Origin of the sequence: Aeromonas sp. s8 (assembly GCF_040907785.1) — a bacterium.
Classification (GTDB): Bacteria; Pseudomonadota; Gammaproteobacteria; order Enterobacterales; family Aeromonadaceae; genus Aeromonas; species Aeromonas veronii.
The window spans coordinates 1-230,686 of sequence record NZ_JBFOCL010000015.1 but is presented as its reverse complement, the minus strand read 5'-3'; the positions used below and the strand labels follow the sequence as shown (position 1 = coordinate 230,686).

General features: G+C 58.1%; 196 protein-coding genes, 1 tRNA gene and 4 pseudogenes (1 of these 201 cut by a window edge). 99 read left to right on the top strand and 102 right to left on the bottom strand.

Annotated features, from left to right (window positions below):
* Both AB5Y86_RS04975 and gloB read right to left on the bottom strand, forming a co-directional pair.
* Positions 1-69 carry the 5' end (the start) of a LysM peptidoglycan-binding domain-containing protein gene (locus AB5Y86_RS04975; protein ID WP_144715138.1) on the bottom strand. Its footprint begins 1,485 nt before the window's first position, so only the first 69 of its 1,554 coding nucleotides appear in the window; it begins with the start codon at positions 67-69; its stop codon lies off the left edge, out of view.
* 70 nt (positions 70-139) lie between these two features.
* Entirely contained in the window at positions 140-904 is a 765-nt protein-coding gene (gene gloB, locus AB5Y86_RS04970; RefSeq protein WP_005337817.1) for a hydroxyacylglutathione hydrolase, read from the bottom strand.
* A 72-nt stretch (positions 905-976) separates the two neighbouring features.
* On the opposite strand from gloB, the gene AB5Y86_RS04965 reads away from it, so the two are divergent.
* Positions 977-1,699, top strand: coding sequence for a methyltransferase domain-containing protein (locus AB5Y86_RS04965; RefSeq protein WP_005361718.1), 723 nt, complete (start codon positions 977-979; stop codon positions 1,697-1,699).
* Here AB5Y86_RS04965 and rnhA read toward each other — a convergent pair.
* A complete protein-coding gene (gene rnhA / locus AB5Y86_RS04960; protein ID WP_005353268.1) occupies positions 1,687-2,151 on the bottom strand; it encodes a ribonuclease HI in 465 nt (154 codons plus the stop codon). The two genes, AB5Y86_RS04965 and rnhA, sit on opposite strands and share 13 nt — an antisense overlap.
* Positions 2,152-2,230: 79 nt before the next feature.
* On the opposite strand from rnhA, the gene dnaQ reads away from it, so the two are divergent.
* Entirely contained in the window at positions 2,231-2,965 is a 735-nt protein-coding gene (gene dnaQ / locus AB5Y86_RS04955) for a DNA polymerase III subunit epsilon (protein WP_368192291.1), read from the top strand.
* Positions 2,962-4,227 carry a TIGR03503 family protein gene (locus tag AB5Y86_RS04950; RefSeq protein ID WP_368192340.1) on the top strand — a complete coding sequence of 422 codons (1,266 nt, stop codon included), beginning with the start codon at positions 2,962-2,964 and terminating at the stop codon, positions 4,225-4,227. The genes dnaQ and AB5Y86_RS04950 overlap by 4 nt, the downstream gene beginning before the upstream one ends.
* A gap of 93 nt (positions 4,228-4,320) precedes the next feature.
* Here the strand turns inward: AB5Y86_RS04950 and AB5Y86_RS04945 are convergent, their stop codons facing one another.
* Positions 4,321-5,838, bottom strand: coding sequence for an HD domain-containing phosphohydrolase (locus AB5Y86_RS04945; RefSeq protein WP_042055501.1), 1,518 nt, complete (start codon positions 5,836-5,838; stop codon positions 4,321-4,323).
* Between the two features lie 324 nt (positions 5,839-6,162).
* Here AB5Y86_RS04945 and AB5Y86_RS04940 point away from each other — a divergent pair, with 324 nt between their 5' ends.
* From AB5Y86_RS04940 to AB5Y86_RS04920, 5 genes are all read left to right on the top strand, one after another.
* Positions 6,163-6,966, top strand: a complete 804-nt coding sequence (locus tag AB5Y86_RS04940) for a siderophore-interacting protein (protein WP_368192290.1) — start codon at positions 6,163-6,165, stop codon at positions 6,964-6,966.
* Positions 6,967-7,141: 175 nt separating this feature from the next.
* Positions 7,142-8,158 carry a FecCD family ABC transporter permease gene (locus AB5Y86_RS04935; RefSeq protein WP_368192289.1) on the top strand — a complete coding sequence of 339 codons (1,017 nt, stop codon included), beginning with the start codon at positions 7,142-7,144 and terminating at the stop codon, positions 8,156-8,158.
* Positions 8,159-8,165: 7 nt separating this feature from the next.
* Positions 8,166-9,203 (top strand): iron chelate uptake ABC transporter family permease subunit, encoded by a 1,038-nt coding sequence (locus tag AB5Y86_RS04930; protein ID WP_236362036.1) that lies wholly within the window; start codon positions 8,166-8,168, stop codon positions 9,201-9,203.
* Entirely contained in the window at positions 9,203-10,006 is an 804-nt protein-coding gene (locus AB5Y86_RS04925; RefSeq protein ID WP_368192288.1) for an ABC transporter ATP-binding protein, read from the top strand. The genes AB5Y86_RS04930 and AB5Y86_RS04925 overlap by 1 nt, the downstream gene beginning before the upstream one ends.
* Positions 10,007-10,089: 83 nt before the next feature.
* On the top strand, positions 10,090-11,007 hold the full coding sequence (locus AB5Y86_RS04920; protein ID WP_368192339.1) for an ABC transporter substrate-binding protein: 918 nt from the start codon (positions 10,090-10,092) through the stop codon (positions 11,005-11,007).
* A gap of 118 nt (positions 11,008-11,125) precedes the next feature.
* Here AB5Y86_RS04920 and AB5Y86_RS04915 read toward each other — a convergent pair whose 3' ends face one another.
* The 11 genes from AB5Y86_RS04915 to AB5Y86_RS04865 all read right to left on the bottom strand — a co-directional run bounded on the left by AB5Y86_RS04915 (position 11,126) and on the right by AB5Y86_RS04865 (position 27,524).
* Positions 11,126-11,479, bottom strand: coding sequence for a copper-binding protein (locus tag AB5Y86_RS04915; protein ID WP_368192287.1), 354 nt, complete (start codon positions 11,477-11,479; stop codon positions 11,126-11,128).
* 44 nt (positions 11,480-11,523) lie between these two features.
* Positions 11,524-14,652, bottom strand: a complete 3,129-nt coding sequence (locus AB5Y86_RS04910; RefSeq protein WP_368192286.1) for an efflux RND transporter permease subunit — start codon at positions 14,650-14,652, stop codon at positions 11,524-11,526.
* Complete coding sequence (locus AB5Y86_RS04905) at positions 14,649-16,157, bottom strand: efflux RND transporter periplasmic adaptor subunit (RefSeq protein WP_368192285.1); 1,509 nt, start codon at positions 16,155-16,157, stop codon at positions 14,649-14,651. The genes AB5Y86_RS04910 and AB5Y86_RS04905 overlap by 4 nt, the downstream gene beginning before the upstream one ends.
* A 296-nt stretch (positions 16,158-16,453) precedes the next feature.
* Positions 16,454-16,954, bottom strand: coding sequence for a hypothetical protein (locus AB5Y86_RS04900; protein ID WP_088869352.1), 501 nt, complete (start codon positions 16,952-16,954; stop codon positions 16,454-16,456).
* Positions 16,955-17,012: 58 nt separating this feature from the next.
* Complete coding sequence (locus AB5Y86_RS04895; RefSeq protein ID WP_368192284.1) at positions 17,013-17,765, bottom strand: substrate-binding periplasmic protein; 753 nt, start codon at positions 17,763-17,765, stop codon at positions 17,013-17,015.
* A 116-nt stretch (positions 17,766-17,881) separates the two neighbouring features.
* The gene (locus AB5Y86_RS04890) at positions 17,882-20,992 is read right to left on the bottom strand and encodes an efflux RND transporter permease subunit (RefSeq protein WP_368192283.1); all 3,111 of its coding nucleotides are present in this window, start codon (positions 20,990-20,992) and stop codon (positions 17,882-17,884) included.
* A 9-nt stretch (positions 20,993-21,001) separates the two neighbouring features.
* Positions 21,002-22,201 carry an efflux RND transporter periplasmic adaptor subunit gene (locus tag AB5Y86_RS04885; protein WP_031227697.1) on the bottom strand — a complete coding sequence of 400 codons (1,200 nt, stop codon included), beginning with the start codon at positions 22,199-22,201 and terminating at the stop codon, positions 21,002-21,004.
* A 398-nt stretch (positions 22,202-22,599) separates the two neighbouring features.
* Positions 22,600-23,406 (bottom strand): exodeoxyribonuclease III, encoded by an 807-nt coding sequence (gene xthA, locus AB5Y86_RS04880; protein WP_368192282.1) that lies wholly within the window; start codon positions 23,404-23,406, stop codon positions 22,600-22,602.
* 236 nt (positions 23,407-23,642) lie between these two features.
* The gene (locus AB5Y86_RS04875; protein WP_005353221.1) at positions 23,643-24,605 is read right to left on the bottom strand and encodes an ion channel; all 963 of its coding nucleotides are present in this window, start codon (positions 24,603-24,605) and stop codon (positions 23,643-23,645) included.
* Positions 24,606-24,671: 66 nt separating this feature from the next.
* The gene (locus tag AB5Y86_RS04870; protein WP_005361691.1) at positions 24,672-26,318 is read right to left on the bottom strand and encodes a tetratricopeptide repeat-containing response regulator; all 1,647 of its coding nucleotides are present in this window, start codon (positions 26,316-26,318) and stop codon (positions 24,672-24,674) included.
* 159 nt (positions 26,319-26,477) lie between these two features.
* A complete protein-coding gene (locus tag AB5Y86_RS04865) occupies positions 26,478-27,524 on the bottom strand; it encodes an FAD:protein FMN transferase (RefSeq protein WP_368192281.1) in 1,047 nt (348 codons plus the stop codon).
* 335 nt (positions 27,525-27,859) lie between these two features.
* Here AB5Y86_RS04865 and azu point away from each other — a divergent pair, with 335 nt between their 5' ends.
* Positions 27,860-28,300, top strand: coding sequence for an azurin (gene azu, locus AB5Y86_RS04860; RefSeq protein ID WP_005337768.1), 441 nt, complete (start codon positions 27,860-27,862; stop codon positions 28,298-28,300).
* Positions 28,301-28,416: 116 nt separating this feature from the next.
* Here the strand turns inward: azu and AB5Y86_RS04855 are convergent, their stop codons facing one another.
* The 14 genes from AB5Y86_RS04855 to AB5Y86_RS04790 all read right to left on the bottom strand — a co-directional run bounded on the left by AB5Y86_RS04855 (position 28,417) and on the right by AB5Y86_RS04790 (position 42,635).
* Positions 28,417-28,974, bottom strand: coding sequence for a HutD family protein (locus tag AB5Y86_RS04855; protein ID WP_368192280.1), 558 nt, complete (start codon positions 28,972-28,974; stop codon positions 28,417-28,419).
* A gap of 85 nt (positions 28,975-29,059) precedes the next feature.
* On the bottom strand, positions 29,060-29,719 hold the full coding sequence (locus AB5Y86_RS04850; protein WP_368192279.1) for a YceH family protein: 660 nt from the start codon (positions 29,717-29,719) through the stop codon (positions 29,060-29,062).
* A 139-nt stretch (positions 29,720-29,858) separates the two neighbouring features.
* The gene (locus AB5Y86_RS04845) at positions 29,859-31,997 is read right to left on the bottom strand and encodes a diguanylate cyclase (protein WP_368192278.1); all 2,139 of its coding nucleotides are present in this window, start codon (positions 31,995-31,997) and stop codon (positions 29,859-29,861) included.
* On the bottom strand, positions 31,994-33,187 hold the full coding sequence (locus AB5Y86_RS04840) for an extracellular solute-binding protein (RefSeq protein WP_368192277.1): 1,194 nt from the start codon (positions 33,185-33,187) through the stop codon (positions 31,994-31,996). Before AB5Y86_RS04840 ends, AB5Y86_RS04845 begins: the two co-directional genes overlap by 4 nt.
* 162 nt (positions 33,188-33,349) lie before the next feature.
* Positions 33,350-33,565 carry a YdcH family protein gene (locus tag AB5Y86_RS04835; RefSeq protein ID WP_005337763.1) on the bottom strand — a complete coding sequence of 72 codons (216 nt, stop codon included), beginning with the start codon at positions 33,563-33,565 and terminating at the stop codon, positions 33,350-33,352.
* Positions 33,566-33,841: 276 nt separating this feature from the next.
* Entirely contained in the window at positions 33,842-34,453 is a 612-nt protein-coding gene (locus AB5Y86_RS04830) for a hypothetical protein (protein ID WP_005337761.1), read from the bottom strand.
* The gene (locus AB5Y86_RS04825) at positions 34,450-35,811 is read right to left on the bottom strand and encodes an MATE family efflux transporter (protein WP_005361670.1); all 1,362 of its coding nucleotides are present in this window, start codon (positions 35,809-35,811) and stop codon (positions 34,450-34,452) included. Before AB5Y86_RS04825 ends, AB5Y86_RS04830 begins: the two co-directional genes overlap by 4 nt.
* A 108-nt stretch (positions 35,812-35,919) precedes the next feature.
* Positions 35,920-37,743: a SulP family inorganic anion transporter gene (locus tag AB5Y86_RS04820; RefSeq protein ID WP_021230679.1), complete on the bottom strand. Its 1,824-nt coding sequence runs from the start codon at positions 37,741-37,743 to the stop codon at positions 35,920-35,922.
* 71 nt (positions 37,744-37,814) lie between these two features.
* Positions 37,815-38,405, bottom strand: a complete 591-nt coding sequence (locus AB5Y86_RS04815) for a nucleotidyltransferase family protein (RefSeq protein WP_257686631.1) — start codon at positions 38,403-38,405, stop codon at positions 37,815-37,817.
* The gene (locus tag AB5Y86_RS04810) at positions 38,392-38,652 is read right to left on the bottom strand and encodes a GNAT family N-acetyltransferase (RefSeq protein WP_005337747.1); all 261 of its coding nucleotides are present in this window, start codon (positions 38,650-38,652) and stop codon (positions 38,392-38,394) included. Before AB5Y86_RS04810 ends, AB5Y86_RS04815 begins: the two co-directional genes overlap by 14 nt.
* Before the next feature lie 203 nt (positions 38,653-38,855).
* Complete coding sequence (locus AB5Y86_RS04805; protein WP_368192276.1) at positions 38,856-40,040, bottom strand: iron-containing alcohol dehydrogenase; 1,185 nt, start codon at positions 40,038-40,040, stop codon at positions 38,856-38,858.
* Positions 40,041-40,058: 18 nt separating this feature from the next.
* On the bottom strand, positions 40,059-40,577 hold the full coding sequence (locus AB5Y86_RS04800; RefSeq protein WP_040094758.1) for a hypothetical protein: 519 nt from the start codon (positions 40,575-40,577) through the stop codon (positions 40,059-40,061).
* Entirely contained in the window at positions 40,558-41,178 is a 621-nt protein-coding gene (locus tag AB5Y86_RS04795) for a TetR/AcrR family transcriptional regulator (protein ID WP_204419260.1), read from the bottom strand. The genes AB5Y86_RS04800 and AB5Y86_RS04795 overlap by 20 nt, the downstream gene beginning before the upstream one ends.
* 11 nt (positions 41,179-41,189) lie before the next feature.
* Complete coding sequence (locus AB5Y86_RS04790; RefSeq protein WP_368192275.1) at positions 41,190-42,635, bottom strand: coniferyl aldehyde dehydrogenase; 1,446 nt, start codon at positions 42,633-42,635, stop codon at positions 41,190-41,192.
* A 212-nt stretch (positions 42,636-42,847) separates the two neighbouring features.
* Here AB5Y86_RS04790 and AB5Y86_RS04785 point away from each other — a divergent pair, with 212 nt between their 5' ends.
* The 3 genes from AB5Y86_RS04785 (at position 42,848) to AB5Y86_RS04775 (ending at position 44,772) form a co-directional block, all read left to right on the top strand.
* Complete coding sequence (locus AB5Y86_RS04785) at positions 42,848-43,141, top strand: hypothetical protein (protein ID WP_005353197.1); 294 nt, start codon at positions 42,848-42,850, stop codon at positions 43,139-43,141.
* A gap of 220 nt (positions 43,142-43,361) precedes the next feature.
* On the top strand, positions 43,362-44,330 hold the full coding sequence (locus AB5Y86_RS04780; protein WP_368192274.1) for a nucleoside hydrolase: 969 nt from the start codon (positions 43,362-43,364) through the stop codon (positions 44,328-44,330).
* A gap of 106 nt (positions 44,331-44,436) precedes the next feature.
* Entirely contained in the window at positions 44,437-44,772 is a 336-nt protein-coding gene (locus AB5Y86_RS04775; protein WP_005353195.1) for a DUF3634 family protein, read from the top strand.
* Positions 44,773-44,859: 87 nt separating this feature from the next.
* On the opposite strand, the gene AB5Y86_RS04770 is transcribed toward AB5Y86_RS04775, so the two are convergent.
* Both AB5Y86_RS04770 and AB5Y86_RS04765 read right to left on the bottom strand, forming a co-directional pair.
* Positions 44,860-46,065 (bottom strand): cytochrome c, encoded by a 1,206-nt coding sequence (locus tag AB5Y86_RS04770; protein WP_368192273.1) that lies wholly within the window; start codon positions 46,063-46,065, stop codon positions 44,860-44,862.
* Positions 46,062-47,987 (bottom strand): NAD(P)-binding protein, encoded by a 1,926-nt coding sequence (locus tag AB5Y86_RS04765; RefSeq protein ID WP_368192272.1) that lies wholly within the window; start codon positions 47,985-47,987, stop codon positions 46,062-46,064. Before AB5Y86_RS04765 ends, AB5Y86_RS04770 begins: the two co-directional genes overlap by 4 nt.
* Before the next feature lie 366 nt (positions 47,988-48,353).
* Here AB5Y86_RS04765 and AB5Y86_RS04760 point away from each other — a divergent pair, with 366 nt between their 5' ends.
* The gene (locus AB5Y86_RS04760; RefSeq protein WP_005337730.1) at positions 48,354-48,728 is read left to right on the top strand and encodes a DUF805 domain-containing protein; all 375 of its coding nucleotides are present in this window, start codon (positions 48,354-48,356) and stop codon (positions 48,726-48,728) included.
* An 82-nt stretch (positions 48,729-48,810) separates the two neighbouring features.
* Here AB5Y86_RS04760 and AB5Y86_RS04755 read toward each other — a convergent pair whose 3' ends face one another.
* The 10 genes from AB5Y86_RS04755 to manA all read right to left on the bottom strand — a co-directional run bounded on the left by AB5Y86_RS04755 (position 48,811) and on the right by manA (position 68,601).
* Complete coding sequence (locus AB5Y86_RS04755) at positions 48,811-49,914, bottom strand: ElyC/SanA/YdcF family protein (RefSeq protein ID WP_368192271.1); 1,104 nt, start codon at positions 49,912-49,914, stop codon at positions 48,811-48,813.
* Positions 49,915-50,214: 300 nt separating this feature from the next.
* Positions 50,215-50,967, bottom strand: coding sequence for a DNA/RNA non-specific endonuclease (locus tag AB5Y86_RS04750; protein ID WP_219264129.1), 753 nt, complete (start codon positions 50,965-50,967; stop codon positions 50,215-50,217).
* Between the two features lie 220 nt (positions 50,968-51,187).
* Positions 51,188-52,033, bottom strand: a complete 846-nt coding sequence (locus AB5Y86_RS04745) for a universal stress protein (protein ID WP_368192270.1) — start codon at positions 52,031-52,033, stop codon at positions 51,188-51,190.
* 19 nt (positions 52,034-52,052) lie between these two features.
* Positions 52,053-53,543, bottom strand: a complete 1,491-nt coding sequence (locus AB5Y86_RS04740) for a SulP family inorganic anion transporter (protein WP_368192269.1) — start codon at positions 53,541-53,543, stop codon at positions 52,053-52,055.
* A gap of 407 nt (positions 53,544-53,950) precedes the next feature.
* Positions 53,951-55,843 carry a PTS fructose transporter subunit EIIC gene (locus AB5Y86_RS04735; protein WP_368192268.1) on the bottom strand — a complete coding sequence of 631 codons (1,893 nt, stop codon included), beginning with the start codon at positions 55,841-55,843 and terminating at the stop codon, positions 53,951-53,953.
* Between the two features lie 442 nt (positions 55,844-56,285).
* The gene (locus AB5Y86_RS04730) at positions 56,286-58,724 is read right to left on the bottom strand and encodes a GH92 family glycosyl hydrolase (protein ID WP_368192267.1); all 2,439 of its coding nucleotides are present in this window, start codon (positions 58,722-58,724) and stop codon (positions 56,286-56,288) included.
* 306 nt (positions 58,725-59,030) lie between these two features.
* Entirely contained in the window at positions 59,031-61,553 is a 2,523-nt protein-coding gene (locus tag AB5Y86_RS04725) for a GH92 family glycosyl hydrolase (protein WP_368192266.1), read from the bottom strand.
* A gap of 62 nt (positions 61,554-61,615) precedes the next feature.
* Complete coding sequence (locus AB5Y86_RS04720; RefSeq protein ID WP_368192265.1) at positions 61,616-64,018, bottom strand: GH92 family glycosyl hydrolase; 2,403 nt, start codon at positions 64,016-64,018, stop codon at positions 61,616-61,618.
* Between the two features lie 55 nt (positions 64,019-64,073).
* Positions 64,074-66,770, bottom strand: a complete 2,697-nt coding sequence (locus AB5Y86_RS04715; protein ID WP_368192264.1) for a GH92 family glycosyl hydrolase — start codon at positions 66,768-66,770, stop codon at positions 64,074-64,076.
* A 640-nt stretch (positions 66,771-67,410) separates the two neighbouring features.
* The gene (gene manA, locus AB5Y86_RS04710) at positions 67,411-68,601 is read right to left on the bottom strand and encodes a mannose-6-phosphate isomerase, class I (RefSeq protein ID WP_368192263.1); all 1,191 of its coding nucleotides are present in this window, start codon (positions 68,599-68,601) and stop codon (positions 67,411-67,413) included.
* Between the two features lie 116 nt (positions 68,602-68,717).
* On the opposite strand from manA, the gene AB5Y86_RS04705 reads away from it, so the two are divergent.
* Positions 68,718-69,593 (top strand): helix-turn-helix transcriptional regulator, encoded by an 876-nt coding sequence (locus tag AB5Y86_RS04705; protein WP_368192262.1) that lies wholly within the window; start codon positions 68,718-68,720, stop codon positions 69,591-69,593.
* Positions 69,594-69,749: 156 nt separating this feature from the next.
* On the top strand, positions 69,750-71,003 hold the full coding sequence (gene icd / locus AB5Y86_RS04700) for an NADP-dependent isocitrate dehydrogenase (RefSeq protein ID WP_368192261.1): 1,254 nt from the start codon (positions 69,750-69,752) through the stop codon (positions 71,001-71,003).
* 72 nt (positions 71,004-71,075) lie between these two features.
* Here icd and AB5Y86_RS04695 read toward each other — a convergent pair whose 3' ends face one another.
* The 3 genes from AB5Y86_RS04695 to dsdX form a co-directional block, all read right to left on the bottom strand.
* Positions 71,076-71,252, bottom strand: a complete 177-nt coding sequence (locus AB5Y86_RS04695) for a hypothetical protein (protein ID WP_005337712.1) — start codon at positions 71,250-71,252, stop codon at positions 71,076-71,078.
* A 308-nt stretch (positions 71,253-71,560) separates the two neighbouring features.
* The gene (locus tag AB5Y86_RS04690; protein ID WP_368192260.1) at positions 71,561-72,892 is read right to left on the bottom strand and encodes a D-serine ammonia-lyase; all 1,332 of its coding nucleotides are present in this window, start codon (positions 72,890-72,892) and stop codon (positions 71,561-71,563) included.
* A gap of 16 nt (positions 72,893-72,908) precedes the next feature.
* Entirely contained in the window at positions 72,909-74,246 is a 1,338-nt protein-coding gene (gene dsdX, locus AB5Y86_RS04685) for a D-serine transporter DsdX (protein WP_368192259.1), read from the bottom strand.
* Between the two features lie 224 nt (positions 74,247-74,470).
* On the opposite strand from dsdX, the gene dsdC reads away from it, so the two are divergent.
* Positions 74,471-75,415 (top strand): DNA-binding transcriptional regulator DsdC, encoded by a 945-nt coding sequence (gene dsdC / locus AB5Y86_RS04680; protein WP_005353168.1) that lies wholly within the window; start codon positions 74,471-74,473, stop codon positions 75,413-75,415.
* A 168-nt stretch (positions 75,416-75,583) separates the two neighbouring features.
* Here the strand turns inward: dsdC and AB5Y86_RS04675 are convergent, their stop codons facing one another.
* From AB5Y86_RS04675 to AB5Y86_RS04665, 3 genes are all read right to left on the bottom strand, one after another.
* Positions 75,584-75,760: a hypothetical protein gene (locus tag AB5Y86_RS04675; protein ID WP_005337704.1), complete on the bottom strand. Its 177-nt coding sequence runs from the start codon at positions 75,758-75,760 to the stop codon at positions 75,584-75,586.
* 311 nt (positions 75,761-76,071) lie between these two features.
* The gene (locus AB5Y86_RS04670; RefSeq protein WP_005337703.1) at positions 76,072-76,521 is read right to left on the bottom strand and encodes a C40 family peptidase; all 450 of its coding nucleotides are present in this window, start codon (positions 76,519-76,521) and stop codon (positions 76,072-76,074) included.
* A 194-nt stretch (positions 76,522-76,715) separates the two neighbouring features.
* Positions 76,716-77,624, bottom strand: coding sequence for a hydrogen peroxide-inducible genes activator (locus AB5Y86_RS04665; RefSeq protein ID WP_005337702.1), 909 nt, complete (start codon positions 77,622-77,624; stop codon positions 76,716-76,718).
* A gap of 146 nt (positions 77,625-77,770) precedes the next feature.
* Here AB5Y86_RS04665 and AB5Y86_RS04660 point away from each other — a divergent pair, with 146 nt between their 5' ends.
* Positions 77,771-78,373 carry a peroxiredoxin C gene (locus tag AB5Y86_RS04660; RefSeq protein ID WP_005337701.1) on the top strand — a complete coding sequence of 201 codons (603 nt, stop codon included), beginning with the start codon at positions 77,771-77,773 and terminating at the stop codon, positions 78,371-78,373.
* 247 nt (positions 78,374-78,620) lie between these two features.
* Here AB5Y86_RS04660 and AB5Y86_RS04655 read toward each other — a convergent pair whose 3' ends face one another.
* The 6 genes from AB5Y86_RS04655 to AB5Y86_RS04630 all read right to left on the bottom strand — a co-directional run bounded on the left by AB5Y86_RS04655 (position 78,621) and on the right by AB5Y86_RS04630 (position 84,817).
* On the bottom strand, positions 78,621-79,586 hold the full coding sequence (locus AB5Y86_RS04655) for an alpha-L-glutamate ligase-like protein (protein WP_005337700.1): 966 nt from the start codon (positions 79,584-79,586) through the stop codon (positions 78,621-78,623).
* A 3-nt stretch (positions 79,587-79,589) separates the two neighbouring features.
* The gene (locus AB5Y86_RS04650) at positions 79,590-81,128 is read right to left on the bottom strand and encodes an inactive transglutaminase family protein (RefSeq protein WP_005337699.1); all 1,539 of its coding nucleotides are present in this window, start codon (positions 81,126-81,128) and stop codon (positions 79,590-79,592) included.
* 3 nt (positions 81,129-81,131) lie between these two features.
* Positions 81,132-81,920: an ATP-dependent zinc protease gene (locus AB5Y86_RS04645; protein ID WP_368192258.1), complete on the bottom strand. Its 789-nt coding sequence runs from the start codon at positions 81,918-81,920 to the stop codon at positions 81,132-81,134.
* A gap of 52 nt (positions 81,921-81,972) precedes the next feature.
* Positions 81,973-82,950 (bottom strand): tRNA 5-methoxyuridine(34)/uridine 5-oxyacetic acid(34) synthase CmoB, encoded by a 978-nt coding sequence (gene cmoB / locus AB5Y86_RS04640; protein WP_013723597.1) that lies wholly within the window; start codon positions 82,948-82,950, stop codon positions 81,973-81,975.
* Positions 82,947-83,693, bottom strand: coding sequence for a carboxy-S-adenosyl-L-methionine synthase CmoA (gene cmoA / locus AB5Y86_RS04635; protein WP_005353159.1), 747 nt, complete (start codon positions 83,691-83,693; stop codon positions 82,947-82,949). The genes cmoB and cmoA overlap by 4 nt, the downstream gene beginning before the upstream one ends.
* Positions 83,694-83,968: 275 nt before the next feature.
* Positions 83,969-84,817 (bottom strand): DUF72 domain-containing protein, encoded by an 849-nt coding sequence (locus tag AB5Y86_RS04630; protein WP_368192257.1) that lies wholly within the window; start codon positions 84,815-84,817, stop codon positions 83,969-83,971.
* A 162-nt stretch (positions 84,818-84,979) separates the two neighbouring features.
* On the opposite strand from AB5Y86_RS04630, the gene AB5Y86_RS04625 reads away from it, so the two are divergent.
* The 3 genes from AB5Y86_RS04625 (at position 84,980) to AB5Y86_RS04615 (ending at position 87,873) form a co-directional block, all read left to right on the top strand.
* Positions 84,980-85,231, top strand: a complete 252-nt coding sequence (locus tag AB5Y86_RS04625; protein ID WP_005337686.1) for an FmdB family zinc ribbon protein — start codon at positions 84,980-84,982, stop codon at positions 85,229-85,231.
* Between the two features lie 32 nt (positions 85,232-85,263).
* Positions 85,264-87,030 carry an aspartate--tRNA ligase gene (gene aspS / locus AB5Y86_RS04620; protein ID WP_005337684.1) on the top strand — a complete coding sequence of 589 codons (1,767 nt, stop codon included), beginning with the start codon at positions 85,264-85,266 and terminating at the stop codon, positions 87,028-87,030.
* 102 nt (positions 87,031-87,132) lie between these two features.
* Positions 87,133-87,873, top strand: a complete 741-nt coding sequence (locus tag AB5Y86_RS04615) for a YebC/PmpR family DNA-binding transcriptional regulator (RefSeq protein WP_040094613.1) — start codon at positions 87,133-87,135, stop codon at positions 87,871-87,873.
* 513 nt (positions 87,874-88,386) lie between these two features.
* On the opposite strand, the gene adhE is transcribed toward AB5Y86_RS04615, so the two are convergent.
* On the bottom strand, positions 88,387-91,053 hold the full coding sequence (adhE, locus tag AB5Y86_RS04610; RefSeq protein ID WP_019446648.1) for a bifunctional acetaldehyde-CoA/alcohol dehydrogenase: 2,667 nt from the start codon (positions 91,051-91,053) through the stop codon (positions 88,387-88,389).
* 840 nt (positions 91,054-91,893) lie between these two features.
* On the opposite strand from adhE, the gene AB5Y86_RS04605 reads away from it, so the two are divergent.
* From AB5Y86_RS04605 to AB5Y86_RS04575, 7 genes are all read left to right on the top strand, one after another.
* Positions 91,894-92,529, top strand: a complete 636-nt coding sequence (locus AB5Y86_RS04605; protein ID WP_005337678.1) for a YchE family NAAT transporter — start codon at positions 91,894-91,896, stop codon at positions 92,527-92,529.
* Between the two features lie 279 nt (positions 92,530-92,808).
* The gene (locus tag AB5Y86_RS04600; RefSeq protein WP_139434502.1) at positions 92,809-94,428 is read left to right on the top strand and encodes an ABC transporter substrate-binding protein; all 1,620 of its coding nucleotides are present in this window, start codon (positions 92,809-92,811) and stop codon (positions 94,426-94,428) included.
* A gap of 98 nt (positions 94,429-94,526) precedes the next feature.
* Positions 94,527-95,447 (top strand): oligopeptide ABC transporter permease OppB, encoded by a 921-nt coding sequence (gene oppB / locus AB5Y86_RS04595; protein WP_005337672.1) that lies wholly within the window; start codon positions 94,527-94,529, stop codon positions 95,445-95,447.
* 14 nt (positions 95,448-95,461) lie between these two features.
* Entirely contained in the window at positions 95,462-96,373 is a 912-nt protein-coding gene (oppC, locus tag AB5Y86_RS04590; RefSeq protein ID WP_005337670.1) for an oligopeptide ABC transporter permease OppC, read from the top strand.
* Between the two features lie 54 nt (positions 96,374-96,427).
* Positions 96,428-97,408, top strand: coding sequence for an ABC transporter ATP-binding protein (locus AB5Y86_RS04585; protein WP_005337668.1), 981 nt, complete (start codon positions 96,428-96,430; stop codon positions 97,406-97,408).
* Positions 97,409-98,404: a murein tripeptide/oligopeptide ABC transporter ATP binding protein OppF gene (gene oppF / locus AB5Y86_RS04580; RefSeq protein WP_005337666.1), complete on the top strand. Its 996-nt coding sequence runs from the start codon at positions 97,409-97,411 to the stop codon at positions 98,402-98,404.
* 302 nt (positions 98,405-98,706) lie between these two features.
* Positions 98,707-99,651, top strand: a complete 945-nt coding sequence (locus tag AB5Y86_RS04575; protein WP_368192256.1) for a TerC family protein — start codon at positions 98,707-98,709, stop codon at positions 99,649-99,651.
* A 64-nt stretch (positions 99,652-99,715) separates the two neighbouring features.
* On the opposite strand, the gene alr is transcribed toward AB5Y86_RS04575, so the two are convergent.
* A complete protein-coding gene (alr, locus tag AB5Y86_RS04570; protein WP_368192255.1) occupies positions 99,716-100,942 on the bottom strand; it encodes an alanine racemase in 1,227 nt (408 codons plus the stop codon).
* A gap of 173 nt (positions 100,943-101,115) precedes the next feature.
* Here alr and AB5Y86_RS04565 point away from each other — a divergent pair, with 173 nt between their 5' ends.
* A complete protein-coding gene (locus tag AB5Y86_RS04565) occupies positions 101,116-101,565 on the top strand; it encodes an isoprenylcysteine carboxylmethyltransferase family protein (protein WP_005361602.1) in 450 nt (149 codons plus the stop codon).
* A 93-nt stretch (positions 101,566-101,658) separates the two neighbouring features.
* On the opposite strand, the gene tapW is transcribed toward AB5Y86_RS04565, so the two are convergent.
* Complete coding sequence (tapW, locus tag AB5Y86_RS04560) at positions 101,659-102,798, bottom strand: type IVa pilus ATPase TapW (RefSeq protein ID WP_368192254.1); 1,140 nt, start codon at positions 102,796-102,798, stop codon at positions 101,659-101,661.
* A gap of 58 nt (positions 102,799-102,856) precedes the next feature.
* Positions 102,857-103,213: a DMT family protein gene (locus AB5Y86_RS04555; protein WP_005353120.1), complete on the bottom strand. Its 357-nt coding sequence runs from the start codon at positions 103,211-103,213 to the stop codon at positions 102,857-102,859.
* A 112-nt stretch (positions 103,214-103,325) separates the two neighbouring features.
* Between AB5Y86_RS04555 and AB5Y86_RS04550 the strand changes: the two genes are divergently transcribed.
* The 3 genes from AB5Y86_RS04550 (at position 103,326) to AB5Y86_RS04540 (ending at position 106,025) form a co-directional block, all read left to right on the top strand.
* Positions 103,326-104,057: an ABC transporter substrate-binding protein gene (locus AB5Y86_RS04550; RefSeq protein ID WP_043825634.1), complete on the top strand. Its 732-nt coding sequence runs from the start codon at positions 103,326-103,328 to the stop codon at positions 104,055-104,057.
* A 97-nt stretch (positions 104,058-104,154) separates the two neighbouring features.
* Complete coding sequence (gene btuC / locus AB5Y86_RS04545) at positions 104,155-105,162, top strand: vitamin B12 ABC transporter permease BtuC (protein ID WP_005353116.1); 1,008 nt, start codon at positions 104,155-104,157, stop codon at positions 105,160-105,162.
* 65 nt (positions 105,163-105,227) lie between these two features.
* Positions 105,228-106,025, top strand: a complete 798-nt coding sequence (locus AB5Y86_RS04540; RefSeq protein ID WP_368192338.1) for an ATP-binding cassette domain-containing protein — start codon at positions 105,228-105,230, stop codon at positions 106,023-106,025.
* An 85-nt stretch (positions 106,026-106,110) separates the two neighbouring features.
* Here AB5Y86_RS04540 and AB5Y86_RS04535 read toward each other — a convergent pair whose 3' ends face one another.
* Positions 106,111-107,175 (bottom strand): 3-deoxy-7-phosphoheptulonate synthase, encoded by a 1,065-nt coding sequence (locus AB5Y86_RS04535; protein ID WP_265775790.1) that lies wholly within the window; start codon positions 107,173-107,175, stop codon positions 106,111-106,113.
* A gap of 144 nt (positions 107,176-107,319) precedes the next feature.
* On the opposite strand from AB5Y86_RS04535, the gene AB5Y86_RS04530 reads away from it, so the two are divergent.
* Entirely contained in the window at positions 107,320-107,700 is a 381-nt protein-coding gene (locus tag AB5Y86_RS04530) for a diacylglycerol kinase (protein WP_005337641.1), read from the top strand.
* Positions 107,701-107,781: 81 nt separating this feature from the next.
* On the opposite strand, the gene serA is transcribed toward AB5Y86_RS04530, so the two are convergent.
* From serA to AB5Y86_RS04505, 5 genes are all read right to left on the bottom strand, one after another.
* Positions 107,782-109,014: a phosphoglycerate dehydrogenase gene (serA, locus tag AB5Y86_RS04525; RefSeq protein WP_005337639.1), complete on the bottom strand. Its 1,233-nt coding sequence runs from the start codon at positions 109,012-109,014 to the stop codon at positions 107,782-107,784.
* A gap of 325 nt (positions 109,015-109,339) precedes the next feature.
* Positions 109,340-109,993, bottom strand: coding sequence for a ribose-5-phosphate isomerase RpiA (rpiA, locus tag AB5Y86_RS04520; RefSeq protein ID WP_005353106.1), 654 nt, complete (start codon positions 109,991-109,993; stop codon positions 109,340-109,342).
* 161 nt (positions 109,994-110,154) lie between these two features.
* On the bottom strand, positions 110,155-110,751 hold the full coding sequence (locus AB5Y86_RS04515; RefSeq protein WP_005337635.1) for a 5-formyltetrahydrofolate cyclo-ligase: 597 nt from the start codon (positions 110,749-110,751) through the stop codon (positions 110,155-110,157).
* Between the two features lie 213 nt (positions 110,752-110,964).
* Entirely contained in the window at positions 110,965-112,299 is a 1,335-nt protein-coding gene (locus AB5Y86_RS04510; RefSeq protein WP_106844006.1) for a Na+/H+ antiporter NhaC family protein, read from the bottom strand.
* A 439-nt stretch (positions 112,300-112,738) separates the two neighbouring features.
* A complete protein-coding gene (locus AB5Y86_RS04505; RefSeq protein ID WP_368192253.1) occupies positions 112,739-113,719 on the bottom strand; it encodes an alpha/beta hydrolase in 981 nt (326 codons plus the stop codon).
* A gap of 273 nt (positions 113,720-113,992) precedes the next feature.
* Between AB5Y86_RS04505 and dapB the strand changes: the two genes are divergently transcribed.
* From dapB to AB5Y86_RS04485, 4 genes are all read left to right on the top strand, one after another.
* Entirely contained in the window at positions 113,993-114,805 is an 813-nt protein-coding gene (gene dapB, locus AB5Y86_RS04500; RefSeq protein WP_005347132.1) for a 4-hydroxy-tetrahydrodipicolinate reductase, read from the top strand.
* A 670-nt stretch (positions 114,806-115,475) separates the two neighbouring features.
* The gene (gene carA, locus AB5Y86_RS04495) at positions 115,476-116,612 is read left to right on the top strand and encodes a glutamine-hydrolyzing carbamoyl-phosphate synthase small subunit (protein WP_005337628.1); all 1,137 of its coding nucleotides are present in this window, start codon (positions 115,476-115,478) and stop codon (positions 116,610-116,612) included.
* Positions 116,613-116,632: 20 nt separating this feature from the next.
* On the top strand, positions 116,633-119,857 hold the full coding sequence (gene carB, locus AB5Y86_RS04490) for a carbamoyl-phosphate synthase large subunit (RefSeq protein WP_005337626.1): 3,225 nt from the start codon (positions 116,633-116,635) through the stop codon (positions 119,855-119,857).
* Between the two features lie 301 nt (positions 119,858-120,158).
* A complete protein-coding gene (locus AB5Y86_RS04485; protein WP_368192252.1) occupies positions 120,159-121,310 on the top strand; it encodes a DUF1615 domain-containing protein in 1,152 nt (383 codons plus the stop codon).
* Positions 121,311-121,470: 160 nt separating this feature from the next.
* On the opposite strand, the gene tyrA is transcribed toward AB5Y86_RS04485, so the two are convergent.
* The 12 genes from tyrA to hinT all read right to left on the bottom strand — a co-directional run bounded on the left by tyrA (position 121,471) and on the right by hinT (position 133,919).
* Entirely contained in the window at positions 121,471-122,598 is a 1,128-nt protein-coding gene (gene tyrA / locus AB5Y86_RS04480) for a bifunctional chorismate mutase/prephenate dehydrogenase (protein WP_158112322.1), read from the bottom strand.
* A gap of 136 nt (positions 122,599-122,734) precedes the next feature.
* The gene (locus AB5Y86_RS04475; RefSeq protein WP_368192251.1) at positions 122,735-123,808 is read right to left on the bottom strand and encodes a 3-deoxy-7-phosphoheptulonate synthase; all 1,074 of its coding nucleotides are present in this window, start codon (positions 123,806-123,808) and stop codon (positions 122,735-122,737) included.
* Positions 123,809-124,216: 408 nt separating this feature from the next.
* Positions 124,217-125,518 (bottom strand): glucose-1-phosphate adenylyltransferase, encoded by a 1,302-nt coding sequence (gene glgC, locus AB5Y86_RS04470; RefSeq protein ID WP_005334047.1) that lies wholly within the window; start codon positions 125,516-125,518, stop codon positions 124,217-124,219.
* A 280-nt stretch (positions 125,519-125,798) separates the two neighbouring features.
* Positions 125,799-126,716 carry a protein translocase subunit SecF gene (gene secF, locus AB5Y86_RS04465; RefSeq protein ID WP_216948376.1) on the bottom strand — a complete coding sequence of 306 codons (918 nt, stop codon included), beginning with the start codon at positions 126,714-126,716 and terminating at the stop codon, positions 125,799-125,801.
* 150 nt (positions 126,717-126,866) lie between these two features.
* Positions 126,867-128,669 carry a protein translocase subunit SecD gene (gene secD / locus AB5Y86_RS04460; RefSeq protein ID WP_368192250.1) on the bottom strand — a complete coding sequence of 601 codons (1,803 nt, stop codon included), beginning with the start codon at positions 128,667-128,669 and terminating at the stop codon, positions 126,867-126,869.
* Between the two features lie 158 nt (positions 128,670-128,827).
* Entirely contained in the window at positions 128,828-129,262 is a 435-nt protein-coding gene (locus AB5Y86_RS04455) for a hypothetical protein (protein ID WP_005334044.1), read from the bottom strand.
* Between the two features lie 96 nt (positions 129,263-129,358).
* Complete coding sequence (locus tag AB5Y86_RS04450; protein WP_005361577.1) at positions 129,359-130,216, bottom strand: DUF6279 family lipoprotein; 858 nt, start codon at positions 130,214-130,216, stop codon at positions 129,359-129,361.
* A 3-nt stretch (positions 130,217-130,219) separates the two neighbouring features.
* Entirely contained in the window at positions 130,220-131,065 is an 846-nt protein-coding gene (locus tag AB5Y86_RS04445; RefSeq protein ID WP_368192249.1) for a phosphotransferase, read from the bottom strand.
* Positions 131,055-131,651 (bottom strand): penicillin-binding protein activator LpoB, encoded by a 597-nt coding sequence (gene lpoB, locus AB5Y86_RS04440; RefSeq protein WP_005334041.1) that lies wholly within the window; start codon positions 131,649-131,651, stop codon positions 131,055-131,057. The genes AB5Y86_RS04445 and lpoB overlap by 11 nt, the downstream gene beginning before the upstream one ends.
* Positions 131,651-132,049: a YcfL family protein gene (locus tag AB5Y86_RS04435; protein ID WP_005334038.1), complete on the bottom strand. Its 399-nt coding sequence runs from the start codon at positions 132,047-132,049 to the stop codon at positions 131,651-131,653. Before AB5Y86_RS04435 ends, lpoB begins: the two co-directional genes overlap by 1 nt.
* 83 nt (positions 132,050-132,132) lie before the next feature.
* Entirely contained in the window at positions 132,133-133,569 is a 1,437-nt protein-coding gene (locus AB5Y86_RS04430; RefSeq protein ID WP_368192248.1) for a COG3014 family protein, read from the bottom strand.
* Positions 133,569-133,919: a purine nucleoside phosphoramidase gene (gene hinT, locus AB5Y86_RS04425; RefSeq protein ID WP_021231009.1), complete on the bottom strand. Its 351-nt coding sequence runs from the start codon at positions 133,917-133,919 to the stop codon at positions 133,569-133,571. Before hinT ends, AB5Y86_RS04430 begins: the two co-directional genes overlap by 1 nt.
* Positions 133,920-134,171: 252 nt before the next feature.
* On the opposite strand from hinT, the gene AB5Y86_RS04420 reads away from it, so the two are divergent.
* Complete coding sequence (locus tag AB5Y86_RS04420; protein ID WP_368192247.1) at positions 134,172-136,184, top strand: methyl-accepting chemotaxis protein; 2,013 nt, start codon at positions 134,172-134,174, stop codon at positions 136,182-136,184.
* A gap of 71 nt (positions 136,185-136,255) precedes the next feature.
* Here the strand turns inward: AB5Y86_RS04420 and AB5Y86_RS04415 are convergent, their stop codons facing one another.
* Complete coding sequence (locus tag AB5Y86_RS04415) at positions 136,256-137,131, bottom strand: 6-carboxytetrahydropterin synthase (protein ID WP_043819396.1); 876 nt, start codon at positions 137,129-137,131, stop codon at positions 136,256-136,258.
* 80 nt (positions 137,132-137,211) lie between these two features.
* Here AB5Y86_RS04415 and AB5Y86_RS04410 point away from each other — a divergent pair, with 80 nt between their 5' ends.
* The 5 genes from AB5Y86_RS04410 (at position 137,212) to AB5Y86_RS04390 (ending at position 142,580) form a co-directional block, all read left to right on the top strand.
* On the top strand, positions 137,212-138,555 hold the full coding sequence (locus AB5Y86_RS04410; protein ID WP_005353068.1) for a dihydroorotase: 1,344 nt from the start codon (positions 137,212-137,214) through the stop codon (positions 138,553-138,555).
* Between the two features lie 112 nt (positions 138,556-138,667).
* A tRNA-Pro gene (locus AB5Y86_RS04405) sits at positions 138,668-138,744 on the top strand.
* Positions 138,745-138,960: 216 nt separating this feature from the next.
* Positions 138,961-139,392, top strand: a complete 432-nt coding sequence (locus AB5Y86_RS04400; RefSeq protein ID WP_076492150.1) for a hypothetical protein — start codon at positions 138,961-138,963, stop codon at positions 139,390-139,392.
* Positions 139,393-139,596: 204 nt separating this feature from the next.
* A complete protein-coding gene (locus AB5Y86_RS04395; protein WP_005334018.1) occupies positions 139,597-140,856 on the top strand; it encodes a dicarboxylate/amino acid:cation symporter in 1,260 nt (419 codons plus the stop codon).
* A 104-nt stretch (positions 140,857-140,960) separates the two neighbouring features.
* Positions 140,961-142,580 (top strand): methyl-accepting chemotaxis protein, encoded by a 1,620-nt coding sequence (locus AB5Y86_RS04390; protein WP_368192246.1) that lies wholly within the window; start codon positions 140,961-140,963, stop codon positions 142,578-142,580.
* 63 nt (positions 142,581-142,643) lie between these two features.
* Here AB5Y86_RS04390 and AB5Y86_RS04385 read toward each other — a convergent pair whose 3' ends face one another.
* Positions 142,644-143,246, bottom strand: coding sequence for a DUF924 family protein (locus AB5Y86_RS04385; protein ID WP_368192245.1), 603 nt, complete (start codon positions 143,244-143,246; stop codon positions 142,644-142,646).
* A 251-nt stretch (positions 143,247-143,497) separates the two neighbouring features.
* Between AB5Y86_RS04385 and AB5Y86_RS04380 the strand changes: the two genes are divergently transcribed.
* The gene (locus tag AB5Y86_RS04380; RefSeq protein ID WP_368192244.1) at positions 143,498-144,325 is read left to right on the top strand and encodes a DUF808 domain-containing protein; all 828 of its coding nucleotides are present in this window, start codon (positions 143,498-143,500) and stop codon (positions 144,323-144,325) included.
* Between the two features lie 123 nt (positions 144,326-144,448).
* On the top strand, positions 144,449-146,245 hold the full coding sequence (locus AB5Y86_RS04375) for a M3 family oligoendopeptidase (RefSeq protein WP_368192243.1): 1,797 nt from the start codon (positions 144,449-144,451) through the stop codon (positions 146,243-146,245).
* A 62-nt stretch (positions 146,246-146,307) separates the two neighbouring features.
* On the opposite strand, the gene AB5Y86_RS04370 is transcribed toward AB5Y86_RS04375, so the two are convergent.
* A complete protein-coding gene (locus AB5Y86_RS04370) occupies positions 146,308-147,714 on the bottom strand; it encodes a nucleobase:cation symporter-2 family protein (RefSeq protein WP_005353050.1) in 1,407 nt (468 codons plus the stop codon).
* A 505-nt stretch (positions 147,715-148,219) separates the two neighbouring features.
* On the opposite strand from AB5Y86_RS04370, the gene ycfP reads away from it, so the two are divergent.
* A complete protein-coding gene (gene ycfP / locus AB5Y86_RS04365; protein ID WP_005334000.1) occupies positions 148,220-148,759 on the top strand; it encodes an alpha/beta hydrolase YcfP in 540 nt (179 codons plus the stop codon).
* Between the two features lie 74 nt (positions 148,760-148,833).
* On the top strand, positions 148,834-150,126 hold the full coding sequence (locus AB5Y86_RS04360; RefSeq protein WP_005333998.1) for an NAD(P)/FAD-dependent oxidoreductase: 1,293 nt from the start codon (positions 148,834-148,836) through the stop codon (positions 150,124-150,126).
* An 84-nt stretch (positions 150,127-150,210) separates the two neighbouring features.
* Here the strand turns inward: AB5Y86_RS04360 and AB5Y86_RS04355 are convergent, their stop codons facing one another.
* From AB5Y86_RS04355 to AB5Y86_RS04345, 3 genes are all read right to left on the bottom strand, one after another.
* On the bottom strand, positions 150,211-150,852 hold the full coding sequence (locus AB5Y86_RS04355) for an energy-coupling factor ABC transporter permease (protein ID WP_158112310.1): 642 nt from the start codon (positions 150,850-150,852) through the stop codon (positions 150,211-150,213).
* 87 nt (positions 150,853-150,939) lie between these two features.
* Positions 150,940-151,737: a pyruvate formate lyase 1-activating protein gene (gene pflA, locus AB5Y86_RS04350; RefSeq protein WP_368192242.1), complete on the bottom strand. Its 798-nt coding sequence runs from the start codon at positions 151,735-151,737 to the stop codon at positions 150,940-150,942.
* Positions 151,738-151,802: 65 nt separating this feature from the next.
* Positions 151,803-154,739: an EAL domain-containing protein gene (locus AB5Y86_RS04345; protein ID WP_100653432.1), complete on the bottom strand. Its 2,937-nt coding sequence runs from the start codon at positions 154,737-154,739 to the stop codon at positions 151,803-151,805.
* Positions 154,740-154,874: 135 nt separating this feature from the next.
* Between AB5Y86_RS04345 and AB5Y86_RS04340 the strand changes: the two genes are divergently transcribed.
* The 5 genes from AB5Y86_RS04340 (at position 154,875) to AB5Y86_RS04320 (ending at position 165,254) form a co-directional block, all read left to right on the top strand.
* Positions 154,875-156,563, top strand: a complete 1,689-nt coding sequence (locus AB5Y86_RS04340) for an FAD-dependent oxidoreductase (protein ID WP_368192241.1) — start codon at positions 154,875-154,877, stop codon at positions 156,561-156,563.
* A gap of 214 nt (positions 156,564-156,777) precedes the next feature.
* The gene (locus AB5Y86_RS04335; protein WP_106843121.1) at positions 156,778-157,437 is read left to right on the top strand and encodes a DedA family protein; all 660 of its coding nucleotides are present in this window, start codon (positions 156,778-156,780) and stop codon (positions 157,435-157,437) included.
* A 164-nt stretch (positions 157,438-157,601) separates the two neighbouring features.
* The gene (locus AB5Y86_RS04330) at positions 157,602-162,485 is read left to right on the top strand and encodes an alpha-2-macroglobulin (RefSeq protein WP_368192240.1); all 4,884 of its coding nucleotides are present in this window, start codon (positions 157,602-157,604) and stop codon (positions 162,483-162,485) included.
* Positions 162,451-164,883, top strand: coding sequence for a penicillin-binding protein 1C (gene pbpC, locus AB5Y86_RS04325; RefSeq protein WP_368192239.1), 2,433 nt, complete (start codon positions 162,451-162,453; stop codon positions 164,881-164,883). Before AB5Y86_RS04330 ends, pbpC begins: the two co-directional genes overlap by 35 nt.
* A 122-nt stretch (positions 164,884-165,005) precedes the next feature.
* On the top strand, positions 165,006-165,254 hold the full coding sequence (locus AB5Y86_RS04320) for a hypothetical protein (RefSeq protein ID WP_368192238.1): 249 nt from the start codon (positions 165,006-165,008) through the stop codon (positions 165,252-165,254).
* Between the two features lie 55 nt (positions 165,255-165,309).
* Here the strand turns inward: AB5Y86_RS04320 and AB5Y86_RS04315 are convergent, their stop codons facing one another.
* Positions 165,310-166,275, bottom strand: a complete 966-nt coding sequence (locus AB5Y86_RS04315; RefSeq protein ID WP_368192237.1) for a hypothetical protein — start codon at positions 166,273-166,275, stop codon at positions 165,310-165,312.
* Positions 166,276-166,452: 177 nt separating this feature from the next.
* Between AB5Y86_RS04315 and thiI the strand changes: the two genes are divergently transcribed.
* The gene (gene thiI / locus AB5Y86_RS04310; protein ID WP_139411363.1) at positions 166,453-167,901 is read left to right on the top strand and encodes a tRNA uracil 4-sulfurtransferase ThiI; all 1,449 of its coding nucleotides are present in this window, start codon (positions 166,453-166,455) and stop codon (positions 167,899-167,901) included.
* Between the two features lie 145 nt (positions 167,902-168,046).
* Here the strand turns inward: thiI and AB5Y86_RS04305 are convergent.
* Positions 168,047-168,756 (bottom strand): annotated as a pseudogene (locus AB5Y86_RS04305) (transposase).
* 63 nt (positions 168,757-168,819) lie between these two features.
* The gene (locus AB5Y86_RS04300) at positions 168,820-170,400 is read right to left on the bottom strand and encodes an alpha/beta hydrolase (RefSeq protein ID WP_368192236.1); all 1,581 of its coding nucleotides are present in this window, start codon (positions 170,398-170,400) and stop codon (positions 168,820-168,822) included.
* A gap of 345 nt (positions 170,401-170,745) precedes the next feature.
* Between AB5Y86_RS04300 and AB5Y86_RS04295 the strand changes: the two genes are divergently transcribed.
* Positions 170,746-170,868 carry a hypothetical protein gene (locus tag AB5Y86_RS04295; RefSeq protein ID WP_005350832.1) on the top strand — a complete coding sequence of 41 codons (123 nt, stop codon included), beginning with the start codon at positions 170,746-170,748 and terminating at the stop codon, positions 170,866-170,868.
* Entirely contained in the window at positions 170,858-171,874 is a 1,017-nt protein-coding gene (rluF, locus tag AB5Y86_RS04290; protein ID WP_368192235.1) for a 23S rRNA pseudouridine(2604) synthase RluF, read from the top strand. The genes AB5Y86_RS04295 and rluF overlap by 11 nt, the downstream gene beginning before the upstream one ends.
* A 67-nt stretch (positions 171,875-171,941) precedes the next feature.
* Here rluF and AB5Y86_RS04285 read toward each other — a convergent pair whose 3' ends face one another.
* Positions 171,942-173,204 (bottom strand): MFS transporter, encoded by a 1,263-nt coding sequence (locus AB5Y86_RS04285; RefSeq protein WP_368192234.1) that lies wholly within the window; start codon positions 173,202-173,204, stop codon positions 171,942-171,944.
* A gap of 176 nt (positions 173,205-173,380) precedes the next feature.
* Between AB5Y86_RS04285 and AB5Y86_RS04280 the strand changes: the two genes are divergently transcribed.
* Positions 173,381-174,223, top strand: a complete 843-nt coding sequence (locus AB5Y86_RS04280) for a LysR family transcriptional regulator (protein ID WP_368192233.1) — start codon at positions 173,381-173,383, stop codon at positions 174,221-174,223.
* Between the two features lie 21 nt (positions 174,224-174,244).
* Here the strand turns inward: AB5Y86_RS04280 and AB5Y86_RS04275 are convergent, their stop codons facing one another.
* The 3 genes from AB5Y86_RS04275 to AB5Y86_RS04265 form a co-directional block, all read right to left on the bottom strand.
* Positions 174,245-175,444 carry an MFS transporter gene (locus tag AB5Y86_RS04275; protein WP_368192232.1) on the bottom strand — a complete coding sequence of 400 codons (1,200 nt, stop codon included), beginning with the start codon at positions 175,442-175,444 and terminating at the stop codon, positions 174,245-174,247.
* Positions 175,445-175,502: 58 nt separating this feature from the next.
* Positions 175,503-175,685: a pleiotropic regulatory protein RsmS gene (gene rsmS / locus AB5Y86_RS04270; protein WP_368192231.1), complete on the bottom strand. Its 183-nt coding sequence runs from the start codon at positions 175,683-175,685 to the stop codon at positions 175,503-175,505.
* Between the two features lie 94 nt (positions 175,686-175,779).
* Positions 175,780-176,247: an acyl-CoA thioesterase gene (locus AB5Y86_RS04265; protein WP_041208541.1), complete on the bottom strand. Its 468-nt coding sequence runs from the start codon at positions 176,245-176,247 to the stop codon at positions 175,780-175,782.
* A 138-nt stretch (positions 176,248-176,385) separates the two neighbouring features.
* On the opposite strand from AB5Y86_RS04265, the gene AB5Y86_RS04260 reads away from it, so the two are divergent.
* Together AB5Y86_RS04260 and AB5Y86_RS04255 are read left to right on the top strand one after the other, a co-directional pair.
* Positions 176,386-177,024: a tellurite resistance TerB family protein gene (locus tag AB5Y86_RS04260; protein ID WP_042656069.1), complete on the top strand. Its 639-nt coding sequence runs from the start codon at positions 176,386-176,388 to the stop codon at positions 177,022-177,024.
* A gap of 154 nt (positions 177,025-177,178) precedes the next feature.
* Complete coding sequence (locus AB5Y86_RS04255) at positions 177,179-177,637, top strand: N-acetyltransferase family protein (RefSeq protein WP_368192230.1); 459 nt, start codon at positions 177,179-177,181, stop codon at positions 177,635-177,637.
* A gap of 93 nt (positions 177,638-177,730) precedes the next feature.
* Here the strand turns inward: AB5Y86_RS04255 and AB5Y86_RS04250 are convergent, their stop codons facing one another.
* Entirely contained in the window at positions 177,731-179,146 is a 1,416-nt protein-coding gene (locus tag AB5Y86_RS04250; RefSeq protein WP_368192229.1) for a PLP-dependent aminotransferase family protein, read from the bottom strand.
* A gap of 122 nt (positions 179,147-179,268) precedes the next feature.
* Here AB5Y86_RS04250 and AB5Y86_RS04245 point away from each other — a divergent pair, with 122 nt between their 5' ends.
* From AB5Y86_RS04245 to AB5Y86_RS04210, 8 genes are all read left to right on the top strand, one after another.
* The gene (locus AB5Y86_RS04245) at positions 179,269-180,840 is read left to right on the top strand and encodes a cytochrome ubiquinol oxidase subunit I (RefSeq protein WP_368192228.1); all 1,572 of its coding nucleotides are present in this window, start codon (positions 179,269-179,271) and stop codon (positions 180,838-180,840) included.
* Positions 180,840-181,979, top strand: coding sequence for a cytochrome d ubiquinol oxidase subunit II (cydB, locus tag AB5Y86_RS04240; protein ID WP_106843987.1), 1,140 nt, complete (start codon positions 180,840-180,842; stop codon positions 181,977-181,979). The genes AB5Y86_RS04245 and cydB overlap by 1 nt, the downstream gene beginning before the upstream one ends.
* Positions 181,980-181,995: 16 nt before the next feature.
* Positions 181,996-182,106, top strand: coding sequence for a cytochrome bd-I oxidase subunit CydX (cydX, locus tag AB5Y86_RS04235; protein WP_005337572.1), 111 nt, complete (start codon positions 181,996-181,998; stop codon positions 182,104-182,106).
* A 121-nt stretch (positions 182,107-182,227) separates the two neighbouring features.
* The gene (locus AB5Y86_RS04230) at positions 182,228-183,187 is read left to right on the top strand and encodes an MBL fold metallo-hydrolase (protein WP_368192227.1); all 960 of its coding nucleotides are present in this window, start codon (positions 182,228-182,230) and stop codon (positions 183,185-183,187) included.
* Positions 183,180-183,509 carry a hypothetical protein gene (locus tag AB5Y86_RS04225; RefSeq protein ID WP_005359650.1) on the top strand — a complete coding sequence of 110 codons (330 nt, stop codon included), beginning with the start codon at positions 183,180-183,182 and terminating at the stop codon, positions 183,507-183,509. The genes AB5Y86_RS04230 and AB5Y86_RS04225 overlap by 8 nt, the downstream gene beginning before the upstream one ends.
* On the top strand, positions 183,497-184,354 hold the full coding sequence (locus tag AB5Y86_RS04220; protein WP_368192226.1) for a DUF692 domain-containing protein: 858 nt from the start codon (positions 183,497-183,499) through the stop codon (positions 184,352-184,354). Before AB5Y86_RS04225 ends, AB5Y86_RS04220 begins: the two co-directional genes overlap by 13 nt.
* Positions 184,347-185,141: a putative DNA-binding domain-containing protein gene (locus AB5Y86_RS04215; RefSeq protein WP_368192225.1), complete on the top strand. Its 795-nt coding sequence runs from the start codon at positions 184,347-184,349 to the stop codon at positions 185,139-185,141. Before AB5Y86_RS04220 ends, AB5Y86_RS04215 begins: the two co-directional genes overlap by 8 nt.
* Positions 185,138-185,746 carry a DoxX family protein gene (locus tag AB5Y86_RS04210; RefSeq protein WP_088869289.1) on the top strand — a complete coding sequence of 203 codons (609 nt, stop codon included), beginning with the start codon at positions 185,138-185,140 and terminating at the stop codon, positions 185,744-185,746. Before AB5Y86_RS04215 ends, AB5Y86_RS04210 begins: the two co-directional genes overlap by 4 nt.
* A gap of 98 nt (positions 185,747-185,844) precedes the next feature.
* On the opposite strand, the gene AB5Y86_RS04205 is transcribed toward AB5Y86_RS04210, so the two are convergent.
* Positions 185,845-186,516 carry an NAD(P)H-dependent oxidoreductase gene (locus AB5Y86_RS04205; protein WP_368192224.1) on the bottom strand — a complete coding sequence of 224 codons (672 nt, stop codon included), beginning with the start codon at positions 186,514-186,516 and terminating at the stop codon, positions 185,845-185,847.
* Between the two features lie 154 nt (positions 186,517-186,670).
* On the bottom strand, positions 186,671-187,849 hold the full coding sequence (locus AB5Y86_RS04200) for an MFS transporter (protein WP_368192223.1): 1,179 nt from the start codon (positions 187,847-187,849) through the stop codon (positions 186,671-186,673).
* 340 nt (positions 187,850-188,189) lie between these two features.
* On the opposite strand from AB5Y86_RS04200, the gene AB5Y86_RS04195 reads away from it, so the two are divergent.
* Positions 188,190-189,200 (top strand): HAD family hydrolase, encoded by a 1,011-nt coding sequence (locus tag AB5Y86_RS04195; protein ID WP_368192222.1) that lies wholly within the window; start codon positions 188,190-188,192, stop codon positions 189,198-189,200.
* A gap of 162 nt (positions 189,201-189,362) precedes the next feature.
* Here AB5Y86_RS04195 and dkgB read toward each other — a convergent pair whose 3' ends face one another.
* From dkgB to AB5Y86_RS04180, 3 genes and pseudogenes are all read right to left on the bottom strand, one after another.
* Positions 189,363-190,166 (bottom strand): 2,5-didehydrogluconate reductase DkgB, encoded by an 804-nt coding sequence (gene dkgB, locus AB5Y86_RS04190; RefSeq protein ID WP_368192221.1) that lies wholly within the window; start codon positions 190,164-190,166, stop codon positions 189,363-189,365.
* Positions 190,167-190,231: 65 nt separating this feature from the next.
* Positions 190,232-190,528: a putative quinol monooxygenase gene (locus AB5Y86_RS04185; protein WP_019446774.1), complete on the bottom strand. Its 297-nt coding sequence runs from the start codon at positions 190,526-190,528 to the stop codon at positions 190,232-190,234.
* A gap of 229 nt (positions 190,529-190,757) precedes the next feature.
* Positions 190,758-190,955: pseudogene (locus tag AB5Y86_RS04180) on the bottom strand (DUF6404 family protein); the annotation flags it as partial.
* A 23-nt stretch (positions 190,956-190,978) separates the two neighbouring features.
* Between AB5Y86_RS04180 and AB5Y86_RS04175 the strand changes: the two are divergent.
* A pseudogene (locus tag AB5Y86_RS04175) lies at positions 190,979-191,192 on the top strand (IS4 family transposase); the annotation flags it as partial.
* 70 nt (positions 191,193-191,262) lie between these two features.
* Here the strand turns inward: AB5Y86_RS04175 and AB5Y86_RS04170 are convergent.
* Together AB5Y86_RS04170 and AB5Y86_RS04165 are read right to left on the bottom strand one after the other, a co-directional pair.
* Positions 191,263-191,655: a hypothetical protein gene (locus tag AB5Y86_RS04170; protein ID WP_144715513.1), complete on the bottom strand. Its 393-nt coding sequence runs from the start codon at positions 191,653-191,655 to the stop codon at positions 191,263-191,265.
* Positions 191,656-191,755: 100 nt separating this feature from the next.
* The gene (locus AB5Y86_RS04165; protein WP_005333975.1) at positions 191,756-192,388 is read right to left on the bottom strand and encodes a trimeric intracellular cation channel family protein; all 633 of its coding nucleotides are present in this window, start codon (positions 192,386-192,388) and stop codon (positions 191,756-191,758) included.
* 383 nt (positions 192,389-192,771) lie between these two features.
* Between AB5Y86_RS04165 and flaA the strand changes: the two genes are divergently transcribed.
* The 12 genes from flaA (at position 192,772) to AB5Y86_RS04105 (ending at position 204,361) form a co-directional block, all read left to right on the top strand.
* Positions 192,772-193,680: a flagellin gene (flaA, locus tag AB5Y86_RS04160; protein ID WP_236561956.1), complete on the top strand. Its 909-nt coding sequence runs from the start codon at positions 192,772-192,774 to the stop codon at positions 193,678-193,680.
* A 585-nt stretch (positions 193,681-194,265) separates the two neighbouring features.
* Complete coding sequence (flaB, locus tag AB5Y86_RS04155; RefSeq protein WP_236561955.1) at positions 194,266-195,171, top strand: flagellin; 906 nt, start codon at positions 194,266-194,268, stop codon at positions 195,169-195,171.
* Positions 195,172-195,204: 33 nt separating this feature from the next.
* Positions 195,205-195,645: a flagellar protein FlaG gene (locus tag AB5Y86_RS04150; protein ID WP_069556070.1), complete on the top strand. Its 441-nt coding sequence runs from the start codon at positions 195,205-195,207 to the stop codon at positions 195,643-195,645.
* 27 nt (positions 195,646-195,672) lie between these two features.
* On the top strand, positions 195,673-197,082 hold the full coding sequence (gene fliD / locus AB5Y86_RS04145; RefSeq protein WP_236561954.1) for a flagellar filament capping protein FliD: 1,410 nt from the start codon (positions 195,673-195,675) through the stop codon (positions 197,080-197,082).
* A gap of 25 nt (positions 197,083-197,107) precedes the next feature.
* Positions 197,108-197,530, top strand: a complete 423-nt coding sequence (gene fliS, locus AB5Y86_RS04140) for a flagellar export chaperone FliS (protein ID WP_236561953.1) — start codon at positions 197,108-197,110, stop codon at positions 197,528-197,530.
* A complete protein-coding gene (locus tag AB5Y86_RS04135) occupies positions 197,527-197,826 on the top strand; it encodes a hypothetical protein (protein ID WP_255912112.1) in 300 nt (99 codons plus the stop codon). Before fliS ends, AB5Y86_RS04135 begins: the two co-directional genes overlap by 4 nt.
* A 6-nt stretch (positions 197,827-197,832) precedes the next feature.
* Positions 197,833-199,917 (top strand): 6-hydroxymethylpterin diphosphokinase MptE-like protein, encoded by a 2,085-nt coding sequence (locus AB5Y86_RS04130; protein WP_368192220.1) that lies wholly within the window; start codon positions 197,833-197,835, stop codon positions 199,915-199,917.
* A gap of 87 nt (positions 199,918-200,004) precedes the next feature.
* The gene (locus AB5Y86_RS04125; RefSeq protein WP_368192219.1) at positions 200,005-201,624 is read left to right on the top strand and encodes an HAD-IIIC family phosphatase; all 1,620 of its coding nucleotides are present in this window, start codon (positions 200,005-200,007) and stop codon (positions 201,622-201,624) included.
* The gene (locus AB5Y86_RS04120) at positions 201,617-201,850 is read left to right on the top strand and encodes an acyl carrier protein (RefSeq protein WP_005346684.1); all 234 of its coding nucleotides are present in this window, start codon (positions 201,617-201,619) and stop codon (positions 201,848-201,850) included. Before AB5Y86_RS04125 ends, AB5Y86_RS04120 begins: the two co-directional genes overlap by 8 nt.
* A gap of 56 nt (positions 201,851-201,906) precedes the next feature.
* A complete protein-coding gene (locus tag AB5Y86_RS04115) occupies positions 201,907-202,602 on the top strand; it encodes an AAC(3) family N-acetyltransferase (protein ID WP_216978516.1) in 696 nt (231 codons plus the stop codon).
* The gene (locus AB5Y86_RS04110) at positions 202,599-203,003 is read left to right on the top strand and encodes a VOC family protein (protein ID WP_368192218.1); all 405 of its coding nucleotides are present in this window, start codon (positions 202,599-202,601) and stop codon (positions 203,001-203,003) included. Before AB5Y86_RS04115 ends, AB5Y86_RS04110 begins: the two co-directional genes overlap by 4 nt.
* The gene (locus AB5Y86_RS04105) at positions 203,000-204,361 is read left to right on the top strand and encodes a DUF4910 domain-containing protein (RefSeq protein ID WP_368192217.1); all 1,362 of its coding nucleotides are present in this window, start codon (positions 203,000-203,002) and stop codon (positions 204,359-204,361) included. The genes AB5Y86_RS04110 and AB5Y86_RS04105 overlap by 4 nt, the downstream gene beginning before the upstream one ends.
* Here AB5Y86_RS04105 and AB5Y86_RS04100 read toward each other — a convergent pair.
* Genes AB5Y86_RS04100 through pseF form a run of 6 tightly spaced genes read right to left on the bottom strand, consistent with a single transcriptional unit; the run spans position 204,343 to position 209,628 of the window.
* Positions 204,343-205,089, bottom strand: coding sequence for a class I SAM-dependent methyltransferase (locus tag AB5Y86_RS04100; protein ID WP_368192216.1), 747 nt, complete (start codon positions 205,087-205,089; stop codon positions 204,343-204,345). The two genes, AB5Y86_RS04105 and AB5Y86_RS04100, sit on opposite strands and share 19 nt — an antisense overlap.
* The gene (locus tag AB5Y86_RS04095; protein ID WP_368192215.1) at positions 205,089-205,349 is read right to left on the bottom strand and encodes a hypothetical protein; all 261 of its coding nucleotides are present in this window, start codon (positions 205,347-205,349) and stop codon (positions 205,089-205,091) included. Before AB5Y86_RS04095 ends, AB5Y86_RS04100 begins: the two co-directional genes overlap by 1 nt.
* Positions 205,346-206,641, bottom strand: coding sequence for a motility associated factor glycosyltransferase family protein (locus AB5Y86_RS04090; RefSeq protein ID WP_368192214.1), 1,296 nt, complete (start codon positions 206,639-206,641; stop codon positions 205,346-205,348). The genes AB5Y86_RS04095 and AB5Y86_RS04090 overlap by 4 nt, the downstream gene beginning before the upstream one ends.
* Positions 206,634-207,680 carry a pseudaminic acid synthase gene (gene pseI, locus AB5Y86_RS04085; RefSeq protein ID WP_368192213.1) on the bottom strand — a complete coding sequence of 349 codons (1,047 nt, stop codon included), beginning with the start codon at positions 207,678-207,680 and terminating at the stop codon, positions 206,634-206,636. Before pseI ends, AB5Y86_RS04090 begins: the two co-directional genes overlap by 8 nt.
* 6 nt (positions 207,681-207,686) lie before the next feature.
* Entirely contained in the window at positions 207,687-208,943 is a 1,257-nt protein-coding gene (gene pseG / locus AB5Y86_RS04080; RefSeq protein ID WP_368192212.1) for a UDP-2,4-diacetamido-2,4,6-trideoxy-beta-L-altropyranose hydrolase, read from the bottom strand.
* Entirely contained in the window at positions 208,933-209,628 is a 696-nt protein-coding gene (gene pseF / locus AB5Y86_RS04075; protein ID WP_368192211.1) for a pseudaminic acid cytidylyltransferase, read from the bottom strand. Before pseF ends, pseG begins: the two co-directional genes overlap by 11 nt.
* A 173-nt stretch (positions 209,629-209,801) precedes the next feature.
* Between pseF and AB5Y86_RS04070 the strand changes: the two genes are divergently transcribed.
* From AB5Y86_RS04070 to AB5Y86_RS03975, 20 genes and pseudogenes are all read left to right on the top strand, one after another.
* Positions 209,802-210,338: a GNAT family N-acetyltransferase gene (locus AB5Y86_RS04070; protein ID WP_368192210.1), complete on the top strand. Its 537-nt coding sequence runs from the start codon at positions 209,802-209,804 to the stop codon at positions 210,336-210,338.
* Positions 210,335-210,568, top strand: a complete 234-nt coding sequence (locus AB5Y86_RS04065) for an acyl carrier protein (RefSeq protein WP_368192209.1) — start codon at positions 210,335-210,337, stop codon at positions 210,566-210,568. Before AB5Y86_RS04070 ends, AB5Y86_RS04065 begins: the two co-directional genes overlap by 4 nt.
* Positions 210,568-211,317 (top strand): SDR family NAD(P)-dependent oxidoreductase, encoded by a 750-nt coding sequence (locus AB5Y86_RS04060; RefSeq protein ID WP_368192208.1) that lies wholly within the window; start codon positions 210,568-210,570, stop codon positions 211,315-211,317. Before AB5Y86_RS04065 ends, AB5Y86_RS04060 begins: the two co-directional genes overlap by 1 nt.
* Positions 211,314-212,672 (top strand): AMP-binding protein, encoded by a 1,359-nt coding sequence (locus AB5Y86_RS04055; protein WP_368192207.1) that lies wholly within the window; start codon positions 211,314-211,316, stop codon positions 212,670-212,672. Before AB5Y86_RS04060 ends, AB5Y86_RS04055 begins: the two co-directional genes overlap by 4 nt.
* A complete protein-coding gene (locus tag AB5Y86_RS04050; protein WP_368192206.1) occupies positions 212,669-213,724 on the top strand; it encodes an acyl-protein synthetase in 1,056 nt (351 codons plus the stop codon). Before AB5Y86_RS04055 ends, AB5Y86_RS04050 begins: the two co-directional genes overlap by 4 nt.
* Positions 213,703-214,908, top strand: a complete 1,206-nt coding sequence (locus AB5Y86_RS04045; RefSeq protein WP_368192205.1) for an acyl-CoA reductase — start codon at positions 213,703-213,705, stop codon at positions 214,906-214,908. Before AB5Y86_RS04050 ends, AB5Y86_RS04045 begins: the two co-directional genes overlap by 22 nt.
* Before the next feature lie 168 nt (positions 214,909-215,076).
* Entirely contained in the window at positions 215,077-216,048 is a 972-nt protein-coding gene (locus AB5Y86_RS04040) for a glycosyltransferase family 2 protein (RefSeq protein ID WP_368192204.1), read from the top strand.
* Positions 216,045-217,205, top strand: a complete 1,161-nt coding sequence (gene glf, locus AB5Y86_RS04035; RefSeq protein WP_368192203.1) for a UDP-galactopyranose mutase — start codon at positions 216,045-216,047, stop codon at positions 217,203-217,205. The genes AB5Y86_RS04040 and glf overlap by 4 nt, the downstream gene beginning before the upstream one ends.
* A complete protein-coding gene (locus tag AB5Y86_RS04030; protein ID WP_368192202.1) occupies positions 217,202-219,547 on the top strand; it encodes an HAD family hydrolase in 2,346 nt (781 codons plus the stop codon). The genes glf and AB5Y86_RS04030 overlap by 4 nt, the downstream gene beginning before the upstream one ends.
* A gap of 14 nt (positions 219,548-219,561) precedes the next feature.
* Complete coding sequence (locus tag AB5Y86_RS04025) at positions 219,562-220,767, top strand: glycosyltransferase family 2 protein (RefSeq protein WP_368192201.1); 1,206 nt, start codon at positions 219,562-219,564, stop codon at positions 220,765-220,767.
* A gap of 87 nt (positions 220,768-220,854) precedes the next feature.
* The gene (locus AB5Y86_RS04020; protein ID WP_368192200.1) at positions 220,855-222,048 is read left to right on the top strand and encodes an ATP-grasp domain-containing protein; all 1,194 of its coding nucleotides are present in this window, start codon (positions 220,855-220,857) and stop codon (positions 222,046-222,048) included.
* A gap of 5 nt (positions 222,049-222,053) precedes the next feature.
* Positions 222,054-222,728: a class I SAM-dependent methyltransferase gene (locus AB5Y86_RS04015; protein WP_368192199.1), complete on the top strand. Its 675-nt coding sequence runs from the start codon at positions 222,054-222,056 to the stop codon at positions 222,726-222,728.
* Positions 222,716-223,357: a hypothetical protein gene (locus AB5Y86_RS04010; RefSeq protein WP_236561930.1), complete on the top strand. Its 642-nt coding sequence runs from the start codon at positions 222,716-222,718 to the stop codon at positions 223,355-223,357. The genes AB5Y86_RS04015 and AB5Y86_RS04010 overlap by 13 nt, the downstream gene beginning before the upstream one ends.
* Positions 223,350-224,492 carry a dTDP-4-amino-4,6-dideoxygalactose transaminase gene (gene rffA, locus AB5Y86_RS04005; protein ID WP_368192198.1) on the top strand — a complete coding sequence of 381 codons (1,143 nt, stop codon included), beginning with the start codon at positions 223,350-223,352 and terminating at the stop codon, positions 224,490-224,492. Before AB5Y86_RS04010 ends, rffA begins: the two co-directional genes overlap by 8 nt.
* Position 224,493: 1 nt before the next feature.
* A complete protein-coding gene (locus AB5Y86_RS04000; protein WP_368192197.1) occupies positions 224,494-225,519 on the top strand; it encodes a TDP-N-acetylfucosamine:lipid II N-acetylfucosaminyltransferase in 1,026 nt (341 codons plus the stop codon).
* 51 nt (positions 225,520-225,570) lie between these two features.
* Positions 225,571-227,187, top strand: coding sequence for an aldolase catalytic domain-containing protein (locus tag AB5Y86_RS03995; RefSeq protein WP_368192196.1), 1,617 nt, complete (start codon positions 225,571-225,573; stop codon positions 227,185-227,187).
* Between the two features lie 8 nt (positions 227,188-227,195).
* Positions 227,196-227,948, top strand: a complete 753-nt coding sequence (locus AB5Y86_RS03990) for an HpcH/HpaI aldolase/citrate lyase family protein (protein WP_368192195.1) — start codon at positions 227,196-227,198, stop codon at positions 227,946-227,948.
* On the top strand, positions 227,941-228,636 hold the full coding sequence (locus AB5Y86_RS03985) for a hypothetical protein (RefSeq protein WP_368192194.1): 696 nt from the start codon (positions 227,941-227,943) through the stop codon (positions 228,634-228,636). The genes AB5Y86_RS03990 and AB5Y86_RS03985 overlap by 8 nt, the downstream gene beginning before the upstream one ends.
* 27 nt (positions 228,637-228,663) lie before the next feature.
* The gene (locus tag AB5Y86_RS03980) at positions 228,664-229,935 is read left to right on the top strand and encodes a sulfotransferase (RefSeq protein WP_368192193.1); all 1,272 of its coding nucleotides are present in this window, start codon (positions 228,664-228,666) and stop codon (positions 229,933-229,935) included.
* A 183-nt stretch (positions 229,936-230,118) separates the two neighbouring features.
* Positions 230,119-230,686 (top strand): annotated as a pseudogene (locus AB5Y86_RS03975) (transposase); the annotation flags it as partial.

Sequence of the window (230,686 nt, the reverse complement as noted above, 5' to 3'; positions counted from 1 at the left end):
ATCCTGATGGCTCAGGTTTTGGCAGCCGCTGAGCAACAGCGCTGCCAATAAGGCCGTTCGTACCTTCATCTCGTTCCGGTCATTTTTAGGAAAAACAGCTCGCATCATAAGGGGCAATGGCCCCCTGATCAAGGTTTGTTCAAAAAACGTCCTTCCACTGACGCAGGATGGTGAAGGTATCTACCGGATTTTCCACGCATTTTAGTCCATGTTTTTCAGCAGAAAATTTCACTGAATCCTGTTCGCAGCGCAGAAAAATGTTGAAAGTGCGTTCGTCACCCAGCCGGGTTGGCAGGCTTGGCAGTCCTTGTTGCCGCAGTTTGCTGATCAGCCCGATCTGGCGGCGGATCGCCGGGTTGTCCGGCTCGACCGCATAGGCAAAACGCAGGTTGGAGAGGGTGTACTCGTGGGCACAATAAATGAGTGTCTCATCAGGCAGGGCGGCAAGTCGTTGCAGCGAGTGGTACATCTGCTCCGGCGTCCCTTCAAACAGGCGGCCACAACCGGCCGAGAAGAGGGTATCGCCACAAAACAGCATGCCGTTACCGTGGTAGGCGATGTGGCCGCGAGTGTGCCCAGGCACATGGATCACCTCGAGGGCGAGGCCGTGCCAGTTGATCTGATCGCCATCTTCCAGCCACTGACCGTGGTGATCCGGCATCGGGTCAAGTTTGGGGCCATAGAGCCGGGCGTGGGGGAAGTGGGCAAGCAGGTCGGTGACGCCCCCGACATGGTCGTGATGGTGATGGGTCAGCAGGATGGCATCGAGCACCAGCCCCAATGCCTCGAGCCGCTCCAGCACGGGTGCCGCATCGCCCGGATCGACCACCAGACAGTGATTTTCGTGGCGGATCAACCAGATGTAGTTGTCATTAAAGGCTGGAACTGTGATCACTGGATACATGAGTCTGCTTCTCTTTAGGGAGGGTATCTTATATAACAGGATGGCGTTCGAAACCCCGAGTTGAGCCCTATTATGCAGGTGGCACGTACCGAACAACAAATCGAGATCCCGACCAGCTGGTCTGCATTGCCTATGGGGGACTGGGTGGCGGCCGAGATCCAGGATCGGCTCGACAACTGGTGCCCCAATCTGTTTGGGTATCATCTGCTGAAAATTGGCGCCCTGAGCGCTGAACTCTCCTGCAAACGCTCCTCCATTCGTCACCAGATCGGGGTCGCCCCCGGCGGGCGGCTGCTCGACATGTATGGCGATCCTCTCGATCTGCCGGTGCGGACCGGCAGCGTCGATGCCTGCCTGCTGGCCCACTGCCTCGATTTCTCTGCCGATCCTCATCAGGTGTTGCGCGAAGCCGAAAGGGTGCTGACCGACGATGGCTGGCTGATCATCAGTGGTTATAACCCCATGAGTCTGGTCGGGATCGGTCACTGTGTGCCGTTCTTGCGGCGCAGAATGCCCTGGTCGGCACGGATGTTCACCCCAGGGCGGGTGACGGACTGGTTGCATCTGCTGGGATGCGAGGTGATGTTCGACGAGCGTTTCGGTTACTCGTTTATGGGGAAACAGAGCTGGCACAGTTGGTGGCGGGAGAGTATCGGGCGGGATTATTGCAGGGCATTTGCATCGGTATACGTGATTGCGGCCCGTAAACGGCGCTTTCCACTGATCCCGGTGCGGCGGCGCTGGCAACTGCCAAAGTCCCTCGCTACACCGGGAATGGCCCGTCAGGGCTGGTAGCCGGTATCCTCGGCCAGATCCTTGCCGCAGGCGGCCTCTCTGGCCAGCTCGTCGCACCGTTCGTTCTCCGGGTGGCCGGAGTGACCCTTCACCCAGAGCCACTCAATCTGGTGGCGACCCACTTCCGCATCCAGCTCCTTCCAGAGATCGACGTTTTTGACCGGTTGCCGGTTGGCGGTCATCCACCCTTTCTTCTTCCAGCCGATGATCCACTGGGTGATCCCCTGGCGGACATACTGGCTGTCGGTAGTGAGGCGCACCTTGCACGGTTCGTTGAGGGTACGCAGCCCCATGATGGCGGCCATCAGCTCCATCCGGTTATTGGTGGTCAACTTGAATCCGGCGGAAATCTCTTTGCGGTGCTTGCCGTAGACCATCACGGCCCCGTAACCACCCGGGCCCGGATTGCCGAGGCAGGAGCCGTCGGTATAGACATCAATCTGTTTTAACATGAGCAATCAATCTGTTTTAACATGAGGCTTGGGGTAAACTAGCGAGTAAGTAAAGCCGAAGTTTGACATAGATTGGATCATGAACACACCCCAACTGAATCGCCAGATCATTCTGGATACTGAAACCACAGGTATGAATACGGCGGGCGGCCCTGTCTATCTGGGGCACCGCATTATCGAAATCGGCTGTGTGGAGGTGATCAACCGCAAGCTGACCGGTAACCACTATCACGTCTATATCAAGCCTGATCGTCTGGTCGACCCGGAAGCGATCCAGGTGCACGGTATTACCGACGAGTTCCTGCGTGACAAACCGTCGTTCAGCCAGATTGCCGACGAATTCCTCGACTTCATCCGCGGCGCCGAATTGATCGCTCACAACGCACCGTTTGACGTGAGCTTCATGGACTACGAGTTCAGCAAGCTCGGACTCAACTTCAAGACTGCGGATATCTGCACCATCACAGATACCCTGGCGATGGCGCGGGATCTCTTCCCCGGCAAGCGCAACAACCTGGATGTGCTGTGCGATCGTTACGGTATCGACAACTCCCACCGTACCCTGCACGGGGCTCTGCTCGATGCGGAGATCCTGGCGGACGTCTACCTGCTGATGACCGGCGGCCAGACCAAACTCAATCTGGCCACCGAAAGCAACGAAAACGAAAGCAATCAGGACACCAGTATTCGCCGGTTAGAGAGCAACCGACCCGCCCTCAAGGTGGTGCGTGCCAGCGCCGAGGTTCAGGCCCTGCACGAGGCGAGACTGGATCTGGTAAATAAGAAAGGAGGAAGTTGTCTGTGGCGGCAATGAGCAAGTGGTGTGCCGGTCTGCTGTTGTTGCTCTCGCTAGGGGCGACGGCGACCGAGGTATTTGCCCCTTCCGATATTCCGCTGCTGGATAACCGCTTTCGCATCGATTACGGCGTGAAGGAGATCACCTTCATCATCAAGCGCAAGCCGGGCACCCCATCCGTGATCCTGGTTCGCCCCGATGGCAGCAAGCTTTACGTGGGCAAGGTCAAACCTGCCGATGTGGGTTGGCTGGCGCTGCCGGAGCATGATCTCATTACCCTGCGCAATCCCATGCCGGGCCCCTGGCAGGCGATTGGCGAGGTGGATCCCGACAACCGGGTGCGCATTCTCTCCGATATCCGGCTCGATATCGCCGCCCTGCCGATGCAGCTCTATCAGGGGGAGGTGGTCAAGCTCAAGGCGTGGTTGCTGATCAATGGTCAGCCACCGAAAGATAAATACTATCTCTCTGATCTTGGCATGACCGTCAAGCTGCAATCGTTCAGCGATGCCGATAAGAAAGAGGTCGTGCTGGATCAAGTACTTGGCCACTATCGCGATGATGGCAAGGGGCTCGACGAAGTGCCGGGCGATGGCATCATGACGGCGGAAGTGACGCTGCAGGATATTCCCGGTGGCAAGTACCGCGCCATGTTCAGCACGGGCAATCAGGTGTTTGTCCGTGCCCGTTATCAGGATGTGCTGCTTTACCCCTATCCGTTCAGTTATAACCTGGCACCGCCTTCGGATGAGCTGGGTGCCAAGCTCTCACTGCTAATCGACCGTGATGAGCTGGATCCCGCCTCCGTTGTGGTCAAGGGGAGTGTGACCAGCAATGTGGGCGGCCTCTACGAGTTCAGCGAGACCGCCAGCGACCCCAAGCTTGATATCGATCTTTCCAACATCAAGGAGGTCGGTCAGCATGAGGTGAAAGCAACCCTCTATGGCACCACTCGTCTCGGCCGTGAGCTGAAAATCGAGTTGCCGGTGAAAACCTTCAATGTCTTCCCGCCACCGCCGCCTCCTGTAGAGGTGGTGTCGGCCGCCGCACCGGCCTCCAGTGCCGAGGCGACCCATGAAGCCCCGGCAGAGGAGGAAATGGGCTGGCTGGTCTGGGCATTGGCGGGTGGTGGTGTGCTGCTGGCGGTATTGGGTGGGGTCGGGTTTGTGGTGATACAAAAACGGCGTGCCCTGAAGCGTGCTCTGGCCGCTGCGCAGGCCGAGAATCAGCAAGCCGGACAACCTGCCGCCAAGCTGGATCTCAATCTGCCAGAGCAGTAACCCTCGAACTGAAGTGGCGTGATGCCAGAGATAAAAAACCGCCCTGATAAGCAGGGCGGTTTTTTTTAGTTCATAAACAGAACAAGCTGGCTATCAGTGTTCGCCGATATAGACATCCTTGTTCTGCTCGCGGATCTCGAGGAACTTGTCCAGATTGGCCATCATCAGCTCGACCAGCTGGGGGTCGAAATGCTGCCCCTTCTCCTCTTCAATCAGGGCCAGCACCTTGTCCAGCGGCCACGCCTTCTTGTAGCAGCGATCCGAACCCAGGGCATCGAACACGTCAGCCAGCGCCACAATCCGCCCCTCCAGCGGAATATCGGCCCCCTTCAAACCGCGGGGATAGCCACTGCCATTCCATTTCTCATGGTGATTGCCAGCGATGGTGGCACCAATCTGAAACAGCGCCAGATCGCTGCCGGAGAGCATATCCTGCCCGAGCTGGGCGTGGGTTTTCATGATCTCCCACTCCTCCGGCGTCAGCTTGCCCGGCTTGTGCAAGATGGCATCGGGAATTCCCACCTTGCCAATATCATGGAGCGGCGAGGCACGTTTCACCAGCTCGCTCTGCTCTTCGCTCATGCCCATCAGGTGGCAGAACTGTTCGGTATAGAGCGCGACCCGTTTGACGTGCAGCCCTGACTCTTTTGAACGGGTTTCGACCAGTTCGCCGATGCGATAGATGATCTCCCGCTGGTTGTCGGCGATCACCTCATTGAGCCGGATATTCTCCAGCGCCACTATGATGTTTTCGGTAAACAGGGTCAGCAGACTGGTATCGATCTGGCTGAGCTGGCGGGTGGTCTCGATGTGGAACAGCAGGTGGTGGCGCGGATTCTGGCAGTAGAGCACCATCTGGGTGGCGTTATAGACGTTGCTGCGCTTGCTCATAGCCTGGCGCAGGATCTCCGGCGCTTCTGTAAGGAGCATGGCGGGATGGCCGGGGAGCAGGGGCTCCAATACTTGATCCTTCACCTCATAGGCGTATTGCTTGACGTCGTATATCTGGGTTTCCCCCAGATGGAGCAAGGCGCTGAGCTGCTCCTGGGCGCCTTCGACAAACTGGCGCAGGGCTCGTTTCTCAAAGATCCCCTTGGAGGCTTCGATGACTTTTTCCAGCCCCTGACGGTTGCTTTCCAGAGTGCGGATATCTCTATATGAACGCAGACTCGCACGCAGCAGGGTACGCAGCTTCTGGGAGGTGAGCTCGGTTTTATCCTTGTAGTCGTTGATGTCGTAGTTGGTGACCACGTCATCTTCCGGCGCCTGGCCGGGTTGGCCGGTACGCAGCACGATGCGTACCATCTTGTTTTGCAGATCTTCACGGACGTATTTGACGACATCGAGGCCGGCGTGGTCGACCTCCATCACCACGTCCAGCAGCAACAGGGCAACGTCCGGGGTGGTGGCCAGCAACTCTTTGGCCTGCGCCGCGGAATAGGCATGCAGAAAATCGATGGGGCGATTGTCAAACTCGAATTTGTTCAAGGTGATTTTGGTGATGCGATGCACTTCAGGCTCATCGTCAACAATCATCACCTTCCAGCCCGCTTGCTGTGCGTCGGGGAGGGAGAGATCGTCATCATCAATAATCAGGATCTGGTCATCCATCATACAATCCTGTTTGGCATCCTGTGCTTACATTAACTGCTTCACTAAGGATAGGAAACTTATTGGGAAATAAAATTTGATCTCGAAAAACTATGGTCGAAATAAGCAAATGGAACCCTTTGTAACTGTGGCGTTGTCCGGCTGCTTTCTTTGCCCAATCATGGAGCTAGCGTGCATAAAGCCTATTTTTGGATTGGGGTGTGTACGCCAGTAGTTGGGGATGTTTGAATCCAGTTTGTAGCTATTAGACGAGAAATAATCTTATTTGATAGTAATTCCTATTTGCGTGTAGCATGGGCGACACACTCAACGAGGAGCCCCATCGTGTCCCCATCTCTGCCTCCCAATCGTCCCCGTCTGCTGACTGTCAAAGCCATTACCCAGATCACCCCCCATTTGCGTCGTATCACCTTTGGTGGCAGCGAACTGGCTGACTATCCCTTTACCTGCGGTGGGGCCCATATCAAGGTGATGCTGGCCCAGCCCCATCAGGTAGAGCCGGTGCTGCCTTCAATGACCCCGAGCGGCCCGCGCTGGAGTGACCCGGCGGACAAGCCGGTGATCCGCACCTACACCATCCGCGCGTTTCGCCGTGATGAGCAGGAAATTGATATCGACTTCGTGCTGCACGGTGAAGGCGGGCCCGCCAGCGCCTTTGCTACCCATGCCAAGCCGGGAGAGAAGGTGATCCTCTCCGGGCCGGGTGGCCCCAACCCCATGCTGCAATCGGCCGAGCATTACTGCCTGGTAGGGGATCTCACCGCCTTGCCCGCCATCATGGCGATGTGTGAGGTGATGCCTGCCGAGGCCAGAGGGGAAATTGCGATTCTGGTGCCGGATCAGGCCGATGCTCAGCCGTTGACACTACCGGTCGGGGTGCGCTGTCACTGGTTTGTCGGCGAGCCCGAGTCCAGCGGCCTGCTGGAGCATGTGATTGCTCTGCCGCTGGTGCGCGATGGTGGCTTCTTCTGGCTGGGTGGGGAAGAGGCGCTGGTGCTGCCGCTGCGCCGCCATTTTCGTTCCGTGCTCGAGGTGGATCGCCAGTCGCTCTACGCCGTGCCGTACTGGCGCCGGGGCAAGAGTGAAGAGGCCTATCACCAGACCCGTCACGATGTGATGGATAATTAAGCGGATGCGAAAGAATACCTGATTCATCCTTGCAAATAAAAATGATTTGCATTTAGTATTGCGCCGTCTGGGTATTCGTCCGGGCGGCGTTTTTATTTCCGTTGACACAAGAGTGCCCTGTTTTCACGTCGGTTTGGCTGCATGTTGTCAGACCCAACGCAAGGAGTCGTAAAGGGTGGTTAAGTACCAGACCCCTCTGTTCTGGCTGGCATTGTTCCTTCTCTGCACGCTGTTTTGCCTCTCGCTCGCCACCGGTGCGGGTGTTTATGGTGCCCGCGAGGTGTTCGGCTACCTTATGGATTACACGCCTTGGGCGAGTGACGAGAAGCTCGCCATGGTGCTCAATACCTTGCGACTGCCGCGCACCCTCTGCGCCATGGTGGTCGGCGCCTCTTTATCTCTAGCGGCCTCCTTGTTGCAGAGCGCGACCCGCAACCCGCTGGCGGAACCCGGTCTGCTCGGGGTCAACGCCGGGGCCGTCTTTGCGCTGGTGGTGGGGCTTACCTGGTTCGGGGTGGAGTCCGCCTATGGCTATCTGCTCTGGGCCGGACTCGGTGCGCTGCTCGGCAACGTGATTGTGCTGGGGCTCGGCATGATGATTGGCCGCTCCAACCCCCTCAAGCTCATTCTGGTCGGGGTGGCGCTCTCCGCAACCTTCGGCGGTCTCTCCAGCTTTTTGCTGCTCTCCAACAAGATGGTGCTGGAGCAGTACCGCTTCTGGAACCTCGGCTCCCTGTCGGCGGCCAATCTCGATGCCATCATAGCCGTACTGCCCTTCGTGCTGGCGGCGTTTGTCATCACCTTGCTGCTCTGTCGCCAGCTGACCCTGATGCAGATGGGGGACAGTCAGGCCCAGGCGCTGGGGATCCGTCCAAACCGGGTGCGAATTGGCGTGCTGCTGGCCGCCACCCTGTTTACCGCCAGTGCCATCGCCATCGCCGGCCCCATCGGTTTTGTCGGCTTTCTGGCCGCCTACTGTGGCCGACTGGTGGAACCGGTAAAGCTGTCGGTGCAGGTCTGTTTCTCCGCCCTGTTCGGCATGCTGTTTCTGCTGTTGGCCGACATTCTGGCGCGCTGGCTGATCCAGCCGTTCGAGTTGCCAAACGGGGTCATTCTGGCCCTGATCGGTGCACCTGTGCTGATCGCTATTGTCCACCGCGGGGGCTTTCGTACCCTGCTGACCCTCAAGTGAGGGGCTGATGCGTACACCTACCGATATGCTCTGCCTGCGGGCCGGCAACCGCTCTGTGCTGATCCATCTGCCCAGCTGGCGCTGGCTGGCTCTGCTGGCCATGGCGTTGCTGGCGCTGGCTCTGCTGGCCCTGAGCGTTGGCGGCGGCAAGCTTGGCTTGGCCGGGGTGGTCAACACCCTGCTGGGGGAGGGGACCCGGCTTGAGCAGCTCACCCTGTTCAAGATCCGGCTGCCGCGCATCCTTGGGGTGGTGGTGGCGGGGGCGGCCATGGGGCTCTCCGGCTGTCTGGTGCAGACGTTGGTGCGCAACCGGCTGGCCACACCCGACATGGTGGGGGTCAACAACGGGGCCTCTCTGGCCATCATCGTCTTCTCCCTCTACCTGACCGTGGGCAGCTGGCCCTGGTGGGCGGCACCCATCGGCGCCATCTTCGCGGCGCTGGTGCTCTATGCCCTCTGCCGCAAACCGGGTGAGCAGGGCTATCTGTTCGTGGTGATCGGTATCGGCCTCTCCGAGCTGTTCGAGGCGCTCGGCCAGTTTGTGATGTCCACCCAGGCCCTGCTGCACCTGAGCTCTCTCTATCTGTGGAATATGGGCAGCTTTATCGCCGTGGGCTACAGCACCATCACCCCGATTGCCATCCTGTTGCTGCTGCTCTGCCCGTGGATCGTCTATCTCTCCCGCTCGCTGGCGGTGCTGCGCTTTGGCCCCGAGATGGCCAGAGGACTTGGCGTCAACGGCGATCGGGTGCAACTGGGCATTCTGGCCCAGGCCATTCTGGTGGCGGCGCTCGGCACCGCCATCGGCGGGCCCGTGGTCTTTATCGCCATGGCGGCCCCCATTCTTGCCTCCTGGCTGGTGAAAGACCGGGTGGTGCCGCTCTGGCTGGCTGCACTCAGCGGCGCCCTGTTGCTGCTTGCAAGCGATACCCTGGTTCGGGTGCTGGCCAGCCCCCACGAGGTGGCGACCGGCATCATGACCCGCATTCTCGGCGGCCTTTTGCTGCTGTTTCTTCTCGTTAACGATCGCCAGAGGGCTGACTGATGACGCTCACCGTAAATCGCCTCCATTTCGCCTATCAGCAGACCCCCATTTTGCGGGACATCTCTTTCAGCGTGCCGAGAGGCAAGCTGGTGGGGATCGTCGGCCCCAACGGCTGCGGCAAATCGACCCTGCTCAAGCTGCTATCCGGCCAGACGAAAGCCCAACGCGGCGAGATCCTGCTCAAAGGCAAGCCGCTTGCCAGCTACCCCATGAAGGGGTTGGCGCGGGAGCTCGCCTACCTGCCCCAGCGGCCAACCCTGCCTGCCGGCATTCTGGTGGAGCAGTTGGTGCAGTATGGCCGCCACCCCCATCAGGGCTGGTTCAATCAGTGGGGCGAGGAGGATGCCCGCATGGTGCGTAGCGCCTGCGAGCGGATGCAGCTTGAAAGCATCTGGCAGCAGAGCGCAGCGTCTCTCTCCGGCGGGCAGGCGCAGCGGGCGTGGCTTGCGATGATCCTGGCCCAGGACAGCGACATGGTGCTGCTCGACGAGCCCACCAGCGCCCTCGATATTGGTCACCAGACTGAGGTGATGGAGGCAATTCACCGCATCACCGCCGAGGGCAAAACCGTGCTGCTGGTGATCCACGATCTGGCGATGGCGGCCCGCTACTGTGACGAGCTGATCGCCATCGGCGAGGGGACCATTGCCGCCATGGGCCCGGCCCGGGAGGTGGTGACCAAGGATCTAATCGACCGGCTCTACCAGACCAGTGTTGACATTCTGCATGCCCCCGGCGACGGGGCGCCCATTATCGTGCCCCGTCGCCACGAACATGGCCGCACCCTGCGTTCGGTGAGTTGAGTCATATGGGCCTGTTCTGTGGGCCCACCGAGTGTATTCACGCGGCCGATTATCCGGGCCGTGCAACGAGAAGGAGTGAGATGATGAAGCGTTTTGCCGCCCTGGCAGCAGCCATCCTGATGCTGGCCGCGCCGCTGGTTCAGGCGCAAGAGATGCGTGAAGTGACCGATGCGTTTGGCCAGAAGGTGCAGGTGCCAGCCCAGCCAACGCGGGTGGTGGTGCTGAGCGAGCTCGAACTCGACAGCACCCTGACTCTGGGGCTGACCCCCATCGGCGCCGTCAATGGCCGTGGTCAACCCACCTTGCCCCGCTATTTGCTGAACAAGGCGGGCATGGGGATCCAGGTGATCGGCGATCTCGACAGCCCCAATCTGGAGTCGCTGATTGCGCTGGAGCCCGACCTTATCCTGACCGGCCAGACCCGTCCCGAGCTGCTGACCTTGCTGGGGGAGATCGCGCCGACCGTGGTGACCAGCAAGTGGGGTGAGCCGTGGCAGGATAGCTTCCGCCGCACCGCCCACACCCTCAACCGCGACCAGCAAGGGGATACTTTCTTGCTGCAGTATGCCGAGCGGCTGATTCAGGCCCGCAGCAAGCTGGCCAAGCATCAGGGGGAGAGCATCAGCATAGTGCGCTGGAACCCCAAGGGGCCGAGCTTTATGTATCAGGGCACCTTTGCCAGCAGCGTAGTGGAGTCGATGGGGTTGGTGCGCCCAAGCAAGCAGCAGGGTACCGGCGCGCCCCACTCACCGGCGCTGAGTCTGGAGTCCCTCAACCTGCTGGATGCCGACTGGCTGGTGGTCGGCACTCTGAGCGCCAGCGGTGATGCGGTGGATGCCATGCGTCAGGCGGAGCAGACCCCGGCGTTCCAGCAGCTGCCGGTGATCAAGGCCAAGCGCTTTGGCGCCGTGGACGGGTCGCTCTGGACCTCCAGCGGTGGCCCGCAGGCGGCCCTCAAGGTGATCGAGGATGTGGAGCAGTTGCTGGCAACCCGCAGCTGAGTGCCATGGGCACCAGAGGTTGATCCAACGAACAGGTTGAGCAAAATAAGAGGGAGGCTGATGCCTCCCTCTTGCGTTGTCACTGTCTATCGTGACCTCTTCGGCGAGCCAGAGCCGTTTATTGTGGTTGGATGGCTGTCACTGTGAGCTTGCCGCTCTGGCTTTCGGCATGAAAGTGGATGGCATCCCCCACCTTGAGCCCCTTGAGCTGGGCCGGATCGGCTACTCGAAAGACCATGGTCATGGCGGGCATCTTGAGATTCTCGATCGCCTCGTGCTTGATGCTGACTTTGCCGCTCCCCTCATCGAGGCGGGTAATGGCCCCCTTGGTCATCACCATTGCGTCCTGTTCGCTCATCTCACCCGTCTGACTCATCTCGTGCCCTTCATGGTGCATCATCTCTTCGGCTTGAAGGTTGGTCTGGGTGGCAAGGCCAAGCAGCAGAGTCAGGGTCAGCGTTTTGTAGTTCATGATGGTTTCCTTATCGTTCAGTCAATATGGATCGTGAAATCGGGTTATTCGGATTGTGGGTTCGCGCTCTTGCCAAGGCTGCGACTGCGCCACAGGTAATAGGCCGCTGGCAGCACCAGCAGGGTCAGTACCAGCGCGCTCACCATGCCGCCGATCATGGGGGCGGCGATGCGCTGCATCACCTCGGATCCGGTGCCGTGGCTCCACATGATGGGTAAGAGGCCGGCGATGATGGTGACCACCGTCATCATCTTGGGGCGCAGGCGCAGGGCGGCGCCGTGGATCACTGCCCGGTGCAGCCCCGCCTTGTCCGGCTTGCCACTGGCCACGAGGTCATCCCAGGCATGGTTGAGGTAGACCAGCATCAAGACGCCGGTCTCTACCGCCACCCCCGCCAGGGCGATAAAGCCCACCCCGACCGCCACCGAGAGGTTGAAGTCGAGCAGCCAGAGGGTCCAGATCCCCCCCACCACCGCCAGCGGCAAGGTGGTGAGAATGAGCAGCACCTCCTGAACGCTGCGAAAAGCCAGATAGAGCAGCAGCACGATAATGGCGACGGTTAATGGCACCACGTAGGCGAGGCGCGCCTTGGCCCGCTCCATGTACTCGTATTGGCCAGACCAGGTGAGGGCGTAGCCCGCCGGCAGCACCAGCTGCTTGCCCACCTCGGCTTTGGCCTCATCGACGAAGGAGCCGATATCGCGGCCGCGAATATCGACGTAGACCCAGCCGTTGAGGCGCGCGTTTTCACTGCGCAGCATGGGGGCTTCATCGCTGATGTAGACCCGCGCCACATCCGCCAGGGCGATGCGTGCCCCGCTCGGGGTCACCACCGGCAACAGCTCGAGGCTCGCCACCGAATCGCGATAGCTCTGGGGGTAGCGCAGGTTGATGGGGTAACGCTCGCGCCCCTCGATGGTCTGGCCCACCTCCATGCCGCCCACCGCGGTGGCGAGCACCGCCTGTACGTCGGCAATGTTGAGGCCATAGCGGGCCGCTTTCAGCCGGTCGATATCCACCTTCACATAGCGGCCACCGGCTACCCGCTCGGCGTAGACCGATGAGGCGCCCTCCACCTTGCCGACGATCTGCTCAAGCTGTTGGCCGAGCTGCTGGATCACCTTGAGATCCGGCCCCGCTATCTTGATGCCCACCGGGGTTTTGATGCCGGTAGCCAGCATGTCGATGCGGGTCTTGATGGGGGGTACCCAGGCGTTGGTGAGGCCGGGGAAGCGGATGAGGGAGTCGAGCTCCTCTTTGAGCTTCTCCGGGGTCATACCGGGGCGCCACTGATCCCGGGGCTTGAGCTGGATGCTGGTCTCCATCATCACCAGGTCGGCGGGGTCGGTAGCGGTTTCGGCGCGCCCCGCCTTGCCGAACACGTTCTGCACCTCGGGCACGGTACGAATGAGTTTATCGGTCTGCTGCAAGATCTCCCGCGCCTTGCCCACCGAGATATTGGCCGCTGTGGTGGGCATATACATGATGTCCCCCTCATCGAGCGGCGGAATGAACTCGGAGCCGAGGTACTTGAGCGGCCAGAAGCCCGCCACCGTCACTACGGCGGCGACAGCCAGAGTGGTTTTCGGACGGGCCAGTACGGCTTTGAGCAGCGGCACATAGCCCTGGCTCAGCCAGCGGTTCAGCGGGTTTGCCTGCTCCGCCAGCACCTTACCACGGATGAAGTAACCCATGATCACCGGCACCAGCGTGATGGCGAGCGCGGCAGCCGCCGCCATGGCATAGGTCTTGGTGTAGGCGAGGGGATGGAACATCCGCCCCTCCTGCGCCTCCAGCGCGAACACCGGCAGGAAGCTGATGGTGATGATCAGCAGGGAGAAGAAGATGGCAGGCCCCACTTCGATGCTCGCCTCGGTGATGATGAGCCAGCGGTTCTTGTCGGTGAGCGCCTCCCGCTCCATGTGTTTGTGGACGTTCTCGATCATCACGATGGCGCCATCCACCATGGCGCCGATGGCGATGGCGATGCCCCCCAGCGACATGATATTGGCGTTGATCCCCTGCAGGTGCATCACGATAAAGGCCACCAGAATGGCGATGGGCAGGGTAATGACCACCACCAGTGACGAGCGCAGGTGGAACAGGAAGGCCAGACAGACCAGCACCACCACGGCGAACTCCTCCACCAGCTTGCCGGAGAGGTTGTCGATGGCGCGCTGGATAAGGTCGGAGCGATCATAGACGGTGACGATCTCTACTCCTTCCGGCAGGCTGCTTTTCAGCTCCGCCAGCCGCGCCTTGACCCCGTCTATGGTGTGCTGGGCATTCTCGCCATAGCGCATGACGATGATGCCGCCCACCACTTCCCCTTCGCCGTTGAGCTCGGCAATGCCGCGCCGCATCTGGGGACCGGTGACCACATCTGCTACATCCCCCAGCAGCAGCGGGGCGCCGCGCACAGTGGTGCCGAGCGGGATCTGCTTCAGATCCTTGACGCTTTTCAGATAGCCGTTGGAGCGCACCATGTACTCCGCTTCCGCCATCTCGATGACGGAAGCGCCTGTCTCCTGATTGCCCTGTTTGATGGCGGTCTCGATAAGGGAGAGCGGGATGCCGTAGGCGCGCAGCTTGTCCGGATCGACCCGCACCTGATACTGGCGCACCATGCCACCCACGGTGGCGACCTCGGAGACCCCCTCCACCGTCTGCAACTCGTACTTGAGGAACCAGTTTTGCAGCGAGGTGAGCTGGCTGAGGTCATGCTTGCCGGTTTTGTCTACCAGCGCGTACTGGTAGACCCAGCCCACCCCGGTGGCATCGGGGCCGAGCTGGGGGCGGGCGGAGGCGGGCAGATTGGGCGCAACCTGGCTCAAATACTCCAGCACCCGGGCGCGGGCCCAGTAGAGGTCGGTGTTGTCGTCAAACAGCACATATACGAAGGAGTCGCCGAAGAAGGAGTAGCCGCGCACCGTGGTGGCCCCCGGTACCGCCAGCATGGCGGTGGTGAGCGGGTAGGTGACCTGATCCTCCACCACCTGGGGCGCTTGGCCCGGGTAGGAGGTCTTGATGATCACCTGCACGTCGGAGAGATCCGGCAGGGCATCCACCGGGGTTTGCTTGACCGACCAGAGCCCCCAGGCGGTGAGCATGAGGGTCAACAACAGCACCAGAAAGCGGTTGCCCACCGACCAGCGAATAATCGAGGGGATCATGGCTTGGCTCCCATATCGTGCTGGCTATGGTCCATGCCTTCCATCTCATCCGCTGCGGGTTTGGCTGAGTCGCCGATAGCGGGCGCTTGCTCCTGATGGATGGTAGTGATGCGGTACTCATCCCCCTCCTGCATTACCTGCAGGTGCAGGGTCTGCCCCTCGACCAGCTTGCTGATGTCGACCCCGTCGGCGACGGTGAACTCCATCTCCATGGCGGGCCACTGCCACTCGGGGATGGGCTGGTGGGAGACCATCAGGGTACGGTTGGCCAGATCGATGCTTTCAACCTCGCCCTGGGTCCACACCTGTGCAGGGCGCACTGCCGTCATACGCTGGAAGTCCGAATCGATGGCCGACTCGGAGTCGAGCAGGAACTGGGCTGAGCTGACTATGCTGTCACCCGCTTCCACCCCCGCCTTGATGGCGACCTTGTCGCCAAACTGGGGGCCGAGGGTGACGGCGACCGACTTGAAGTTGCCATCCCCCAGCGCCAGCACCAGCCGATCCTGACTGCCGGTGCGGATCACCGCTTCGCTCGGCACCACCAATTGCGGCTCTCCCTGCCCGGTGCGAATGCTCACCTTGGCAAACATATTGGGTTTCAAAAACTCGTCCGGGTTGTCAAAGCGCAGTCGCACCTTGAGGGTGCGGGTAGCTGCATCCAGTGTCGGGTAGAGGTAATCCACCTTACCTTGCCAACTGCGACCGGGGGCATAGTCGAGGGTCATGGTGACCGGATCCCCCACTTTCAGCTGGGCCGCCTGGCGCTCGAACACCTCGGCACTGACCCACACCTGCTTGAGGGTGCTGATGTTAAAGAGCGCCGCAGCGGGCTCCACATACTGGCCCTCGCGCACCTTGAGCTCGGAGACATAACCGTTGCTGGGGGCGTAAATGCTGATGGTTTCGCGCACCTGACGGGTGCGCTTGAGGGCTGAGATTTGATCTGCCGGTACCTGCAGGGACTTGAGCTTGCCCTCGGCAGCGCGCAGCAGCAGTGGGTTGGCCGTGTTGAGTGCCAGCAGGTATTCGTGCTGGGCGTTGACCAGATCCGGGGCGTAAAGCTCGTAAATAAGGCTCCCCTTGCTCACCTGCTGCCCCTCGCTTTTGATGGCGAGGGTGCGGATCCAGCCCGCCATGCGGGCGTTGATCGCCTCCAGCCTGTCCTCGTCATACCCGACATAGCCCACCGTCTCGATCTGCTGGTGGATAGGCAGCTTCTCCACTTTAGCCAGCCGCACCCCCAGGTTTTGCTGGATCTCGGGGCTGATGGTGACTGTGCCAGGTGAGCCGTTTTTTTGTTCCTCATAGACGGGGATAAAGTCCATCCCCATGTTGTCTTTGGCCGGGCCGTCGCGCTTGTCGCGGGGATCCATGGGGTTGACCCAGTAAAGGGGCGTCTTCTCTTTGGCACTTGCGCCATCGGAGGTCTGTTTGGCGGCCCAGTAGCCGCCACCAGCTCCAAGGGCAAGTAGCAGGGCCGACATCAGGACGGTCTTGTTCATGACTGGCCTCCGGCGCGGATCTGCATGCAGAAAGTGCAGGAGGATAAGGCGTCCGCGCAGGCAGCAACCTTGGACTGTGAAAAGTGGGCTGGTGACATAATACGTCTTCTCTTTTGCAGGCCGCCGGTCGGGTGAGGTGCAAGGCATCACCAAAGGGGCTGGCGGCAAACGGGGCGCAACTGTATCAGTGCGCACGGCTCCCTGTGAGCGGACCGGTTTGGCCGGGGCACAGGGTCAGGCAAGGCGGCAGAGAACGGGCAAGTTGAAGCTTGCCTGTGCCGCAAGAGAAGGACTTTCTAGTGGCGTAACACCGACAGCATCAGATGTCGGCGCGGCCAGGAGGGAGGGTGAGTACCGCGCGATCGCAGGAAGGGATCCCGCAACCAGTTATCAAGCAGTGACGCTGCGACGTTGTTGCCAAGTAGCAAGGGAAAGAGCAGCAGAGCGACCAGTACACCCAGCAGAGTCATCGCGCCGAAGGAGGGGGCATTGATGCCTGTCTGCATCTGGCACTCATCGCCCATGGCTGACCCCTCGTCTCCCTGATGGCAAGAGAGGGGCATGACATCGCCCGGGTGATCCATAGCAGGCATTGCATGAGAGATATCGCCATCCGCCATCGCCATGGATGAATCGAACATCACCATCGACTGGGCGCTGCTTGGGGTCGGCTCGGAGGAGAGGGGAGAACCATGCCAGCTGATGCAGAGAGTCAGATTGCAGACGAGCAGCAGCGCCAGCAATAGCCGGGCCAGAGCAACAGAGGGCAATCTTGCAGCAAGCTGGGTGAGTGACAATCCGAGCATCCTTAGGGGGGCAAGTTGCCAAACTCTAAACCTTGCTCGCACGAGAAGGTCAAGGCTTCTGCTGGCGCTGCTGCTGCAGGTAGAGGTCACTGTATTTTTCCAGCAATTGGTCTATCCATTGACTCATGCCGGGCGCTTGCAACATGGGCTCCAGTTGTTCGAGGGTGTCAAGATGGGGGGATTGCAGTGAAACAGAAATATAGAGCTCACCGCGCTGCAGTGGCCACTGCAGATCAGCCAGCCCGCTGTCCGGATAATTGTCGCTCAGAAACAGGCGACCGGAAGAGCGACCATAAGGAACGAAGTCGACCCGGTCACTGGCCAGCAGGCCAAATACCTGCTTGAGGGAGTTGACCCTGTAGATGCGGGTATTCTTTTGCAAAAAACCATCCATCTCGCTGCCAAGGCTGACGCCTATCATCATGGCGCCCCGCAGTCCGGTCAGATCCTCCCTTCGTTGCAGCAAGCGGCTGCCGGGTTGGCGCACGAATACCGCCATGTCATTGATGGCCATGGGGGTTCGGGTAAAGCGGGAGTAGTGCGCTCTCTCTTCGTTGCGCAGCGCACAGATATTGATGTCGACCTCTCCTTTCGCCACTTTCTGCTGACAGCGGGCCCAGGGGCCCACATAGGAGAGATCCACATTGAAACCCAACCGTTGATAGAGGGTACTGACGACTTCGGCACAAACGCCGATGATCTTGCCATCGCTCAGCCAGTTCCAGGGGGGATAATCGTGATGACCACAGGCGGAGAGGGTAGTGGTCGTCAAGGTCGTCGCGAGCCAGAGCTGAGCCAGCATATCCGGATCCTGTGCAAAAAAGTCTCGATGTGTGTCATTGAAGCACACCGCAGACAAAAAAATACCCCCGCACGGGCGGGGGTAGTTTGTTATCGGTGGAACGCCTGGGGAGAGCCTTACGGCTTGGCGCGCTTTTCCGATCCTCTCATGATGAGGCGGAAGAAAAGCGGGATAAAGAAGATGGCGATAAAGGTAGCCGCCAGCATGCCGCCGATGACCGGCCAGCCGAGGGCGTGACGGCTTGCCGCACCGGCCCCGCTGGAAGTGACCAACGGCACACAGCCGAGGATGAAGGCGAGCGAGGTCATCACGATGGGACGGAAACGCAGGCGCGCCGCCTCCAGTGCCGACTCGATGAGGCTCATCCCCTCTTCGTGCTTCATCACCGCGAACTCCACGATCAGGATGGCGTTCTTGGCGGCAAGGCCGACCAGGGTCACCAGCCCGATCTGGAAGTAGACGTTGTTGGTCAGCCCCACCAGCCAGGTGGCGAGCAGGGCACCGAACAGGGCGAACGGTACGGCGGTGATCACCGCAAACGGCAGGCTCCAGCGTTCATACTGGGCGGCCAGAATGAGGAAGATCATCACGATACCGAAACCAAAGGCCATACCAGCGCTGCCTGCGGCCGCTTTCTCCTGATAGGCTGAGCCGGTCCACTCCAGCTTGGCGTCGTTGCCAAGAGCCTCATTGGCGACCTCTTCCAGCGCGGCGATGGCTTGACCCGAGCTGTAGCCGGGGGCGGGCTGGGCCATGATCTTGGCGGCCTGGAAGATGTTGAAGCGTTCGACCAGTTCGGGGCCGGTGGCATCACGCACCGTCACCAGACTGCTGAGCGGGATCATCTCCCCCTTGTCGGAGCGGACATAGACGTTGCGGATGTCACTCTTCTTGGCGCGATAGTCTGCCTCGGACTGCAACTGCACCCGGTAGGTACGGCCGAACTGGTTGAAGTCGTTGACATAGACCTGGCCGAAGGTGGCCTGCATGGTGTCGAACACCGCGTTGATCGGCAGCCCAAGCGCTTTGGCCTTTTCGCGATCCAGGTCGAGATAGACCTGCGGCACGTTGGCGCGGTAGGTGCTGGTGACGCTGGCAAACTCCGGGCGCGCCTTGGCTGCTTCGAGGAAGCGCTGTACTTCGCCGGAGAAGGCCTGGGCGTTGCCGGTGCCACGGTTTTGCAGATAGGCCTCAAGGCCACCTGTGGTGGACATCCCCTGAATGGGAGGCGGGTTGAAGGAGGCTACAAAGCCATCCGCCAGCCCCATCAGGCTCAAGCCCTGGAAGGTCTTGGCCAGCGAGAAGGAGTCCTGCCCGGCCCCCTGACGCTCGCTCCAGTCCTTCAGGGTAATGAAGGTCATGCCGCTGTTGCTGATGATGGCATTGGAGAGAATGTCAAAGCCCGAGAAGGTGATCACATCCTTCACATGGGGGTTGGCCATGGCGATCTTGTCGAACTGATCCGCTACCGCCTGGGTCCGGCTCATCGCGGCGGCATCCGGCAGCATGACGGCGGAGATGAGGTAGCCCTGATCTTCGTTCGGTACCAGTTCGCCCGGCACTTTCAGGAAGAGGCCGTAGATGGAGAGGATCAGCACGGCGATGATGGCAAAGGCGACCCCCACCCGACGGTTCAGGAAGGCCACACCCCGTACATAGCCGCGGGTCAGCTGGTCAAATTTTTCGTTGAACCAGACGAAGAAGCGGGCGGGTTTGTGGTGTCCCTCTTTGAGCAACACGGCACAGAGGGCCGGGGAGAGAGTCAGTGCCACCAGACCGGAGATGGCGACCGAGACCGCGACCGTGATGGCAAACTGCTTGTACATCACCCCTGTCATGCCGCCCATAAAGGCGACCGGCAGGAACACGGCGCAGAGCACCAGCACGATGGCGACCACCGGACCGGAGACCTCCTGCATGGCGAGGATGGCAGCCTCTTTGGCAGAGCACTTCTTCTCGCTCATGATCCGCTCGACGTTTTCGAGCACCACGATGGCGTCATCCACCACGATACCGATGGCAAGCACCATGCCGAACAGGGTCAGCAGGTTGATGGAGAAACCGAGCACCAGCATGCCGGCGAAGGTCCCGATGAGCGACACCGGCACCGCGATACAGGGGATCAGGGTGGCGCGGAAGTTCTGCAGGAACAGATAGACCACCACGAACACCAGCACGATCGCCTCGAACAGGGTGTGTACCACCTCTTCGATGGAGATCTTCACGAACTCGGTGGTGTCGTAGGGGATCTGGTACTCGATATCCTGCGGGAAGCGCTCCTTGAGTCGCTCCATGGTGGCGTGTACCGCATCGGCGACCGCGACGGCGTTGGCGCCCGGCTGCAGATAGGTGGCGATACCGATGGCCGGTTTGCCGTTGGCGCGGGCGACCAGATCATAATCCTTGCCCCCCAGCTCGACCCGGGCGACATCGCGGACCCGGATCTTGGAACCATCGGGCATGGAGCGGACGATGATGTTCTGGAACTCCTTCACATCTTCAAGGCGCCCTTTGGTCTGCACCGTGTAGGTGAAGTCGATGGGGGCCGTGGTGGGCTGGGCACCGATCTTGCCTGCCGCGAACTGGGTGTTCTGCTCGCGAATGGCGCCAATCACGTCGCTCGGGGTGAGCTCGAGCTGGGCCAGTCGATCCGGCCGCAGCCAGATACGCATCGCATAGTCGGTACCGCCAAACAAGGTGGTATCACCGATGCCGGGAATCCGCTTGAGCTCGTCGATGATGTTGAGCAGGGCGTAGTTCGACAGATAGGTGGTATCAAACGAGCCGTTCGGTGACTGGAGGGTGACCACCTGCAGGATGGAGGTCGATTTCTTCTTGACCGTCACCCCCTGCTTTTTCACCTCTTCCGGCAGCTGGGCCATGGCGGCTGAGACCCGGTTGTTGACGTTGATGGTGGCCTGATCCGGATCGGTGCCGATCTCGAAGTAGACGTTGAGGTTCATCTGGCCGTTGGAGGCCGACCCCGACTGCATGTAGATCATCCGCTCGACGCCGTTGATCTGCTGCTCCAGCGGCGCTGCCACGGTCTGGGAGATCACCTCCGGGGTTGCGCCCGGATAAAACGCCGTGACCGAGACCACCGGCGGGGTGATCTGGGGATATTGCTCGATGGGGAGCGCCCGCATCGCCGCCAACCCGCCCAGCACGATAATGATCGAAATCACGCTGGCGAAGATGGGGCGTTCTATGAAGAACTTGGAAAACATACGGGCTCCTTACTTGGCCGCAGACTGGCTGACCACCTTGCCGGTGATCGCCTTCATCTCGTCGGCAGAGACAGGTTTTACCACGGCACCGGGGCGGGCCTTCATCAAGCCTTCGACGATATAGCGCTCACCTGCCTGCAGGCCGCTCTCGATCAGCACGCCGGAGTCGACTGCCGCGCCCAGGGTCACCGGACGGGGCACTACCTTGTTGTCGGCATCGACCACCATCACCATGCGGTCAGCCTGGGACTGGACGATGGCGCGCGGCGGCACCACGATGGCATTTTTGCGGGTGCCCAGATCGATGGTCATGCGGACAAACTGGCCGGGCAGCAGTACTCCGTCCTTGTTGTCGAAGATGGCGCGGGCACGGATGGTGCCGGTTTGGGGATCGACCCGGTTGTCGGAGAAGTTGAGCTTGCCCGCCTCCGGATAGAGGGAGCCATCGGCCAGACGGATATGGGTGCGCCAGGTGGTGGCATCCTTCGCCTCAATCACCCCTTTCTTTACCGAGTTTTCGAAGTTGAGGCGATCCTGCTCCGAGTAGGAGAAGTTGACGTAGAGCGGATCAAATTGGGTGATGGTAGTGAGCAGGCCGTTGTCGCCGCTGGTGGAGATAAGGCTCCCCTCGGATTGGGAGCTCTTGCTCGCCATGCCGTTGATGGGGGCGGTCACCTGGGTGTAGCTGAGGTTGAGCTCCGCCTCTTTCACCTTGGCCTGAGCGGCCTGATGGCTGGCGATGGCCGCTTCGTAGTTGGCGATGGTGTCGTCATAGTCCTTGCGACTCACCACCTGACGCTTGAAGAGGGGAATGATGCGATCCCGATCGGCACGGGCCTTGTTGAGACGGGCCTGCTCCTGAGCCAAGGTCCCTTTGGCCTGCTCCAGCGCCACCTTGTAGGGCTCCGGGTCAATCAGAAACAGCTCCTGACCGGCGGTAACCGGCTGGCCTTCCACATAAGTGCGCTTGAGCAGGATGCCACTGACCCGGGAGCGCACATCGATCTCGCGAAAACCGGCGGTCTCTCCCACCATCTCGGTGGTGAGCGGCACATCGGTCAGCTTGACCTCGGCGACCACCACAGGGACGGCGGGCATGGTCTGTGCCGTCTGGGTCGTCTCGCCGCCACAGGCACTCAGACCGCTGATCAGCGCCAGGGTCAGCAAGCTGCGTTTGTAAACCTCTCTTCCGGCATTGGACACCTTCATCATCACACTCCTGTTGGATCGATTTCGGCTGCTGCGTTCAGCATGTTTCTCCATACACATCATTAACTTCATGATTAAAAAAACAACTTCTTTATGATTGGAATGGGAGATGATAGGGCGGCAACCTTGAACACAACCTTCTCAAAGTGGCAATTAGGGTTGCCGATTGACGAAAAAAGTCTGACTTTTCCGATATGGGTGGGGGGCTTCGGGGATGTTCATCCCGGGCCAGGGCTCTTCGCAACCGTATCACGCCAGCCACTCCTTGCTGCAAAAAAATAAGGTGCCATAAGGCACCTTGTCTGGATGGGTTTTTTACGCCCTTTTATCGCCGGTAACCGCGAGCCGCTTCACAGTTTACGAATTCGTCGCGGCTCATCGGTTAATCTTGCGCCGCATCAGGCAAAGCAGGCCCAGATGGGGGCGTGGTCGGAGGGTTTCTCGATGCCGCGCAGCTCGTAGTCGATACCGGTCTCGGTCACCTTGTCCTTGAGGGCGTCGGAGGCCATGATGAGGTCGATGCGCAGGCCGCGGTTCTCGTCAAAGCCCTTGGAGCGGTAGTCAAACCAGGAGAAACGCTCGCACTCGGTGGGATTGGCGGCGCGGAAGGTGTCGGTCAGGCCGAACCCTTTCAGTCGCTCCATCCATTCGCGCTCGATGGGCAGGAAGGAGCATTTGCCATCCCGCAGCCAGCGTTTGCGGTTCGCCTCGCCGATGCCAATGTCGAGATCGGTGGGGGAGATATTCATATCCCCGATCAGCACCAGCTGGTCGTCCGGGGTGTGGTAGGTCTCGAGGTAGCGCAGCAGATCCTCGTAGAACTTCTGCTTGGCCGGGAACTTGGTCTCGTGATCCTGACTTTCACCCTGCGGGAAGTAGCCGTTCATCACCTTGATGAGGGAGCCATCTTCGCGCTCGAAGGTGGCCATGATCATCCGGCGCTGGGCCTCTTCGTCATCGGTGGGGAAGCCTTTCTCCACCTTGACCGGCTTCTGCTTGCTCATGATGGCGACCCCGTAGTGGGCCTTCTGGCCGTGAAACTCCACGTGATAGCCCATGGCCTCCACATCGGCCAGCGGGAATGCTTCATCGTGCACCTTGATCTCCTGCAGGCCGATCACATCGGGTTGGTGCTTGTCGATGATGGCTTGCAGCTGGTGCAGACGGGCGCGCAGGCCGTTGATATTGAAAGAGATGATCTTCATGTCCGGGATGCTCATGTCATTTTTATAAGTGGCTATTGGACTAGGAATCGGCGGTGGATGCAAGTTCGGGGGCTGTGACTGGTGCAGCTGCTTGGTAACCTGTTCACGATCCGTCGCGAGAGGTTGTCAGCAAGGTGAAGCGCAGCGCAGGAACCGGATTGTATATGTATACATGAGGATTCCGAGCAGCACATGAGCCTTGATCACAGCCTCGCAGTAGGATCGTGGACAGGTTTTTAGCGGGTCATCTTCTTGACGAAAACCACCACAAACAGCGCCAGCGTGAAGCTGCCGGTAAAGGCTTCAAAGGCGGCGAAGATCCTGGAGAGCCCGACTGGAGTGAAGTCGCCGTACCCCAACGTGGTGAAGGTGACCACGCTGTAGTAGAGGCATTCGAGCAGGAAGATGGCATTTTGCTCGAGCGGGGCACCGGGTTGGTAGATCAGGTGCTCGCCCTGAAAATGCAGTCCGCAGAAGAAGTAAAAAATGCTGCAGATAAAGATGAGCAGCAACGAGAAGAGCACCACCCGCATCGGGGCCTCGCCATAGCCGCAGAAGAGATCGACCACCCAGGAGGTAAAACGCTGGGTCGACCAGAACGGCAGTTGCAGGCGGCGCATGGTGAGCTCCTGCTGGATATAGTTGCCGGACATGGTGAAGATCCCCTGTGCCTCGGAGGCTTTGCGCAGATCCCGGTAGGTCTCTTCCGCCTCCTTGAACCAGATGCGAGCCTGTTTGGGATCCCGTTCGCGGCGCCCCTTGCGATCCTGCATCACCCGTTTGCCGGTCTGCATGTTGTCGAGCCGGGTGTTGTGCCAGCGGATGCCGAGCAGGTTGACGTCATCGAGGGTGGCGCACTGGAGGTTGGCATCACTGAGATCGGCCTTCATCAGGCTACCGCCCTTCATGCGCAGGCCGTAGAGGTGACCACCGCGCAGGTTGGCGCGATAGAGGTTGCACTGCTCCAGCAAAAATCCCTGATCGGACTCCTTGTTGACCAGATTGAGGCCCGCCAGATTGGCCCGTGACAGCTGCAGGCCGTGGCAGAGTCCGCCTGCGCGAACGTACTGTTCAAGCGCCTCGGCGGTGTGGGCTTCCTGATGGGTATGGTGGGGATCATGCCAGTGGCAGAGATCGTGCTCGCCAGCCTCTTCACTGCAGTGGCGGCCATCGGCCACCAGATAACGACACATCGCCATCTTCGTTTCCCTCGCATTGCCGAACTGGTTTCAGCATAGGCGGGGAAAGGGGGGCGCGGCGGGGTCTTAGCTGAACTGGTTGAACTCCTGACGCAGCTTGCGAAAACGCTCCTGCTGGGCCGGGTTGAGGGGGATGCCGTCGAGCACGTCCAGGGTGTCTTTGCACTCGGCACCAAATTCCGGACTCTTGCGGTTTTTCTGCATCAGTTGCAGCAGCACCTGGATCTTGTTGAGAGCCGCACCGGTATTGGCGGGAGCGCGGCGCAGGGCCTCGCGAAAATGGCCGAGGGCCTGCTCCAGCTCGCCGCTCTGATAGGCCTTGATCCCCAGATCGTTGAGCTGCTGGTAGCGCTGACGCCGCTCCAGCACCGTCTTGTCATCCCGGGTTGCCTGAATGCAGGTGGTGAGCAGCCGATCTTCGTCCTCCGCCAGCAGCCCTTGCAGGCTTTCGGCATATTCAAACTCGCCGAGCTGGTAGAGGGCGAGGATGGTCTCGCCAAGCAGGGCGGGGGGCATGGTGGCCGGTTCATCGAGCCAGTTCTGATTGGCGCGATAGAGCATCTTCTTGCCCTTGAGCAGCTCCCCCAGCGCAATTTGCACCCGGGCCTGACAGATCTGCTCGAACACCGGGTAGTTGAACTCCGACATCATCAACGAATCGCGGATGCGCGACAGGGCAGAATTGACCTGCTTTTGCAGGTTGGCGATGTGGTAGCTGTCGTTACTGTTGAGGGCGTAGAGGGTCAGGGTCTGGATATAGGCCCCCAGATAATGGGGCGTGCGGTGGATCGAGTTGCGCGACAGGTCGATCAGCGACATCAGCACATCCTTGGCCTGGGCGTAGTCGTGGCGCTGCAGGCACACCTCCGCCAGCCGACGGGAGAGTTGCACCGACTGGGGAGAGATATCCACCGCCCGTCTGAGCTCCTGCTGCGCCTGCTCGTCATTGCCAAGGGCCAGCAGGGATTCTGCCAGCCAGAGGTGAGCCTCCACCATCAGCGGGGTATTTTTGAGGGTCGCCTGCAGATGGCTGACCGCCTCTTCGTGGAGCCCCAGGGTGTTGCAGGCCTTGCCCAGTGTCAGGCGGGCCCAGCTGTTCTCCTGCCCGGCCAGTAGCTGGCGCATCAGGGCGCGTGCCTCCTGCGCCTGACCCAGCTTGAGGTGGGTATCGGCCTGCAGGCAGCGGCAATAGTTGGCAAAACGGGGTACCGCATCGGCCCGCTCGGCACAGGCGGTAATGAGGGCTGCCAGATTGTCATCGGCCAGCGCGGTAAAGACGCTGGCCAGCGCATTGCGCCGGGCGAGGGCACGCTTCAAGCGAAACGAGAACTGCTCCTGAGAGAAGGGCTTCATCAGGTATTCGTCGGGCTCGGCTTCCAGCGCGCTCAGTACCATGGCGCGGGAGCTGTCGCCACTCACCATGATCACCACGCTCTGGGGCGGGATCAGGTCTTTGTCGCGCAGGCTTTCGAGCAACTGGCGGCCATTCTCGCCAACCCCCAGATCGTAATCGATGAGATAGATGTCGAAACTGCCCTTCTGGCAGCGGCGCCGCGCATCCTCGGCGGTATTGGAGTAGGTGATGTTGCTGATACCCAGATTGAGCAGCATCGCCTTCATCATCACCTGAAACGAGCGCTGCTCATTGACCATCAGAATGCGTTGTGGCTTGGCTGGGCTCTTTTTTTCTGGCTCTTGTTCAGGTGTCTGCATCTGTCTGGGTCGAGGCGCTACGGGCTGATGGGAGAAAGTGTGCCACCAAAGCGCCCGAAGAGGCAATTGGCCAAGTTGTCGATTGCGAACCATCTCCGTTTGTCCGCCTTTTGCCCGCGCTGAGTGAAAGAAAAAGGCCCTGTTGCCAGGGCCTTGAACTCACCGTTTTTTCTCTGCCAGATAGGGAGCAAATTGCGGTGTGTACTCGGCCTTGAACCCCTGTTCGGTCTTGATGATGAGATAGACCGCCAGCTGGTGCTGCTTGGCAAATGTCATCCCCGCTTCAGGCCCCATCACCATCAGCGCGGTATCGAGGGCATCGGCCTCCAGCGCCGTCGGGGTGATGACGCTGGCGGAAACCAGCTTGTGGGTGACCGGCTGGCCGGTGGCGGGGTCGATGATATGGGAGTAACGCTGGCCATCGAGCTCGTAGTAGTTGCGATAGCTGCCTGCAGTGCTGAGTGCCATGCCGTTGGGGATGACGATATCGGAAAACGCTCCCGGCTGTTCGGAGGGTTCGACGATGGCCACTTTCCATGGCGAGCCCTTGCTGTTGTTGCCCTTGCTGCGCACCGCACCGGCCACTTCGATCAGGTAGTTGTGTACCCCCTTGCCCTCGAGCAGGGCGGCGATTTCATCCGATGCCGCCCCTTCGCCGAGAGTGGAGAGGTCGAGATAGAGGTCCGGGATCGTTTTTTTGAGCAGGAAGTGATCACCCTGCGAGGTCAGGGTCAGCTTGTCGATCCCCACCTTGTGGCGGGCGGCGGCGATGGCCGCCTCATCGGGCCGCTTGACCGGCCGTTTGTCCGGACCAAAGCCCCACAGATTGACCAGTGGCCCCACGGTCACATCCAGCTTGCCGTCGGTCAGCTTACCGGCATCCATCCCCTGCTGGACTATGATGGCCATGGCGGGTGGGATGGCAAACGGGGTGTTGGCGGGCCCCTGATTGAAACGGGATATGAGCGAGCCCGGATCGTAGGTGGAGATCTCCTTGTTCATCCGGGCCAGCAGGCTCTCCACGTCGCTTTTGAGGGCGGGCTCCCCACCGGGGTAGCTATCGCTCAGGGTCACCACATAGTAGGTGCCCATGGTCTTGCCCTGAATACGGGTCTGGGCAGGCGGGGTGGGCTGGCAGCCGGCCAGCGCCAGCAGCAGGGTTAGCAGCAGGCCGCGCAGGGCCGCCACGGGGGTTATCGCAATCATCCGGCGCTCTCATCTGGAGAAGGTTCATATCGGGGCGCTAGCTTAGCCAAGGGGCGCCCTTCGGGCGAGCCCTGATAGGGGCAATCGGAGGGAAAAGGGCAGAAAAAATTAAACAGTTTTGAACCTGTGGCGGGAGCGGGTCGTATCGTCCATCCGTGAGGGAGATAGTGGCGAGTAGAGCACCGTCTGGTGACCTGGCCCGCAGCTTTGGCCAAAAGCCATAGCCGATTGAAGACAATTGAGTAAAATGAAGGTCGATTTAGACGGCATCTTTGCGAAGCGTTAACCGCATCCGCCAAGTCGTTGCCATCCATTGCCAATCAAAGGAGAAGATGATGAAAAAGGCGATTACCCTGCTGTTTCTGAGTACCCTGGCTGCCCCCGTGCTGGCGGATGAGTGTGCACTGGTCATCGAAGGCAATGATGCCATGCAGTACAACCTCAAAGAGATGAGCGTGCCGGCCACCTGCAAGGAGGTGACGGTCACCCTGAACCACACCGGCAAGCTGCCCGTGACCGCCATGGGTCACAACTGGGTGCTGGCCAGCACCGCCGACTATCAGACCGTGGCGACTGCCGGGATGAGCGCCGGGGCCGAGAACGGCTATCTGCCCAAGGATGATCCCCGTGTGCTGGCTCATACCAAGCTGATCGGCGGCGGCGAGAGCAGCAGCGTCACTTTCAAGACCGACGGTCTGGCGGGCAAGGATCTCACCTTCTTCTGCTCCTTCCCCGGCCACTTCGCCATGATGAAGGGCTCCTTCAAGGTCAACTAAGGTGCTGACTGGCACAAGCCGGTTGCCTCAATAGCAAAAGCCGGGATTGCCCGGCTTTTTCATCTCTGCTGTTTGTGTGTATGGCGTGGCATGACTGCACACCGCCGACTTTTGCGCTATTTGGCCTGCAGGGTAAAGAAGGCGATGGCGGTCTTCTTCTGGCATTCGAAGTGAATGCTCTCTTCCCCGGTCACCACCAGCGTCTCGTTGATAGCCACCTCTTTGCCCTGCACGGCCAGCTGGCCGCTCAGCAGGTGACAGAGGTAGGTCTTCTCTGGCTCGAGGGTAAGGGTCAGCGGGAAGGGGAGGTTCAGTACCCGCACGTTGGCGCTGATGCGATCCGGATGGTAGATAAGCCCCAGATCGGTCACCTCTTTTTTCAGCAACTCGCAGTGGGTCTCCTCATCGCCGCTAAAGTGCGCCGCCTCGAAGGTGGCGTAGGGGTGACCGTTGAGCACAAAGCCAGCCCCGCTCACCGGCAGCAAAATGCGCTGATAGCCGGGAAAGGGGGAGAAGGGACCTGCGCTCTTGATGGGGGCCAAGCTCAGTCGATAGTCAAAGTCGAGTTTGGCAAGGCTGCTCCCCTTGGGGGAGATGAGGATCTGGCTGGTGGTGCCCTGCTGGTTTTTCCAGGGCATCTTCTGGTGGGCAGACTCTTTAATCAGGGTGATCACGGGCACTTCCTCACGATAAAAAAACGCAGGGAGCCGGGGACATCAGCCCCGGCTCCCTGATAGAGATTGGCGATGGTAAAGGCGATCAGCCCTGACAATCCAGTGCTGCCAGCCGCGCTTCCATGGCGGCGAGACGGCTCTTGAGCTCGTTTACCTCCTGCTCCAGCTCGCTCAGACGGTCGGCGGCAGGGGAGGCATAGGCCGCGGCGGGAGCGGCATCTATCATCGCCTGAATATCCACTTCGCCGCTAAACAGGTGGGCGTAGCGGGATTCGCGCTTGCCCGGCTCGCGCGGCAGCTTGACCACGTAGGGGCCACGCTCGATGAGTTGGGTCAGTACCGCATCTACCTCGGTGACATCATCGAAGCTGCAGAGTCGGTTGGTGCGCGAGCGCAGCTCCCCCGGGGTTTGCGGGCCGCGCAGCAGCAGTTCGCAGACGATGCCAAGCTCCTGGGCACTGAATTTCAGCTCGCCAAATTCGGTGTTGCAGAATCTGTGCTGATAGCGGGGCACCCGGGCGTTGAAGCCTGCAGTGTTGACCACCAGCCGCTTGCGGATCAGCTCGTCCACCACGGCGCGGATATCGAGCTCGGAGAGCTCCAGCACCGGCTCGCGGTTGCTCTTCTGGTTGCAAGCGTTGACCAGTGCATTAAGGGAGAGGGGATATTGATCCGGGGTGCAGATCTCTTTTTCAATCAGACAGCCGATGACGCGGGCTTCCAGCGGGCCAAGTACTAACTCCATTTCCTACTCCCTTCCAAATCGAGACATCAAGAGCCCCTATCTTAGTCATGGTCCGCGCCGCGTCTAGCGTTGCGCGCCATTTTTGCGAGCTGATCAGGGCGTTGGCGAAAGGCTCGCCAACGCCACAGACCTCTGCTTTTTATCGCTGCCCCTGATAGAAGCGCGCCTTATTGGCATACATGGCGTCGTCAGCCACCCGGCTCAGCTCCGCCAGCGGGGTCTGGTCGCTGCTGCTCCAGCCGATGGCAAAACGCAGCGGGAAGCTGTGCTCCCCATGCTGCACGATGGCGTGCTGCTGGCTTGCCTCCAACCTGCCTGCCAGCTGCTGGCTGGCGAGGTGATCCGCCTCCGCCAGCAGTACGAACTCGTCGCCGCCGATGCGGAAAATCTTCTCATCCTGACGGCAGAGGGTGCGTAGCTGGCGAGCCATCTGGATTAGCAGGGCGTCACCAGCCTCGTGCCCATACTGGTCGTTGGTACGCTTGAGGCCGTTGAGATCGAGCATGAAGAGGGCGAGGTGACGCTCCGGATGGCGCGCCAGCACTGCTTGATAGTGGTGGAAAGCCTCTTCGAACGCCTGCCGGTTGGGCAGCCCGGTGAGGTTGTCGGTGCGGGCGACCCGCGCCAGCTCGTCGGTGAAGAGGCGCCCCTCGATGCCCACCGCCAACTGCTTGGCAAACAGCCGCAAGATGGCCCTGTCTTCGGACTCCAACCCTTCTGCGCTCACCATCAGATAGCCAAACAGCACGCCGCTTTGGCTGCCGGGCAGGGTCATGATCTTCCAGAGTGCGTTATCCCACTGGCATTCGGAGTGTTTGACCTCCTCATCCATCAGTTGAGCCAGTTTCTCCTGCAGGGCATCCCGCAAGGGGGCATCGACCCCCTGGGTCAGGGAGTAGTGAGGCTGGCCATCGCGGCGGATCACCAGCCCCCAGCGGTGGCCGGGATAGAGCTGCGAGAGTTGCAGCAGGGCGGAGCTGGCCAGCTCGGCAATATCGATATCCAGCTGCTGGTGCAGACCGAACTGCAACCAGGATTGCAGGATATGGCGGCTGCGCTCCTCCCGGCTCAGGGCCGAGCGCAGGGCGGTCGTTTGCGAGGCGACCTCTTGCTCCAGTTCGTCGTTGAAGCCGAGCAGCCGCTGGTTGAAGGCCTCTTTCTCGCTATTGGCCTGCTGCAGCTGTTCATTTTGCTGATAGAGCGCCCGCACCTGATCCGAGATGGTGCTGGCCATCTCCTGCAGCAACTGGCGCACCTCGTCGTACTCCACAAAGCGCAGCGGTGCCTGCCGTTGCTGGTAATTGCCCTTGCCATAGCTGCGCACCAGCGCGGCCAGCGAGCGCAGCGGTCGGGTGAGCCAGCGGGTGAGCCAGACGCAGCCGATGGCCACCAGCAGCAACATGACAGCGATGCTGACGGTCAGCAACTGCTGGGATTTATTGAGCTCGCTGACCCTGTCATTGCTGTAGCTGTAGAGGGTGATGGTGGGGGTGATCTCCTGCTCCAGCTGGGGCCAGCCAATGGCCAGGGGCTGCTCCATCTTGCTTGGTTCCCTGTCATCCATGGTGTTGGCGCTCTGGTGAGCCCCTTCGTAAAGACGGTTCTCGCCCTGGGAGATCACCAGATATTCGCTTCCCTTGAGATAGGGTTCCAGCAACTGGGCCATCTGCCGCCAGGGGAGAATGGCCATCACGAAGCCGGAAGGGGTCTGCATCACCCCTGCTCGCTGGTGATTGCGATAGATGGGGGCCACCAGCGCCAGCCCGCCGCTGCGGTTTTGCTCCATGTCGTCGACCAGTACGGGATCATTGACGGGGAGCAGCAGATGCTTGCCCTGTTTCGCCTCGCGGGTCTTGCCCCAGGCCATCAGCTGCGGCATCAGGTCGCTCGACTCGAGGTGGGAGGCCTGGCCATTGATGTACTCCACCACCAACCCCTTGTCATCGATGAGGTAGGCCGAGGTGAGCAGGCTGTTGGATTTGACAAAGGAGGCCAGCGCCAGCCGGGCATGGCTGGAGAAGAGAAAGTTGTCGAGGGCCTGATGGAGCACCCGATCCTGGCTGAGCTGATTGAGCTGGGTGCCGATCAGCTCGCTGCGAAAGCGGGCCTCGCGGGTCATGCTGGTGAGGGCCCGCTCCAGCTGTGACTGCTCGCTCTGGGCGATGATCTGGTGCTGGCGGATCAGCAGCACAGTGCTGGCCAGCAGCGCCGGCAGCAGGGCGACGGTGAACAGGATGATGATGAGGGTCGGGCCGAGCCGAAAGGTGCGATGTTTCATGGTGCTTTGACCTGCCGGTACTGCTGATCGGCCAGCTGCTGCATATAGCGGGCGGTGTCGGCGGCACTGATCCCCTCTTTAAAGCGCTCGAACCCTTTCTCCATCGCTTGCCAGGCGATGGACATGGCGCTGTCGGAGGGCATGGGGGTACTGAGGGTGAACTGCTCCAGCAGCACTTTTTCCTGAGGCGTGGGACGGCGGCTGATGGCGGTAAAAGCCTGCTGATTGACCGGCAGCAGCGCCCCCTGATGATAGATGAACTGCTGAATATCCTGACGCTGGATAAAGGCCATCAGTGCCTTGATGACGGGCTGGCGATCCTCATCGTCCATCGCCCAGCGGGAGGCTCCCAACACGTAGGCGCCGCTCATGGAGTGCATGGGATGGCTTTGCCAGCGGGGCAGCAGGGCGACGCCCAGCTTATCCCCCATGTTCTTCACCAGATCATTGAACGCCCAGTCCCCATTGATGAGGTAGGCGCTCTTGCCCTCATTGAAGCGGGCGAGGGCGGTGTCATAGTCGCACTCGGGATCGACCCACTGTTCGCTGACGACGGTGCGGTAGGCCTCCAGTGCCTGCACCATGGCCGGGCTGTCGAGGGTGATGCGCCCTTCGGTCACCGGCGAGCCGCCAAAGGTGTGTAAAAAGGCGGCGAAGTAGTACATGTCGTGATAGGGCCAGCTGACGGGGTAGACCCCCTTGGCCTTGAGTGCCGGGGTGATAGCTGTCAGTTGCTGCCATTGGGTCACCGGAGTCGAGACCAGCGCCTTGTTGTAAAACAGCATCAGATGGTTGCCCTGCATCATGGGCATGCCCCAGCGTTGCCGATCCAGGGTGACATAACGCAAGGCGCTGGCCATCAGCGCGGGGGAAAACCACTCGGCCGGGAGCGGGGCGAGGGTCATCTGGCGATAGAGGCCGATAAAATCGGAGGGGATTAGCATCAGATCGGGCAGCCCCCTGGCCTGAGCTGCCAGCAGGAGATCCGCCTTGATCTTGCCCGGCTCAATCTGGGTGACCCGTACTCTGTGGTTCCCCTCCTGATTGAAGCGGGCGATCACATCGTCGATCACGTAACCAGCCTGCTGGGAGTGCCACAGCTCCAGTTCAGGCTCCTGAGCCTGCAGGGGGTGGCTCAATGCGAACAGGCAAAGCAGCAAGAGATGATAAAAAGATCGTTTTCTGCTCATGTTATCATCACCGTTATTCCCTGAATTCCAAGGGAAAAATGTAACAAACTACCGGCAAGAACGGTAGGCTCGGGTGTCAACTAATTGACTGAAACAACAAAAAGCCCGGCGCGTGGGCCGGGCTGGGGGATAAATTGCTTATCCGCATATTCTTCGAGGCATCTATTGTGGATGTTGTTTGAGGATGTCGTATATCTCCTCTTTCAGTTTGAGTTTCTGTTTTTTCAGATCTCTCACCTCGGCGCTATAGTCGCTGGCGTGATGCTTTTCCAACTTTCTAATCTCCGCATCCAGGTCGTTGTGCAAGTCAAACTTCTTCTGGAAATGGACATCACTGCTCTTCAGTTTCGAGATGAGTTCTCTGTACTCTGGGAACATGTAATGGAGCCTCCTTGGTTTCGTTTGATTGTGCCTGTAAGACCAAAGCTACCCCTTAGTGCCGGGGATAAATGTGATCCTGATCGGATTTGGGGGCAATGATTTGGAGTATTCGGCGGGATATTTATAACTTGTTGAATCAAAACAAGATAAGTGATTTGTCAATCTGAATGGTGAGCCAAACTGTGTGACAAGTCACAACAGGGGCAGTGTTGGCGTGAGGGTGCAGGATCAAAAAAGGGGCCGAGTGGCCCCTTTTTATGGATGCAGGCAACGTTACTCTTTCTCTTCGTCCGCCTGCTCTTTTTTCTTTTTCTTCTCGGGCAGCGGCTTGCCGTCGCGGTGGATCACCTTGCCCGCTTCAAAGCCAATCTGGGCGGCCAGTTCCTCCAGGTCCGCCGACTTGGCCTGATCCCCGATGGCGTAGCGATAGTTGGCGATGGAGAGTTTGTCAGCCACCGGCGTGCCCGGGACGATAGGCTCGCGCCAGCCCTGGCCTATGTGGGCCACAAGGGTGCCGTTCATCAACAGCTCGCCGACGATCTCCTGGGTCGGATTGCCCTTGCCGTAGGTGAGACCCTGCGGGTGCTTCTTGCCGACCAGCGGCTCGTTGCTGGCGGGGATCAGCTTGGTGCGGATCAGCCACTTGGGCTTTTTGGTGTTGCCCACCGCCTTGCCGGTCTGGTACTCGTTGATCTTGATGGTCTTGATCATCTGGGCCATGAAGTCCTTGGTCAGCGCCTTCTGGGCGTCGCTGGTTTCATCGATGGCGATGGGGGCCACATACCAGGTCTGGGTGGCTTGAGCCTTGGGAGCGGCAGGGGCAGTTTGCGCCATGGCCAGGGGGCTGAGCAGGATGGCAGCCAGCAAGAGTCCTATCTTCTTCATTGTGATTCCGCTTTTGTTTCAACAAGAATTTTGTTTTGCCAGCGACGACTGCGCCAGCGCCAGAACATGGCCAGACCGCGCACCCACTCGTCGCAGGCCAGCGCCAGCCAGATACCGACCAGTCCATAACCCTGCATGATACCGAGGAAATAGGAGAGTGGCACGGCAATTCCCCACATGGAGAGCAACGCCATGTAGAGGGGGAAACGGGCATCCCCGGTGGCCCGCAGGGCGTTGATCACCACCAGATTGAAGGTGCGCCCGGGTTCGAGGATAAGGCTGATAAGAAACAGTTGCGCCACCTGAGTGATGATGTCGGCATCATCGGTAAAGAGGCTGATGATGGTGCGGCCATTGAGGGCCGCCGCCACGGCGATGACGCAGGTGACTGCCAGCCCCAGTTTGAGACTCTTGAGCAGCTGTTGATAGGCGCGATCGAACTGTCTTGCTCCCGCCAGATGGCCGATGATGATCTCGTTGCCAAGGCCGATAGAGAGGCCAAACAGCAGGATAAACAGGCAGATCTGGAAGAAGTAGGATTGGGTCGCCAGCGCCTTGTCACCCAGCAGTCCGACAAAGGCTGTCACCACCATAAACTGCAGCATCCAGGAGAGGTTCTCCCCTGCCGCCGGCAGGCCGATATGGAGCACCTTGCCCAGCATCTCCCGGCTGGGGTGGACGATATCGCGCACCACCAGTCGAATGCCGGTCTTGCGGGCCACCAGCCACACCAGCAGCACCACGCCGACCAGTCGGCCCGCGACCGTGCTGATGGCGACACCGGCGACCCCCAGCTGGGGCAAGCCGAACCAGCCGTAGAGCAGCAGCAGGTTGCCGACGAAGGTGATGAGGTTAACGATCAGGGTCACATACATCGCCTGGCGGGTGTGGCCGTGAGCGCGCAGGGTGGCTGCCAGACAGAGGGCTGCCGCTTCCGGTAACAGGCAGAGACCGATGATCTGCAAGTAAAGCGTCCCGTCGCTCATCAGGTTGGCAGGCAGGTTCATCAGCGCCAGCATGGTGCTGGCCCCCGCCATCACGCCAATGGCGGCCACCAAACCGATCAGCAGGTTGAAGCCGATGGCGGTGTGGATCACCACCCGACTCTTCTCCCGATCGCCGGCCCCCAGATACTGGGTGATCACCACGCTGGTACCGATACTGACGAAGCTGAACAATGTGATGGCGAGATCGAACACCTGATTGCCGACCGCCAGTGCCGCGACCCCCTGATAGGAGACATGACCCACCATGAAGGTATTGAGGGCACCCGTCAGAAAGTGCAGGGCGAGATCGATAAAGAGCGGCCAGGTCAGCGCAAATAGCGTGCCCGGGCCTGCGTGGGATTGAGATTGCATGGCATGTCCAACAGCTGGGAGGGCACGGGGGAGAGCCCTCTGGGGGCGCATTTAACACCAAGGCCAAGGCCGGTGCAATCCTTGTGCAGGATTGCACCGGCCAGGGGATCAGGCAGGCGTGGCGCCCGCCTCCTGTTCGCTTGGCAGGGTGAGGCGAGCCGAGTCGGGCAGGGCATCATCCTGCGGCCAATTCGAGCGGATGGCATCTGTGGTGCTCTCCACCACCGCATCATCCTTGAACACCGGCTCGCGATAGCAGCGGGTCAGGCGCAGCGCCTGATACATGTCGGGGCAGAGGATGATCCCCTCATCGCCTACCCGCACGCCAGCCTGCTTTAACCAGTGAGTCATCTGGCCGTGGCGACCCGCCATCACCATATGGATGCCGCGCCGTTTCAGCTCTTTGTGCAGCTCTCCCACCATGCTCATCACGCTGATGTCCTGATGGGTGAAGCAGGCGACCGCATCGATCACCAGACACTTGGGGGCTCGGGGATCCTGTACCAGCAGGGCCAGCACCCGCCGCTTGAAATAGGGGGCATTGAAGTAGGTGAGCGGCGAGTTGAAGCGATAGACCAGAATACCCGGGATCGCCTTGGCCTGTTCATTGTCCCCCAGGGTGCGCACCACCCCCTCGTCATCCATGCCGAGCAGCTGGTCGGTGGGGCGCATCACATTGCGCAGGAACTGGAACAGCCCCAGCAACACGGCGAGTGTGATCCCGGGGATCACTCCCATGGTGAGCACGCTGATAAAGGTGACCAGCGCCAGCCAGAAGGCGGATCGATCGGAGTGGCGCAGGGCCCAGAGACCGCGAAAATCGGTGAGCGACAGGGAGGCCATCACCAGCACCACCCCGAGGGCGGCGGTGGGAATATATTTGAGCGGCGCCGTCAGATAGAAGGTGATGAGGGCGATCACCGCCGCAGCGATGATGGAGACCAGCTGGCTCTTGCCGCCGTTGGCGTCGTTGACCGCGGTGCGTGAATCCGCGCCGCTGATGGCGAAACCCTGGGAGACCGCGGAGGCGAGGTTAGCCATACCGAGGGCCCGAAACTCCTTGTCCGCGTCGATTTCGTAACCGTTTTTGGCTGCAAAGCTGCGGGCGGTCAGCATCATGGAGACGAAGCTTACCATGGCGAGGTTAAGGGCTGGCAGCACCAGCTCCCGCATCAGGCCGGGGGGAAATTCCGGCATCTGGAAGGCGGGCAGGCCGGAGCCCACCGTCCCCAGGGTGGCGATATCAAACTGGCCGAGATTAAAGCCCCACACCAGCGCAGCGGTCACCACCATGGCCACCATGGAGGAGGGCCATGCCGGTTTGTAGCGCTTGGCCAGCAGCAGGGTGAGCAGGGCCACCAGACTCATGGCCAGGGTCGGCAGATGGGTCTGGGTAATATAGGTAGCCCCGCTGGCGATCCGCTCGATGAGGTAACGTTCGCTGAAAGTGAAGCCGAAGATCTTGGAGAGCTGGCCCACCATGATGGTGATGGCCACACCATTGAGCAGCCCCATCAGGATGGGGCGGGAGAGAAAGTCCGCCAGCACTCCCAGCTTGAAGCGGCTGGCAATCAGGCACCAGAAGCCGGTCATGGCGGTCATGGTCATCACCAGTTGCCAGTGACGGGTTGGGTCGCCTGCGGCCAGCGGCGTCACCACGGCGGCGATGACCGCACAGGTGGCGGCATCAGGGCCGACGATCAGCTGGCGGGAGGTGCCGAACAGGGCGTAGACCAGCATGGGCAGGATACAGGAGTAGAGACCGACGATAGCACCCACTCCGGCGAGTTCTGCATAGGCGATGGCGACGGGCAGCGCCACGGCCGCCACCGAGAGTCCGGCGCGAAGATCTGGCATCAACCAGGCGCGCTGGTAATGCAGCAGGGCGGCGAGGCCCGGTAGCCAGCGTTCGAGAGAGAAGAAGTCGCGCATTATTTAACCCATTGAGTTACAACCAGCTTTTCCCCTAGTGTGCCCAAGGTTATCGAAAGATTGCAATCAGGTTATGGCCAGTTTACCTGAAGGTCAGGCCAGATAGCCTGCCAGCGTTTCTCCTTGATGCGCTGGGTAAAAATCTGTTTGTCCTGGCGACATTTGGGGTTGGCACTCACTTGCAGCGACCAGTTGATGGTAAAGCCGTAGGGGGCAAGCCACTCGAACTCGCCATCCTGGGTGAGGCGTACGCCGATGCAGGTGGGCACCTCGACCCAGTGGCTGAGCGCCTCAAGGCTGCTGGCAAACGGCGCTAACAGCTGGCGAGTGTGCATGCGGGCCTGATTGCGCACCTCCCACTGCTGGCCGGGCAGGCGTTTGGCGAGCCAAGCTTCGTGCTCCGCTTCGGCCAGCCCTTGCGGATCGGCTTTATCGAGATAGATAAGGTCGATATCGTTGAGCGGGGTGGGCGCCGCCTTGTGGTGAAGGTGATCCCAGATGAGGTTGCGGATAAAACCGGCTCCCAGCGCCCAGTCGGGCAGATTGAGCTCGGCCGCGGCTTGCAGGCAGGCCATCCGCTGCGGATCGGCCCGCAGCAGGGCTTCTGTTTTGGCTTGGAATTGCTGTTCGAGGACGGTGTTCAGAGGTTCAGTTGTTGGCATTGCGGCGTAACCAGACATCAATGTAGCGGCAGCTCGGCACTATAGTGAGTCCCTCCGCCTGAGTCCAGTTGAAGAAGGCACGCGCCAGCTGATCGGCAATCCCCTGCACCCGCAGCTCGGGCGGTACGAAGGTGCTGTAGGCGTCGATGGTCTTGGCATCGAGCCGCCGGTAGCGCAGTCTCGACTCTTTCCCCTCCACCATACAGATGAACTGCTGCTGGTTGGCCTGATGGATGATGTCGCTCATGGTGGGCACCTCTGGCATAAAGTTGGGTCTCTCGGCACAACATAACTGTTAGCCAAGGTATAGAACAGATAATGAGAGCCCGTGGTCAATATCATCCCCCTTTGACAGAGGGCGCATCGATATCGCGATGCAGATCAAGGTGCCCGATGGTGAGTCGGGCACCGCGTTAGTGTCAACACAAGAGTGTTGGCAAAGGGGCGGGATCAGGCCCAGGCTCGCTCCAACAGAGTGAGTAACTGCTCACGGTCGGCGTCCTTGCGATTGAACAGAAGGGCGCCGTCGTTGATCGCCAGATCGCGGATCTCGGTCAGTAGCGAGCGATCGCTTACCCCAGCCTCGCTCATGGTGCGCGGCAGCTTGACCGCTTGCCACAAGGTGTCGCGCAGGGAGCGAATGGCTGTGATGGTCGCCTCCGCCCGCTGATGGGCCGGGGTGGCAGCAAAGCGCTCAGCTCCCACCAGCGGCAACAGCAGCCGGGCCAACTCGCTATCCACCTCGGGGCGGTTGTAGTCGAGCACGGTCGGCAAAAAGAGGTTCATGCACAGACCGTGGGGCAGATGGCAGCGGGCTCCCAGACTGTGGCCGAGGGCGTGCACCAGCCCCACCATGGAGTTGGAAAAAGCCATGCCAGCCAGCGTGGAGCCTTCCGCCAGTTGCAGCCGCAGCTGTTTGTTTTGCGGGTCGTGGATGATTTGCGGCAGGGCGCTGGCGATCTTCTCCACTGCCATCAGGGCCAGCGTATCGCTCACCGGGTTCTTGGCGGTACCGATAAAGGCCTCGATGGCGTGGGTCATGGCGTCCATGGCAGTGGCGGCGGTGATATTGAGGGGCAGCCCCTGGGTCATGCGCGGGTCTAACACCGCCAGCTGGGGCAGCAGGAAGGGTGAGGTGAAGGGCACCTTGCGCCCGCTTGCCTCATCCTTGATCACTGCAACCAATGTCACTTCTGATCCTGTGCCCGCCGTGGTGGGCACCACCGCCAGCGGCTTGAGGGGACGGGTCAGGCAACCGGCGCCCGAGTAGTCGAGCAGATGATCCCCCCCCATGGAAGTGAGAATGTTGACTGCCTTGGCGGTGTCGATGACCGAGCCGCCCCCCAGCGCCACCAGACTGTCGCAGTCGAGCTCGCGATAGCGTTTGGAGATCCGCTCCACCACGGCGGTGGAAGAGTCGGCCGGGATCTCGTCCCAGATGGCGGCAACCGGCAGCTCCCCCTCGGCCAGCACATTGGCCAGCAGGGTGGCAAGGCCGGTGGCATTGACCCCCTTGTCGGTCAGCAGCAGCGGGCGACGAGCTCCCAGGCTGGCCAGCTCGCTGGCCAGCTGCTCCAGCGCCTGTTCACCGGCCAGCAGTTTGACCGGGCAGAAGAAATCGTAATAGCGGCTCATTTCAAGGCTCCTTTCGCGTTAGCCGGTCACCAGACCCAGATAGATGTTGCAGGCCCGGCCGATCTTGTTGGTCGGGGCGGGATAGTGGCGCAGCAGCGGCCGCGCGATAAAGGCGGGCAGGATCAGGGACTGCAACTGCTCAAGCCCCCGCACCAGATGCATGGCGACGGTCAGGTCTCCCTCCACCAGCAGCCGGTTTTCGCCAAATGCCTGATTGACCCCGAGCCGAAAACTCAGGGCGCGAAAGGCGATATTGGGATGCTTGAAGCGCACCCGCAGCGGATGGATGGTGGCATGGGGTGCCGCCGGCGCGCCGGGATACCAGCGCCCACCCTGCTTGTGCATGTTCATGGCGTAGCCGATGCCGCCCACTTCGAGGCGGATTGCCAACCCGTCCGGCAACGGCGCCAATTCGCGGCGTACCGCCTCATCGGTGCGGGCGGCGCGACAGAGGGTGCGACCCACCACCCAGAGCAGAGTGGTGATCCAGAGGCGGCGGCCAAGGGCGGCCGCAGGTTCAAACATCCGTGTTTGCATGGGGATTGGCTCCTGAGATAGCGGACCAGAAGAGGGCGAACGCACTGGCTTGCCAGTAGTCGTCCTCTCCCAGCTCCGGTTGATCGACAAACAGTGATGCGCAGGCGAGGAACTGGCCCTGACACACCTCCAGCAACAGTGGCGCGGGGGCCTGCATCAGCTCGCCGCTGGCCTGCCCCTTTGCCAGCAGAGCAGGCAGAAAGCGCAGGGCATCGTTCAGGATCTGGCTGCGGGCCGGTCTGGCCAGCAGCGGAGAGTGAAAGAAGCCCAGCACGAATTTGAGCTCATTGGGATGCGCGAGCATCCACCCCATCGCCAGCTGCCAGTAGTGGCGGGTCTGGTCGTACAGCGACAGGGTGGGATCCGCTTCATGGATGGCGCCCCCCATCCGGGTCTTTACATCCTGATAGAGGGCGAGGATCAGCGCCTCCTTGCTCGGAAAGTGGTGGAACAGAGTACCGTTGGCCACCCCGGCCGCCTTGGCGATACGGGCGGTGGCAGCCCCCTGCAGGCCATCTTCGGCGCAGAGGGCGAGGGCGGCATCCAGGATCTGGCGGCGCTTGTCGGTCATGGTTTGTGGCTGCGGGATAGCCTGGTGCATGGTCATCTCCATCAGCGCAGGAAGAAGGCCATCATCAGCTTCTGGATCCAGCTGTGGTAGGGGGGATGGATCAGGGAGCCGGTAGTGAACTTGCCGCGGGTCAGCACGGTTTTCGCCTTGGAGAAGGTAAGAAACCCCTCGTGGCCGTGGTAGTGGCCCATGCCGGAGGCGCCGATGCCGCCAAACGGCACATCGTCGGCCGCCACCTGAAACAGGCTCTCGTTGATCGCCATGCCGCCGGAGTGGGTCTCCCGGGTCACTCGCGCCTGCAGCTCGGGGTCGAAGCTCATCAGATAGAGGGCCAGCGGGCGGGGCCGCTCAGCAACATAGGCGAGCGCCTCCTCCAGAGTGTCGTAGGGGATAAGCGGTAGCAGCGGCCCGAAGATCTCCTGCTGCATCACCTGACACTGACTTGGTACCACGGTCAGCAGGTGGGGCACCAGCAGGCGGCGCTGGTCGTCGCGGGCCGGGCTGCCACAGGGGTGGAGCTGGGCTCCCGCCTGCTCGGCTTCATCCAGCCAGCTGACGAGGCGCTGATACTGGCGGTCATTGATGATGGCGCCGTAGTCGCCGCTATTGAGCCCCTGCGGGTAGAGCTTGCTGAAGTGGCGGCGATAGGCGGCGATAAAGTTATCCACCTCGCTGCGGGGCAGCAGCACATAGTCGGGGGCGACGCAGATCTGTCCGGCGTTGAGGCTCTTGCCGAAGATCATCCGCTCGACCGCGGTGGCGACCGGCATGTCGGGGGCGATGAGACAAGGGCTCTTGCCACCCAGCTCAAGGGTGAGGGGGGTGAGCTGGGGCGCGGCGGCGGCCATCACCAGCTTGCCCACCATGGTGGAGCCGGTAAAGAGCAGGTGATCGAACGGCAGTGAGCTGAACGCCGCCGCCATCTGGGCATCTCCTTCGATGATGGCGATCTCGTTTTCGTCAAATACGCTGGTGAGCATGGTGCGCAGCACGGCATTGGTATGGGGAGTGAACTCGGAGAGTTTCAGCATCGCCCGGTTGCCCGCCGCGATGGCGGTGATGAGGGGGCCAAGGCTCAGCATCACCGGAAAGTTCCACGGCACGATAATGCCGACCACCCCGAGTGGCTGGAAGTGCACCTCTACTTTGGCGGGGGCCAGCAGCAGGCCGGTGTGGCGGCGGTGGGGCTGCATCCAGCGTTTGAGCCGCTTCTGGGTGTAGTTGATCTGCATGATGCAGGGCAGCACATCAGCGATCAGGCTGTCGTAGTGGCTGCGCTGGCCATAATCTGCCGCCAGCGCCTTGCACAGCTGCCCCTTGTGGGCGAGCAACGCCTGTTTGAGTTTGGTCAGCTGCGCCCGGCGCTCGGCCAGGGTAGGCATGGGATGAGCCAGACTCGCCCGCTTGAGCCGTGCCAGCTGATCCGGCAGGGACAATTTGATGGCGAGGATATCCTCAGGAGTGTGTTGAAGCTGCGCCGCACCCATGTTGTTCTCCGCATGAAAAATGACCGACTGATTAGTCGGTCTAAATCTAGCTGTTTGTTACCGGAATGTAAAGCTGGCAAGCTGTCTGCCGTTCACCAATATCCTGACGCAAGAGAGAACTGTGTGTCTCCCCACACTTTTGTGGTTTGCTCGTTGGTGGCTTATCTAATAAGGGGTAGTTTTTGGCTATTAACCTACACGGAGAGAGCACTATGACCAGGGAACTGAACAGCTTGTTGGCCCGGCTTGAAGATGTGGTTGAGCGGATGCCGGATTGCTTCAACACCTACGAATTCGCCCAGAAGCTGGCACTGCAATATCAGCCGGAATTCTTTGCCGCGGGCCACTCTCTGGCCGAGCACGAGGGCAAGGTACTGCGGGTGCTGCACCAGAAGATCGCCGAAGCGCTGGCAGGCAGCGAGATGGTGATTGAAGGGGCGCTGCTCCCCTGCGTCACCCCCTGGGGGGAGAAGGCGACCTCACCGCGCTGGCACCGCAAGCACTGAGGGGCGGAGTAAGGCAGATCACTGCCAGATAGCAGATAACGAACAACGATAAAGGGCGCGGTGCTGGCAACAGGGCCGCGTTTTTTTATGCAGATTGTCGTCAGCAGCGTGTCGTTGTCGGGAGCAAAGGCCCGCTCTGTGATCCCATGCCGGGATATGGGGGTGTCAGCCGGGTAGACTCTCCCTTTTGTCGCAGGGTTTGTCACCGTAGGAATTTCTCATGACCCATAAAATCATTCTGGATACCGATCCGGGTATCGACGATGCCATGGCCATCCTGTTTGCCGAGGCCCACCCCGCCATCGACCTGCTTGCCATCACCACTGTTTTTGGTAACGCCACCATCGACAATGGCACCCGCAACGCCCTCTGGCTCAAGCAGAAGTACGGCATGAAAGCAGATGTGGCCAAAGGCGCTGCCGCCCCGCTGCTGCGCGAGCCGGTCGGCCCTACCACCATAGTCCACGGCCCGAGCGGCTTTGGCGACATGGAGGCGGGGGAGGTGACTATCGCTCCGGATCCCCGCCCCGCTTGGCAATATATTGTCGAGGCGGTGAAAGCCGCGCCGGGGGAGATTACTCTCGTCACTATCGGTCCGCTCACCAATCTGGCGCTGGCGCTGCAACAGGCGCCCGAGATTGTCTCGCTGGTGAAACAGGTGGTAGTAATGGGCGGCGCCTTTGGCGTCAACGGCCATCGCGGCAACGTCACCCCCTATGCCGAGGCCAATATTCACGATGATCCCGATGCCGCCGACCGGGTCTTTACCGCCGACTGGCCTGTGGTGATCATCGGGCTGGATGTGACCCAGCAGAGCGTCTTCAGCAGCGTCTATCTGGATGAGCTCAGGGACAAGGCGGGGGAGCCGGGCCGCTTCCTGTGGGATGTCAGCCGCTTCTACCTGCGCTTCTACTCCGAGAAGCTGGGGCTATGCGGTTGTCATGTCCACGACCCGTCCGCCATCGCCTATGTGATTGATCCGACCCTCTTTACCCTGCGCGAAGGGCCGGTGCGGGTTATCACCAGCGGCCCGGCCATCGGCCACACCCTGCAAAAGTTCGATGGCAAACGCCACTCCCACGATGATTGGGCAGCCTATCGTCCGCAGCAGGTCGGGGTGGCGGTGCGCGATGAAGCCTTGCTGGCGCTCTATCGCGAGACGCTGGTGGGCTGGGGCAAGGATTGCTGAGCAAAGGGGCGCTATTGCGCTGACGCGGGGGCTGTGATCGGCGCCAAACAATCGGAGCGCACGGCCGCTTATACTGCCTTATATCAAGAGCTTGGGAGGGATGAAGATGGCCTGGATTTCCTTGATAGTGGCGATTGCGCTGATCTGGTGGTTGATGAAGCTGGGGCGTGGCGCCCTGTTCGAGATCCGTCTTGCACCCGGCAAGGTAGTGGTCAAGCAGGGCAAGGTGTCACCCGCCTTTATTGAGCATGCCAAGCAGATCCTGCGCCACGACACGGTGCGCGGTCGCATTGTGGGGCAGCGTGATGGCGATGGCGTGAAGCTGATCTTCTCCCGCTCCATCCCCGAACCGGTGGCCCAGCGGTTTCGCAATATCTTCCCCTATGGCGATTACCGCCAGCCAACGGCGCCACTGCCGGGGCCAAAATCCCGCAAGGGATAAGCACCGGAACGTGGTTAATCAATAGCAAACGGGCCTCCAGTGGAGGCCCGTTTTTATGGCACTTGGCCAAGAGAGAGCCGACAGCCCTTACTCCTTGCCGTGCAGCTCGCGCTGGGCCTTGACCGCCGCCGCCTTGACGGCGGTGCCTTCATTGCCCCAGGAGGCGCGCAGGGTGTTGACCAGCTCGGCGAGCCGCTCGTCATCCATGGTCCAGCCATAACCCGGCATGTGGTAACCCAGATGGCCGTGGGTGACCGGTGTCTCGGCGCCGTGCAGCAGCACGTTGATCAGGCTCGACGGATCGCTCGCCAGCACGGTGCGGTTGTTGACCAGCGAGGGAATGACGTGGTCATTGCCCTGGCCGTTGACCCCGTGACAGGTGGAGCAGTACATGGCGTAGTCCGCCTTGCCGCTGGCACTGGCGTAGGCACGGGCCCCTTTCTCCACCACCGGTTCATCTTTCAGATCGGTCAGATAGGTGGCGATGCTGGCCAGATCGGCGTCGCTGAAATACTGGCTGCTGTGAGTGATCACTTCCCCCATGGGGCCCGCGACAGCTTCATGCTGGCTGCGGCCGGTTTTCAGCAGGTCGATCAGCGCCTGCTTGCTGTAACGGCTGCCGCGAATATCGGGGGCATACCAGCCATCCAGCGCAGCACCGCTCAGGTAGACGGGATCCGCCTCGGTCAGCGCTTTCTCCTGCATGCCAAGCCCGCGCGGAGTGTGGCAGCTGCCGCAGTGGCCGGCACCCTGCACCAGATAGGCGCCGCGGTTCCACTCTTCGCTCTTGCCCGCCACCGGGGTGAAGCGGCTGTCATCGTGATAGACCCAGTTCCAGCCCATCAGCGGCCAGCGCATGTTGAGGGGCCAGGGGATGTCACTTTCCTTGTTGGCGATGGCCAGCGGCTGTACCTCCTTCATCAGATAGTGATAGAGATCTTCGAGATCCTTATCGCTCATCTTGGCGTAGGCGGTGTAGGGCATGGCCGGATAGAGGCGATGGCCATCGCGGGCCACCCCTTCACGCATTACCTTGATGAACTCCGGCAGGCTGTAGTTGCCGATACCGTGGGTCTTGTCGGGGGTGATGTTGGTGGCAAATACGGTGCCGATGGGGGTCGGGAACCCTTTGCCGCCCGCCAGCGACTTGCTGGTTTCGCTGGTGTGACAGGCAGCGCAATCGCCCAGCTTGGCCACGTACTCGCCTGCCGACATGGCGGGGGCTGCGTTGGCGGCAAGGGCGGGCAGGGCTAGCAGCAGGGCGCTGGCGGTCAGTGACAGGGCGCGGTTCATTGGGCACCTCCCTTGCTCATGGCTACCAGCTCGTTGACGGCGCGCCACGCTTCGTCGATGGCGGCGTGAGCGTAGGGGCTCCAGCCTGCATCCGAGTTGGCGATGGTGATGTTGCCGATCGGCTGGCGACCCAGTTCAACCCATTTTTCGCACTGCGCTTCGTCATCAAACAGGGTGTTGGTGACATAGGAGTAACCGTGAGACCAGCGGTTGACCGTGATGGCGAGGATATCCTGCTCATGGTTGAAACCGGCGCTGCCGAGCATCCCCTGCAACTGCTCGCGGATCATCTGCTCATGCTGTTCGAACGGCATGCCGAGGATCATGGCGCGCCCCTTGCGGGACTGTTCGCGGGCCGACAGACCGCTGCCCGGCAGGGTCGGCACATAGACCATGTGCAGGCACATCGGCTGATCCGGGCTCTTGGGATGCTCGTAGCCACCCATGCTGACCGGATAGTCGAGCTTGACCCGGCTGTAGGGTGCGGCGGGGGAGTAGATCTCGTGTACCCCCAACTTGACGAAGGCTTGCCAGTTCTTGATCACCACCTTGGTGTAGACCAGCGGCGCCTTGGCATTCTGGCGCAGCGCCTCCTTCTGGGGCTCCGGCATCTCGGGCACCATGTAGGGGATCATCATGTTGTAGCCAGCCATGATCGACTGCTTGGCCCGCACCCGGTGCAGTTTCCCCTCCTTGATGTAGGTGACATCCACTGCCAGCTTGCCGTCGGCGAGGCGCACGTTTTTGGCCTGCAACGCCGTGCTGCCAAGGCGCAGTTGCACCTTGTGCTCAGGCAGGTCGAGTTTGCTGTAGTCAAACTTGGCCAGCACCACATCCTGCATGGTGTGACCCGGCGCCACCTGCGGAATGAGCTTGCGTACCATCAGGCGGGTGAGACCGGCGTTGCCATCAGGGAAGTGGAAGATGTAGGGATCGTCCAGCTCCGCCTGCTCCTCGGCATCCAGCGGCGTCAGATTGAGGCCGTCGAAACCCGGCAAGGCGCAGAGGCGCGCATCGGCGCAGGCGGTGGCGTCGATGCCGACCGCCTGGAAATCGTTGGTGCGCTGCTGGAAGTAAGTGATCGCCCGCTCGCTGAGACCCACTTTATCGCGCAGGAAGGTGGTGTAGCTGTTGCGGGTCACCCACTCGTCCTGCTGCTCGCGGGTCATGCCGCTCAGGTAGTCTATTTTCGATTCGTGCAGGGCCAACAGGGCGGCCTTGTCGGCATCATCGAGGGGGAAGTCACCGATAAACTCTGCCAGCGGACGACCGTTCAGGCGATCGCGCGGGATATCGTCCGCCACGTTGTGGCCCGGATCCCCGTTCACTATCTTGTTGACGCCAAAGTGCTTCTCGTCGAAATAGACGCCGCGGCTCAGCCCCAGATCCGGATAGAAGGTCTGCTGGAAACCGGCGGCCAGCTCGTCGATGTTGACCTCCAGCGCCTTGAGCAGACCGAGCGCAACCGGGCTGTAGACCGAACGCGGTGATTGCAGGGACTCACTGCCGCCGTAACCCAGACGCAGGCCATCGGGGGTGGTGAACTCGTTGCGCTTGGCGTGGCCGCCGAAGTCATCGTGGTTGTCGAGTAGCAGGATCTTCTTATCCGCGCCGAGCAGTTGCTGATAGAAGCAGGCGGCGGCCAGGCCGCTGATCCCGGCGCCGACGATCACCAGATCGTACTCCCCCTCGAGGGAAATATTGGTAAAGTCATACTGCTTGCCGTCACGGGCGATGCTGTGGGCCGGTTCGAAAGAGCCCGGGTGGTTACCGCGTAGGCCGGTGAGGGCGGGCGGGTAGGCCAGGGTTTTATCCGCCAGCGTGCTGCCGCCTTCGGCAGCCTTGAGCAGATTGATGGGGGCGACGCCTGCCGCAATGGTGATGGCAACGCCGTTGAGAAAATCTCTGCGTGTAATACTCATGGCTATCCCTGTGTTAGGAGAAGTAATGAATAAGTGGATTCATTATGGGAGGGAGACACAGATCCTGTTCAGGATTGGGCGCCGAATCTACCGCTATCCTCACGCTGAGTCCATACGATTGCTAATGGATTATTAAGCACCATTTTCCTGCTTGTGACGAGAGTGATGCGCTGATGGAGGTGATTTACCCTGTTGCAGGGCAAATTATTTTCCGGCTCGGTCGGTCAATGATTGCCGCAGCTGATTAGTTTGGGAGACGTTCGGGCATCATTGTCGACTCGGGGGGATGATCGCGCTAAGCTCTTAACTACTTGTTTTATCGACTCTCTTTTTATTCATAGGCATAAAGGCCACTCAGGAGGCGTAATGAACTGGTACATCTCGGTCCTCAAGCAATATGCGGTATTCAGCGGGCGGGCCCGTCGCACCGAATACTGGATGTTCGTGCTGTGCAACGTCATCGTCATGCTGCTGCTCGGCATGGTGGACAAGCTGATCGGCGGCGACAATGAGCTGATCAGCTCCATCTATTCGCTGGCGGTGCTGCTGCCATCGCTGGCGGTGGCGGCCCGTCGCCTGCACGATACCGACCGCAGCGCTTGGTGGCTGCTGCTCGGGCTTATCCCCATTATCGGCACCCTGGTGCTTATCTACTTTATGGTTTGCAACGGTCAGCAGGGGCCAAACCGCTTCGGTGACGATCCCAAAGCGGCCCCCTCGCAGGGCTTTATCGTCAGCTAACGGGCGCGGCTTGGCCAATCATCGGTCAATAAAAAGAGAGGGAGGCATCACGCCTCCCTCTCTTTTTCGTGTTGATGGCCGATCAACGCTCGATCAGCGGGGCGGAGCGGTAGCTCCACATGCCATAGGTGCGCAGGGCGTCGCGGTAGATGCCGAGCAGCTCGCTCTCGCTCGGGGTGGCCAGCTCTTCGAGAGGCTTGTCGGGGTAGCTGACGCTCGCCACCTTGATGTTGGCTGGGCCAATCTGGTCGCAGGCGATTTCCAGCACCGTCTGACCGCGGCGCACATGGCTGGCGGAGCTTACCAGCACCGCATAGTCAATCTGGTGGCGGGCGAGGGCATAGGCGCTGTAGAGGGCGTTATCCACCGTGCTGGTGGCGTAGTTCTCTTCAATCAGGCGGCTGCGGTCGATGCCGTGGTTGGCCAGCCAGTCAGCCATCAGCTTGCCCTCGGTCTGGCGGTTCTGGGGCACGCCGCCAGTCAGGATGATCAGCGCCTCTGGGTCGGCTTTGGCCAGCTCAAGGGTGGTTTGCAGGCGGCCCAGCAGGATCTTGTCCATGCTGCCGTCGGGATTGAGGGCGTAGCCCAGGGTGACGATGGCGCGTTTGCCCTCCTTGGTGGCCTTGAGCTGATCCCCGGTCAGTTCGGTTTGCAGCGGGGCGGCGGTGATCCGCTGCACCCGGGCGATGATCTCCTCCAGATCGGCGGCGCGGCCACTGTTGCGATCCGCCACTTTCGCCAGATAGCTGCGGGAGGCCTCCTTGTTGCCTTTCACCAGCTGCCAGATGGCGAGATAGCTGTTGATGTCGAGATCATCGGGGGCGACGGCCTGCGCCTGCTCCAGCAAGGTGATGGCGCGGCTCAGGTTGCCGTTGTAGATCTGGGCGTTGGCCGCCGAGATGAGCAGGTCGGTGCGGTAGGGTTCAAGCTGGTAGGCGGCCAGCAGCCGCTCGGTCACCAGCTCCATATTGCTCGGCATCTTGGCGGTAAAACCGGCGTGGGAGATCTTGGCTGGCGACTTGTAGATCTGCAGCGCTTCGCCGAGCAGCATGTCCACCGCCTGGCGTTTGCTGACCAGGGTATTGAGGTCGTGCTCCATTTGCATCGAGCTCTCGGCCGCTTGCAGGGCGAGGGGCGAGAGCGCCAGCAGGCCGCCGAGGGTGAGGGCAAGAAGGGTCTGTTTCATCAAAAGGTCCTCTGTCGGGCTGAATCGCGCCGTGGCGCAGCGGCTTGTGGGCCGATGGGATAAGGCAAATGTGCGTCAATTCAGTCTGTTAGTGCCAAAGAGAGAGCAATATAGCAGCTAACGGTGCGGTAAACTGTGAGTCGGGGCGAGTCGTCGGGTTATGCCACACCAGTGGCCGCAAAAATGGCCGCAACGGGTCAGCAGCCATCTGAAAAGGGCAGGGGGAGCGTGACTCCCCCTCCCTCTATCGCGATGCAAGACTGATGGCGTCTGAATCTATCTGCTGACGAGTATTCGCGGTCAGTTCCACATCGGGGAGATGCGGGCTTCCAGCGTCTCTTGCTGCTCTTCGGGCATATCGCTGAAGAAGTTGAGTTGGGTCTGCTCCTCCACCTCGCGTACCGAGACCCGGTAGTCGGCGATCTGGCTGATGGGCACCTCTTCCTGCGGCATGATAAAGGCGATGGCCTGCAGTCTGGCCGGATCCATCACGATCTTGTAGTAGGCGCTCGGGATCGCCACACCCTGACCGATGGACTCTTCAGAGCCGGTAAAGATGGGGCCGGTGATCACCTGCACATCCTTGCGGGAGACCGCCCACTTGTTCACCTTATCCTCCAGCACGCGCCACGCCTTCTGGTTGAGCACCCCGATCTGCGGTGTCATGTTGCTCAGCAGGAAGCTCTCTTTCATGGTGTTCTTGTTCGATTTCATGTCCCCCGCCGGGGCCTGATGGCCACGGTCGTAGCCCGAGCCCTTGTAGTCGGAGAGGGTGGCGCGGTAGGCGACCGGGATCTCCCTGTCCTCGGCGAAGGCATCCTTGCGCGGCACTGTGCCCTGTGCGCTCTGGGCGGTCATTCGGTAGGAGACCCAGTCCGCCACCTTGTAGTCGTAGTTGTAGCCGACGGCATACCCTTCACGGCAGAGCTTCTGATCCGATTCGGAGGGCAGACCAAAGCGCACGTGGTCGCCACACGTCCAGTGGGCGGCCAGCAAGGGGGTGGCAGTGAGGGTGAGGGTAACAGCCAGAACCAATTTATTGATTTTTATCATTTTTGTGATGCTCCAGTTTAGTAGGCGGAGCCATTTGACATTAGATCTGACTAGCGCTTCAATTGCTGTTTTTTTACACTTCACCGTTCTGTGACGGCTCGCCAAGATCCGTGATGTGACTGGTTAATATGTTTTAAATCAGTGGCTTGGTCGGTGGGATGATGTGCGGTTGCTCGGTCGGCAACGAAAAGGGGCCCGTGATGGGCCCCTTGAATGGTCGCTATCTCAGCAATAGCAGAGAGGTATGGCTGGTTTTCAGTATCCCCGTGGTGGTGCTCCCCACGATGAACTGTCGAATGCGTGAGTGGCCATAGGCCCCCATCACGATAAGGTCGCAGCCCACTTCGGTGGCATGCTGGCAGATAACGGGCACCACATCCCCTTGCAGCAGTCTGGTTGTTACTTTGATGCCCGCACTTTTCAACACCTGCTTGGCCTCTGCCTGCTGGCGTGTGTGCTCGTCACCCGGTTCGCCGACCATCACCAGCTCACACTCAAGCCCCTTGAGCAGAGGACTGCTTGCGATCAACTCCAGCACCTTCTTGGCGGTCGGGCTGGCGTCATAGGCAAACAGGAAGCGGCTTGGGGCCTGAAAGCCCGGCTGCACCACCATGATGGGGTTGGTCAGGGAGCGGATGACGTTCTCGAGATGGCTGCCAATCAGCTCGTGGGCATGGGTCATGCCCTGCTTGCCCATGATCAACATCCGCATACCGGATGAGAGCTCCTGGGTTGTCTCGACCAGCTGGCCGTGGCGTTGCAGGGTCTCGACCCCTGACATCCCCAAATCAGCAAGATATTCCTTGCCACTGTTCAGCAGAATGCGCCCTTGTTCATGGGCGAGGCGGCTGCGTTGGTGATCCAGCTCGGCGAGCTCCTGTAGCAGGAGCTCACGACTGCCAAGTCCAATATTGCCGGAGAGATCGCTGTGCCCTTCAAATTCACTTTTTTCCAATACGTGCAGCAGGGTGATAGGTAACCCAGTATTGATAGATGCCCATGCTGCTGCATCACACACTGCTGTCATGGCAAGGGAGCCATCGATACATGCAAAAATATTTTTCATGATAAATTCCTTTTTGTGATCAGTGGCCAGCCAGCAGCTTTTCAACTTCTTCCGGTTTGTCGTGCACGCCAAAGCGGTCAACGATAGTGGCGCTTGCCTCGTTCAAACCAATCAGCTCAACGTCTGTGCCCTCACGGCGGAACTTGATGACCACCTTGTCCAGTGCGGTGACGGCGGTGATGTCCCAGAAGTGGGCGTGGGTGAGGTCGATCACCACTTTCTCTACCACCTCCTTGAAGTCAAATCCGGCAAAGAACTGCTCGGCACTGGCGAAGAACACCTGGCCCCGCACCTGATAGGTGCGTACCTCGCCATAGCGCTCGCTGTCGCTCTTGACCAGCATGAAGCGGGCAACCTTGTTGGCAAAGAACAGGGAGGCGAGCAGTACCCCGACAAATACCCCGAGCGCCAGGTTATGGGTAGCGACGACCACTGCCACTGTTGCGATCATCACGATATTAGTGGAGAGCGGGTGCTTCTTGAGATTACGAACCGACTCCCAGGAAAACGTCCCGATAGAGACCATGATCATCACGGCTACCAGGGCTGCCATGGGGATCTGGCGGATCCACTCATCCATGAAGACCACCATCAGGATGAGCAGGGTGCCAGCGACAAAGGTGGAGAGGCGGCCACGGCCACCGGATTTGATGTTGATGATGGACTGACCAATCATGGCGCAGCCCGCCATGCCACCCATCAGGCCCGCGCCGATATTGGCAATTCCTTGGCCCTTGCACTCGCGATTACGATCGCTCTGGGTATCGGTGAGGTCATCGACGATGGCCGCCGTCATCATGGATTCGAGCAGACCGACCACGGCCAAACCTGCGGAATAGGGGAAGATGATCGCCAGCGTCTCCAGATTGAGTGGCACCTCCGGCCACAGGAAGATGGGCAGGGTATCGGGTAGCTCGCCCATATCGCCCACGGTGCGGATATCGATGCCCATGGTAATAGCGACTGTCGTCAGGATCACGATGCAAAGCAGCGGAGAAGGCACCAGCTTGCCCACCACCGGAATCAGCGGAAACAGATAGATGATGCCAAGGCCCGCCACCGTCATGGCGTAGACTTGCCAGGTGACGTTGGTGAGCTCAGGCAACTGGGCCAGAAAGATGAGGATCGCCAACGCATTGACGAAGCCGGTCACCACGGAGCGGGAGACAAACCGCATTAGGCTGCCCAGTTTCAGGTAACCCGCTGCGATCTGGAGTACCCCGGTGAGCAGGGTCGCGGCCAACAGATATTGCAGGCCATGCTCTTTCACTAGGGTCACCATCAACAGCGCCATGGCGCCGGTGGCGGCCGAGATCATACCGGGGCGACCGCCTACAAAGGCGATAACCACGGCGATACAGAAGGAGGCATAGAGGCCGACCTTGGGGTCAACGCCGGCGATGATGGAGAAGGCGATGGCTTCCGGGATCAGCGCCAGCGCCACCACGGTGCCGGCCAGCAGGTCGGCTCGGATGTTGGAGAACCACTCTTGTCTTGCACGTTCCAGCATGGGGGATTTTCTCGCTTGTTCGGGATCCACTGCACAACGCATCCACTGACCAAGGGGTCAGATGGCGTTTTGGCAGGATCGGATTGTTGTATTGGTAAGTGACGGATGAACAAAAACGCTCCGGTTGTGATAACCAGAGTCAGGCGGCAGGTGCCGCGAGGGGCGGGGTTATGGCGGCGTTACGGTCACGCCAGTATGCGTCTTGATCATAAGGCCGCGGATAATAGCAGAGCTGTGCCGGAGGAGGTAGCCAATCTGTTCGTTGACATCTGATCGATGGGCCAAAACAGCGTGCGGTTGCACCCAGAGGTGAACGGGCGTGGGCTCCCTATTGATTAGTCGGTCGATGTTGGCAATAAGAAAAGGGGCCCGTGATAGACCCCTTGTGATGAGCGGTCTGACTGCTATCAGGCGGCGTTTGCCTTGTTGCCCAGCGTGCGGGCCAGCAGTGCTTCCGGATTGTGAATCGCCTCTTTGGTCTTCACATCGATGACCTCGATATCGGTGAAGCGCTCGCGGTTCTTGATCGCCACATCGTGGGCGAAGATGACGCAGCGGGCGTTTGCGACATCCTTGGCGGTGATGCGGTTGATGATGCCGTTGGCGCCCTGGGTCTCGACCTTGATCTTGATCCCCTGCTTGGCGGCAGCCTTCTGCAGGCTTTTGGCGGCCAGGAAGGTGTGGGCAACGCCAGACGGGCAGGCAGTGATGGCAAGTACGTCCGCTTCTCCTTCCGCTTCAATGACTTCGAAGCTGGTGTGGGTGGCGGTCACGTCATCTTCTTCGCTCACCGGCTTCTTCAGCAGGTTGACGATGATGGCGGTGGTCAGGGCGCCGAGGATGGTACCCAGGATGTAGCCCATCTTGCCTTCAACAACCGGCAGGACAATCCAGCCACCCCAGGGGGCGTGGTTGATACTGTGCATCATAAAGCCGGTGATGTTGCCGACGATACCGCCTGCGACGATGGCCGGGATAACACGCATGGGGTCAGCAGCGGCAAACGGGATGGCACCTTCACTGATACCGATCATGCCCATGATGGCGGCCGCTTTGCCGGATTCACGCTCCTCTTTCTTGTAACGCTTCGGAGACATAAAGGTCGCCAGTGCCATACCGAGCGGCGGCACACAGATGGCGATGCCGACGCCGCCCATCAGCCAGGGCTGGGTGTTGACCTGAGTCTGGGCAAACAGGGTAGCAACCTTGTTGACCGGGCCGCCCATATCGAAGGCGGTCATGCCACCCAGAATGGCACCCAGCATCACTTTACCTGAGCCCGCCATGCTGGAGAGCCAGTGGTTCATCCCTTCCATCATGGCGGCGATCGGGGCACCGATCCCCCACATCACGATGCCACACACCAGGAAGGTACCGATCAACGGATAGATGAAGATGGAACCAAGGGAGGTCATGGAGTCAGGCAGCTTGATCCGTTTGAGCTGATTGACCACGAAACCGGCGATAAAGCCCACCAGAATGGCGCCGAGGAAACCGGTTTGATAGTGCTGAACGGCAATCCAGGAGCCGATCATGCCCGGAGCCAGGCCCGGCTTGTCAGCCAGCGAGTAGGCGATGTAGCCACCCAGTACAGCGGTAAACAGGGTCAGACCGGCGATACCCATGGTCGCCATGTCTTTGAGGAAGCCCGCTTCCGGCACGGCGCCCTTGCCGCTCATCATTACCGACAGTGACAGCAGCACACCGCCTGCCACGATGAAGGGGATCATGTGGGAAGTACCAAACAGCAGGTGCTGCTTCATGGTGTTGAGGCGATCCTTGAAGGTGCGCTCTTCGGGGGCCGCCGGGGCAGTGGCTGCCGGTTTGGCGGCTGGCGCCGGTTTTTCCGCTTTCGGGCCTTGCTTGAGCAGGGTCAGGGCTTGCTCGACAGTGGTGGCCGCCTTCATCTGCTCGATAAAGCCCGGCTCCAGCAGACGGGTAGAGAGCTCGGCCAGCACTTCGATGTGGTGGTTGGCACCGCCATCCGGGGAGGCGATCATGAAGATCAGCTGGGTCGGCTTGCCATCTTCGGCGCCGTACTCGATACCCTGACGGCTGACACCGATGGCAATGGCCGGACGGCTGACCGCCTTGCTCTTGGCGTGGGGCAGGGCGACACCCTGCTCGAAGCCGGTGCAGTCCAGCTGTTCGCGGGCCCAGATATCCTTGATGAATTGCTGTTGATCAGACACGGCGCCATCGCGCGCCAGCATCTGTGCCATCTCGTCGAACAGGGCCTCCTTGCTGGTGGCCTTCAACTCCAGGCAGATGAGTCTGCCGTTGGTCATGGTGGGTAACATCTCACTCTCCTTCCCTGTAAGGGCTAAGTCATGCGTTGCGAATTGGGCTCATTATTGCCCTCAAGGGTAGGGTTGGACAGGCGATGAATGTAGCAATAACTGGATTTTTGTTGCATGGTTTTGCTGGTGTGATCCAGCTCGCAAAGTGTTAATCTTTAACTCAATAGTTGTTTTTGTTTAATTAATGGCAGGATGTGACAGTGGTCAAGGTATGACAGAAAAACCCTTGTAATGGGATTTACAGCCATTTTTTGCGGTTTATTGCCCGATTTAAGGCAGATTTGAGAAAAACGGGTTAATGACTGAACTAGGGCTTTCCACTGGAAAATAAAATGGCCCAGCGCTGATTGGATTTTATCAATCCATCTGGCGTGGGCCGTCGGGTATCACAAAGTGACATTTTCGGGTTGCGTGCTGAATGTCACCTCAATGCTATCGATCGTTACTTTTGTGGCGGGGTATCGCCCATCACGAAGTGGAGGTTGCCCCCCTGTACAAACTCCTTGTGCTCGAAGAAGAGACCATCCTTGAGCGGTTTGCCATTGATGGTGACCGACTGGACATAGCGGTTCTTGGCGCTGTTGTTATCGGCGATGATGGTGAAGGTTCCCCCCTTGACCGGGATGGTCGCTTTGGCAAATAGCGGGCGGCCAATGGTGTAGACGGGATCTGCCGCATTCACCTGATAGAAGCCAAGTGCTGACATCACATACCAGGCAGACATGGAGCCCACATCCTCGTTGCCTATGATGCCTGCCGGGGTGTTCGAGTACATGGTGTCGAGTATGTAGTCGACCGTCTCCTGAGTTTTCCAGGGCTCCGATGTCCAGTTGTAGAGGTAGGGGATATGGTGGGAGGGTTCATTGCCGAAGGCCACCTGACCCATCATCCCGGTCATGTCAGCGGTCTCCGACCCCTGACTCTCGGCGGCAAAGGTGGCGTCCAGATTCTGCTTGAAGGCCTCTTCTCCGCCCATCGCGGTTTTCAGACCCTTGATGTCATGGGGCACAAACCAGGTCCACTGCCAGGCGTTGCCCTCGGTATAGTTGCCAGTCTCATGTTCGGTGCCATAGGGATCAAACGGTGTCATGAAGGAGCCATCGATCATCACCGGACGCATGAAACCGGTCACCCCGTACTGGGTATATTCGGCCGTATTGTGATCGAAGTAGCGCTGGTAGCCGTTCGAACGGGCCAGATAGCGCGATTCAGCCGCCGGGTTGCCGGCCGCCTTGGCGATCCGGGCGATGGCCCAGTCGTAGAAGGCGTTCTCCAGACCGTAAGAGACCGATTCGAGGGTGTAGTCAGGGAAGACAGGCTGACCATCGATCCGCTGTACCGCCGGGGCAAAGCCGTTCTTTTCGATGTAGTCGATGTGGTTGGTCAGGGTCTTGTCCAGCACCGCCTTGTCCCACTCGGTCGCCAGCATGGGGTAGTTGGTATAGGTGGAGGAGTCGATGGCGGCTGTGAGCGCCAGATTTTTCTCCTGCGCAGTGAAGGCATCGGGGTATTTGGTGATGGCGTCGGCAATCACCACCACCGCCGGATAGCCCACCATGGTGCCTGTCTCATCCCCCAGATGCTCCCACTTGGGCAGCAGGCCGCTCTCCAGATACTTCTGGAGCAGGTTCTTGGCATATTGCACGGCGCGGGTTGGTTCGGTGATGGTTTTGAGCGGGTGCAGCGCTCGCTGGGTATCCCACAGTGAGTAGACCGAGAAGTTGGGCTGATCTTCGCTTGCCTGGCCATAGTGGATGGAGTAGCTGCCTTCCCCCTTGGCCTGCGCCCCTTTGCCCATGCCGCGGTAGTTGCCATCCACATCCTGATGGACGATGGGGGCGATCTTGGTGTGGTAGAGGGCGGTGTAGAAGATCTCGCTTTGCTCCTTGCTGCCCCCCTCGATGGTGAAATTGAGGGCGTTGGCCCACTTCTCGCGGGCGTTGGCGCGGGCCTCGTCAAACGAAATATCCCCTTCGGCCTGGTAGTTGTTCCGTGCGCCGGTGGCATCGACCGCCGAGAGGGCGACTTTGGCGTTCAGTTGGGTGGAACCGCCCTCTTCAAATTCGACGTAAGCGGTGACATCCGCTTTGGATTTGGCCTTGTGCTCGGCGCTCAAGCCCTCTACCGGCACACCACCAGCGAGGAGGTAGACCCCTTTGATCTTCTTGTCGAAGGTCGCATGGAAGAAGATCTTCTGGTTTTTCGCCCAGCCGGAGAAGTGGGTGGCATCCCGCTCGCCGGTGATGGTGTAGCCATCTTCGCTGACGGTGAGTTTGTTGCGCAGCGAACTCGAGCCCCAGTCGCTGTTGAGGATCGAGTTCAAATCGATCTTCAGCCGTTGGGGTTGCCCCTGCGGATAGGTGTAGCGGTGAAAGCCCACCCGCTCGGAGGCGGTCAGCTCGGCCTTGATGCCATTCTCGGCGATGCGCACCGCATAGTAGCCAGGCTCGGCCTGCTCGGATTTTTTGTCCATTTTGACCGAGATGGCTTTGCGGTAATCATCGCTCTGCTCGATGTATTTGGATTTATCTTCGGTAAAGGGCAGGAACAGAATATCCCCCAGTCCCCCCATGCCGGTACCTGAGAGATGGGTGTGGGAAAAACCGAACAGAGTATCTTTGTCGAAGTGATAGCCGGAGGAGGAGTGCCAGCCGATCAACTCGGTATCCGGCGAGAGTTGCACCATGCCCTCCGGTACCACGGGGCCGGGAAAGGTGTGACCGTTAAAGCCAGTGCCAACGAATGGGTTCACATATTGCAACACATTGGTTGGCGTTGGCTTTTGATCATCGTTATTGGCGCTGCTGTTATCTGAATCGCAGCCGGATAACATGGCTACGGTGCTGGTCAGGGCAATGGCCAGAATATTTTTATTGAACATATGGATCGGCTCCATCGGGTAGGGGTGAGCTGTCAGGATCTATTTTTCTTATGCCGGAGCGATGCCTGAGCAATATTAAGGCTCGGTGCTGTCAATCCCGGCTACCGTTATTATTTCCATGCTCCCAGCTTCATCGACAGAGTAAAAAAGTGTCATTCACTAGACTTTTGTGACAAAGCTGTCTGTTTGTGATCTGCGCCTCATCTGATGCAACATCTCATATTTTTTTGAGGTGCTTGGTGAGTCGACAAAAAAGAGGCCCAAAGGAAGCTTTGGGCCTGAACATATATTGATAATGCATGATGATTATTTATTATCTGAGCGGATAGGTTTTTGCGCCGTCATGATAAATTTCAGTTCACCACCTGCCCGAATATCGCTGTGATTGAACGTCAGGTTTTCCCCCAACGGTTTGCCATTGATGGTGACGGATTCCACATAGATATTTTGGGTGCCATTGTTTTCGGCGCTCACGATGAATTTCCCGCCATCAATATCCATCGTCACCTTGTCAAACAGCGGCCGACCTATGGTGTAGACCGGGACTCCCGGCGTGACCTGATAGAAGCCAAGGGCACTCATGATGTACCAGGCGGACATTTGCCCCACATCCTCATTGCCAATCAGCCCTGTGGTGGTCGGGTGGAAGAAGCTGCGCACCGCCTGATCCACATACTCCTGGGTTTTCCACGGCTCCTTGGTCCAGTTATAGAGGTAGGGAACATGGTGATCCGGTTCGTTCCCCATCACGAACTGCCCGATATAGCCGGTCATATCCCCTTGCGAGGTATCAGCGTTGGAGTTGGCGGTGAAGAGGGCATCCAGATTCTTCCGGAATCCCTCCTCGCCCCCCATCACCTCTTTGAGCCCCTCGATATCGTGGGGAACAAACCAGCTCCACTGCCAGGTGTTGCCTTCGGTAAAGTCCTGCCCCCGGTGCTCGGCCCGATAGGGCCAGAAGATGTCATAACGGCTGCTGTCGTTGGTGTCACAGTTTTGTGGTGGTGTAACGGGGTTGCCGTTTTTATCGATGGCGCAGGAGGGATAATTGTTGACCCAGCTGCCATCGTAATTTTTGGGGCGCATAAAGCCGGTCGCGCCATATTTGCCATATTGCGCCGGGTTGTAGTCAAAATAGGCGCGCCAGGTAGTCGCCCGGGCCAGATAGCGGTTCTCCGCGGATTTGTCGCCAGCCAGGCGGGCCAGCTGGGCGATGCACCAGTCATAGTAAGCGTTCTCGACACCGTACGAGACGGATTCGTTGACCAGCTCATCGTACTTGTCCTGCGCCATGCCGCCCTCTTCCGGCTTGTATTTGACGTTGGCCGGAACATAGCCGTGCTGCTCGGCATACTGACCGTGGCGGGTCATCACGGTGAAGCGCTTGTCACCGTTCCAGGGATCCTGATAGGGCACCCAGCTTTTGGTCAGCTCGAGGTCAAAATTGGCGGAGACGTTGGCCGCCTGCAATGCCAGCTTTATCTCTTCCGGCGTGAATGCATCTGGATATTTGACGATGACATCGGCGATGATGGAGACCGCCGGATAGCCGACCATCTCGCCGGTATAGTCGGAGTGCAGCTCCCATTTGGGCATGATGCCGCCGATTTTATATTTGTTGAGCAGATCGTGCACATAGTCGATGGATCGCTCTTTTTCGATGATGGTCTTCAATGGGTGGGCGGCGCGGAAGGTGTCCCACATGGAGTAGACCGAATAGTTGGTAAAGCCCGGCTTGGCCTGATGCACCTTGCCATCCATTCCGCGATATTGACCATCCACATCCTGATAGACGAAGGGGGCGATGTAGGTGCGATAGAGCGAGGTATAAAACATCGTCTTGTCGGCATCGCTGCCCCCCTCCAGGGTGAACTTATTGAGCACTTTCGCCCATGCCTGTTTGCTCTCCTGCACCACCTGATCGAAGCGGTAGCCATGTTCATCGGCGCGCATGTTGGCCATGGCCCCCTCAATGCCGGTGCCCGAGATCGCCATCTTCATGGTGATGGGCCGTTCCCCTTTGGCAAAGTTGAGTTGGGTCACCACATCCCGTACCCGGGGTCTGGTTTCGCCATACCCGATGTAATCGGCCAACCCCACCTCTGTGTCGTTGCTCAATTTGCCATCGACATAGAGGATCTGCTCCACGAAGGGTTCGGAAAACTCTGCATAGAAAAAGACCGTTTGCCATTGCCCCCACTCGTTGCTGGTTCTGGCCCCCGCAATAGCGTTGTCGCTCACCCGCTTGTAGTAAATGTTGCGGGAGTGGTTGCCGTATTGCTCCAGCAACTCGTGCTGCAGATCGAGCTGGACTTTGCGATCTTCACCCGCCGGATAGCTGTAACGGTGGAAGGCGACCCGCTGGGTGGCAGTGAGTTCGGCCTTGATGCCGGTCTCTACCAGATCGGCCTTGTAATAGCCCACCTCTGACTCTTCGCTCGGCTTGTTGATAGTGACCGGGTCGGTGTTGCTGCCGGTGAAGGGCAAGAAGGCGAAATCATTGAGATCTCCCTTGCCAGCACCCGAGATATGGGTGCTGCTGAAGCCGGAAAGTTTCGCCAGATGGTGGTGATAGTCGGAAGGGGATCCCTTGCCATTCCAGTTGGCCGGATTCCAGTTGTCCGGGCCCGGCTGGATCATCCCTTCCGGCATGACAGGGGCCGGATTGACATTGCCCAGCCCATCGGTGCCGATCAGCGGATCGACATATTGCAGCACCTGCAGGGCATTGTCGGGGCGGCCATTGTCAGTAGTCTCATCGTTTGTGTTGCAGCCATAGAGGCCAAGCAGGGCTGTCACCATGATGGCCAGCTTGTGGGGTTTGAACATCGTAGTTCCTCAAATTCCGGAGATGAACAAGCGGCAAGCCGGGTGGCTTGCCGCTTGTAGAGTTACGGGGTCGGTTGCTGGTTGGTCATCACAAAACGCAGCTCACCACCGGGACGGATCTCGCTGTGGGCGAAGGTGTTGTACTGGTTGAGTGGCTTGCCATTGATGCTGACCTCTTTGACATAGAGGTTGTCCGGGCTGTTGTTCTGCGCTACCACGTTGAACTGACCGTCGGGCAGGTTGATGGTGACCTTGTCAAAGATGGGACGGCCGATGGTGTAGGTCGGGTCGCCCGGGGAGATTTGATAGAAGCCCATGGCACTCATGATGTACCAGGCCGACATCTGGCCGACGTCTTCATTGCCGATCAGGCCATCCGGGGTGGTTTTGTAGAACTCCTTATAGACCCGGTCGAGGTACTCCTGCGCTTTCCAGGGCTGGGCGGTGCGATTGTAGAGATAGATGACGTGGTGTGAGGGCTCGTTGCCATGAATGTACTGCCCGATGTAACCGGTCATGTCCTGATGTGCTTCGCCCCCGTTGGGGTCGGCATTGAACAGGTTGTCGAGCTTGTCGTTCAGTCCCTGCTGGCCACCCATGATCTCGGTCAGCTTGTCGAGATCCTGCATGAATGACCACTGCCACTGCCAGGCGTTGCCCTCGGTGTAGTAGAAGGCATCCGACTTGTAGGGATCGAAATCGGCTGGCGCGTATTTCAGGGCGCACGGGTCGCCGTTTTTCAGCTCGGTCGGTACGAAGAAGCCTTTGCCATCGGCATTGCCAGCCTGGGGATCCCAATGTTTGAGCGAGTTGTAGGATCGTGCCTTGAACTCCTGATAGGTGGTCATGTCGCCCGCGGCTTTCGCCATCTCGGCGATGGTCCAGTCGTAGAAAGAGAACTCCAGCGAGTAGGAGACCGAGTTCCAGTTGGGATAACGGACGCACTGCTCTTTCTCGTGATAGCTGAGCTGACCGGCCATCAGCGAGCTCAGGATGTCGTCATGGATCTGCGGGTAATCGGCAGGCCGGTAGTGGGCCGATTTGACCGAGGCTTCCAGTGCCTCTTGCGCATCGATCAGCCCCTTGGTCACCGCATCGGCAAGGATGGCCGCCGAGGGGTAGCCAATCATGGTGCCGGTTTCCGAGCCGTGGCCTTCCCATTTGGGCAGCAGGCCGAACTCCACGTTGGATTTGCGGATCAGATCCTTGGCGTAGAGAGTCGCCTGCGGCGGGTCCATGATGGTCCACATGGGGTGAACGGCGCGGAAGGTATCCCAGGTCGAGTAGATGGAGTAGTTGGGGGTATCACCTGGTTGCAGGGTGCGCAGGGTGCCCTGCATATCAAGATACTTGCCATCCACATCGTAGAGCTCGATAGGGGCGATCATCATGTGGTAGAGGGCGGTGTAGAAATTGGTCTTCTCGGTTTCCGTCCCCCCTTCGGTTTTGAGTGTTGCCAGCTTTTCGGCCCACGCGTATTCGGCGTCTGACTTCACCTTGGCAAAATCAAAGGTGGGGGCTTCCGCTTCCAGATTCTTCTGTGCTCCTTGCCAGCTCATCGCCGAGATACCGACCCGGATCTCGAGCGGTTGGTCACCCTGGCCAAAATTGAGGTAGGCGGTCAGGTCATCCCCTTGATAGACGCTGTTGGGGCGCATCTCCCGGGTCGGCATCTTGTCCTGCTCGCCCAGCATGGCCCTGGCCACAGGTTGGTTGAATTTGGCGTAGAAGAAGATGTTCTGGCCCTGATGGTTCTGTCCCTGGAACCAGCCAGTGGAGGTTTTGCGGCCACGCAGGGTGTACTCATCCACCACTTCGATTTTGTTTTTCAGCGATTGACCGTTGTTGTTGAGCAGAGTGTGGCCCAGATCGAATTTCACATTGCGATCCGCTCCTTTGGCGAAGGTGTAACGGTGCAAACCGACCCGCTTGGTGGTGGTCAGTTCAACCTCAATCTCCCCCTTGTTCAGTCTGGTTTGGTAATAACCGGCGCTGGCGTGCTCATTGGTTTTGTCAAAGGCGTTTATTTGGGCGTCTGCCATCTCGGCGTAGGGCAGTACCAGAATGTCGCCCAGATCTGTGGCGCCGGTGCCGGAGAGATGGGTATGAGAGAAGCCGTAGAGCGGAACATCGGTTGCGACGATCTCGCCCGTGAGGTAATTGGAAGAGTCCCAGTAGCCGGAGGCTGAGTGCCAGGGGTTTAGTCCGCTCTCGTGATCGGTGTTGGAGCCAATAAAGGTATCCGGCGAGAGCTGCACCATGCCGGCAGGGCGGGTGGCACCGGGGAAAGTGTGGCCGGATGCGGCGGTGCCTATCATGGGGTCAACGTATTTCAGTACCGACAGATCGACAACCGGAGTTACCGGTTTCTCGATAGCGGTAGACTCGCTCTCACTGTTGCAACCGGCGATGCCACCGGTCAGTGCGGCAATCACCGCAAGAGAAAGAAGATTGCACTTGAACATGGTCATTCCATTTTTGAGTGGTGATGGGGGAGGAAGTCCTCCCCCGAACAGGTGATTAACGGGAACCGGCAGGCAGGTCGCCTTCGTGCAGGAAGGTGCCGATACCTTGCGCGGGCGGCAGATCTTCCGGCTGGCTGCCCCAATTCTGGTTGGGGCTATCGCCCATCACGAATTCAAGCTTGCCGCCACTGAGGATTTCCTCATGGGTGAGGTAGCTGCGATTGAACTCGCTGCCATTGAGGCGAGCGGACTGGATGTAGATGTTGTCGCGGCTGACATTCTGGGCCGTGACGGTGAACTGCTTGCCCGCACCCACATCGAGCGAGGCGGTTTCGAACATGGGGGTGCCAATCTCGTAGATGCCGGAGGAGGCATTGACCGGGAAGAAGCCCAGCGCCCGGAACACGAACCAGGCAGAGAGGGTGCCAAAGTCATCGTTGCCACAGATGCCGTCAGGGGTGTTCTTGTAGCAGACGTTGGTGGCTGCCACGATGGCGGCCTGTCCCTTCCAGGGCTGTCCTACGTAGTTGTAGAGGTAGGGCACATGGATATCGGGCTCGTTGCCCTGCACATGCTGTCCCACGTTGCCGGTGTTGAATACCGGGAACTGGTTGTCGCCAGCGTTACGATCCGGATAGGTGCTCCAATACTCGTCCAGCCGTTTGGCAAACAGTTCGCCCCGTTTGGCCTGAGGATTCTGGGTCTGGTCGAACCGGGTCATCAGATCGACCAGGCCATGAATGTCATGTTGAACGCTGAAGGCGTATTGCCAACCGTTGGACTCGGCGAATGACCAGTTGAACATGTCGGGGCGCCAATCCTTGCCCACTGCCCGGCCGGTTTTCGGGTCTACCCAACCGGCATCAATGAAGTTGCCAGCGTAGTCGCGGGCCTTGAACCACCCCTTGTACTGCTTGCCGCCAAAGTCAAACTGCGCCTGCCAGTTCTTGGATCGATCGGCAAACTCCTGATAGCGGGGGTCACTTTCGCCAAATACTGCCTTGATCGATTGGGCGATCGCCCAGTCATTCATGGAGTACTCCAGCGAGTAGGATGAGGTCCAGGCATCCTTGAAGGGGGAGTGCGATTCCCAGTCATTGCCCGGCGGAGTGTCATGCAACTGGGCAGGCACATAGCCTTGCTGCTCGTACTCCTTGATCCAGGCAACCCCCTGGCTGGTGGCTGCGTGGGCGTCGGTGATCATGGCGGTCACCAGTCGTTCCTTGATCTCCTGACGTTCCGCATCACTGAAGCCCAGCGCGATCATCCGTCTGTCCAGCGAGCCTTTGGAGAGCACGTCGTGGATCACCGGCGTGGAGTGCATCCCCATCATCATGCCGGTCTCGTTACCCTTGAAGGTCCACTCCGGCAATCTGCCCTTGTGCAGGTTGCCCAGATCGTCCATCCACTCCTCCTCGGCGTAGGAGAGCATGGAGAGCGCCACATCGGCGAGGCGATCCGGCTCCAGCAGTGACGAGAGGGGTTGTACTGCGCGGTAGGTGTCCCACAGGGAGAAGGTGTCGTAACGGGTAAAGTCCGCTTTGCCATCCCGGTTGGCATCGGCGGTGCGAACCGACTCCTTGAGGGTATCGATCTGCTCGCCCCACGGTGTGTTGCCATCCGGATAGGCGTTGCGCCCCTGATGCACCTGGCGGTAGCGTCCGTCCAGATCAGAGTGAATGGTCTGGCCCAGATAGGTGTGGTAGAGCGCGGTATAGAAGGTCTGTTTGTACTCATCATCCCCACTGACCCGGATCTTGCCCAGCTCCTTTTCCCATTTTTGGGTCGCAGCCTGACGGACATCGTCAAACGACATATTGGCCACTTCGGTCATGTTGAGTGAGGCGCCAGCGTTGCCATTCCGGCCGATCTCGACGTTGGAGAGGGCTACCTTGGCCTCGATGACCAAGCCCGCCGCCGCGGTATCAAATTCCACATAGGCACGCGCGTACTGATATTTGCCACGGGTCTCGTTGCCGATCTCGGTGGTGCCTTCCGGCAGGTCCAGATAGCGGTTTTGGTCTTTGTCAAAGTAGGCGAAGCGGATGTTTTTGATGGGCTGGTCGAACTCCATCACGAAGAACTCTTTCTGGCTGGGGGCCCAGCCGTCAGAGAAGCGATGACCCTCGATCCGGTTGTGGGTTTTGTCCCATTTCAGATAGGAGTCGGAGGTGTAGTCCCAGTTGACCTTGAAGCCGAGGTTGACCACGATTTCCGATTTTTTATCTTGCGGGAAGGTGTAGCGATGAACACCCACTCGATCCGAGGCGGTCAGCTCGGCCTTGATCCCGTAATCCTTCAGATTGACCTTGTAGTAGCCCGCCGTTGCCTCTTCATCCTTGTGGCTGTAGCGGGAGGCCTCCAGATTCAGTGAGGCCGACCCCTCGTTCAGCATGAAATTGGAGCGTGAGTTGATCGGCATCACCAGAATATCGTTGAGATCTCCAGCTCCGGCCCCCGAGAGGTGAGTGTGGGAAAACCCGGCGAGGCGGTTGTCGTGGTAGTAATAGCCGGAGATATATTCCCAGCCATTGGCCCCATTATTGGGCGACAGTTGCACCATGCCATGCGGGGTAGTGGCACCAGGATAGGTGTTGCCCAAATTACCTGTGCCGATGAACGGATTGACGTAACGGGAGACGTTAGTCTCTTTATTGTTATCGACAGCGGTATCCGAGTCATTTTGACAACCGGATATACCAACCAGGCCAGCCAGTACGGCACACGCGAGCAGGGAACGTTTCAGTTTCATATTTGTCGCCACAGGTTAATGAAAGTAGGGTATCGAACGTATCAAAACAGGTAATGCAGAACGCCGGGCCAGCCAATAAATATCTGCCGAATGAGAGAGCCATCTGCATCTATTGCCCCGACTGTCACTGGATATAGAGGGTGACGGGGGGGAATATCCGCCAGATAAAATTGATAGTGAAAACGATCTGGCCATACAGGCGGAAAAATAAATGCGCAGGAAAATAATAGGCACCCATAGCCTGATTTAAAAAATCGCCCCTTACACTTATGAAATAATTGGCTGAGCAGTGTTACATCTGGAATATATAAATGCTCTTAAATGTTTTTCCTGCTGCCTGTAAATTAACGGTTTCTATTATTTCGTTGATTAATATCCTGGGACAGAGGAAAAAAATGGCATTAACTGGATTTTTATGACGTGTGGGGAAGGGTGTGAGCTGGCTCGCATAACCGCAGGGTGGCGTGACCAGGGAGGCTAAATGATATTAATCATTATAAGTCAGCGTGTTATTCTTCGACATTGAGTTAAATGGCCGATTTTGTGAGTCGTACTGGGCTCCACATGATCAGATGCGCTGAAAAAAAGAGCCCTGCTGGGCCCTTTGAACAGAGGGTGATGAGCCGATGGCCCACCAGGATCAGCGGTTGCTGGCGCGGGCAAAACGCCCTTCAGCCGTCACGCGATAATCGCCGGTGCTGGCGGGTACAAATGCAGATTGCCCTATGGTCAGTGTCAGACGCTCGCCATCCTGGCCAATGAGGGTGATGGGCCCATCGATGGCGAACAGGATCTCGGCATTGCCGGTGGTGAGAGCATGTTCCCCTGCGCCATATACGCTGAAGGTGAAGTCCGGTACCGGCACGTCGAAGTGCTGTACTGTGCCTTCCATGCGAGGGTTGAGCAGGATCTGGTCGTCCGGTTTGGCGACACAGCGGGTGCAGGCCAGCAGCTCCGGCACATCCATGTATTTGGGGGTCAGACCGGCACGCAGCACGTTGTCCGAGTTGGCCATGATCTCGAGGCCAGTGCCGTGGATGTAGGCGTGGGGGGTCTGGGCATCGAGGAACATCGCCTGACCCGGCTCAAGTGTCACCACGTTGAGCAGCAACGGCGAGAAGAGCCCCACATCCCCCGGGTACTGGTTGGCCAGCTTGCTGATGGTGGCGAAAGTCTCTTCATCCTGATGGGCGGCGGCATAGGCCAGCAGGCCAGCCAGCGCCTCGTCCTTGCGATCACCGCTGAGGATCAGCAGCTGGTGGAAGAAGTGCTGCAGGCCAGCTTCATCCTGTGACTGGCGAAGCGCCGCGGTCAGGTCGACCAGTGCGGGCAGCGCCATGCGATCGAACAGGGCCAGGATGGCCGGGATGGCGCGAAAGCCGTTCATCGCCTGATAGCGAGTGAGGGCAAAGACTAGCTCCGGCTTGTGGTTCGGATCCTTGTAGTTGCGGTTGCTCGCCTTGATATCGATGCCTGCGGCCTCTTCTTTGGCAAAACCGGCTTCGGCCTGTGCCTTGCTCGGGTGTACCTGAATGGAGAGGGCTTGCTCGGCGCAGAGCACCTTGAACAGGAAGGGGAGTGAGCCGAAACGAGCCTGGGTAGCTTCGCCCAACATGGCGACGGGGTTGGCGTCAATCAGGCTGGAAAGCTTCACGGTCTCGCCTGCCAGGGTTACTTCGGAGCAGCCATTGGGGTGAGCGCCCATCCACAGTTCAGCTTGTGGTTTGCCTTCGGGATTTTTGATGCCAAACAGCGTGGTCAGGGAGTCACGACTGCCCCAGACATAATCCTGGATCGGGTTGCACATTAGAAAAAACGGCGGGTAGCTCATGGATGGCTCCTTGTATCAGAACGATTTTTTGGGAATTTCAGTCTGGCGCGGACTATAGCATGGCAGGGGCAGCGCACCGCAATCGGTTGCTCTCTGCATCTTGATCAGGATCATTCATGAGTATCATCTTTACCCAGCTGTTGGACGGCTTTCTAAGTGAGGGGGGAGGCTTTGAGAAGGTGTTGTTTGCCTCTGACAAAGGGGTGCCTCCCTGCTTCAGTTATCAGGTCAATTTTCCGCGTCTCGAGCTGGTATTCAGTGGCCACTATCTCAACCAGGTCTGGTCCCCGGAAGGGGATGTGCAGTCGGTACAGATGGGGCCACGGGAGGCGATGTACATTCCCCCCAACGGCTGGAACAAGCCGGATTGGGACAATGACTGTTCCGTGCTCAGCCTGTTGTTCGGCAAGCGTCAGATAGGGTTCAGTCTGGTGAGCAAGCACAAGGGAGACACCGGCTTCTTCGATGTGCAGAAGCACAGTATTCAGGCCGGTGCCGGACGGGCGCTCGATCATATACTGCTCTCCCTCAACACCCTTGCGCAGGAGCCGATAAGGGCACCGATGGACAATCACCTGCTGCAGGCGCTGCTCAGTTACTCACGGCAGTTGCTGGTGGAGTCGGAGAGCGGTCGTCCTCGTGGCTCCGATCTTTTTCACGGCATCTGCATCTACATTCAGGAAAATTTCCACCGCCCCATCAGTCGCGAATGCATCGCCGCCCGCTTCAATCTCTCCCCCAGCCATCTCTCACGCCTGTTCCGCCAGCAGGGGCACATGCGGCTGGCGGACTACATCAGCTGGGTGCGGCTGGAGCGGGCCAAGTTCATGCTGAAAAAGTATCGCTTCCGTCTCGAAGAGGTCGCCAATCGCTGCGGGTTTACCGACGTGAACTACTTCTGCCGGGTGTTCAAACAGAAGACCGGTTTGACCCCTTCCCAGTATCGTTCCCTGAGTCAGCCGCAGGCGGCGGCCAGCGAGCTGGAGGGATAACGGGGCGGGGTCGGAGAGGCGTGGTGACGGCGCACTGGCGGGTGGCTACCTCTTTGGTCTGACATGCTTTCTTGTCGTTTTATTATGAAAATGAATGGGCTAAGATGGCCGCGCGCAACAAACAAGTTGATAACAAACGGAAGTTAGGAGATGCCGATGGAAAGCAAAGTAGTAATCCCGACCCAGGGTCAGAAAATCACAGTCGATGCCAACGGCAAGCTGCAGGTTCCCAACCATCCGATCATTCCGTTTATCGAAGGGGATGGCATCGGTGTTGATGTAACCCCGGCCATGTTGAATGTGGTGAATGCTGCGGTCGAGAAAGCCTACAAGGGCGAGCGCAAGATCGCCTGGATGGAGGTCTATACCGGCGAGAAATCGACTCATGTTTATGGTGAAGGTGCCTGGCTGCCGGCCGAAACCCTGGATTTCATTCGCGAGTACTGCGTGGCCATCAAGGGCCCGCTGACCACGCCGGTCGGTGGCGGTATTCGCTCCCTCAACGTGGCCCTGCGTCAGGAGCTGGATCTCTACATCTGCCTGCGTCCGGTGCGTTACTACGAAGGGACCCCGAGCCCGGTCAAGCGTCCGGATCTGACTGACATGGTGATCTTCCGCGAAAACGCCGAAGACATCTACGCCGGTATCGAGTGGAAGGCCGACAGCGCCGAAGCGAACAAGGTGATCGCCTTCCTGCAAAACGAGATGGGCGTGAAGAAGATCCGCTTCCCCGAGTCCTGCGGCATCGGTATCAAGCCGATGTCCAAGGCCGGTACCGAGCGTCTGGTTCGTGCCGCCATCGAGTATGCAATCGACAACGATCGCGACTCCGTGACTCTGGTGCACAAGGGCAACATCATGAAGTTCACCGAAGGTGCCTTCAAGGATTGGGGCTATGCTCTGGCCCAGAATGAGTACGGTGCCCGGCTGATTGACGGCGGCCCCTGGTGCTCCTTCAAGAACCCGAAAACCGGCAAGACCATCGTCATCAAGGATGTCATCGCCGATGCCTTCTTGCAGCAGATCCTGCTGCGTCCGGCCGAGTATGACGTCATCGCCTGTATGAACCTCAACGGCGACTACATCTCCGACGCGCTGGCCGCTCAGGTAGGTGGTATCGGCATCGCACCGGGTGCCAACATCGGTGACGGCGTGGCCCTGTTCGAAGCGACCCACGGTACTGCGCCGAAGTATGCCGGTCAGGACAAGGTCAACCCGGGCTCCCTGATCCTCTCCGCCGAGATGATGCTGCGCCACATGGGCTGGGTCGAAGCGGCCGATCTCATCATCAAGGGGATGGAAGCGGCGATCCGCAACAAGACCGTCACCTATGACTTCGAGCGTCTGATGGAAGGGGCCACCCTGCGCTCCTGCTCCCAGTTTGCTCAGGACATGATCGACCAGATGTAATCTGCTGTTTGCCAGAAACGCAAAACCGGCGCCATGTGCGCCGGTTTTTTTATCGCGAAAGAGTGCAGGTGCTTATTGCGCCTGCTCTACGTGTTGCTGATAGCGTTGCTGCCATTTGCTGGTTTCTGCTTCATCACCCTGGGCCTTCCAGAAGGCGCAGATGGTGTTGGCAAGTTCCGAAGCCATCGCGTGATCTCCGTCACGTCGACTCATCAGATAATCTCCCAGCCAGCTTTGATATTGTTTCATTACCCGATCTCCTTATCTCATGTGCCCTTGAGGGTGCCCACCTTGACGGGAGCCTGTCGGCTCATCCTGGGGGGAACATCATCAGGCATGATGGTGCAAAGTCACGACCCGGGCAGAGAGCCCGATGGGCAATCTGGCGGCGAACGTGACGCGAGATGTCAAAAAATGAGCGTCATTTTAGCACAAACTGACCAACTTGGGGAAATTGTCGCCATGGATTGCGGCAGAACAGCCCCATCCCCTTGTTCCCAAAACAGAAAACCCGCCGTGATGGCGGGTTGATTTGCAGATAAATGTGGCGAAAAAGCCTAGATCTTGGCGCTGGCCAGGTACTTTGCCATCTCTTCGGCGGGCACCATGCCACCGCCGGTGGCCCACACCAGATGGGTGGCCTGTGCCATGGTTGCGGCATCGAAACCGCGCCCGGTGAGCCACTCGGGATTGGTAGCCACCCGCCACGGGCCAGCCATACCCGCCAGAGCAGAAGGCTCGAGTGTGATCTGCTCATCGCGCGCCAGCAGTCCCAGCAGGTCATACATCTCCTGATCGCTCAGGGTGTAGAAGCCATCAAGCAGCCGTTCCATGGCGCGGCCGACGAAGCCGGAGGCGCGACCTACCGCGAGGCCGTCGGCTGCGGTGAGGTTGTCGATGCCCAGATCCTGCACCGCAATGGCATCGTGCAATCCGGTGTGGACCCCCAGCAACATGCAGGGGGAGTGAGTGGGCTCGGCGAAGAAGCAGTGGACGTTGTCTCCGAACGCCAGCTTGAGACCAAAGGCCACGCCGCCCGGGCCGCCACCCACGCCGCAAGGGAGGTAGACAAACAGCGGGTGGTCGGCATCCACCTTGATACCCATCTGGTCGAACTGCTTTTTCACCCGCTCGCCCGCCACCGAGTAGCCGAGGAACAGGGTGCGGGAGTTCTCGTCGTCTATAAAGAAGCAGTTGGGATCGCGCTCGGCCTCTTTGCGCCCCTGCTCCACCGCCACCCCGTAATCTTCGGCATATTCGACCACGATGACGCCGTGTTCACGCAGCTTGCGCTTCTTCCACTCCCGCGCATCGGCTGACATGTGGACGGTGACGGTAAAGCCGAGCTTGGCGCTCATGATGCCGATGGACATGCCAAGGTTACCGGTGGAGCCCACTGCGATGCTGTACTGGCTGAAGAACTGGCGAAACTCGTCGCTGAACAGTTTGCGGTAGTCATCCTCTTCCCGCAGTAGACCAGCCTTGATCGCCAACTGTTCGGCGTGAGTCAGCACCTCGTAGATACCGCCTCGCGCCTTGATGGAGCCGGAGATGGGCAGGTGACTGTCTTTTTTCAGCAGCAGTCGACCGGTGACCTCAACCCCGTAGCGCCGGTTGAGCGTAGCCTGCATCGCCGGAATAGCGGCGATCTCGGACTCCAGAATGCCGTTGCTGGCACGGGTCTCGGGGAAGGCTTCGCACATGTAGGGGGCGAAGCGGGCCAGCCGTGCGGAAGCGTCCGCCACATTGTGGTTATCGAGCCCCACATAGGGCAGACCGGCAGCCAGAGTGGTGGTGTTTGGGTTGAACCAGGTGACTGGCTCAAGCGCGATCAGGGATTGCACCAGTGGAAATTGCGCTGTGAGCTGTTGTACGTCGATGTTTTTCATAGTGTTCTCGGTCTTGTTACACGATATAGGAGAGCAGGAAGGTACCGGCCAGCGCCATCAGGGAGGCGACCAAGGTGGCGGTGGTGTAGTACTTGAGCGTTTCGTTCAGGGTAGCGCCGCAATACTGCTTGACCAGCCAGAACAGAGAGTCAGTCACCATGGTGCAGCCAATAGCACCGGAGCCGATGGCCAGGGTCATGATCTCCGGGCTGATATCCGGGTAGTGCGCCATGATGGGGGCGACGATGGCAGTGGCGCCCATCATGGCGACGGTGGTGGAGCCCACGGCGGCGTGCAGCACGATGGCCACCAGCCAGGCGAGCAGAATCGGGTGCATATCCAACTGGGAGAGGACAGTGGCCAGAGAGTCGCCCAGCCCGCTGGCCTTGAGCACGCCGTTGAAGGCGCCGCCCGCTCCGATGATGAGCAGAATGTTGGCTATGGAGGAGAAGCACTCCTCGGTCTTGTTGAGCAGTCCATCCATCTTCATCTGCTGGCGGATCCCCAGCACGTAGTAGGCGGTGAAGGCGGCGATAAACATGGCGGTGATGGGGTTGCCGATAAACTCCAGCACGGTGTAGAGGTGGCTGGCGTGCTCCATATTGAGCTCGGCGACCGTCTTGGCCAGCATCAGCAGGATAGGCAGCAACACGGTGAAGAGCGAGGCGCTTAAGGTCGGGAGAGTTGCTTCATCGCGCGCCTTGATGTCGGCAAAGGCAGCGGGCACCACCTTGAACGGGAGCCGGTTACCCAGCAGCTTGAGGAACAGCGGGCCGCCCACCAGCGAGACAAACAGCCCGACCGCGAGGCCATAGACGATGACCGAGCCGACGTCAGCCCCCAGCTGATTGGTGACGTAGAGGGCTGCCGGGTGGGGCGGCACTATGCAGTGCACGGCCATCAGGGCGGTGCAGAGCGGAATGGCCAGGGTCAGCAGCGAGGTTCTGGTCTTGCGGGCGATGGAGAAGGCGAGCGGAATGAGCAGCACCACGCCGACCTCGACAAACAGGGTGATGCCGCACACCAGACCCACCAGCACCATGATGACCTGAGGCGAGAGCCAGCGGCATCTCTGCAGGGCGAGGCCGATGCGCTCAGCCGCCCCAGACACCTCCATCATCTTGCCGAGTATGGTGCCAAGACCGATGACTGCGGCGAGAAAACCGAGGGTGCCACCAATGCCCGCCTCCATGGCATTGACCATGTTGACTGGGTTCATCCCCATCAGGGTGCCGACATAGAAGCTTGCCAGCAGCAGGGCAAGAAAGGGGTGGATCTTGCCCTTCACTATGGTAACCACGATAAGAACGATGCTACTTAGCAAGGTAGCGATGACCCATACCTCTGAACTCATACTGCGCCTCGACATCTGTTGTGTGTGATTGTTTATGCGCTTATTGAATGAAAATGAGGCGGGGCTGACAAATGATGAAATCGACCACTTGGATGAGATGAGGTGATGCAAAGGCGCTGCATTGGTCACAATTTATCGAAATAACACTCTTTGGGTCTTTTGGTTTCATCTTGAAGGAGGCCTGTGGGTGTATCATCGGCGGCCATTGCGAAGAGGGGGGATGAATGTATAACGGGGATAATTACATATCGCGCAACAAGCTGCTGAGTGGCTACCAGCTGGCCAAGCTGCACACCTTCGAGGCGGCCGCCCGCCACGGATCCTTTGCCATGGCGGCCGATGAATTGTCGCTGAGCCCCAGTGCCGTGAGTCACCGGATCAGCGCGCTGGAAGAGGAGCTGGGGTTCAAGCTTTTTGAGCGTTTTCACCGCAAGGTGGTACTGACGGCGGATGGGCAGCGGGTGTTCTGGGCGCTCAAATCCTCGCTGGAGTTCATCAATCAGGAGATCCTGGAGATCAAGAATCAGGAGCTCTCCGGTACCCTGACCATCTATTCGCGTCCCTCCATCGCCCAGTGCTGGCTGGTGCCCAGGTTGGCTGATTTCTCCCGCCTGCATCCGCAGATCGAGCTCAATATCATCACCGGCAACGAGAACATCAACCTGCATGGTTATGGCATCGATTTGACCCTCTATTTCGATGAGAAGAGCCCGGAGCGGCTTGCCATCCACCCGCTGATGGATGAGTTCATGCTGCCGGTCTGCAGCCCGGAATATGCCGAGCAGCACGGGCTTGTCGGCAATCCCGCCAACTTGTCCTTGTGCCGGCTGCTCCATGATCGGCAGGCATGGGGATTTGACTCGGATACCGATGAATGGAGCTGCTGGGCTCGCCACGCCGGGGTCAGCCTCGAGGCATGTCAGCTGAGCATGGGTTTTGATCGTTCGGATCTCGCCATCATCGCCGCCATGAATCACGCCGGGATCGCCATGGGGCGCAAGAATCTGGTGAGCAAGCGACTGGCACGCAACGAGCTGGTGGCCCCTTTTGCCGGGCTGGAGGTCAAGTGCGAGCAGCGTTATTACATGGCGACCCTGCCCAACCGCGAGTGCCCCAAGATCCAGGCCTTTATCGACTGGGCACAGGGGATGGCGGCCGAGATGGAATGAACCGAGGCCGGTGCGCAAGAGCAAAATGAAGATGGTAAAGCGCGAGTGAATGAAGGTAGCGGTGTAACGTAGCGGGAAAATTGGGGGAGAGGGGTTGGCTGATGGTGGTTGGTCGCGAGTGGCCTTGCTGCCAACACCAGGTGGCTGGCAGCAAGGCAACGGTCGGGATCAGGTGGTCTTTTCCAGATGGTTCTGGTAAATCTGCTGCCACTTGTCCAGTTCGTTTTCATCACCCTGCTGCTGCCAGAACTCGCAGATGGAACTCGCCATCTCGCATGCCATGGCGTGGTCACCGTCACGGCGACTCATCAGGTATTGCCCCAGCCAGCTTTGATACTGTTTCATTGCACGATCTCCTTATCTATTTAACCCTTGATACTGCAGCTGTGGGCCACCCGTCCGGCAGTGTTGCGCCACACTCCACTTTCGCCGCGCGCTGCTTGTTATTGCCTCGCTTGTTGTCAATCAGGACAGAGAGAGTATGAGAAAAAGGCGAAAGTGTTAAAAATTGGCCACCACCTTATCACAAAATGGTGTGATATGCAGGCTTTGGGGCCAATTGAGTTATAAGCGTGGGTTGTCTGTCCCGACATAGCGACAGGGATTGACGGAGAGTATCGGCACGCAACTTGTGCCGCAAGCAGGCGTTTGAGCGGTTACTGGGTCACCCGACGTGCCTGCCAGTAGCGACTGTTCCAGTAGACGTTGTCGAGGCGGGAGCGGATCACTCCCTTGCTGGTGGAGGCGTGAATAAACTCGCCGGCACCTGTGTAGACCCCCACATGGTACTGTTGCCAGCCGGTTTTGAAGAAGACCAGATCCCCGTGTTGCAGCCGGTAGCGATCCACCGGTTTGCCAATGCTGGCCTGAGATTCGGTGGTTCTTGGCAGGTTGAAGCCCAGCACCTGACTGTAGGCGAGCTGGGTGAAGGCGGAGCAGTCTAGCCCGGCGCGGCTGGCGCCGCCCATGCGGTAGGGAACACCGCGCCACTGTTGGTAGAAGCCATCAAAGGCACTGCTCTGCCGGGGGGCCGGAGGCGGCTCCGGCGTGCTGGAGCAGGCGGCCAGCAGCAGAGTCAGCAGGGATAGCAGCAGCTTGCGATACATCGGGCTCTCTCCACGGACGGGTCTACCAAACGAGACATTTATCGAGCGCCATATCCTGCCAAATCGTTCTGGCAGCAGGAGGGCACGCGACAACTTTTCCATCATAAACAGGGATCTGGCTCCAGACCTAGTCTCCGAGAGGAAAAATGTGGTGGGGAACTGAAAAACGCCAGCCCGAGGGCTGGCGTTTGTTGTCACTCGTTGTGGCTGATCAGCGGTTTAAGCAGCTCGGCCAGCTTGTAGAAGGTCTGCACCCGGGTGGTGCTGGGGCGCCAGACCAGCCCGATCTCGCGATAGGAGGTCTCTCCCGGCAGCGGGATGGCCACCAGATCGGAGTTGGCAAGAATGCCGGCATCGATGGCCATCTGCGGCAGGAAGGTGGTGCCAAGACCCGCTTCCACCATCTGCACCAGGGTGTGCAGGCTGGTGGCGGCAAACGGGTTGATCTTGCTCTTGTCCCGCAGGCGGCAGGCGCTCACTGCGTGCTCGGTGAGGCAGTGCTCCCGCTCCAGCAGGAAGATGCTCTGGTTGGGCAGCTCCTTATAGTCGAACGGGGTATGCAGACCGGCCGCCATGCTGGCGGGCATCACCATGTGGAAAGGATCCTGACCGACGGTCTTGCAGTGAAATCCACCTATCTCGATGGGCAGGGCGAGGATCAGCAAGTCGAGCTGACCCTGTTCCAGCTGCTTGAGCAGATTGCTGGTGGTGTCTTCACGCAGCAACAATTCGAGGTCAGGATAGGTTTTGCTGCACTCTTTCAGCAGCTTGCTCAGCAGGAAGGGGGCGATGGTGGGAATGCAGCCCAGACGCACTGTTCCCTGCATCACACCACCCTGATGTTGCCCGAGCTCCATCAGATCCCGCGCATCGGAGAGCAAATTGCGAGCGCGCTCGACGATTTCCATGCCGACCGGGGTCATAATGAAGCTCTTGTGATCCCGCTCCACCAGTTGCAGGTTCATCATGTCCTCCAGCGTCTGGATCCCGGTACTCAGGGTCGACTGGCTGACATGACAGGCCTTGGCGGCGCGGTTGAAGTTCTTGTGCTCATCGAGAGCGACCAGATATTGCAGCTGTTTGAGGCTGGGCCAACGTTGCATAGAAAAACTCGATTAATGCTATCTATTTAATTTGATTTAACTAATCTACCACCGGGTCTATAGTTTGTCGCTTGAATTAGATGGACTTGGCTCTAGGTAGCCCAATCCTCACCGGATTGTTCACTTCACATAAAGAGGAATTGAATATGGTATTGGTAGGCCGTCCCGCACCCGATTTTACCGCCGCAGCTGTTCTGGGTAATGGCGAGATCGTTGATTCATTCAACCTGTCATCCCACATCAAAGGCAAAGCTGCCGTTGTCTTCTTTTATCCGCTCGATTTCACCTTCGTCTGCCCGTCCGAGCTGATTGCCTTCGATCACCGCTATGAAGAGTTCCAGAAGCGTGGCGTGGAAGTGATCGGTGTTTCCATCGATTCCCAGTTCTCCCACAACGCATGGCGCAACACCAAAGTGGAAGATGGCGGTATCGGTCAGGTCAAGTACCCGCTGATCGCCGACGTGAAACACGAAATCTGCAAAGCCTATGACGTTGAGCATCCGGAAGCCGGCGTGGCGTTCCGTGGCTCCTTCCTGATCGACAAGAACGGTGTCGTTCGCCATCAGGTTGTCAACGATCTGCCGCTGGGCCGCAACATCGACGAGATGCTGCGCATGGTCGATGCCCTGCAATTCCACGAAGAGCACGGCGAAGTGTGCCCAGCTCAGTGGGAAAAAGGCAAAAAAGGTATGCAAGCCTCTCCGGACGGCGTTGCCAAGTACCTGTCCGAGAATGCTGACTCCCTGTAATCGGGCTGCACTCTCCTTGAAGAACCGGCGTCTTGGCGCCGGTTTTTTTATACCTGAGATTTATCCATCCCCTGACATTGCGGTCACACTCTTCTCGCTCCATCGCTATTCCAAGCTGCCGTTCGCTGGCGTACTCGTTGTTTCGAAATGAGATGCTGATCCGAATGGCTGGGTGGGGGGATATGCCGACAGACAATCGCCATAAAAAAAGCGCGCCATAGGCGCGCTTAGTTCACAAGCGGAGGTGTTATTCCTCAAAGATCCCGAAGTGATCCTTGGCGAAATTGACCCGCTGTTCCACGTTCATCTTCACCTGTCCCAGTTTTTCGATGGTCTTGAGGTTGGGCACCAGGCCGCGACCGTTGGCGATCTGGATGGCAAGACCCGGACGGGCGTTGAGCTCCAGCAGCATGGGGCCGCGGAACTTGTCCAGCACCATATCGGTACCGATATAACCCAGACCCGACATCTCGTAGCAGGAGGCGGCCAGGGTGAGCAGGGTATCCCAGTGGGGCACCTTGAGCTCATAGAGATCGAGCCCGGTGTCCGGATGGTGGCGCAGCGGATTGCCAAACTGCACCGCCCGCAGGGCACGACCGGTACGCAGGCACAGACCCACCCCCACGGCGCCCTGGTGCAGGTTCGCCTTGCCATCGGAGGCTGCGGTGGAGAGGCGCATCATCGCCATCACCGGGAACCCCTTGAAGATGATCACCCGGGCATCGGGTACCCCTTCAAAAGAGTAGCCGTCGAACACATCATCAAAGTTGATGAGGCCTTCGACCAGTGCCACGTCTGGCTTGCCGCCGAGCGAATAGAGCCCCGCCAGAATGTTGGAGACATGGCGCTCCAGATCCTGACCGTTGGAGGCGCTGCCGTTGGGCTTGTAGAAGAGGCCATCTTCCTGGCGCAGGATCACCAGGATCCCCTTGCCGCCCGAGCCACGGGCCGGCTTGATGCAGAAGCCCGGCCAATCTTTTACCAGCTCGGTGATGCGACCCACATCGTGCTGGGCACGGATGGTACCGATCAGCTCAGGCACGGTGACCCCTGCATCCAGCGCAATTTGCTTGGTCTGCAGCTTGTCATCCACCAGCGGATAGAGGCTGCGCGGATTGTAGCGGCTGATATAGGAGTGGTTGCGCTTGTTCATGCCGAGGATGCCTGATTGGGACAGGCTCCACGGGGTTGTGTATTTTTCCCAGAACCACATCGGTTACTTATCCTTACCCGGGGTGACGCCAGATTTCATTTCGTCCACCAGAGGCTTGAAGCGCTTCAGTTCGCTCAGCTTGTAGCCGGTGTAGTTACCCATCAACAGCACGGTCGCCATCAGCACCAGCTGCAGGCCGAGGAAGTTGAAGGTGAGGTGACGAATAAGCTCGTTATCCATGGCCAGATAGGCGATGACGGCAACCAGCAGAGAGCCACCACCCTGGCGGAACACCTCTTTCGGGCCCTCTTCTTCCCACAGGATGGACATCCGTTCGATGGTCCAGGAGAGGATGATCATCGGGAAGAAGGTGATCTTCATACCATCGGTCAGCCCCAGCTTGAAGGCGAACGCCGAGAAGATACCGATCATCGAGATAACCATGATGATGATGGCCGATATTCGGGCGACCAGCAGCAGGTTAAGCCGAGACAGATAGGAGCGGATGATGAGACCGGTGCCGACGATCAGCAGGAAGCCGATGAGACCGGTGACCAGCGAGGTCTGGATAAAGGCGACCGCGATCAGCACCGGCATAAAGGTACCTGAGGTCTTGATCCCCACCAGAACCCGCAGGAACACCACCATCAGCACGCCGATCGGGATCAGCAGCAAGCCCTTGAACAGGGTCTGCTCTTCCAGCGGCAGGCTGTGGATGGAGAAGTTCATCATCTCTGATTTTTCGAACTTCTGCGCGAGAGCAACGCTCACCGGCTGCTCCTGTTCGATCATCGAGAAGCTGACACGGGAGTTGTGGCCACCGGTCACGTCCAGTAGGGCGCCGGAGTTATATTCCCACAGCAGCAGGTTGGCCGGACGGCCCTGTTCACCGGTTTGCGGGTTGAACAGCTTGTAGTCGGTCGGGCTGTTGAATACCTGCAGGTAATCCACCAGCTCCTGACGACGGCGGCCATCTTCCAGATTCAGGGCATGCACCACGCGGGTGGGGACGTCAGCATTGTTGAGCAGCTCGGCGATCAGGTTGGCGCGGCTCTTGTGCTTTTTCAGCAGCTCGGCATTCTGCTCCTGCTTCTCGATCTCCTTGATGATCTCGCGAGTCAGGGTGTAGCCGTCGGCAGAGCGCTCCTGCGCCCGCTCGAGGATCTGCTTCATCGCGGTGGCGTAAGGCTCACTCTCGATCTGCTTCTCGATGGCAGGCGGCTGCGGATTGGCGGCCGGTTTGGCGTGGGCATCCGCCATCATGTCGACGCGGTAGTAGAGTTCCTGACGGCCGGAGGCGGTGCGGATGGACCACTCGGCGCGGGCATCGCCATCTTTCTCGACAAAGGAGAGGCCGTAGCCGGGGCTGGCGGCGTTCTCGTTCATCAGGGTGAAACCGGGCTGGGTGCCCGGAATGGCCAGAGAGGCGATCACCGGCTCACCGGTCGCCTCAAACTCCAGCTTGGCTTCGATGGACCAGATCTGGCGCTTTTCACCGGGCGTCAGCGGCACATCCAACGCGATATGGTGATAAATCGTCATCCCCAGGCCGACAATGTACAGCAGGGCTACCAGCAAATAGAACGGCTTACGGGAAACCATGGATTATTTCACATCCTTGAGCTTGGGTTTGGGTTGGATATATTCGCGGGCGACATCAACCACGGCGATGTCTTTCAAAAATTCGCGACCCAGCAGCACAGGGAAGGTCATGTCGCTACGGTCTTTCAGGGTAAATTCGGCTTTCTCGGTCATGTCGCCAATGCGCACGGCCAGACGCACTACCGGACGGCGGTCCAGATCGTCGGCAGAGGCCTGACGCACCCGTACATGGCGTACCAGCGGCGCTTCGATCTGGATCTTGTCGTCCACTTCCTGATGGCTCAGGAAGAAGCGCACCCAGTTTTTGCCGTTGCGCTCGAAAATGGTGATCTCCTGCGCACTGATGGAGGAGGTGGTCGCACCGGTATCGACCCGCGCCTGGAAGGCGTCGTTGGCCGCATCAACCCAGATCCACTCGGCTTCACCGACCATCAGCTTGCCATCGATGGTGTGACCCAGATTGGGGGCCGGGCACTTCTCGGTGGGGATGGCCATCGGCTTGGGCGGCTCGGAGGGGAGGGTGGCGAGCTTGTGGTCTACTTGCTTGACGGACTCTTTCATATTGGTGACATCTGTGTTGAGCTGAACCAGCAGGTGCTGTTGCTGCACATACTGCTTCTGTTGCTGTTCCATGGATGTTTGCAGGCGCTGCTCGCTCTGGCTCAGCTCGCTACGAAGCTCGGCCAGCGTCAGAGCAGGGACCTGAGGCGCTTTTTCCATATTGACACACCCGCCGAGACTGAGCAGGGAGAGCAGGGTCATTCCTTTTAATTTGCTTTTCATGTCATTCATTTAACTGTGCTTCCTGGAATTGGGTCAGTGTAACTTCCACAAGCGCCACCGGCTAGTCTTTGGCCTTGCGGGCAATCAGTACGGCACGTTTCGGCGCCGGGTGTCCTTCTACCGTGAGTGCCGGATTGTCTGGATCCAGATAGTCACTCAGGGATTCATTAATCATCCAGTCGGTACGACGCTGTTCGTCGGTGCTGGTCATATTCTCGTCTACTATCCGCACGTCGGTGAAGCCGCAGCGCTCGACCCACAGCTTGAGGGCGCGGCTTGAGGGAATAAACCAGACGTTGCGCATCTTGCCGTAACGGTCAGTGGGCATCAGCACGTCGTTGACCCCGCCATCAATCACCAGCGTCTCCAGCACCAGCTCGCCATCATCTTTCAATTGATTGCGCAACTGCTCGATGTGCTCGATGGGGGATTTGCGGTGATAGAGCACCCCCATGGAGAAGACGGTGTCAAAGGCACGCAGCTCCGGCAGCTCCTGAATGCCGAGCGGCAACAGGTGGGCGCGCTGATCATTGCCCGCGAAGTGGCGAATGGCCTCGAACTGGCAGAGGAACAGCGGGCTAGGGTCGATGCCGACCGCCAGCTTGGCCCCTTCACCCACCATGCGCCAGAGGTGGTAACCGCTGCCGCAACCCACATCCAGCACGTAACGCCCTTCGAGCGGGCTGATATGGGGCAGCACCCGATCCCACTTCCAGTCCGAGCGCCACTCGGTGTCGATATGGATACCGTGCACCGTGAACGGCCCCTTGCGCCAGGGCATGAAGTGGCGCAGCAGGCTCTCGACCTTCTTGCGTTCACCTTCGCCAAGGCTCTCGGCCGAGCCAATCTCGACCCGGCTTTTCAGCTCGATGTTGCCGGGGGAGACCACCGGTAGCTTGTTGAGGGCGCGGTTCCAGCGCGGCAGGTCGCCATGCTGGTTGTCATGTTGCCAGGCGTGCAGCTGGGCGGGCAGGGTATGCAGCCAGTGGCTCAGCCGGTTTTTGGCAATCAGTTGATAGAAATTGGCAAAGTCGATCATGGCTGGGCGTCGCTGGATTTGATGGCAATCATGGAGCCGAAGTTAAAGCACTGGAACCAGAGATCCTGATGGACGAAACCGGCGTCCCGTAGGCGAGCCTGATGCACCGGCAGGCTGTCGGTGCGCATCACGTTCTCAAGGGCGGTGCGTTTCTGGCTGATCTCCAGCTCGCTGTAGCCATTGGCACGCTTGAAGTCGAGGTGCAGATCGATGAGCAGCTCGTTGACTGGTTCATCTTCGAAGCGGAACTTTTCGCTCAGGATCAGGATCCCGCCCGGGCGCAGCCCATCGTGAATGCGCTGGATCAGGGCGGCCCGTTTCTCTGGCTCGACAAATTGCAGGGTGAAATTGAGCACCACCACGGAGGCGTTCTCGATCTCGATGTCGCAGATATCCGCCTCTACCAGCTCCACCGGCACCTCGGATTTGAAACCGGAGAGGTGGGCGCGGGCACGCTCAATCATCGGATGGGAGAGATCCACCGCGGTGATGCGGCAGCCGGGCTGGCTGACATGGCGACGCATCGCCTGGGTCGCGGCGCCCAGTGAGCAGCCGAGATCATAGAGTCGGCTCTCGGGTTGGGCGTAGCGGGCGGCCATCATGCCGATGGCAGAGATGATGTTGCTGTAACCCGGCACCGAGCGCTGGATCATATCGGGAAAAACGTCGACGACCTGTTCGTCAAAACAGAAGTCTCCCAATCGGGCGATCGGGGCGGCAAAAATTTGATCTTTGGTATGCATGCTGGCGCAACCTGACAGTCGGGACATCACCCGGCTGTATTGTTCAATTGAGTCGTTGGGTGACACCCATCAGAGTAGATTTATCACCTGTTTACGAACGGGGTGGCTGGTCGTGAAATCCTTTGGACCGTTCCTGTTCGTACGGGTCATGTTCCGGACCCTTACTTGGGGCGGTAGTGTAGAGGATTGATGGCCGTTTGTCTTGACGCCAGGGCTTGCCACGCCACAAAAAAGCACTTTTTTTGCAGCGAAACGATGGCCGCAGAATGGGTTGGCTAAAAGCGCAGCACTCCCTGCCGTGCGCGATCGTTTTCCCCCGGCCAGGGGGCCATCTCCTGCTCCAGCAAGCGGGTGATCTGACGGGCCAGCTCAGGTGCCTGGGCGTTGTCGGCAGTATGTATATAGAGGTAGAGGTCCTTGCCCTCCGCGAGCCACTGGCGCCAGTGGGGGAGCCAGCTGGGCAGGAAGGGGTGATTGGCCTCCGGATCCGGCAGGCCGATAAAGCGCACCATGGGGGCGTTGGCGGTGGCCAGCAGATGCACCGGCAGGCGCGGTTTCTTGCCCTGGGCATCGACAAGGGCTGGCGTGGTTGCTTGCACCGAGAAGAGTGGCCGGCTGTCGAGCATCACTCGGTTCACACCCTGTTCCATCAGCAGCCGGTTCAATGCCCGCTCGGCCTCCCCCTTGGCGAAGAACTCAGGGTGACGCACTTCGAGGGCGTAGCGAAACGCCCTTGGCAGCCGCTCGATAAAGGCCGCCAGTCTGGCCAGCCCCTCTGGCCCGAAACGGGCGGGCAACTGCAGGGTGAGCAGCCCCAGCTTGTCGTGCAGCGGGGCGAGCAGGTGAATAAAGTCGGCAACTTGTTTGTCTGCGCTCACCAGATCGCTCTGGTGGCTGATGGTTTGCGGAAATTTGAAGTTGAAACGAAAGTGATCGGGCACCGCATCGGCCCAGCGCTGTACCGTATCGGGGGTCGGCAGAGCGTAGAAGGTGGTATTGCCCTCCACCGAATTGAACACGGTGGCGTAGTGGGCGAGGTGTTCGGCAGGCTTGGCGCCAAGGCCCAGCAACTGGCCGGGCCAGCTGGGGTGGGACCACTGTGGCAGGCCCAAATAGAGGCTCATGATGGCTATTCTCTTCGCTCTTGGTGCATTCGTGCCGATTTTTTGCCCGCTTTTTGCCATCGAGTGCAAAAAACTGGCGAAAGGAGGCTGCTGGCCATTTTACCCAAAAGGGGGTTTTCCTCTATAATGCCAGCCCTTTTGTTTTTCAATTTCTTGTGACCCATGCCTATCTACGAATATCGTTGCGACGTCTGTGGCCATGAATTGGCAAAACTGCAAAAGCTTTCCGATGCCCCCCTGACCGACTGTCCGGCCTGTAGCAAGCCGAATCTGGTCAAGCTGATATCGGCGGCAGGCTTCCGGCTCAAGGGAACCGGATGGTACGAGACTGATTTCAAACCGGGTAAGAAAAAGAATCTGGCCAGCTGTGAGACAGACGGTGCTTGCCAGTCGTGCCCGGCGGCCCAAGGTTAACCGTCTCTCTACAATTTCGAAGGAAGAAGTCCATGCGCTCTATCTATTGCGGACAGGTCAATGAGGCCCATGCAGGGCAGACCATTACATTGTGCGGTTGGGTTCATCGTCGTCGTGATCTCGGCGGTCTGATCTTTATCGATATGCGCGACCGGGAAGGGATCGTTCAGGTGTTCTTCGATCCGGACAAGCCGGACGCGTTCGCCCTGGCCTCCGAGCTGCGCGGCGAGTTCTGCATCCAGGTGACCGGCGTGGTGCGCACCCGTCCCGAGTCCCAGCGCAACAGCGACATGGCCACTGGCGCCATCGAAGTGTTCGCCCACGAACTCAACATCATCAACCGTGCCGAGCCGTTGCCGCTGGACTTCAATCAGGTCAACAGCGAAGAGATCAGCCTCAAGTATCGCTACCTGGATCTGCGTCGTCCCGAGATGGCCAAGTACCTGAAGACCCGTGCCAAGGCCAGCGCCTTCGTACGCCGCTTCATGGACGAGCACGGCTTCCTCGATATCGAGACCCCGATGCTGACCAAGGCCACCCCGGAAGGTGCCCGTGATTATCTGGTGCCGAGCCGCGTGCACAAGGGCAAGTTTTACGCCCTGCCGCAATCTCCCCAGCTGTTCAAGCAGTTGCTGATGATGTCCGGCTTCGATCGCTACTACCAGATCGTCAAGTGCTTCCGCGACGAAGACTTGCGTGCCGACCGCCAGCCGGAATTCACCCAGATCGACGTGGAGACCTCCTTCATGACCGCGCCGCAGGTGCGTGAAGTGATGGAAGAGATGATCCGCAAACTGTGGCTGCACATCCTGAACGTGGATCTGGGCGACTTCCCGATCATGACCTTCGACGAAGCCATGCGTCGCTACGGCTCCGACAAGCCGGACCTGCGTCTGCCAATGGAGCTGGTTGATGTGGCTGATCTGCTGACTGCTGTCGAGTTCGCCGTGTTCGCGGGCCCCGCCAACGATCCGAAAGGCCGTGTGGCTGCCCTGAAAGTACCGGGCGGTGCTGAGCTCTCTCGCAAGCAGATCGACGAATACACCAAGTTTGTCGGCATCTACGGTGCCAAGGGCCTGGCCTGGATGAAGGTCAACGAAGCGGCCAATGGTATCGAAGGCGTGCAGTCTCCGGTTGCCAAGTTCCTCTCTGACGCCATCGTGCGTGAGATCCTGGCTCGTACCGGCGCAGCCGACGGCGACATCATCTTCTTTGGCGCTGACAGCAAGAAAGTGGTCTGCGATGCCATGGGCGCCCTGCGTCTGAAAGTGGGTCGCGATCTGGGCCTGCTGGAGAACAGCTGGAAACCGCTGTGGGTCATCGACTTCCCGATGTTCGAGGAAGATGGTGAAGGTGGTCTGGCCGCCATGCACCACCCGTTCACCGCGCCGAGCAACATGAGCCCGGCCGAGCTGAAAGCCAACCCGGTGGGTGCTTACGCCAACGCCTACGACATGGTGATCAACGGCTACGAAGTGGGTGGCGGCTCTGTCCGTATCCACAACAGCGAGATGCAGTCCACCGTGTTCGACATCCTGGGTATCACCCCGGCCGAGCAGCGCCTGAAGTTCGGCTTCCTGCTGGATGCCCTGAAGTACGGTACCCCGCCGCACGCCGGTCTGGCCTTCGGTCTGGACCGTCTCAGCATGCTGCTGACCGGCACCGAAAACATTCGGGACGTCATCGCCTTCCCGAAAACGACCGCGGCCGCCTGTCTGATGACAGACGCCCCCAGCCTTGCCAATGCCGCCCAACTGGGTGAGCTGGCGATTGCAACCACCGTCAAGGGCGACGAGTAAGCCGATACCGGCACCGGAGGCCGCCGCCGTGCGGCCTCTGTGTTTCCCTTGGGTTAGTCATGATCAGTGTTACTGACATTTAAAAAATAACGGAGAGTCTCTATGGCAGGTCACAGTAAATGGGCCAACATCAAACACCGCAAGGCCGCTCAGGACGCCAAGCGTGGCAAGATCTTCACCAAACTGATCCGCGAAATCACTACCTCCGCGCGTCTGGGTGATGCCGATCCGGCCAACAACCCGCGTCTGCGTGCTGCGGTGACTGCCGCCCTGACCAACAACATGACCCGCGACACCATCAACCGTGCCATTGCGCGTGGCGCCGGTGGTGGCGATGGCGAGCAGCTCGAGACCATCGTATACGAAGGTTACGGCCCGGCTGGCTCTGCCGTGATGGTAGAGTGCCTGACCGACAACCGTAACCGTACCGTAGCCGAAGTGCGTCACGCCTTCAGCAAGTGCGGTGGCAACCTGGGCACCGACGGCTCCGTCGCCTATCTGTTCAGCAAGAAAGGTCTGCTGACCTTCGTGGGCGTAGACGAAGATGCCCTGATGGATGCCGCGCTGGAAGCGGGCGCCGATGACGTGGTCACCGAAGAGGATGGCACCATCGAGGTGTACACCACCCCGAACGACTTCGGCACCGTGCTGGATGGTCTGGAAGCTGCCGGCTTCAAGGCCCAGAGCGCCGAAGTGACCATGATCCCCTCCACCGAAGCCGAGCTGGATGCAGAAACTGCACCCAAGCTGATGCGTCTGATCGACATGCTGGAAGATCTGGACGATGTGCAAGAGGTGTATCACAACGGCTCCATCTCCGATGAAGTCGCTGCGACCCTCTGATCGCTGAATCGTGCTCTCCCGATGGCAGCCTGATGGCTGCCATTTTTTTATCTTTGCATCGTGGCAACTGCTGATGTGTCGGTTGCGCAACCGGTGCAACAACTCTCTTCACTGACAGTTTTTCCCGCTTTCTCTGTGCATTATCATTGATCTATTCATGCCAGTCGGTTGGCCCTGCACGTACGCCAGTCGGCAGTTCTGCTGCGTTGCGTTAGCGAGGCTCCGCTTATCCTGTTTATCACACCTTTAGCTCTTGAGATGGCGTTGACTGCTCACATCTGCCCGTCAGGGTAATTCGTTGGGGATAGGAGGTGATGGAGCGTGCTCTTGTTATCACAGGTGCCCATCAATACAGAGTGACAGGTTGGGATGTTGATAACGGATTGGCTGGGGCGAGTTGGTTGGGAAGTTAGGGGCTGCACTAGCGCAATCGGCTGGAGAGAGGAGCTCTGTGATAGTGGCAGATAAAAAAAGCCCGCGCAGTGCGCGGGCTTGTTATCTCAGGACTGGCTATCAGGCCTTGGATTTCTTCTTGCCTTCAACCTTGGCTTCAACCGGGGCAGCAGTTACCGGAGCGGCTTCGGTGAACGGACGACCGTAGTAGGAGTCCAGCAGAACCTGCTTCAGCTCGCTGATCAGCGGGTAGCGCGGGTTGGCGCCGGTGCACTGGTCATCGAAAGCTTCGATAGCCAGCTGGTCAACCTTGGCCAGGAAGTCAGCTTCAGTCACGCCAGCTTCGCGGATAGAGGCCGGGATACCCAAGGTAGCCTTCAGCTCGTCCAGCCAGGTCAGCAACTTCTCGATCTTGGCAGCGGTGCGGTCACCGGCAGCAGTCAGACCCAGGTGGTCAGCGACTTCGGCGTAACGACGACGAGCCTGCGGACGGTCGTACTGGGAGAACGCAGTCTGCTTGGTCGGGTTGTCGTTCGCGTTGTAGCGGATGACGTTGCTGATCAGCAGGGCGTTAGCCAGACCGTGCGGAATGTGGAACTCGGCACCCAGTTTGTGAGCCATGGAGTGGCACACACCCAAGAAGGCGTTGGCGAACGCGATACCGGCGATGGTGGCAGCATTGTGCACCTTCTCACGAGCGATCGGGTCGTTGGCTCCGTTCTGATAGCTGGACGGCAGGTACTCTTTCAGCATTTTCAGGGCTTGCAGCGCCTGGCCGTCGGAGTACTCGTTAGCTAGTACGGAAACATAGGCTTCCATGGCGTGAGTCACGGCATCGATACCACCGAAGGCACACAGGGACTTCGGCATACCCATGACCAGGTTGGCATCAACGATGGCCATGTTCGGGGTCAGCTCGTAGTCAGCCAGCGGATACTTCTGACCAGACACTTCATCGGTTACTACCGCAAACGGAGTGACTTCAGAGCCGGTACCGGAAGTGGTGGTGATACAGACCAGTTCGGCCTTCACGCCCATTTTCGGGAACTTGTAGATACGCTTGCGGATGTCCATGAAGCGCATGGCCAGATCTTCGAACGCAGTGTTCGGGTGCTCGTACATCACCCACATGATCTTGGCAGCATCCATCGGTGAACCACCGCCCAGCGCCAGGATAACGTCCGGTTTGAAGGAGTTGGCCATCTCGGCACCCTTGCGAACCACAGCCAGGGTCGGGTCAGCTTCTACTTCGTAGAACACTTCCACTTCCATATTCTGTGCTTTCAGCAGGCTGACCAGTTCATCGGCGTAGCCGTTGTTGAACAGGAAGCGGTCGGTCACGACCATGGCACGCTTTTTACCTTCCAGGTCGCTCAGAGCGATCGGCAGGGAACCACGACGGAAGTAGATGGATTTCGGAAGTTTGTGCCACAGCATGTTTTCTGCCCGTTTTGCGACTGTCTTCTTGTTGATCAGGTGCTTCGGACCCACGTTTTCGGAGATGGAGTTACCGCTCCAGGAGCCGCAACCCAGGGTCAGGGACGGTGCCATTGCGAAGTTGTACAGGTCACCGATACCGCCTTGGGTAGACGGGGTGTTGATCAGGATACGCGCGGTCTTCATCTTGTCGCCGAAGTACTTGATGCGGTCAGCGTTGCGGTCTTGGTCGGTGTACAGACCTGAGGTGTGGCCGATACCACCGATGTTGACCATGTCACAGGCCATATCAACGGCGTTTTCGAAGCTGCTTGCACGGAACATACCGAGCAGCGGGGACAATTTCTCGTGAGCAAACTCGTCTTCTGCACACAGCTTGACGCCTTCACCAATCAGGATCTTGGTATCAGCCGGCACAGTCACGCCTGCCATCTCGGCAATCTTGGTGGCTGGCTGACCAACGATGTTGGCGTTCAGGGCACCGTTGATCAGGATGACTTTACGTACCTTGTCAGCATCTTCTTTGGAGAGCACGTGGCCCTTGTGGGATGCAAAGCGCTCTTTAACCTGGTCGTAGATGGCATCAACAACGATGACGGCCTGCTCGGAAGCACAGACCACACCGTTATCGAAAGTCTTGGACATCAGGATGGAGGCAACGGCACGCTTCACGTCGGCGGTTTCGTCGATAACGATAGGTACGTTACCGGCACCTACACCGATAGCAGGCTTACCGGAGGAGTAGGCTGCTTTCACCATGCCCGGGCCACCGGTGGCCAGGATCAGGTTGATGTCTTCGTGCTTCATCAGGGCGTTGGAGAGCTCAACAGACGGTTGGTCGATCCAGCCGATGATGTCTTTCGGTGCACCGGCGGCAACAGCGGCATCCAGTACCAGCTTGGCAGCGGTATTGGTGGAGTTCTTGGCACGGGGGTGCGGGGAGAAGATGATGGCGTTGCGGGTCTTGAGCGCGATCATGGATTTGAAGATCGCAGTGGAGGTCGGGTTGGTGGTCGGAACGATACCACAAATGATACCTACCGGCTCGGCGATGGTGATGGTACCCATCTGATCGTCTTCGCTCAGAATGCCGCAGGTCTTCTCGTCTTTGTACTTGTTGTAGATGTATTCGGAGGCGAAGTGGTTCTTGATAACCTTGTCTTCGATGATACCCATACCGGATTCTTCCACGGCCATCTGGGCCAGGGGGATACGGGCGTTGTTGGCGGCCAGGGCGGCGGCACGGAAGATCTTGTCTACCTGCTCTTGAGAGAAGCTGGCGAATTCACGCTGGGCTTCCTTAACGCGGGCGACCAGTGCATCCAGTTCAGCCAAATTGGTTACTGCCATGTTTATCTCCTGATTATTTGAAAACTGTTTAGTAAGACGTTGGCAATGCCCGGCAATTATAGTCGCCCTGTCAAGACGGTATCGTTGCAACAGCTTTTTCACATGCCTTACTAAATCGCTTTCTGAGTCGATTATAGAGCGGGGCTGACTCAGAAAAACTTGATCTGGATCATGTGTAACAAAAGAACAAAAGAAATTTTATTTCACAATCCTTGTTTGACTGATGTTATCGGAATGTGCATCAAAGGGAAAGGTGAGAGACTTGTTAACGCATGGTAATAAACCACATTTATCAAGTGGTTAATTGCAATCGAACATAGGATTGCAGAGCTATTTTGGCGCTATAGGTTAGCAAATATGAGTGAATCGGTTTCAAAATCACCGACAAACGCACTTTATTCCAGCGTTTGTTGCAAAAATGATTGTTGTTTTAATCCATGACTAATCCACTTTATTCCCCGAGGGGGCCATTTCTGCCCCCTTTCCCGGTTTTTGCATTGTGGCTCTCTTGCCGAGTCAATGAAGTGATGTGTGGCCTGAAATAGTAGGAAGGCAAAGCTTGGATTCTCTCGAGTCGCTTGGTCATTCGGTCAGTCATCGTCGGACTCTCTGGTCATGATTAAGCAGGCTTGCGCTCACTTTTCTGGCGCGTGTCGGGCGGTAGAAAGGGCTTTTGGCATCGGTTTATGCCAGTTAGCGCGGATGCATTAGATGAACTAACTAAAAAACCCTCAAAATGGTGAGATTATTTGATTGGTGCCCGCTCTGGCTATGATGTAAATTTACGCACGAAATTAATGGACTGGCCCGCTGGGCCCGAAACTCTATTGGAAGGCGCCTATGGCAGCAATTGACGTCTCGTTGTATCTGAAGTTTTTTGTCGGTTTGTTCGCAATTATCAACCCGCTTGGTTTGTTGCCGGTGTTTGTCAGCCTGACCAGCCACCATACCCAGGCCGAGCGGATGAAAACCAATACCACCGCCAATATCGCGGTGATGGTGATCCTGCTGGTCTCCATGTATATGGGGCAACTGATCCTCGATGGTTTTGGCATCTCGCTGGCATCGTTCCGGATCGCCGGTGGGTCGCTGATTACCCTGATTGCCTGGTCGATGCTGCAGGGCAAGCTGGGCGAGGTGAAGCACAACAAACAGGAGAAGGGTGAACTGGCGGTGCGCGAGTCTATCGCCGTGGTGCCGTTGGCGCTGCCGCTGATGGCGGGCCCCGGTGCCATCTCCTCGGTGATTGTCTACGCCAGCCAGAGCCACTGGCAGCAGCTGCTCGGCATGTCAGTGGTTGTCGTGGTCTTCTCCTTCTGCTCCTGGCTCATCTTCCGCGCTGCGCCGCTGCTGTTCAAGATCATGGGCAACACCGGCATCAACGTGGTGACCCGTATCATGGGTCTTATCATGATGTCGCTGGGTATCGAGATCATGGTGGCCGGTATCAAGGGGGTTTTCCCCAGCCTGATGTGAGCCAGCTCCGCTTTATGAAAGCCGGTCCTCGTGACCGGCTTTTTATTGGTTGCTTTTTGCCCGGTCTTTTCTAGAATCGGTCGTTTGTGTGAAAAATGAGCGCTTTGCCGGTGTTTTAATACTGAAAAAGCGCACGCCAGCTGATTTTTTGACCAGAAAATGACGATTACCCTGACAATATCTGTTGCATTATCGGAATTGGCAGGGAATTATGCTGGGAGCGGGTTTTAACCCCGTCACTTTAAAAAATGCATGGAATGTTCTTGTTGGAGTAGGGAAATGACTCATAAAAAAACAATGATTAACACATTGCTGGTGGCTGCACTGTTTGGTGGCGTCAATGTGGCTCAGGCTGCCGATGTCCCGGCGGGAACCAAGCTGGCTGAAGTCCAGCAACTGGTAAAAGGCAACGGCTCCGAGCCTGCGACCTTGGACCCACAGAAAGTTGAAGGAACGCCTGAGTCTGCAATTTTGCGCGACCTCTTTGAAGGTCTCGTGACATCCGGTTCGAAAGGGGAAGTTGTTCCCGGTGTCGCAGAGTCTTGGGAAACCAAGGATAACAAGCACTATGTCTTCCACCTGCGCAAAGATGCCAAGTGGTCCAACGGTGAACCTGTCACCGCACATGATTTTGTATATGCCTTCCAGCGTGCAGTTGACCCCAAGACAGCCTCTCCTTACTCCTGGTATCTGGAGATGCCAACTATTGCCAATGCTACAGAGATCATTGCTGGCAAGAAGCCGGCTGATACGCTGGGCGTGAAGGCGACCGACGACTACACCTTCGAAGTGCAGCTAGAGAAGGCTATCCCTTATTTCGTAACCATGCTCTCTCACACCACCACCTACCCGGTACCGAAGAAGGTGATCGAGAAGTATGGTGAAAAATGGACCCAGCCGGGCAATATGGTAGGTAATGGTGCCTACGTATTGAAGGAGTGGGTTGTTAATGAGCGAATTGGCTTGGAGCGTAATAAAAACTACTGGAATGATGCGAAAACGGTGGTCAACAAGGTTACCTATCTTCCGATCCAGTCCACTAACGCGGAGCTAAATCGCTTCTTGGCTGGTGAAATTGATATGACATGGAACGTGCCTATCGAACGTTTCAAGCAACTCAAGAAAGATTACCCGGCTGATTTGAAGGTTGAAGGTCTGGTTTCTACTTATTACTACCAGTTCAACATCAAGAAAAAGCCGTTTGATGACGTGCGAGTGCGAACTGCTCTCTCTTATGCGGTCAATCGTGACGTGATTGCAGATAAAGTCATGGGGCAAGGGCAAAAACCCGCATATGGGTTGACGCCTGACTATGTCGATGGTTTTAAACCGGTTGCCCCAGAGTGGTCAAAAATGACCCAGGCCGAACGTGACGCCAAGGCCAAGGCGCTGCTTGAAGAGGCAGGTTTCGATGCCAGCAAGCCGTTGAAGTTCGAGCTGCTCTACAACACCGATGACAACCACAAGAAAGTGGCTGTGGCCGTTGCTTCCATGTGGAAAAAACTGGGTGCAGAGGTCAGTTTAGTGAACCAGGAGTGGAAAACTTACTTGGAAACCAAGAAGCAGGGCCAGTTTGACGTGGGTCGTGCCGGCTGGAGCGCCGATTACAACGAAGCCTCATCCATGCTGGACCTGATGCAGACCACTCACGGCAACAACGATGGCAAGTACTCCAATCCAGCGTTTGACAAGTTGATGACCGACTCTCGTGATCAGGTTGATGCGGACGCTCGCAACAAGCTCTATGTCCAGGCTGAAGAGATCTTGGCCAAGGACATGCCGATCATCCCGATATACCAATATGTTCAACCTCGGATGGTCAAAGCTTATGTTGGGGGTTACCCAAGCAACCCGCTGGATAACCTCTACAGCAAAGATATGTACATCATTGCTCACTGATTTAAAGCAACAAGTCGCATAACAAGCAGGGCCCGCCGGACGGCGGGCCTTTATTACAACCGCGACCCTTTGGAAGCAGTACAGGACAGGAAATGTCTATGTTGAAATTCATTTTTAAACGGCTATTGGAAGCGATCCCGACTCTGCTGGTCTTGATCACCGTCTCTTTTTTCATGATGCGCTTCGCCCCGGGTAACCCCTTTACCAGCGAGCGTTCACTGCCCCCCGAAGTCATCGCCAATATCGAGGCCAAATACGGGCTCGACAAACCCATTGGCATGCAATATCTCACTTACCTGGGCAACCTGGTGCAGGGTGATTTGGGCCCCTCTTTCAAATACAAGGATTTCACCGTCAATGATCTGGTGAGTCAGGCGCTGCCTGTTTCCGCCAAGATCGGGACCACGGCCTTCTTCTTCGCCGTGCTGCTGGGGGTCACCTTCGGCACCATAGCGGCACTGAAACAGAACACCATCATCGATTATCTGCTGATGTCGTCGGCCATGGCCGGGGTGGTGATCCCGGGCTTTGTGCTGGCGCCCTTGCTGGTGCTGTTCTTCAGTATTCATCTTGGCTGGTTCCCTGCCGGTGGCTGGCAGGGCGGTGGCATCCAGTTTATGGTGCTGCCGGTGTTCGGCATGATGATGTACTACATCTCTGCCATCTCGCGGATCATGCGGGGCAGCATGATCGAGACCATGAACTCCAACTTCATCCGTACCGCCCGTGCCAAGGGCTTGCCGCTGCGCCACATCATCCTGAAACACGCGCTGCGTCCGGCCATGCTGCCAGTGGTCTCCTATCTGGGCCCGGCCTTTGTCGGCATCATCACAGGTTCCGTGGTGATCGAGACCATCTTCGGCCTGCCGGGGATCGGTCAGCTGTTCGTCAACGGTGCTCTTAACCGTGATTACTCCATGGTGCTCGGTCTGACCATTCTGGTCGGCGCCCTCACCATCACCTTTAACGCTGTGGTCGATATTCTCTACGCCTTTATCGATCCCAAGATCCGTTACTAATTCGGGAGTTCATCATGGTTGTTTCAACTGAAAAACGCGATGCCGTCGAGGCGTTCGCGCAAAAAGTGGAAGTGGTGGAGGGGCGCTCCCTGTGGAAGGATGCCCGTCGCCGTTTCCTGCGCAACAAGGCGGCCCTGACCAGCCTGATCATTCTGACCATCATCGGTCTGGCGGTCATCTTTGGCCCCCATTTGTCCCAATACACCTTTGACGATCCGGACTGGGGCGCCATGCAGTCGCCGCCGGATATGGAAGCAGGTCACTACTTCGGAACCGACAGTCTGGGGCGCGATCTGTTTGTGCGCACCCTGCTGGGCGGTCGCATCTCCCTGATGGTCGGCATCATGGGCGCCATGGTGGCGGTCATCATCGGCACCCTGTATGGCGCTGCCTCCGGCTTTATCGGCGGGCGGGTCGACAGCCTGATGATGCGGGTACTGGAGATCCTCAACGCCTTCCCCTTCATGTTCTTTGTCATCATGCTGGTCACCTTCTTTGGCCGCAATCTGGCACTCATCTTTATCGCCATCGGGGCGGTGAGCTGGCTCGACATGGCGCGTATCGTGCGGGGCCAGACCTTGAGCCTCAAGAGCAAGGAGTTTATCGAGGCAGCCCACGTCTGTGGCGTCTCCAAGTGGAAGATCATTACCCGTCACATCGTACCGAACGTACTCGGTATCGTGGCCGTCTACGCCACCTTGCTGGTGCCGGGGATGATCATGTTTGAATCCTTCCTGAGTTTCCTGGGCCTTGGTGTTCAGGAACCGATGACCAGCTGGGGTGCCCTGCTGGATGAAGGCTCCAAGTCGATGGAAGTGGCCATCTGGCAACTGCTGTTCCCCGCCTGCTTTATGGTGGTGACCCTGTTTTGCTTCAACTTCCTCGGGGATGGTCTGCGTGACGCCCTCGATCCGAAAGATCGTTAATCGAGCATCGGATCGACAGGAAAGCATCACGAAAGATCGATAAGGAGTTTTTATATGAAGTTACTGGATGTGAAAGATCTGCGGGTCGAGTTCAAGACCCCGGACGGCAATGTGGTGGCGGTCAACGACCTCAACTTTTCTCTCTCTGCGGGTGAAACCCTGGGGATCGTCGGCGAGTCCGGCTCCGGCAAATCCCAGACGGCCTTCGCCATCATGGGGCTGCTGGCCAAAAACGGCATTATTACCGGTTCTGCCAAGTTTCAGGGGGAGGAGATCCTCAACCTGCCGGAGTCCAAGCTCAACAAGATCCGCTCCGAGAAGATCGCCATGATCTTCCAGGACCCCATGACCTCGCTCAACCCCTACATGAAGGTGCAGGATCAGCTGATGGAAGTGCTGATGTTGCATAAGGGCGTCAGCAAGGCGGAAGCGTTCGAAGAGTCGGTACGGATGCTCGATGCGGTCAAAATTCCCGAAGCACGCAAGCGGATGGGGATGTATCCCCACGAGTTTTCCGGCGGCATGCGCCAGCGGGTGATGATCGCCATGGCACTGCTCTGCCGGCCGCAACTGCTGATCGCCGACGAACCGACTACCGCACTAGACGTGACCGTGCAGGCCCAGATCATGACCCTGATGAACGAGCTCAAGCGCGAGTTCAACACCGCCATCATCATGATCACCCACGACCTTGGCGTGGTCGCCGGTATCTGCAACAAGGTGCTGGTGATGTATGCCGGTCGTACCATGGAGTACGGCAAGGTAGACGATATCTTCTATCGCCCGAGCCACCCCTACACCGAAGGCTTGCTGCGCGCCATTCCCCGCCTCGATACCGAAGGGGAAGTGCTGCCCACCATCCCGGGCAATCCGCCCAACCTGCTGCGTCTGCCCACCGGTTGCCCCTTCCAGGAGCGTTGCCACCGGGTCAGCGAAATTTGCGGCCAGCAGTCACCGATCCTGACCCCGTTCAACGACGGTCGGGAGCGTGCTTGTCACTGGGTTTCGGATGCCATGAACAAGGGGGCCAACTAAATGGGTGCCGACAAAAAATTGCTGTTGGAAGTGTCTGACCTCAAGGTCCACTTCAGTATCAAGAGTGGCAAGGCGTGGCCCTGGGCCAAACCGTCCGACCTCAAGGCGGTCGATGGTGTTACTCTGCGCCTCTACGAAGGGGAAACCCTCGGCGTGGTGGGTGAGTCCGGTTGCGGCAAATCTACCTTTGCCCGCGCCATCATCGGTCTGGTACCGGCCACCGATGGCAAGGTGGTGTGGCTGGGTGACGATCTTACCAAGCTCGATCAGAATGCCCTGCGCGAGAAGCGTAAAGAGATCCAGATGATTTTCCAGGACCCGCTGGCTTCTCTGAACCCGCGCATGACTATCGGCGACATCATCGCCGAGCCGCTCATCACCTTCTACCCCAACCTGCCGCGGGAAGAGGTGAAAGAGAAGGTGCGCGCCATGATGAGCAAGGTGGGGTTGTTGCCCAACCTGGTCAACCGCTATCCGCACGAGTTCTCCGGCGGCCAGTGCCAGCGGATCGGGATTGCCCGGGCGCTGATCCTCGAGCCCAAGATGATCATCTGCGACGAGCCGGTCTCGGCGCTTGACGTCTCCATTCAGGCGCAGGTGGTCAACCTGCTCAAATCCCTGCAAAAGGAGATGGGGCTGTCGCTTATCTTCATCGCCCACGATCTGTCGGTGGTCAAACATATCTCCGATCGGGTGCTGGTGATGTATCTGGGCAACGCCGTCGAGTTGGGGACCCGCAAGGAGATCTTTGCCAACCCGTTGCATCCCTACACCAAGGCGCTGATGTCAGCGGTGCCAATCCCGGACCCTGAGCTGGAGCGCAACAAGGTGATCCAGATCCTGGAGGGGGATTTGCCCTCACCGATGAATCCACCGTCAGGCTGCGTGTTCCGCACCCGCTGCCCGGTGGCTGGCCCCGAGTGTGCCAAGACCCGCCCAGTGCTGGAGGGGAACTTCGATCACGCGGTCTCCTGCCTCAAGGTCGACCCGCTCTGATGGGGATGTGTTGAACCTGCTTGCGGGGCTCCTTGATGGGGCCCCGATTTATTTTTGACGGCAGTGCAGATGCCTCTTGGCGTTATCATTTACCGCTGCTACTATCCGCGCAACAAGGGGAGTAACTTCTCGCCGGTTTGTCGTCATTACGGTGCACCCATATCCTGCAGTGCACCCGGCAGCCGGGCAGTCGATGCAAATCAGCTGTAAGTGAGACCTTGCCGAGAGGCAAGGTGTATCTGCTCCAAACGCAAACCCACGCCTCTCGGTCGTGGGTTTTGTCGTTTTTGGGAGAAGTGAACATGGGTGAATGGTGGATGTGGACCGGTTTCTTCAGCATAGTGCTGGTCCTGTTATGGATAGACATACGCTTTGTCGGTGGCGGCAAGTCACACAAGGTATCTCTCAAAGAGGCGGGCGTCTGGTCCCTCATCTGGATCAGTGTTGCCCTGCTCTTCAACCTGGCTATCTGGCTCTGGCTCGATCACAGCGCGGGCCGTGAAATCGCCAACCAGAAGGGGTTGGAGTTCCTCACCGGCTACCTCATCGAGAAAGCGCTGGCAGTGGACAACGTCTTCGTCTGGCTGATGCTGTTCGGCTACTTTGCCATTCCAGCCGAGCTGCAGCGCCGGGTGCTGCTGTACGGGGTGCTGGGTGCCATCGTGATGCGTGCCGGTATGGTGTTCGCGGGCAGCTGGCTCATCGAGCAGTTCCACTGGATCCTCTACCTGTTCGGCGCCTTCTTGCTGCTGACCGGTGCCAAGATGCTGTGGGCGGCCGACAAGGAGCCTGACTTGGCCAACAACCCGCTGCTGGGCTGGATGCGCCGTCGTTTCAAGGTGACCGAGACCCTGGAAGGGGAGAAGTTCTTCGTCTGGCGTGACGGTGTGCGCTATGGCACCCCGCTGCTGTTGATCCTGGTGCTGGTGGAGGTGAGCGATCTTATCTTTGCGGTGGACAGTATCCCGGCCATCTTCGCGGTGACCACGGATCCCTTCATCGTGCTGACCTCCAACATCTTCGCCATCATGGGTCTGCGTGCCATGTACTTCCTGCTGGCGGGTGTGGCTGATCGCTTCGCCCTGCTTAAATACGGTCTGGCACTGATCCTGATGTTTATCGGGGTCAAGATGCTGCTGCTGGATATCTTCAAGATCCCGACCGGCATAGCACTGGGCGTAGTCGCGTTGATCCTGCTGGCATCCATGGGGCTGAGTCTGTTTGTGACCCGAAAAAAGGCCGCTTAAACGCAACATCATTTAATACCAAACAACAAGGGCTCCCGCGGGAGCCCTTTTTCATATCGCGTGATCAGCGTTTGATCTTCTTGGGGTTGGTGTAGCCCCAGATGGTGTACATGTCCGCCAGCAGGGCGCCGTTGTACTCCTCCAGATCCGCCTGTTTCACCTCGGCACTTCCCTGACGGCCAAACAGCACCACCTCGTCACCGGGTTTCACCCCTTTCAGGTCGGTCACATCCACCATGATGGTGTTCATGGAGGTCTTGCCGACAACCGGCACCTTCTGGCCCTGGATCAGCACATAGGCCTTGTTGCTCAGGGAGCGGCGATAGCCATCGGAGTAGCCCAGCGGCAGGTTGGCGAGCCAGGAGTCACGCTTGAGAGTAAAGGTGCGGTCATAACCGACGGTGTTGCCCGCTGCATAGTGGTTGACCGAGGCGACCTGGGTCTTGAATGCCATCACCCGCTTGTATTCGGTGTGGGAGGGGATGGAGTCACCGTAGAGCAGGCCGCCCGGGCGCACCATGTCGAAGTAGGCGTCCGGCACGGCTAGAGTGGCGAAGGAGTTGGCGGCGTGGATGGTGATCTGGCTGCGATCCAGCTTGCCCGCTTCCAGCAGCCACTGGGAGTCCAGTTTGAACTGGGCCAGCCCCATCTTGACGTCCTCTTTCTCCTCCACCGGGAAGTGGGTCATGATGCCGACCGGGGTGATCCCCTTTAGCTTGAGCATGGCCAGCGCATCCTGCTTGGCATCGGCCAGACGCAGATCGATGCCGTTGCGGCTCATGCCGGCGGAGTTGAGTGCAATATGCACCGGAATGGTGGTGTGGTGGCGCTGGGCGATATCGGCGATACCCTGGGCACTCACCAGACTGCCGATCAGCTCCTCCATCTTGTAGGGCAGGGCCTGCTCTACTTCATCCGGGGTGGCAGCACGCACCCGCATCAGACGGCCGGTAAAGCCCTTCTCGCGGGCGACGCGCGCCTCTTCGTTGCTGGCGATGCCGATGCAGGGGATATTGGCCTTGACCACGGAGGGAACCAGCAGGTCGATGCCATGACCATAAGCGTCGGCCTTCATGATGGCGCAGATCTGCGGGCCTTTGTCGCCGAGGCGATCCTTGAGGGTCTGGATATTGTGTTCAAAGGCGCCCAGATCCACTTCCAACCAGGCGTTGCTGGCGGTTTGCTCCTGGCCGTTGCGATGATCCGTCGCAAGGGGCAGATAGGGAGCCGCAACGGCTTGGCCCGCGAGCAGGCCGAAGATCAGGGTAGCCAGCAGAGTTTTCTTGTGCATGGTGATTCCTTTTTGTTGTTCGCGTTGGATAGTTTGGACGGGGTCGGCCACATTGGTGGTGGTTTAACCACAACTTGTTGTTATTATTATGATCTTTGTCACTCTCAACAGGCGCTGACTGGTTGGGAGTCTACCGCAACACGGGTTCGGCCGACACTCGTCAGGGGAAGAAAATGGTCAATCTTGAGTTACGTTTGCCACCACCGCTGATCTTTCTGCTCTGTGCCGGGGCCATGTGGTGGCTAAGAGGGGAGAGTCAGCCCGGCATCTGGGCAATGGCGCTGATGGCTGTGCTGGTCGTGGCGGGGGCCATCATGGGCTTTGGTGCCCTGCAACGGTTTCGTCACCACCAGACCACGGTCAGCCCCACCAAACCGCAGCACACCAGTCGTCTGGTGACCTGTGGCGTCTATCGTGTCAGCCGCAATCCCATGTATCTGGGGCTGCTCTGCTGGCTGGCCGCCTGGGGCTGTTATCTCGGTGGAAGTTGGGTCTGGGTTGGGCCAATCGTGCTGGTGGCTTGGCTGACTCGCTTTCAGATCATGCCGGAGGAGCGGCTGCTGCGCGCCCGTTTCGGTGACGAGTATGTGGCGTATTGCCAGCGCGTTCGCCGTTGGTGCTGACTGGCTATGATCTGCGTGAGCTGAGGGATAAGTCGGGTCAGCCGTGCGGGATAAAGAGAACCCCGGGCTGGCCCGGGGTTCTCGAGGGGCTAGTTAGAAAAAATCGCCCTTCTCGTCCTTGGTGGGTTCGAGGCTCCAGCCGGTGGCATCGCTGCTGCTGGCAATCTGTCCCTTCTCCTTCCACAGCTTGATCTTGAGGCGCAGGTTGTTGGCCGAGTCGGCGTTTTTCACCGCCTCTTCTTCCTCAATTACCCCTTCCACCACCAGATCAAACAGGGCGCTGTCGAAGGTGACCATGCCGAGGGCCTTGGATTTCTCCATCACCTCTTTGAGACCACCAAATTCGCCGCGCTTGATCATGTCGCGGATGGTGTGGGTGCCAAGCATGATCTCCACCGCGGCCCGGCGACCGCCATCGGTGGTTTTCACCAGACGCTGGGAGACAAAGGCCTTGAGGTTGTTGCCCAGATCGTTAAGCAGCTGGGGGCGGCGCTCCTCGGGGAAGAAGTTGATGATGCGATCCAGCGCCTGGTTGGCGTTGTTGGCGTGCAGGGTGGAGATGGCAAGGTGGCCGGTTTCGGAGAAGGCCAGCGCATGTTCCATGGTCTCGCGATCGCGGATCTCGCCGATAAGAATGACGTCCGGCGCCTGACGCAGGGTGTTTTTCAGGGCTGCGTGGAAGCTGCGGGTATCCACGCCAACCTCCCGCTGGTTGATGATGCTCTTGCGGTGGCGATGAACGAACTCCACCGGATCCTCGATGGTAATGATGTGCCCGCCGCTGTTGCGGTTGCGGTGGTCGATAAGCGCCGCCAGCGAGGTAGATTTACCCGAGCCGGTACCGCCGACAAACAGCACCAGGCCACGTTTCTCCATGATGGTGTCGAGCAGCACAGGCGGGAGTTTGAGATCTTCAAAGCGGGGGATTTCGGTCTTGATGTTGCGGGCCACCAGAGAGACTTCGTTGCGCTGCTTGAAGATGTTGACCCGAAAGCGGCCGATCTGGGGCAGGGAGATGGCGAGGTTCATCTCCAGATCCTTCTCGAACAGCTGCTTCTGCTCGCCATCCATGATCTCGGCGGCGATCCGCGCCACTTCACCCGGCTCCAGCGGCGTTTCGTTGAGGGGGCGCAGGCCGCCGTTAAATTTGGCGCAGGGGGGCGCGCCGGTCGACAGATAGAGGTCTGAGCCATCCTGCTTGGCCAGGATCTGTAACATGTCTCGCAATTCCATTTTTTTGCCTCGTCGATCAATGAGATGCCATGAGCGGGATGATATTGAGTGTACAGCCTCAGGCGCCGGTCAGTTTCTCGCGAAAGACAAAAAAGACCGCACCGAGAATGCAGAGCCCTGCCCAGAGATAGTCCCATTTCAGATCTTCCTTGAGATAGAAGATAGAGAAGGGGACGAATACGGTGAGTGTGATCACTTCTTGCAGGATTTTAAGTTGGCCCACGCTCATCACCGTATGGCCGATGCGGTTGGCAGGCACTTGCAGCAGGTATTCGAACAGGGCGATACCCCAGCTCACCAGGGCGGCAATGATCCAGGGTTTATGGTTCATGCTCTTGAGGTGAGCGTACCAGGCGAAGGTCATAAAGACGTTGCTGCAGAGCAGCAGACCGATACTGGCGAAAATCGGGTTCATAGGGTTCTCCTTGAAAATCCGGCGCATTTTATCCCTGAACCACGGGTTTTCATACGTGGTGCGGGAGGGTATTTTTAACCAACAGGATAAGCCGTGCGAGGTATGCGACGGGATGGGCAAGTTATGCGGGATTGTGTTGTTACTGTTATTTGCCATGCCGGTGCGAGCGACCCCGACGCTGACGGTGGCCACCGATCTGTGGCCGCCATTTCGCATCCTGCAAGCGGATGGCCGGTTGCAGGGGCTCGACATGGACATCCTGCGCCGGTTGCAACAGGCGAGCGGCATTGAGTTGCAGGTACGGCGGATGCCGTGGGGCAGGGCGCTCAAGCAGATGCAGACCGGTCAGGTCGATCTGATGATTGGCCTCGCCTATACCGCCGAGCGGGCGCAGTTTATCGACTATCTGCAGCCTGCCTACTACCAGTGCTGGCCCGCGTTTTATGGTCAGCCGGTCAATGTGGCCCGGATCCACCAATACCGCGATCTGCAGGGGGTGAAGGTGGGCTATGTGCTCAACTCCGCCTACTTTGAGCCCTTCAACAGTGACAGCCGCCTCGACAAGCACGGAGTACCCACCGAAGATCAGCTGCTGCGCATGGTGCAGCGCGGTCACCTGCCGCTGATGATTGGCACCGACTGTCAGGTGGACTATGCCCTGAGTCAGGGAAATGCCAGCCGGATAGGCAAGGCGGACTACCGCCCCGCCACGCCGGTGACCCTCTATCTGGGGATGAGCAAGCACTCACCTCACCAGTCGCTGCGCCAGCCCTTGCTGGTGGCGCTGCAAAATCTGGTGGCCAGCGGCGAGATAAGGGTGATGGCAAAGCGTTACCAGCCTTGACCTTGGGTGGCAAGCCACTGTTATCATGCCCTTTTCCTGCTTCTCCCTCGGCGCTGCGACAGGGCTGGGGGGAAGCCTTGTTATTCGGGGATCCTCCTTGTACCTCTCCCTTATCGCCCGCCAGCAGCGCTGGCAGCGGCGCTGGCTCTGTGGCCTGACGCTGCTGACCTTGCTGCTGTTTTTCTTCTCCCTCGTCTGGGGCGAGTTTGTGCTGCTGCCCTGGCAGCCCCTTGGCGATCTCGAACAGCGCATCCTGCTGGAGCTGCGCCTGCCCCGCGCCTTGCTGGCCCTCTTGGCTGGCGCCGCGCTCGCTTGTGGCGGCGCCGTATTGCAGGTGATGCTGCACAACCCGGTGGCCGAACCCGGGCTGCTTGGCGTTTCAAGCGGAGCAGGACTGGCTGCCATGGTGGCGATGGCGGTGGCCAAGTCCCTCGGCCTCTATCTGCCTGGCTGGGGGCTGTCGCTGGCGGCCTTCGGTGGCGCCCTGCTGGTAACCATGCTGCTCATTCGGCTGGCTCGTCGGGCGCGTCTCGGTCATGCCCGCTTGCTGTTGTTTGGCGTCGCCATCGGCATTCTCACCAATGCCGCCATGACCTGGTTGATGTACTTTGCCGATGATGGCTCCTTGCGTGAATTCATGTTCTGGATGATGGGGAGCCTCTCTTACGGCAGCCAGCAGTTTGCCTGGTGGTGGCTGGTGCTGCCGCTCACCCTGGGCTGGCTCTGCTGGCAGGGCAAGGCGCTGCAACAGTTGTTGTTGGGGGAGACCCAGGCCCGCCTGATGGGGATGGATGTCGACAAGATGCGGGTGCGGCTGGTGCTGGCGGTCTGTCTGCTGACCGGTGTGGCGGTGTCGTTGTGTGGTGTCATCGGTTTTGTTGGGTTGGTGGTGCCCCATCTGCTGCGGCTCTGCGGTGGCAGCGATCAGCGCTTTCTGCTGCCTGCTTCGGCGCTTGGCGGCGGGGCCCTGCTGCTGGCGGCCGATCTGGTTGCTCGATCCACCCTGAGCGCGGGGGAGTTGCCTATCGGCGTCATCACCGCCTCGGTGGGGGCGCCGCTCTTTATCTACCTGCTATTGAGGCAAACTGCCGATGGTGCTGCATGAATATCTGCATGATTTGGTCGGGGCGCGCAGTCTCCTTATTTACCCGTTGTTGAGGCAAGATGCCGATGTCACCCGCTGATCCCATGCTGGTTTCTTCTCGTGCTGCTGCACCGCTGCTGGAGGCGCGCGCACTCGCCATTGCCGGACGGCTCTCTCCCCTGGATATCCGCTGGCATGGCGGCCAGTTGGTGGCGCTGCTTGGCCCCAATGGCAGCGGCAAGTCGACCCTGCTCGGGGCGTTGGCGGGGATTTTACCCGCCGATGGCACAGTGCTGCTGGGGGGGGAAGTGCTTACTGACATGAGTTGGCCCGAGCTTGCCAAACGGCGCGCCATGCTGCCCCAGCGTCAGCCCCAGCTGTTTCATATTCCGGTGTTTCAGGTGTTGAGCCTGGGGCTCGATGAGATGGTTGCACCTGCCAGACAGAACGAGGCGATAAATGCATTGTGCGAGGCATTGGAGCTGGAAGCTTTGCTGGCTCGTGACTTCAGCCGGTTGTCGGGGGGCGAGCAGCAGCGAGTGCTGATTGCCCGCACCCTGCTGCAGGTGTGGCCGAGCCTCAATCCGACCGGCAAGGTGCTGCTGCTGGACGAGCCGCTGGCGGGGCTCGACCTGCATCACCAGCTGGCGCTGTTGCGGTTGCTGAAAACCCTGGCCGGGCAGGGCTTGCTGGTGGTGCTCGCCATCCACGATATCAATCTGGCCATCGACTGGGCCGACCGCATTCTCTGCCTGCAAGGGGGCGCGGTGGTGCGCGAAGGGGGTGTCGAGCTGGTGGATGAGGCGCTGCTGGCGCAGGTGTTCCAGATCCGCACCGACCGCATCGAAGCGGCTGGTCGGGTCTGGTTTATGCCGAGCCTCTAGCACGTGTTGGCAGTCACTCGCAGGTAAAGAAAAGGGCCGGATATCACGGATATCCGGCCCTTTTGGCATCTCGGGTAACGTGGGATTAGCGAGCTTGCTTGCTCAGGCGCACCTGTGCCGCCTCTGCCAGCATCGCCAGCAGGGTTTCGGTATCGTTCCATGACAGGCAGGCATCTGTGATGCTCTGGCCGAAGGTGGCGGCGCAGCCGTTCTCCACATCCTGACGCCCTTCCACCAGGAAGCTTTCGGCCATGATGCCGGCGATGCCGGTACGGCCGCGGCGCAGCTGATCGCAGATATCTTGCGCCACCAGCAGCTGACGGCGGTGATCCTTCATGCTGTTGCCATGGCTGAAATCGACCACCAGACGCTCCGGCAGGCCCACATCGGCCAACGCTTCACAGGCTTCATCGACACTGGCGGTGTCGTAGTTGGGTCGGTGGCCGCCACGCAGGATCACATGACCAAAGGGGTTACCAGCGGTGCGGTAGATGGTCATCTTGCCGTCCTTGTCCGGCGAATAGAAGATGTGGCTGTGACGGGCGGCGCGCACCGCATCGATGGCGATGCGGGTATTGCCGTCGGTGCCGTTCTTGAAGCCGACCGGGCAGGAGAGGGCCGAAGCCATCTCGCGGTGTACCTGGGATTCGGTGGTGCGAGCGCCGATAGCGCCCCAGGTGATGAGGTCGGCAATATACTGGCCGGTCACCATATCGAGGAATTCGGTGGCGGTGGGCATGCCGATCTCGTTGATGTCGACCAGCAGTTTGCGCGCCAGTTTCAGCCCTTCGTTGACGTCGAAGCTGCCATCGAGGCGCGGATCGTTGATCAGCCCTTTCCAGCCGACGATGGTGCGCGGCTTCTCGAAATAGGTGCGCATCACGATGCAGAGGCTCTCTTTATACTGCTCGCGCAGGGCGTTGAGGCGCTGGGCATACTCGCGAGCAGCAGCGGGATCATGGATAGAGCAGGGGCCGACAATGACCAGCAGGCGCTGATCGTCTCCGGCCAGAATGGCTTCCACTTCGCGACGGGCATCCAGCAGATTCTGGGCAATGGTATCGGTGATCGGAAACGCGTGTGCAAGCTCGCTCGGAGTGATCAGTGACTCCAGGCGACGGGTGCGCAATTCATCTGTGTGAATGGACATACAACTCAAGTCTCGAGTGGGTGGTGTCAGCCGCAAGGGGCGAAAAAGCAAAGAGATAAAATAAAGCAAAAGTCCCCTGATTGAAACCTTGGGGGGCTCTGATAGGATGTGAGGCCAAAATCGATTCCAAATGAGGTAGATAGCGTGGCAAAGCCAGGGGCAACCGGGGTCACCCGCATCATCAACGCAACCGGTTACAGCATGAAGGGGCTCAAGTCAGCCTGGATTAACGAGGCGGCGTTTCGGCAGGAGCTGATGCTGATCCTGTTGCTGATGCCGCTTGCCTTCTGGCTGGGGGATTCTCTCAACCAGATCCTGCTGCTTATCGTCATCAGCTGGCTGGTGGTGATCGTCGAGATCCTCAACTCCGCCATTGAAGCTGTGGTAGACAGGGTTGGCTCCGAGCATCATGAGCTCTCCGGCCGCGCCAAGGATCTGGGCTCTGCCGCCGTCTTTATCGCGTTGGCCCTCAATGCCCTGGTGTGGGGCGCGCTGGTAGGCCGCAACCTGTTGGGATGGTGGTAAGCCACTACGCTGCCTTTAGGTTCTGCTTCATAAAAAAGCCCGTCATCACGACGGGCTTTTTGCTGCGCAGATAAGGGGCTATCAGTGGAGGATGCGGGCACGGATGGTGCCGTTGATCTCCTTGAGCTTCGCGAGCGCCTTCTCGCTGTGTTCGGTCTCCACGTCGATCACCACGTAACCGATATGGCTGCTGGTCTGCAGGTATTGACCGGCGATGTTGATCCCCTCTTCGGCGAAGATCTGGTTGATCTGGTTCATCACGCCCGGCTGGTTGCGGTGAATGTGCAGCAGGCGGCTGGATCCCTTGTGGCCCGGCAGCGACACTTCCGGGAAGTTGACGGCGGAGAGGGTGGAGCCGTTGTCGGAGTATTTGACCAGCTTGTTGGCTACTTCCAGCCCGATGTTCTCCTGCGCCTCATGGGTGGTGCCACCGATGTGCGGGGTCAGGATGACGTTCTCCAGCCCACGCAGCGGGCTTTGGAACTCCTCGTCATTGGACTTGGGCTCGACCGGGAAGACGTCGATGGCGGCACCGGCAATATGGCCGCTCTTGATGACGTCAGCCAGCGCATCGATATCCACCACGGTACCGCGGGCGGCGTTGATGAAGATGGCGCCCGGTTTCATCATCCGCAGCTGCTCGGCACCGATCATGTTCTTGGTGGAGGCTGTCTCCGGCACGTGCAGGCTGATGACGTCAGACATATTGAGCAGCTCGACCATGCTCGGCACCTGAATGGCGTTACCCAGCGAGAGCTTGTTCTCGATATCGTAGTAATAAACCTTCATGCCGATGCTCTCGGCGATGATGCCAAGCTGGGTACCGATGTGGCCGTAGCCGATGATGCCGAGCTTCTTGCCGCGCGCTTCCACCGAGCGGTTGGCCAGTTTTTCCCACACGCCGCGATGGCACTTGGCGTTTTTCTCGGGGATGCCGCGCAGCAGCAGCAGGATCTCGCCCAGTACCAGCTCGGCGACCGAACGGGTGTTGGAGAAGGGGGCGTTGAAGACCGGAATACCGCGGATCTGGGCCGCTTCCAGCTCGACCTGGTTGGTACCGATGCAGAAGCAGCCGATGGCGACCAGCTTGTTGGCGGCGTCGAGGACTTTCTCGGTGATCTGGGTGCGGGAGCGCAGCCCGATGAAATGGACGTCGCGGATCTGCTCGATCAGCTCCTCTTCGGAGAGCGAGGTCTTGAGATACTCCACACTGGTGTAACCTGCGGCACGAAAGGTCTCTACGGTGTTGGGGTGAACCCCCTCCAGCAGCAGAACCTTGATTTTATCCTTGTCCAACGAAAACTTGGCAGTCATGACGATCCCTCTGTATGTGCAAACGTAAGTGCAGATTTGGTGTGCGAAGAAAACCGTAAAGTAGCAAAAACGTTTGGGAGAGGGAATATTTGTGACGAAAGTCAAATTCTTTGAAGTTATCAACGAATGTTGTAAACATCCGTATGCAACTTGTTGAGGGATAAATAAAAACGGCGCCATCAGGCGCCGTCATTTATTCACAGTGCAATGTTTTGGGTCATATCCCATCCCGGGGCTCAATCAACGCCGCTGCTGCGTCAGAGGTTGCAGAGTGGCGCTGGCGAGGGAGGGAGGATGCCGCTGCACTGTGCTACCGGTGTCGGGATTACTGGGTAATCACGCCGTCCGGCGTACCGATCAGGACAACATCGGCGCCGCGCGCGGCGAACAGGCCGTTGGTGACCACACCAACAATGGCGTTCAGTCGTACTTCCAGCGCCTTGGCGTCGGTAATGGCCATGCCTTTCACATCCAGAATGTGGTTGCCGTTGTCGGTGACCACGCCTTCACGCCACACCGGGTTGCCACCCAGTTTGCGAATTTCGCGGGCCACGTATTCGCGGGCCATCGGGATCACTTCCACCGGCAGCGGGAACTGGCCCAGCACGTCGACGGTCTTGGTGTTGTCGATGATGCAGATGAACTTGTCAGCGACGGCGGCAACGATCTTCTCGCGGGTCAGGGCTGCGCCGCCGCCCTTGATCATGTCGCGGGTTGCGTTGATCTCGTCGGCGCCATCCACATAGACGGAGAGGGCGTCGATCTCGTTGAGATCATATACGGTGATGCCGAAGCCCTTGAGGCGCTCGGTAGAGGCCACTGAGCTGGATACCGCCCCCTTGATCTCGTCCTTCATGGTCGCCAGCGCGTCGATAAAGTGGTTGACGGTAGAGCCGGTGCCCACCCCGACGATGGTGCCGGGAACCACATACTTGAGCGCAGCCCAACCGGCCGCCTTCTTCATTTCATCTTGAGTCATGATCGTTCCTTAAGAAAAAAGCGGGCGCATTATATCCAACCCGGTACCCCGTCGCGACCTTGTTGCTCACGTTCCGGGGCAAAAAGAGGGACTTTGTAAATCGTTTGCCTGTTTATTCTGCGTTTGCGCGCACAAAGCAGGGGCTGCCTGCCAAAAACAGCCTATTCGAAGCGCCAGCAGTGGCTTGGGGTGATGATCTGGGGCAGCGGCACATCCCACTCCTCTTGCGGGACTGCATCCACCTGCTGGCAGTCGTGGGCAATGCCGAGCGGCTTGGGCCCCAGCTTGTGCTCATGCCAGATGGCGAGAGTGCGATCGTAGTAGCCGCCCCCCATGCCAAGGCGATTACCCTGGGCATCGAAGGCGACCAGCGGGGTGCAGATAAGATCGAGCGTGCTGTGGGGCACCACCTGCAGGATATCCAGCTCCGGCTCTTCGATGCCGTAGCGGTTGCGTACCATGGGGCTGGTGGCGGTATAGCGCAAAAAGAGCAGGTGACCCGGGGTAAAGGGGTGGAGCACCGGCAGGTAGACCTCTTTGTGCTGGGCCCACAGCCAATGGATGGTGGGCAAGGGATTGATCTCCCCGTCATTGGCCAGATAGAGGGCAATGCGTTTGGCGGCGAGGATCTCGGGGTGTTGCTTGAACTGGGCCAGCAGCTGTTGGGCTGCCGCTTGCTGCTCGGCCGGACTCAGATTTTTGCGGCGTTGACGAACCAGTTGGCGCAGGGATTGACGTTCGGGTTGGGACTCATGCATGGGGAACCTCTGGTATAGCTGCGCATCGATGGCTTGAACGCGCTCTACCTTAGCACATTCACTCTTGACGTTAAGGGGTGACAGGGGAACTCCCGCCCCGGACGGCTGATGCCCGGAACGGTGGGATAAATGCTGGCTGATCAGTTAGTGAGTCAACAAGGGCCAGGGTGTGGCCCCTGTTGACAGCATGTCGGCGCGCCAGACTCTGGTCAGTTACTTGTCAGCCTTGCCGCGCATCTGGTGCTTCACAAACACTGCAATGAGTGCCGCTACCGCGAGTGCCATCGGGTAGAAACTCATGCTCACCACCGCCAACGGCGACAGGGCGAAGATGGATCCCAGTAGCAGCGCCTGTGCGCCCCAGGGGATCAGACCCTGTACCACGCAGGAGAAAATATCGAGCATGGAGGCGGCGCGGCGCGGGGTGACACCGTGGTGTTCGGCCAGATCCCGGGCTACCTTGCTGGCGACGATAATAGCCACCGTATTGTTGGCGGTGCAGAGGTTGGTGAGGCTCACCACCCCGGCGATGCCGAGCTCGGCGGCTTTCTCGTTCTGTTCACCATTGTGCTCGCGAGTGAAACGGGCAATCAGGGCGCTGATGCGCTCACTGATCCAGGCCAGACCACCCTGACGCTCCATCAGGGCGCCGAGGCCGCCGATCAGCATGGAGAGCAGGAAGATCTCCTGCATGCCGGTAAAGCCCTGATAGATATCCTTGCTGAACTGACCGATGGCGTAGCCGTTGATCATGCCTACCACTCCGGCGGCCAGAATGCCGATCCCCAGCACCACAAACACATTCACTCCGGCGAGCGCCAGCCCCAGGATCAGCAGATAAGGCATCACCTTGAACAGCTCGATGGCGCTGCCGCTGGCAGGGGATTCACCCACTGACCCCAGGGTCAGATAGAGCAGGATCACTGCGATGGCGGCAGGGGCGGCAATCTTGAAGTTCTCGCGGAACTTATCCTTCATCTCGCACCCCTGACTGCGGGTGGCCGCTATGGTGGTGTCGGAGATGATGGAGAGGTTATCGCCAAACATGGCGCCGGAGAGAATGGTGCCTGCCATCAGCACCGGATCGATGCCAGCTGCCTGCGCCACGCCCAGCGCCACGGGGGCCACGGCACCTATGGTGCCCATGGAGGTACCCATGGCGGTAGCAATAAAGGCAGAGATGAGGAACAGTCCGGGCAACAGCGCCCAGCCAGGGATGAGCGACAGGCCCAGCGCCACGGTGGCATCAACCCCGCCGGTGGCCTTGGCCACGCTGGCAAAGGCACCCGCCAGCAGATAGATAAGGCACATCGCCATGATATTGCTGTGGCCAACCCCCTTGAAGAAGGTCTCCAGATTGCTGTTGAAGCTCTCTTTGCCAAGCAGCAGGGCGAGCATCACCGCAGGCAGGGCAGCAACCGGAGCGGGCAGCTGATAGAAAGCGAACTCGACCCCCTGCAGGGTCAGCCAGGTACCGGTACCGATAAAGAGTGCGAGAAAAACCAGAAGTGGCAGCAAGGCCCTGGCACTGGGTTGAGTCTGGATCATGTGTTCCTCTGAAATTGAACAATGACCTCCTGTCATGAACTGCTTTGTACCTGTATCGGATAGGGATAGGGGAAAAACAGGGCGGGCATCCTGCCGCATTGGGGTGCCCACAGTAGTGAGTCAACCCCGCAAGGTCAAGATAGCCGTCCAGATGGATAGGTGTTTTTGTTTTATGATTCTGGTGTTATTGAGATATCCAAAGAATATTCGGAAAAAGAAGTTGGTGCTGTTTATTGTTCATTACTGTTCTGGCGCAGTCCGCGGGTATCTGGGGGTATCGCGTGCCTTTAATAAGGAAAGAGGTAAACGATAAGATCTCTGCATGCCATCTTGGGGATTTATCCCGCTGCCAAACGTCAGCCGCACCTCTCTCTATCTCTACGTGAGCATGGTACGGATATTTCCAGAACGCGTGGACACAAGACCTGGGCACAGTAGGTTAGTGTGCCAGTTTCTCCACCGCCTGAACGGCTGTCGCGAGAGCATCCTGTTCCAGCGTCAGCGGAATGTGGCCAATTCCGGGCAGCAGGGTGACAGGCCAGGAGATGCCGAGACGTCTTAACTCAGGTTCAAGTTGATCTGTTTGAAAGGCTTCGTCATTTGCGCCCGCGATCACGGCGCAGGGGCGTTGCACATTGCGTAAATTCTGCTGATAGTCGCGCTCTGGCTGAAAGTTAGAGGCAAGGTTGAAGGAGTAAGAGGGGGTCAGCAGGGATTTCGCCTCATCATTGAGGGCAAAGTTCAGCACGGTCAGATGGTTGAGTGCGGAAATATGGAAACCGTTGAGGATGCTCAGGGCGATGAGGCGAGGCAAGCCGACACGCACCCAGCCACCGCTGTTGGGCCGGTAGTTGGCGGCGGTGGGGCCAAGATAGGGGGAGAGCAGCAGATAGCTCTCGAACAGGGTTTGTCGCGTGCTGCCAGCAACGCGCAGCACAAAACCACCCCCTGACGAGAAGCCGACGAGTGTTGCAGGCTTGCCGGGGGCCACCGACTTGATGAAATCTTCCAGATCGTCTTCAAGCTGGCCAATGTAGGCAATGGTGCCTTTGTCGCCCGATGCGCCATGGCCGCGAATATCGAGGGCGTAGGCGTCGTATCCCGCTTGCGAAAAGGCGCTCGCCATCTTGTGCATGCTCTGACTGCTGGCAGAAGAGCCGTGAACCAGTACCACGCTGCCCTTGACCTTGTTGTTGTTCGTATTCTCCTCTGCGCCATAGTGCCGATAGGCCAAGTTCGTGCCGTCACGCGCCGGGTATCTTGAGAGGGGTGGCATGTTGCTCCAGTCACTCCCCTTGAAAGGGTCGTTGATGCTGGCCATCGCCGGTGCCGGGCTCGGCCCGCCAAACAGCAGAGCCGCGGCCAGCATGACCAGGGGCAGTGATACCAACACCACTGCGAACAGCAATCCTGCGTTCATCCTTGCACCTCGTTTGATATCGACACGGGCGTTGCCCTGATTTTGCTTATGCTGGCATTTCACTCGTTCGAACCTATCAGATGGCACCCGGTCTGCCAAATGATGGAGTGAGACGATGAAAAACGGCCTGTGACCAAAAGGAAGTACCTGGCCAGCCAGCGGGCGCTGCCGTTGGCGAGTGCAGCAAGGAGTGGTGGCATCATGGCTTTTCAAACCCGGCGCGGGCTGGTAAAACGGTCTCTTTCCATAATTAAAAGAGATGAGAGGGTGGAGATGGACAATCCGATCCGTGTGGCCGTGATGGGCTGTAATGGTCGTATGGGCAAGGTGCTGCTGGAGGCCATCACCAACACCGATGGCGTAGTGGTCGGTGCCGCGCTGGAGCGGCCGGGTTCGGCGGTGATCGGCCTTGATGCCGGTGAGCTCAATGGGCTGGGCCATCTGGGTGTGGCCATCAGCGATAGTCTGGACAAGGTGCGCGATGAGTTTGATCTCATCATCGACTTCACCCGCCCCGAGGTGACCCTGGCCAATCTGGCCTTTGCGCTGGCCCACCACAAGCAGATGGTGATCGGCACCACCGGTTTTGACGATGCAGGCAAGGCCGCCCTGAAAGAGGCGGGCAAGCAGATCGGTATCGTGTTCGCCTCCAACTACTCGGTCGGGGTCAACCTGGTGTTCAAGCTGCTGGAGCAGGCCGCCAAGGTGATGGGGGATTACACCGACATCGAGATCATCGAGGGCCACCATCGCCACAAGGTGGATGCGCCATCCGGTACTGCGCTCTCCATGGGGGAAGTGGTCGCCAAAACGCTGGGCCGGGATCTCAAGGAGTGCGCCGTCTATGGTCGCGAGGGGATCACTGGCGAGCGGGATCGCAACACTATCGGCTTTGCCACCATTCGCGCCGGCGATCTGGTGGGGGAGCATACCGTCATGTTTGCCGATATCGGCGAGCGGGTGGAGATCAGCCACAAGGCCTCCAGCCGCCTGACCTTCGCCAACGGTGCTGTGCGGGCGGGCAAGTGGCTTGGTCAGCAGGGGGCCGGTCTTTATGACATGCAGGATGTGCTCAATCTCAAGTGATGCCTCTGAGCGGCACTTTCGTACTACTGCTACCCCAGTGAAAAACCCCGGCTTGCCGGGGTTTTTGCTGTCAGTCAGCCAGATTTTGTGTAAAAAGACACGCTGCCTGCAATTTTTAACTGAACTCCTTATAAATCACACTATTACGTTATCCGCCAGATTTTCCCTTCCTGAATGTCATCACCAGGTAACAGATTTGAGCATCTTTATGGCGGATAAAGCCATTTTTTTACACGGACAGGAAGCGACTAAAAATTCAAACACAGAAAAACGTTTTCCATTTTTCATGTTCACTCTTGTCATCGCAAAAGCGTTAAATTTGTCATTAATGTTTTTTGTGTAAAAATAAACACCATTGTTTTAATTGGTTTTTTTGTTTGTTTTTGTCGTTATTGCTGGCTTGGTGGCATCTTTTGATGGTGGTTTTTCCTTTTCTTTCGCGGGAGGGGGTTGCAAAGCGATTAAGTGCATAGATAATGGGTAATGTTGCTTTTTTATTGAATTTAGATGCGTTTCATCTGAGAAAAGACGTTGAAATGCCACTTTTTTTAAGTAGAATGCGCCCAATTTGCCAGAAATCTGCCGGGTTCGAGTCCTGTCCAAGACCGGAACCGAGCCCGCAACACCCAGGTAAATTGCTGAATTTAAAGCTAAATAACTGGAGGTTGTCTTGAATCACACTGCATTGCTAGTGCTGGAAGATGGAACTGTGTTCAAAGGCGTGTCGATAGGCGCCGAGGGATGTTCCGTTGGTGAAGTGGTTTTCAATACGTCGATGACGGGCTATCAGGAAATCCTCACCGATCCCTCTTATTCCCGTCAGATAGTCACCCTCACTTACCCCCATATAGGCAACACCGGCACCAACAGCGAAGATGAAGAGTCCAGTCAGATCCATGCTCAGGGATTGATCATCCGGGACCTTCCGATACTTGCCTCCAATTTCCGCAATCAGCAATCCCTCTCCGAATACCTCAAGTCTCACAACATCGTTGGCATCGCCGACATCGACACCCGTAAACTGACCCGCATCCTGCGCGAGAAAGGCGCTCAGGCTGGCTGCATTCTGGCCGGGAAACAGGTCGATGAAGCCTATGCTCTCGAACAGGCCCGCGCCTTCCCCGGTCTGAAGGGGATGGACTTGGCCAAAGAGGTGACGGTTGGTGAGGCGTACAACTGGACCGAAGGGAGCTGGCAGCTTGGCAAGGGGCACGTCACCCCGGATGCCGACCAGCTGAAATACCACGTGGTGGCCTATGACTTTGGCGTCAAGCGCAACATCCTGCGGATGCTGGTTGACCGTGGCTGCCGCCTGACCGTGGTACCGGCCAAGACTCCGGCCGCCGAGGTACTGGCAATGAACCCGGATGGCATCTTCCTCTCCAACGGCCCCGGCGACCCCGAGCCGTGCGACTACGCCATCGAGGCCATCAAGGCTTTCCTTAATACCAACACGCCGGTATTCGGCATCTGTCTGGGTCACCAGCTGCTGGGTCTGGCCTCCGGTGCCAAGACCGTCAAGATGAAGTTTGGCCACCACGGCGCCAACCATCCGGTGAAGAGCCTCGATGACAACACCGTCATGATCACCGCTCAGAACCACGGCTTTGCGGTAGACGAGAACAGCCTGCCGGATTGCCTGCGCGCCACCCACGTCTCCCTGTTCGATGGTTCCCTGCAAGGTATCCATCGCACCGACCGTCCGGCCTTCAGCTTCCAGGGGCACCCCGAAGCGAGCCCGGGCCCGCACGACTGTGCCGGTCTCTTTGACCACTTTATTGAATTGATTAAGCAGTATCGCGCCTAAGAAATAGAGGAAAGAGTTTCATGCCAAAACGTAATGACCTTCAGAGCATCCTGATCCTCGGCGCCGGCCCCATCGTCATCGGCCAAGCCTGCGAATTTGACTACTCCGGCGCCCAGGCGTGCAAAGCCCTGCGCGAGGAGGGCTACCGCGTCATTCTGGTCAACTCCAACCCGGCCACCATCATGACCGACCCGGAGATGGCAGACGCCACCTACATCGAGCCCATCACCTGGGAAGTAGTGCGCGAAATCATCAAGAAAGAGCGCCCGGACGCCATCCTGCCCACCATGGGCGGCCAGACTGCGCTTAACTGCGCACTGGCGCTGGAGAAGCATGGCGTGCTGGCCGAATTCGGTGTCGAGATGATCGGTGCCACCGCCGACGCCATCGACAAGGCCGAAGACCGCTCCCGCTTTGACAAGGCGATGCGCAGCATTGGCCTCGAGTGCCCGCGTGCCGGCATCGCCCACAACATGGAAGAGGCGTGGGGCGTGCAGCAGATGGTCGGTTTCCCCTGCATCATCCGTCCCTCCTTTACCATGGGTGGCTCGGGTGGCGGCATCGCCTACAACACCGAAGAGTTCGTCGAGATCTGCGAGCGCGGTCTGGATCTCTCCCCGACCAAAGAACTGCTCATCGACGAGTCGCTGATCGGCTGGAAAGAGTACGAGATGGAAGTGGTGCGGGATCGCAACGACAACTGCATCATCGTCTGCGCCATCGAAAACTTCGACCCCATGGGTATCCACACCGGTGACTCCATCACGGTCGCGCCAGCCCAGACGCTGACCGACAAGGAGTACCAGCTGATGCGCAACGCCTCCATGGCGGTGCTGCGCGAAATCGGTGTCGAGACCGGCGGCTCCAACGTCCAGTTCGGTATCAACCCGAAAGATGGCCGCATGGTCATCATCGAGATGAACCCGCGGGTGTCGCGTTCCTCCGCGCTGGCTTCCAAGGCGACCGGTTTCCCCATCGCCAAGATCGCCGCCAAGCTCGCCATCGGTTACACCCTCGACGAGCTGATGAACGATATCACCGGCGGTCGTACTCCGGCCTCCTTCGAGCCGGCCATCGACTACGTGGTCACCAAGGTACCGCGCTTCAACTTTGAAAAATTCGCCGGTGCCAACGACCGTCTGACGACCCAGATGAAGTCGGTCGGTGAAGTGATGGCCATCGGCCGCAACTTCCAGGAGTCCCTGCACAAGGCGCTGCGCAGCCTCGAAACTGGCAAAACTGGCTTCGACCCCATGGTTGACCTCAATGCCCCGGACTCCCTGACCCGCATCCGTCACGAGCTGCAGGATGCAGGTAGCGACCGTATCTTCTACATCGCCGATGCATTCCGCGCCGGTCTCTCCATGGATGGCATCTTCAAGCTGACCAAGATTGACCCCTGGTTCCTGGTACAGATTGAAGACCTGGTGAAACTGGAAGAAGAGGTGAAAGAGCGCGGCATGGCCGGTCTCGATGCCGACTTCCTGCGTGCCCTCAAGCGCAAAGGCTTTGCCGATGCCCGTCTGGCCAAGATCCTCGGTGTGGCCGAAGGGGAAGTGCGCAAACTGCGCGCCCGCCACAACATCTTCCCGGTCTACAAGCGGGTCGATACCTGCGCCGCCGAGTTCGCCACCAACACCGCCTACATGTACTCCAGCTATGACGAGGAGTGCGAAGCGGCCCCGAGCAACCGCGACAAGATCATGATCATCGGCGGCGGCCCGAACCGTATCGGTCAGGGTATCGAGTTCGACTACTGCTGCGTGCACGCGGCGCTGGCCCTGCGCGAAGACGGTTACGAGACCATCATGGTCAACTGCAACCCGGAGACCGTCTCTACCGATTACGACACCTCGGATCGTCTCTACTTCGAGCCGGTGACCCTGGAAGATGTGCTGGAAATCGTGCGCATCGAAAAACCCAAGGGCGTCATCGTTCAGTACGGTGGCCAGACCCCGCTGAAACTGGCCCGAGCACTGGAAGCCAACGGTGTGCCGATCATCGGTACCAGCCCGGATGCCATCGACCGCGCCGAAGACCGCGAGCGCTTCCAGTCTGCCGTCGAGCGCCTCGGCCTCAAGCAGCCGGAAAACGGCACCGTCACCGCGCTGGAGCAGGCCGTGCTGCTGGCCGAGCGCATTACCTACCCGCTGGTGGTTCGCCCCTCCTACGTGCTGGGTGGCCGCGCCATGGAAATCGTCTATGACGAGCAGGATCTGCGTCGCTACTTCGCCGAGGCGGTGAGCGTCTCCAACGAATCGCCGGTACTGCTGGACCGCTTCCTGGACGATGCGACCGAGCTGGACGTGGATGCTATCTGCGACGGCACCGATGTGGTCATCGGCGGCATCATGGAGCACATCGAGCAGGCCGGTATCCACTCCGGTGACTCCGGTTGCTCCCTGCCTCCCTATACCTTGTCCAAGAAAATTCAGGACGAGATCCGCGAGCAGGTGCGCAAGCTGGCGCTGGAGCTCGGCGTTATCGGCCTGATGAACGTGCAGTTCGCGGTCAAGGGCGATGACATCTACCTCATCGAGGTGAACCCGCGTGCCGCCCGTACCGTGCCGTTTGTCTCCAAGGCGACCGGCGCCCCGCTGGCCAAGATTGCCGCCCGTGTGATGGCCGGTCAGTCGCTGCAAGAGCAGGGCTTCACCAAAGAGATCATCCCACCCTACTACTCGGTGAAAGAGGTGGTACTGCCGTTCGCCAAGTTCCCGGGAGTTGACCCGCTGCTGGGGCCAGAGATGCGCTCTACCGGTGAGGTGATGGGGGTGGGCAGCAGCTTCGCCGAGGCCTATGCCAAGGCGCAGCTGGGGGCCAACCACGCCGTACCGAAAGAGGGGCGTGCCCTGCTGTCTGTTCGTCACAGTGACAAGGCGCAGGTAGTCGACTTGGCCGCCAAGCTGCTGGAGCTGGGCTACGAGCTCGACGCCACTCACGGCACCGCGGTCGCGCTGGGCGAGGCGAGCATCAACCCGCGTCTGGTCAACAAGGTGCACGAAGGTCGCCCGCACATTCTGGATCGCATCAAGAATGGCGAGTACACCTACATCGTCAACACCGCCGAAGGGCGGGTGGCGATCCAGGACTCCAAGCAGCTGCGTCGCGCCGCCTTGCAGAACAAAGTGGCGTATACCACCACCATGAATGAGGCATTTGCCACCTGCATGGCCATCAGTGTGGATGCCACCGCCAACGTCAACTCGGTGCAGGAGTTGCACCAGAAGGTGAAAAACCGCTAAGAGTTTCCAGCGGGCATCAGCCCGACTTGCCAGACGACCAACCCCCGCCAGCGATGGCGGGGGTTTCTTTTTATCAGGCGCTCACCGTACGGCTCGGGGCGGGTGAGCCATTGAGGAAGGTCATGAGTTCCGCATCGCAGACAACGGATGGCGCGTGGGGTGGTAAAAGCTGGCAAGGGGAGGGGATGCTGCGAGCGCGGGTTTCAACTGCGGCAGGCAATCCTCTACAATGGCCCCACTTTGCTTGTCAGAGCAGTGCCAGCGGCGCTGCCTGTAGGGCCTACAAAAAATGGACATGCTTATGACCGCTTTGCCTTCCTGTCGTCTTCTTGCCTTCTGCTCTGCCTTGTTGCTGGCCGGTTGTGCCAGTGATCCCGCCTCCGCGCCTGCCAAAGAAGCGAGCGTGAGCAACCCCAAAACGCCCCCTGCCATGCAGCCGCGCAAACCGGCGGATATGAAGAGCCGCATCGTGCGCTTCTTGCCCCGTCAGGTGTCGGACAAACAGGGGTGGGCCAACGACGTGGTGACGGCGCTCACCACCCAGGGGGTGACGGTCAATGAGCACAATGTCTGTAGCGTGCTGGCGGTGGCGGAGCAGGAAGCCACTTATCAGGCCGACCCCGTGGTGCCGGGCCTTGGCAAGATCGCCTGGAAAGAGATCAACTCACGGGCAGCCAAGCTGCTGATCCCCGAATTTATGGTGCGGGCCGCGCTCTCCATCAACTCGCCCACCGGCAAGAGCTATGCCGAGCGGATCGACAAGTTGCGAACCGAGCGGGAGATGAGTGAAATCTTCGAAGATATGATCAGCATGCTGCCGATGGGCAAGACGCTGTTTGGCAACCTCAACCCGGTGCATACCGGTGGCCCGATGCAGGTGAGCATCGCCTTTGCCGAGGCGAACGCCCGTGGCTACCCCTATCCAATCAAGGATTCCATCCGCCACGAAGTTTTTACCCGTCGCGGCGGCATCTGGTTTGGCACCAAACATATCTTCGGTTATCCCGTCGACTACCCGGATACCCTCTACCGCTTTGCCGATTTCAACGCCGGCTGGTACGCCAGTCGCAATGCCGCTTTTCAAGCTGCCGTCAGCCGTTTGAGTGGCAAAACTCTGGCGCTGGACGGGGATCTGATCCGCTATGACTCGGATCTGCCGGGCAACACCGAGCTGGCCGTCTACACCCTCGCCAACCGGGTCAATATGAGCAAACAGGCGATCCACCAGAGCCTTCGCAAAGGGGATACCGCCGAATTTGCCGAGACCGATCTCTACCATCGCATCTTTACCCTGGCCGACAAGCAAGCTGGCAAGCGACTGCCCCGCGCCATCCTGCCCGGCATTCAGCTAAAGAGCCCGAAAATTACCCGCAACCTTACCACCGCCTGGTTTGCCAAGCGGGTGGATGACAGAGAGCAGCGATGTGTGCGGCAGATGGCGACGATTAGGTAGGACTGGGTTTGCTGCGAGACTAGTTGCAAAGCGGGTTGCCATTGTTAATGGCAACCCGCACGCTTAATCGCCCCTTCCAATGGAGATCTTTGGCTCGCAGCCAGTTATGAACGGTGGCGGCTCCTTCCGAGTGGCATGAGTTGTTACTACTTTTGCGGGATCAGCCGTGTTGGCGGCGGTCGTTGGCTTGGGCCAGTAGCATGCGGCTTTCACGCAGGAACTGGTCGGCGTGTTCGCCGAAGAAACCGGAGACTTGCGAGAAGGCCTCGATGAAACCGTCCCTGTCCCCCCGCTCCAGCAGCCCCAGCGCTTCACCGAAGTTCTGGTAGTAGCGACGGATCATCGCCAGATTCTGCGGTGACGACAAAATGATGTCGGCATAGAGGTGGGGATCCTGAGCGAACAGCCGCCCCACCATGGCGAGCTCCAGCCGGTAGATGGGGGAGCTCAAACTCAGCAGGCGATCCAGATTGGCCTGCTCCCGGGAGAGGTGCCAGCCATAGGCAAAGGTGGCGAAGTGACGCAGTGCCTGAATGAGGGTCATCGCCTCATCGTGGGCCTTGGCTTCCACCTGTTGCAAGCGGGCGCCCCAGATGGTCATCTGATCCAGCAGCCATTGGCTGGCGGCGGGGTCACGACCCTGGCAGCAGACGATCACCTGCTTGGCGAGACTCGCCACATCCGGTCCGAACATGGGGTGCAGTCCCAGTACCGGCCCTTGGTGCACCGCCAGCATATGCTCGAGCGGTGCCGCTTTCACGCTGGTGACATCCACCAGCAGGCAGTGGGCGGGCAGGTTGCCAAGGCGATCGATGATCTGGCAGGTGATATCGATGGGCACCGCCACCATCACCAGACCTGCTCCGGCGAGGATCTCGTCAGCGCGCGGCCAATCGGCTTGCTCCAGCGTCTCGACCCGATAGCCGGAGAGGCTGAACATGTGGCCAAACAAGCGGCCAAGCTGGCCTTGACCGCCGATGATGACCACCTTGCCAAGGTCCGGCTTTATGCACTTGAAGCCGGTGTCTTTCTCGCTGGCATAAGATTCACGCATCACCCGGCGCAGCACGTCTTCGATGAGATCGCCGGGCACTCCCAACTGCTCAGCCTCGGCGCGGCGGCGGGCCAGCATGCTCGCTTCCCGATCCGGTGCATAGATGGGCAGGCCGTGGCGGCTCTTTACCTCACCCACTTCTCCCACCAGGGCCAGACGGGCGGCAAGCAGATCGATTAGCTGCTTGTCCACCGCATCTATCTTGTCCCTGAGTACATTCAACTCTTCAGCCATATCCAGTCCCTGCTGGCGCCGCGAGCGGCGGCGCCCTGAAATTCAAGATGCAAGTAAGGTATCACGGCGTGAGCGGCTTGATGCCACCAGCGGTGATACCTCGATTGTTCAATAGGTTACGACAAGATACCACGGCTTACCGCGCGGTTCTGCCCTTGAGAGGGTCAGCCAGCTGGCTGTGGCAGCGGGCCAGCAGGGTGGCGGTGGTGTCCCAGTCGATGCAGGCATCAGTGATGGAGACCCCGTAGCGCATCAGCTCCTTGGGCTGCTCGCTGGACTGGTTGCCCTCGAACAGGTTGGATTCGAGCATCACCCCGATGATGGAGCGGTTGCCCTCCTGGATCTGGTGGATGACGTTGTCGGCCACCTTGGGCTGCAAACGGTGATTCTTGCTGGAGTTGCCGTGGCTGCAATCCACCACAAGGCTCGGCAGCAGGCCCGCTTTCTCCAGCGCCTCTTCCGCCAGCGACACGTTGACCGAGTCATAGTTGGGATGTTTGCCGCCGCGCAGGATCACGTGGCCATCCGGGTTGCCCTGGGTCTGCAGCAGCGCAACCTGGCCCTGCTGGTTGATCCCCATAAAGGCGTGAGGGGAGGAGGCCGCCTGCAGCGCATTGATGGCGGTCCCCAGGTTGCCGTCGGTGCCGTTCTTGAAGCCGACCGGCATGGAAAGGCCGGACGCCATCTCCCTGTGGGTCTGGGATTCGGTGGTGCGGGCGCCGATGGCTGACCAGGAGAAGAGCTCGGCCAGATATTGCGGGCTGATGGGGTCGAGCGCTTCGGTGGCCAGCGGCAACTCCAGCTCCGCCAGCCAGCAGAGCAGCTCGCGGGCACGGTGCAGCCCCAGCTCCACATCGAAGGTGCCATCCAGATTGGGGTCGTTGATAAAGCCTTTCCAGCCGACCGTGGTGCGCGGCTTCTCAAAGTAGACCCGCATGACAATGTAGAGAGAGTCCTGATAGGCATCATGCAGCGCTTTGAGTCTGGTTGCGTACTCTTTGGCGGCGTCCATGTCGTGGATGGAGCAGGGACCACAGATCACCAGCAGCCGGTGATCGCGGCGGTGAATGATATCGGCGATGGTATTGCGGGCCCCTTGCACGAATGCCAGCGCCTTGTCGGAGATGGGTAACTTCTCCTTGAGCTGGGCAGGCGTGATCATCACTTGTTCGGACTGGATATGGATGTTGTTCAGGGGGTCTCTTTGCATGATTTCATTCTCTCTACTGTATTAAGCCAAAAGCGGTTGTACCTATATATTTACACCGGTACCTGCTTTGTTACGCAACCGCCATCACCTTACCAAGGAAAAACAAACAATCAAGTGAAACTAGTGGGTTTACCGCTAAAAAGTCAGATAAAGGAGCTGCTATATAGCGCGAACAGGAATAATACAGAGGTTTTTTCGGAGGGTTAATGGTTTTTGTGTAATTTAATGTTTACGCTCAGGGGCGTGAAGGCTGCGTTGCCCAGCTGTTAACCCACAGTAAATGGTATCTCTGGGAGACTGCAACGCGATGGCAATGATGGTGTGAGGTGGCTATCTGGTCAGCCATAGAAAGAGGGAGCCATGATGGCTCCCTTTGCGGTAGGAAGGGGGATCCCGTCTGGCTGCGGATCAGCGCTTTTGTTTTCCCTGCAGCTCTTTGTTCAGGCGAGTGAGCATCCCCTGGGTGACCAGCACTATGCCCTGCTCGGAGCGGTGGAAGCGACGTGCATCTTCATCGGCGTTTTCACCGATCACCGTGCCTTCCGGCAGTTTGCACCCCTTGTCGATCACCACCCGGCGCAGTCGGCAACCGGCACCAATCTCCACACCCGGGAAGATAACGGCCTGATCCAGGGTGCAGAAGGAGTCGACCCGCACATTGGTAAAGAGCACCGAACTCAGGATGAAAGAGCCACTGACGATGGTGCCCCCGGCAAACATGGAGTTGATGGTCATGCCGTGCTGGCCGTTTCGGTCCTGCACGAACTTGGCGGGAGGAGTCATGTTCTGACTGGTCCAGATGGGCCAGTCCTGATCGTAGATATCCAGCTCAGGCGTGACGGAAGCGAGATCCATATTGGCCTCCCAGAAGGAGTCCACAGTGCCCACATCGCGCCAGTAGGGACGGCGATCCGGACAGCAGCCGACACAGGACATGCCAAACGGGTGAGCGAATGCGGTGCCCTCTTTCACCACGCGGGGGATCACGTCCATGCCGAAATCGTGATGGGACTGCTCGTTGGCAATGTCCTCTTCCAGCAACTGATAGAGATACTCGGCATCGAAGATATAGACGCCCATGGAGGCCAGCGCGGTGTCGGCCTTGCCCGGCATGGCGGGCGGGTTAGCAGGCTTTTCGACGAAGGCATTGATCTTGCGATCATCATCCACCGCCATTACCCCGAAGGCGCTTGCTTCACTGCGTGGCACCTCGATGCAGGCAACGGTCACCTTGGCACCCATATTGACGTGGTCGAGCAGCATGGCGGCGTAATCCATCTTGTAGATGTGATCGCCTGCCAGCACCACCACATATTTGGGGGCGTGATCGCGGATGATATCCAGATTCTGGTAGACCGCATCGGCGGTACCCCGATACCAGTTCACCTCATCCACCCGCTGCTGGGCAGGGAGCAGATCGATAAACTCGTTCATCTGGTAGCGCAGGAAAGACCAGCCCGATTGGAGATGGCGCAACAGGCTGTGGGATTTGTACTGGGTCACGACACCGACCCGACGAATGCCGGAGTTGATGCAGTTGGAGAGCACGAAATCGATGATGCGGAATTTTCCGCCGAAATGAACGGCAGGTTTTGCACGGTTGTCGGTTAACTGTTTGAGGCGACTACCCCGCCCTCCTGCGAGTACCAAAGCCATGGTCTCGTTCAGCAACTGTCTGGATTTTGCTGTATTGGCAGGTTGTAACAACATCTCATATCCCTTTGTAGATAAATCACTACAATGTTGCCTCCTTTGAGCCCTCAAGAAAGTGCTTTCAGTCACATTTTATGGTTTACGACGTAATAAAATGACCTTTTTGTTATTAAAAATGACGGGTTGATCCGTCATTGCTTTCAATATGGTCAGTTGTCAATTGAGGCGAGCCGAACGACAAAATGGGCGGCGAGAGAGGAGGGATGAAAAAGCCCCTGCCAATGGTTGGCAGGGGCCCGGTTTGTTGAGACCCTGAGCCGGGTCTGATTAACAAGGTTCAGGCTGCGTTGGCCAGTGGCTCCTCGCTCTTCTTCTGGTAGGCCTGCGGGGTGAGCCCAAGCAGCTCCTGCACGGTCGAGGCGACGGTGATGGAGGAGACGGTGCCCACCAGGATCCCGGCAAACAGGGTGAAGGAGAAGCCGTAGAGGGCGTCACCGCCAAACAGCAGCAGCGCACCCACGGTAAACAGGGTGGTGCCCGAGGTGATCATGGTGCGACTGAAGGTCGCCTTGATGGCTACATCGGAGCATTCGTGGATCCCCATCTGGGTACGCGAGCTCAGCAGATCCCGCAGCCTGTCCGAGATGACGATGCTGTCGTTGAGGGAGTAGCCGATCACCGCCATCAAGCCGGCGATGATGTTCAGATCGAATTCGATTTGAAAGAGTGACAGCAGCCCCAGCGCCACGATGGCGTCATGGACCACCGAGAGCAGGATGCCGATGGCCTGACGCCACTCGAAGCGAAACGCCAGATAGGCCGACATCGCCAGCGAAGCGACCAGCACCGCCAGCATCCCCTGCTGGAACAGTTCGGCACCCACCTGAGGGCCGACGATGGTGGTGCGCAGCAACTCGACCGGCATCCCCAGCTGTTGGGTCAGCATGGTGGCGAGATCCGCCGCGGGCCAGGGCAGTTCGTGGGGGGGCAGCTTGATCAGCCACTCGCCGGGAATACCGGCCGAGCTCAGTTCAACGGCTCCCGCCAGCGGGGAGACCAGCATGGCATTGAGCTCATGGGCCTCTTTCAGGGTCTGGATATGAAACTCCAGCAGGATCCCGCCGGTAAAATCGAGCCCCAGTATCAGGCCGTTCACCAGCAAGATGGCGACGCTGGCCACGGTCAGCAGGATGGAAGCCCACAGGCCGATATAGCGCCAACGGGTCAGCCCCATGGCAACGATCATTCTCAACATAATTCTCTCCTTGGCCAGCCAGCATCAGGCTGTTGGCCCATCACGACGTGTCGCGACACGCCGGGAAATAGTGTTCTGCTTTGGCCACTCCGGCCATATCCATGGCCGATGGCGCAGCCAAAGCCGCTCATCAGAGGGACTGCTGTCCCGTTACACCTTCAGCGTGCGCTCGCTGCTGCGTCCCCATAGGGGGTTGATGATGGCGCGTGTCCCCCAGATCCCGGTGATCATGCTGGAGAGCAGACCCAGAATGAGGGTGATGGAGAAGCCCTGCAGCGGCCCGGAGCCGATGGAGTAGAGCACCACGGCGCAGATGAGCGTAGTGATGTTGGCATCGAAAATGGTGTGGAAGGCCGAGCGATAGCCAAAGTCGATGGCGTTGGCCAGTGAGCCACCCTCTCGCAGACGGTCCCTGATCCGCTCGAAGATCAGCACATGGGTATCTACCGCCATGCCCACCGTCAGCACTAGACCGGCGATCCCCGGCAGGGTCAGCACGGCGCCCGGCAGCACTGCCAGCATGCCGACCTGCATCAACAGGTTGGCGACCAGCGCCGTGATGGCAACCCAGCCGAACTTGCGATACCAGGCCATCATAAACAGCATCATGCCCGCCATACCGAAGGCCAGTGCGGTGAAGCCCGCCTCGATATTCTGCATCCCCAGGGTCGGGCCAATGGAGCGCTCCTCGAGGATCTTGAGGGGGGCGGTGAGGGCGCCGGCACGCAGCAGCATGGCCAGCTCCTGAGCTTCCGGCAGACTACCAATGCCGGTGATGCGGAACTGGTTGCCAAGGGCGGTCTGGATGGTGGCGACGTTGATCACTTCGCTTTGGGCGCGCAGTTTGCCCTGGGCGTTAGTCTTGTACTCGGTGAAGACGGTCGCCATCGGCTTGCCCACATGCTGGCGGCTGAACTGGTTCATCTTGCTGCCACCCAGGGTATCGAGCACGATATTGACCTGGGGTTGACCCATCTCGCCCATGTTGGCGCGGGCATCGACGATGTGCTCGCCGGTGAGTACCGGCTTGCGCGCCATGCCGACGGCCTGACCGTTGCGATCGGCGATATAGAAGTGGCTGTCGGCTTTGGCCTCGTAGAAGGCCAGCGAGGCGGTGGCGCCGATCACCTCTTTCGCCTGCTTGGGGTTATGTACCCCGGGCAGTTCGATACGGATACCATCCTGCCCCTGACGCACCACCGAGGCTTCGACGATGCCGAGCTCGTTGATCCGTTTTTTCAGGATCGACAGGTTCTGGGTCACGGCGTTGTTGACCAGCAGGGTACGCTCCGCCTCGCTCAGCACCAGTTTCAGATCATTGCCGGAGCGGGTCAGCTTCCACTGATCCTGACGGGTACCGGCACTCTCCTTGATGATGGCGAGCCAGCTCTCCTGTTCGGCCACCTCCGGCAGGGTGACGGCTACGGCGCCCTGTGCGCTGCGCGTGACGCTGGCGCCGCGCAGGTTGGCTTCACGGAAACGGGTGCGCAGGGTATCCACCAGATTCTTGGTCTGATTGTCGATGACAAAGTCCACGTCCACCCCGATCAGCAGCTGGGAGCCGCCACGCAGATCGAGCCCCAGCTTGATGGGGTCGGCGCCAAGGCGGGTGATCCAGGCCGGTGCGTTGGAGTGAAACTCCAGGGTCAGGGCGGCACTGTCGACCCCTTGCTGCTCCAGCAACTGCTTGGCGCGCTGCAGTTCACCCTGGCTGGCAAAGACCAGCTCGACTCGCTCAGGTTGCTCAATGACCTTGAGCGGGGTCAGGTGTTTGTCGCTCAGCAGCATCTGTTGCTGGGTGGTCAGGCGCGGCTGTCCGTGCAGGCCGAGGGAGGGCTGCTCACCGAAAAAGGTGGGCAGGGAGTAAAAGGTAAAGGTCAACAGCATCAACAACAGCAGTGCGTACTGCCACTTGCTCATGCGGTTGAGAACGGTGCGATTGCTCTTTCTCATGGCAAACAAGCCTCTGTCAGGAGAATGGTGCCTAGGCCGATAGCAACAAGGCTCGGCAAGGCGCAAAAAATGGGATGCATCAGATGCGGATCAGGCAGTTGCCGGATCCGTCAGGAAGAGGAGATGAGCAAACAGTGGATGTGCCAGCCCCTCCGGGGTCAGGCGCTCAGATAGCTCTGGGTGAAGCGGTATTGCAGATGTTGGCGCTGTAGATGGCGCCGGTGGATCGCGCCAAAGCGATCGCGAAAACTCTGTTTGTGATAGAGCTCGGGTGCCAGCATCAGCCAGCCGAGCAGCAATAGCAGGATGGCCTGAGCCGACCAGCTCTGGATCAGCTCGTAGACCACACTCTTGGGCTGGTTGTCACTGCGCAGGGATTGTTCGAGACGCAGCAGGTGATTCTGATGGCTGCCGACAAACTTGATGATGCCATCATCGCTGTCGCTAAGCTGATTGAACACCTGAGTCTGCTGCTGTTCACTCTGGGGAGATGCGGGTAGCAGCGGGCCTTCCATTCGGGCGATGGAACAAAGCAGAGTGAGGGCGATAACCAGAGTTACCAGCACCAGTTTTACTTTGTCGATAAGGCGCAAAAAGTTAATTCCCGATAAATAGAAAGGGCAAACTACCACACGCGCCCGGTTTGAACAAGGTTGCCCCGGGCGCATGGCACCATTCGATGCCGCTCGTCAGCTGCCGCTCATCTGCTTGAAGTCGCGGGCATAACCCTTGAGCAGGGAGTAGAGATGGGCCCGCTGGGAGATATCCAGCGACTGGCTCATGGCGCTCAGCCAGTTGACGGTACGCTGGCGTGACTGCTCGGTATAGCCGGTAAAGCGGCCATCCATCAGCCCATCCCCCTCGGCCAGCAGGTCAGTCAGCTCGCGGGTAAAGTCGGGACTCTGGCGCTGCTTCATCAGCCTGTCCAGCTCCTGGGTCCAGGACTCCTGAAACTCGAGCCAGGGGGGCATCAGCTCGTATTGCCATTCGGCCCACTGGGCCACCAGTGGCGCCTGTGCCGGTTTCACCTCGCCAATCCAGAACTCGAGCCGCTTGTTCATCTTGTCGCGAAACTCCGCCAGCATCTGCTCTTTGGGCTCAGTGGCAAAGTCCTTTTGCCGCTCCTGTTGCCGCTTGACCCGATCGGTCATAAAGCGGGCCACCTGCTCGTCGGTCAGGGTGCGCGCCAGCCTGACCGCACGGGGGATAGTGTTTTCCAGCGTGCGGGTCAGGCTCTGCTGCACCGCATCGAGATTGGTCGAGATCTGCTCCGGCGTCATGGGGCTGGCCACCGCCTTGGCCAGTGCATCGAGATCCCTGGCGTAGCGCGGCAGCTCGTGCTGGCGATGCCAGGCCATCAGCCCCTTCACTTCGCGGCTGAGCAGATCCTTCTGCGAATAGGAGAGGGCAAAGTAGTCATCCAGCTGCCAGATGATGGCGGTATCGAGCCAGTAGTAGATCACCCGGGTGGAGCAGCCGGTCAGCAGCAGGCCGATCAGCAGCAGACCCCAGGTTTTCGGCTTGTGCCAGCGCACCTTGTTTATCATCTGTTACTCCAGTCGTTGCCGGTTGATGGCGATCAGGGTGTCATAGTCGAGTGAGGGCTGTTGCTCTGCCATCAGCAGGGCCCAGAGCAGGCCGATATAGTCGACCCAGGGTAAAAATGCCTCGCTCTGAAAATCGGGCCACTGGTGGCGCGGCACGGCCTGCAGATAGTGCGCTTCCAGCTCGTCGCGCCGCTCGGCGGGCCACTCATGGGTGCGCTGGATGCTGGCGAGCTCAAAGCCGGGGTGACCTGCCGCGCCATACTCCCAGTCGATGACCCAGGGTTTGCTTCCCAACAAGTTAGCCGGATTGAGATCATGGTGGCAAGGGCGCCAGCAATCATTTGGCTCACTGCTGGCGAGCAAGCTCCGCTCCAGGGCGGGCAGCCAGGAGGGGATGTGGGCCAGTCTAGCGCGATAGCCTGCGGCGTGAGCCCGCACCGCCATCACCACCGCAGGTAGCGGCAGGCGATGGAGCTTGCGCAGCACCTCTGCCAGCAGACGGGGCTGCTCGGCTTCCGGTGGCGCCGCGTGCACCCAGTTTGGCTCATCGCACCATTCGAGCAGCATCAGACCGCTGGCGGGATCGCCATAGTGGCAGGGCAGCGCCAACCCTTCGGCCATCGCCCCCTGATAAAGCTGCCACTCGGTGGGACGGTCGATGCCAAGGCGCACCGGGTCGGAGTGGCCCTGACGCAAAAAGTAACTGCGCCCCGAGGGGAGGCGCAGTCGATAGTTGCAGTTGGTCAGACCTAACCCGAGTGGTTCTAGCTGCCCCTCCCGCCAGGGGGCGGGCAGGCTGGTCAGCAGCGGATCACAGTTGTCCGTCACCGGGAGCAGGTTACCAGCCAAAGGTGGACTTCTTCGCCTGCTTGCGGATCTCTTTCTGGTCAGCCCACAGCAGTTCGCCGTTTTGCAGATCCATCAGGTTCATGGTCATCTGGTAGTAGACATCCTTCACTTTGCCATTGTCCTTGACGATGCTGGCGAGGTTGCCATAGACCATGTAGCGGGCACCGGTCTGCTTACCCAGGCGTACCATGGAGGCCGGGTCTACCATGCCGCTGCTCTGCTGGTATTCGAGCTGCTGCTTGACGGCGGCCACCTTGCTCATGTCGACGAAGCGGAACTTGCCAGCCCGCAGCAACTTGGTGCGGATGGTGTCGGTGATGGCTTCGGTATCGATGTGCTCGGAGGTCTTGTTGCGGATAGAGTCCATAAACATCACCGGACGACCGCCAGCGGTGATCTCGCTGGTGGCGGGGGAGGCGAGCATGGAGTCCGCCATCTTGTCGGCGATGGCCTGCAGGTCGCTTGAGCCGTAATCGACGGTGACGGTTTCGGTTTCGGTCGGATCGCCATAGCTGACGGTGGTGCTGGAGCAGCCGCCCAAGAGCAATGCAGAGGTCAATATCAGCAGGGCATGATTCATTTTCATCAGTAGGATTCCTCAATCACTTCGCGTACGTAAATCCGGTAACCCTGCGCCGCCGGGCTGGGCGCCAGGGCCGAGAGGGTGCGGGTCTGATAGCCATGCAGCTTGATGGGGGTCCAGCCGCGGCCATCGCTGGCGACCTCCTGACCGGCCTCATCATACCAATAGAAGATATATTGCAGCTTGTTATCGCCGCGCTGGGTGCTGGCGGCGGCCACATTGACTTGCAGCAGGCCATTTTGCTGGCGGCGGCTCAGCTCGGTCAGGGTGACGTTGACGTTTTGATGCTGCTCCAGCGTGGGTGCACCGCCCGCCGGGCCATAGAGCGCCACGCCGGAGGTGTTGGTGGCACAGCCGGTCAGCAGCAGCGCGAGCCCGAGGGCCAACCCGTATGCTTTCATCTTGCTCTCCTTAATCGGGGTGAGTGGGGCCGCGTGTGAGCCTGCCCGGTTAATTGTCTTGCTCATCTCTCTTCGCCATCTGCTCAGAGCGGCATCACCCGGGTGGTCAGACCGGCGCCGAGGCGCTGTACCCAGACCAGGGTGGTACGTCCCTTGTGGATGGTGAGCGGCAATTGCCGCTGCGCCGTCCCTGCGCCCAGGGTGAGATTGATGTCACCTGCCGGCACCATCCCCTGCCAGCTCGATGCCTGAGCTGGCAGCGTCAGCCAGCTGCGGGTATCAGCCCGCTCGGAGAGGGTGTTGAAGATCCCCACCAGAATATTGCCCACATCGCCCCCCTCTTTGGCGGCGGTGCGGCGCATCTGCTCCTTGGCCACCAGTCGCAGCGCCTGGCGGGTCAGCATGCCGGGCAGCCGCTCCTGCAGATCTTTGGCGGCCAGCGCTTCCAGCCTGACCAGCTCGCTGGTCTGCCAGGCCCGCTTGCCGACTTCCACCGTCAGCGGGCCGGTGTCGCTGGCCCGATTATCGTAATAGGGGATGGCGACGGTAAAGGTGCGAAAATCGCCGCGGGAGGTGGAGATGGGCAGCGGCAGGAACAGTTCGCGCCGCGCCGGAATCAAACCATCTTCAAACAGCACCACCAGTTGGCCTTGATCTTTTGCAAGCGGCGGTGCTTTGCGGCCTATCTTTTTCTCGGTCTCGCGGATCTCGTCCGGTGAGCCACGCAGCTGCGCCAGACGCAGCAAGGCATCTTGCAGGCTGCGGTTGTCCGGCGCTATCTGGTAGCCGCGTTGATAGTCGACCCAGGCATCGTTGAGATCCCCGGCCGCCTCATAGAGCACGGCGGAAAAATAGAAGGTGTAGGCGTTCTGAAAACCGTTTTTGACCTTGCCGATCAACCGGTCGAGATCCGGTGCGCCGCGCGACATCAGCTGGCGCATCTCGCCTTCTGCTTCGGCCTCTTCGCTCTCATCCTTCGCCTTGCGCACCTCATCGGCTCGCCGTTTAAGCGCCTGCTCCTGCACCTGATTGGCCCGGCGCACCTCTACCAGGGCGCCATCGGCATCACCCCGTTGCAGATAGTTGAGGGCCAGATAGTGATGCAGCATGGTGCGTTCGTAATCGGGAGTACGATAGGCCATCGACTGATCGTTGGTGAGCAGACTGCCCACCTGATCCAGACCGTGGCTCAGCCGGTATTCGGCCTGATTGTCTTCCCACTGAAGGCGGCTGTCGGCGGCGGTGAACGCCTGCTTGCTGCCCGCATCCTGACCGGCGAGCCAGGCAATGCGCCCCTGTTCGAGCCGATCCAGCACAAAGGTGTCATCCCCAAGGGTGGAGTCGCGCACTTCGGGCAGAGCCTCGGCGGCATGGCCCAGCAGCAGCTGGTTGCGCAGGGGCACCATCTGATCGGAGTAGGAGACGAACATATCCTGCCAGCGGGAGGCGCAGCCTCCCAGCAACAGCAGGGCGCCGCAGAGCAACAGGGCGCTGCGGCAGGTTGAGGCGTTGCGATTCATTACAGGCTGAGCAGCGGTCCCAGCGGCTGGCCACCGACCAGATGCATGTGGATGTGGTAGACCTCCTGCCCGCCGTGGCGGTTGCAGTTCATGATGAGGCGGTAGCCATCTTCGGCGATGCCCGCCTCGCTTGCCAGCTTGCGGGCCACGGTGAACATCCGGCCAAGGGCCAGTTCATGTTCGGCTTCCACGTCATTGACGGTGGGGATCAGTACATTGGGGATGATCAGAATATGGGTCTTGGCCTTGGGCTGGATATCCCGGAATGCGGTGACCAGATCGTCTTGATAAAGGATGTCGGCGGGGATCTCTTTACGGATGATTTTGCTGAAAATGGTTTCTTGCGCCATGGCTAACTCCCTTATATGAAACAGAAAATTGAACTAGAACCCCAAGCGGCTCCCGAAAGGGGGGCGAGCAGCACGCCAAGTGTGACACAAGCCGACATTTGACACAGCTGATGTCCCATTCCCTTCAGTTATTGTTAAAAATACCGATAGCCAGAGGGACGTCATCTGCAGCGCCTGTTCAGGGTGGTCTGCAGGGTATCAAAAGGACGGGGTACTCAGGCAAGGGACTTTTGCATATACAGCGGGACAATAATGAAACAAACAATGTCGGATCTCTCCATCTTGCAGCGAGTCTACCTTGGCTTCGCGATCCTGGTGGCCGTGATGGTGGCCAGTTCACTGCTTACATTTCGTAGTCAGGAGACTCTGGGGAACGCACTGGAGCAGGTTACCCAGCAGTCTATGCCGCTGGTGATTGCCAGCAGCCAGACCCAGATCACCCTGCTCAGCGCCAACAAGTGGCTGGGGGATGTGCTCACCGAGCAGGACCCCAAACAGCTGCCAGCCGAAGTGGCCGAACTGAAACAGGCCAAGGCCGCGGTGGGCAAGAGCCTTGACGTCTTGCGCCAGCAGGTGGCCCACCACCCCGAACTGCAAGGGGAGATGAGCAGCCTCAGCCAGCAGGTCGACAGCTACCTGCAACTGACCGATACCCTGCCCGGCGAACACGAGGCGCTGCTCACCCGGCTGCACAAGGTCAATCTGGCCAAGGGGCAGTTTCAGGTCAGTCTGCCCCAGTTCAAGAAGAGTCTGGGTGACATGATGGTCACCATCGACGACAGCTTTATCAAGATGCTCTCCGAGACCCTGACCACCAAGCTTTCCGCTATCGAACTCTCCACCATGGACGCCCTCAATCAGACCATTCCGGCCCCCATCGAAGGGGCGCTCAAGCGCAACAAGATGCAGATCGAGGGGTTCAACAGCACCATCAAGGATCTGCAGGGGGAGCTGAAGAACTTCGAGAACGACATGGGCCACTATGTTCACGGCTTCGTGCGCGACACCACCGCAAGCGAAGGCGTGCTCTCCCAGTATCTGGCGCTGATGAAGCAGCAGGAACAGATGCGGGAGAAGAGCAAGCAGGCGAGCGCCCTCATCGTCGAGATCCAGAACCGGCTTGAGCGGATCACCGGCCAGAGTCAGCAGCTGATGAGTCAAAGCATTCTGCAAGCCAAAGCCACACAGAGCCAGAGCACCCTGACACAGGGAACCAGCATAGTCGTCGCCATCCTGATCGCCATGATGGTGGCTTATACCCTGGGCAAGGCCATTCGCCGTCCGCTCAGGGAACTGCTGCGGGTGCTGACCGAAGTGACTCAGGGCGACATGACCCAGCGCATCGGTTTTCAGAGCAAGAACGAATTTGGTCAGCTGGGCAGCCAGATCAACCTGCTGATTGCCCAGATGGGGGAGGTGCTGGCGCAGCTTTCACAAGCGTCTGCCCAGCTTAACGATGCCGCCCACTGCAATCGCCACACCACCGAATCGGTGCGGGCGGATCTGGAAAAACAGCGGCAGGAGACCGCCTCGGTCGCCGCCGCCATGACCCAGATGGAGGCCTCGGTGCGGGAGGTGGCGCAGGCTGCCAACCAGACCCTGGAGCGGGTGCAGGATGTGGAGAAGGCCTCCGAGATGGGGCGCAAGGTGATGGCAGGCAATATCACCACCACTCATCAACTGGCGGGCAAGCTGCAACAGACCGGCAAGGTGATTGGTGATGTGAGCGCCATGAGCAGCCAGATCGGCAATATCCTCGATGTCATTCGCGGCATCGCCGAGCAGACCAATCTGCTGGCCCTCAACGCCGCCATCGAAGCGGCGCGGGCCGGCGAGCAGGGGCGCGGATTTGCGGTGGTGGCCGATGAGGTGCGCAGTCTGGCGGGCCGTACCGCCCAGTCCACCAGCGAAATCCAGACCATGATCGAGAACCTGCAGCAGGGGGTAGCCAAGGCGGTGACCGTGATGCAGGAGTGCTCTCGCGAGATGGACAGCTGCGTGGATCAGAGCTCTCACGCCAACAACGCCATGGAGGAGGTGCAGGGGATTGTGGTGCTGATCAGCGACATGTCGAGCCAGATCGCCTCTGCCGCCGAGCAGCAGCAGGCCACCAGCGCCGATATCGCCACCAACCTCAACCGCATCTCCGATATCTCGGATCTCAACTATCAGGGGATCGAGCGGGTGGCCGAGACCAGCCAGCAGCTGGACTCCCTCGCCGAGCAGCAGGAGAGCCTGGTCAAGAGCTTCCGCCTCAGCGCCTGATGGTCGAAAGTTGAAACAACAAGGCCCCGCAGATGCGGGGCCTTCTCTTTATTGCGGCAGCGACAAGGGGATCAGGCGTAGGCAATCGCACCCTTGCCGACCCCTTCATAGGCGACAATCTTGACGAACTTGTCGCCCACCATCTTCTTCACTTCGCGGGCGATATAGCAGGCCAGCAGCTCAACTGTGGTGTCAGTGTCGATCATCTCCACCTCGGCGCTGGGGATGGCCAGCTGGAACAGCCCCTGGGGCGCCACATATTTGAAGCCGCAGTGATGCTCACCAAGCTGGGCATTGGCGCGAGGGCTCAAAGCGAGCTCGGTCAGCGCCACCTTGTCCTCCTCGGTGCCGAGGTAGATATCGCCCCAGCGCTCGGCCCAGTTGAGCTCAAGCTCCTGGTCGCGCTCGCCATCGACGTGGATCTCGATGGGAGAGCGGTGGCCGTGGGCGATACGCTGGCAGTTGCCATCGTGCTTTTTCAGGCCATGGCTGTAGTGGTAGAAGGCGCCGGTGATCGCCTCCTGACGCAGGGTCAGGGAGAGATCCTTGATATTGCCCGGCAGCCGTTTGGCCAGTACCGCCAGCAGGTAGCGGGTCACCGACTCTTTATCAACTTGCGGGGCCGGGATAAAGGCGAAGCCCTGGGATGGGCAGCGCAGATGGATGGAGCGCCCCGGGCGCAGCAGATCCACTGTGCTTTCGTCACCATCCAGTGTCTCGACGTGGATCAGCGGGCACTCGGTCGGCACCAGCAGCTTGTGGTCCACCTCTTCATCGATGATCGACTTGATCAGCTTCTTTACCCGGCCAAAGTCCAGCAGCATGCTCATTTCGTTGAGCTCACCGCTCATTTCGATATCTACCAGCCAGCTCTCGCCCACCATGCCGCGGCGTTCGCACAGGTAGCTGGAGTCGATCACGGTCAAATCTCTTACAAATAACTTCATCAGTCAGGCCTTGCTACAGAGAAAGGGCAGTTTTGCGCTATTATGACCCGCGATTATCGGCAAAGGAACTGGAACCCCCCATGAACAAACTGCTTATCAAGAATGCCACCTTGGTCAACGAAGGCCGCATCTATGCCTCCGATGTGTTGATCGAGGGGGAACGGATTGCCCGCATCGCCCCGGATATCGAGGCGCCCGATGCACTGGTTATCGATGCCGCAGGTCGCCATCTCATCCCCGGAATGATCGATGATCAGGTCCACTTCCGGGAGCCGGGATTGACCCACAAGGGGACTATTGCCAGCGAATCCCGCGCCGCCGTCGCCGGTGGCACCACCAGTTTCATGGAAATGCCCAACGTCAATCCCCAGACCACCACTCTCGACGCCCTCGAAGCCAAATACCAGATCGCCGCCAACTCCTCCGTCGCCAACTACAGCTTCTATCTCGGCGCCACCAACGACAACCTTGAAGAGATCAAACGTCTCGACCCCAAGCAGTCCTGCGGGGTCAAAGTGTTTATGGGCTCTTCGACCGGCAACATGCTGGTGGACAATCAGGAGACCCTGGCGGCCATCTTCCGCGAAAGTCCGGTGATGATCGTCACCCACTGCGAAGACACTCCGACCATCGCCAAGGCCGAAGAGGCGGCGCGGGCCAAGTGGGGCGAGAATGTGCCGATGGGCGAGCACGGCCGCATTCGCAGCGACGAAGCGTGCTACAAATCCTCCAGCATGGCGGTGGCGTTGGCCAAGCAGTACGGTGCCAAGCTGCACGTGCTGCATCTGACCTCGGCCAAGGAGCTGTCGCTGTTTACCGCCAGCCACGACCTGAGCGAGCTGAAGGACAAGAACATCACCGCCGAGGTGTGTGTTCACCACCTCTTCTTCAATGAAGCCGATTACGAGACCCAGGGCAGCCTGATCAAGTGCAACCCTGCGGTGAAGAGTGCTGCCGACCAGCAGGCGCTGCTGGATGCGGTACGCAACGATGTGCTCGACATCATCGCCACCGACCACGCGCCCCACACCTGGGAAGAGAAGCAGAACAGCTACTTCAAGGCGCCGTCTGGCGTGCCGCTGGTGCAGCACTCTTTGCAGGCGCTGCTGGAGCTCTACCACAACGGCGTGTTTACCCTGGAGACTATCGTCAAGAAGACCTCCCACGCGGTGGCCGAGCGCTTCCAGGTGCAGGATCGCGGTTATATCCGCGAGGGCTACTTCGCCGATCTGGTGCTGCTGGATCTGGGCAAGCCCTATGTGGTCAACGATGACAACATCCTCTACCACTGTGGCTGGTCGCCCTTCAACGGCTACCGCTTCCACAGCACGGTGGAGATGACGCTGGTGAACGGCCAGATCGCCTGGCAAAACGGGCAGGTGACTGACCAGATCCTGGGCAAGCGGCTGACGTTTAACCGCTGATTGTTCGCAAAGCAGGCGAACGAACCGTGGCTTAGGAATTGGCGGCGTTTCCCTGTTGACAGGGCAGGGTCATCTCCATAAACTCTGCCCCCGTCAGCCGAGCTGACTCCGTCGGTGTGTAGCGCAGCCAGGTAGCGCATCTGCATGGGGTGTAGAGGGTCGGAGGTTCGAATCCTCTCACACCGACCAAATTCCCCGGTAAAGGCCTTGTCAAACGACAAGGCCTTTTCTTTTGCCTGCGATTTGCCGCACAGGCGCGAAGCCAGTGGTGATGCACGCTGGTCGCTGTTGGCGCGAGCGGATTGTGCAGCCACCGCGCTTTATGGTGTAGTAACAACTCTGTTGCTCATTTGCCTGGCGAGGCCTCTCGTGTCTGCATCCGTATCTAAACCCTGTTGTCTGCTGATGCTCACCCTGCTGCTGGTGGGCTGCGCCACCCCTTACGAGAGTGAAAAGTCGTTCTGGAATGGCCAGACCGGTTTCTCCCAGACCCGGCTTGGCCCGGACAAGTGGCAACTGGAGTTTGTCGGCAACGATCTGGTGGACAGGGAGACCGCCCGCAAATATGTGCTCAAGCGGGCAGGGGAGCTGGCACTGGCAGAGGGTTACTCCTGGCTCAAGGTCGATGAGCTGACCATTAACCGTGATGCCGTCAGGGTGACCCCATCACGGCCGATCTTCGGCTTTGACGAGGATGAACCGGATCTCTTTATGGCCCAGATGCAGGTGCAGCATACCATCTCGGCGCTGCTCACTTTTCGCCTGTTGCCACGGGCACTCGATGAGCGAACTCTGGATGCGAAATATCTCGCCGAAATCAAAATAAACAGTGATTAATATTGGTGGTTTGCAAGATCCATATCACATACACCTAATGGCAGGATAAAATTCTGGAGAAAGCCTCTAGATTTACCCCCTGCTTTTAGGCATTCTCCCAGCATACCAGCCGCCAGGAATCAACGGCTCGGATCACAAAAACGGACTGTAGTGGCTCCCACGCCACTGTTTACGGCTTGCACCAATCAAAACCGGGACTCCCCCATGAAAATGAATAAACTGACGGTCGCCATCCTCATCTCCATGATGTTTGGCATCCTCACCGGCCAGGGCTATCGGATGTTTGCCGCAGATCAGGCTGCGGATTTCGCCAATAACATCACGATCCTGACCGATATCTTCCTGCGCCTGATCAAGATGATCATCGCTCCCCTGGTCTTCACTACCCTGGTGGTCGGTATCGCCAAGATGGGCGACACACGCACCGTGGGGCGTATCGGTGCCAAGACCCTCGGCTGGTTCATGCTGGCCTCCCTGATGTCCCTGAGCCTGGGTCTGGTGATGGTGACCCTGATGCAGCCGGGTGTGGGTCTCTCGCTCTCCCTGCCCAATGACACCGCCAGCTCGGGCATTGCTGCCGGTGCCATTACCCTGAAAGATTTTGTGACCCACGCTATCCCCAAGAGCGTGGTCGAGGCGATGGCCACCAACGAGATCCTGCAGATCGTGGTCTTCTCCCTCTTCTTCGGTCTGGCTGCCGCCGCGCTCGGCGATCTGGCCAAGCCGGTAGTGGTGCTGATGGCCAGCGCTGCCGAGATCATGCTGAAAGTGACCGGCTACGTGATGAACTTTGCGCCGTTCGCGGTGTTTGGTGCCATCGCCGCCATGGTGGCCAAAGAGGGGCTGGGTATTCTGGTTACCTACGGCAGCTTTATGGCCCAGTTCTACATCGCGCTGGCCTGCCTCTGGCTGCTGCTGATCGCCATGGGCAGCGTCTTCCTGCGTGGCCGTGTCATCAAGCTGCTGGCGATGATCCGCGAACCCATCCTGCTGGCCTTCTCGACCGCCAGCTCCGAAGCGGCCTATCCGAAGACCCTGGACCGTCTGGAGAAGTTCGGTTGTGACAAGCGCATCGCCAGCTTCGTGCTGCCGATGGGTTACTCCTTCAACCTCGACGGCTCCATGATGTACTGCACCTTCGCGGTAATGTTCATCGCCCAGGCGTATGGCATCGAGCTCTCCATGGCCCAGCAGATCACCATGCTGCTGCTGTTGATGGTCACCTCCAAGGGGATGGCCGGGGTACCGCGCGCCTCTCTGGTGGTGATTGCCGCCACCCTGAACCAGTTCCATATTCCGGAAGCGGGCATCCTGCTGCTGCTGGGGATCGACCACTTCCTCGACATGGGCCGCTCAGCCACCAACGTGCTGGGCAACGCCATCGCCGCCAGTGTGGTTGCCAAGACCGAAGACAGTCTGGGTGAAACCGTCGCGCTGGGCGAGAGTGAGCCAGCCAAAGCCTGATCACAACGCCATGAAAAATAAACAACAACGGCCCGCCAATGCGGGCCGTTGTTGTTTATGGCTCGTCTACACTGCTAGATAGTTTCCATCTGGAGTGTACGGTTATGAATATTGCTCGTCGACTGCAACTGATAGCGCTGCTGGTGATGCTGACGCTCATTTTTCTCAGTTGGTTCAGTATCAATCGCCTTGGGGCAGGCAACCGTGATTTGAGCTATGTGACGGACAATACGGTGCCCAGTATTGCGCTGATCAAGGAGGTACAGGCCGATTTCTATGAATTGCACTCGCTGGTGCAAACACATGTGCTCAATACCGACTCAAGCAAGATGCAGCAGATTGAAACGGGTATCACCGAGATACGGGGACAGATCAATTCGCTGCTCGACAAATATAAGGCAGAGATGCTCTCCAATGATGAAGATCGGCGCCTGACCGACGATGATCAACGTATTGTCGCGCAATATTATCAGGAGATAGACAAGGTTCTGCAGCTCTCCCGCCAAAACAAGAACGATGAAGCCAGAGACATGCTGGCGGGAGAGGCATACGGATTGTTCCAGCAGTTTGCCAAGGCAATCGAGCTTCACGTCAACTTCAATATGGATTTGGGACTGGCGCTCAAGAAGCAGGGCCAGGAGAACTACGACAGCAGCCTGCAAACCCTGTTGTTTATCGCCGGTGGTGCCACCGTACTGACGATGGGGCTGTTTGTCTGGTTGTTCAATCAGGTGGCCAATCCCCTTCGCACCGCCATGGATACCCTGACCCGGATCCAGCGCGACCTCAACTTTACCCTGAGAGCTGATGTGAAACAGCAGGATGAGATTGGCCTGACCCTCAATGCGGTCAACCGGCTGCTCGATACGCTGCAACAGACATTTACCGAATTTTCCGTCGGCAGCTTGCAGATCAAGAGCACTGCCGAATCCCTCTCTCAGGCAGCGCAACACTTGGCCAGCTCGGCTAATCAGGCCAATGATGCCACCAGTCTGATAGCCGCCGGTGTCGAAGAGATGACGGTCAGCATCACAGATATCTCCCAGCGCACTCAGGAGACGAGCCGCATCACCAACGAGTCGGGGCAGCTGGCGACCGAAGGGGGCCGGACCATAGAGCGCACCGTTCATGCTATCAACGAGATCGCCGACTCGATCCGGCAGGCCTCGGCCGAGGTCATTGCGCTGGGTGAGGGCATTTCGCGCATTGGCGGTGTGGTCAACGTGATCCGTGATGTCGCGGGGCAGACCAACTTGCTGGCCTTGAACGCGGCCATTGAAGCGGCGAGGGCCGGAGAGTCCGGCCGTGGCTTTGCGGTGGTGGCGGATGAGGTGCGCAAACTGGCTGAGCGCACAGCCCAATCCACCCAGGAGATCTCCGCCACCGTAGAGGCGATCCAGCAGGAGTCGAACAATACGGTCTCCCGCATGCATCTGGTGGAGGAGAAGGTGAGCCAGGGGGTCACCATGGCGACCGAGAGTGGCGCCATTATTGCCGAAATCCGCAGTGCGTCGCACCGGGTGATGGAGCAGGTGGGCGAGATCACCAATGCCATCCGCGAGCAGAGTTCGGCCGCCGAGTCGATCGCCCATCAGGTTGAGCAGATTGCTCAGGTCGTGCAGCAAACCAGCAGCACAGCGGAGGAGACCTCAGCCGCAGCCGAGGAGCTCAATGTCACCACCGAGAGCATCCACCAGCAGATATCCCGCTACCGTATTCAGTAACGCCGACGGTTGTTATCCATCTGCTATCCCCGCCAGCTGGCGGGGATTTTTTATATGGCTTGCTTAGAAGCCTGAGCCCGGTTGCTGCAAAAATGCTACCTCTTCCGGTGTGCTGGTGCGACCCAGTATGTCGTTGCGGTGGGGGAAGCGGCCAAAGCGTTCGATGATCACCTGATGGCGGCGGGCAAAGTCGGCAAATCCGGCAAAGGTCGCCTGCGCCGGTGTGCCAGCCTGCTCGGCAGCGAGTGCCTCGAACAGGGCCACACTTCTGGCCTGTTGTTCGCGGGATTCGGCATGCTCCAGCGGCAGATAGAAGAAGACCCGCTCCAGTGGCGAGAGGGATTTGTCCGCCCCGATGGATAGCCCTTTCAGGCAGAGATCCCGTGCCTGCGGATCCTGGGCAAAGGCCGCAGGCGTGCCGCGATGGATATTGCGGGGCAGCTGGTCAAGCAGCAGGATCAGCGCCAGCCGACCGCTGGGAGCATCGGCCCAGTGGGCGAGGCTGCCCTTGGCTGCCGCCTCTGCCAGCTCGCCAAAGCGGCTGGCCAGCAGGGCATCCGTTTCGCTGCTTTTTCCCCACCAGAGCGGGGCTTGCCGTGTGGCCCGCAGGACATCATCGGCTTCGTCGCCAAACCAGAAAGCGAGCAGAGGTTGCCAGGGTTGCATGGGAACTCCTTGAGGTGATTCAGAGGGAACCAGGAACAAATGGCTCAGGGGTGCTGCCGAAACGGCGGCTTCTCGTTACACTGTGCCATCTTTTGCCCGAAAGACGTAACCCCCCGATGGCGAGCGCCGGATTTTTGGCTCGGCCGATGATGGCCTGCGATCGCCATGAGGTGGTCCTGTTGACCCTGGTGGTTATCGGGATGTACATCTCTCTCGCGGTGTTGTTCTCACTGATATAAGGAATCTTTGATATGGCCGGAACCAGTTTGTTGGCCCTGCTCGATGATATCGCCAGCGTGCTCGATGACGTGGCACTGATGACCAAGATGGCGGCCAAGAAGACCGCCGGGGTGTTGGGTGATGATCTGGCCCTCAACGCGGAGCAGGTCTCCGGGGTGCGCGCCGAGCGGGAGTTGCCGGTGGTGTGGGCGGTGGCTAAGGGGTCATTTCGCAACAAGCTTATTTTGGTGCCCGCCGCCATCGCCATCAGTGCCCTGGTGCCCTGGCTTATCACGCCGCTCTTGATGCTGGGAGGTGCCTACCTCTGCTTTGAGGGGGCCGAGAAGCTGGCCCACAAGTTCCTGTCTCATGAAGTGAGCGAGGGGGAGGCACATACAGCCCTCATTCCCGATGATCTGGTGGCCTTCGAGCAGCAGAAGGTGAAGGGAGCGATCCGCACCGATTTTATTCTCTCTGCCGAGATCATCGTTATCGCCCTTGGCACGGTACAGGGAGCAAGCCTCGCGCTGCAGCTCTCGGTAGTGGCTGGCATCGCCCTGCTGATGACCATCGGGGTCTACGGGTTGGTGGGGCTGATCGTCAAGCTCGATGACATCGGTCTGCATCTGCTGCAAAAGCCCGATGGCAGCGCCCTGCGCCGCGCGGTGGGGCAGGGACTGTTGGTGACGGCGCCCCGTCTGATGCACCTGCTGGCTCTGGTCGCCACCCTGCCCACAGTGGGGGCCGTACTGGCGGCGGTGACGCCGACGCTGCTCAACGCCGTGGCCGGTGTGGTGGCGGGTCTGCTGCTGGTTGCCGTGATGACGCTGGTGAGCCGTCTTGCCCCGGCCAAGGGATAAGCGAGCTTGCGGGCCATTTTCTCTTTTTTCCTCTCTTCATTTTTTGGCCAGCGGGACGCTCGGTCTCTGACTTGCTGCCCGCAGGTCTGCAGCGCCTCCCGATAAAGGCCTTTGCGAGAAGTTATGTATCAACAACAGTGGAATAACGACCATATCTACCCGGGCCTCGACAGCACCGAGCTGGAAGCGGACATGCGCGCAGCCCGCCACGCGCTGGAAGAGCTGGCCAGCTATATGGCGGGTCTGGACGGGGTGCGCGGCGATGGCGCTGCGCTGCAGGATTTCTTGCGGGAAGTGCGGCTGCGCGCCCGTGATATTCGCCATATCGGCTGGAACGTCGCCATTCTGGCCGCATGCCGCGGCAGTCAGGATGCGCGGGATCCGCAGGCCAAACAGCTGGCGTCCCGTGCCCGCGCCCTCAACGCCGATCTGTTCAAGACCCTGGCGCCGGTGGAAGATCTGATGTTGGCGCTGCCGGAAGATGAATTTGCCGCGCTGATGAGTGATCCGCTGCTCGGCGAGGAGGCGTACCGCTTGGGCCATGAGCGTCGTTTGCAGGATCAGCGCCTGCCGGTGGCGGCGGAGCAGCTGGTGATTGGTCTGGGCACCGATGGTCTGCACGCCTGGGGCAACCTCTATAACGATCTGGTGGGCAAGATCCGCTTGACCATTGATGGCCGCGAGATGGGGCTGGCCGAGGCGAGCAATCTGCTCTCCAGCCCGATACGTGCGCTGCGTTTAGAAGCCTTTGATGCCATCAGCGCCGGTTGGGAAGGGGAGCAGGAGACGGTCGCCGCTATCCTCAATGCCCTCAACGGCTGGCGGCTGGAACTGGCCCGTCAGCGCGGTAAAACCCGTGTGCTCGATGCGCTGGATCTCTCCTGCCACCAGAGTCATATCGAGCGAGCCACCCTCGATGCTCTGATGAGCGAAACCTGGCGAGCCCGTGGGTTGGGCCAGCGGGCGCTGGAGCTGATGGCCGAGCGCCTTGGTCTCGACGATTTGGGGCCGGAGGATCTCTTTGCGCCGCCGCCAGCTTCCTGCAGCCGTGACATTCCTTTTGATGAGGCGATCGAGTTGATTGCCGATGCCTTTAGCCGATTCGATCCCGAGATGGGGGCGTTTGCCCGCATGATGGCCGAGAAGGGGTGGATTGATGCGGCGCCCACGCCAAATCGCCGCACCGGCGCCTACTGCACCAAGTTTGCCGAACCGGTCGAACCGCGGGTCTTCGTTACCTATGCCGGCACCATGGACAATGTCATTACGCTGGCCCATGAGCTGGGTCACGCCTGGCACAACTGGGTGATCCGCGATCTGCCGATGAGTCAGCGCAGCTACCCCATGACGCTGGCGGAGACCGCCTCCATCTTCGCCGAAACCCTGGTGCGCAGCGCCCTGTTCGAGCAGGCGCAAAGCCCGGAAGAGCAGCTGGCGATCATCTGGGCCGAGGCCGACGGCGCAGCCACCTTCCTGGTCAATATCCCGGCTCGCTTCGATTTCGAGCAGGCCTTGGTGGCCGAGCGGGCGCAGGGTTATGTGTCGGCAGAGCGGCTCAAGGCGTTGACTGACGAGGCGTGGGGACGCTGGTATGAGGGGAGCCTGACCCGCTATCACCCCATGTTCTGGGCGGCCAAGGCGCACTTCTCCATCGCGGGGCTGGGTTTTTACAACTACCCCTATCTGTTCGGTTATCTGTTCAGCCTCGGGGTCTATCAGCAGTTGACGAGCCGCAAAGCGGCGGGGGAAGCGGGAGTGGCCGAGGCGTATCGCGCCTTGTTGCGCGATACCGGCCGTATGAGCGCCGAAGACTTGGTAGCCAAGCATCTGGGGCAGGATATCCGTGAGGCCGCCTTCTGGCAGGGGAGTCTGGCACAAGTAGAGCAGGCGGTAGAGCGCTTCGCGCAGTTGCCTGCCTGATTGGGTCAGCGGTGATATGAACAACAGGCCCCCGGACAGTCTCGCAGTCCGGGGCCTGTTTGTTATGCCTGCTCTTGCTGCGGTTTGATGGGGCCAACGAACAGAGGACGGGTCTGGTGAGTCAGGTCCGGCTGATAGCCGTTGAAGAAGAGGTTGAGCAGCACCGAGCTGATGGTGGCCAGCAGGATACCGCTATGAAAAAGCGGTTGTAGCTGCGCCGGAAGCTGTTGGAAAAAATTCCCGGAGACCGTCGGGATCATGCCAATTCCGAGGCTGATGGCGACGATATAGAGGTTGTGACGGTTGCTGTTGTAATCGGTGCGCGCCAGGATGCGAATGCCGGTGGCCAGCACCATACCGAACATCACGATACCGGCGCCCCCCAGCACGAAGGGCGGGATGGAGGCGACCAGTACCGACATCTTGGGGATGAGGCCAAAGGCGAGCAGGATCCCTCCTGACATCACGCAGACCCAGCGACTCGACACCCCGGTCACGCTCACCAGACCGATATTCTGGGAGAAGGAGGTGTGGGGGAAGCTGTTGAATATCCCACCAATAATGGTGCCGATGCCATCCACCCGCAGCCCGCGCACGATATCACCGCGCCTGGCCGGATGGCCGACGATGTCGCCAAGGGCCAGAAACATCCCCATGGATTCGATAAAGGTGATCAGCATGATCACCGTCAGGGTGGCGATGGAGATGGGATCGAAGGTGGGCCAGCCGAAGGCGAAGGGCACTATGGGGGCAAACCAGGCTGCCTCGCCGAGGCCATCGAGGCTTACTTCGCCCATGGCGATGGCCACCACGAAACCGAAGATGATCCCGAGCAGCACCGAGATATTGCTGAAAAAGCCCTTGGTGAAGCGGGTCACCAGCAGGATAAAGACGAGCACCAGAAAGCTGGTGCCGATATAGCGCAGGCTGCCATATTCCGGATTGCCCTTCCCCCCTGCCATCCAGTCGATCCCCACCTGCATGATGCTGATCCCGATGGAGGTGATAACCACCCCAGTGACGACGGTGGGGAAGAGCGGCATCAGCCGACCTATCAGCGGCACCAGCAGGGTCGAGATGATACCGGCGGCGATGGTGGCGCCGAAGATGCCCGTCAGCCCCAGATCCGGGTTGGCTCCGATGGCCAGCATGGGCATCACGGCGGCAAAGGTGACCGACATGATGACCGGGAGCCGGATCCCGGCAAAGCGGCCAATCCCGACACATTGCAGCAGGGTGACAATGCCGCAACAGAAGAGGTCCGAACTGATAAGGTAGGAGATTTGATCCTTGGGCAGCCCCAGACTGCCGCCAATCACCAATGGCACCGCCACGGCGCCGGCGTACATCACCAGCACATGTTGCAGGCCCAGGGTAAAGAGTTGGCCCATGGGGAGCATGCGCTCCACTTCATCCACCGGGCGCTTGCGCGCACCCGGTCGGGGGGAGGGGGGATTGGTCTCGTTCATGAACAGATCACTCCTTGAAGCCCGCGTAACTGCTACAGGCAAGATAGTGAAAGCCGCAGCTTTCCCGGTCATTGATCTCGTGTATTGACAGAGGTGCCAGATCCCTCGGCAGTAGTGAGAGGGATCCGGTGCAGCACGGGTCAGTGCACAAAACATGCACAACGCCACTCACGAGAGAAAACGTTTGGCGATAACGCCTTGTTTTTGCGGGATGAGTCACATACCGGCCAGATAAGTGCCCGGCTGCTGGCAGGGGAAGGAGGTGAGGGCATCTCAGATTGGTAAGGGGTTTATCATTATCGGTCTGGCGATCTCACTTTGATAGCCGGGCACCATAACGTTGCTCGCAATGCGCCCCTCTGCATGTGACGGCGCTCGCGGGCCGCAGGGCGCAATCGGGGGCGGGGGCGTGATCCAAAGCAAGAAAGTTGGATGTTTTGGTGGCGCACGGGGCCGCCGCTGGGGTAGTTTCGATAAAACCGACACAGATCCTGAGGTCTTATCCATGATCATCTATCTGCATGGCTTTGATGCCACCAGCCCCGGCAATCACGAGAAAGTGCTGCAGTTGCAGTTTATTGATGATGATGTGCGTTTCGTGCACTACAGCACGGTTCACCCCCGTCATGATATGAGCCATCTGCTCAAGGAAGTGAAAAAACAGCTCGATATGAGTACCGATCCCAAACCGCTGATCTGCGGCGTGGGTCTTGGTGGCTACTGGAGCGAGCGGATCGGCTTTCTGTGCGGCATTCGCCAAGTGATCTTCAACCCCAACCTCCATCCGGAAGAGAACATGCAGGGCAAGATCGACCGGCCGGAAGAATATGACGATATCGGTACCAAGTGTGTAACTGAATTTCGTAAGAAAAATTCAGGAAACTGCCTGTGTATCCTTTCCGTTCAGGATGAAGTGCGCGATAATCGGGACACTGAACGTGAATTGAAGAACTATTACGACATCGTGTGGGATGAGCGCGAGACTCATAAGTTCAAAAATATCTCGCATCATCTGCAGCGGATGAAGGCCTTCAAAGAAGCCTGATCCATCACGTCGACCGATTTCGTTTTAGGGAGCCAATGGCTCCCTTTCGTTTTGAGGAACCGAGGAAAATCATCATGATGAATATTGTCGTTGTAGGCGGCGGCGCCGGTGGCCTGGAGCTGGCCACCAGTCTGGGTCGCAAGCTTGGCAAGAAGAACAAGGCCAAGATCACTCTGGTCGATCGCAACCGCACCCACCTGTGGAAACCCCTGCTGCACGAAGTGGCCACCGGCTCCATGGACGCGGGCATCGATGCTCTGAGCTACCAGTCTCACGCCAAGAACCACGGTTTCGACTTCCAGCTCGGCACCCTGACCGACATCAAGCGTGACGATAAACGCATCGTGCTGGCCCCGATCCACGACGACAATGGCGACATCGTGGTCAACGAGCGCGAACTGCCCTACGACTATCTGGTGATGGCCATCGGTTCTGTCTCCAACGACTTCAACACCAAGGGCATCAAGGATAACTGTATTTTCCTCGATAGCCCCTCCCAGGCGCACCGTTTCCACAACAGCATGATGAACCGCTTCTTGCAGTTCGCCACTGAATATAAGCCGGGCGACAAGGTGAAGATTGCCATCGTCGGCGGCGGCGCCACCGGCGTCGAGCTCTCTGCCGAGCTCTACAACGCGGTCGAGCAGCTCTACGCCTACGGCTTCAAGAATCTCACCACCGACAGCCTGAAGGTTACCCTGGTGGAAGCGGGCCCGCGCATTCTACCGGCTCTGCCGGAGCGCATCAGCGGCGCCGCCCATCAGGAGCTGGTCAAGCTGGGTGTGGATGTGCGTACCGCCACCATGATCACCGAAGCGACCAGCGACGGTCTGCATACCAAGGATGGCGAGCTGATTGAAGCTGACCTGATGGTGTGGGCGGCCGGTATCAAGGCACCTGACTTCATGAAGGATATCGCCGGCCTTGAGACCAACCGCATCAACCAGTTGGTGGTGAAAGAGACCCTGCAGACTACCCGTGACGAGAACATCTTCGTTATCGGTGACTGCGCAGCCTGCCCGCAGCCGGATGGCAAGTTCGTGCCGCCGCGCGCCCAGTCTGCCCACCAGATGGCCAGCCAGGCGTTCAAGAACATCCTGGCCAAGATGAACGGCGGCGAGATGAAGCCCTACCTCTACCACGACCACGGTTCGCTGGTCTCCCTCAGCCGCTTCTCCACCGTGGGTAGCCTGATGGGCAACCTGATGCGCGGCTCCATGATGGTGGAGGGCTACATTGCCCGTCTGGTTTACATCTCCCTCTACCGGATGCACCAGATCGCCCTGCACGGCTACGTCAAGACCGGCCTCATCATGCTGGTGGGTCGCATCAACCGGGTACTGCGCCCGACCCTGAAGCTGCACTAAGCCGGGATTTGGCAACATGTTGAATACCAAAAGGAGAGGCGATGGCCTCTCCTTTTTTATGGGCGCAGATCAGGAAAGAGAGCGTTACTTGCCCAGATAGGTGCGGTCGAAGAAGGTATTGACCCAGTGGGGGCGGTAGATGGCCAGCACCGTCATCGCCATGCCGTTGAGCAGGGCTTCGGGAAACAGCAGCAGTGGCCAGATGGAGAGGTAATCCGCCGTGATGGTGTGCCAGGGGTAGCTGTCGCTCAGCCCCATCAGCAATGCGCTGGCGGCCACCTTGACCGAGATGGTGATGGCGCCGCCGAGAAAGGCGGCCACGAAGATATAGACAAAGAGATGGCGCGGCAGCCAGGCCCAGCTGGCCAGAAACAGCAGCCAGCTGGTGGCTACCGGCAGGGCGATGCCAACCAGCGCTTGCCAGCCAAAATCGGCCAGATTGGTGACGCCGAAGTAACCGAGCACCAGCAGGGTCAGGCAGGGGGCGAGCAGTGCCAGCCGCCAGCCCAGCAGCAGGGTGAGGGAGGTGAGCCCGAGAAAATGGACCTCCAGCCCCTCATGCAGACCGGCCCTTAGATACCAGAGCGGCACCAGCGCGATGGCACTGCCCAGCAGCAGGTGTTGATAGAGGGGGTTGTCATGGAGGGTTTGCCACAGGGAGCGGCGCAGGCTGAAGGCCAGCAGTACCAGCCAGATCAGGAGGGTGGCGAGTTGTCCTTCACTCATCTTGTCGTCCATTCATGCAGTAGAGTCCGGGCGGCCTTCCCGACCGCCCATAGCAGAGCAGGCTGACGAGTCAGCCTGCTTTTACCATCAATATTTGACGTTGTTGTGGTACTTGCCGAGGATGCCCTTGACCCGTTCCATGGTCTCCTTGCTGGGGGGCTTGATCTCGCTCAGCTCGTACGGATCGCCCAGTACGTCCCACTTGTGTTTGCCGAGCTCATGGTAGGGGAGCAGCTCCACCTTCTCCACGCTCTCGCCCAGCTCGGCGATAAACTGGCCCAGGCCTTCGGCGCTCTCGTCGTCGTCGCTCCAGGTCGGTACCACCACGTAGCGGATCCACATGGTCTTGCCTTTGGCTGCCAGATAGCGGGCAAACTCCAGGGTGTATCTGTTGCTGACGTGGGTCAGCGGAATGTGTTTCTCGTCATTGATCTGTTTGATGTCGAGCAGCACCAGATCGGTCTGGTCGAGCAGCTTGTCCACCTGTTCGTCGAGATGACGGACGAAGCCGTTGGTGTCGAGACAGGTGTGGATCCCTTTCTCTTTGCAGGCGGTAAAGAGTTCGGTAATGAAAGCCGGTTGCAGCATGGCTTCACCGCCGGACGCTGTCACGCCACCGCCGGAGGCATTCATGAAGTGGCGATAGCTGGTGATGTCACTCATCAACTCCGGTACGGTCACTTCGCGGCCACCTTCGGTATCCCAGGTATCGCGGTTGTGGCAGTACTTGCAGCGCATCAGGCAGCCTTGCATGAATACGATAAAGCGTATTCCCGGGCCATCGACAGTGCCGCAGGTTTCGACGGAATGGATCCGGCCAACGGTGCCGTGAGCTCCGGCTGGCTGGCTGATTTCAACGGCAGGGATCCGATTAATGACAGACATAAACAACTCCAACGATTCGAGCAGGCCGTTATTTTATTACATAAACCCCTATTGATCCTACACCTTTAGTCCGGCGCCCGGCTGCCAAGCAGCTGCTCCAGCCCCTTGACGGTGAGCGGCCGACTGGTGAGAAACCCTTGATAATGCTGGCATCCCAGCGCTTTGAGGATGGCCAGCTGCGCTTCCTCTTCCACCCCTTCGGCGGTGACGGTAAAACGGAAGACCTGGGCCAGATCGAGTATCGCCTTGACGATGGCTCTGTCCTGTTCGCTGTGTACCAGGGTCTGAATGAAGCTTCTGTCCAGCTTCACCTCATCGGCGGGCAGATCCCGCAGATAGGCCAGCGACGAGTAGCCGGTACCGAAGTCATCGATGGAGATGAGGATGCCGAGCTCCTTGAGCTGGCGCATTCTGGCAATACTCTCCTGCCGATTCTCCAAGACTACCGATTCGGTCACCTCCAGCAGCAGGCGGGAGGGGGGCACACCGGTGTCGCGCAAGATGTACTCCACCTGTTGTACGAAGCCCTGGGTGTGGAACTGGCGGGCACTGACGTTGACCGACAGATGGGGGATCTGCAGGCCACGGTTGAGCCAGAAGCTGTATTGGGCGCAGGCGGTCTTCATCACCCAGTAGCCGATTTCGAGGATCAGGCTGGTCTCTTCGGCGATGGGGATAAACTCCCCGGGCGGTACCATGGTGCCGTCGCTGCGCTGCCAGCGCAGCAGCGCCTCGATACCCGACAGCGAGCCATTGTCGACCCGGTATTGCGGTTGGTAGTGGAGTTGCAGCTCGTGGTGACGCAGGGCATCGCGCAGCTCATTGGTAAGGGTCAGCCGGTTCTTCTCATGCTGGGCCATCGCCTCGGTAAAGAAGACGTAGTGGCCCTGACCGGCGCGCTTGGCCATGTGGGTTGCGGTGTCGGCCTGTTGCATCAGGACCAGATGATCCGTCTCGTTGCCGGAGAAGAGGCTGATCCCCACCGAGGCGCTGCAGTGCAGTTTGTGATCGCCGATGTCGAACGGGGTGCGAAACAGCCCCATCAGCTCGCGGGCGAAGTGCTCTGCCAGAATTTTGGCGGTGACTTCCCCTTGTCCCAGCTGGGTAAAGAGCAGGGCAAACTCATCCCCCGAGATGCGCGCCTGCACCAGATTGTCCTGGGGCAGCTCCCTGAAACGCTGCACCACGGCCTGCAGCAGCAGATCGCCGCAGGCGTGACCGAGGGAGTCGTTGATCGACTTGAAGTTGTCGAGATCCACCAGCAGCAGGGCGCCCCACTGGCCGTTGGAGGCGCTCAGGGTCTGCTGCAAAATATGGTTGAGGCTGCGGCGGTTGTGCAGACCGCAGAGATCGTCGTAGTAGGCGAGCTGCTCGATATGTCTGGCCGCCTCTTTTTCCTGGGTGATGTCGTAGAAGCTGCAGATAAAGTGGCTCAGTTCTCCCTGCTCATCCTTGACGCCGTTCACCATCAAGCGCACCGGAAAGAGGTGACCATCCTTGTGCAGGCAGCGCTCTTCCCCGAGCCAGAACTCCTGCTCGTTGACGGTGCGGCTGACATCTTCCTTGAGATGATCCCCGTAGTAGGTGGGACGCAGCTTGCGAATGGAGTGACCGATCACCTCTACCTCGCCAAATCCGGTGATCCGGCTGAAGGAGTGGTTGACCTTGAGGATGATGCCGTTGTGATCCATCACAATCAGTCCATCGTGGGTATTAAAGGCTACCTCGGCCAGCCGCAGGGCATCGTCGGTTGCGAGGCGCTTGAGTTCGATGGCGGCCCGCTCGTGCTGGCTGCTCAATAGATCCAGAAGCTGTTCGGGCTCCTCAAGGGGGGTATCGAGCAGCAGGGTGATCTGGCCAATGGGGGCGCCGCTCTGGCCATGGAGCGGAATGCCGATGTAGGCGCTGGCATTGAGGGCGAGCAGCCGGGTCGCTTTGGGATAGCGCACGGGCAGATCTTCCACATAGATGGCCTGACCATGCTGGAACAGCTCCTGAGCGGGGCCGGGGTCGAGCTGGATGGGCTTGAGGGTGGAGCAGATCTCTTCGTTGATGACGCAGCGGGGGATGATCCAGAGATCCTGACCACGGGGCTGGAACTCGCCGATCCAGCCCACCCGGGCACCGCTGGCGCTCATGGCCCAGCTTACCAGCGTCTTGCAGTAGTCGATGCCGGTCTGTTGGTGCAGTTCGGGCGGGAGGGCCAGCTCGGCGCGGTGCTCTTCCGGTTGCGGTTGCCAGTGGCCGAGCAGCTGGGCGCTGCTGCGCACCAGCTGCAACATCTCCTCGCTAAGCGGGGTGGGATCGAGATATTCCAGACTCAGCACCCCGAACAGCTTGTCCTGCTCCAGCAGGGCACCATCGAGGCGTGAGCGCACACCGGCACTGGTCAGATAGAGGTGATTGCTCAGCATCGGCTGGTGGGCCGCCTCCGAGAAACTCAACGATTTGCGGGTACGCAGGGCGCGGATATAGCGGCTGTCACCACGAATGGGGTAGAGCGCCTCGACCCCCAGGGTGAACACCGGGGTGAGTTGCTCGCTGCCGAGATCGCCGTTGGCCTGATAGTGCCAGAGGATGAGCCGATCGGCCCCCAAACTCTCTTTAAGGGCCTCGAGCAGGGGCGCATACTGTTGCTGGCTCGCCATCTGGCTGAGGCGCGGCAGTTGCAATGCCAGGTCGGCGATGGGCTCCTGGCGAAGGTTCTGCAGACAGATGAGCCAGAAGCCATCCTGCTCGTGGGCGAGGGCGATATGCCAGAGCTGGCTGGCAAAGCGCACGGTGATCTTGCCGCCATGGCCGTTGGCCAACAGTTGTTCGATGGGCAGGCGCAGGGCATCGGGCAGCTGGGCAGGCCAGGGGGCGCGCGGTTCGTCGAGCCAGTAGAGCGGGGTTTGCATCACGTCGGTCAGGGCGACCAGCCGTTGACTGCGCAGATCCAGACGGAAAAAGAGCGGCGTCTGGAGGGCAGGAGGTAGATGACTGAGTGCGGTAGACGACATGAACAAACAACATCCTGTTAAGCAACCGTCGGGGTTGCAAGAATACTGCAAAATGGTGTGAAACAAAATTTCATTGAATTCTAAATTAGGAAAGTCTAATTTATTGCCCATTATCATGTATGAGGAGTCTTGCAGATGAAACGGATCCTGATTATCGGTGGTGTCGCGGGGGGCGCATCGGCGGCGGCTCGCGCTCGTCGTTTGAGTGAAGAGGCAGAGATCGTGATGTTCGAGCGGGGCGAGTTTGTCAGCTTCGCCAACTGCGGTCTGCCCTATCACATCGGGGGCGATATCCCCGACCGGGATGCCTTGCTGCTGCAGACTCCCCAGAGCTTCAAGCGCCGTTTCAACGTCGATGTGCGGGTCTTCCACGATGTGATTGAGATAGACAAGGCGGGCAAGACCTTGCTGGTGCGCAACCTGCAAACCGGTGAAGAGCTGCGCGAGCATTACGATGTGCTGCTGCTGAGCCCGGGGGCGGCGCCGATCCGTCCTCCCTTCCCCGGTATCGACAGCCCCCATGTTTATACCCTGCGCAACATCCCGGACATGGATCGCATTCTGGCGGCCCTGCATCACGATCAGCCGCGCCACGTCACTGTGGTGGGCGGCGGCTTTATCGGGCTGGAGATGATGGAGGCGCTGCATCAGCGCAAGCTGGATGTCACCCTGCTGGAGCTGGCCGATCAGGTGATGGCGCCGGTGGACAAGGAGATGGCCAACATGCTCCATGCCCGCATCCGGGAAGAGGGGATCGACCTGCGCCTGCGCACCGGCCTCACCGCCATCGAGAGTCTGGATCTGCCTGCCGAGAAGACCTCCGCCGTGCCGACCGCCAAAAGCGGTGGCCTGCGCCTGACTCTCAATGACGGTTCCCATCTTGATACCGGTCTCTTGATCCTCGCCATCGGCGTCAAGCCGGAAACTCTGCTCGCCGCCAAAGCGGGGCTGGAGCTGGGCCCACGGGGCGGCATCAAGGTGGATGCCGGGATGCGTACCTCGGATCCCTTTATCTACGCGGTGGGGGATGCGGTGGAAGAGATAGATTTCGTCACCGGCGAATCTGTGCTGATCCCGCTGGCGGGCCCGGCCAACCGGCAGGGGCGCATCGCCGCCGACAATATGCTGGGCCGAAGCGAAACCTACAAGAAGACCCAAGGGACCGCCATCTGCAAGCTGTTCGATCTGGCGGTGGCCAGCACGGGGCTGAACGAGAAGCGACTGGTGCAACTGGGATTGCCGTTCGAGAAGGTTTATGTCCACCCGGGCAGCCACGCCGGTTACTACCCCGGCGCCCATCCGGTCAGCCTCAAGCTGCTGTTTGCCCCGGATGGCAAGATTTATGGCGCCCAGGCCATCGGCAAGGATGGCATCGACAAGCGCATCGATGTGCTGGCGGTGGCCCAGCGTGCCGGTCTCACCGTGTTTGATCTGCAGGATCTGGAGCTCACCTATGCGCCGCCCTTTGGATCGGCCAAGGATGTGATCAACATGGCGGGCTTTGTGGCGAGCAACCACCTGAAGGGGGACACCCTGCTCTGCCACGTGGCCGAGGTGCAGGCTCGTAACCCCCATCAGCTGGTGGTGGATGTGCGCAATGGCCCGGAGCTCGACAAGCTGGGTCGCATTCCGGGGGCGCTGCATATCCCCCTCGACGAGTTGCGTGGTCGCCTCCATGAGTTGCCCAAAGAGAAAGAGCTGCTGATCAGCTGTCAGGTTGGGCTGCGCGGCCATGTCGCCTGCCGCTTGCTGAGCCAGCACGGCTTTAAAGTGAAGAATCTCTCCGGCGGCTTCAAAACCTGGCAGATGGCCACCGCCGAGTAACCGTTTTATTTCTGTGCCTGTTTGCCCCTCTCCCTTGTGCGTGCAAGATGAGGGGCTTTTTGTTTCTGCTTTTCGCCCTCCTTGCATTCCCTAATTGCAGCAATATTTCGACACACTTTATTTCCTGTGCCGGACAAAATTAACGTTTTGTTCAGGGGATGGGTGCTATAACCCCTGCCTCGTTCATGATGAACCGTGTAGTAGGGAGAGTGACATGCTGGATATGCTGATGGCCATTTGGCATCAGGATTTTGACGCCCTGGTTCAGATGCAGGCGGTACCCCTGCTGATCAGTTGCCTGATGCTGGTACTGCTGCTGGAGTCCGCATTCGTCTTCCTGCCCCTGCCGGGGGACAGCCTGGTACTGCTGGCCGGTGGGTTGGTTGGCATGGGGGTGTTTGGCCCCGAAGTGACTCTTGTCTATCTGCCGTTGGCTGCAGGCATAGGTTCCGTGCTCGCCTACTGGCAGGGACGGGCCCTGCAGCGCACCCGCTTTATGGATCATATCGAACGGATGTTGCCTCCCGACAGCCTGCCCAAGGCGACCCGGCTGCTGAAAACGTACGGTTTTCTGGCGATGTTCTCCTCCCGTTTTATCCCGTTTGTGCGGGTGCTGACCCCCATGTTGATGGGGATTGGCCGCCTGAGCGTGCTGCGGATGTGCGTGGCCAGCTTTGCCAGTGCCTTTATGTGGGCGCTCTGCCTCAGTTTGGTGGGCAAGCTGGCGATGAATACCCCCTTCTTCCTCCACCACAGCGAACTGTTGACCCGGGCCCTGCTGATTACCTCGCTGGTGCTGTTTCTGGCGGCCGTCATGGCCATCCTGTTTCGCTGGTTCAAAGGCGGAGCAAAAAACGAGACCAGCCACGACTAGATGACAACCCTTGCCGCACGGAATCAGTGGGCAAGGGGGTTCTCGTGCTGCAGGGCGCGGAATTGTGCCCATTCGGGTAATGAGCTTTGTGTCGGGTGAGCAGGATGCCTTATCCTGTTTCCAGCCACGCTGCGTTTGCAGCGCTCCAACTCGGGATGGAACCTATGCGCCTCTTTGACTCTCCCTCTGCTTTTCACCGCTCTACCGCTGGAACCGGCGCTCTGCGCCGCCGCTGCTCGGCCCTGCTGCTTTGCGGGGTGGTCGGTTTGCTGTCTGGTTGCGGCCCTGACAAGCCCGCCAGCCAAGTACCGACCACAGAATCTACAGCGCAGCAGGAGGCCGGGGCGCCAACTTCTGTAGTGCAGGCCAATGCCCGCCAATATCGCGATGCGCCGGCACTGGCGCTGGTCTTCTCCGGCCCCCTGGCGCCGAAGGCAAACTGGCAGAGCTGGCTCGGGGTCAGTGAGGGGGGCAAGCAGGTGCAGGGGGAGTGGATCCTCGCCGACGATGGTCGCACCCTCTATTTCCCGAACGTTCAGCCCGATAAAAGCTATGAAGTGAGCCTCAAGGCGGGGCTGGGTCCATCCCCCCAGAGCTGGACCCTCAAGACCCGGCCGCTGGAGGCGGGGGCTTCGTTTACCGCCAGCGGCATGGTATTGCCGCTGCGTCAGGAACTTCGCTTGCCCATCAGCGCGGTCAATGTGGATGAGGTCAATATCGACTTCTTTCGGGTCGATGCCGAATACCTGCCCCGTTTCCTGGCCGAGTATCGCCCCGGTGCCGGCATGGGCAACTGGGAGCTTGAACAGATCACCAAGCGGGCCAAGCGGGTGTTCAGCGGCCGCTATGCGCTGGAGCTTGATGCCAACCGGCGCGAGACCCGCCTTATCAATGTGAAGGAGCCGCAGCTGGCCGAGGCTGGCGTCTACTTTGCGGTGATGTCGCCCCTTGGCAACTATGACTGGCGCAAGGAGACCACCTATTTCGCGGTGAGCGACATGGGGCTCAGTGCCCGCCGTTATCGCGATCAGCTGGAGGTGTTCGTCAGCTCCCTGGCCAGCGCCGACCCGCTCAAGGATGTGCAACTCTCCCTGCTCGACGAGAAGGGCAACCGGCTGCAAGTGCAAACCACGGATCCGCAGGGCCATCGCCGCTTCGATCAGGTGCAGGGGGCTCGCCTGCTGCTGGCCGAACAGGGCTACCATCTGGCGGTGCTGCGCCTCGATGGGGCGGCGCTCGATCTCTCCACCTTCGATCTCGGTACCCAGCCCTGGCAGGCCCAGCAGTTGTATCTGTTCAGTGGGCGCGATCTCTATCGCCCCGGCGAGCGGCTCGACAGCGAGATCCTGCTCAAGGGGCAGGATGGCCAGTTGCTGCCGGGGATGGCGGTGGAGCTGGAGGTGAAACAGCCGGATGGCAAGCTGCTCGAACAAAAGCGGCTGCTACCGGACAATCTTGGCGCGGCCCACTACGGTCTGCGCCTGCCGGACGATGCGCCGCTCGGGCGCTGGACCATTAACCTCAAGACCGCCGCTGGTAGTCGATTCGAGTGGCCCTTTTTGGTGGAGGAGTTTTTGCCGGAGCGGCTCAAACTGCAGCTTGGCAAGGGGCCGGATGGTGAAGTGACGGATCTGGACGCCTCCCTCACCCTGCCGCTGCAAGGGGACTATCTCTACGGTGCACCGGCGAGCGCCACCAAGGCCAAGGCAGAGGTGAAGATCAGCCGCGCCACCATGCCCTTTACCCAGTGGCAGGAGTTCACTTTGGGGGATGTGCTGCTCGCCGAGCAGGCCAAGGAGCTCGAGGCGCGCAGTCTCACCCTCGATGCGCAGGGGCAGGGGACTTTTTCGCTTGCTGATGAGCTCGACGGGGTGCGTGCCCTCGGGCCGCTGGAGGTGGCCTATCGGGTATCGCTCTCCGAACCCGGTGGCCGCGCCGTCAATCGCAGCCGCACCCAGTATGGCTGGCCCGCAGGCAGTCAGTGGCCGGCGCTCAAGGCCGACTTCGTGGCGGATCGGGTAGAGGGGGGCAAGCCTCTGCCCTTCCAGATCCTCAATCTCGATGAGCAAGGTCAACCGGTGGCGGGGGCGGTGAAGGTGCGCCTTATCAACGAGTACCGCGACTACTACTGGCACTACGCCGATGGCGAGGGGTGGAAGTACGAGTTCAACAGCCAGCCTTATCTGGAGCAGGAGCAGACCCTGCAGCTGGATGGCAAGGGGCCGACCCCCCTAAGCTTGCAACTCGCCGCGGGCTGGTATCGATTGGAGGTGGAGAACAGTCAGGGCCATCAATCGAGCCAGCGGGTGGAGATCGGCAGTTACGCCTGGGGCGGCGGTGGCGAGCAGGCGCGGCCTGACAAGATTGCCATCACCCTCGACAAGCGCGCCTATCAGGCGGGCGACAAGGCCAAAGTGACGCTGGTGGCCCCGCGCCCCGGCAAGGGGTTGTTGCTGGTGGAAGATGGCGATGGCCTGCGCTGGTGGCAGCGTATCGAGCTCAAGGGGGCCGGCGGTGATGCCAAGGATGCCCGCGGCGAGTTCGAGATCCCGGTCAGTCCCGAGTGGCAGCGCCATGACTTGCATATCTCGGCCCAGATCGCCGCGCCAGACAGCGCCTCCAAACCGGCTGGCAAGCAGCAGGGGCAGAGCCTGCGCTCGGTCGGGCTGGTGCCGCTCACCCTGGACCGGGAAGCGCGCCGTCTGCCGCTTACCCTGAGCGCGCCCGATAAAGCGGTGCCGCTCACCCGACTGGAGGTGACCGCTACCTCCACCCCTAACAGTCAGGGGCGCGTGGTGCTGGCGGCGGTGGATCGGGGCGTGCTCAATATCAGCGACTACCAGCCGCTCGACCCGTTCGAGATCTTCTTTGGTCGCAAGCGCTTCGCCCAAGATTTGTTCGACAACTACGGCCAGGTGATCCCGCCGCAGGATGGCAAGCTGGCCCGCCTCAACTATGGGGGCGATCGGGCGCCGCTGAAAAAGGGCGGCGCGCTGGAGAGCCGGGTCGAGATAGCTGCACTCTGGAGCGGCGAGGTGAGTTTTGACGAGCAGGGCAAGGCGGTGATCCCGCTCGATCTGCCCAACTTCAATGGCGAGTTGGCGCTGATGGCGCTGGCCTGGAACGAACAGCAAGTCGGGGAGGCCGAGCGCGCAGTCAAGGTGGTGGCGCCCTTGGTGGCCGAGATTGGCTGGCCGCGCTTTGGCGCCAGAGGGGATGAGACCCGGGCGCTGGTGCAGCTGCGCAACATGAGCGGCGAGGATCAGACCCTCTCCCTTGCCTGGACCCTCAATGGCGGGCTGAAAGCAAACGGTGAGCTGCCCGGCACCCTTTCCCTTAAAAATGGCGAGGAGCAGTGGCTGACCCTGCCGCTCACCGTTACCGGGGCGAGCGGCGTGGCAAGCCTGCAGTTGGCTGCCAGCGGCAAGGATTTTGCCATCAGCCGCGACTGGACTCTGCCGCTGCGCTCCCCCTGGCCGGCCGAGACTCGCCAGCGCTACCAGATGCTGGCCTCCGGTCAGCAGATGAGCTTTGCGCCAGCTGAGCTGGCCGGGCTGGATCGTGCCAACCTGCAGGGGCTGCTCAGCCTTTCCGGCACTCCGCCCTGGGATCCGGCAGCCCAGTGGCAGGCGCTGGCCGATTACCCCTATGCCTGTCTGGAGCAGACCTTGTCCCGTGCCTGGCCTTACTTGCTGACCACGGCCGATGAGCGGGCCGCCTGGAGCAAACCCGCAGAGGGCAAGAAAGCGGCGAGTGAGGCGGATGTGCAGCGCGCCCTGCTGCAACGGCTGCAGCGATTGCAACTGCCAAGCGGTGGCTTTGGTCTGTGGGATGGTCGCTCCGACGAGGAGCAATGGCTCACCGCCTATGCCGCCGACTACCTGCTGGCGCGCAAGGAGGCGGGCGATGCCGTGCCGGAGGCAATGCTCAATCAGGCGCTGAACCGGTTGCAAAGCTATCTCACCGACAGCCAGTACGGCGAGCGCTGGAGCAGTGCCCCCGAGCACAGCCGGCTGGCCTATCAGGCCTACAGCGCCTATGTGCTGGCCCGGGTGGGCAAGGCGCCGCTCGCTACCCTGCGCCTTATCTGGGAGCAGCAAGCTGATCACGCCCGCTCAGGTTTGCCGCAGCTCCACCTCTCGCTGGCCCTCTCGGCCATGGGGGATGAGCAGAACGCCGCCAAGGCCCTCAGCCGGGCATTGGCGACCGAGCGCGGTGATGACTATCTGGGTGATTACGGCTCACAGTTGCGCGATGAAGCTCTTGAGCTCTCCTTGCTGCGTCAGCACAAGCTGGCTGCGGAGCGCTGGCCGGCCCTCAGTGCCAAGGTGGCCGATACCCTGGCCCATCGTCAGTGGCTCAGCACTCAGGAACGGCTCGCCCTGCTGCGACTCGCCCGCTTCGACCCGGCCGTCGACTGGCAGGCCAAGGTAACTTCCTCTCTTGGCAGTGGATCCCTGAGCGGTTCGGCTCCGCTGCAGCAGGGTGCCCCCGAGGCACTGGCCGCCAGCACCGTCACCAACGAGGGCAAGGGATCCCTCTATGTGCAGCGCACCCTCATCGGCTACCCCGAACAGGCGCCAGCACGGATTAGCAAGGGGATGAGTGTGACCCGCAGCTGGTTCAACAGCGACGGTCAGCCGTTTGATCCCGCCAAGGTGAAGGTGGGCGATCTGGTGGTGGTGCGGCTCAATGTCAGCAGTGAATCGGCGGTGCCCGATGCCCTGCTGGTGGAGATGGTGCCCGCTGGCTTCGAGCTGGAGAACCCGGCCCTTGGCAACAGCATCAAGCTGGAAGAGCTCTCCATTGAGGGGAAACCGGCGTGGCAGAGCGAGTGGAACGACTATCTCAAGCATCAGGAGTTTCGCGATGACCGCTACACGGCAGCGCTGGATCTGAGCGAGGGGAGCAACCAGCAACTGGTCTACCTGATGCGTGCAGTGACGCCGGGTCGCTATCAGGTGCCACCGACCCAGGTGGAGGATATGTACCGGCCCGAGATACGGGCTGTGGGTGAGGATATCCACGAGGTGCGTATTTCTGAGTAACAAACCCTCCCTTGAGCGGGTTCGCCCGCTCACTTTCTGGCAGCGCGGCTGGCTGAAATTGGGTCGCAGTGGCCGCGCAGGCTGGTGCTGGCTGGGCGGTCTGCCGCGCTGGCTGCGCTTTTCGGTGCTGGGAGTTGTCGCACTGCTGCTGTCATTGCTGGTGCTGGATCGGATTTTCCCGCTGCCGCCACTCGACCCTGCCTACGCACGGGTGGTGCTCGACATGAAGGGGCGGCCGCTGCGCGCCTTTGCCGATACCAGCGGCGTGTGGCGCTATCCCGTGACCCTGGAGCAGGTCTCCCCCCGCTATATCGAGGCGCTGCTGGGCTACGAGGATCGCTACTTCTGGCGTCATCCCGGGGTCAATCCGGTGGCCATGGTGCGCGGGGTCTGGCAGTGGCTGCGCTATGGGCGTGCCGTGTCGGGCGGCTCGACCCTTACCATGCAGGTGGCGCGTCTTATCGAGCCCTACCACCGGAGCGTGCCCGGCAAGCTGCGCCAGATGGTGCGTGCGCTGCAACTGGAGTGGCACTATGACAAGCGCACCCTGCTCACCGTCTACCTCAATCGGGCGCCGTTTGGCGGCAACCTGGAGGGGGTGCAGGCGGCAAGTTTTGCCTATCTCGGTAAGAGTGCGGCCAAGCTGACCTATGCCGAGGCAGCGTTGTTGGCGGTGCTGCCGCAGGCTCCCAGCCGCAACCGGCCGGACCGGCATCCCGAGCGGGCCCGCGCCGCCCGTGACAAGGTAATGCAGCGGCTGGTGGCTCAGGGTGTCTGGCCCGAACAGGTGTGGTTGGAGGGACGTATCGAGCCGGTGCTGGCCCGCGGTCACTTCACGCCGATGGAGGCGCCGCTCTTTGCCCGCCTCGCCGCCGACCATCAGGCCGGAGCCCTGGTGCACACCACCATAGACGGGGATCTGCAGCGCTGGCTGGAGGGACGGGTGGCGAGCTACATTCGCCGTTTCCCCGAGCAGACCTCAGCGGCGTTGCTCTTGGTAGATAACAAAACCATGGCGGTGCGTGCCTATGTGGGCAGCGCCGAGTATGGCAATTTGCGCCGCCACGGTTATCTCGACATGGTGCAGGCAATCCGCTCTCCCGGCTCCACCCTCAAGCCCTTTATCTACGGTCTGGCGATGGATGAGGGGCTGGTGCACTCGGCCTCCCTGCTCTCCGATGCGCCGAGGCTCGGCTCGGATTACAGACCCGCCAACTTTTCCGGCGCCTTTCAGGGGCCGGTGACCCTCGCTCAGGCGCTGCAGCAATCCCTCAACGTGCCGGCGGTGCAGGTGCTGGAGGCGCTCGGGCCCGACAAGCTGGTCAGCCGCCTCGACAACGCCGGGGTGCGGCTGGCGCTCTCCGACAAACCCAATCCGGCCATTGCGCTGGGGGCGGTGGGCATTCGACTCGAGCAGCTGGTGGCGCTCTACAGCGCGCTGACCCGGCAGGGGCAGGTGGCAATGCCGGTCTGGCTGGCGGGGCAGCAGGCGGTGTCACGCCCCTTGCTGAGCCCGGGAGCGGCCTGGATCATCTGGCAGATATTGAGCGCGCAGGGACGGGCGGACCAACCCTTTGCCAGCGAGGCGACCGGCCGGGTCAACAGGCTGGCTTGGAAGACCGGTACCAGCTACGGCTATCGCGACAGCTGGGCGATGGGGGTCTCCGGTCGCTGGACCATCGGCGTCTGGCTGGGGCGCCCCGACGGTACCCCTATGCCCGGTTTTTACGGCCAGAGCGCGGCGGTGCCGCTGCTGCTTTCGGTCTACTCGCGACTGGCTGACAACAGCCCTCTGCCGGCACAGCCCAACACGGTGAGCGAGGCCGAGATTTGCTGGCCGCTGGGGCGCAAGGCGAACGCGACCCTGCCTGAAGCCTGTTTGCAGCGCCAGAGCGCCTGGTTGCTGGAAGGGCGCGATCCTCCCACCTTGCCGGATCCCATGGACTGGCCCTCGCCGCTGCGGCAAGTTGCACTCACTGCCGAAGGCAAGCCGACGCTGACCCGTTGCCCCGATGCGGCACAATCCGGTTTTCGGGCACTCTGGCCGTTGTCGTTGGAGCCTTGGCGGTCCCCCGGCGAGCGGCGGCAGGCGCTGCTCGCCAGCGGTTGTGCAGGGGAGGGGCAGAGCGCCGAGCTGCAGGCCCCCATTCGCATCGTGGCGCTGGGGGAGGGCAACCTTATCCGCAGTCAGCGTTACCGGTTGCAACCCAAGGTGCTGGGCGGTGTTGGCAAGCCAGCCTGGTTTCTCAACGGCCAGCGGCTGCGCTGGGACGGGGATCAGGTGCTGAGCGTGGCGAGGCGCTACCAGTTGGTGGTGGTCGATGAAGCAGGAAACAGCGATCGCATCGAGTTTCGCGTGGTGCATCCTGACGGTGATGCCGGCACCATCACCCGTTGAGCGTTTTGCCAACAGCCATTGAGGTGAATGTAATTAACCATTTTAAATGCATCAATATTTGATTGGATGAATTAATTTGTGAATAATTACGAATTCATTCAAATCCATTCGGGAGTTCTCTTTTGCTGCGTGTTCTGTGTCCCTTGCTGGTGCTGATGAGTTCGGGTTGTGCCACAACCAATCATGGTGATCACCATGTTTCTCCTGAACGTACCGGGTTCTATTCACCTTTCGAATCTGCTTCCGAGAGTTTTGCGCGTTGCTATCAGAAACAGTTTGCCTGTACCCCTGCCAATATCCGCCGTGACAGGGCGATGGAGGCGCGCAGGCAGGCGCAAGAGCAGGCCAATCATCGTGGTGATGATTGGTAGGCCGCAGATAACGAGAGGGGTTGGCAGATGCCAACCCCTTTTTCATTCCGCCCATTCAGCCCTGTTGGCGCAGATGACCGAGCCGGGTGAAGAAGTGCTGGCTCTTGCGCTGGTGAAAGTGGCTCTTCTTGATGGGATGGAAGATGAGGTTGCTTTCGGGATGGCTTGCTTTTAACTGGTGGAGCATGGCTACGGCGGGCAGGCTGGTGCTGACCAGGGTGGTGAGTGGCATGCTGAGGGTCTCGGGCCCGAGCAGTTGATTGAGCCCTTGCTGAGCCTGCTCGAAGCGGGTCAGGGCCGCCGGGTCGGCATAGCCGCTACCCAGCATGGTGAGCAGGTTGTCGAGGGCCAGATGAAATTCGGCCAACTGCTGGCGAAAGCCGCTGCGCCCGCGCAGGGCAATCAGCTCTGCAAACGGAATGTCGGCCAGGTGAGTGGGCACTTGCAACGGGATCTCGAGGAGGAAGCAATCCTGACCGCCGCGATTGTGGTAGCGGGATTCGAGCAGATGGAGCAGGCGGTCGAGATAGTCGTGATCGGTAATAAGCGCCCCGTCATTGGCGAGTGCCCACTCACGGGCAAGGCGCATGGAGATCAGGTTGGCAAAGCGTCGCGCCATTCTGATCCCCCCCTCATCCCGGGTCGCAAAGCCGTGAGTAAGGCAAAAGCCGTGCAGCCGCTCCAGCCCCACCTGATCCGGGCAGAAGCAGTCGTGGTTGGCCTCCTGACGCCAGCGACCAATCAGCTCCTTGTTGCCAAACACCTTGTGGCGGACGAAATCGGGGGCCACCAGGCCGCTTATCTGGCTCTCCAGTTGCGGGGTAATGGCGGCAAAGAAGGCGGCATCGGGCCGCTCGGCCAGCAGATCGGTCTGCTGTTGAAGGGTATCGAGCAGGGCGGTGAGGCCGCTCTTTTCGCTGACGGTGAAGACGAAGGCGAGCCGCTCCAGATAGAGCAGGGCAAATTTGAGCCAGAGCTCGTCGCGTACCTCCATGCCGGGGTAGTAGATGTAGGTCTTCATCGGATCAGTCTGTTGTCAAAAATCTGGCGAGGCGCAGGGTCGGGAATATACGCAAGATTGGCGCTGCACGGCAAACACTGCGTGGGGTAATGTGAGCAAACGCTCATCCAGTAGGCGCTGGCCACAAAGTTCTGATATAATTCGCGCCCTTAAATCAAGGTCACCCGAGTCATCACCATGAAGTTCATTATCAAGCTGTTCCCGGAAATCACCATCAAGAGCAAGTCGGTTCGCCAGCGCTTTATCAAGATCCTGCAGGGCAATATCCGCAATGTCCTGCGCCGCTTCGACGACGATGCCCGCGTACGGATGGATTGGGACAAGCTGATTGTGAGCTCCCGCAATGACCAGTTCCGCGAGCAGGCTATCGAAGCCCTGGCCTGTATTCCGGGCATTCAGGCCTTCCTCGAGGTTCAGGCCAGCAAGTTTACCGATCTGCACGACATCTTCGAGCAGGTGAAAGCCGTATGGGGCGACCAGCTCAAGGGCAAAACCTTCTGCGTGCGCGCCAAGCGCCACGGCAAGCATGAGTTCTCCTCCCTCGAGGTTGAGCGTTACGTGGGCGGTGGATTGAATCAGCACTGCGAAAGCAATGGTGTGCGCCTCAAGAACCCGGATGTGAAGATCAACCTCGAGATCGACGGTGAGGAGCTCTTTATCGTCAGCGCCATCCATCAGGGCCTGAGCGGCATGCCCATCGCGACCCAGGAAGATGTGCTGAGCCTGCTCTCCGGCGGTTTTGACTCCGGCGTGGCGTCGTTCCAGTTCATCAAGCGCGGCTGCCGTGTGCACTACTGCTTCTTCAATCTGGGCGGTGCTGCCCACGAAATCGGCGTCAAGCAGGTGGCCTACCACCTGTGGAACCGTTTCGGCTCCTCCCACCGGGTACGTTTCACCGCTGTGGACTTCGAGCCGGTGGTTGCCGAGATCCTCGAGAAGATCGACAACGGTCAGATGGGCGTGGTGCTCAAGAGAATGATGATGCGTGCTGCCGCCAAGGTGGCCGACGAGTTCCAGATCCCGGCGCTGGTGACCGGTGAGTGTGTGGGTCAGGTATCCAGCCAGACCCTCACCAACCTGAACGTGATTGACCGGGTCACCGACAAGGTGATCCTGCGCCCGCTTATCACTTGGGACAAGCCGGATATCATCAGTGAAGCCCGCCGCATCGGCACTTTGGAGTTTGCCGAGACCATGCCGGAGTACTGTGGAGTCATCTCCAAAAAGCCGACCGTGAAGGCCGAGCTCTCCCGCATTGAAGAGGAAGAGGCCAATTTTGACTTCTCCATTCTGGACAAGGTGGTCTCAGAGGCCCGTTACCTCGATATCCGCCGTATCGGTGAAGAGACTGCCGCTGAAGTGCAAGAGGTGGAAACGACTCAGGTGCTGGGCGCTGACGAGGTGATCCTGGATATCCGCTCTGCCGATGAACACGACGAGAAACCGCTGGTGGTGGAAAATCGTGAAGTGCTGCATATCCCCTTCTTCAAGCTGGCCACCGCCTTTGGCGATCTGCCCAAGGAGAAGACCTACCTGCTCTACTGCGATCGCGGTGTGATGAGCAAGCTGCAGGCGCTCTATCTTAAAGAGAAGGGCTTTGACAACGTCAAGGTGTACCGCCCGTAAGCGTGTTTTTCACTTTCAATAAAAAATCCGAAACCTGTTAATTGGTTTCGGATTTTTAATGTGTATTGTGCAGGCTCTCGATTTTTTCCACGCCAGAAGTGCCACCCAGTTTGTGCAACTCTCCAACTTCTTCCTGCTGCGCTCATCACCTCCTTGCTAGGCGGTGTTCTCCAAATGCTGGTTGTCTGTCCACCAATAGTTCCCGTGAGTTACAAAGGCAGAAAGCCAGCTTTTCATATCTCATTGAGGATCCGCGAAACTTCTTCAGCCATCAGAAGCACCGCTCGACCACATTTCGCCTACGATAACGAGCTTTGTCTAATACCAGCGGAAGTTCCTTATGGTATCGCTGCTGGCCGCGTGCGATAACGGCCTGATGAGGTCGGAATCCTTGTCATAGCCAACGCACTTGTCGCATATCTGATTGCCGCTGAAAAGCAGAACCCAAACGGCAAATCATTACTATCAGTGACCAAGTGAACTTTGCTGCCAAAACCACCACGAGAGCTACCAAGAGCTTGATTCACCAGAGTGTTTTTTTACGCGCTCCGGCAGCATCTTTGGATGCTCTGACATTGGAGCCGTCAATGCACCACAGGTCGAAGTCGATAAGCCCTTCTTCATTGAGATGCAGTTGCAGCGCAGCAAGGATGATATCGATACGACCTGTACTCAGCCAACGTCGAAAGGTGTTGTATGACAGATCTCGTCAAGGTGCGCCGGTGTGAAGTATCCAGAGAATGCCATCAAGCACTTGGCGTGGCTCACGAGTAGGGCGTCCTCTTATGCGGCGGCATAGAAAAAGGGGCTCGATAAGCCCCATTGTGCATCGGTCAACTGGTAACGACGGGACACTGCACTGGTCTTAAACTGTTGAGAAAATTTGAGATTATATCTTCATCACTGTAAGTATATAGCCTAGAAAGGCGCGCTGCTCTCGTCGCTCTCCTGTAAAAACTGCTCCACCTCTGCCTGATAGACCGCATCAGGTTGACCGCTGCTGGCAGGGATTACGGCGGCAGGTCGGGCGACGGGAGGGGCGGTGAGGGTCTCCATCACGCGCTGCTGCAGATAGGGGTAGAAGGGGTTGGAGGAGGTGCGGGTGAGGGCGCCGGGGTTGACGATCAGCACGCCGCGCTCACCACGCAGGGCCAGACCGCCGAGATTGATGCCATATTGCTCCCGCTGCTCCGGGCGCGCCGCCATACCATAGAGGGGGTCGTCCATCGGGAAGGGGAGCGCCACGTGGGAGAGGGAGTAGATCTCCTTGGGATAATCGATACCCAGCGGGCGGAGCTGCTCAGGCTGGTCTGCGCTGGCCAGCGTTTTGGCCTGCGTCGCGGGGGAGGTTGGCTCGACATTGCCCACCACGGTGAGGCGATAGTGCCCGAGGGCGTTTGGCAGCAAGCTGTGCAGCGCCAGCTCTGAGGCCGAGCTCATCAGCGGGCCAAACAGGGTGCTGCGGTTGATATCAAACAGCACCAGTTCGCTGCCGTTGGCCGGCAGGTAGTGGTAGAGATCGGCAATGATGGAGCGGGTGCTGACGGTGTAGTCCATCACCGACTGGAAGGTGAGGGCGGGGGGAAACGCCGCCAGCTCGCCACTGGCGGCCAGCTGGCGTACCTGCTGCTGGATGGCGTGAGTCAGGCGATAGGACTGGCGCGCCCCGTTGACCGGAAACGAGTTGTATTTGAACGGGTTGAACTCCGGCATGGTGTCGAGCCAGGCGGCGTTGGCAAAGGCGGGCAGCAGGGCAGGCACGGCCTTGAGCCCGGCGAAGCGGGCAAAGCGGGTCACCCCGATCATCGGGGAGATCAGCACCAGCCGATCCGGTTTTGCCAGCGTGCCGCTCGGGTCAGCCAGCGCATCGAGCGCATATTTCACCGCCAGCGCGCCGCCGTTGGAAAAGCCCACCAGATGCAGCGGCCGCTTGCCCGGTGCCAGCAATCTGGCCTCCCGCACCGCCAATCGGGTAGCGGCCAGCCAGGTCTCCCAATCCACATCCACGAGGCCAGCGGGCACGGTGCCGTGGCCGGGGATCCGCAGCCCCAGCGCAATAAAGCCCTGCTGCTGATAACGTCTGGCCAGATGGCGCAGGCTATAGGGGGAGTCGGTCAGGCCGTGCAGCAGCACCGCCACCCCTTTGACGTCCCCCTCGGGGCGCAGCAGGTAGGAGCGGTTCCAGTTCTGCGGAAAGCGGGCGGGGTTGATGGGGGAGTCCTGATAGTAGCGATTGCTGGCCAGTTGCTGCTCCGGCGGCGTCTTGGCGACCACCTCGGTGGCCACCAGCTCGAACAGTTCTGCTTCGCGGGTCAGATAGGCTTGCCAGTCGCTGTGGTCGAGCTCCTCGGCGCTGAGTTCGGGGGGCACCACTGTGTGCCACAGCTGCAGCGGCGCTGCCTGCCAGGCGAAGTAGGCGATCACCGCCCATGCGGTCAGCAACAGCAGCAACAGGGTCAGCAGAGCACGGCGAACAAGGCGGCGAGTGTGAGCCAGCATGGTGCAATCCTTGGCAATAGAGGTGGAGCCGCCTCTGGGCGGGCGAGTTTGGTGCAGCACATTGGGCGCGGCCAACCGGCTTAAAGCCTAATGGAAACAAGGTGATATGTATAGTTGATGGCGTTCGGCCGCGCTGGCTGTGGGCGCCTGATCCCGCCGTTGGCATCAGGCTGGCCGTTCGAAGGTTGCATCGCGGGCCATCTGGCGGCGTGAACTTATCCGCGGATGCCCGCTTGGGTGCTGCGAACTTGCAACTATCTGCCCCTGAAAGAGGGCAATTATGCTACTGTAGCGGCGTTTTTTGATGGATAAGCTGGCATTGGCCTTTTTTGAAGATGGAATGGTATGCAGAACTTTGACGTAGTGAATTGGCTGATGCAGCAGACAGCCTCCCCGGCGCAGCCGGAACAGGCGATGGCACAACCGGGCGCGGCCCAGACCCTGTGGCAGGTGACCCATGCTGGCTAACGAATCCATGCGCCTGAACAAATACATCAGCGAGAGCGGCATCTGCTCGCGCCGCGAGGCCGACCGCTTTATCGAGCAGGGCCACGTTTTTATCAACGGCAAGCGGGCCGGGATTGGTGATCAGGTGCAGGTTGGCGATCTGGTCAAGGTCAACGGTCAGGTGATCGAGCCGCGCGAGGCGGACAGTCTGGTGCTGATCGCCCTCAACAAGCCGGTGGGCATCGTCAGTACCACAGAGGCGGGCGAGAAGGACAACATCGTCGATTTCGTCAACCACAGCACCCGGGTCTTCCCCATCGGGCGGCTCGACAAGGATTCGCAGGGGCTGATTTTCCTCACCAACCACGGCGATCTGGTCAACAAGATCCTGCGGGCGGGCAACGATCACGAGAAAGAGTATCTGGTGACCGTCGACAAGCCGGTGACCGACGAGTTTGTGCGCGGCATGGCGGCCGGGGTGCCGATCCTCGGTACTGTGACCAAGAAGTGCAAGGTGAAGAAAGAGGCGCCGTTCGTCTTTCGCATCACGCTAGTGCAGGGGCTTAACCGCCAGATCCGCCGCATGTGCGAGCACTTCGGTTTTGAAGTGACCAAGCTCGAGCGCATCCGCATCATGAACGTCAGCCTCAAGGGGCTGCCGGTGGGCGAGTGGCGCGATCTCACCGACGACGAGCTTATCGATCTGTTCAAGCTGATTGAGGACTCCTCCTCTGAGGTGAAACCGGCTAAAGGCGACAAACCGAAGGCGGCCAAGGCCCCTGCGGCGCAAAGCACCAAACCGGGGCAGGGCAAGAAGCCGCGCCGCGATGACGATCACGAGATTGGCGGGCGTCCCAATGTGCCGGGCCCGGAAGCCTTCGAGAAGAAGCTGCCGGTGGGCAAGGGTGGCGCGGGCAAAGGTGCTGCCAATAAAGGTGGTGCTGGCAAAGGGGCTCCCAAGGGGGGCAAACCGGCCGCTGGCAAGCCGCGCACCGCTAACAGCGGACGGCAGAAGAAGGGGCGCTGAGTTGCTCCCCTGAGTGGCGTCAGCCTACCTTGTCATCCCGAACACAGTTATCCCCAACACACCGGCCTCAGGCCGGTGTGTTGTTTTGGGCAGCAGAGCTGGTTGGGAGGGGCGCCGAGATGGTCGGCTCTCTGGCGGTCGGTAACCGCATGACGCAGGGGTAGTGGCGCGGGTCGAGGCGCACTACCAGCAGGCTCATCAGCAGCAATCCTCCCAGCTGCCACTGCCAGGCGGCGGCGAAGTCGCCGAACAAGTGATAGAGCCGCGCCGCCACCCAAGGGCCGGTGGCGGCCAGCATAAAGCCGAATCCCTGCATCAGGGCGCTCAGGGTGCCGGCGCGGCGCGGGTCGGGCAGGTGATCGAGCGCAATCACCATGATGAGGGAAAAACTGCCGCCAAGACCGGCACCGCACAGCATGCACCAGAGAATGGGGGCACTGGCCGGCGCCAGCCAGAGGCCGGCAAATCCCGCCAGCTGTATGGCAATGGCAAGCCCCATCCACGGTCGCCGATCCAGATTGCGGGCGGCCAGCAGCGGCAGGCCGAGGCCGCTGGCAGTCTGGGCCAGCGCCAGCCAGGCGACCAGCTCGCCCGCCTGTGCGGCGCTCCAGCCCTGCGCCATATAGGCGGGGGCCAGCCAGGCCACGACGATGCCGTAGCCGCTGTTGATGATGCCAAAGCAGACGATCAGCAACCAGCTGCGGGGCAGGGTGATCAGCCGCTGTTCGCCGTGGAGAATGGCGACCGCGGCGGCCCGTGGCAGACGCACTTTCCACCCTAGCCAGACGAGGGCCAGCAGCACCGGTACGCTCCAGAGTGCCAGCGCGCGCGACCAGTCGAGGCTGGCCGCCAGCCTTGGGGTAAGGCTGGCTCCGAGCGCGCCACCTCCCATCATGCAGGCAGAGAAGATCCCCATCACCAGCGGCACCTTGCGGGCGAAGGCCTGCTTGATAAGGGCGGGCAGCACTCCCTGCACCAGTGCCGACCCCAATCCACAAAGCGCCGCGCTGGCGATCAGCAAGGCACCACTTTGGGCATCGAAGCGCATTGCGCTGCCAATGCCGAGCAGCAGCAGGGCCGCCCCCAATAGTTGGCACACACTGGCGCGTCTACGCAGGCTGGGGGTGAGCAGCACACCAATCCCGATGAGCCACAGCGGCAACAGGGTAAGCCAGGCGAGGGTATCCATCCCCAGCGACAGGGTGCGGCCAATCTCGCCGCTCAGCGGGCCGATGGCGGTAAGAAAGGGGCGCAGGTTCAGGCCAATCAGGATCACCAGCACCAGCAGGGCGGTCTGGCCTGCGGGTTGATCCGCATTTCGTTGATTCATCGGGTGCTGTTTCCGGTTCTGGGAGAAACAGGGGGCATTCGGGACGCGGAGTCATCGGGGCTGAACATGGCAGATCACCGTCAAAGGAGGCAAAAGCGCCAGCCTAGCGGGGGCGAAAGTCATTTGGAAATTAAATGATAGAATGGGCTTCAGTGGTTTTGTAAATGGAGTGCCCCATGCTGGATCCCCTGTTACTGCGCAGTTTTATCGCCATTATCGACACCGGCAGCTTTACCCGCGCCGGTGAACGGGTCCATCTGACCCAATCCACCATCAGCCAGCAGATCCGCCGCCTTGAGCAACAGCTCGGCTGCCCGCTACTCGATCGCGCTGGCCGTCAGGTGGTGGCGACTGCTGAGGGGGAAAAATTGCTGGGGCTGGCCCGCCGCATTCTGGCGCTGCTGGCGCAGGCCGAGGAGCAGATGAGCGAGGGGAGCATATCCCTCAGCCTCGGGGTGCCGGAGGATTTCGCCGCCGGTGCCATCACCCCGGTGCTGGCCGCCTTTGCCCGCGACTACCCCGAGGTGCGGCTGGAGGTGGAGAGCGGCCTGAGCCACCACATCTGGCAGCGCTTCGCAGCGGGGGAGCTGGATCTGGCGCTGGTCAAGCAGGTGCGCGGACAGGGCTCGCCGCTCGCCAGCTGGAGTGAGCCGCTGGTGTGGGTAGATAGCCGCGACTGGCCAGCGAAGGGGCGTGATCCGCTGCCGCTGGTCGCCTTTCCGAGCGAAGGGCTCTATCGCCAGCAGATGACCGAGGCGCTCGATGGTCTGGGTCGGCGCTGGCGTATCGCCTATGTCAGCGCCAGTCTCGCCAGTTTGCAGGGGGCGGTGAGCGCAGGCATTGGCGTGAGCTTGCTGCCCAAACGGCTGATGCCCGCCGATCAGCTGGCCCTGACCCAGTGGCCCAAGGTGGCATCGGTGGAGCTGGCGCTCCATGCGGCAAAGGATGGGGGCGAGCCGCTCAGCCGCCTGAGTTCGGCCCTGATCGCCCTCTGTGACGAGGTGATGGGGCCGCAGTAACGTAAAGAAGGGGGCGCAGCGCTAGCGCACCTTATGCCTCACGATGAGCAGGGTGAGGATCGCCAGCGTGAAGATGAGCGGGGCCCAGGCTCCGTGATGGCTGATCAGCGTGGCAGCGGCAGCAGCGACGCCAGCAAGGCTTTGCTGCAAGAAACCGCACAGGGCCATGGCATAGGCACCATGCTCTCTGCCATCGCTCACCGCCAACGCCATGCTGTTGGGAAAGAGTATTGCCTGACCGAAAATGATGAGGCAGTAACAAGCCATCATCGCTACCAGCCCAGCGCTGCCTTGCAATGCTCCCATAGACCAGAGCAGCAGGACTACGCCTGCGGCCAGCAGAATGAGCGTGGCGCCCTGATGCATCAGCTGGCGTCCACCCACCCGGGCGACTCGCCGGTTGACTGTCATTGCACCGGCAAAATAGGCTACCCCGATAAGCAGCCCCAGACTACCGAAGGTGGTGACCTCAAGCCCGAACCCTTGTTGCAAAACGAAGGGGCTTACCTCTTGCAGAGTGACCGTGATGGCAAAGCCGATCCCGCCAGCACAGGCTGGCCAGAGAAAACCGGGGCGGCGCAGCAGACTGGCATAACGTGACCACATGCCGCTGCCGATGGCTGCCGGATTGGGGCCCTGCAGTGGTAGGCTGCTCATCAGCACCAGTGCCAGCACGCCGATCCCGGCCATCAGAACGAATCCCAACTGCCAGTGGGCATAGCGGCTGATGATGCCACCAATCCACTGACCGCCGCCCAGCGCAGTGATGAAGGCGATGGAGAGTACCGAGAGGCGGCGCGCCAGCTCAGCCCCCTGCCAGTGATCCCGCACCAGAATGCGGGCAATGATGGTTGCCCCCCCAGCGGCTACTCCTTGCAGGGTTCGCAGGATCAGCAGCAGTGGCCCCTGACTGGTGGTGGCCAGCAGCAGGCTGAGGCCGACAAACAGCAGAAGTGACAGGGCGAGGGGCAAGCGACGGCCGTAGCGATCGGCGGCGGCACCCCAAAACAGCAAAGGCAGGGCGGCCCCAATGATGAACAGGGAGATAGATAATTCAGCCCCCTGTCGGGTCATGGCGAGATCTGTCATCACTACGGGCAGAGAAGGGAGGTAAACGGTGGTGGCCATCTGGGCCATAAAGACAATAAGACAGGCCAGCGTCATGATGCGTGTGGCGATACTTCGGGAGCCTGCTTGTTCAATACATGTCGAATTATCCATTACCGCACCTTGATGCAACAAAAAAGAAACGAAATTGTTGCATGCCAGAGGTGTTTGGTCACCCCTTTGTGTCGCTCAATGTGTTATGGCGGTCGGACTCCTGTATCAGCTTGCGCTCGTAGTCATTTTTTACGATGGTCAGCGCCGCCAGCACCAGCTCGGGGGCCAGCTCATTGGTTTCCAGCAGTTCAATCAGATCCACCGCGAGTTTTACCTCGGGCGGGGCAGTTTCCAGTGACATGGGCAGGGTTCCGGTTGCGGGAAGAGGGGGGATTATACAGGGGCGCCGCCGTTGGCCGAAAGCGCCCGCTCTGTCGGGCTGTGAGGCATGAAGGTCAGAGGTGCTGGCGCATCTCCTTGTCGATCTCCTCGCGCAGGGCGATCAGCTTTTTGGCGTACTGCTGCAACTGCAGATCGCTTTCGCTCAGTGGTTGCCACTGGGGCACCGGGGTCGGTTTGCCCTGCTCATCCATCGCCACAAAGATGATGATGCAGTGGGTGGTCTTGTGGCGCTCGGTCTCGGTGGGGTGGCGGCTGTAGACATCCACCGCCAGATGCATGCTGGTGGTGCCGGTGTGGATCACCTGGGCGTGAACCTCCACCAGCTGGCCAATCTGGATGGGACGCAAAAAGCGGATCCCCCCCACATAGACGGTCACCGCATAGCCGCCACACCAGCCAGCGGCGCAGGCATAGCCCGCCTGATCGATCCACTTCATCACCATGCCGCCGTGTACCTTGCCGCCGAAATTGACGTCGGAGGGTTCGGCCAGAAATTGCAGGGTCAGTTCGCGATTGGGCACAGTTACATCCTTATTGCCTGAAGGGTTTCCCTGAGCTTTGCCCCATCGGCCTGCCCGGTCAAGGGTTCATCCCCGATTCAGGGGGGCGGGGTCACTATCTTGCTCTATCGACGGGAACATAGCCGCAGGAGTGACACCATGAAACAGATGCTGGAACAGTTGCTGGGGGCTGGCAAAGGCTGGCTCAACGAAGGCGGAGACAAGCGCAAGGGGCAGATGCAGGGGGCGCTGGCCGGCGGTGCGCTCGGTCTGCTGCTGGGCAATAAAAAAGTGCGCAAATATGGTGGCAAGGCCGCTGCCGTGGGCGGCGCTGCGGCCCTTGGCGGGCTGGCCTACAAGCTCTATCAGGATTGGCAGGCCCAGCAGGCGGCACCGGCCCAGCCTACCCATCCCATCAGCGGGCTGGAAGGCAATGCGCTGGATGCCCGCGCGGCGCTTTTGGTGCGCGCCATGGTGGCTGCGGCCCGGGCCGATGGCCATATCGACGGCGCCGAGCGCCAGAAAATTCAGGAGTACCTGACCGAACAGGGCCAGAGCGATGTCGCCCGTTGGATTGACGCCGAGCTGGCCCGCCCCCTCGACCCCCACGCGCTGGCGCGGGAAGTGACCGACATGGAGCTGGCCACCGAGGTCTATCTCGCCTCCCTGCTCGCCATCGAGGTGGATCACTTTATGGAGCGCGGTTATCTCGACGAACTGGCGCGCGCCCTCAAACTCGATGACAACCTCAAAGGGAGCATCGAGCGGCAGGTGGCCCAGCTTAACGCCCCCGCCTGATACCCCTCACCGCCATGGATTGCCGATAACGCCCCGCTCAAGGGGCGTTGTTGTTTCTGTTGCCCGTCAAAAGATACGGATGAGGCTATTTGGATTGCGGGGCACAGCCCCTAAGATGGCGCAGGACCATCACGATTTTTGCAAGGAGCAACCGTTGGAGATACGCAAGGCAAGCGAACTGGATATCGATGCCATTGTCGAGCTGAACCGGCAGATAGGAGAGATCCACCATCAGCACTATCCCGAAGTGTTCTGCCCCCCTTCGCCAGAGGAGCGGGCATTTTTGCTCGATGCCATTGCCGCAGAAGGGCGTCTGTTCTGCGTTGCCGAGCAGGATGGTATGGTGGTGGGATTTTTGACTGCGCGGATCGACATCAATGAGAGCGTGCCGTTTCTCACCCGTGCGCCGATTTGCCGGATCGGCTCGGTGGTGGTGGAGGAGCAGCACCGTTCTCGCGGGATTGGCAAGGCGCTGATCGCCCATTGCGGTAAGTGGGCCAAGGCCCGTGATGCTCAGCAAATCCGGCTGGAGGTGATGGCCTTCAACGAGCGCGCCAAAGCCCTCTACGCGTCGCTGGGCTTCAAGGTGCAGTCGCAGATCATGGCCAGATGATCAGTTTTTTATGGCGAGCCAAGGTGCGTCACTCCCCAACCACAAAGGCCCGTTGCGGGCCTTTGTTCGTTTCGCCAGCGGCTCTTTGCCTCGTTACTTTTCGCCGAGTTGCGCGGCAATCAGCGCCGCCAGCCGGGTGAGGGCCTGCTCCAGCTGTTCGCTCCAGGGATGGGAGCTGTTGAGGCGCAGGCAGTGGTTGTGTTGTCCCTGACTGGAAAAGAGCGCGCCGGGGGCTACTGAAAAACCGCTGCCCAGAGCCTTGGCGTGCAGGGTGCGGCTGTCGAAATGGGCAGGCAGCGCCAGCCAGAGAAAGTAGCCGCCATCGGGGGAGGAGATCCGTACCTCGTCCGGCAACAGCCGTTGCAGGGCCGCCCGCATCTGCTGCTGGCGCTGGGCCAGGGTGTGGCGCAGGCGGCGAAAGTGGGCATCGACCCCGCCCTGGCGCAGCATCTCGGCCAGCGCCAGCTGGCTCGGTACATTGGTGGAGAGGGTGGACATCAGCTGCAGCCGCTGAACCCGCTCGGCATGGGGCCCCGCTACCACCCAGCCGACCCGAAAACCCGGCGCCAAGCATTTGGAAAAGGAGCTGCAGAGCAGGCTGTCGCCACGCTGATCCCAGTGGCGGATCGGCTTGGGGCGCTCGCGGCCAAAGTAGACCTCGGCATAGACGTCATCCTCCACCAGCGGCACCTTGTGGGCGTTGAGCAGTGCCATCAGCCCCTGTTTGTGCGCATCGGGCATGGTGTGGCCCAGCGGGTGCTGCACATTGCCCATCAGCCAGCACGCCTTGATCGGCATCTGGCTGAGGGCGTCGGCCAGCAGGTCGAGATCGATGCCCACCCCCGGAATGACCGGGATCTCCACCGCCTTGAGTTTCAGCCGCTCGATGGCCTGCAGGGCGCCATAGAAGGTGGGGGACTCCACCACCACCCAGTCACCGGGCTCGGTCAGCACCTGCAGGCTGAGGGAGAGCGCCTCCATGGCGCCTGTGGTGATGATGATCTCCTGCGGATTGACCGCCACCCCGTCGCTGGCGTAGCGCTGGGCGATGGCACGGCGCAGCGCCTCGTTGCCGGGGGGCAGGTCGGCCACCGTGCTGAAGGGATCGAGCTTGCGCATGCAGCTGGCCAGCGCCCGCCCGAGCTGGGGATGGGGGAACAGGGTCGGGTCTGCTACCGACATGCCAAGGGGCACCAGATCCCGCGATTTGCTCGCCTGCAACACCTCGAACACCAGATCGTTGATATCCACCGAGCCGCTGTAGTGGGTCTGGCTCGGCGTGTGCTGCACGACCTGTGGTGAGGCGGCTTTGACGTAGTAGCCGGACTGGGGGCGGGCGAGGATCCGCCCCTGACTTTCGAGCAGTTGATAGGCCTGCAACACTGTCATGGGGCTGAGCCCATGGGTCTTGCAGCTCTGGCGAATGGAGGGGATACGCTCCCCCGGTTGCCAGATGCCATCGTCGATCTGGCTTTGCAGGCGGTCGGCCAACTGCTGGTAAAGGGACATGATCTGGATCAACTGTTATAGGTGTAATTCAATATAACTGCATCTGTTATAGGTGTCATGCTCCGTGATGTACTTGTCATGCACGAAACGTGCAAGGCAAATACAACAAAAGAGAGTGACGCATGATCAATCCGGATGACGTGGTCAGCCTGTCTCGCCTGCAATTTGGCGCCACGGCCCTGTTCCACTTCCTGTTTGTGCCCCTCACGCTGGGGCTGTCCTGGATCCTGGTGATCGCCGAGTCGGCTTATGTGATGACCGGCAAGGTGATCTATCAGGACATCACCCGCTTCTGGGGCAAACTGTTTGGCATCAACTTCGTCATGGGGGTCACCACGGGGATCACCATGGAGTTTCAGTTCGGCACCAACTGGGCTTACTACTCCCACTATGTGGGGGACATCTTCGGTACTCCGCTGGCCATCGAGGGGCTGATGGCCTTCTTCCTCGAATCGACCCTGGTGGGGCTCTTCTTCTTCGGCTGGGACAAGCTCTCCCGCGGCAAACACCTGCTGGTGACCATGCTGGTGGCGCTCGGCTCCAACCTCTCGGCACTGTGGATCCTGATCGGCAACGGCTGGATGCAAAACCCGGTGGGGGCCGAGTTCAACCTGCTGACCCAGCGCATGGAGCTGGTGGATATCGCCGCCGTGCTCTTTAACCCGGTGGCGCAGGTGAAGTTTGTTCACACCGTTGCGGCGGGCTATGTGGCGGCCTCCATGTTCGTGATGGGGGTGAGCAGCTGGTATCTGCTGCGCAAAACCGAGGTGCAGTTTGCCCTGCGCTCCTTCGCCATTGCCTCCGGCTTCGGGCTGGCGGCCATCCTCTCGGTCATCGTGCTCGGGGATGAGTCGGGCTATCGCACCGGCGAGGTGCAGAAGGTCAAGCTCGCCGCCATCGAGGCGGAGTGGGAGACCGAGCCGGCCCCTGCGTCATTCACCCTGTTCGGCTTCCCGGATCAGCAGGCGGAAACCACCCATGCCGCCATCAAGATCCCGTATCTGATGGGGATCATCGCCACCCGCTCCATCGACGAGGCGGTGACCGGCCTCAAGGATATCAAGGTGCAGAACGAGGCGCGCATTCGCAGCGGCATGGTAGCGGCAGAGGCCCTCGAGCAGATCCGGCAGGGCGATGACACCCCGGCCAACCGCGCTCGCTTCGAGCAGCATGGCAAGGATCTCGGCTACGGCATGCTGCTCACCCCCTATGCCAGCAATATCGCCAAGGCCGGTGAGGCAGAGATTGCCAAGGCGGTCGATGACTCCATCCCGCCGGTGGCGCCACTGTTCTGGGGCTTTCGGGTGATGGTGGGGCTTGGCGTCACCATGCTGGGGCTGATGGTGGTGAGCTTTGTTCAGCTCTGCCGCAACCGGCTGCAAGACTCACCGCGCCTGCTCAAGACCCTGCTCTGGAGCATTCCGCTGCCCTGGATTGCCATCGAGGCGGGCTGGCTGGTGGCCGAGCTCGGCCGTCAACCCTGGACCATCAGCGACGTGCTGCCGGTCTCGGCCTCGGTCTCTTTGCTTCAGCCGGGCCAGCTCTGGTTCAGTCTCATCGCCATCTGTTCCATCTACACCCTGCTGCTGGTGGTGGAGCTGTTCCTGTTGCGCCATGTGATCCGCAAGGGGCCCGCCATTCTCCATACCGGCCGCTACTGCGGTGAACAACCCGAACTTGCGAGGATCGCCTGATGGATTACGCAACCCTGAAACTCATCTGGTGGGCGCTGGTGCTCTTCATGATGGTCGGTTTTATCGTGATGGATGGCTTCGATCTCGGCATCGCCATGCTGCTGCCGGTGGTGTCGAAAGATGACGACGACCGCCGTCTGGTGATCAACAGCGTGGGGCCGGTTTGGGAGGGCAATCAGGTGTGGCTGATTGCCGGTGCCGGTGCCCTGTTCGCCGCCTGGCCGTTGGTCTATGCCGCCGCCTTCTCGGGGCTCTACATCCCCATGGTGGTGCTGCTGCTCGGGCTATTTTTGCGTCCGGTCGGTTTTGACTATCGCAGCAAGCTGGCCGATCCGGTGTGGCGCCGCTGGTGGGATCGGGCGCTGGTGGCCGGTGGCCTGATACCGGCGCTCATCCTCGGTGCGGCTATCGGTCTGGTGATGGAAGGGCTGCCGTTTCGCTTCGACACGGCGCTGCGTCTGCACTATGGCGCGTTCGACTTCCACTGGGGCTGGCTGCTCTCGGTGCTGGCCACTGCCATCAGCCTGTTGCTGCTGCACGGCGCCGGTTTTCTACAAGCCAAGGTGACCGGCACTCCTGCGCTGCGCGCACGGGGGATCGCCATCCTGCTGGCCCCGCTGGTGAGCCTCTGCTACCTGCTGGCTGGTTGGCATCTGGTGGATCTGCAAGGGTTTCAGCTGACCGGTGTCGGCACACAACCCTTTGACCCGAATGCCGCCATCAGCCCGCTGATGAAGGGGGTGATCCCCCACGCCGGAGGCTGGCTGCGCAACTACTTTGACTATCCGCTGCTGTGGCTGGTGCCGATCATCGGGACGCTGGCGCCGCTGGTGAGCGGGATTGCCTCCTGGCTGGAGCGGGGCCGGATTGCGCTGCTGGCCAGCGCCATCGCCTGCGCCGCCATGCTCTGCTCGGTGGCCATCGCCCTGTTCCCCTTCGTGCTGCCCTCATCCCTCGATGCGGTCAGCAGCCTGACCCTGTGGGACAGCACCTCCAGTTACAAGACCCTGGCCATCATGTTCGGCCTCGTGCTGGTGCTGATGCCGGTCAACCTGGGCTACACCGGCTGGGTCTATCGGGTGGTGCGCGGCAAGCTCGACCGTGCCCGCATCAAGCGCGACAGCCATCAACTCTACTGACCTCAAGGGATCTGCTATGTGGTACTTCACCTGGATTTTGGGCCTCGGATTCGCCCTGCTGCTGGGCCTGTGCAACCTGCTCTGGCTGGAAGCGCGCTGGCAGGCGGACGAACGGGACGGTAACTGACGGCGGGGGGCTCGCGCCCCGCCACGGCCGGTGGTTGGCGTTCATACGTCGCCATCGGCCCCTCTCTCCCCCTCTTTAAACGACACACTTTCAACCGACAACCAACCGACAGGTAATTGTGATGAAACAGAGATTGAAAGCGGTGGCGCTGGCCATCGGGTGCGCGCTCACCGTCGCCCCGGCCTGTGCCGAGCCGGTACAACTGACACCACTGGATAAAACCTTCACCCTGCAGGTGCTCGGCAGTGGCGGCCCCATCTCCGACGACCTTCGCGCCTCCTCCAGCGAGGTGATCTGGTGGAAGGGGAAATCCCGCATCCTGATCGATGCCGGTGGCGGCGTCTACCTGCGCTTCGGCCAGGCGGGGGCCAAGCTCGAAGAGGTCGATTTTATCGGCATCACCCACTTCCACACCGACCATGTGACTGACCTGCCCGCCCTGCTCAAGGGGGCCTACTTCTTCGAGCGCAGCGATCCGCTGGATCTGGCGGGGCCGCAAGCCGGCTCGGCCTTCCCCAGCATGAGCGGCTACTTTGATGCCCTCTTCAACAAGGACAAGGGCGCTTATGCCTACCTGAGCGGCTTCAAGGATGGCACCGATGGCCTCTTCCCCATCACTTTGCACGATGTGCCCTACCAGAGCCTGCAGCCCCACACCGTCTATCAGCAGGATGGGCTGACCATCACCGCGCTCGGTATCCCTCACGGTGACGTGCCCTGTCTGGCCTATCGCATCGAGAGCGCCGAGGGAACCATCGTTATCTCGGCGGATCAGAACGGCAGCAACCCGGCCTTTGTGCCGTTTGCCAAGGGGGCCGACATTCTGGTGATGCCGCTCGCCATCCACGAGGGGGCCGACCCGGTTTCGGCCTCGCTTCATGCCAAGCCATCGGTGGTGGCCAAGATTGCCGCCGAGGTGAACCCCAAGTTGCTGGTGCTCAACCACTGGATGGGGGTTGGCCTCAATCACAAGAAAGAGGCGATGGCCATCGTCAAACAGCAGTTCCACGGCCAGATCGTGGCCGCCCGCGATCTCTCCAGCTACCCCGTTTCATCCGTCAAGGAGTCCGCCCATGAGTAACTCAAGCAGCAACAAAACCACCGGCAAACTGACCCTCTCCATCGCCATGACCAGCCTGATTGCCCTGACTCCGGGGCTGGCGCTGGCGGCCACCCCGAGCGATGCCCCAGTCAAGGCCGCCCCCAGCGAACAGCACGGTGGCAAGTGTGCGGCGGGCAAGTGCGGCACCGAGAAGCGCTTCGAGAAGCAAGCCCTCGACAGTGATCCGCAGGGGCGGCTGGTGCGCGCCCGCGATGGCAAGTGCGGCGTGGCGGGCGAGGGGATTGATGGCGACAGCTCCAGCAACGGCAGCAAGATGACGGAGGGGGTATGCGGCCAATAAGCTCCCGCAGTCGCGGGATCGGGCTGCGCCAGGAGCATCTGGATGCGCTCTGCTCCGGCCCCGTCCGCCCCGGCATCGACTTTCTCGAGCTGGCGCCGGAGAACTGGATGGCCATCGGCGGCGCCAAGCGGGCGCAGCTGCATCAGCTGGCCGAGCGTTACCCGCTGGTGGCCCACGGTCTCAGCCTCTCCCTCGGCGATTGTCAGCCCCTCAATCGCACTTTGCTCAGCCAGATCCGCACCTTTCTGGACGAGTTCGGCATCGGGATCTACAGCGAGCACCTGAGCTTTTCCCGCGACCAGCAGGGGTATCTTTACGAGCTTTTACCGGTGCCGCGCCAGTGGGAGAACATCCCCTATCTGGCCGAGCGGATCGCGCAGGTGCAGGAGGCGCTGGCCCGTCCGCTGGTGCTGGAAAATATCTCCTACTACCACGGCTATGACCACGAGATGCCGGAGGAGGATTTTCTCGCCGAGCTGGTGGCGCGCAGCGGCTGCGAGCTGCTGCTCGATATCAACAACGTCTTTGTGAACAGCCGCAACCACGGTTACTGCCCCAAACGGATGATCGCCGGACTGCCGAGCAATGCGATCCGCTATTTCCATATCGCCGGTCATCTGGAAGAGGCGGACGGCACTTTATTGGATACCCATGGCAAACCGGTGTGCGAGGAGGTGGTGGCGCTGGCCCGTTATACGGTGCAGACCCACGGCCTGCGCCCCCTGTTGCTGGAGCGGGATCACCATCTGCCACCGCTGGCAGAGCTGGAGGCCGAGCTGGCACGGGTGCACGGCGCCTGTTGCGAGGCGCTCGACCATCAGGTGCGGGAGGTGCGCTATGGATAGACGGTTATCTCTGATCACATCGTCCAAAACGGCGCCGCAGCGGATGCAGCAGCAGACCGCCTGGCTGGCGAGCCGGGTGCGGCTGCCGCAGGATGGCATCGCCAGCCACTATGCCCGCAGCGTGCGCGCCAATGTGGCGTCGGTGCTGGAGAGCGCTTTTCCGCTCACCCACGCTCACTGGGCGCCGGTGGACAGGTGGCAACTGGTGGAGGGCTTTGTCATCGCGCACGGCGCCGAGGCCCCCGAGTTTCACCATATCGCCACCGAGTTTGTCCGCTATGTGCAGCATCGCCACGGCGAGGGCTCTCTCAACTGGCCCTGGCAGCGGCTGGCACTGTTGGAGTACGAGTGGGCCTGCCTCTGTGTCGAGATTGATGAAGGGGTAGTGCCGCAAGTTATATCGGGGGTTGAGGTGACGGCGGAGAGTTCGTTTGTGCTCAATCCTACCCTGCAACTGCTTGAGCTCCCCTTTGCCATTCGTCGCAGCGGCGTGGTGCCGACCCGGCAGGGCAGCCACTTCTATGGCCTTTTTCGCAGCCCGGATCATCAGGTGGTGACCCAGCGGTTGCGCGAATGGGACGTGGCCCTGATCCAGTTGCTGCAACAGCAGCCTGGGATCACCCAAGCCGCGTTCCAGCAACAGGTGCAACAGGTTCGCAGTGATTTTGATCTGAGCGAGTGGGCGCGCCATTTTCACCGGCTGGGTCTGTTGATCCTGCCCGTCGGTGAGCGCCAGCCCGGCGCCCCCTTGCACCCATTTAGCAAACACCAAGGAGAATTCCCATGAACAACACCCTGATCCAGTGGTACGAGCGGGCGGTGGCCCAGTGCAAGCGGCTCGATTTTCTGGCCCTGCTGGCCATTCGCCTCTATCTCATTCCGGTCATCTATGTGGGGGCCCACTCCAAGGTGGTGGGCTTTGCCGGCACGGTTGCCTGGTTTGGCGCGCCAGTCTCGGAAGGGGGGCTCAACCTGCCGTTCCCGACCCTGCTCGCCTTTCTGGCGGCGGGCACCGAGGTGCTGGGCTGCATCTGCATCGCCCTTGGCCTCTTTACCCGCATCATGGCCATTCCCACCATCTTCCTGATGAGTGTGGCGAGCGCCATGGTGCACTGGAAGCACGGCTGGGACGCCATCGCCACCGGCAGCATGGAGGCCACCTTGCGCCTCAACGGCTTTATCGAGTGGCTGGCTGCCAACTTCCCCGGTCGCTACAACTACATCACCGAGCTCGGGGATCCCGTGATGCTCAACAACGGGATGGAGTTTGCCGCCACCTACTTTGTGATGCTGCTGGTGCTGCTGGTTTACGGCGGTGGTCGCTACGTCAGCCTCGACTACTGGCTCAAACGTGCCGTGACCGGCAAAGCCGGCGTGCAACAGGCGGCATAAGGCCCGCTAACGGATAACAAAAACCATAACGACAGAGCGTGAAAAACAGCGAGCGGCCGGGTGCCGCTCGCTGTTTTTGTGCTTTTGGGGGGCAGCCGTTACTGGTAGCGGCCGACCGCGATGGGGGACTCCTGCTCAATCTGGCCAAGGCGCTCGGCCCACTGGGCGAGCCAGGCTTCCCGCTCTTCTTGCGAGACCCGCACCGGGGCATAGCAGATATGGGGGCGCAGCACATCGAAGCCGACAAATTGCAGGATCCCGCGTTGGATAGGGCGCAGCACCCCGTCGATATCGCCGTTGAAGCCGTCGGGCAGATAGGTCTCGGCAGGGCCGCCGGTGGTGAGGCTCAGCAACGCCCGCTTGCCGCGAAACTTGCCGCTCTCGTAGATATGGCCCTGACCGTAGACCCGTCCCATGGCAAAGACTCTATCCACCCACCCCTTGAGGATGGCGGGCAGGCCAAACCACCAGAGCGGGAACTGGAAGATCAGCAGATCGGCCGCCTCCAGCTTTTGCATCTCCTGCTCCAGCTGCGGGGCGAAGCTGCCCTGCTCGGTGGCAGCCAGCTCTTCAAGCTGCAGCTTGAGAAAATCGGGATCGCTGGCGGCGGTGAAGTTGCGCCGATCCGAGACGGGATCAAAGACCATGGCATAGAGATCGCTGGTCATCACCGTGTGGCCCGCCTGCTCCAGCGCCTTGATGGCGTGACAGAAGAGGGCACCGTTGAAACTTTTGGGTTCGGGATGGGCATAGACGATAAGCACCTTCATAACAGACTCCGTGGCAAATGATGCTAGGGGGCAGGCTTGGTTACTGAAACAGTTGCTGAAATGGTTGCCGGGTTGTCGCTGTGTCACAGCATAGAAGCCTGCCGCGCCGATTGCAGCAGGCGCCACGCCCTTGCGTGACGCCTGCTGGCGCAGCTTATGCCTGACAGGCGGCGAGCCGGAGGGCTTCGCGGCGCTCGCTGACATGGGTCAACCCGTAGGCCAGCAGCACGATAAGGGCGCCGATCCAGGGGGTGTGCATCAGGCCGAGGTGCTCTACCACCAAGCCACCGACCACGGAGCCGAGCGCAATGCCGACGTTGAAGGCGGCAATATTGAGGCCCGATGCCACATCCACCGCCTTGGGGGTGTGCAGCTCGGCCTGCTTCACCACCAGTACCTGCAGACCCGGCACGTTGCCGAAGGCAAAGGCGCCCCACACCAGCACGGTGAGCACCGCCAGCACCGGATGGGGTGCGGTGAAGGTGAGGGCCAGCAGCACCAGCGCCAGACCGGCAAACAGCAGCTTCAGTGCAGGCAGGGGGCCCATCTTGTCGGCCAGCTTGCCACCCCAGATATTGCCGACGGCAACCGATACCCCGTAGACCAGCAGGATCAGGCTCACCGCACTGGCGCTAAAGCCGCTCACCTGCTGCAGGATGGGGGCGAGGAAGGTAAAAGCGGTGAAGGCGCCGCCATAACCGAGGGCGGTTTTGGCGTAGACCAGCAGCAGCGGCTTTTGGGTCAGTACCGAGAGTTGCTCGCGGATGGTTGAGGCTGCCCCCTTGGGCAGGTTGTTCGGGATCAGCAGCAGGCTACCCACCATGGCGACCAAACCGAGCAGGCTTACCACCAGAAAGGTTTCACGCCAGCCAAAGACCTGACCAATCCAGGTGCCGAGCGGTACGCCGGTCACCAGCGCCACGGTGAGGCCGCTGAACATGATGGCGATGGCGCTTGCCGCCTTCTCTTTGGCCACAAGACCCGTGGCGATGGTGCTGCCCACCGAGAAGAAGACCCCGTGCGCCAATCCGGTCAGGATGCGGGCCACAATCAGGCTCTCGTAACCGGGGGCCTGCCAGGCCAGCAGGTTGCCGGCGGTAAAGAGCGCCATCAGCCCTACCAGCAGCCACTTGCGCGGCACTTTGCCGGTCAGCGCCGTGAGCACAGGGGCGCCGATGGCTACCCCAAGGGCATAGAGGCTGACCAACAGGCCCGCGGAGGGGAGCGAGACATTGAGCTGCTCGGCGATGGTAGGGATAAGCCCCACGATCACAAATTCGGTGGTGCCGATCGCAAAGGCACTCAGGGTAAGGGCAAATAACGCCAGTGGCATAACAACTCCTTGGTTTGGGACTCCCGACGGGAGAATGGCGCCAGTATGCCGATGGGTTTTGTTGGCAAAAATGACGGTGACATCAAATTACTTTTGCCAAATAAGCAGCAATGGCGATGAGTGGGAGGGGGTTGTGTTGCCCGCGGCGTGAGCGCAACGCAGTGATCTGCCTCGCAGAACGGGATGACCGCTGCTCCTTTTCTGAGCTTGCTTAAGCTCCAGTACAAGCTGGCCGCCATAGGATTTTCCCTGTGAAACCCGTGTGTGTTGAACCCATGTGCGCCGGTGGTGTGATGGCCGTGCGTTTTCATCGACAGGCAATATCCAGCTGACAGGTAACATGATGATATTGAATCGACTCTCCTCTCTTTTGCTGCTGTGCGGCGCCTTTGCGGTACAGGCTGGCCAGAGCGATCCCCTCTCTGCCTGGAATGACACGGCGGCCAAGCAGGCGATTACCCGCTGGGTGACCAATGCCACCGATCAGCAGCAGGCCACTTTTATTCCGCCAGAGAAGCGCCATGTGGTGTTTGACAATGACGGCACCCTCTGGCCGGAAGCGCCCATGACCTATCAGCTGCAGTTTGCGATGGACGAGATCAAGCGCCTGGCGCCGGAACACCCGGAGTGGAAGGCTGACCCCATCGTCGCGGCAGTGCTGAACAACGACCTCAAAGCCGTGGCCAAATCGGGGGAGAAGGGGCTCGCCAAGTTGGTGGGACTGACCCACAGCGGCATGACTACCACCGAGTTTGCCGAGCGGGTCACTCGCTGGATCAACAGCAGCAAGGATCCCCGTTTTGGCTGCCACTACGATCAGCTCGGTTATCTGCCGATGAAGCAGCTGTTGGGGTATCTGCGGGATAATGGCTTCCAGACCTGGATTGTCTCCGGCGGTGGCATCGATTTTATGCGGGTGATGTCCGAGCAGATGTATGGCATCCCGCCCCAGCAGGTGATTGGCTCCTTTACCCTCGGCGAGTTTGCCTTGACCGGGGAGGGCAGCGAGATCCGCAAGACCATGAACGGCGCCTATTTCGATGACAGCAAGGCGAAACCGGCCGCCATTCACCTCTTTATGGGGCAGCGTCCGGTCGGCGCCTTTGGCAACAGCGATGGCGACGTGCCCATGCTGCAATACACCTCGACCAACCCGGATTACCACACCTTCGGCCTGCTGGTGCACCACACCGATGCCAAGCGCGAATACGCCTACGACAGTCATCCGCCAGTCAGCGGCAAGCTGATCGACGGGCTGGCGCAGGCAAAAGCGCGGGGCTGGGTGGTGGTCGATATGAAATCAGACTGGAAGCAAGTGTTCGATCCCGCCCTTTGCCAGAACGCGCCCTGATTGCGGCGCTGCATCTGGCATCAATATGGCGACTGGACGTTCAGCAAGCGCGGCAAAGCGTGAGGCAAGAAAAGAGACAGGGAGAGCATGATGCTCTCCCTGTTTTATCTGGCTTGCTGGCAGAGCCGGCCTTTCTTTCGCGTTAGTCTCACGTCTTTCGCGTCAGTCCCATGCGGGGGCAAAGTCGGGATTGGCGCAGCGCTCGCCCCGATCCAGCGTGGCGATGGCGGACATCTCCTCGCAGCTCAAAGTGATATCAAGAGCGGCCAGATTGGCAGCCTGATTCTCCCGCTTGGTGGAGCTCGGGATCACTGTCATGCCCTGCGCCAGCAGCCAGGCTAGCGACACCTGTGCCGCCGATACCCCGTGGCGCTGGCCAATCTCCATCAGCAGCGGCTCGCTCAGCACCTTGCCATAGGCGAGCGGCATATAGGCGGTGACGGCGATACCCTGGGCTTTGCAGAACTCGACCACCTTGCGGTTTTGCAGCAGTGGATGAACCTCGATCTGCTGGTGGGCGATGGCCCCAGGCCCCAAAATCTCGATAGCCTGTTTGAGCTGGGCCACGGTGAAGTTGGAGACCCCGATCTCCCGGCTCAGGCCCCGGGCCTTGGCCTCGGCCAACTGCTCCAGATAGACTGCCATCGGCACCTCATCCTTGGGGGAGGGCCAGTGGATCAGCGCCAGATCCAGATAGTCGGTGCCCAGTTTTTCCAGGCTCACCTCAAGGCTCGGGATCAGCTTGCCCGGGCCAAACTCGCTGGTCCACACCTTGGTGGTCAGGTAGATCTCGTGACGGGCAATGGCACTGCGGGTCAGCACGGCGCCGACCTCGGCTTCGTTGTCATAGATCTGGGCGGTATCGATATGGCGATAGCCCAGCTCCAGACCGTTGGTCAGGGTGGCAAGCAGCGGCTCGCCCTTCAGGCGGAAGGTGCCCAGACCCATGGGTGGCATATTGATCATCTTGTTCCTCAATGGGGTGGTGGTTGGCCCTTGATGGGCTGAACAGAAACAGGCTCTAGGGCCAGTCAGGCGCCCAGTGGCTGATAGCGGCGAATGGTGCTGCTGGCAAACCAGGGCTCGGCCTTGGCGACAAACTCGGTAAAGTGGGGTTGGCCCTGATGGGCGGTGAGGGCCGCTTCGCTCTCCCACACCTCGTAGAGCATCCAGCTGTGTGGATTGTCCAAGTCCTGATGTAGCTGATAGCGCTGGCAACCCGCCTCTTGCAAGGTGGCCGCAATCAGTGGCTCAAGGGCGGCGCGAAACTGGGGGGCGAATTCGGGTTTGGCTTCAAGCTGGGCAATCACAATCACGGGTGATGACATCTGAACCTCCTTGGCAAAAACGAAGGGTCACTATGCCTGCCGTGACTTGCTGGAAACAGGGCGCTGGTCGCAAAACAGTATTGAGGGGAGAGCAGCAATCCTGTAGCAAGAAATACATGGCGCAAGTGCCATGGTGGCATGAAATCCAAGAGAAAAAGGGCGGAAGTAGCGCCCTGTATCATCAGGTCTGGGAAGGTTCTGACCAGACTGCAAACTCATTGCCGCGGGGCTAAGCAAGTTGTTCCCACGGGGTAAGTTTAAGCTGCTTGCGCCGCAGCCAAGATGCCATGAACAGGCCGAACAATCCTGTAAATAACACGTTCTGGCGCAGGGCAAATAGTGGGTCTGTCCCCATTGTTTGCCAGCTGAAAAACCACATCATTACACCTCATACTAAACCCCGAATACCAGAAAGTTGGTTAACTACTCCTGATGGTGAAGATGGCTGAGAGCCAACTGCGTTTTTACATCGCGTTGTGTCTCTCATCCATGAACTGAGCTGCATGTCGCACATGTCACCGGGGACTATCCCGAAGCCGGTAACTGAGCTGGATAAGCTGGTGGGGCAGTTTGTGCTGCCGGAACGAAGGGCGCGGAGTTAACGCTGCGTGAACGTAAGGTCACAAAAATATAGTGTGAAAAAAAGCCAATCAAGACAGCTTAAGTCATGTTGAACTGACTGGCATTAGGCCAATGTGCCGGATTTTTTTATTTCACAGAGTGAGTAATGACTATCAGGGACAGGGAACCGGAGTAAAAGAGTCTTGCCCCTGACAACGCCAGCCCATTTCTGCCTCCCGCATCTGCCACAGGTTGTTGCTGCGATAGAGGGTCAGGATGTAGATCATGTCGCTCTTGCTGCCGTCGAGGGCGACCGAGAGCACCAGATCATTGTCCAGCTGCTGGGCATGGATGCGACTGGGTGTGTCGCTATGACCGACGAATCGCAGAGCGACCTCACGGTAGTCATTAACCCAGTTTTGCTGTTGATGGCTTGCCTGGCGTATCTGTTGGTTGAATTGCTGCACCGGCGCCGAGGCCAGTCGTCCAAATACCACTTGTGCTTCGGCGTGGGCTGCCGTCACGTTCGCCAGGAGGAGGGTGGTAAGCATACCGATTTTTCGCATGAGAAGTTCCGGCTAACAACGACTGCTTCTATGACAACAGAAAAGCCTATTTGGTTCAACGCGCGGCCCACAGCGACATGATGACGCTGTGGGCCTGCTCTCAATTGCGTTGCAGGGAGAAGGTCGGTAGCGAAAGATGCCAGTAGATAGCCGCGACCCGCAGGCCAAACACGGCCGTCATGCAGATGAGCATGGCCGTTACCCTGTCCATGTTTGCCTCCAGCGCCAGGGTATAGAGAATGCCGCCGAGGATACAGGCGGTGGCATAGATCTCTTTTTGCAGCACCATGGGGACCTCCCGCGCCAGTACATCGCGGATCATGCCACCGGCTACCCCGGTCATGGTGCCCATGATCACGGCAATCAGCCCCGGGGTGCCGAAGTTGAGGGCCTTCTGGGCACCGATCACGGTAAAGAGGGCCAGTCCGAAGGCATCCGCCACCGGCAGTACATACCAGGGCATCCTGCGGGGCAGTTTGACCATCCACATACCGATCAGCGCCGTCGCAATGACGACCCAGATATAGAGGGGATCGCGCACCCAGAATACAGGGGTAGCTCCCAGGATCATGTCACGGATGGTGCCGCCGCCGATGGCAGTGACCGCCGCCAAAACCATGACGCCAAACCCGTCCATTCTGAGTCGGCCAGCCACCAATACCCCTGAAAACGCGAATACCGCAGTACCAAACATGTCGCTGATGTAAACAATCTGCTCAACCAGTGTCTGCATGGAGAACAACTCACGCCAAATTGTTGATGGGGCCGCGATTTTAGGGGCTGGTGAGCCCAATCGCCAACAGTGCTCGACAAAATTGAGAGTCGGGACGGATTTTTTCTCGCGGCATGAACCGGGCTAGGCTCGTGCGTGCCCATAGCTCTCCGCCGTTGGCGAGCTTCAGAAGGTTGAGTCTGTCACTGGTTTAGATCCGATTTTTTCCTTAAGTTTCCCCTCGACTCGCCGATATATAAGGTAAGCGGCGTTAATGCGATGAAGCGTTGAAAAAAATGCTAAAGACATCCAAAAACGAGCCGTTAAATAAGACGCATCGGGCACAGAAAATAATAAAGCCAGAGCAAATAGAAGAGTAAATTTAATAGCTTAGGAGAATAGTCATGGGCCTTTATATCAACACTAACGTTTCATCACTCAACGCTCAGCGTAACCTGATGAATACGACCAAATCACTGGATACTTCTTACACTCGACTGGCATCTGGTTTGCGTATCAACAGCGCCAAAGATGATGCCGCGGGTCTGCAAATTTCCAACCGTTTGACCTCTCAAATCAACGGGTTGGATCAGGGTAACCGCAACGCCAACGACGGTATCTCTGTAGCTCAGACTGCTGAAGGTGCGATGGATGAGATTACTTCCATGCTTCAGCGTATGCGTACTCTGGCTCAACAATCTGCCAATGGCTCCAATAATACTGACGATAGAGTCGCACTCCAACAAGAGTACACTCAGCTGATTACCGAGATTGATCGAGTTGCAAAAGATACTACTTTTGGTGGTCAAAATTTATTGAATGGGAATTATTTTGGTACTTTCCAAGTAGGTGCGGATGCAGGACAGACAATTACTTTTAAGATGACATCCGCCTTTACATTGAATGGAATAGCGACAGCCACTAAAGGAAGTGCCACCGTTCAATCTGTTGCAACAGCCGACAAGTATTCGGTCACAAAATCAACAACAGCAGCAACAACGACCAGCGTTGGCAGTATACAGACTGCGAGTGCAGCTCAGTTGGCGATGGCTAACCTAGACTTCATGATCAAAGTTGTCGATAGCAAACGAGCAGAATTGGGGGCGGTGCAAAACCGTTTTGATTCAACCATTCGCAACCAGGCAAACGTCTCAGAAAACGTCAGTGCAGCTCGCTCACGGATCCGTGACGCAGACTTTGCGACAGAAACCGCCAATCTGACCAAACAAAACATTTTGCAACAGGCTGCCTCTACAATCTTGGGTCAGGCCAACCAGCGCCCCCAGTCTGCCCTTTCGTTGCTGCAAGGTTAATAAAAGAAAACAGGGCGGTTGTTCAGGCCGCCCTGGTCAAGAGATGGAACAAAGGGGTGTTCGGGTCGCACTCTGTTCTATCGGGAGAGATATAATTCTCTACTAGTAATGCCAAGTGTTGTCCAGCTGTTCAGTTCTGTCACGCTTGGTCATATTCTCCTGAGCATATGCTCATCTTTAGGCCGGTTCACCGGCCTCTTTTTATTGTGTCGCCAAATTGACGGCACTCTGTCAGTACCAAGCATGAACCATGCCAATGACCTCCCTCCCGTTGCTGTGAGTCTTCGTCAGTGCTTGGTTGTCGGGCTAAGTCGCTTTGTTTACGTTCCATTGCCGCCTAACGGAGAAAACTTGCCGCTTTAGGCAACAATTTTCCTAAAGCTTGTCTCTGCACTGCCGTTAAATAAAGTGAAGCAATCGAGGGGTGTTCGGAATCCAACGTTTGCACTACTGCGGGTGGCCTGTTCGTTCAAACAGACACCCGCCTGAAGAGACAGGCATGTTCAACCTTCTCTTCAAACGGTGGGCCGTCGTTTTGTTTAGACGACGCAACCTGCAGTTGCATGTTCTTCGGGAGAATATTTTATGGCCATGTACATTAACACTAACGTTTCATCACTGAACGCCCAGCGTAACTTGATGAACACTAACAAGTCGCTGGATACCTCCTATACCAGGTTGGCATCCGGCCTTCGTATCAACACAGCTAAAGATGATGCTGCCGGTTTGCAGATCTCTAACCGTTTGACTTCACAGGTTAACGGTTTGGATCAAGGTAATCGTAACGCTAACGATGGCATTTCTGTGGCGCAAACTGCGGAAGGTGCGATGGATGAAGTGACCTCCATGTTGCAACGGATGCGTACTTTGGCTCAACAATCTGCAAACGGTTCCAACAACACAGATGATCGTGTTGCTTTGCAGCAGGAATATGATCAACTGATTACAGAAATTGATCGTATTTCCGAGGACACAACTTTTGGTGGCCAGAAATTATTAGATGGTAGCTATAAGGGAACTTTCCAAGTCGGGGCTGATGCGGGTCAGACCATCTCTTTCAAAATGACATCCGCATTCAGTATGAATGGGATTGCTCAAGCGACAAAGGGTAGCGCGACAGTCGCGTCTAGTGCATCCGCAGATAAATATACTGTGACCAAGGGAACAACCGCAGCTACCACGACTAGTGTTAGCAGTATCAAAACAGCAAGTGGAGCTCAGCTTGCGATGGCTAACCTTGATTTTATGATCAAGGCAGTTGATAGCAAGCGAGCAGAGTTGGGGGCGGTACAAAACCGTTTTGACTCCACCATTCGCAACCAGTCCAATGTGTCCGAGAACCTGAGTGCTGCACGTTCGCGTATCCGTGATGCAGACTTTGCGACAGAAACAGCCAACCTGACCAAGCAGAATATCCTGCAGCAGGCGGCGTCCAGCATCTTGGCACAAGCCAACCAAAGACCGCAATCTGCTCTGTCCCTGTTGGGTTAACCGGCAGTGATGAGATAGAAAAGGAGCGACGATATGGCCAATGACATTGGAATCCCCTCATCGGTCACTCCTTCTTCTCTTCAGTCAAGTAGCAAGAGCGGCCAATCGGCCGCTCAAGTGCTATCTGGCATGGCGGAAGAGCAGCGGGTGATGACACAGGATGTGGAAAAGCAACAAGAGGAGCGAGCCAAAGAGAAGGTTCGCAAGTCTGATGTCTCTGATAAGGACATTGAAAAAGAGGTACAAAACTTGCAGGAGTTCAGCAAGTTACAGGGATGGACCGTCAACTTCAGCGTCGAAAAGGATCTCGAGCAAGTTGTTATCAAGGTGATGGACGCCAATACCAAGTCAATGATCCGTCAGATCCCAAGTGAAGAGTTGCTGGCTATCAGCAAGCGTCTCAAGGATCTGCGTGAAGGTGATGTTATAGGTGGTGGCTCAAGAGTCGGATTATTGCTTGATAAAGAGATTTAATACGCAAGTTTTACGAGGAGAGTGAGAATGGCCACTATTACGTCTGCTGGTGCGGGTTCACAGCTGGATCTGGAGTCTGTCATTGCTGCAAGCGTCAATGCCAAGAAGGCACAGCTGATGCAGCCCATCACCACCAAGAAGACCAATGCTCAGATCACTCTCTCAGGGGTTGGGCAGTTGAAATCGGCCATCGCCTCTTTTGTGACGACACTCCAAGCCATGTCCAAGGATGATGCGTTCAACAAACGCTCGATTAATATTACCCAGGATAAAGATAATCCGGTGCTTAAGGTGGAGAGCAAAACGGGTTCCTCTAACGGGCAATACGATATAACTGTCGAAAAGTTGGCGAAAACTAGCAAATTTGAAGGCAGTTTTGACTCTTCGACAACTCCAATGATCACTCAAGATGGAACTTTGACGTTTAAGGCCGGTGATAAAACCTTTGATGTTGATGTGAAAGCTGGGGACTCGTTACAGTCCATTCGTAAACGCATCAATAATGATGGTGATAATTTTGGTCTTAATGTCAACATCATGAACACATCTGATGGTAAATCTAAACTCGTTATTGACTCTGGGGTGAGTGGGAGTGGCAAGGATCTGGTGATCACCGGAAGTACCACTGAGTTGGCAGATAACTTCACTTCTAAATTGTCAAAAACTCAATCCGCGCAAGATGCTCAAATCAAGGTAGATGGAAATACGCTGACCAGTGCTACCAACACATTTGATGGCACTATAGTTGGCCTCAAACTGACAGTTTTGAGGGAATCAGATAGTACGAGTACGACTGCAAGCGATGGTTCGGTGACCAAGACGTACAAGTCCAACAAAGTTGACGTGACCACCGACAAAGCTGGCATCAAGGACATGGTCAAAAGCTTTGTTGACGGTTACAACGCACTGGTTAAGAAGAGTAATGATCTTGGCAAGCGCAACTCGATAGTGGCAGGGAAGAGCCAGAACGATGGCGGTGCTCTGGCGGGGGATGCAACGACGCGTGCCGTGGTCAATATGATGAATGGCATTATCACCGAGCCCTCACAAAAGTCCTCTACTTACTCAACGATTTTCCAGATGGGTATAAAGATGGATAACAAGGGGGTATTGTCTATCGACGATACCAAGTTCAACGAGGCTATCGACAAGAATTTCGATCAGGTCGTGGCAGTTTTTGGCGGCAAGGATGGGGTCGCAGGTCAGTTGGCCAGCCAGCTGGAAACCTATTCCAAGACCGGTGGTTTGCTGGCTAAGCGAGAAGATTCTTTGAATTCAGATCTGCGTGAAGTGAGCCGCAAAGAGTCAGATGTTGCCACTCAGCTGACCAAATATCAGGAGACCTTGCGGGCCCGTTACGGAAGCCTGGATGCTATGCTGGCCAAGATGAACAAGTCGGCTTCATATTTGAATCTGCTGAATACCCAAAATAGTTAATTTGAAGTGATGAGTGGTGTCTCATATGTATCGTAAAAATATAAAAGCCTATACCACCCAGAATCTGCAATCCGAATTGGCAGTCGCTGATCCTTACCGCGTGATTCAACTTTTGATGCAAGGGGGCCTGGAGCGTCTGGCTCAGGCTCGCGGTGCCATCGAACGTCGAGATTTTGAGCAAAAATCCCAATCTATCTCCAAAGCCATGGCCATCATCAACGGGCTGCAAGATTCGCTTGATCTATCTTATGGTAAGGTTCCCGAAGATCTTTTTGCCCTTTATGACTATATGAAAATTCGAATGATGGATGCTAGCCGTGATATGGATATTACAGCTGTCGATGAGGTTATGAATCTGATGCTGACCGTGAAAAGCGGTTGGGATGCCATTCCTGTCGAGGAGCGTGACAAGGCCTTGGCTCAACAAAAGATGGGCCGAGCCGAATGAGTAATAACCGTTTGCCAGAATTAATCGCAGCTGGTCAAGAGTTACTGACCTTGTTCGAACAGGAGGATGTGCAAACGGCTGAACAGTTGATCGATCATTATCTCATTCTCCTTGATGCTGTTTTCCAGCATATCCAGCCACATGTAGTGATTGATATGGAGCACCAGCAAGCATTGATGCAGTTTCAAACCCTACATGATCTGATAGAAAATGCAAAGAATCAGACTGAGGCAGCTTTGTGGAAATTTTCAAAAGCAGGTCGAGCATCTGATATGTACAAGCTGAACGCAGGTTAGTGCTACATGGATATTCATCAAAAAATTACAGATATAGAAAATGAGTTGGCCCGACTAGCGCAACAAAAGCGGCAAGAGGCAGCAATGCAGGAAGTACTCCCGCTGCGTTATGAAATCAACATGGCTGCTTTTGCCAAATATATGCCCACAATTCATCAATTTTTCAAGGGGTACCAGCCTGTCAGGCCTTTTCGCTTTTTCTGTAATGAAAACGGTGTTCCTAATATTCTATGGCTGGATGATGGTCTTTCTCTTTATGGTAGAGATCCGTTGCGTGAGGTGCAGGAGCAGATTGCCGACATAATTGAAAACAGCGTCTTGCAATGTATCGATTTCGCGCCGCAGTGGTATATCGATGGCCAGATTCATATCAAATACAATAATGAGATATCCAAATTAAAAGACAAGTCAGCTTTGGAAGGATTGCGCCTCAAGTCGTTATTGCATACCGATATTCCGCTGGCGTTGATGTATGGCATTGGTTTGGGTTACCAGCTTGGTTGCTTGTATGAACAATGCAAGATCAAAAATCTTTTTGCTTTCGAACCTGATCTTGACATGTTTTATGCTTCGCTCTTCTGCTTTGATTGGCATCACTTACTGGAATACATGGAGAAGGAGTCGATCAGTCTGCACCTATTTATCGGTGTTGATGAAAAACTTTTAGTAGCAGACATGATGGAGGCGTTGCATCGCAAGGGCGCATTCTGGTCGGCAAGCTATTTCTCGTTCTGCCATTATCATTCTCCCACGCTCCACTCCTTGATTACACAAGTGGAAAGTGAGTTTTATCTGCTCAAAACAGGGTGGGGATTTTTTGATGACAATATATATGCGCTGGCTCATAGCCACACCCATCTGCAAGACGGTATCCCATTTCTTAAACGATGGCGTAATAGTAGTACTTTCGAGCAGGTGCCGGTCTTCGTGATCGGTAATGGCCCTTCGCTGGATCAGAGCATCGAGTTCATCCGGCAGCATCAGCAGCAGGCCATCATCATTGCCTGCGGTACAGCGGTGAGCGCGCTTTACAAAGCTGGCGTAAAACCGGATATCTACGTTGCAGTGGAGCGCACCAAAAGTTCTGCAGATTTTCTTAGCATCCTCAATGCCGATGACTTTATCAAGGATACGGTGTTCCTGAGCGTTGATGTCATCCATCCTGAATGCAAGCGCTTCTTTCGCAAAACAGGATTGGCATTCAAGCCCAACGAGCCAATGTTCTCCATGCTGATTAGCGCGTTTGGTCAGGCATTCGAGTACGATACTATAGAATTTTCCAACCCGTTCGTCGGTAATACAGGCCTCAATTATGCGGCCTTGCTTGGCTTCAAGCAGGTGTATCTGTTTGGCATAGACAATGGCTATAAAACAGCTGGACAGCATCACTCCAGCCTGAGTCTCTATTACAACGACAAGCAAGAGGCAAAATACCAGGCGAATTTAAAGGATACTTTCCCGGCACCGGGTAACTTTGGCGACGAAGTGCGTATCAACCATCTATTTGGACTGGCCATTCATAATATGGAGTGTGTATTGCAAGATTATCCTGAGATGCAATGCGTCAACAGTAGTGACGGCGCTTATATCGAAGGAGCTGCACCTCGACGTGTTGAATCGTTGCAACCCGAATGGCCAGAACTCGACAAGATCGCACTCATAGATGAAGTGATGGCCACATGTTTCCAGCCTTTTGACATGGGCAGTTTTGATTTTGCTGCTGCGTTGCAGGTGCCATTGTTCAACGAGCTGGTTGACAAGTTCCGTGATGACTGGCGTCAAGTTGCCTGTGAACACAATGCAGTGCTGGCCATGATGCAACGCCATCACGACTATCTGCTTTATCTGTTGAAGAGCCGAGAATCTCATCTTTACCGAGTATTGATAGGGTCAATAAACTATTTCTACGCCAATATCATCACCCTGATGATGGCGCAGGTGGCGGCAGAACCCGAGGTGCTGGCGGGCAAAATAAAAGAGGCGCAGGCAATACTGGAGTTATTTTTCGAGGACAGCAAAGTAATTTATGCCGATGCGTTCGATGGCCATGATACCACCTACTTTACTGGCCTGGATGTGTTCAAGCGCTAGTCTTTGAATGTCGGATGGAGATGGTGCTGTTCATCTCCATCCCCTAACAGTATGATATAGAAGTATTTAATCCTTTCAGGTGCATATATGGCCACCCTTTCCCTGGCATCCACCGCATTTCTCATGCCCGGTAATGTGGCATGGGCTCCTTTGGCCCGACATGCACAGTTGCAATTTTGTCCTCAAGGTCAATGGCAGCCGATGGCCGCTTGTGACGGACATCTGGTGCTCTGGTTTTGGGAGCAACTGCTGACCGACAGCGAATGCCAGCATTGGCACTCCTTGGATGAACCTGCCTTGTCCGAGACCATTGACACCTGGTTGGAAGCATTGCTCTCGCCACTGCGGGGGTTCCCTCATCTTTATCTCGGTGCCTGTTCACTGCAAGGAGGCGGTGTGAGTGGCGCTCTTCATCCCTGGATGATGCAGCTGGATGTCTGCTTTACCCGAGTACTTGCACGTCACCACATTAGGGATTTGGGGCTGAGTCGCTGGCTTTCTGAGCAGGGGAGAGCCCATTGTGTGGACGAGCGTAATCGTTACCTTCTTTCTTGTCCTCTCTCGATGCACGGCTTGACCAGCCTTGCCGACTGGATTGCCGCGCGTTGGATGCTCGATCAGGCGCCAATACGCAAGGTGCTGGTGCTCGATTGTGACAATACCCTGTGGGGGGGGGTAGTGGGTGAAGAGGGGTTGACTGGCCTTTACCTTGGTCAGGACGGTCTCGGCAAACTCTATCAGTCGTTTCAGGATGCGGCGCTTTACTGGTATCAGCGCGGCGTGTTGTTGGCATTGTGCTCTAAAAACGAGCCTGCAGATGTTTGGCTGGTGTTTGAGCAACATGGCGCCATGAGACTCAAAAGGCGAAATATTGCAGCATCTGCCATTGGTTGGGGCTCTAAATCTCAAGGTTTGCGACATATTGCTGCCAGCCTCAATCTGGGGCTTGAGGCCTTGGTCTTCTGGGATGATTCCCCCCTGGAAAGGGCTGAAGTTCGCCATGCCCTGCCACAAGTCGATGTCATTGAACCACCAGCAGATATTTGGGCATGGCCTACAACCTTGCTCACTTATGGGGGGTTCTCGCGCATCTTCAGTGGTGATGACGCTCTTCGTCAGGCCTCCTATCTGGCATTGGCAGACGCCGCCCGGTTACGTAGCGAGGTTGGCAGTGAACAACATTTTCTCGCCTCCTTGTCGTTGCGTGCGGCGATACAGCCGTTGGCGGTGGATAACCTTGCTCGTGCCGAGCAGATCATCCATAAAACCAACCAGTTTAATCTCTCCTGTCAGCGATATGAGGCGAGCGAGCTCAAACGGCTGGCGCAGTCTGGCTGGTGCTGGCTAGTGTCGTTGCAGGATCGCTTTGCCGATCATGGCTTGGTTGGCTTGGTGCTGATCATAAACATCACGCCCAAACTGGCATTGCTCGATACGCTGGCTCTGAGTTGCAGAGTGTTGTCCAGAGGACTCGAATATTGGTTACTGGATAGAGTCTCGGCTGCATTGCGCGAGGCGGGGATCGAGCGTCTGGTTATTGGCTCGAATCGTTGTGCACGTAATGAACCTGCGCTGACATGGTTGGCATCCCTGCCGTTGACCCCCTGTGATAATCCGGATCCCGCCCGTTTTTCCCATGAGCATTACCATAGTCTGGCGCTTGCACAGCTGAATTTGCCTTTTTTGGAGTTTTATCACCATGACTGATCTCTTCACTTTGTTGGAACAGCAGTTTCCTTCTGCAACCGTCACGCGAGGCGACTATCAGTTGGGACTTGGGGCCTTTCCGGAATGGGATTCGCTCGGTCATTTCAATTTTCTGCTGCTGGTTGAGCAGACGTTCTCGGTACGCTTCGAGCCTGAAGAGCTGGCGACGATGAAGCAACTTCAGGACATTCGTGATGCGCTGTTGCGGCGTGGTCTTGTGCTGTGATTGAAGCTCTCTCTCATGTTCTTGGCTCCCTTGGGATCGCACGAGGGAGCGCTATCATGGTTCACACTGACGCCATGGCTGTGGCCCAGTTTCCTGGACGGGGCAATGAAGCCGGCATGCATGCTTTTTGGTTGGGGATGCAGGAGTGGCTTGGAAACGAGGGCACTCTGCTGGTGCCAACATTCACGTATAGCCTGACTCGCCAGAGCTGTTTCGACAGGGCGACATCCCCCAGTGAAGTCGGGTTGATGACGGAGCAGTTTCGCACTCTGCCAGGGGTTGCGCGGACCCGCGATCCTATCTTCAGCGTTGCGGTATGGGGAGCGGGGCGTGACCAGGTGGTTGCAGCAGGGGGTCATGACTGCTTTGGTGAAGAGAGCCCCTTCGCCTGGTTGGCGGCTCACGATGGCTGGATTGCCGGTTTTGCCTGTCATCCCGATCGCATTACCTTCACCCACTATGTCGAGCAGCAACTAGGTGTCGATTATCGCTTTATGAAACGTTTTGAGGGGGATGTCCGCGAGCAGGGAATGGTGCGCCCCTGGTATTGTGACTACTTTGTGCGAAGACTCGATCTGGCCAGCGAGATAGATCTTTCCCGTCTGGTTGAAGCCCTTAAAAATCAGGACAAATGGCACCAGGGGTTATTTGGCCGGTTACCTGTCTGGGCAGTTCGCTGCGCCGACTTTGCCGCGGTGGCAAAAGAGCTGATCGCTGTCCATCCCCATGCGCTTATCAGGGAGGGGAGATGAAACTGCACCATATTGGACTGGTGGTGGCCGAACTGGATCTTGGCGTACGTTATTGCTGCGAGACCCTCGGGCTTTCCCGCTTTAGCGAGTCGGTGCTCGATCCGTTGCAGCGGGTGCATATCTGTTTTGCCTATGATGATGCGGGGATTTGCTATGAACTGATTGCACCGGCCAGTGATGATAGTCCCGTCAGTCAGGCGCTACGTACCCGTCATAACCTGCTCAATCATCTGGCCTATGAGGTGGCTGACCTGGCAATGGCTACCGAAAAACTGCGGGCCCAGCGTCATCTTCCCCTCGGGCCCAGCCAGCCAGCCATCGCGTTTGGCGGCGCCCACGTCCAGTTTTTCCTGAGCCCCCTTGGCCACATTGTCGAATTGATCGAGGCACCCACCCCATGAGTTTTTCACCCAAGAGCGGTTATCTGCCCACCGACTGGGACGACCAGACACAGATCGGTGAACAGCTGCATCGGCTGCTCACCCTGTTGTTTCCGCTCAACCGCAGCCTGACCGGGGACGGGGTTCGGCAGTCGCTGGCCCTGTGGCGCGAGCACTGCCTGCCCGAGCTGCAGATCCATGAAGTGGCCAGCGGCACCGAGTGCTTCGACTGGACAGTGCCTGACGAGTGGAATGTGCGGGAGGCCTACATAGTGGGGCCGGATGGACGCAGGGTGGTGGATTTCCTGGATCACAATCTGCATCTGGTCGGTTACTCGGAGCCAGTGCGTTGCACCCTCTCGCTGGCCGAGCTTCAGTCCCATCTTCACTCTCTGCCCGAGCAGCCGGACGCCATTCCCTATGTGACCTCCTACTACAAGCGCCGCTGGGGCTTCTGTCTGCCCCATCGGCTGCGAGAGGCGCTGCCGGAGGGAGAGTATCAGGTAGTAATCGATGCCACCCTAGCCCCGGGTTCGCTCACCTACGGTGACTGGGTGCTGCCGGGGGAGAGCGAGCAGGAGATCCTGCTGTCGAGCTACACCTGCCACCCTTCTATGGCCAACAACGAGCTCTCCGGCCCCTGTGTCGGTGTCTTCCTGATGGCCTGGCTGGCGTCACTGCCCACACGTCGTTACAGCTACCGGTTGATGCTGGTGCCTGAAACCCTGGGGGCCATCGTCTATCTCTCCCGCCATCTGGACCAGCTCAAGCTGCGCACCCTGGCCGGGTTCAATCTGACCTGTCTTGGCGATGACCGCAGTTACTCCTTCCTCCCTTCCCGCCAGGGCAACACGCTGGCGGATCGCATCGGTCGCCATGTGCTCTGCCATCTGGCACCGGGCTATAAAGCCTACAGCTTCCTGGAGCGGGGTTCCAACGAGCGGCAGCTGTGCGCGCCCGGCATCGATCTGCCGGTCACCTCGATGATGCGCAGCCGATACGGTTGCTATGCCGAGTACCACACCTCGCTCGATGACCTCTCGCTGGTGACGCCGGCCGGTCTGGCCGGTGGCTTCATGGCGCTGCGCCGCGCCATCGAGTGTCTGGAGCTGGACGAGCGCTGCGAGGTCACCGTGCTGGGCGAACCCCAGCTCGGCAAGCGGGGGCTCTATCCGGACTTGTCGACCCGCTATTCGGGCTGGCAGGTGCGGGAGATGATGAATCTGCTGGCCTACAGCGACGGCAAGCTGACTCTGTTCGAGATTGCCGAGACCATAGGGACGCCGTTCTGGCGGGTGGAGCCGCTGGCGCGGATGCTGCTGGATGCCGGGCTGCTGCGTTGCATCAGCCCGCAACCGGACTACTCGATCACCAGATAGGCTGGCCCCGGGTTGTGCGGAGTGCGGCGGATGGCGTAGCGATCCAGCCCCAACACCTCCTTGAGGGCCAGGGTCTCCCCCGGAAAGGCGGGCCAGTTGAGCTCATCGAATGCCAGCACCGATCCCTTGGTCAGGTGCGGCTTGATGAGCTCGAGACAGCGGCGGGTCGGCTCGTAAAGATCAAAGTCAAAATAGGCCAGCGCAACCATGGTCTCCGGCTGACGAGCCAGATAGGCCGGCAGCGTCTCGGTCACATCCCCCTTCACCAGCTCATGCTTAACGATATGCTCCAGCGGGCTTTCCGCCTCATGGGCGGCGAGCAGTTGGGCCAGATGGTGCTCATAGCCCGGCGTCACCCCGTAGGCACCGGGCCGGATGGCGGCATCGCTGCCATCTTGCGGAGCGTGGGAAGGGAAGCCGCTGAAGGTATCGAATCCCACCAGCTTGCGGTTGTAGTTGTAGGGCTCATACATGCCGCGAAACGAGGAGAAGAGCGCCAGGTTCTGACCCCAGCGGGTGCCGAAATCCATGATGACGCCGTGAACCGGCACGATCTTCTGATACAGCTCGTGCATGAAAAGAATGCGGGAGAGCGACTGGCGCTTGAGGTAGAGACCCAGGTTGTTCTGCAGCTCTGCTGCGGGCAGCGGGCTGGTGTGCAGCAACTCGCTGAAGGTCTGACGACGTGACAGCTCTTTCTCGGAGGCGTTGGAAATGGCCTTGATCATCAATGGTCTCCTGTGGTGGTGTCGCCGGTCGGGGTCGACAGGCAGTGCACCACTTCATATTCGAGGTAGTCGGCCAGCCCCAGCCAGTCCTGGCGCTCCTGGCACTGCAGCAGAGCGGCTACCAGTCCGGGTGGCAGGTTGCCCTGTTCGGTGAGCACCTCTTGCAGCAGTTCCGGCAATGCCTGACTCGCAGCGACCGACTGCCCCAGCCGAAACTGGTGCGCCAGGGCGGTGAGACGGGTGAGCTGACCGTTTTTCATTGCACGTACTCCGGGTGATAGCGGCAGCCGGCGATCTCCGCCCCTTCCCGGCTGCAGTTCCAGAATTGCACCTCGGGGTGGCGCGCTATGTAGCGCTCGAGTTCGGTGCGGTAGGCGGAAAAGTTCGGATTGGTCTTGACCCGCCGGCCATGACCGTCGAGGGCCCAGCTGAGTGCCTGCCCGGCGCTGGGGCCGAGCGCACCGTCGGCCCAGCCCGAGTGGGTGAGCTCGCCGGGAAAGGCGAAGTCAGTGCCCAGCAGGATGACCTGGCGGCAACCCATCTGCACGGCGAGATCCACGGCGGGATGAATGACGCTGCCGCCCGAGTGCAGCACGCCCTTGGGGAGCGTCTGTCGCAGCTGCTGATACATGGGGCTGCGGGAGTAGGCGGTCATGCGTGGCCCCTGCCAGGCCAGCAGGGCTGCCGTGGGAACCGTGGGGTAATAGACCAGGGTGGTCTGGGCCGACTGGGCGGCGGGCAGCCGGTTGCCGTGGATGGCGTCATCGATGGTGACGACGATGTCGGGCCGGATACCGTGGCTGAGCAAAAACGCCAGCGCGGTATCGACGCTGATCAGCAGGTAGTCCTGCCGACGGCGCTGCAACTGGGCCTGCAGGGTGGCCAGGTTGTGCTGCAGGGTTGGGCCACTCGCCACGATCAGCGCCTGCTTGCCCTGAGCCAGACCGAACAGGGATGCCACATCGCCGTCGCCGGCCAGCAGATCGCGGTTTTCCGCCAGCCGCCGGGTGATGTCGGGGTGCTCGGCGTCGAACCTGGCCCGGGCGAACGGCAAGTCGATTTCACTCACCAGCCGGTCGCGGATGCGGGCGGCGGCATCTTCTACCAGCAGCAGCTCGGGCGGCAGGGCGAAGAAGGGCAGCCGCACCTCCCCTTCGTCGCCGGCCATCATCAGCTCGACCCTGGGGTCAGTCAGCCAGTCCTGCTGGTCTAGCAGCCGCAGTACCAGGGCAAACAGGGCGCCATTCATGATCTTCACTTCCAGCCGCTTGAGGCTGCTGCGCCCCAGCAGAGCGCGCGGCAGATCGCCGAGCCCGGTGCCGTAGAGGTGCAGCACCGGCTGCTCGGGCAGGCTGGCGGCCTGCAGCTCGGCTTCTTTCACCCGATCGTGCCGGCTGGTGAGCTGGATGCCGTGGAGGCTTAGGGTGGAGCCGAGCCCTTCGGTCAGCTCGGCCGGCAGGCTTTCAACGTCCTGTGCCAGCAAGCGGGGCCAGAGGGCGGGCCAGCGCTGGCTGATGAGCCTGCCGTGCTGGTTGAAGAGATCATCACTCATCGTTATCTATCCACTCCCAGCTCAGCGGTTGATTGGCACTCAGGCTGCGGTTGACCCGCTTGCCGATGAGCCGATCGTAATCGGCCGGGGGCAGGCCGAGGGCGGGGCGCACCGACTTGATATGCGCTGCGGTGAGCTGCTCGCCGGCGGCCATCTCCTTGACCAGATAGAGGGAGCGGCGAAACGCGCGGTTACCCTGTTCACTGGCGGTGAGCTGGTAATCTGCCACACCGAGGGCGGCATGAGCGGTATTGACCGAGGCTACCAGTTCGGTAAGTTCGGCCGGTTCCATGGAGAAGGCGCAATCCGGTCCGCCGTCGGCGCGGGCCAGGGTGAAGTGTTTCTCGATCAGGGTGGCCCCGAGCGCGGTGGCGGCGATGGCGGTGGCAGAGCCGAGGGTGTGATCGGAGAGCCCCACCTCGACCCCGAAGCGCTGGCGCAACATGGGGATGGTACGCAGGTTGTACTCGGCTGCCGGCGCCGGATAGCCGCTGACACAGTGCAGCAGGGCCAGCTGGCCGTTGCCATGCTTGAGCGCAATATCGACCGCGGCGGCGATCTCGGCCTCGTTCGCCATGCCGGTGGACATGATGAGCGGCTTGCCGGTCTGGGCGGCGTAGCGGATGAGGGGCAAGTCCACCAGCTCGAAGGATGCGATCTTGTAGGCCGGGCAGTCGAGGGATTCCAGCAGATCCACCGCGCTGAAGTCGAACGGACTGCTAAAGACCGTCAGCCCCAGCTCGCGCCCTTTGGCAAACAGCGCCTGGTGCCACTCCCACGGGGTGTGCGCCCACTCATAAAGGTCATAGAGGCTGTGGCCATCCCACAAACCACCGTGGATCTGAAATTCCGGTCGATCACTTTTGAGGGTGATGGTATCCGGGCGGTAGGTTTGCAGCTTGACGGCGCTGGCACCCGCTGCTTTGGCTGCGGTCATGATGGCCAGGGCGCGGTCCAGATTGCCATTGTGGTTGGCCGACAGTTCGGCAATCACATAGGGGGCCTGTTCCTGGTTGATGGGGCGATGATCGATCTGCATCTGTGTTCAGATTCCTGTGCCAAGTTGCCAGCCTTGCAGCGCCGGCTGCCAGGGGGCAGGGGGCGCTATCTGCGGTGGCTCGGCAAGATAGAGGGGAGATTGGGAGAAAATTGTTTGCAAGCGATGTGCCAGCTCTTGCCACTCCGCTGGTTGAAGTGGCCGGGCTGCCTGCCATGTCAGATGCTGACCGTCCAGAGTCAGGGTGAGCAGCAGTTGGTCATCATGGCGTAGTTGCCACTGTTGACCATCAGGTAACAGCTGATAATCGGATTGTGGCAGCAGCCAGGCGGTGAGCCGATCCAGCCCCAGCCCGTCAACCTGTTGTTGACCGCGGCGGCGATAGTCATCTGCCTGCCATTCAAGGCGTTGCAGGGCCTGCATCAGCCGCTCAGGCTCGGCCAGCTCGCTCAGCGTGAGTCGTTCGGCCAACTGGAAGCGGGCGATCACCTCGTCGTTGAACTGCTGATTGTCGACGATGGGCACCGCCAGGGTCGGCAGGCCGAGACAGGCTCGCTCCCAGGTCATGCCGCCTGCAGCGCCGATGGCGAAGTCGTGTCGGCTCATCAGGTCGGCCATCTGGTCGCTCTGACGCAGCAGGGTGAGTTGCAGATCGGGCAGTTCGGCGACCCTTTGTTGCAGCTCGGGCCAGAAAGGGTTTGCCCCACCGGCTACCAGAGTCCAGCTGACGGTTTTAGCCCATGGCAGTCGAGCCAGCGTGTTGAGGGTGATGAGGCAGGCTCCGGCCGGATCGGCACCACCAAAGCAGATGAGGCCACGTTGCCACCGGCTGGCCTTTTGGCGTGCTAGCTGGCGATAGGCAGGGCGCAGCAGGGCATAGTCGGTGCCCAGCAGCAGCCGACAGTCGGCAGAGACGAGTGACTGGTAATCGGCTGTGCTGCGTAGTGGCCCCTGATCCAGCAGCAACTGACCATGATGAGGGCGATCGGCCAGATCGTCGATCACCAGCAACTGACCACAGTGACTTGCCAGTGTCTGCTCGATTTGCCGATCAATCTGGTAGTGATCACACACCAGCCACTCCGGGCGCAAGGTGGGTAAGGGGCCTGCATTGTCCAGATCACAGAGAGCGTGATGTTGGTGGGAGTGCAGCAGTGGCAACAGGTGCATAGGTAGCTGATGGCAGAGGAAGTGGCACTCGGCGCCAGCCGTTTTCAGCCGATCGGCGATGGCCAGACAGCGCATCAGATGACCCAGCCCAATCTCGGTGCCGGCGTCGAGCCGGAAGGCAACCTTAAACGTCATCTTGGGCCAGCACTTGATAGAGCAGTTCGGCCAGGTGCCAATCTTCCGGCGTATCGATATCGACCACTCTGTGTCTTGGCAGAATATGGCCGATCCCCTCTCCACCGATGGGGCTGATCCCGCCCAACCAGGCAGCCCGCGTCCCCCAATAGAACTGGCCTGCATCCTGATAGGCAGGCTCCAGATCCTGAGAGCGTTTCGCCATCTGCTCCGGCCAGAAGGGGGTTACCCGGCCCTGCTCATCCATGCGCACGGCGCGCTGGATAGGGAAGCCGAATTCGGCCACGGTGTAGACAAATGGAGCATTACTTGCGATCAGTCGCTGATGGGCGGCCTTCAAGTCATCGGCTTGAATAAGCGGGACAGTGGCATAGATGCAGCAGTAGTGCTCTGCCTGGATGCCGAGCTGGTCGAGCCGCTGGATGGTGTCGATCACCACAGGGGTGGTACCGGTGTGATCATCGGCGAGGTTGGCTGGCCGCAGAAATGGCACATCCGCGCCCAGTTGACGAGCAACTTCGGCAATCTCCTCATCATCGGTAGAGACCACCACCTTGCTGAAACAGCCCGATTTTTGCGCCGCTTGGATGGCATAGGCGAGCATGGGCTGGCCACAAAAGGGGCGGATATTCTTGCGTGGAATGCGTTTGCTACCACCCCGGGCCGGGATAATGGCGATGGCCATGATGGGCTCTCTCTGCTGGATTAATGACTGGTTAAAGCCAGGATAATCGATGACAACTCTTTGATTATTTTTGATATTATACGGGTTTTTCTGCTTGTATTATCGATTTTTGCTACGGAATGGCAGCAGTGTGGTCGATAAGAGAGACAGGTCATGGAAGTTATGGAAACTGTATGGCGTTGAAGATGAGTTATGGCGTTGAGCTATGCCCGATAGCGCCGTGGGATCTTCCTGCCTTGCGACGTTGGCGCAATCAGGATGAGGTGCGAATGCAGATGGTATCCCAGGCGCGTATTTCGCCACGGCAACAGCGCCAATGGTTCGCCGCTACCCGTGAGCGACGGGATCAGCAGCACTGGGTGCTCTGGTGCAAGGGCATGCGCGCCGGTTACGTCAATCTTAAAGGTGAGTGCCAGGACGCGCTGCAGGGTCAGGCGATCGCCGATGCCGGGCTCTATCTGGGCAACTCAACCGTGCGGCATCCCATGTTGGGCGTTGCTGCTGCCTTATCCCAGCTTGATCAGGGCTTTGATGAGTTACACATCGGTTGTATCCGCACCCTGGTTCGGGAGAACAATCGCTCGGCCCTGCGCTTGAATGAACAACTGGGTTACCGCCAGGTTGGGCAAGAGAACGGATTTTTTGCATTGGAACTGCTGCCTGCGGATTACTATGCCGCCCGTGAGCGGCTACGGAGATTTTTCAGATGACAATCGCATTGGAACAGGTTTTTGCCGAGGCTCTGGGTATCGATATCGGCAGCGTCAGCGATGGGCTGGCCTACAACAGTATCCCGCAGTGGGATTCCGTCGCCCACATGGGGCTGATTGCCCAACTGGAGGATCACTACGGCGTGTTGCTCAACACCGATGACATTATCGACATGAGCTCGGTCGCCAAGGCGCGTGAGATCCTGGCCAAGTACGGGATCGCTTTTTGATGACGGGGCTGCTACAAGGGAAGCGGGTGTTGATCACCGGTGCAGGGCGTGGCATTGGCCTTGCTATCGCCCGCCAATTTGCCTCTCAGGGGGCACAACTGTGGCTGGGGGGCCGTGATGAGGTGGCGATGAGCCAGCTGGCGACCGCGCTCGGTTCCGAGTTCGGCGTGCCCTGCCAGCCCCTTTGTTTTGATGTGGCTGAGCCGGTGGCGGTCAAGCAAGCCTTTCAGCAGCTTTTTACCCAGAGTCGATCGCTGGACGTGCTGGTCAACAATGCCGGCATGCTGGAAGAGGCGTTATTGGGGATGGCGAACCAGGCCCATCTGCAAAAGACGTTCAGCAACAATACCTTTAGCGTGATCTACTGCAGCCAGTATGCCGCCCGCCTGATGCAGCGCTGCGGTGGTGGCAGCATCATCAATCTCGCCTCCCTGATAGGGCTGGTGGGGGCGGCGGGGCTCAGCAGCTATGCCGGCAGCAAGGCGGCGGTGATCGGCATTACCCAGTCACTGGCCAAGGAGCTGGCCGCCAGCCAGATCCGTGTCAATGCCATTGCTCCCGGTTTTATCGATACCGATATGGCGCATGCCATCCCGGAAGAGAAATTTGCCGAGCGGGTGGCCAGCATCGCCATGGGGCGGATTGGCACGCCAGATGAAGTGGCCAAGGTAGCCCTGTTTCTCGCATCCGACTTGTCGAGCTATGTGACCGGTCAGGTGATCGGGGTCGATGGGGGGATGGTGATTTGAGCCAGCCTGATTTGTTGACGCATCTGGTTGAAAGCAATGAGGAGCCCGCCTGGCGAGACCCGCAAGAGGGGTGGCTCAGTTATGGTGAGCTGGCTCGGCGTGTGGCGCAGTTGGCCACCACCTATCCCGTCGGTCGTCATTTGGTCTACCTGCCATTTGTGACGTCCACCCTACATTTGCTTCACTACTTGCTGGCCCTGCGTGATGGCCACGCCATCATGTTGGCCGATCCTGCACAGGATGCCCAGTTGCACCATGAGCAGTGCCAGCGCTTTGGTGTCAGTCTGCGGGTGTTGGAGGATGGGGCAGTTGCGCATCTTGGCGATGCGCCCTCACTTCACCCTGAACTGGCCATGCTGCTGCCGACATCGGGCAGTACCGGCTCCTGCAAATGGGTGCGATTGTCGAGAGCCAATCTTGATGCCAATGCCGCGGCTATCGCCGAATATCTGGCGCTGAACGGGGGTGAGCGCGCCATCACCTCGTTGCCACTGTTTTACTCCTTTGGTATGTCGGTGCTCAACAGCCATCTTTTGGCTGGCGCCTCTCTGGTGTCATGCACTGCCAGCCCCCTTGAGCGCCACTTCTGGGATGAGGTCAATCGCCATCAGGTCACCAGTGTGGCGGGGGTTCCGTTTACCTTTCAGATGCTAAACCGCTTGCGTTTTGACTGGGCCCGCTATCCCAGCCTGATGACACTGACCCAGGCTGGAGGACGACTTGAGCCAGCACTGGCAAAGCAATTTGCCGAACAGGCAGCTGCGCTGGGACGCCGTTTTTTCGTGATGTATGGCCAGACCGAAGCGGCACCGCGCATTGCCTGGCTGGCGCACGATGAAGTGATGATTGCCCCGGATGCCATTGGCCGTGCCGTACCGGGCGGGCGCCTCTCTTTGCGTCATGAGTCCGGCTTTCCCGACGGGGAGGGGGAGTTGGTTTACCAAGGGCCAAATGTGATGCTTGGCTATGCCGAGCGCACTGAAGAGCTGGCGCGTGGGCGTGATATGGATGCGCTCTTTACCGGCGATCTGGCTCGTTGCGACGAGGCGGGACGATTCTATCTGACCGGGCGGCTCAACCGTTTTCTGAAGCTGTTTGGCAAACGGGTAAGCTTGGCTGAAGTGGAGGCCTGGTTGCAGGGGAGGGGCTATGCCTGCGCCGCGACCGGCCGCGATGATCGCCTGTTGGTGGCCATCGAGGCAGATGCGTGCCCCTGTGACGCACTACAGCTGGAGCTGGCCCGCTGGCTGATGGTGCCGCCATCAAGCGTGCGCATTTATCGGCATCATTTGCCACGACGCAGCAATATGAAGATTGATTATCCGGCCCTGTTAACACAACTGGAGCAGCTATGAACAGGCTGTTTGATGCACCGGTTTTTGGGCTGCCCCAACATGAAAAAAGTGGGCTGCTCCTTGCTCGTCTGAATGAATTGACGCAGCGGCATGGGCAGGGGTGTCCAGCTTTTGCCAATATTCTGTCGGCGTTTGGCTGGGGTCAGGCCTCGACCTATCAAGAGCTTCCTTATCTGGCCACCCGCCTGTTCAAATTGGCCCAATGGCAGAGCGTGCCGCAAGAAGAGGTATTCAAGGTGCTCACCTCCTCTGGTACAACCGGAACGCCGTCACGGATCGTGCTGGATCGGGATACAGCCGCGTTGCAGAGCAAGGTGCTGGTGAAGATCCTGCAAGAGTTCGTCGGCAAGCAGCGGCTGCCGATGCTGCTGGTGGAGCAACCCGCCCTGATTCAAAACCGCAGCGGTTTTTCCGCCCGCGGCGCCGGTGCGCTGGGGCTCTCCTTCCTTGGCCGAGACCATACCTATGCCCTCGACGGGCAGATGCGGCCCAACTGGCCGGTCATCGAGGCCTTCTGTGACAAATATGCGGGCCAGCCGGTCCTGCTGTTCGGCTTCACCTTCATGGTCTGGCAATGTCTGCTGGAGCCGCTGCGTGAGCGCGGTCTGCAACTGCCGCTGACGCAGGGCACGCTTTTTCACAGCGGTGGCTGGAAGAAGCTGCAACACCTCGCGGTGGATAATCCAGCCTTCAAGCTGCGCTGCCATGAACAGCTGGGGCTGAGTCGGGTACACAACTTCTATGGCATGGTGGAGCAGGTGGGGTCGGTGTTTATCGAGTGTGAGCATGGCCATCTTCATGCCCCTCTCTTTGCCGATCTGCTGGTGCGGGATCCGCTGACTCATCGACCGCTCGGGGTCGGCCAACCCGGCTTGCTGCAGGTGATCTCTGCCATTCCCCAAAGTTATCCTGGCCACAGCCTGCTGACCGAGGATCTCGGCGTGCTGCTGGGGGAGGATGATTGCCCCTGCGGCCGTCGTGGCCGTTATTTCCATGTATCAGGACGTCAGCAAGGCGCCGAGGTGAGGGGATGCAGCGACACTTTCCAGTGAGCCGATCAGATGTAGAAGATGCCATCTGGCAAGCGGGGCCAGAGGTCGCTTTCGTGGCTCCCGTCAGCGGTTGGCAAGGTTTTGTTATTCGCCCGTTGCCAAGCTTTGCGCCCGTCATCTGCGACTTTGTGGCTGCGCTCTCTGCACGTCTGCTGAAGGAGGGGCGAGAGAACCCGGATCTGGCCGCCTTTGGCTTTTGGTTGCGGCCGCGCCAGATTGAGGTACAGCGCAAACGCACGGCAGGGCGTGCACCTTTGGGGATGGTTTTTCATCTGGTCCCCTCCAACGTGCCGACCGTCGCGTTCTACTCCTGGATCATGGCGCTGCTGATGGGCAATGGGTCCGTGGTACGTCTCTCATCGCGCATCGACCCGGTGCAAGAGGCCATGCTGACCATCCTGAACGAACTATTCTCCCTGCCCGAGTGGCAAGAGATTGCCTCGCGTACCCGCTTTATCCGCTATGACCATGACGAGCGCATTACCGCCTGGCTGTCGACCCAGTGCCGCCTTCGCATCATTTGGGGCGGTGATGAAACCATCGGCCGGGTACGGGTTATTCCGCTTTCACCTCGCGCTCAGGAAATGGTGTTTCCTGATCGTCGCTCCATGGCGGTATTTGATAGCCAATGGCTCGCCAGCCTGGATGCTGCCGTGTGGCGGCAAGTGGTCGTGGCTTTGCAACAAGACATTACTCGCTTCAATCAGCAAGCCTGCTCCTCGCCCACCACGATTTGCTGGTTGGGCACTCCCGATAGTGTGTTGCGCCGTCGTTTGCTCGAAGCAGTCTTTGCCCCCTTTGCAGACAACCCTGCCTTGATGATGGAACGCCTCATCAATTGTCAACAAAATGCCGCTCTCGATGGTCAGATGCAGCTGGAGACCTTTGCTGGCGTCACCTTATTGACTCCCACCGCCTCTTTGCGGCTTGCACACATCGGAGGAGGTACAGTTGCCGAATTCGTTGCCGATACCCTTGATGAGTTGCTGTTACAACCTTGGGATATGCAGACCTGTGTCTGGGTTGGACCAGATAAAATGCGGCTTGAGTGTGCTTTACAGCTGTCGCCTTGCTGCCGTATCGATAGGGTGGCAAGTCCGGGACAAGCGCTGGCATTCGAATGGCTCTGGGACGGCATCGACATGCTGGTGGCCTGCAGCCGTCAGCTTGCTCGAATTGAATAGTGGATGCCAGGTCACATAAATCAAGTCATATCAATGAATTAGCTTGGTCAGGCACGGCTCTTGCAGTAAATATTGCCATGAAGGGCAGGAAGGGTTGACAGAGACCGTGCGGTAGCCTTGTCCATTTTCTCCAATTCGCTTCTTTTTTACTCTACTTCTGGATTCTCTATGAAAGTCAGCGTACTGGTGCCGGTGTATAACCTAGGGCGCTTTATCGAGCCCTGTCTGCTTAGTCTGCTGGAACAGCAAACCAATTTCGATTTTGAGGTCATTGCCATTGATGACGGCTCGAGCGATGACTCCTGGGCCATTTTGCAGCGGCTGGTGCAGCAGTGGCCGCAACTCAAGGCACTACAGAATTCGCAGAATATGGGGTTGGCCAAGACCCAGAAACGCTTGCTGAGAGAGGCTAGCGGTGAATACATCGCCTATGTCGACGGGGATGATCTTGCTCTGCCGGGCAAGCTGCAGAGCCAAGCCGATTATCTTGATACGCACACTGGCTGCACCCTTTGCTACCACGAGGCGGAGATGTTTGATGATGAAACTGGCGCACGGCTCAAGCTATTTACCCGCGATTATTACAATGCTCGCTATCTCGAACCCGTGATGACACGGGAGGCATTGATCCGCTTCGGGGTGTTCGTTAATGCCAGTTCCATAATGTTTCGCCGTTATGAAGGGATGGAAAATGCCATCGATGAGGGGTGCAAGATCATCCTCGATTATCCCTGGCACATCTTGAACCTCTCCCACAATCCGGGGACGCTGGATTTTATCCCCGAATTATTGGGCCGCTATCGCTTCCATACCCAGAGCTTTGGCGGGCAGACCCGCAAATCAGCTGAACGTCGTGAGCAGTCTCTGCGTGATCTGCTGCGCGCCTGTGATAACGCCGCTGCGTTTGGGGCGGATCCCGTGGCCATTGCCCAGGGGCGTGCCCATCACTATTACTCTGCCGCACTCTACTTTCTGCGGCAGGATGACGTAGCCCGCTTCACGCAGCTTATCGAACAGTCAGTTACTGAGGTAGCGAAGCTGGCGCCAGGCTGGTTCTTCGATGAGCGACATCAACTGGCTTGGATGCAGCGGGCCCATCCAGCACGGGTCATGCAACAACTGTTTGGAGAGGCGGCATGAGTTATCAGGCGATCGTCATTGGCGCCGGGCTTTCCGGTGCCGTCATGGCTGAGCGAATGGCCAGCCAGCTCGGTTGGAAGGTACTTGTGCTGGAGCAGCGCGATCATATCGGTGGCAACTGCTTTGACGAGTATGATGAGCATGGGGTGTTGATCCATCGCTATGGACCGCACCTCTTCCATACCGATAACAAGGAAGTCTGGGATTACCTGTCGCAGTTTACCGAGTGGCAGCCTTATGAGCATCGTGTGTTGTCACGCATCGACGGGCAGTTGGTGCCGATCCCGTTCAACTTGACCAGCATCGAACGTTGCTTTCAGACCGACAAAGCCGCCGCCATGATTGAGGCCCTGCGTACCCGGTTTGGTGATGGTGCCAGAGTGCCTATTCTGGAATTGCGCAAAGAGGCGCATCCCCTGCTGGGTGAATTGGCAGATTTCATCTATCAGAAAGCCTTCGTCAACTACACCAGTAAACAGTGGGGGGTACCGCCCGAGCAGATCTCCCCCGAGGTGACGGCACGAGTGCCCGTGGTGGTGAGTCGGGATGATCGCTACTTCACCGATCCTTGGCAGGCGGTGCCGGCGGAAGGCTATACCGCCATGTTTGAGCGGATGCTCGCACACCCGCTGATTGACGTGCGGCTGTCTACCCCCATGGTGCAGCGTGTCAGATTGGATTGGCAGCAGAAGCAGGTGTTGTTGGATGGCGCGCCTTTCGATGGCCCACTGATATATACCGGTATGCTGGATCAGTTGATGCCGGCAGAAGGGAATTGCCTGCCATATCGCTCACTGCGTTTTGAACATCGCCATCTGGCGCAAGAGCAATTTCAGCCTGTCACGACCGTCAATTATCCGAATGAAGAAGCCTTCACGCGGATCACCGAATTCAAGCACTTCAGCGGGCAACAGCATCTCGGCACCAGTATCGTGTACGAATATCCCTGTAACTATAAGCCTGAGCAGGGGTTAGAGCCTTACTACCCGCTGTTTACCGATGAGGCCAAACAGAACTATCAGGCTTGCCGAAATGAATTGACCCAGTTCCCGCAACTGATTGCTTTGGGCCGCCTTGCCGAGTATCGCTATTTCGATATGGATGACGCGGTGAACAATACGCTGTACTGCTTTGAGCGAGTGGAGTCGAAAGCATGAAAAATGAGTGCCGCCAAGACATGAGCCCGTTGTGGATTCATAGTGATTTTTATCTAAACAGTGACCAGATTTTGCTCTCTGACCAGATCAAAGTGCTATCATTGGATGCCTTTGATACGTTATTGCGTAGGACTTGTGATGAGCCTGCATGGGTATTTGAAGAAGCAGCAAGACGCGTGAGCTCCGTTATGACATTGCCGTTAGAGCCTGCAGACTATCGACAATGCCGTATTGAGGCAGAAAAAAAAGCAAGAAAGTTATCTGCTCATGATGATGTTACTCTAAGCGAGATTTTTGATTGTCTACCATTAGGTGAAAATGAAAAATGCAATTTGATGAATCAAGAATTGGAAATTGAAAGAGAGGTTTTGTATCTGGATCCTCTAGTGGCTGAATTAATTAAACGTGTAAAAGAGTTAAATAAACGAATCATTGTTATTTCTGATGTTTATCTACCAAGCGTCTTTTTGACTGAGGTAATAGATTCACTCTTGGGGGTTGGCGTAGTAGAGCGCATTTATTGTTCATCTGATATAAAATTCACTAAGGTGACAGGTAGACTATTTAAGTACGTGTTAACTGCTGAATCATTATCACCGTCAGAAATGATGCACGTGGGTGATAATAAATACTCGGATATTCAAGGTGCAATGATGTATGGAATATCAGCCCAGCATTACGGAGAGCCAGATTATATTCTAGATATCATCGAAAGAGAAAAACGCTACAACGTCACTTTTCCATCTACCGTTCGTCACGCTCGTAAGCTTGCTGTCATGAGTGCACCACAAGCGTTAAGTGAAGAAGCTAAGTTTTTCTATCAATATGGAGCATTCCTTCTTGGTCCTATTCTAATAGGGTTTAGCCAGTGGGCTATTGAACGGGTTCGTCGTCTTGGCATTGGCTGTATTCTTGCGTTAATGCGAGAAGGGGACATTATAAGTAGATGTATCAATAGGGAATTTTTGCTTAAAGGAAACAAAGAGCGTATCCGATGTGTGCCCTGTTATGCATCAAGAAAAGCCACCTTCCTTCCGGCTCTTCATGGCCGTGAAATAGCCGATGGAATCAGTGCGGCGCTTATGAGGAAAAATTATACAGTGGGTGATGTACTCGCCGAGTTTGGTCTGGATGAACCTGGCTTAACACCGTATATAAATGTCCGATTCGACCGCTTGGATAGTATTTATATAGATGGTATATCAGCATTATCCTATGTTAAAAACGTTATTGAGAGTCATCAGGATAAAATTAAAGATAAGATCCTTTTTATTAAATCTATGCTCGATGAATACGTCGGTTTGTTGACTGAAAAAAAATCGTTCGCCACAATAGACTTTGGTGGTGGTGCAACAATTCAGCATCAATTACAATGTGGATTGGATTTACCTGCATCGCTTAACCTCATCTTATATTGCACTGCTCGTGGTTATGGAAAAAGCACTGAGCTAACAGTAAATTCCTTTATTCCATATAATCAAACAACGCGTAGAGGTATCAATTTATTAACGCGTTCGCCAGAGATCCTTGAGATTGTTTTAGTTGGAAAAAAGCAAACAACACTCGGTTATAGACGAAATGCAGCTGGAGACATAGTGCCTTTAATGGCTGATGCCGATTATTCAGAACAGCATAAAGATCTGATAACAGCATTTGAACTGGGTGTTGAAAACTATCAAGGTTGGTACCATACCTTGCATGGTGGGATGGCTGAACACAATGTCCGAGAGTCTTATTTAAAAGCTATTGAACGTTTAATAGAATTTCCAACTAGTACTGAAGTTAAATATCTTGGCAAGTTGATTCATGAGGATAATTTTGGCTCAAATCGCAGTTACCCATTAATTGACGATGTCAACAAAAATAGATTGGCAAATGATGGAATTATCGAGACTTTTAGGAAGTTCTCGAAAAATAACTCACATGCGCAAACATGGCTACCTTGGCCACAAGGCACCATTACTGCAATAGATGCTGATTTTATTAAAGAAATCAAAGGCCTTTCTTCTGCGGGGGAAATGCATGCAGACACGGTTGATAATTTAGTTGAATTAGTCTCGAGTCAGGAAATAAAAGAGGTGGTAATTTATGGCGCCGGTGAGTTTTTCGAGAGTCTGTATCCTGAATTAATTAAGAGAAAGATTAGAGTGAAACTTTTAATTGATAAAAAGGCACAATTGATGACATATAAAGTAGCTGATATTAATGTCGTTCCTCTAGCTAAAGCTAAAATTAGTGATGGAGAGGTAGTGTTAATTGCCTCCGCTGCATATGTTGATGAAATCCGCCAAGATATCAGTGATGCCTATTCTGGCATGAATATAAGAATCATATCATTGTAAAAAAGGATAATGCCGTGAAATATGACCTCTCAATAATAATTCCGGCTTACAATGCGGAGTGTACAATTCGCACGGCAATCGAGTCAGTATATGAGAACTTTAAATACTTCCTTGTTGAAGTGATTGTAGTCGATGATAGTTCAACTGATAAAACAGTTGCCATTGTGGAATGTATGGCAAAAGCAAACAGCAATATTAGGTTTTGCCGTAGCCAAAATAATAGCGGTGCTGGTGTCGCCAGAAATGTTGGGGTTTCGAAAGCTCAAGGAGAATATATCGCTTTTCTTGACGCGGATGATTATTATCTTCCCAGTATAAATAATGCATTTGCTGAGACGTTAGAAAAACGTCCAGATGTTACAATATATAATTATCTTGTTAAAGATCAGAAAGGGCGTGTTAGTGGCCACATGATGGCTAGAGATAGCCAGATCTGGGCATGTATAAAAGAATTTAGCGGCCGATTAACAGCGATACAAAGTGTGCCCGCAGTGTTACGACTTGCAGGATTTCCATGGAATAAGTTTATATTACATGATTTTGCAAAAAAAATTGGCATGGAATTTTCAAACACACATGTTCTAAATGATGTTTATGCTAACTTTCAATGCCTACTACAGTCCAATAATATTTTGATCCTTGATAATAAAGCTATATGTCATATCTATGAGTCTAATCGTCTACAGTTGACGAATAGTAGTGATTATCGCCGTGTTAAAGCACTTAGTGTTTTATTTGATATAGATAGACTATTAGTATCAAAGCCTGCATTGTTGAGTTTTAGAGAGTATGTTTATGCCTTTCAAGATGATGTTATTGACTGGGTATATGCTAATACAAGTACTGAGCACCAATCTGAGATAGCAAATATTAATCTCGCATTAAAAAGTAATCGAATGCCTGTTGATACAACTTTATTGCTTGTCGAGGATAAAAAATTGATTTTATATGGTCTTGGCTGGCAGATGGTAAAATATTATGATCGGATTGCCTCCTGTAATAAAGTGGTCGGTTTTATGGATAGTCAATTATCCAAATCAAATCATATCTTTGCTGGTATAGAAATATATCATCCTTCTGACGTTAATCTTCCAGAGTACGATTATATTGTTATTTGTAGTTCGGCGTTTCAGCAGATCCATGAACAACTGCTATATTTTGGGAAAAATCATAGGGTTCTTTATATAGAACAGGTTATCAAGCATTCTACAATTCTATAATTGAAATTAATGTTTAATGTATGTTGTGAATGCCAAATTAGCGAATGGTAATATGTACGGGCTTTTATAAAATTGCAAGGGTATAAAATGAGTGCCAAGAAAAAAATAATGGTTATAGGCGGAGGAAAATGGCAGGTGCCCATCGTCGAGAAGGCAGCCAACCTTGGGTTTGATGTTGTGTGCTCAAATTTATATCAAGATTCACCAGCATTTAAATATGCCACATATTGCTATGTTTCCGACGTTCGTGATATCGAAAGAAATAGCCTGATCGCAAAAAGAGAGAATATATCAGCCATTATTACAGATCAAAGTGACATTGCCGTCATGACAGTGGCTACCGTGGCTGAAAAATTAAATATTCCTGGTGTTGGGGTGCAATGTGCTAGTCTGTTTACGAATAAGTATCTGATGCGTAGTTTACTATCCATCGATGGGTTGCATCACCCAGCATACAGATTGTGTCATAGCTTGCCCGAAGTACAGCAGTTTATAGCACAATTTGGTTTTCCTGCTGTTTTAAAGCCGACCTCGAATCAATCAAGTCGTGGTGTAAATATTATGTGGAAGTCAGAGGATGTAATTGCTGCCTATCAAGATTCATTGAAGCACAGCTCTGGTGAGGGAATTTTGTGTGAGTCATATATATTTGGTAATGAATACACAGTTGAGGGGTTCAAGAGTCCAACTGGTGACTACCAGATCTTAGCAATTTCAAGAAAAGAGCACTTTGAGTCATCCCCAACGGTTGCATCGGCATTATTGTACTTACAGTCACATTCAGAAATAGATTTAAATACGCTCGATAATGTCAGTAAGACCATGTTTAAAAGCCTACCATTTGGCATCACTCACTGTGAGTTTAAAGTAAGTGATGGAAAATTATACCTCATCGAGGCCGCCATCCGAGGTGGTGGGACAAAGATATCTTCTACTATTATTCCCGTGGTCTCTGGTTATGACGCGAATGAAGCCTTTATCATTTCTGCGTGCGCAGGAAGCCCATCACCATTTCTAAAAAAAATTCAACATGTGAGTGTGGCATTAGAGTTTTTTGATGTCTCTCCTGGGAGAGTAAAATCAATTTCTGGCCTTGATGTGATACTGTCGCATCCAGCTGTTGTTGATGCTGAAGTAGAATTGAATATCAGTGACGTTGTTGTGGCCCCCAAAGATGATAGAAGTCGCGTAGGCTACTTTATTATCAAAGCAGATACAGACATTGAGTTGAATGAAATCAGAAAAAAAATAAAATCAATGCTCAAGATTGAAATGGACTAAGTAACATGATGAAGAAAAAAGAACAAGATAAAGTAATCGAACGATATCGCACACGGTTTGCTGAACATGGCTATTCGCCAAAAACACTCGGTTGGGATAAGGGTAAGCAGGATGTTCGTTATGAGACTTTATTCAAAGGATTTGAATTGAAAGGAAAACGAGTTCTCGATATAGGGTGTGGCTTTGGCGATGCTAATATTTATCTCAAAAGTTTGGGAGTGGACTATTACTACATGGGTATCGACCTTGTCGACGTTTTGGTAGCGAAAGGAAAAGAAATGTATGCACAAGATGCGCATATTAATTTCGTTTTAGGCGATTTTCTGACTTATCAATTCGATGAAGAGTTTGATATCATAGTTGCATCAGGAGTATTTAACTTTAAAATGGAAGGTGATGATACAAATCAACAATTTATACGCGATGTTATAGGAAAGGCATTTTCAATATGTCGAGAAGGCATTTCCTTTGATTTTTTGTCTAATAAGGTTGATTATGAACTAGCTCACACTTTTCATAGTGACCCCTGTGATATTCTAAATTTATTCTATTCTTACACAAAATGCGTTGTTTTAAATAATGATGTCATGCCATTTGAATTTACTGTAAAAGGTTATAAAGATCAATCATTCTCAGCTATTGATACATTATTTTTAAGGTATAAATCATGCAAGAAGTGATCATTGATTATATAAAAAGAAATCGTGTTTCTAGTACCCAGGTTGCGGATTGTTTGGGCAAAACAGGTGCCATATCTAATACGAAAATTGTAAACAGAGGTCATTTCCGTGTTGGGCCTGTACGTTATATATATGCAGTCAACGGTACCAACTATGATGTTCATAAACAGATAGAGAATATTAATGATGGGGAAATTGTATTTATTGATGTTTTCGATCATCAAGATAAAGCTGTATTTGGAGATATTGTTTCAAAGTTCTTAATTCTATATCGACAGGCTGCAGCAATTGTAACCAATGGGAAGCTGCGTGATGCCCCAATGCTGATTCGGGAAAACTGGCCGATTTGGTGTGATGGTTTTACTCCTGTGGGTTATGTGAATCATCAAGTGGTAATTGATGAAAAATTACAGCAAGAGATATATGAACGGAGAGCTTTATATGATGGGGCCATTGCTGTGTGTGATGATACAGGAGTTACAGTGATTCCTTCAGTTATACAGACGGAGTCATTTTATCAGTCACTGCTTGATATTGAGCATCAAGAGGATATATGGTTTGACTGTATAGACAGAAGAAAATATACAACTTTTGAAACAGTCTGCTTACGGAGGTACCTCAATGAATGATAAAATTTCGGTACCATTTAATCATGCTGCACAAAGTGGTAATGAATTAAATTTTATCCGCGCAGCTATGACCACTGACAAGCTATCTGGTGGTGGGGCGTATACGCTAAAGTCTGAATTATGGTTGCAACAATATTTGCATGCTGAAGCTGTTTTTTTGGTTCCATCATGTACTGCAGCATTAGAGTTTTCCGCATTGCTATTGGATATTCAACCTGGTGATGAGATTATAGTACCCTCTTTCACTTTTGTTAGCTCTGCTACAGCGTTTGTGTTGTTTGGTGCAAAAATTGTCTATGCTGATGTTGATCCGAATTATTTTAGTTTAAATATTGAATCAGTCGAGCGATTGATTAATGAAAAGACAAAGGCCATCGTTTGTGTCGATTATGCAGGATTTTGTAATGATCTAATTGAGATTAGAGCTCTTGCTGACAAATATAGTATTTGTTTGGTTGAGGATGCTGCGCAAGCACTCGGATCATCAATAAAGAATCGACGGTTTGGCAGTCTTGGTCATTTGGCCACGATAAGTTTCCATGAAACAAAAAATGTTACATCGGGTGGTGAAGGTGGGGCATTGGTGATTAATGATGCGCGTTATATCGAGCGTGCACATGTTATTCGAGATAAAGGGACTAATAGAAAAAGATTTATCGAGGGCTTTGTCGATAAGTATTCATGGGTTGATAAGGGCAGTAGTTATCTCATGAATGAAATCAGCGCTGCATATTTATACGCCCAATTTGAGTCTTTTCAGTCTATACAATATTCACGACATCGAGTCTGGCAGCAATACAAGGAGAATTTATCGTACTTGGCGTATCATGAGGATGTGCGACTCTGTTCAGTTCCTGATGGTGTGGAGGGAAATGCTCACATTTTTTATGTTGTAACACCTAAGCGACCGGCACTGCTATCTTATCTTCGTCAGCATGGTATAGAAGCTTGCTTCCACTATACTCCATTGCATCTATCAGAGGCAGGTATGCGATATGGGCAATGTAAATACCCGTTACCTAATGCTGAATTAGCTGGTGCACAACTATTGCGACTGCCTCTCAGTATGTGGTTATCAGAAGAGAAAGTTAATTTTGTATGTAGTAGAGTAATTGATTTTTTCAGGGGGAGTTAGAGTGAATTCATTTATATTACATGTAATGATCTCTGAAAAATTCATGCCTGGATTTATTGATTTTGTCAGGAGTTTTTCTGATAGAGTAGTCCATCGTTATGTAATGATTACAAGCGAAAAATATGAGTATGGTCTATCAAAAGATCACGGTGTTGAGTTCCTCCATCAAGATCGTGATTTTGAGAGACTCCTCTCATACATGATAGATGCAGATAAAATAATTCTACATGGATTATGGCGTGATAAAGTATGTTCATTATTGATGAGCCATGACTATTTGTACGCTAAAACATACTGGGTGATGTGGGGGGGGGATTTTTACCATCCGGAGTATTATTCTGATGCTCAACGACATGTGATGAAAAATGTATGCCACTTAATTGCAATGACTGATGACTCTATCTCTTTCGTGAGAGATAAATATGGTGCCACTGGCGAGCATATTCGCTGTGTTGTTTACCCATCAAATATTGTTAATACTGACATATTAGTGGATAACACGCACCGTGAGACTGATGATATAAAAATATTGGTTGGTAACTCAAGTACAGAGGCGAACAACCATATCTCTGTCTATGAACGGTTACATAAGCAAGATAGTAACAAGCTAAAGATATATTCTGTCTTGTCTTATCCAATCCGGCATTCTTACGCTGATAGCGTTGTGGCACGTGGTACGGAACTGTTTGGGGATCGCTTTACTCCAATCTTGCACTTCATGTCTTATGATAAATATTTGGCTTTTTTATCCAAGGTAGATGTTGCACTTTTTGATTCTTGGCGGCAACAGGGTATAGGTAATATTGTTCAGTTATTAAGCATGGGGGCTCGAGTTTATATAAGAAAAGGGGTGTCAACTTGGGGGCTTTGTCAAGTTTTGGGGTTGAAGGTATTCGATATTGAGGAGGATGAACTTCTGTTGTCACCTCTTGATATCGACTCGGTAATTCATAATCATAACATTGTGCGCGAACATTTTTCTGCGGCCAAATTAAAAAATGATCTTGAATGTATTTTTAACAGATAGTTTTTTAGCTACTACCACTAATTGCTAACACTCTAAATGTCAGGTGGTGTTATGAATAGAAATATAAAGTTTCTCGATTGCACGTTCCGGGATGGTGGTTATTATAATGCTTGGGACTTCCCAATGGATGTAATAGAACAGTACCTTACTGCAATGAGTGCTATCAATGTTAACGTTGTGGAGTTAGGCTTCCGAACAATAAAGAACAACGGTTTCAAAGGTGCTACGGCCTATACAACAGATGATTTCCTTCGCAATTTAAATATTCCATCTAGCCTTTCTATCTCTGTGATGGTTAATGCAGCAGAGCTGATATCAGATGCTCCTATCGAGCAGGCACTTTCGTTTTTATTTCCCGAGTCTGCAGCAAAATCGCCTGTCAGCATTGTCAGAATCGCTTGTCATTATCATGAGTTTTTCGAGGTGTTACCTGCTGCAGAATGGTTAAAATCGCTTGGATTTTATGTCGGCTTTAATCTAATGCAAGTTTCTGAGCGCTCTATCGATGACTTGGAAAAGATATCATTGGCAGCTAGTCAATCTGCCATCGATGTTTTATATTTTGCAGATAGTCTTGGGAATTTACAACTAGCTGATGTTGAGAGAATAATTGCTGTTTTGTCGTCTCATTGGAAGGGCGAACTTGGCATTCATGCACATGATAATCTTGGTATGGCACTGCAAAATTCCCTTTTTGCTATGGAAAAAGGGGCCACTTGGATTGACTCGACTGTAACAGGTATGGGGCGAGGTCCTGGTAATGTAAAAACTGAATATTTGGCCCTGGAAATGTCATATGCCAAGGTGCAAGGCTGTAATGTTATACCTCTCATGTCACTGATTACTCGTTATTTCAAGCCGATGCAACAAAAGCATAGTTGGGGCACAAATGCTTATTACTATTTGGCAGGGAAATATGGCATTCATCCAACATACGTTCAAACAATGTTGGCAGACTTCAGATTCAGTGACGAAGATATCATCGCCGTTTTAGAACATTTGAAGGATGGTGCTGGGCGGATTTTTAATCCGAATACTCTGGATATGGCTCGCCACTTTTCTTCCAGCGAGCCAGGGGGGAGTTGGGCTCCCAAATCAATGTTACAAAATCGTGATGTATTATTGCTCGGTACTGGACCTGGTGTAATGGCACATCGTTTGGCTTTGGAACGTTATATTCGTCAACAGAAACCTATCGTGATAGCAATGAATGCACAGTCGCATATAACACCTGAATTAATTGATTTGCGGGTAGCGTGCCACCCAATTCGCTTGCTCACTGATAGCTTGTTATTATCCAAACAACCACAACCACTCATAACACCTGTAGCGTTGCTGTCTCCTGATATATTGAGAGAATTATCTGGCAACACATTACTTGATTATGGTCTTGTGATCTCAAAAGATAGTTATCTGTTCAACGATACCTACTGTGAGGTCCCTAATTCTCTTGTTCTCTCATATGCTCTAGCCATCTGTAGTAGTGGTATGGCTAATCGCATTTTTATGGCGGGATTTGATGGGTTCGCAGCTGATGACCCAAGAAATATCGAGATTGATACTCTGCTGCATGACTATAGTCAGCAGCGTTTAGCTGTAGAGTTGGTTGCTGTCACACCTACTCGATACAAGTTAAACAAAAAAAGTATCTATTCAAATACGTTGTGAGATTAGTCATGAGCTTCATTAAAGATAAATTGCAACTCGATGTTTGCATTGGGTTGTTTAGCAAGACTATTGACGCTTCATTTATTGAAGCAACCGGTTATGCCGGTATGAATTTCGTAATTATTGATATGGAACATGGCCTTGCTTCTTCAGCTATCATTCACGATCATGCCAGAGCTGCAAAAATAGGTGGTGTGGCATCTATCGTCCGGGTATCGGGATGTGACCCTCATGCAATTTCATCGGCTCTGGATAGTGGTGCGGATGGTGTACAAATTCCCAATATAAATACGGCCGAGCAAGCTCAAGCCGCCGTACATGCTGCACGCTTTCATCCCCTAGGAAAACGTGGTGTTTGTCGTTTTGTGCGTGCAGCTAAGTTTGGTACCCTCAATAGAGATGTTTATTTCGAGTCCGAGAATAATAAATTAATTGTTCTTCAGGTTGAGGGGGTGGAGGGAGTTAAAAATATCAATGAAATATTAAATGTGGATGGCTTCGATGTCTTGTTTGTTGGACCTTACGATCTATCCCAGTCGGTCGGAATGCCCGGCGACATAACTGCTCCAGAAGTCAATGAACTCATTAATAATATTGCTATGGCTGCAGCAAGGAAAGGTAAAACTCTTGGCGTTTTCGCAGACTCTGTTGATATGGCTAAAAAATACATTGAAGCTGGGTTTAAATATATAGCCTACTCAGTTGATGTTGCAATTTTTGCTGATGCATGTTCTTATGTAATAAGGGGTATTAATGAATAGCCTTAATGATTTCTCTGATATATCAATTGTTATTCCTGTACGTGAAGGGAGTAGTAGAATCAAAGAAAAAATACATCTTCCATTCACGGATGAGTTGTCTTTACTGGAGTGGAAGATTAGCCAGGTAAAGAAATTTCAGAGTCCAGATTTAATATTTGTGAGCTCTGATTCTGAAATTGTTTATGAGGTTTCCAAAAAGATGGGGGTAAATTTCATAGAACGTAGTCATTATCTCTGTAATGGACATGATGCAACCTTTAGTGAGGTTATTTGTGGTGTTGTTGAAAAAATAAATACACCCCACTTTGCATGGGTAACAGTAGTAGTTCCATTGATGTCACCTGCTGAATATCAAGATGGATTTAAAAAATATAATCAATTCGTGGTTCGTGATAAAAAATTTGATAGCTTGGTCTCCGTTAACTTATTGAAAGAATACATCTGGGATGACCATGGACCAATAAACTATCAAGCTAATCGCTTTCATACGATCAGCCAGGAATTACCAAATATCTATCGTGTTACCAATGGACTTTATATGAGGTCTTGCGCTGATACATTAAGAGAAGGCTATTTTTTAGGGCCAAATCCTTATCGTCATGTCGTCGGGAAAATTGCTGGCATAGATATTGATGAAATTGAGGATTATCAAATGGCGTTATCTCTGAAAAACCTATATAAAGACTAGTTTTTTATCCGTGTGGAGGGGGTGGCCTTGTTAATTAATATCGATGGTTGGTTTGCTGGAGGAAAAAGCGTTCTGTGGTCGCTGCTTGATGGGCACCCTGATGTATTTGTAAATCCGGTACACGATTATAGTTTTTCATTATTATTAACACATGATGATAGTGAAGAATGGATAAAAAAGAAATATTCAACAACTTTACGAAAAACGCTAGCAATGGCTGAGTATTTCAAACTAGAAAAAATCATGTATGATGGTTATCTACCAATCCATTTTTCTGCAGATGTGCATTATAAACTGCCTTTTAATTTTGACTTTTATTCATTTGATCGCCATTTTATGCAGGCACTTCATAAGCGAGATAAATGGAGCGTTGCATGTATTATTGAAGATTTATATGAAAGTTTACGAGTTGTCTGGCAAAAAGATACGTCACCTAAAAAACCAAAATACTATGCTGCAATGAGTCATCCCCGGTATTTTGTACACTATCACAAAATACCATATTTGATTCCTGATATGAAAAATATTTTAGTAAAGCGTGATATTAGAAGTATTGTCGCGACTCGGACAAATAGAACAGAAAGGCCAAGGGACTTAAATGAGTGCCAGGCATTTCGGACTCCTTTTGAAAAGGTTATAAAGTCACAGGAAATTAAGCATATATGCTCTTTTTTTAATGCCTATGAGGAGTTAGCATTAAGACACCCTGGTAATTTTATTATTGTTGATTTCAACCAACTTGTTTCTGACCCTGAAGCGGAAATGCAACGTATATCTAATTTTCTTGAAATTGAGTACATGCCTATCTTGAGCACTCCAACTCGTGATGGGGTATTGCTTGAGTGTGAGGGGCTTTCGTTTATTGGACAAGAGAATGACACATGGGAAAAGTTACTTACAAAAAAAGAACAGGCAATACTACAGATGGAGATTGAAAGAGCTAAGCATGGTAATGTAAGTGTCAATGTTGATTATAGTGATAATTATAAAACATCTGAATTGATTTCTAAATCTTATTCCGCCGCTTCGCTGGCGCTTGCGAAGAAAAAGAAAATTGCCATATTTGGTAATGGGACATCAGGTAAATTCTTTGCTTCACAGTTTAGTGAACGAGTGGTCGCGATATTTGATCGCTCAGCTACTGAATGCGTAGGTCTTGTAAAACCTCTTGATTATCTATCATCAACAGAGTATGACGCATTATTTATATCAGTCTTAGGTAGAGAACCTGAAATAATATCTGAACTTATCCATTATCATAAAGTGCCAATTGAAAAGATAGTCACCATAGTGTTGTAGTGTACGAAGATGGTATTCACCTGATAGTTGCCTATGAAATGGAGTGGTCATACGGCTTCAAACCGGATAACAAGACGGTACCCCTACGTGTTATCTGGAGTCACCGTATGACCACTGTAGTGGTCTAATCATCCCGGACACCCTTTTAGGTGGTACAGTCGCCACCATGACCTGAGGTGTTCAATGACAAGATTACGTCGCTCATTTACTGCCGAATTCAAACTCGAAGCTGCATCCCTGGTGCTCGACCAAGGATATTCTGTCCCTGAAGCCAGCCGTTCACTGGATGTCGGTGAAACAGTGCTCCGTCGCTGGGTTCAGCAGCTGCAATCCGAACGAACTGGCACAACCCCAATCAGCAAAGCACTGACTCCAGAGCAGCAGAAAATTCAGGAGCTGGAAGCCCGTATCAACCGGCTCGAACGTGAAAAGGACATTCTAAAAAAGGCTACTGCTCTCTTGATGGCGGACGAGTTCACACGTACGCGCTGATAGACCGATTAAGGGAGCAAGCCCCCATCACTTTGGTCTGCTGCGCTTTCGATGTTCCAACATCCTGTTTTTACGACTATCTGGCCCGCAGACGGGCGATTAACCGTGAGCGGATACAGCAACGCAGTGAGTTGCGCCGGTTGTTCAAAGAGAGCAGGAGCTCTGCAGGCAGCCGCGCCTTGATGTCGATGATGCGGGAGTTGGGGTATCAGATTGGTCGATTCAAAGTACGTAACCTGATGAAGGAAGCCAGTCTGGT

Bases quoted from the DNA above. Each gene is read 5' to 3' on its own strand.
- gloB (WP_005337817.1), bottom strand. From the start codon at position 904: ATGTATCCAGTGATCACAGTTCCAGCCTTTAATGACAACTACATCTGG.
- AB5Y86_RS04965 (WP_005361718.1), top strand. From the start codon at position 977: ATGCAGGTGGCACGTACCGAACAACAAATCGAGATCCCGACCAGCTGG.
- rnhA (WP_005353268.1), bottom strand. From the start codon at position 2,151: ATGTTAAAACAGATTGATGTCTATACCGACGGCTCCTGCCTCGGCAAT.
- dnaQ (WP_368192291.1), top strand. From the start codon at position 2,231: ATGAACACACCCCAACTGAATCGCCAGATCATTCTGGATACTGAAACC.
- AB5Y86_RS04950 (WP_368192340.1), top strand. From the start codon at position 2,962: ATGAGCAAGTGGTGTGCCGGTCTGCTGTTGTTGCTCTCGCTAGGGGCG.
- AB5Y86_RS04945 (WP_042055501.1), bottom strand. From the start codon at position 5,838: ATGGATGACCAGATCCTGATTATTGATGATGACGATCTCTCCCTCCCC.
- AB5Y86_RS04930 (WP_236362036.1), top strand. From the start codon at position 8,166: ATGCGTACACCTACCGATATGCTCTGCCTGCGGGCCGGCAACCGCTCT.
- AB5Y86_RS04925 (WP_368192288.1), top strand. From the start codon at position 9,203: ATGACGCTCACCGTAAATCGCCTCCATTTCGCCTATCAGCAGACCCCC.
- AB5Y86_RS04920 (WP_368192339.1), top strand. From the start codon at position 10,090: ATGAAGCGTTTTGCCGCCCTGGCAGCAGCCATCCTGATGCTGGCCGCG.
- AB5Y86_RS04915 (WP_368192287.1), bottom strand. From the start codon at position 11,479: ATGAACTACAAAACGCTGACCCTGACTCTGCTGCTTGGCCTTGCCACC.
- AB5Y86_RS04910 (WP_368192286.1), bottom strand. From the start codon at position 14,652: ATGATCCCCTCGATTATTCGCTGGTCGGTGGGCAACCGCTTTCTGGTG.
- AB5Y86_RS04905 (WP_368192285.1), bottom strand. From the start codon at position 16,157: ATGAACAAGACCGTCCTGATGTCGGCCCTGCTACTTGCCCTTGGAGCT.
- AB5Y86_RS04895 (WP_368192284.1), bottom strand. From the start codon at position 17,765: ATGCTGGCTCAGCTCTGGCTCGCGACGACCTTGACGACCACTACCCTC.
- AB5Y86_RS04890 (WP_368192283.1), bottom strand. From the start codon at position 20,992: ATGTTTTCCAAGTTCTTCATAGAACGCCCCATCTTCGCCAGCGTGATT.
- AB5Y86_RS04885 (WP_031227697.1), bottom strand. From the start codon at position 22,201: ATGAAGGTGTCCAATGCCGGAAGAGAGGTTTACAAACGCAGCTTGCTG.
- xthA (WP_368192282.1), bottom strand. From the start codon at position 23,406: ATGAAGATCATCTCTTTCAATATCAACGGCCTGCGCGCCCGTCTGCAC.
- AB5Y86_RS04875 (WP_005353221.1), bottom strand. From the start codon at position 24,605: ATGGCGATGTGTCGTTATCTGGTGGCCGATGGCCGCCACTGCAGTGAA.
- AB5Y86_RS04870 (WP_005361691.1), bottom strand. From the start codon at position 26,318: ATGCAGACACCTGAACAAGAGCCAGAAAAAAAGAGCCCAGCCAAGCCA.
- AB5Y86_RS04865 (WP_368192281.1), bottom strand. From the start codon at position 27,524: ATGATTGCGATAACCCCCGTGGCGGCCCTGCGCGGCCTGCTGCTAACC.
- azu (WP_005337768.1), top strand. From the start codon at position 27,860: ATGAAAAAGGCGATTACCCTGCTGTTTCTGAGTACCCTGGCTGCCCCC.
- AB5Y86_RS04850 (WP_368192279.1), bottom strand. From the start codon at position 29,719: ATGGAGTTAGTACTTGGCCCGCTGGAAGCCCGCGTCATCGGCTGTCTG.
- AB5Y86_RS04845 (WP_368192278.1), bottom strand. From the start codon at position 31,997: ATGAAACATCGCACCTTTCGGCTCGGCCCGACCCTCATCATCATCCTG.
- AB5Y86_RS04840 (WP_368192277.1), bottom strand. From the start codon at position 33,187: ATGAGCAGAAAACGATCTTTTTATCATCTCTTGCTGCTTTGCCTGTTC.
- AB5Y86_RS04835 (WP_005337763.1), bottom strand. From the start codon at position 33,565: ATGTTCCCAGAGTACAGAGAACTCATCTCGAAACTGAAGAGCAGTGAT.
- AB5Y86_RS04830 (WP_005337761.1), bottom strand. From the start codon at position 34,453: ATGAAGAAGATAGGACTCTTGCTGGCTGCCATCCTGCTCAGCCCCCTG.
- AB5Y86_RS04825 (WP_005361670.1), bottom strand. From the start codon at position 35,811: ATGCAATCTCAATCCCACGCAGGCCCGGGCACGCTATTTGCGCTGACC.
- AB5Y86_RS04820 (WP_021230679.1), bottom strand. From the start codon at position 37,743: ATGCGCGACTTCTTCTCTCTCGAACGCTGGCTACCGGGCCTCGCCGCC.
- AB5Y86_RS04815 (WP_257686631.1), bottom strand. From the start codon at position 38,405: ATGCCAACAACTGAACCTCTGAACACCGTCCTCGAACAGCAATTCCAA.
- AB5Y86_RS04810 (WP_005337747.1), bottom strand. From the start codon at position 38,652: ATGAGCGACATCATCCATCAGGCCAACCAGCAGCAGTTCATCTGTATG.
- AB5Y86_RS04805 (WP_368192276.1), bottom strand. From the start codon at position 40,040: ATGAGCCGCTATTACGATTTCTTCTGCCCGGTCAAACTGCTGGCCGGT.
- AB5Y86_RS04800 (WP_040094758.1), bottom strand. From the start codon at position 40,577: ATGCAAACACGGATGTTTGAACCTGCGGCCGCCCTTGGCCGCCGCCTC.
- AB5Y86_RS04795 (WP_204419260.1), bottom strand. From the start codon at position 41,178: ATGCACCAGGCTATCCCGCAGCCACAAACCATGACCGACAAGCGCCGC.
- AB5Y86_RS04790 (WP_368192275.1), bottom strand. From the start codon at position 42,635: ATGGGTGCGGCGCAGCTTCAACACACTCCTGAGGATATCCTCGCCATC.
- AB5Y86_RS04785 (WP_005353197.1), top strand. From the start codon at position 42,848: ATGACCAGGGAACTGAACAGCTTGTTGGCCCGGCTTGAAGATGTGGTT.
- AB5Y86_RS04780 (WP_368192274.1), top strand. From the start codon at position 43,362: ATGACCCATAAAATCATTCTGGATACCGATCCGGGTATCGACGATGCC.
- AB5Y86_RS04775 (WP_005353195.1), top strand. From the start codon at position 44,437: ATGGCCTGGATTTCCTTGATAGTGGCGATTGCGCTGATCTGGTGGTTG.
- AB5Y86_RS04770 (WP_368192273.1), bottom strand. From the start codon at position 46,065: ATGAACCGCGCCCTGTCACTGACCGCCAGCGCCCTGCTGCTAGCCCTG.
- AB5Y86_RS04765 (WP_368192272.1), bottom strand. From the start codon at position 47,987: ATGAGTATTACACGCAGAGATTTTCTCAACGGCGTTGCCATCACCATT.
- AB5Y86_RS04760 (WP_005337730.1), top strand. From the start codon at position 48,354: ATGAACTGGTACATCTCGGTCCTCAAGCAATATGCGGTATTCAGCGGG.
- AB5Y86_RS04755 (WP_368192271.1), bottom strand. From the start codon at position 49,914: ATGAAACAGACCCTTCTTGCCCTCACCCTCGGCGGCCTGCTGGCGCTC.
- AB5Y86_RS04750 (WP_219264129.1), bottom strand. From the start codon at position 50,967: ATGATAAAAATCAATAAATTGGTTCTGGCTGTTACCCTCACCCTCACT.
- AB5Y86_RS04745 (WP_368192270.1), bottom strand. From the start codon at position 52,033: ATGAAAAATATTTTTGCATGTATCGATGGCTCCCTTGCCATGACAGCA.
- AB5Y86_RS04740 (WP_368192269.1), bottom strand. From the start codon at position 53,543: ATGCTGGAACGTGCAAGACAAGAGTGGTTCTCCAACATCCGAGCCGAC.
- AB5Y86_RS04735 (WP_368192268.1), bottom strand. From the start codon at position 55,843: ATGTTACCCACCATGACCAACGGCAGACTCATCTGCCTGGAGTTGAAG.
- AB5Y86_RS04730 (WP_368192267.1), bottom strand. From the start codon at position 58,724: ATGTTCAATAAAAATATTCTGGCCATTGCCCTGACCAGCACCGTAGCC.
- AB5Y86_RS04725 (WP_368192266.1), bottom strand. From the start codon at position 61,553: ATGTTCAAACCCCACAAGCTGGCCATCATGGTGACAGCCCTGCTTGGC.
- AB5Y86_RS04720 (WP_368192265.1), bottom strand. From the start codon at position 64,018: ATGTTCAAGTGCAATCTTCTTTCTCTTGCGGTGATTGCCGCACTGACC.
- AB5Y86_RS04715 (WP_368192264.1), bottom strand. From the start codon at position 66,770: ATGAAACTGAAACGTTCCCTGCTCGCGTGTGCCGTACTGGCTGGCCTG.
- manA (WP_368192263.1), bottom strand. From the start codon at position 68,601: ATGAGCTACCCGCCGTTTTTTCTAATGTGCAACCCGATCCAGGATTAT.
- AB5Y86_RS04705 (WP_368192262.1), top strand. From the start codon at position 68,718: ATGAGTATCATCTTTACCCAGCTGTTGGACGGCTTTCTAAGTGAGGGG.
- icd (WP_368192261.1), top strand. From the start codon at position 69,750: ATGGAAAGCAAAGTAGTAATCCCGACCCAGGGTCAGAAAATCACAGTC.
- AB5Y86_RS04695 (WP_005337712.1), bottom strand. From the start codon at position 71,252: ATGAAACAATATCAAAGCTGGCTGGGAGATTATCTGATGAGTCGACGT.
- AB5Y86_RS04690 (WP_368192260.1), bottom strand. From the start codon at position 72,892: ATGAAAAACATCGACGTACAACAGCTCACAGCGCAATTTCCACTGGTG.
- dsdX (WP_368192259.1), bottom strand. From the start codon at position 74,246: ATGAGTTCAGAGGTATGGGTCATCGCTACCTTGCTAAGTAGCATCGTT.
- dsdC (WP_005353168.1), top strand. From the start codon at position 74,471: ATGTATAACGGGGATAATTACATATCGCGCAACAAGCTGCTGAGTGGC.
- AB5Y86_RS04675 (WP_005337704.1), bottom strand. From the start codon at position 75,760: ATGAAACAGTATCAAAGCTGGCTGGGGCAATACCTGATGAGTCGCCGT.
- AB5Y86_RS04670 (WP_005337703.1), bottom strand. From the start codon at position 76,521: ATGTATCGCAAGCTGCTGCTATCCCTGCTGACTCTGCTGCTGGCCGCC.
- AB5Y86_RS04665 (WP_005337702.1), bottom strand. From the start codon at position 77,624: ATGCAACGTTGGCCCAGCCTCAAACAGCTGCAATATCTGGTCGCTCTC.
- AB5Y86_RS04660 (WP_005337701.1), top strand. From the start codon at position 77,771: ATGGTATTGGTAGGCCGTCCCGCACCCGATTTTACCGCCGCAGCTGTT.
- AB5Y86_RS04655 (WP_005337700.1), bottom strand. From the start codon at position 79,586: ATGTGGTTCTGGGAAAAATACACAACCCCGTGGAGCCTGTCCCAATCA.
- AB5Y86_RS04650 (WP_005337699.1), bottom strand. From the start codon at position 81,128: ATGGTTTCCCGTAAGCCGTTCTATTTGCTGGTAGCCCTGCTGTACATT.
- AB5Y86_RS04645 (WP_368192258.1), bottom strand. From the start codon at position 81,920: ATGAATGACATGAAAAGCAAATTAAAAGGAATGACCCTGCTCTCCCTG.
- cmoB (WP_013723597.1), bottom strand. From the start codon at position 82,950: ATGATCGACTTTGCCAATTTCTATCAACTGATTGCCAAAAACCGGCTG.
- cmoA (WP_005353159.1), bottom strand. From the start codon at position 83,693: ATGCATACCAAAGATCAAATTTTTGCCGCCCCGATCGCCCGATTGGGA.
- AB5Y86_RS04630 (WP_368192257.1), bottom strand. From the start codon at position 84,817: ATGAGCCTCTATTTGGGCCTGCCACAGTGGTCCCACCCCAGCTGGCCC.
- AB5Y86_RS04625 (WP_005337686.1), top strand. From the start codon at position 84,980: ATGCCTATCTACGAATATCGTTGCGACGTCTGTGGCCATGAATTGGCA.
- aspS (WP_005337684.1), top strand. From the start codon at position 85,264: ATGCGCTCTATCTATTGCGGACAGGTCAATGAGGCCCATGCAGGGCAG.
- AB5Y86_RS04615 (WP_040094613.1), top strand. From the start codon at position 87,133: ATGGCAGGTCACAGTAAATGGGCCAACATCAAACACCGCAAGGCCGCT.
- adhE (WP_019446648.1), bottom strand. From the start codon at position 91,053: ATGGCAGTAACCAATTTGGCTGAACTGGATGCACTGGTCGCCCGCGTT.
- AB5Y86_RS04605 (WP_005337678.1), top strand. From the start codon at position 91,894: ATGGCAGCAATTGACGTCTCGTTGTATCTGAAGTTTTTTGTCGGTTTG.
- AB5Y86_RS04600 (WP_139434502.1), top strand. From the start codon at position 92,809: ATGACTCATAAAAAAACAATGATTAACACATTGCTGGTGGCTGCACTG.
- oppB (WP_005337672.1), top strand. From the start codon at position 94,527: ATGTTGAAATTCATTTTTAAACGGCTATTGGAAGCGATCCCGACTCTG.
- oppC (WP_005337670.1), top strand. From the start codon at position 95,462: ATGGTTGTTTCAACTGAAAAACGCGATGCCGTCGAGGCGTTCGCGCAA.
- AB5Y86_RS04585 (WP_005337668.1), top strand. From the start codon at position 96,428: ATGAAGTTACTGGATGTGAAAGATCTGCGGGTCGAGTTCAAGACCCCG.
- oppF (WP_005337666.1), top strand. From the start codon at position 97,409: ATGGGTGCCGACAAAAAATTGCTGTTGGAAGTGTCTGACCTCAAGGTC.
- AB5Y86_RS04575 (WP_368192256.1), top strand. From the start codon at position 98,707: ATGGGTGAATGGTGGATGTGGACCGGTTTCTTCAGCATAGTGCTGGTC.
- alr (WP_368192255.1), bottom strand. From the start codon at position 100,942: ATGCACAAGAAAACTCTGCTGGCTACCCTGATCTTCGGCCTGCTCGCG.
- AB5Y86_RS04565 (WP_005361602.1), top strand. From the start codon at position 101,116: ATGGTCAATCTTGAGTTACGTTTGCCACCACCGCTGATCTTTCTGCTC.
- tapW (WP_368192254.1), bottom strand. From the start codon at position 102,798: ATGGAATTGCGAGACATGTTACAGATCCTGGCCAAGCAGGATGGCTCA.
- AB5Y86_RS04555 (WP_005353120.1), bottom strand. From the start codon at position 103,213: ATGAACCCGATTTTCGCCAGTATCGGTCTGCTGCTCTGCAGCAACGTC.
- AB5Y86_RS04550 (WP_043825634.1), top strand. From the start codon at position 103,326: ATGGGCAAGTTATGCGGGATTGTGTTGTTACTGTTATTTGCCATGCCG.
- AB5Y86_RS04540 (WP_368192338.1), top strand. From the start codon at position 105,228: ATGTCACCCGCTGATCCCATGCTGGTTTCTTCTCGTGCTGCTGCACCG.
- AB5Y86_RS04535 (WP_265775790.1), bottom strand. From the start codon at position 107,175: ATGTCCATTCACACAGATGAATTGCGCACCCGTCGCCTGGAGTCACTG.
- serA (WP_005337639.1), bottom strand. From the start codon at position 109,014: ATGACTGCCAAGTTTTCGTTGGACAAGGATAAAATCAAGGTTCTGCTG.
- rpiA (WP_005353106.1), bottom strand. From the start codon at position 109,993: ATGACTCAAGATGAAATGAAGAAGGCGGCCGGTTGGGCTGCGCTCAAG.
- AB5Y86_RS04515 (WP_005337635.1), bottom strand. From the start codon at position 110,751: ATGCATGAGTCCCAACCCGAACGTCAATCCCTGCGCCAACTGGTTCGT.
- AB5Y86_RS04510 (WP_106844006.1), bottom strand. From the start codon at position 112,299: ATGATCCAGACTCAACCCAGTGCCAGGGCCTTGCTGCCACTTCTGGTT.
- AB5Y86_RS04505 (WP_368192253.1), bottom strand. From the start codon at position 113,719: ATGAACGCAGGATTGCTGTTCGCAGTGGTGTTGGTATCACTGCCCCTG.
- dapB (WP_005347132.1), top strand. From the start codon at position 113,993: ATGGACAATCCGATCCGTGTGGCCGTGATGGGCTGTAATGGTCGTATG.
- carB (WP_005337626.1), top strand. From the start codon at position 116,633: ATGCCAAAACGTAATGACCTTCAGAGCATCCTGATCCTCGGCGCCGGC.
- AB5Y86_RS04485 (WP_368192252.1), top strand. From the start codon at position 120,159: ATGACCGCTTTGCCTTCCTGTCGTCTTCTTGCCTTCTGCTCTGCCTTG.
- tyrA (WP_158112322.1), bottom strand. From the start codon at position 122,598: ATGGCTGAAGAGTTGAATGTACTCAGGGACAAGATAGATGCGGTGGAC.
- AB5Y86_RS04475 (WP_368192251.1), bottom strand. From the start codon at position 123,808: ATGCAAAGAGACCCCCTGAACAACATCCATATCCAGTCCGAACAAGTG.
- glgC (WP_005334047.1), bottom strand. From the start codon at position 125,518: ATGTTGTTACAACCTGCCAATACAGCAAAATCCAGACAGTTGCTGAAC.
- secF (WP_216948376.1), bottom strand. From the start codon at position 126,716: ATGTTGAGAATGATCGTTGCCATGGGGCTGACCCGTTGGCGCTATATC.
- secD (WP_368192250.1), bottom strand. From the start codon at position 128,669: ATGAGAAAGAGCAATCGCACCGTTCTCAACCGCATGAGCAAGTGGCAG.
- AB5Y86_RS04450 (WP_005361577.1), bottom strand. From the start codon at position 130,216: ATGATAAACAAGGTGCGCTGGCACAAGCCGAAAACCTGGGGTCTGCTG.
- lpoB (WP_005334041.1), bottom strand. From the start codon at position 131,651: ATGAAAATGAATCATGCCCTGCTGATATTGACCTCTGCATTGCTCTTG.
- AB5Y86_RS04435 (WP_005334038.1), bottom strand. From the start codon at position 132,049: ATGAAAGCATACGGGTTGGCCCTCGGGCTCGCGCTGCTGCTGACCGGC.
- AB5Y86_RS04430 (WP_368192248.1), bottom strand. From the start codon at position 133,569: ATGAATCGCAACGCCTCAACCTGCCGCAGCGCCCTGTTGCTCTGCGGC.
- hinT (WP_021231009.1), bottom strand. From the start codon at position 133,919: ATGGCGCAAGAAACCATTTTCAGCAAAATCATCCGTAAAGAGATCCCC.
- AB5Y86_RS04420 (WP_368192247.1), top strand. From the start codon at position 134,172: ATGAAACAAACAATGTCGGATCTCTCCATCTTGCAGCGAGTCTACCTT.
- AB5Y86_RS04415 (WP_043819396.1), bottom strand. From the start codon at position 137,131: ATGAAGTTATTTGTAAGAGATTTGACCGTGATCGACTCCAGCTACCTG.
- AB5Y86_RS04410 (WP_005353068.1), top strand. From the start codon at position 137,212: ATGAACAAACTGCTTATCAAGAATGCCACCTTGGTCAACGAAGGCCGC.
- AB5Y86_RS04400 (WP_076492150.1), top strand. From the start codon at position 138,961: ATGCTCACCCTGCTGCTGGTGGGCTGCGCCACCCCTTACGAGAGTGAA.
- AB5Y86_RS04395 (WP_005334018.1), top strand. From the start codon at position 139,597: ATGAAAATGAATAAACTGACGGTCGCCATCCTCATCTCCATGATGTTT.
- AB5Y86_RS04390 (WP_368192246.1), top strand. From the start codon at position 140,961: ATGAATATTGCTCGTCGACTGCAACTGATAGCGCTGCTGGTGATGCTG.
- AB5Y86_RS04385 (WP_368192245.1), bottom strand. From the start codon at position 143,246: ATGCAACCCTGGCAACCTCTGCTCGCTTTCTGGTTTGGCGACGAAGCC.
- AB5Y86_RS04380 (WP_368192244.1), top strand. From the start codon at position 143,498: ATGGCCGGAACCAGTTTGTTGGCCCTGCTCGATGATATCGCCAGCGTG.
- AB5Y86_RS04375 (WP_368192243.1), top strand. From the start codon at position 144,449: ATGTATCAACAACAGTGGAATAACGACCATATCTACCCGGGCCTCGAC.
- AB5Y86_RS04370 (WP_005353050.1), bottom strand. From the start codon at position 147,714: ATGAACGAGACCAATCCCCCCTCCCCCCGACCGGGTGCGCGCAAGCGC.
- ycfP (WP_005334000.1), top strand. From the start codon at position 148,220: ATGATCATCTATCTGCATGGCTTTGATGCCACCAGCCCCGGCAATCAC.
- AB5Y86_RS04360 (WP_005333998.1), top strand. From the start codon at position 148,834: ATGATGAATATTGTCGTTGTAGGCGGCGGCGCCGGTGGCCTGGAGCTG.
- AB5Y86_RS04355 (WP_158112310.1), bottom strand. From the start codon at position 150,852: ATGAGTGAAGGACAACTCGCCACCCTCCTGATCTGGCTGGTACTGCTG.
- pflA (WP_368192242.1), bottom strand. From the start codon at position 151,737: ATGTCTGTCATTAATCGGATCCCTGCCGTTGAAATCAGCCAGCCAGCC.
- AB5Y86_RS04345 (WP_100653432.1), bottom strand. From the start codon at position 154,739: ATGTCGTCTACCGCACTCAGTCATCTACCTCCTGCCCTCCAGACGCCG.
- AB5Y86_RS04340 (WP_368192241.1), top strand. From the start codon at position 154,875: ATGAAACGGATCCTGATTATCGGTGGTGTCGCGGGGGGCGCATCGGCG.
- AB5Y86_RS04335 (WP_106843121.1), top strand. From the start codon at position 156,778: ATGCTGGATATGCTGATGGCCATTTGGCATCAGGATTTTGACGCCCTG.
- AB5Y86_RS04330 (WP_368192240.1), top strand. From the start codon at position 157,602: ATGCGCCTCTTTGACTCTCCCTCTGCTTTTCACCGCTCTACCGCTGGA.
- AB5Y86_RS04315 (WP_368192237.1), bottom strand. From the start codon at position 166,275: ATGAAGACCTACATCTACTACCCCGGCATGGAGGTACGCGACGAGCTC.
- thiI (WP_139411363.1), top strand. From the start codon at position 166,453: ATGAAGTTCATTATCAAGCTGTTCCCGGAAATCACCATCAAGAGCAAG.
- AB5Y86_RS04300 (WP_368192236.1), bottom strand. From the start codon at position 170,400: ATGCTGGCTCACACTCGCCGCCTTGTTCGCCGTGCTCTGCTGACCCTG.
- AB5Y86_RS04295 (WP_005350832.1), top strand. From the start codon at position 170,746: ATGCAGAACTTTGACGTAGTGAATTGGCTGATGCAGCAGACAGCCTCC.
- rluF (WP_368192235.1), top strand. From the start codon at position 170,858: ATGCTGGCTAACGAATCCATGCGCCTGAACAAATACATCAGCGAGAGC.
- AB5Y86_RS04285 (WP_368192234.1), bottom strand. From the start codon at position 173,204: ATGAATCAACGAAATGCGGATCAACCCGCAGGCCAGACCGCCCTGCTG.
- AB5Y86_RS04280 (WP_368192233.1), top strand. From the start codon at position 173,381: ATGCTGGATCCCCTGTTACTGCGCAGTTTTATCGCCATTATCGACACC.
- AB5Y86_RS04275 (WP_368192232.1), bottom strand. From the start codon at position 175,444: ATGGATAATTCGACATGTATTGAACAAGCAGGCTCCCGAAGTATCGCC.
- rsmS (WP_368192231.1), bottom strand. From the start codon at position 175,685: ATGTCACTGGAAACTGCCCCGCCCGAGGTAAAACTCGCGGTGGATCTG.
- AB5Y86_RS04260 (WP_042656069.1), top strand. From the start codon at position 176,386: ATGAAACAGATGCTGGAACAGTTGCTGGGGGCTGGCAAAGGCTGGCTC.
- AB5Y86_RS04250 (WP_368192229.1), bottom strand. From the start codon at position 179,146: ATGTCCCTTTACCAGCAGTTGGCCGACCGCCTGCAAAGCCAGATCGAC.
- AB5Y86_RS04245 (WP_368192228.1), top strand. From the start codon at position 179,269: ATGATCAATCCGGATGACGTGGTCAGCCTGTCTCGCCTGCAATTTGGC.
- cydB (WP_106843987.1), top strand. From the start codon at position 180,840: ATGGATTACGCAACCCTGAAACTCATCTGGTGGGCGCTGGTGCTCTTC.
- cydX (WP_005337572.1), top strand. From the start codon at position 181,996: ATGTGGTACTTCACCTGGATTTTGGGCCTCGGATTCGCCCTGCTGCTG.
- AB5Y86_RS04230 (WP_368192227.1), top strand. From the start codon at position 182,228: ATGAAACAGAGATTGAAAGCGGTGGCGCTGGCCATCGGGTGCGCGCTC.
- AB5Y86_RS04225 (WP_005359650.1), top strand. From the start codon at position 183,180: ATGAGTAACTCAAGCAGCAACAAAACCACCGGCAAACTGACCCTCTCC.
- AB5Y86_RS04220 (WP_368192226.1), top strand. From the start codon at position 183,497: ATGCGGCCAATAAGCTCCCGCAGTCGCGGGATCGGGCTGCGCCAGGAG.
- AB5Y86_RS04215 (WP_368192225.1), top strand. From the start codon at position 184,347: ATGGATAGACGGTTATCTCTGATCACATCGTCCAAAACGGCGCCGCAG.
- AB5Y86_RS04210 (WP_088869289.1), top strand. From the start codon at position 185,138: ATGAACAACACCCTGATCCAGTGGTACGAGCGGGCGGTGGCCCAGTGC.
- AB5Y86_RS04205 (WP_368192224.1), bottom strand. From the start codon at position 186,516: ATGAAGGTGCTTATCGTCTATGCCCATCCCGAACCCAAAAGTTTCAAC.
- AB5Y86_RS04200 (WP_368192223.1), bottom strand. From the start codon at position 187,849: ATGCCACTGGCGTTATTTGCCCTTACCCTGAGTGCCTTTGCGATCGGC.
- AB5Y86_RS04195 (WP_368192222.1), top strand. From the start codon at position 188,190: ATGATGATATTGAATCGACTCTCCTCTCTTTTGCTGCTGTGCGGCGCC.
- dkgB (WP_368192221.1), bottom strand. From the start codon at position 190,166: ATGATCAATATGCCACCCATGGGTCTGGGCACCTTCCGCCTGAAGGGC.
- AB5Y86_RS04185 (WP_019446774.1), bottom strand. From the start codon at position 190,528: ATGTCATCACCCGTGATTGTGATTGCCCAGCTTGAAGCCAAACCCGAA.
- AB5Y86_RS04170 (WP_144715513.1), bottom strand. From the start codon at position 191,655: ATGCGAAAAATCGGTATGCTTACCACCCTCCTCCTGGCGAACGTGACG.
- AB5Y86_RS04165 (WP_005333975.1), bottom strand. From the start codon at position 192,388: ATGCAGACACTGGTTGAGCAGATTGTTTACATCAGCGACATGTTTGGT.
- flaA (WP_236561956.1), top strand. From the start codon at position 192,772: ATGGGCCTTTATATCAACACTAACGTTTCATCACTCAACGCTCAGCGT.
- flaB (WP_236561955.1), top strand. From the start codon at position 194,266: ATGGCCATGTACATTAACACTAACGTTTCATCACTGAACGCCCAGCGT.
- AB5Y86_RS04150 (WP_069556070.1), top strand. From the start codon at position 195,205: ATGGCCAATGACATTGGAATCCCCTCATCGGTCACTCCTTCTTCTCTT.
- fliD (WP_236561954.1), top strand. From the start codon at position 195,673: ATGGCCACTATTACGTCTGCTGGTGCGGGTTCACAGCTGGATCTGGAG.
- fliS (WP_236561953.1), top strand. From the start codon at position 197,108: ATGTATCGTAAAAATATAAAAGCCTATACCACCCAGAATCTGCAATCC.
- AB5Y86_RS04135 (WP_255912112.1), top strand. From the start codon at position 197,527: ATGAGTAATAACCGTTTGCCAGAATTAATCGCAGCTGGTCAAGAGTTA.
- AB5Y86_RS04130 (WP_368192220.1), top strand. From the start codon at position 197,833: ATGGATATTCATCAAAAAATTACAGATATAGAAAATGAGTTGGCCCGA.
- AB5Y86_RS04125 (WP_368192219.1), top strand. From the start codon at position 200,005: ATGGCCACCCTTTCCCTGGCATCCACCGCATTTCTCATGCCCGGTAAT.
- AB5Y86_RS04120 (WP_005346684.1), top strand. From the start codon at position 201,617: ATGACTGATCTCTTCACTTTGTTGGAACAGCAGTTTCCTTCTGCAACC.
- AB5Y86_RS04115 (WP_216978516.1), top strand. From the start codon at position 201,907: ATGGTTCACACTGACGCCATGGCTGTGGCCCAGTTTCCTGGACGGGGC.
- AB5Y86_RS04110 (WP_368192218.1), top strand. From the start codon at position 202,599: ATGAAACTGCACCATATTGGACTGGTGGTGGCCGAACTGGATCTTGGC.
- AB5Y86_RS04105 (WP_368192217.1), top strand. From the start codon at position 203,000: ATGAGTTTTTCACCCAAGAGCGGTTATCTGCCCACCGACTGGGACGAC.
- AB5Y86_RS04100 (WP_368192216.1), bottom strand. From the start codon at position 205,089: ATGATCAAGGCCATTTCCAACGCCTCCGAGAAAGAGCTGTCACGTCGT.
- AB5Y86_RS04095 (WP_368192215.1), bottom strand. From the start codon at position 205,349: ATGAAAAACGGTCAGCTCACCCGTCTCACCGCCCTGGCGCACCAGTTT.
- AB5Y86_RS04090 (WP_368192214.1), bottom strand. From the start codon at position 206,641: ATGAGTGATGATCTCTTCAACCAGCACGGCAGGCTCATCAGCCAGCGC.
- pseI (WP_368192213.1), bottom strand. From the start codon at position 207,680: ATGCAGATCGATCATCGCCCCATCAACCAGGAACAGGCCCCCTATGTG.
- pseG (WP_368192212.1), bottom strand. From the start codon at position 208,943: ATGACGTTTAAGGTTGCCTTCCGGCTCGACGCCGGCACCGAGATTGGG.
- pseF (WP_368192211.1), bottom strand. From the start codon at position 209,628: ATGGCCATCGCCATTATCCCGGCCCGGGGTGGTAGCAAACGCATTCCA.
- AB5Y86_RS04070 (WP_368192210.1), top strand. From the start codon at position 209,802: ATGGCGTTGAAGATGAGTTATGGCGTTGAGCTATGCCCGATAGCGCCG.
- AB5Y86_RS04065 (WP_368192209.1), top strand. From the start codon at position 210,335: ATGACAATCGCATTGGAACAGGTTTTTGCCGAGGCTCTGGGTATCGAT.
- AB5Y86_RS04060 (WP_368192208.1), top strand. From the start codon at position 210,568: ATGACGGGGCTGCTACAAGGGAAGCGGGTGTTGATCACCGGTGCAGGG.
- AB5Y86_RS04050 (WP_368192206.1), top strand. From the start codon at position 212,669: ATGAACAGGCTGTTTGATGCACCGGTTTTTGGGCTGCCCCAACATGAA.
- AB5Y86_RS04045 (WP_368192205.1), top strand. From the start codon at position 213,703: ATGCAGCGACACTTTCCAGTGAGCCGATCAGATGTAGAAGATGCCATC.
- AB5Y86_RS04040 (WP_368192204.1), top strand. From the start codon at position 215,077: ATGAAAGTCAGCGTACTGGTGCCGGTGTATAACCTAGGGCGCTTTATC.
- glf (WP_368192203.1), top strand. From the start codon at position 216,045: ATGAGTTATCAGGCGATCGTCATTGGCGCCGGGCTTTCCGGTGCCGTC.
- AB5Y86_RS04030 (WP_368192202.1), top strand. From the start codon at position 217,202: ATGAAAAATGAGTGCCGCCAAGACATGAGCCCGTTGTGGATTCATAGT.
- AB5Y86_RS04020 (WP_368192200.1), top strand. From the start codon at position 220,855: ATGAGTGCCAAGAAAAAAATAATGGTTATAGGCGGAGGAAAATGGCAG.
- AB5Y86_RS04015 (WP_368192199.1), top strand. From the start codon at position 222,054: ATGATGAAGAAAAAAGAACAAGATAAAGTAATCGAACGATATCGCACA.
- AB5Y86_RS04010 (WP_236561930.1), top strand. From the start codon at position 222,716: ATGCAAGAAGTGATCATTGATTATATAAAAAGAAATCGTGTTTCTAGT.
- rffA (WP_368192198.1), top strand. From the start codon at position 223,350: ATGAATGATAAAATTTCGGTACCATTTAATCATGCTGCACAAAGTGGT.
- AB5Y86_RS03995 (WP_368192196.1), top strand. From the start codon at position 225,571: ATGAATAGAAATATAAAGTTTCTCGATTGCACGTTCCGGGATGGTGGT.
- AB5Y86_RS03990 (WP_368192195.1), top strand. From the start codon at position 227,196: ATGAGCTTCATTAAAGATAAATTGCAACTCGATGTTTGCATTGGGTTG.
- AB5Y86_RS03985 (WP_368192194.1), top strand. From the start codon at position 227,941: ATGAATAGCCTTAATGATTTCTCTGATATATCAATTGTTATTCCTGTA.